The following is a 230686-nucleotide window of genomic DNA, read 5'->3' on the forward strand; positions in this document are numbered from 1 at the left end:
GGCAACCTAGGTCGCAAAGGGGAGATGTTACCAGGCGGCGTCTGTTAGGTCGCGCTGTACATCGGGCAGGCTGGATTGCAGATCTATTTGCATGGGCACCTCTCGACAGTTAAACAAAGATCAGCTCTAGAGCGCGAGCAGGGTAACAATGAAGGCGACAACAGTGAAAACTGTACCCGCGCGCCGCTCCCATAGCAGCGGTTCTTTTCGTCCACTTGGATGCCGCTCCCGATCGTCTCTCATCCCGCTCATTGCCCACTAAATCTGAGCGCTGAAAGGCTCCAAAATCACTACGACAAAAGCCCGACGGTTGCGGGATTTGTTGCGGGATTGGTGGGGTGTTCAAATCACGGTGGTTTTAAGTCATTGAACCCGAACACATACTAATTCTTGTGATGTGTTCTAAGGGTTCGATCTTGGAGCGGGTAACGAGAATCGAACTCGTAACTAAAGCTTGGGAAGCTGCCGTGATACCTTTTCACCATACCCGCCGCTGCGGCTTTGATATCCAAAGGATTAAGAGAGGTCAATACATGCTGGCAGGGAATTTTAACTAGGAAACTTTCGTGTTAGTTACATGTAATCAGAAGGTTACACTGCCTTGGAGAGGCAGGAACAACCTGTCTCTCCAAGGTTCGGTTCCATAATTAGCCGCGACGACGGCGGCGGCGACCACCGGTGGCGCCATCCCCTCCGCCGGTGTTGAAATTGACCTGAGGTAGCGTCACGATTGAGGCCAGAACCGGGAAAGGATCACTGGCATTGGGGATCGCCGAAGCATTGACAAAATGCTCCTGGAAACGCGGCTCTACTGCGGTTTCGATCTTCTCGATACGACGAACGGTTTCTTCGATCTCGCTGCGGGCCTTGGTGTTGAGTAGAGCGATGCGCGCCCCGGTTCCTGCGGCATTGCCTGCGCTGGTGACCTTTTTGATCGGGCAGTCCGGGATCATCCCCAGAACCATGGCGTGTTTGGCCGAGATATGCGCGCCAAAGGCGCCGGCCAGAACCACGCGATCCACTGTGTCGACGCCAAACTTGTCCATCAACAGGCGTGCGCCAGAGTAAAGCGCTGCCTTGGCCATCTGAATCGCGCGGATATCCGGATTGGTGATGGTGATCTTGGGGCCTCCCTCGGTACTGCCATCCCAGACGAGGTAAGCATTGGTGCGCCCGTCCTGGATGCAACGTGGCGTGCCAGTCTGTTCCGCTGAGCCAATGAGGCCAGAGGCATCCAGCACCCCGGCCATGCGCATCTCAGCAATGGCCTCGATGATGCCCGAGCCACAGATGCCGGTGATGCCAGTGGTGGCGATTGCCGCGTCAAAGCCTTCCTCATCCGACCAGATCTCGGAACCGATAACCCGGAACCGCGGCTCCTTGGTTTCTGGGTTGATCTCAAGCCGTTCAATGGCACCGGGGGCTGCGCGCTGACCGCTGGAGATCTGCGCGCCCTCAAAGGCGGGGCCAGTGGGGGAGGAACAGGCAAGCACCTTGTTCTTGTCGCCCAGTAGGATTTCCGCATTGGTGCCGACGTCAACCACCAGGACCAGATCTTCGGATTTGTCCGGTGCCTCAGACAGGGCAACGGCTGCCGCATCGGCGCCGACATGGCCGGCGATACAGGGCAGCAGGTAGACGCGGGCGGCCGGGTGGATGTTGAGATCCAACTCAGCTGCGCGCAGTGCCAGCGAATCCGAGGTGGCAAGGGCAAAGGGGGCCTGGCCCAGCTCAAAGGGATCGATCCCAAGGAATAGGTGATGCATCACCGGGTTGCAGACAAATACCGCATCCACGATCAGATCTTTGTCGATTTCGGCCTCGGAGGCGATCTGGGTGAAAAGGGCATTCATCCCCTCGCGGACCGCACGGGTCATCTCTTGGTCGCCGCCCTCATTCATCATCGAATAAGAAACCCGGCTCATCAGATCTTCGCCAAAGCGGATCTGCGGGTTCATGATGCCAGAGGAGGCGACAACCTCGCCGCTTTTTAGATCACACAGATGCGCGGCGATGGTGGTGGAGCCCAGGTCAACCGCCAGCCCATAGACGGTGCCCTCATAGTAGCCAGGCCAGATATGCATGATCTTGGGCGGATGGCTCTCGTCGCCCAGATGCACGGCCACGGTGACTTTCCACTGGCCTTTGCGCAGGGCGGGCTGCAGGCTCTGTAGGATATGCAGGTCGGTTTTGACATCCTTGAGCTGCCATTGGGTATCAAGCGCCTCAATCAGCCGTTCCATATCGCCCGAGGGCTTGTGCATATCGGGTTCTTCAACCTCGACATAGAACAGACGGGTTGAGGGGTTCATGGTGATGTCACGCGCTTCGGCGCGTTTGCGCACCACTTGGCGGTGCACCTGGCTTTCAGGCGGGACATCGATCACCACATCGCCCTGAACCTGCGCCTGACAGCCCAAACGGCGCCCATCAATCAGCCCGCGCTTGTCCTTGTAACGCTGCTCCACCTTGTTCCACTCGGTCAAGGCGTCATCGGCAACCGTGACGCCGTGCTTGGAGAACTCGCCATAAGAGGGGGTGATCTGGCATTTTGAACAGATGCCACGGCCGCCACAGACCGAGTCGAGATCTACTCCCAATTGGCGTGCGGCCGTCAAAACGGGGGTGCCCAGCGGGAAATGACCGCGTTTGCCCGATGGCGTAAAGATGACGAGAGGATCGCTGCTCATGAAGGCACCCCTTGGATTCATGTATTGTCCCCGGACCATAGGGGCTTGTCCGGGCAATCAAAAGTCGCAGAACGCCACAATCTGGTCCAGCGGCGTCATTTTGTGCCCGCCTCTGGGTCTCCTGAAACCTGCGACAGGCCCGTTTTTAGTCCAAAGCAGGCGAAACCGCGTCCAGCCAGTCAAGAATGGCCTGACGGTTGCCATCCAGGCGCGGCGCAGGCGCGCGGGTCTTGGGATCCGTCAGGCCTGACATCTTGATCGGGTTGCCTGCCGCCACATAGGCAGGGGCACCGTCGTCATCCAGCACATCAACCACCATGTTGCGCGCCAGGATCTGCGGATCTTTCAACACCTGTGCCACATCCTGGATTGGGCCGGTTGGGATGCCGGCCTCGGTGAGGCGGGAAATCCAGTATTCCGCAGGCCGGTCAATGGTAACGGCTTCGATCAAGCGCTTCAAAAGGCGGGCATTTTCGCATCTGGCCGGGTTGGTCGCAAAACGCTTGTCCTGCGCCAGAGGCAATTCCAGGGTGGTGCAGAGCCTGGCAAACAGAGTGTCATTTCCGGCCGCGATTACAAATAGGCCATCCTCGGCGTGAAAGGTTTCAAACGGGGTGATCGAGGGGTGACGCGCCCCAGAGGGGCGCGGGGCCTCGCCGGTGATTGAGGTAATAGCAATGGCATGTTCCAGCAGCGCCAGCTGACTGTCGAGCATGGCAATATCGACCTTTTGTCCGATACCGGTCTTTTGCACTTCGAGCAGGGCCGCAAGCACACCCTGCGCCAGGAACATGCCGGCAGCAATATCCCCGATTGAGGCGCCAACCCGCACCGGGTCGCGATTGCGCTCACCAGTGATCGACATCACGCCACCGCGGGCCTGAACCACCATGTCATAGGCGGGCCGCTGTGAGTCCGGGCCACTATGGCCAAAACCGGAAACAGCGCCATAGATCAGCCTTGGGAAACGTTCATGCAGGTCCTCCCAGCCAAAGCCCAAACGCTCCATCACACCGGGGCGATAGTTTTCAAGGATCACATCAGCTTTGGTGAGAAGCCTATTAAAAACAACTCGGTCCTCAGGGTTTTTAAGGTTCAGGGCGATGCTTTCCTTGCCGTGGTTGATGGTGGCAAAATAGGCGCTGTCTGCACCTTTGAAGGGCGGGAAAGAACGGGTGTCATCGCCGCTGCCGGGGCGCTCCACCTTGATCACCCGTGCGCCTAGGTCGGCCAGGGTCATCGAGGCATAGGGGCCGGCCAGAACATGGGTGAGGTCAACAATGGTAATGCCCGCCAGAGGACCGGCGGCGAGGGGGTGTGGCGCAGACATTGGGCGCTCCTGTGGTTCTGTTCGCGTTTGAAATAGCCATAGCGATTTTCGATGAAACGGCTTTGACGCAGATCAGCAAAACTTTTTTGTCTGACAAAGATTGCCTGAAAGAGACACGAAGGAGGGCGCTACTCCAGGCAGTTGGAATATCCGCTATCGATACATTGTGACGCGCGCAACTCGATCAAAGGCAGGATTTCCGGAGAAACGCTGTCAGACAGAGTTGTGGTCAGAACCCCAGCGAGAGGTGCGCCATTTTGTTTGGCGATCGAATCCCACATCAAAGCTAAGGCCCAGTTCGCCTGGGAGGGCGATTCCATGAAGTAGAAGTCTGTCAGCGCTTTCTGAGCCGGAGGGTATCCTTGATGGGCCGCCATTTTCAAATAGGCGAGCCCCTCGGCGACGTCTTTGCGGTGCCCAACGCCATGCCAGAGCAGGGAGCCCAGTTCTAGCTGCGCCTCTGGGTCGCCGCCATCGGCGCGGGCTTGAAGCTGGCTATTCAGGCCAGGAATATCCTCAGCATTGAAGGTGATCGGCTGGTAGTCCTTCCCAAGGTACCCCATGGTAAAGTCGTCACCGAAGTATACTTTTGTCAATTCATCACTGACGCCAAAAATATAGGTGTAGAGAAAGTCGCTAACCTGTTTGCCCTCTGACGTAAAAACCGCATTTTTGCCATCCGAGTTTTCGACTTTGTACAGATTGGACGCAGGGATGAATCTAATCGCTTCCCATTTGGCCGGTATGATCCATTCGCCTGTGAGAGTGATAAGGCCGACACCATTCGCCGTGTGCACAGCCAAATTGTCGTTTTCGTCGATGAAACCAAGCCCTGGGTATTGAGGTGGCAAAATCCAACTACCGTCATGAGACAGAACACCGTACTTGCCGTCTTTGATGGCTAAGCTTCGGCTTTTGGGTCCTAAAAAACTTATGATGGCGTCCAGCTCTGGGTTGAGAACCCACTGCCCGTCTATGTCGATGATGCCCCATTGGCCAGCATATTGAACAGCGGCAGTTCCAGCAGGGTTAAATCCCATGGCGCTTTCAAACTTCGGCTCGATGACCCAAATTTTGTGTTCCGCCATAAATCCCCAGAGGCCATCCTGTTTCACGGCAAAGGGGAACCCAGCAGATCCCAAGGCAACCTCTTCATATTGAGGCGGCAAAAGCAGGTTACCCTGTCCGTCCAAGACACCGGTTCCGGCTTCGCCAAAGACCCGAGCCATCATACTTTGACGTGAGGAGAATTTCCCAATTTCGTTGAGGCTATCCAGAGGAGTGAACTCCCCGGAACGGGTGACAAAACCGATGCGGTTGTCAAGCTTTGCCATTGCTACCTGCCTGTCCTCAAAGGGGTCCAGACTGGTGAATTTTGCTTCGATGGTAATCTCTCCGGCGGAGTTAATCATGCCGTATTTGCGGTTGAGCTGGACAACGGCAAGACCATTCGACTGGAATTCCGCGATGCTTTCAAACTTTGGTGGCACGACAAATTCACCCGAAGTGTCGATGACACCCCATTTCCCATCCATCTCTACCGGAGCAACACCGTATGTTGAAAAGGGTTCTGCATTTTCAAACTGCGGCTCCAACACCCAGCCACCTGTGCGGCTAATGTATCCGGTCAAGTCGCTTTGCTTGTCCGCCAGAGGGAACAGGGTGATTTCACCGGCCATTGCAACGTTGGAACAAAGGACGCAAGCGGCAAGGGAGGAAAGGTATTTATAAAAGGTCATACAATCTCTCGCTGAAAGTTTTCAACCTATAGTCATGTGCTTTGCGGCCGCGCAAGTTTTATGCGTCAAGATCCGCTCGGCAATGAGTTCTGGCTGCGAGGTAACGAGCAAGGATTGTGCGGGCCTGGGGAAAATCCGCTGCCAGCTCTTTTCACTCCCTGACTTCTGTGCAATAGGGTCACCGTCAAACGGGGTTTTGCATAGGGGTAGTAAATGCAGATTCGTGAGGCACTCACCTTTGATGATGTTCTACTGGTTCCAGGCGCGTCTGACGTCCTGCCCAGCACAGCGGACACACGCACGCGTGTGACGCGCAGCATCGATCTGAATATTCCGCTGATGAGTTCGGCGATGGACACTGTGACCGAGGCGCGTATGGCTATTGCCATGGCGCAGGCCGGCGGCATGGGCGTTATTCACAAAAACCTGGATGCAGATGAACAGGCCAAGCAGGTGCGCCGGGTCAAACGCTTTGAAAGCGGCATTGTCTACAACCCGATCACGCTGCTCGCAAGCCAGACCCTGGCCGATGCCAAGGCACTGCAGGAACGCTACCGGGTGACAGGTTTCCCGGTGGTGGATGAAGCGGGCCGTGTCGTTGGTATCGTGACCAATCGCGACATGCGTTTTGCCAGCGATGATGACACCCCTGTTTCCGTGATGATGACCTCCGACAATCTGGCGATGCTGCAAGAGCCCGCAGATCTGGACGAAGCCAAATCGATGATGCGGGCCCGCCGGATTGAAAAATTGCTGGTCACCGATGGTGAGGGCAAGCTGACGGGGCTGTTGACCCTGAAAGATACCGAACAGGCCGTGTTGAACCCAACCGCCTGCAAGGATGAGCTGGGCCGCCTACGGGTTGCTGCCGCCAGCTCGGTTGGCGATAGCGGCTTTGCCCGTTCTGAACAGCTGATTGATGCCGGTGTTGATATCGTGGTGGTCGATACCGCCCACGGTCACTCGGCCGGTGTTCTTGAGGCGGTGAAGCGGATCAAGGCGCAATACCCGAATGTGCAGGTCATTGCAGGCAATGTCGCCACCGGGGCTGCGACCTCGGCGTTGATCGATTCCGGTGCGGATGCCATCAAGGTTGGCATCGGGCCAGGCTCGATCTGTACCACGCGCATGGTGGCTGGTGTGGGTGTTCCACAGCTGACAGCGATCATGGACTGTGCCGCGGCTGCGGGCGATATCCCAGTGATTGCTGATGGTGGTATCAAGTTCTCCGGTGACTTTGCCAAGGCGATTGCGGCGGGTGCCTCCTGTGCCATGGTTGGATCGATGATCGCCGGCACAGATGAAAGCCCCGGCGAAGTCATCCTCTATCAGGGCCGTTCGTTCAAATCCTACCGGGGTATGGGCTCGCTTGGGGCCATGGCGCGGGGCTCTGCCGATCGCTATTTCCAGAAAGATGCCGCCAGTGACAAACTGGTGCCCGAAGGTATCGAAGGTCAGGTGCCGTACAAAGGTACTGCCAATGCGGTGATCCACCAGCTGGTCGGCGGGCTGCGTGCCGCCATGGGCTATACCGGCAGCGCCACTGTCGAGGCGATGCGTAAGGAGTGCTCCTTTGTGCGCATCACCGGTGCAGGCCTCAAAGAAAGCCATGTGCATGATGTGCAGATCACCCGTGAAAGCCCGAACTACCGTATCGGCTAATGAGATTGGAAAGATGACGATGACCCTTTGTAGCTTTGGAGCCTGGGTATGACCCCGGCTGCCCGCCAGCAGGCGGCCATCGAAATTCTTGATCTGATCCTGGATGGGGAGGCGTCGGAGAAGGCGCTGACCTCTTGGGGGCGGCGTAATCGCTATGCCGGCTCCAAGGATCGCGCTGCTGTGCGGGATCATGTCTTTACCGCCCTGCGCTGCCGCCGCTCCTTTGCGGTGCTGGGCGGGTCGCAAACTGGCCGCGGTCTGGTATTGGGCTCTTTGCGGGCCGAAGGTGTTGATCCAGAGACCGTGTTTAGTGGTCAAGGCTACGGGCCTTCGCCGCTGACAGAGGCAGAGGCTGTAACGCCAGCCGATTTCGCCTCTGATGCAGAGCGTCTGGATATCCCCGATTGGGTCTGGCCCTCCTTCAGCGACAGCCTCGGCGTGGCAGCGGAGGCTGCTGCGGTGGCACTGCAGTCGCGGGCGCCGGTGCATCTGCGGGTGAACCTGCTGCGCAGCAATCGCGCTGATGCAATTGAGGCCCTGGCGGAAGAGGGCATTCTCTGCACCCCTCATCCGGCCAGTGAGACTGCTTTGGAGGTAACCCAGGGTGGGCGCAAGATCCGCAATAGTGATTGCTTTGCCGATGGTCTGGTAGAATTGCAAGATGCCGCCAGTCAGGCGGTAGTTGACCGTTTGCCATTGCAGGATGGTATGCGGGTGCTGGATTTCTGCGCTGGTGGCGGCGGCAAAAGCCTGGCCATGGCGGGGCAGGCCAAAGTGGATCTTTTTGCCCATGATGCCAATGCCAGCCGGATGAATGACCTACCGTTGCGGGCGCAGAGGGCAGGGGCCGATATAACCTGCCTGTCCGAGGATGAGCTGGAGCGCGCAGAGGCTTTTGATCTGGTGCTCTGTGATGTGCCCTGTTCCGGTTCGGGGTCCTGGCGGCGGGCGCCAGAGGGTAAATGGCGCCTTACCCGTGCGATGCTGGATGAAATCCGTCTGTCACAGCGTCAAATCCTGGAAGATGCGGCGCAGCTGGTGCGCGAAGGAGGCCATTTGGCCTATGCTACCTGTTCCATGTTGGACGAGGAAAACACCGCACAAATTCAAGGCTTTCTTGACAGTCATGCGGGCTGGAAGCTCGGTGAGCAGGCCGTCTGGCAGGTTCAGGACGGAACTGATGGATTTTTTGTCACTGTGTTGACGCATATCGGCTAGGCTTGTTAGTTAAATCGGCAGGAAAGCTACATCTCCCTTAACGTGGCTTTAAGACTTTAGCCGCGTTATGGCAGCTACCAATCCTGAAGATGGAGCCGAAATGTCCGGTCGCCAAGATTCCTCCGTGCCTGCGCTACGGATCTACCACCCTGAACATCTCCGACTGGGGGCAACCCTGCTCTTGTCGGTTGGGTTGATGGTGGTGCCTGGTTTTTTTGCCATTCCCGATTGGATTATGCGCGGGCTGTTGGCAGTGGGGCTGACACTGCTCGCGGTTGCGCTTTTGATGTTGTTTCAAGCGCGGTTGCGGATCAATGCACGGGCGATGGCGGTGGAATTGCTCACCGGGTTTATTGAGAAGGATGCAACCCCCAGCTTTGTGACCGATGACGATGGCACCATCCATGCCTGCAACCAGGCGGCGCAGACCCGGTTTCAGGACACTGATCGCGAAACCCTGGCGGGCACATTGCGCTCTGTTCTTGCCAACCCATCTGCGGTTTTGTTCCGGTTGCAAAGCCGGGCCCGGTTCGAGGGATCCGCGCGCGAAGATATCGTGACCCGTCGGGGCCATGTGCGCCTGGCGGTGCATCAGATGCATGGCGGCAGTTTCCTGTGGCGGGTTGAAGATATCGCTGAACGCCATGCCGGGCGCGGAGCTGAAGCGGTGCCAATCCCGATGATCACTGTTGGTCGTACCGGCGCGGTTTTGTTCATGAACGAGGCAGCGCGCAAATTGGTTGGCGAGCGGGTTAAATCGACTGACCGTCTGTTTGTGACCCTGCCGGTCAGCAGCGGTGAGGTGAATACGATCACCACCAAGACCGGCCCGCTCGACGTTTTGGTGACCGAGCTGAACCGCACCCAGGGCCGCAGTGAGCTGTACCTGATGGAGGTGAGCAGCGCCGAGCTGCAAAGCCAGCAGACCAGCTTTGAGCATATGCCCGTTCCCTTTATCAAACTTGCCCCTTCGGGTGATATTCTGTCGCTCAATAAGATGGCGATGGGCATGTTGGGGGTGGAGACCCGCGACAATCTGAAACTGGCCCAGTTGATGGAAGGCCTGGGACGTCCAATGTCAGATTGGTTGCGCGATACCGCGGATGGTCTGGCCTCGAACAAATCTGAATTCCTGCGGTTGTCGCGGCCCGACAAAGAGGTCTTTGTTCAGGTGACGCTGACGCGCGCGGTAGAAGATGGCAAGACCATCCTGATTGCAGTGCTGAATGACGCAACCGAGCTGAAAACCCTGGAGGCGCAGTTTGTCCAGAGCCAGAAGATGCAGGCGATTGGTCAGCTGGCGGGCGGTGTGGCTCATGATTTCAACAATCTGTTGACTGCAATTTCAGGCCATTGCGATCTTCTGTTGCTGCGGCATGATCAGGGTGATCAGGACTATGGAGATCTGATCCAGATCCATGAAAACGCCAATCGTGCGGCCTCACTTGTCAGTCAGCTACTGGCGTTTTCGCGCAAACAGACATTGCTGCCCGAGGTTCTGGATGTCCGCGATACCCTGTCGGATCTGACTCATCTGTTGAACCGTCTGGTGGGGGAAAAGGTCACTCTGACGCTTAGCCATGATCCGGTGATGCGTTCGATCCGCGCCGACAAACGCCAGCTGGAACAGGTGTTGATGAATCTGGTGGTGAACGCCCGCGATGCCATGCCCAATGGCGGTGAAATCCGCGTGCGCACCGAAGCTGTGACCCTGGACAAACCTCTGAAACGCGACCGTGCCGCAGTGCCCGAGGGCAACTGGATCACGGTTAAGGTCAGCGACGAAGGCGTGGGTATTCCGCCGGACAAATTGCAAAAGGTCTTTGAGCCCTTCTACACCACCAAACGCACCGGCGAAGGCACTGGCCTGGGTCTGTCAACGGCTTACGGGATCGTCAAACAGACCGGTGGCTTTATCTTTGTCGACTCGGTGGCTGACAAGGGCACGCAGTTCACCCTGTTCTTCCCTGTCTATCAGGAAGGCGATGAGGATCAGGTTGAAGTTGCCGCGGTAGAAGCCCCCAAGGCTGCTCCGGCTCCGCAGCACGGTGAAGGTGTGGTGCTTTTGGTGGAAGATGAGGCACCTGTCCGGGCCTTTGCCTCGCGTGCATTGCGTATGCGTGGCTATACGGTGCTTGAGGCGGAATCCGCAGAGGATGCCTTGCGGACGCTCGAAGACCCTGGCCTGACAGTCGATGTCTTTGTCACTGATGTTGTGATGCCAGGAATGGATGGCCCCACCTGGGTCCGTCAGGCCCTTCAGACCCGCCCTGATACGCGGGTTGTTTTTGTCTCAGGCTATGCCGAGGGAGCCTTTGGCGAAGCCGAGCCAGATGTGCCCAATTCGGTCTTCCTGCCCAAGCCTTTCTCGCTCAACCAGTTGACGGAAACGGTTCACGCTCAGCTGCACTAGGCCCTGGGGAGGGATTTGCTCCTCCTCGGCCCGTGAGCTTTACTGAATGCTGTTATAGAGATCGAACTCCTCGGGCTTTTTACGCCGGTACAGCGCTTCGACCTCAGGGCTGAGTGTCAGATCCATCACCGGGCTGACATTGTGTTTTTGCAACGTGATCTTCACATCCAGCCGCTGTTCCAGGAAAGATTGAATGGCTGGCTGATCTTCATATCGGAATAGATGGGTGACATGGCAGCCATTTTTCTGCGCCTCAAGGAATTTGGCCTGGCTGCCCACATTGGCATAGCCCGGCTGCTGTCCCTTGCAGTAATTGCGGACAAATTGGTCAAAACTGATGCCATGGGTAGCGTTTGGCTTGCCCTGCATAAAGGGGCGTTGGCGAAAGCGATACCAGCTGCCCAGCCAGCTTATCGGTTCACGCATGACAGCCGCCACTTCCAGTTCAACACCACAGACTCGCTCAAACATTGGGCGAATCCAACGATTGTAACGATAGAGTGGCGCATGCTTCAAATCTGGAGGGTTGGTGATCGCGAGGTCAGCCCGCATTTTCAGGGCTTCCTGATAGGCAGATGTTCCGGTTTTTGGAACCGAGAGCAGCACCAGTTTTTCAGCATAAAATACCAACATAAACCGCATCAAACCCTTTTAAATAAGATGGATAGAGGTCGTTTGCCCCTATCTACCATTTGCCTGCCTGTCTGAATAGATGAAGTTTGTGTTTGCTTTGTTCTCTTTTTGCCCCCATAAGGAACAAAAGGCAAACAAAGCAGTGATTGCCGCAAGCGCAGCTCTATGACACATAGAAGGGGACAAGGGACTATGGCGGATCTTTTGACCATGAAAAACAAAGTAAGCGGTGACAAGCAAAAGGCGCTCGATAGCGCGCTTGCACAGATCGAACGGCAGTTCGGCAAGGGCTCCATTATGAAGCTCGGCGACGGGGCTATTCAGGAAATCGAGGCGAGCTCTACAGGTTCCCTCGGCCTGGATATTGCCCTTGGGATAGGTGGCCTGCCGATGGGGCGGATCATCGAGATCTACGGCCCGGAAAGCTCGGGTAAGACCACGCTGACGCTGCATTGTGCAGCGGAGCAGCAGAAAAAAGGCGGCGTTGTAGCCTTTGTTGATGCGGAACACGCGCTGGACCCGCAATATGCGGCCAAGCTGGGCGTTGATCTGGATGAACTGCTGATCTCTCAGCCTGACACAGGCGAACAGGCGCTGGAAATCACCGATACATTGGTGCGCTCCGGGGCTGTCAATATGGTCATCGTTGACTCGGTGGCAGCTTTGACTCCCAAATCGGAACTCGAAGGTGATATGGGCGATTCCAGCGTTGGTGTGCAGGCTCGTCTGATGAGCCAGGCCATGCGCAAACTCACCGGTTCGATCAGCCGATCCAACTGCATGGTGATCTTTATCAACCAGATCCGGATGAAGATTGGCGTTATGTTTGGCTCGCCTGAGACCACAACCGGTGGTAACGCCTTGAAGTTCTACTCCTCTGTGCGCTTGGACATTCGCCGTATTGGTGCTGTCAAAGACCGCGACGAAATTGTCGGGAATGCCACCCGCGTCAAAGTGGTGAAGAACAAAGTAGCGCCACCTTTCAAACAGGTTGAGTTCGACATCATGTATGGCGAAGGCATCTCCAAGATGGGCGAACTGCTGGATCTGGGAGTTGCCGCTGGCGTGGTCAACAAATCCGGCTCCTGGTTCTCATACGGGGATGAGCGGATTGGGCAGGGGCGTGAAAACGCCAAACAGTTCCTGCGCGACCATCAGGCCATTGCCTATGATATCGAGGATAAGATTCGCGCGGCACATGGGCTGGAATTCGACCGCCCGGATGCGGGCGACGAGGACGACATTCTCGAGGGGTAAGCCTCCGGGAAATTTGATCAAAATGATCTATCAGGGGGACGCAGCATCTGCTGCGTCCTTTTTACGTTCATTGGCAGGGCGCGGGCTGTGGACAGGGGCTTGATGGGGGGATAAACCTCTCTGCAACCTTGAACATTGCCCGCAAAGGGATCCCTATCCATGGCGACGCTGAACGACATCCGCTCCACCTTTCTGAACTACTTTGCCAAACAGGGGCACGAGATCGTCGACTCCAGCCCGCTGGTGCCGCGCAATGATCCCACCCTGATGTTTGTCAACTCAGGCATGGTCCAGTTCAAGAACCTGTTCACCGGGGTTGAGACCCGCGATTATCAGCGTGCCACCACGGCGCAGAAATGTGTGCGCGCCGGAGGTAAACACAATGACCTCGACAATGTGGGCTATACGGCGCGCCACCATACCTTCTTTGAAATGCTGGGGAACTTTTCCTTTGGCAACTACTTCAAGGAAGAGGCGATCACCTTTGCCTGGGAGTTGATCACCAAAGAGTTTGGCATCGACAAGAACCGCCTGCTGACCACGGTCTATCACACCGATGATGAGGCCTTTGCGATCTGGAAGAAACTGGGCGTGCCAGAGGATCGCATCATCCGTATCGCAACGGCAGATAACTTCTGGCAGATGGGCCCAACCGGCCCCTGCGGTCCCTGCACCGAGATCTTCTATGATCACGGCGACCATATCTGGGGTGGCCCTCCCGGCTCGCCTGATGAGGATGGTGACCGTTTCATCGAGATCTGGAACGTCGTCTTTATGCAGAACGAAAAGTTCGAAGATGGCTCGATGACGCCTCTGGACATGCAGTCGATCGACACCGGCATGGGGCTGGAGCGGATCGGCGCGCTTCTGCAGGGCAGCCATGACAACTATGACACCGATCTGTTCAAATCCCTGATCGAAGCCTCGGCGGATGTCACCAGTTCCGACCCCTACGGGGATCAGAATGTGCATCACCGGGTGATTGCAGACCACCTGCGCTCGACCTCTTTCCTGATGGCCGATGGGGTGATGCCGTCGAATGTGGGCCGTGGCTTTGTGCTGCGCCGCATCATGCGCCGCGCCATGCGTCATGCGCATCTGCTGGGGGCCAAGGATCCGGTGATGCACCGTTTGGTGCCTGCGCTGGTGCAGCAGATGGGCGCCGCCTATCCTGAATTGGGTCAGGCCCAGTCGATGATTGAAGAGACCCTGCAGCAGGAAGAGACCCGCTTCAAGCAGACCCTGGAACGCGGTCTCAAGCTGCTGGATGATGAAGTTGCAGATCTGGACGAAGGAGCCGCGCTTCCCGGTGAAACCGCCTTCAAACTCTATGACACCTATGGCTTCCCGCTGGATCTGACCCAGGACGCCCTGCGCGAAAAGGGTCGTGAGGTCGACACTGAGGGCTTTGACAGTGCCATGGCAGAGCAAAAAGCCAAGGCCCGGGCCGCCTGGTCTGGCTCTGGCGACAGTGCCGACAGCACCATCTGGTTTGATATTGCCGACAAACATGGGGCCACCGATTTCCTGGGCTATGATACCGAAGTGGCCGAAGGTCAGGTTGTTGCTCTGGTCAAAGACGGCGCTGAGGTCAGCGAGGCCGGGCAGGGCGACAAGGTGCAATTGGTTCTGAATCAGACGCCATATTATGCTGAATCCGGTGGTCAGGTTGGCGACAGCGGCGAGATCCGGGTCGATGGCGGGCTTATCCGTGTCTCCGACACCAAAAAATCTGCCGGTGTCTTTATCCATATGGGTGAAGTGGTTGAGGGGCTGGTCACGACGGGTGCCCCGGCGCAGCTGGTGGTTGATCCGGCACGCCGCTCGGCCATTCGCGCCAACCACTCTGCCACCCATTTGCTGCATGAGGCCCTGCGCGAAGCGCTTGGCGATCATGTGGCCCAGCGGGGCTCTTTGAATGCGGATGATCGCCTGCGGTTTGATTTTAGCCACACCAAGGCGCTGAGCGATGCTGAGCTGAGCAAAGTCTCTGCGGATGTGAATGCCTTTATCCGTCAGAACACGCCGGTGGAAACCCGCATCATGACGCCAGATGATGCCCGCGCCCTGGGTGCGCAGGCGCTGTTTGGTGAAAAATACGGCGATGAGGTTCGGGTGGTCTCGATGGGGCGGGCTGATACCGGCAAGGGCAACGATGGGGAGACCTATTCGATCGAGCTTTGTGGCGGCACACATGTGCGCCAGACCGGCGACATCGGCACCTTTGTGATCCTTGGGGATAGTGCCTCCTCTGCCGGGGTCCGTCGGATCGAAGCCTTGACCGGAGCTGCGGCCTTTGACCATCTGGAACGCACTGCGGGTCAAATGGCCGAGATCGCGGGAACGCTCAAGGCGCAGCCGGGCGAAGTGATGGATCGTCTAAGATCCATGATGGAGGAGCGCAAGGCGCTGCAAAACGAGATCTCCAACCTGAAACAACAGCTTGCCATGGGCGGTGGTGCCGGTGGTGGTGCCGAGGCCAAGGAGGTTGGGGGCAAGATGTTCCTGGCTCAGGCTTTGGAAGGGGTTTCGGGTAAGGACCTGCGCGGTTTGATTGATGCGCATAAGCAAAGCATTGGCTCTGGTGTGATCCTGTTGATTGCTGAGGATGGTGGCAAGGTGGCTGTTGCCGCTGGCGTCACCGATGATCTGACCGGTGATGTTTCCGCCGTCGATGTCCTGCGCGCAGCCGTACCTGCGGTTGGCGGCAAGGGCGGCGGTGGTCGACCAGACATGGCGCAGGGCGGCGGTAAGGATTTTTCTGGTGCTGAAGAGGCAATCGCCGCAGCTGAGGCCTTTTTGGCGGGCTAACTACCCATTGTGGGCCCAGAGCCCGCAAACCAAATACCCAAAGACGCCCGCAGTCCTTTGACTCGCGGGTGTTTTTCTTTGAGTGGACCATTTGGTCAAAAAACTGATCGACGTGGGGGAGCAATTGCCTATGCTGTGCCAAAGCCCAGGCAGATTACCGGAGGATCCCAGATGCCCGCACTTTGGATTGCACATGTCACCGTCACCGACGAAGAAGCCTATGGCAAATATGCCAAGCTGGCCGGCCCGGCCGTAGCCAAGGCCGGCGGCGAGTTCATCGCCCGTGGCGGCCGCTTTGTTCAACTGGAAGGCAAGGAACGCCCCCGTAATGTGGTAGCCAAATTTCCCAGCGTAGATGCGGCGGTTGAGTGCTATCACAGCGCCGAATACCAGGAAGCGTTGAGCCATGCACGCGGTGCCTCCGAACGCGAACTGATGGTTGTTGAGACCAGCGAGTAACTCAAATCATTAGGAATTGAATTGCAGAGGGCTCCTGGTTGGGGCCCTTTTCTTGTTTTGGTTTTGTCTTTTTGCCAAAATCCCTACCCCGAAAATGAAAAAGGACGCCCTAAGGCGCCCCTCCAATTCTATTTTGTATTAGCGGTTTAGCCGTTTTCACGCGCCATCCGCTTGCGCTCATGCGGGTCAAGGTAGCGCTTACGCAGACGGATCGAGTTTGGCGTGACTTCCACTAGCTCGTCGTCGTTGATGTAGGCGATGGCCTCTTCCAGCGACAGGGTGATTGGCGTGGTCAGGCGGACTGCTTCGTCGGTGCCGGAGGCGCGAACGTTGGTCAGCTTTTTGCCTTTCAGTGGGTTCACTTCCAGGTCGTTCTCACGGGAGTGTTCTCCGATGATCATTCCCTGATAGATATCAACCTGCGAGCCAATGAACATCTTTCCGCGATCTTCCAGGTTCCACAGCGCATAGGCGACGGACTGACCGCTTTCCATCGACAGCAGAACACCAGCGCGGCGACCAGGGATGGAACCTTTGTGCGGTGCCCAGCCGTGGAAAACCCGGTTCAACACGCCAGTACCACGGGTGTCTGTCAGGAATTCACCGTGATAACCGATCAGACCACGCGACGGCACATGGGCGATAATGCGGGTCTTACCTGCGCCAGCTGGGCGCATCTCGACCAACTCACCCTTACGGGCGCCAGTGATCTTTTCGATCACAGCACCGGAGTATTCGTCATCAACGTCGATGGTGGCTTCCTCAATGGGCTCCATGCGCACGCCATCGACTTCTTTCATCAGAACCTGCGGGCGCGAGATCGACAGCTCAAAGCCTTCACGGCGCATGTTCTCGATCAGAACACCCATTTGAAGTTCGCCGCGGCCGGCAACTTCAAAGGCGTCTCCACCGGGGGTGTCGGTGATCTTGATCGCGACGTTGCCTTCAGCTTCTTTCATCAGGCGGTCACGAATGACCCGCGACTGAACCTTTTTGCCGTCGCGGCCAGCCAGCGGGCTGTCGTTGATGCCAAAGGTCACGGTGATGGTGGGCGGATCGATCGGCTGGGCGTCCAGGGCTTCATCCACCGCCAGGGCGCAGATGGTATCAGCCACGGTGGCTTTGGTCATACCGGCAAGCGAGACGATATCGCCAGCCTGGGCCTCGTCGATGTCCTGCTGCGCCAGACCACGGAAGGCCTGAATTTTGGTGACGCGGAACTGTTCGATCTTTTGGCCAATGCGAGACAGAGCCTGCACAGTGGCGCCAACCTTCAGAGTGCCGCTTTCAACGCGACCGGTCAGCAAGCGGCCCACAAAGGGGTCAGAGCCCAGGGTGGTGGCCAGCATGCGGAAATCTTCGTTTTGGCGTTTGATCTGCTTTGGCTCGGGAACGTGGTTGACGATCAGATTGTAGAGCGCGTGCAGATCTTTACGGGGACCATCCAGCTCGGCATCGGCCCAGCCGTTACGGCCCGACGCATACATATGTGGGAAGTCGAGCTGATCTTCGCTGGCATCCAGGGAGGCAAAAAGATCAAAACATTCGTCCAGCGCGCGATCGGGCTCGGCATCGGGTTTGTCGACCTTGTTCAAAACCACGATAGGGCGCAGGCCCAGGGCCAGGGCTTTGGAGGTCACAAATTTGGTCTGCGGCATCGGGCCTTCGGCGGCATCTACCAGCAGCACAACACCGTCTACCATCGACAGGATACGCTCAACCTCACCACCAAAATCGGCGTGACCGGGGGTGTCAACGATGTTGATACGGGTGCCATTCCACTCCACCGAAGTGGGTTTTGCAAAAATGGTAATGCCCCGCTCGCGTTCCAGGTCGTTGCTGTCCATGGCACGTTCTGCCACAGCCTGGTTTTCGCGGAAGGCGCCGGATTGTTTCAGAAGCTCATCAACCAGGGTGGTTTTACCGTGGTCCACGTGAGCAATGATCGCAATGTTGCGCATGTCCATGACGTCAGCCTTTGTAAGGAAGTTGCGCCGCCCATAGCCCGATCCCACGCCAAAGGCCAGAAGAAATACGCCCATTCCGCCCTGTAAGGTGAAACCTGCAACAATACTGCGTATTTAGTGCTGAATTATTCCAGTTTCACGCGAAGGATGGGTTTGGCTGGCTCATGCTTGCCCTCCTGGAGACGGCTGGTCAGTGGCCGGAAGAGGAAGAAAACAGGTGAATGACCAACACACCGGCGATGATCAGGCCGATGCCAATGATCGCAGGCAGGTCCAGGCGCTGGCCAAACATCACCAAGCCAATGAAGGCGATGAGAACAATCCCCAGGCCGGCCCAGATGGCATAGACCAGCCCAACCGGCATGTATTTTAGCGTTAGTCCCAACATGAAAAAGGAAAACCCATAGGCCACAACAACCAACAGCGAGGGACCAAGGCGGGTGAATTGTTGGCTGGCCTGCAATGCGGTGGTGCCAATGGTTTCGGCGATGATCGCGGCAATGAGATAGAGGTAATGAATGGGCATGCCCGGATCCTTTTCAGCTCTGGACTTTGGGTGTTCACTCTTCGCCATATCTGAAGGTTTTGATCTGGGACAGTCCGGAAACGGCAGCAGGTGGCGTTTTTTCAATTCCCCGCATTGGAGCTGGATAGGTTGATCGCCTTGCACCATTGAACAGGTACCTGTGCAGTCGGGGTAATCGACGATCACCGGGTGGCTCTGTATCAACAGGTCAAATTACTGTCCTCAAACCAATAGGAAACCAGATCAATGTGCCGCTGGGCCGCTTACCTTGGATCGCCAATCTTTCTCGAAGACATCATTTCCCGCCCCGGGCATTCCCTGATTGCGCAAAGCCAAGAGGCGGCGGAATGCAAGACAAGCACCAATGGCGATGGGTTTGGTGTTGCCTGGTACGATCACAGGGCAGAGCCGGGATTGTACCGGGATGTCTACCCAGCCTGGTCAGACACCAACCTGCGCGCGCTGGCCCACCAAGTGCAGTCAAAGCTGTTTCTGTCCCATGTGCGGGCCTCGACAGGGTCGGCTATCAGCCGCAACAACTGCCATCCCTTTGCGGCAGGGCGCTGGTCCTTCATGCATAACGGTCAGGTCGGCGGCTTTGAGCAGTTCCGCCGCTATGCTGATATGTGTGTGCCGGATGAGCTGTATCATCACCGCAAAGGCGCCACCGACAGTGAGATCCTGTTCCTGCTGGCGTTGAAGGAGGGACTTGATCAGGATCCATTGCAGGCCCTGGAGCGAGCAGTTGCAAAAATGGAGAGCCTGTCGCGCAGTCGCGGCACCACGCCCCACATGCGCTTGTCGGTTGCTCTGTCAGACAGCGAGAGGCTCTATGCGGCGCGATACTCCTCGGATCATATCGCGCCCTCACTCTATTATCGTTGGAGCAACAGCCGGCAAGGGTGGGCCGTGGTGTCGGAACCACTGGAGCAAGAGCAAGATGGCTGGCATCAACTGCCTGCAGGTGGATTTTTGACGCTGTCGGCCGGTGGACCTGTAGATGGGGCCAAAGTTACGGACTTTGATCCAAACCGACATGATGTCGATCTGAACTGCCCAGGGTAACCTGCTAAGGCTTTTGATTTTCCTCAAACCAGGGGGCGATCCTGTTCTCGACATAGCTCCAAACAGCAGGCGCACCACGGGTGACCTTGACACCAACACGTGACTGCACCTGCTCAAAGCTGACATCATACTCCAGCCAGCTGCCGCCACCATTGAGAAGGTTCAACAATACGGGCTGCACCCGATCAATGGCCTTGGCAAAGACGGCATCCGGGCTGCGCGCGGCCTCAAACTCATCCCAAAGCGTGCGGAACTCTTCCGACTGTGGCGCCGGCAACAGGCCAAACAGGCGATCGGCGGCGGCCTGTTCCAGCGCTTCCTGAGCCTGCTGGGCCTGGGGGGATTGCGTGCCGTGAATGGGGGCATCCCCTGCGTCCACTTCGACGATATCATGCAGGAGCAACATGTTAATAACACGCGAGATGTTTATCTCAGCTTTTGCATGTTCAGACAGGATCCAGCCATACAGCATAATATGCCAGCTGTGCTCAGCCGAGTTTTCAGGCCGGGTTCCATCGCCGATCCAGGTTGCGCGCAACACGGTTTTGAGCGCGTCAGCTTCGTTGAGGAAAGGCAGCCGTTGGGTCAGGGCGCTGCAATCCTTGTCTGTGGCCTCACCCAGCACGGACAGGGCGTGATGATAGGCCTCTGGGAGGCCCTGTTCCAGTGCTGCGGCCCGGCCACCAAACAGGTTGCCGTGTACCACCTCGATGTGATCCGGCAGCGGTGAAGCGCCGTAGAGCGTTTGAAAAATCGGCTGACAGTGATCCAGATGTTTGGCAAAACGTGCATCCGGCGATTCGGCTTGTTCGAATTCATGCCAGAGCGCCAGGAGCTCAGCGCCCTGATCGCTGGGCAAAAGCCCAAACAGCCGGCTGGCTGCGGCTTGTTCTGCTTGCGCCACGGCCTGCCAATCGACATCTGCATCAATAGGATGGTCTCCGGCGTCGATTTCAACCAGATCGTGCAGCAAAAGCATTTGAATGACGCGGGTAATCGTGACCTCAGGCCCGGCAAAGGGCGCCAGAACCAGGGCATATAGTGCTAGATGCCAGCTGTGTTCAGCCGAGTTCTCTCGCCGTGAACAGTCCAGGATCAGGTTTTGACGTTCTATCCGACGCAGCCTGTCAGCTTCCAACAAAAAGGCAAATTGCGCCTCGAGGCGTTGGTTCATTTTTGGACTTTCTCTTCCAGTTCACTTTGTACCCGAGCCAGCTTTTCTGCAATGAAATCGCGGGCTTTGCGTTCTGCAAGCCGAACGCGAATTTCTGTCAAAAAGGCTTCTTCCAAAGATTGAGAGGCTGCCCCAAGTACTTGGGCAACCTCCATATAAAACCGATCTTCACCAATGGCGTCCTGGACTTTGATCGTATCGATAGCCAGTTTCTCGCCCAGCTTTTCGATGGTTCCCATCAGCGGGTGTTCTCTGTCAGGCGACGTTTCACATAGTCAGTGGTGTGACCCATCAAAGTGTCCATGTGATCCCCCTGGAAGAAGTGGTCGGCGCCTTCAACTTCGGTATGGGTGACGGTGATGCCTTTTTGTTCGTGCAGCTTGTTCACCAGATTGACGGTATCCGCAGGCGGTGCCACCCGGTCAGAGGTGCCGTTGATGATCAAGCCCGATGAGGGGCAGGGCGCCAGGAATGAGAAATCATACATATTGGCAGGTGGGGCCACCGAGATGAAACCAGTGATTTCGGGCCGCCGCATCAGGAGCTGCATGCCGATCCAGGCACCAAAAGAGAAACCAGCAACCCAGCAATGCTTGGAGTTGTTGTTCATCGACTGCAGATAATCCAGTGCCGATGCCGCGTCTGACAGCTCGCCAATACCCTGATCATATTCGCCCTGCGAACGACCTACACCGCGGAAATTAAACCGCAAAACGGTAAAGCCCATGTTGTAGAATGCATAGTGCAGGTTATAGACGACCTTATTGTTCATGGTGCCACCGAACTGCGGGTGCGGGTGCAGAACGATCGCAATTGGTGCGTCTTTTTCTTTTTGCGGGTGATAGCGGCCTTCCAGGCGGCCTTCGGGTCCGGGAAAAATGACCTCAGGCATGGGTGGGTGGATCCTACTCTTATTTCTGCAGATGCTGCCGAGGGAATACTTGACGAATTCCATCAGTCATCTTAGAACAATTCTAATTGCTGGCGCAGGCCATTGCATTGCACCGTCACGCTGAGATACGCACTCATGCGGGTAAGGTCAATGTTTTCGCGTCTAAACTGGATGTTTGGAGAGATGGAAAGATGAAGCTTTCTACCAAAGGGCGGTATGCCATGGTCGCGCTGGCTGATATTGCGTTGCAACCTGATGGCGCATTGGTTGTGCTTGGCGATATCTCCAAACGACAGGATATCTCGCTTCCCTATCTGGAGCAGCTCTTTGTGAAGCTGCGCCGGGCCGAGCTGGTTTCTTCGGTCCGCGGCCCAGGTGGTGGATATCGTCTGGCCCGGCCGCCATCGGAAATTCGCGTTGTTGATATTCTAAGCGCCGTCGATGAAACCGTTGATGCCATGCACAAAGGCGCCGGGGCATCGGGGGCAACAAGCGGCAGTCGGGCGCAATCGCTGACCAACCGCCTGTGGGAAAGCCTGAGCGCCCATGTCTATGTGTTTTTGCACCAAACCAGACTGTCGGATGTGATTCAGAACGATCTTGCACCTTGCCCTGCTGTTCCCGGGCTGTTTTCGGTTGTCGACGCAGAATAATCCGGACACGGCGTCGCATGAAAGCGCCAGTCCTGTCCTACTTGAACGGAAAAGATGATTCCATGACACGGGTTTACCTTGATCACAATGCCACCACGCCATTGGCCCCTGCGGCCCGTGCTGCGATGGTTGCGGCTATGGATCACTGCGGCAATCCCTCATCTGTTCATGCAGAAGGGCGCGCTGCCAAGGCAGTGGTTGAACGTGCCCGCGCCCAGATCGCTGCGGCCTTTGGCGCGGATGGTGCGGATATTGTTTTCACTTCTGGCTCAACCGAGGGGGCCTCGCTGGCATTGGCTGGGCGCGACCTGCATGGGGCTGCGATTGAACATGATGCCGTAAGGGCCTGGACCAAAGAGGATCTTTTGGTCTCATCCCATGGGGTGGTCGAGGTTGAGAGGCCTGAGCAAACAACCCTGCAACTGGCGAATTCCGAAACCGGCGTGCTGCAGAACCTGCCGCAGGGCCTGGCCGTGAGCGACGTGACCCAGGGCTTTGGCAAGCTGCCCATCGCCTTTAATTGGCTGGGGGTCGGCATGGCGCTGATTTCGGCCCATAAACTGGGTGGCCCCAAAGGCATTGGCGCCTTGGTGATGCCACGCGGCACCGATCTTGCGGCGCAGATCAAGGGCGGGGGGCAGGAAATGGGTCGCCGTTCCGGCACCGAAAACGTCATTGGCATCGCCGGTTTTGGCGCTGCCGCCGAAGCCGCGGCGGCGCAACTGGCCGACGGCACCTGGGAACGGGTGCAACAGCTGCGCGATCTGATGGAAGAAGCCCTTGTGGCTGGCGCTCCAGAGCTTATTTGTGTCGGCAAAGATGTTGCGCGCCTTCCGAACACCTCTTGTTTTGCGGTGCCCGGTTGGAAGGGTGAGACGCAAGTGATGCAGATGGATCTGGCTGGCTTTGCCATCAGTGCCGGTTCTGCCTGTTCCAGCGGCAAGGTGCGTGCCAGTGCGGTGCTGACCGCGATGGGATTTGACGAAGATACCGCCCAGGGCGCCGTGCGCGTCTCTTTGGGGGCAACAACAACAGAAGACGAGGTGCTGCGTTTTGCGCAGACCTGGCTTCAGAAACACAAGAAACATCGCGCCCGCGTGGCGTGAGTGCAGGAGAAGAACATGGCCGCTTTGGACCAGACCCAAGTCAAGGAAGGTGTTGACCAGGAAACCGTGGATGCGGTGGCCGAGGTGAGCACATATAAATACGGCTGGGAAACCGATATCGAGATGGAATATGCCCCCAAGGGCCTGACCACCGATATCGTTCGCCTGATCTCGGAAAAGAACGAAGAGCCCGAGTGGATGCTGAACTGGCGGCTCGAGGCCTATGATCGCTGGCTGCAGAAAGAAGAGCCAAGCTGGGCCATGGTCGACTACCCGGAAATCGATTTCCAGGACCAGTATTACTATGCCCGCCCCAAATCGATGGAAGTCAAACCCAAGTCGCTGGATGAGGTCGACCCCAAGCTGCTGGAAACCTACAAAAAGCTGGGTATCCCGTTGAAAGAGCAGATGATCCTGGCGGGCGTTGAGGGCGCCGAAGATATGCCTGCTGAGGGCCGCAAGGTTGCCGTTGACGCGGTGTTTGACTCGGTCTCCGTTGGCACCACCTTCCAGGCTGAGCTGAAAAAGGCCGGCGTGATCTTCTGCTCCATTTCGGAAGCGATCAAAGAGCACCCCGAGCTGGTCAAAAAATACCTCGGCACCGTGGTTCCGGTCTCCGATAACTTCTATGCGACACTGAACTCGGCTGTGTTCTCGGATGGCTCCTTTGTCTACATCCCACCTGGCGTGCGCTGCCCGATGGAACTGTCGACCTATTTCCGCATAAATGCGGAAAACACCGGCCAGTTCGAACGCACCCTGATCATCGCCGACAAGGGCTCTTATGTGAGCTACCTTGAGGGCTGTACCGCGCCGGCCCGTGACATCGCCCAGCTGCATGCGGCTGTGGTTGAAATCATCATCGAGGAAGACGCCGAGGTGAAATACTCCACCGTGCAGAACTGGTATCCCGGTGATGAAAACGGCAAGGGCGGCATCTACAACTTTGTGACCAAACGCGCCGATTGCCGGGGCGATCGTGCCAAGATCATGTGGACCCAGGTGGAAACAGGATCAGCTGTGACCTGGAAATACCCCTCCTGCATCCTGCGCGGGGCCGAGAGCCAGGGCGAGTTCTATTCCATCGCTATCGCCAACAACATGCAGCAGGCCGACACCGGCACCAAGATGGTGCATCTGGGGCGCGACACCAAATCTCGGATCGTGTCCAAGGGGATTTCCGCCGGCAAGGCGCAAAACACCTATCGTGGTCTGGTCTCGATGCACCCCAAGGCAAAGAACAGCCGCAATTTCACCCAATGTGACAGCTTGTTGATCGGCGACAAATGTGGCGCCCACACGGTGCCCTATATCGAGGTGAAGAATAACTCATCCCGGGTTGAGCATGAGGCGACAACATCCAAAGTGGACGATGATCAGCTGTTCTACTGCCGCCAGCGTGGCATCGGTGAAGAAGACGCGGTGGCCCTGGTGGTCAACGGCTTCTGCAAGGACGTGCTGCAGGCGCTGCCTATGGAGTTTGCCATGGAAGCCCAGCAGTTGGTCGCCATCTCGCTGGAAGGCTCTGTTGGATAATAGATGTCTAAAAATGAGCGCAACAATGCACTGGTAGAGGAGTTTGCGAGGCTAGTTGAAGAAAGAAGGCGTGAAGTTTTCAAAGCTTCCGGCCTAGCACTTCTGTTTCTTGGACCACTTTTCTTTCTCGTCGCTGCTGGATTACTTGCAATGGCGGGTTTTGAAATCATTGATCCCTTTGTCTGGTTCTTGGGTCTGTTCCCAGCAACTATTTTTGGATGGTGGTTCGGGGCAAGGCCGCTCGAAAAAACAACGAAGGTTTACGACCAAGCCATGTCAGAAGTTGTCAAAGAACTCAAAGAGAGGATTGAAGAATGATCGTCACAACCACCCCCTCTGTTGAGGGCTATCAGATCGCTGAATACAAAGGCATCGTCGTGGGCGAGGCCATCATGGGCGCCAATGTGGTGCGCGATGTCTTTGCCTCGATCACTGATATCGTTGGTGGTCGCTCTGGTGCCTATGAGGGTAAGCTGCAAGACGCGCGTGAAACCGCGCTGGCAGAGCTGGAAGACCGGGCCCGAGAAAAAGGTGCCAATGCGGTGGTCGGCGTTGATCTCGACTATGAAGTTGTCGGCCAATCCATGCTGATGGTTTCGGCCAGCGGTACTGCGGTGGTGATCGGCTGAACATGACTTTGGCGACCCCTCATAACATGCCTCTACGCCTGTTTTGGTGGAAAGCGGTGCCAAACTTTGGCGACGCGCTTTCGGCCATTGTGGTGGCGCATATGTGTGGTCGTGAGGTGGTGCATGTCGGCCCCGGTAAGGCAGATCTTTTTGCCATTGGGTCGATCCTGCAAATCGCCCGGCGTAAATACTCCGAGGCTAAGGTCTATGCTCAGAAACCCGTTATCTGGGGCTCAGGCTTGCTGCATGCGGTGGCGTCGCTGGAGTTTTTATCCAATGTAAACATCGCCTTGTTGCGTGGTCCTGTCACGGCCAGCCTGTTGGGGATCAAAACAGATCAGTTTGGCGATCCGGGATTACTGGTTGCCGATATCTTTGCACCGGCGCCCGCCAAGACCCACCGGATCGGATTGGTTCCCCATCACAGCCAGATGGAAGACCCACAAATTCAGGTGCTTGCAAAGATCAGTGATGAGATCTTGCTGATTGATCCGCATCAGGACCCCGAGACTGTCTGTCAGCAAATCAGCGCCTGTCAGCATATCTATGCTGCCTCGCTGCATGGCTTGATCACAGCTGACGCCTACGGCGTTCCCTCCACCTGGGTCTCCCCAGGCGATCAGGGACACCTGAAATACTATGACTATGCCGCCTCGATCGGGCGGCCGCTTATCTCGCCATTGGCCTGGGATCAGATCCCGGATCATGCGCGACACATCATTCAACCGGCAGAGCTGCCATATGGTGCGGGCATTGCGCGCGCCAAGGCCGATCTGCGTAACAGTTTTCCTGCGCTTATGCGCGCTGAACAGAACACAGGAACCGCCTGAGGGCGCGACCAAGAGATAAAGAGACGAGGAAAAAATGCTCGAAATCAAAAACCTGCACGTCAAACTTGAAGACGAAGACAAGCAGATCCTGAAGGGTCTGGACCTGACTGTCGAAGCCGGCAAGGTACATGCAATCATGGGCCCCAATGGCTCTGGCAAGTCGACGCTCTCTTATGTTCTGTCAGGCCGTGATGGCTATGAGGTCACCGATGGCAGCGCCACTCTGGCGGGCGAAGACCTGCTGGATCTGGACCCCGAAGAGCGCGCCGCTCTGGGCGTCTTCCTGGCCTTTCAATACCCGGTGGAAATCCCAGGTGTTGGCAACATGACCTTCCTGCGCACTGCGGTAAATTCGCAGCGCAAAGCACGTGGTGAAGAAGAGCTGTCGGCAGCGGACTTCCTCAAAACTATCCGTGCCAAGGCCAAAGAGCTGAAGATCGACGCAGATATGTTGAAGCGTCCGGTCAATGTCGGATTCTCTGGCGGTGAGAAAAAGCGTAACGAAATCCTACAGATGGCCATGCTTGAGCCCAAGATGTGCATCCTGGATGAGACCGACTCTGGCCTTGATGTTGACGCGATGAAGCTGGTGGCCGAGGGCGTGAATGCCCTGCGCGACGAGGGTCGTGGTTTCCTGGTGATCACCCACTACCAGCGCCTGCTGGACCATATCAAACCCGATGTCGTGCACATCTTGGCGGGTGGCAAGATCGTCAAAACCGGTGGCCCAGAGCTGGCAATGGAAGTTGAGAACAACGGCTACGCCGGTATCCTGGCGGAGGTGTCCTGAAATGGCTCTGGCTGATTTGAAACAAAGTGCCACTGAGGCACGATTGGCGGCTCTGACGCTGCCGGAGGGCGGTTGCCTTTCGGCGGCGCGTCAGGCGGCGCTGTCGCGGGTTCAGACCATGGGTCTGCCGGGACGCCGCGATGAATATTGGAAATACACTCGCCCAGATACGCTGACAGCGGCCGAAGTGATCAAGGCCTCGGTTTTTGTCACAGATGAAGAGCCGATGTTTTCGGAATTCGATCGCCTCAAGATCGTGTTTGTGGATGGCGTCTACAATGCCGAGGCCTCGGATGATCTGAGCCTCGAAGGGGTGCAGATTGATCGGATCGCCGATATCTGCTGTCAGGACATCCACTGGGCCAAGGATCTTTATGGCGTGCTTGAGGCGCGCGGTCAGGCACCGGTCGAGCGTCCGCTCGCGGCGTTGAACACCGCTTTTGCACAGGATGGTGTTGCCATCCATGTGACGGGCAAGCCAAGCAAGCCAATCAACCTGGTCTACGTGCATTCCGACGAGGTCTCAGACGCGATCCTGCATCACGTGATCCGCGTTGAAGCAGGCGCTGAGGCCACCATTCTGGAAAACGGCCCGGCGGCCTCTCGGTTCAACAAATGTATGGAAATCGACATTGCCGACACCGGCAAGCTGCATCTGGTCCGCGCCCAAGGTCGCGACCACGAGCGTCGTGCTGCAACGCATCTGTTTGCCCGTCTTGGCACAGAATCCGTGTTCAAAAGCTTCACCCTCACGGTGAATGGTGTTCTGACCCGCAACGAGGCCGTGGTTGAGCTGTTGGGGGATGACGCCATCGCCCATATCGCCGGTGCCTGTGTGGGGGATGGCGAGTTCCATCATGATGACACGGTGTTCATCACCCATGATGCTGTGAACTGTGAAAGCCGCCAGGTTTTCAAAAAGGTTCTGCGCAATGGCGCCACTGGCGTGTTTCAGGGCAAGATCCTGGTAAAAGAGGGTGCTCAGAAAACCGATGGCTATCAGATCAGCCAATCGCTGCTTCTGGACGATGACAGCCAGTTCCTGGCCAAGCCTGAGTTGGAAATCTACGCGGATGACGTGATCTGTTCGCATGGCTCCACCACCGGTGCCATCGACGAAGAGGCGCTGTTCTACCTGCGTTCGCGCGGCGTTCCCGTGGAGGAAGCGACGGATCTTTTGACCCTGGCTTTCCTTGCGGAAGCGGTTGAAGAGGTCGAAGACGGTGACATCGCCGCTGCCATTGTTGCCCGCCTCGAAGGCTGGCTGTCGCGGCGTCGCTAAATGGCCGTTACTGGTGATATCCTGGCAACCTACCGGGGGCCGCGCAGGGTTTTTGCGCGGCTTCTTGCCATGGGACCACGTGAGGATCGGATGTTGGCCTTCCTCATGGCGGGCTGCGCTTTGATGTTCATCTCGCGCATGCCCAGTCTGGCGCGCGAGGCTCATCTGACCGGGCAGGAACAGACAATGTTGCTCAGCAACGCCTTGTTTGGCATCATTTTTGTCGCGCCTCTGGCGCTGTACACCCTGGCATTGATTGCTCATTTCATCGCCCGCGCACTGCGCGGCACGGGTGAAAGCCATGCGGCGCGGCTAGCCCTGTTCTGGAGCTTTCTGGCGGCCAGTCCGCTGATGTTGCTCAATGGGTTGGTGGCGGGTATGATTGGCCCCGGAACCGAGTTGAACCTGATTGGTGGGCTGTGGTTTTCAGCCTTTTTGTGGTTCTGGATCTCCGGAATGTATCAGGGCTATTGGGTCAAACCTCAGGTGAAGGCATGAGGTTCCTCTGGGCTTTTATGATACTGACCCTGCGCCGGCCCGGTGTAGCAGCCCGCAGCATTTTGCTGCGGCAGTTTCCAAATGAAGCCATTTGGACCGGGTTGTTTCTGGCGGTTATCCTCAACGCGCTGTTTTTTGGGATCCTGGGTCTGGTCATTCCCAATTCCAAAGAATTGGCGATGTTTGATATGTCTTCTGAGTCCCCAGGGCTCTCGATGATGGTCTCTGCCGTCCGCAGTGTGCTATTCGCCGCTTTGCTGACCCTTGGGGGTCGCTGGCTGGGGGGCACGGGACGCTTTATACCTATTCTGTCGCTCTTGGTTTGGGACCAACTGGTGCAGCTTGCTTTGATGAGCCTTGGTATTGTTGTCCTGTTGATCTCTCCACAGCTGGGCAGCATAGTGTTCCTGGTGATCGGCCTTGTGTTACTCTTTGTGCTGTTGAACTTTATCAATGAAGCACATGGGTTTGCCTCACTTTGGCGTTCCTTTGCTGTTGTTTTGATGGCCTCGATCGTGATGTTCTTTGCCATGATCTTTATCGTCGGGCTGCTTGGGCCTGCCAATCTTGGACTACTCGAAAATGTATGACGTTGAAAAAATCCGCAGCGATTTTCCTATCCTGTCCCGTCAGGTCAATGGCAAGCCGCTGACCTATCTGGACAATGGGGCTTCAGCGCAGAAACCTCAGGTGGTGATCGACGCCATCAATCAGGCTTACTCGCAGGAGTATTCCAATGTTCACAGAGGCTTGCACTACCTTTCCAATCTCGCCACAGAGAAGTACGAGGGCGTGCGCGGCATCATTGCCAAATTCCTGAATGCGGCGAGCGAAGACAGTATCGTCCTGAATTCCGGCACCACCGAAGGTATCAATATGGTGGCCTACAGCTGGGCCATGCCACGGATGCAGGCCGGGGATGAAATCCTGTTGTCGGTGATGGAGCATCACGCCAATATCGTGCCCTGGCATTTCCTGCGAGAACGTCAGGGCGTGGTGATCAAATGGGTGGATACCGCTGCCGATGGCAGCCTGGATCCGCAGGCTGTTCTGGATGCCATCACGCCAAAGACCAAACTGATCGCGATTACCCAATGTTCCAATGTCTTGGGCACCGTTGTGGATGTAAAAACCATTACCGAAGGCGCCCATGCCAAGGGCGTTCCAGTGCTGGTGGATGGTTCACAAAGTGCCGTTCACATGCCGGCGGATGTTCAGGATCTTGGCTGCGATTTCTTTGCCATCACAGGCCACAAACTCTATGGCCCCTCTGGCTCGGGTGCGATCTATGTGCATCCCGACCGGATGGCAGAGATGCGTCCTTTCTTAGGCGGTGGGGATATGATCCGCGAGGTCTCTAAAGAGGCCGTCGTCTACAACGACCCGCCAATGATGTTTGAAGCGGGCACGCCGGGCATTGTGCAAACCATCGGCTTTGGGGTGGCGCTGGAATACATGATGGAGCTGGGGATGGAGAACATCGCGGCCCATGAAGCCGGGCTGCGTGACTATGCCATGACCCGTCTCACGGGGTTGAACTGGATCAATGTTCAGGGACAAGCTGCTGGTAAGGCAGCTATTTTCAGCTTTACGATGGAAGGGGCCGCCCATGCCCATGACATCTCTACCATCCTCGATAAAAAGGGCGTCGCGGTGCGCGCCGGGCATCACTGCGCCGGCCCCTTGATGGATCACCTGGGCGTCTCCGCTACTTGTCGCGCATCCTTTGGCGCCTATAACACCAAGGCCGAGGTCGACACCCTGGTTGAGGCTCTTGAGCTGGCACATGAGCTTTTTGCCTGAGGTAAGGCGCTAAGCCGTAGTCAAAAAGAACAAAGGCGACGGTTTCCCGTCGCCTTTTCTTTATCTTATGAGCCGAGATGAATGTTGAACCGGCTGCGAATTTCTGCGTCCAGCGCAGGATCAAACCGCGCGGCAGAGCGTTCCGACAAGATCTGTTCTTTTCGCGCTGTCGCCTTCTCCAAAAGATCGGGTTTCCCCAGTTCAGCCCATTCCTTTGGCGAGGTCCGATCGCCCAAGGAAGGGTAGACATAATCCGTCTGCATCCGACCCAGCGTCTGACTGGTGCCCAGGTAGTGACCGGGCCCACCCATGCAGACTTCAGCGATCTGGTCCAGAGCCAGGGTCTCATCGGTAACCTCGATCCCACGCACACAGCGCAGTGCCTGACCAATAATGTCATCCCCCAAGATCAGGGATTCATGACAGAATCCTAAAAGCGACGCATGCATGCCAGCAGATTCATAAACCATGTTGAGCCCGGAGAGACCGGCCATGACATTGGAACACATCTGCTCCCATCCAGCCTGCATGTCCGGCATTTTGGAATCGCTGGCGCCAGCAGCCGCGCCACCTGGAATTCCATAGAATTTGTGCATCTGGGCACAGCCTGCCGTCAGCAGGGCTTGCTCGCCCGAGCCCATGGTCATCGCGCCAGTGCGCAGGTCCAGGCCAAAAGGCCAGGTGCCAACAATCGCGGGGGCGCCGGGTTTCACCGCATTGACATAGACCAGCCCGGCCAGGCATTCCGCCACTGCCTGGGTGATAGCACCGGCTATCGTAGAGGGCGCAGTCGCGCCGGCCATACCAGCCGAAAGCAGCAAAACCGGCATGCCGGCCTCAATGCAGCGCTCCATGACTTCGCAGCTCTCGGTGGCGAATTTCATCGGCGGGACAACAAAACAGTTGGAGTTGGAGACAAAGGGACGCTCGCGCCATTTGTCTTCGCCACCTGCAATCATGTGCAGCATTTCCATGGCAGGCGCGACAAAATCCGGCTCAGTAAAGGATACCCCAATATGTTTGGTGGTGCCGGCCGTGGTGGCATAGATTGAGTTCAGATCCATCTCGAGATTGTCGGGAATATCGCGGCAGACCATAGGGCGCTGACAGAAATGGATATTGTCCAGCCTATCACAGATACGCGCCGCATCATGCAGATCCTGAACTGTTGAATCCCTGTAATTGCGACCCGCAACATCCACCATGTGAACAGCGGCCCCGGCGGTGCCATAGTGGACCCGGTTGCCCGAGAGCTCCAGATCGTGCTGACCGTCGCGGCTATGCAGGGTCACCGAGCGGTTTGCCTTGGTCAACATGTCCTCAACCAGGGCACGGGGGAAACGAATACGGCCGTCATCGCCCAGGATGCAACCTGCGTTGGTCAGGTATTCGACACCGCTGGGGGGCGCATCCGCGAGACCAATGGTCTCCAGCGCGTCCAGCGCCGCACGGTGAATGCGTTCCACGCCGTCCTGGCTCAAGGGTTTGAGAACGCCACCCTCCATTCCTGGGCGAATGGGGCGCATGTGGTCGGGTAGGGCGCTGGCACGGGCGCTGCGACGTGCAGCGCGCCCTCCGCTGCGAGAGGATGCACGGGTGGGGCTGCCGGATTGATCGGTCATTCTAGGATCCTTGGTACGGGGAATTCTGTTGCTTCAAAGGGGAGAGAACAACAGCCCGTAGGGTCGCCCACGGGCGGCACGGCCTCTGGTGGCACCAATGGTGCGCCATACCAGATTAACTACACAGCGTTCCGCCAGCATATTGGATCCTTCTTGCTACCTTCTCAGGTTTGGCGGTTTTGACGACCGATTCTAGCATGTTTGCGACCAATGTGAAAAATGCGACCTCTTTTTCACTGGCCTCTGAGGAATGGCTTCACTTGGGTCTTGGTTTTCCCGCCTAGCTTCAGGGGAATTTCATCCACCTTCACATGTTTTGAAGGCGCAGGGCGGTTTTTCTCCGAGCTTCACGATCCAAGCCATGGAATTGGAACCGCTCGTTAAGGAATTTCTCCGAAAATGGAGGCTCAGGAAATGCCGCGCTGTGAAGGGCGCTAGAATGGGCAAGAAATCATGCCAGCTTCTCAGATGTTTACAAATGCAATCGCTTCAGTGCTCGCAGCTGGTGTCTTTTTTACTGCCGCCTTGCCGGCTGTTTCTGGCGATTGGAAATCCAGCTATTTCTTCTCCTCCCAAAGCCAGCCATCAGGCAGTTCCTTGGGAAACACCGCAAATTCAACGAATGGATTGGCATTTTCTGCCGACAGAGACTACGGGCGGCTTGTCCTGGGCGGCAGCTACAGCCGTGGTAGCACCTGGCAAAACCCTGGATTTGAGGATCCTGCAGGACGCGAGAGGCTGAGCCTGCGGGCTGGGTATGATTTTGGCCAGAGTCTGGGCTATGTTTCAGTAGGGCGCCTGCTGGGCCTGGGAGCTGGGGGGGCTGACAATGCGGATACTCTGGGGATCGGCGTTCGGGTGTCATTAAACCGCGCCCTGCAGCTGACCGGAGAATACATGTATTATGCACCTTCGGGTGGCGGGGCAAGCCATGGCCAGTCTCCGAACCGAATATCTATTGGCGCCGCCTTTCAATTTTAGACATCACCCTTGGCGCGCCACAGAAGAGATGCTAGGACATTGGCATGAACCAAATCTGCACCCTTATTATTTGCTGCATTCCCTGCTGAAATCCTCAGCGGGCTGGTTTCTGTCGTTTTCTTCACCTTGACAAGTTGCTAAGCCCGCGTTGCGTGCCTGCACATCCGTGCCCGTCCAAGGAGCTGTCATGACGACCTCGAACACCGTGATTAAACTGCACAATACCAAGACCCGCAAAAAGTCGGAGTTCACCCCGATTGATGCCAATAATGTGCGGATGTATCTCTGCGGCCCTACCGTCTATGACCGGGCGCATCTGGGCAATGCCCGACCCGTCGTGGTCTTTGATGTGCTCTACCGGTTGCTGCTTGAAGTCTATGGCAAGCAGCATGTGACCTATGTGCGCAACTTTACCGATGTCGATGACAAAATCAACGCCACGGCCCTTTCGCGCAAAGAGGCGGGGGCGCCGGGAACCTTGGAAGAGCTGGTCGCAGAGCGCACCGAGGAAACCATCGGCTGGTATCTGAGCGATATGGGCAAGCTTGGCGCCTTGGAGCCTGATCACATGCCTCGGGCAACGCAGTATATCGACCAGATGATTACAATGATCGAAGGTCTGATTGCCAAGGGCCATGCCTATGCCGATGGGTCCGGTCATGTGCTGTTTTCGGTCAAGAGCTATGACAACTACGGCCAGCTGTCAGGACGTTCGGTTGACGATATGATTGCTGGTGCCCGCGTCGAGATTGCAGATAACAAACGCGACCCGATGGATTTTGTACTGTGGAAGCCCTCGACGGATGAGCTGCCCGGTTGGGACAGCCCCTGGGGGCGCGGCCGTCCGGGTTGGCATATTGAGTGCTCTGCCATGTCGCAGGAGCTTTTGGGTGCGGATTTTGACATCCATGCCGGTGGCAATGACCTGATGTTCCCGCATCATGAAAATGAGATTGCGCAAAGCTGCTGTGCCAATGGTGATGACAGTTTTGCAAAATACTGGCTGCACAATGAGATGCTGCAGGTCGAGGGCAAGAAGATGTCCAAATCTCTGGGCAACTTTTTCACCGTGCATGATTTGCTGGATCAAGATATTCCCGGCGAGGTCATCCGCTTTGTATTTATGCAGACGCATTACCGAAAGCCGATGGATTGGACCGAGAAAAAAGCAGGGGAAGCTGAGGCAACGCTGCGCAAGTGGCATGCGCTGACAGCGGGCATCGAGCCCGCCGCCAACGCTGCTGCCGCGGTCCAGGAGGCCCTGGCGGATGACCTTAATACCGCTGGTGCCATTGCTGAAATGCACAAATTGGCCGCCGCTGGCGATGCCGCCTCTCTATTGGCCTCGGCGCGCCTGATGGGGCTGTTGACTGAAGAGCTGGCGGGCTGGGCAACACAGCCGGACCTTGATCTTTCCGCCTATGAGGCACAGCTGCTTGCCGCCCGTGAAACCGCAATGGAAACCAAAGATTTCTCACAGGTGGACCGGCTGAAAACAGCCTTTATCGAAGCCGGGCTGGAAGTGCGGATGAGCAAAGCCGGGGTGGAGTTGGTGCCTGGTTCCGGGTTTGACCCGGCAAAGCTGGAGGCCGTGGAATGAACAAGGAGCGTCTTTATCTGTATGATACCACCCTGCGCGATGGGCAGCAGACCCAGGGGGTGCAATTCTCGACGGAAGAAAAAAAGCAAATCACCCAGGCGCTTGACGACCTAGGCATCGACTACATCGAGGGCGGCTGGCCCGGTGCCAACCCCACCGACAGCGCATTTTTTGACGAGGCGCCAAAAACCCGCGCCACCATGACCGCCTTTGGCATGACCAAACGGGCAGGGCGCTCGGCCGAGAATGACGATGTTCTGGCCGCAGTGATGAATGCCGGGACATCTGCCGTCTGTCTGGTGGGCAAGGCCCATGACTACCACGCGACGGCGGCCCTGGGGATCACGCTGGAAGAGAACCTGGAAAACATCAGTGCCTCTGTCGCACATCTGGTGAGCCAGGGGCGGGAGGCGCTCTATGATGCTGAGCATTTCTTTGACGGCTATAAGGCCAATCCCGAGTATGCGCTGGCGGCCTGTCGTGCCGCATTGGAGGCCGGGGCGCGCTGGATAGTGCTATGCGACACCAATGGTGGCGCCATGCCCAGCGAGGTGAAGCGCATTGTTGCTGAGGTGATCGAAGCGGGAATTCCCGGCAACAACCTAGGCATCCATACCCATAATGACACTGAGAATGCAGTGGCCTGTTCGTTGGCGGCAATCGAGGCCGGGGCCCGCCAGGTGCAGGGCACCCTGAATGGACTGGGCGAGCGTTGTGGCAACGCCAATCTGACCACCCTGATCCCGACATTGCTGCTGAAGCAGCCCTATGCAGGCCAGTTTGACATTGGTGTCAGTCAAGAGGCCCTCGCAGGGCTGACCAAGCTGAGCCGGATGTTGGATGACACCCTGAACCGTGTGCCAAGCAAACAGGCGCCCTATGTTGGCGCCTCTGCCTTTGCCCATAAGGCGGGCTTGCATGCCAGTGCGATCCTCAAGGATCCCAGTACCTATGAGCATATCGTCCCTGAGCTGGTCGGCAATGCACGGATCATTCCGATGTCGAACCAGGCGGGGCAGTCCAATCTGCGCAAACGTCTGATGGATGCCGGGCTGGAAGTGGCCAAGGGCGACCCGGCGCTGGCGCGCATTCTGGACCGTATCAAGGAGCGTGAGGCTGAGGGCTATTCCTATGACACGGCGCAGGCCTCTTTTGAGCTGCTGGCGCGGGAAGAGCTGGGCCAATGCACCGACTTCTTTGAGGTGAAGCGCTATAAGGTCACGGTCGAGCGCCGCAAGAACAAGTATAACCGCATGATCAGCCTCTCGGAGGCTGTTGTGGTGGTTAAGGTCGACGGCGAAAAGCGTCTTTCCGTCAGCGAGTCGATGGATGAAACCGGCAGTGATCGCGGGCCGGTCAATGCGTTGGCTAAGGCCCTTGCCAAGGATCTGGGGCGCTATTCGGCAGTGATCAATGATATGCATCTGGTGGATTTCAAGGTGCGGATCACCCAGGGCGGTACCGAGGCTGTGACCCGTGTCATCATTGACAGCGAAGACGGTCAGGGGCGGCGCTGGTCCACTGTTGGGGTGAGCGCCAATATAATCGACGCCTCTTTTGAGGCTCTGCTCGATGCCATGCGGTGGAAACTGATGCGCGACGGCGGAGATCTCTAGTGATCAAACGGGTGCTCAAGTTTGTTGCAGTTTCAGGGGTGATTACCGCGCTTGTTCCCTTGGGGCTGATCCTGTCGCAACCCGTCAAACCCCTGGAGCCGAGCGGAGAAACTCTGAATTTCAACAAGATCCTACAAAGTGGCACCACCACTCTAGCTGAACCGTTCACGACAGAAAGTGTCGTGATGCGAGATGGTTACGCGCTGCAGCTGCGATCCTTTGCCAATGGGGATGGGCCGCTCATTGTGCTGGTGCATGGGTCCGGCTGGAACGGGCTGCAATTCACCGGGCTGGCACCACAGCTCAGCGGGACTGTGCTGGTGCCCGATCTGCGCGGGCATGGTGCCTGGCCGGGACGCCGCGGAGATGTCGACTATATCGGCCAGTTTGAGGATGATCTGGCGGACTTGATCACAGCCAGGGCCGCTGAGGGGCAAAAGGTTGTGCTGATTGGGCATTCTTCGGGGGGCGGATTGGTGCTGCGTTTTGCCGGGGGGCGGCATCGACAGCTGATGGATGGTGCCGTGCTCTTGGCGCCCTTCCTGCACCACAACGCTCCAACGATGCGGCCCAATTCCGGCGGTTGGGCACAGCCCTTGCTGCGCCGCATCATTGGCCTGTCCATGCTCAATGGATTTGGGATCACCACCTGGAACCACCTGACAGCTATTCAGTTCAATATGCCAACTGAGGTGTTGGAGGGGCCGCTTGGACATCTGGCAACCACCTCCTACAGTTATCGGCTCAATCAATCCTATGCGCCCAGGTCGGATTATGTATCTGATATCAGATCACTACCTGAATTTCTTCTCCTGGTGGGGGCGCAGGATGAAGCCTTTGTTGCCGAGGCTTACCAGGCCTTGATAGAGGGCGAAACAGCCAAGGGAACTTATCGGATCCTGGCTGAGACCGGCCATCTGGATTTGGTTGATGCACCCGAAACGCGTAAGGCAATCAGGGAGTTTATTGGTGGTATTTGATGATGACCTCACCAGCTGTGCAGAACTGGTTCAGCAGGGGGACCCCGATCGCTTTATGGCGGTAATGGCGGCCCCACCCGAGACACGCCCAATGCTCTTTGCGCTTTATGCCTTCAATATCGAGCTGGCAAAGGCCCCCTGGGCCAGCCAAGAGAGCATGATCGCTGAGATGCGCGTGCAATGGTGGCGCGACATCGGAGCAGAGATTGCTCAGGGCGGGCCAGTTCGCCGCCATTTTGTGGCGACCCCCCTGGGGCGGCTGCTGCGCGCAGAACTGGCAGGTCACATCGAGTCCATGGCCGAGGCCCGGCGCTGGGACATCTACAAAGACCCCTTTGAGGATGAGGCCGCATTTGATCACTATATTGATGCCACCTCGGGAGGTTTGATGTGGATGGCGGCTGCCTCGCTTGGGCAGGCCGAGGAGGAAGTTGTCCGCAGATTTGCCTATGGGGTGGGGATCGCCAATTGGTTCAAGGCGATTCCGGAACTGGTGGGTCACCAGCGCATCCCGCTGCTGGACGGCACGCCAGAGGGGCTGCGTCAGCTGGCGCGCAGGGGCTTGGATCACATTGAACAGGCCGAAAAGCAGCGGGCATCAATCTCCAAAGACGCCGGCATGGCACTGCTATCGGGCTGGCAGGCCAGGGCGATCCTGAATCAGGCGCTGCAACAGCCTGAACGCATTGCTGAAGGCCGCCTGGGGCAAAGCGAGTTTCGCCGCCGCACTGGTCTGATCTGGCGTGCAGCGCGTGGGCACTGGTGAGTTAGCACCGGACCGTACCCAAATGATAAGACGCAAAAAAGGCGCCTCACAGGGGCGCCTTTTTGCGTTTGAACTATACTGGCAGGTTTAAGCCTCTTTGGGGCGCATCACCAGCCAGAGCAGCGCACCACCGGCCAGAACCAGGAAGGGGGCCATCGCCATATTGACGGCACTCCAGCCCTCAACCGGGTTGCCACCAGAGCAGTTCATCAAACCACCAGAGGCAAGCGACGCCATTGTGACTCCGCCAAAGACCAGCAGATCATTGAGACCCTGCATCCGGCCGCGCTCTTCTGGGGTGTGAGAGGCGGTCAGCATGGTGGTGGCACCAATAAAGCCAAAGTTCCAACCCACGCCCAACAGGATCAACGCGATAAAGAAGTTTTCAAGCTCAACCCCCTGAAGTGCGACGGCCCCGGCACCGGCAAGGATGATCAGCCCCGCTGCGACAACCTTATAGACCCCAAAGCGCGCAATCAGATGGCCCGTAAAGAAGGACGGCACATACATCGCCAGAACATGAAGCGACACCACATCCGCGGCATTGCCCTCGGTAAAGCCACATCCGACAACCGCCAAGGGCGTCGAGGTCATCACCAGGTTCATCAGCGCGTATGACACCATGGAACAGATCACCGCAACGGCGATTGCCGGGGTTTTCAACAGCTCCATCCGGCTGCGTCCTGCAGGAAGGTCTTCGTGGGGGGCTTCGGGTTTGGGGATGTCCAGGAACAGGAACAGGCCAGATCCCAGAACGTTGATGGCAATCACTGTCAGATAGGTGCCGAGAAAGGGGATAACAAAGACCTGGCTGGTCGCCTTCACCAGTTGTGGCCCCAATAGCGCCGAGAGCAAACCGCCCGCCATTACATAAGAGATCGCCTTGGGGCGGAAGCTCTCAGAAGCGGTATCAGTTGCTGCAAAGCGGTAAAAGCCATGGGCGCTCATATAGACACCGGTCAGCAGGCTTCCCAGCAGGAAGATCGGGAAAGACCCGAGGTAAAGCCCATAGGCACCTACCAAACCGCCCAGAGCACCAAACATGGCACCGGTGAAAAACCCAGCCCGGCGGCCCCATTTCTGCATGATCGACGAAATCGGCGTCGCCGCGATCATCGAACCAGCCACGATCAAGGAGATCGGAAGGGTGGCAAAACAGGGGTTGGAAGCCAAAGACTGGCCAGCAAGCCCGCCAATGATAAAGATCATCGGCATCTGAGAGCCGAGGATTGCCTGGGCCAATACCAGGATGGCGACGTTTTTCTTGGCGACACTGTCGCTCGGGGTGGTCATGTGAACTGTCATATGGGATGCGTAGCGATCAAAACTTAGCGGAACAAGCAACAAGGGCAGAATTGGTACAATCTTCTGGCCAATACTGAGAAGGAGGTGGATCTGACGTGGCGTCATTCATTACATCTGCGGCGCCGGAGGCGGGGCGGATCATTCACTCAGATGCCTGCGTCACCGAAGGGGCCGCCTGGCTGGCGGACCATGATCCGCGCTTTGCAGAGGCCTTGACCCAATGTGGCCCATTGCCACTGCGGCGCAGACCGGATGGATTTGGGCAACTGCTCAGCGCCATTGTCAGCCAACAGGTGAGTGTCGCTTCGGCCAAGGCGATATGGCAACGGCTTCTTGACGCGCAGCTGACCACCCGGGAAGAGGTTGTGTCTGCCAGTGAGGATGATCTGCGTGCAGCAGGGCTCAGTCGGCAAAAGATACGCTATTCCATTGCCTTGGCAGAGGAAGCGATCGATTTTGAGGCGCTGCGCGACATGCCGACGGAGGCGGTTATCAAGGTTCTGACAAAGGTGACGGGGGTCGGGATCTGGACCGCCGAAATCTACGCCATGTTCTCGCTTGGGCGAGCGGATGTTTTTGCTCCTGGTGATCTGGCCCTGCAGGAGGCAGCCAAAGACCTGTTCGATCTGCCTGCGAGACCAAGTGAACGAGAGCTGAGAAAACTGGCCGAAGCCTGGTCGCCTTGGCGGTCGGTTGCGGCCCGCATCCTCTGGGCCTATTACCATGTAGCAAAGGACAGGGAAGGGATCCGATGACTCGTGTACTAAAAGCTGAGCGCAGAGAGCCGCTCTCCGGGGTGACCCGGTCTATCGTGGTGTTTCTGCATGGCTACGGCGCCAATGGCGCTGACCTGCTGGGTCTCGCTGATCCACTGGCTGAGCATCTGCCGGATACTCTGTTCGTCGCACCAGATGCACCCGAGAATTGCCCAGGCGCGCCAATGGGATACCAGTGGTTTCCAATCCCCTGGATTGATGGATCCTCAGAGGAAGAGAGCATGCGCGGCATGAATGCCTCGATCGAGGATCTGAACGCATTTCTTGATGCCCTGATGGTCGATGAGGACGTTCTGCCCGAACAGGTCGTGCTGTTTGGTTTCTCGCAGGGCACCATGATGAGCCTGCATGTCGCGCCACGCCGCGAAGATGCCATTGCCGGCATCGTTGCCTTCTCGGGTCGTTTGCTGTCGCCAGACACGCTCAAGGATGAAGTGGTTAGCCGGATGCCTGTCATGCTGGTGCATGGGGATGCGGATGATGTGGTGCCGCCACAATCTCTGCCGGAAGCTGCAGAAGCCCTGGATCAAGCTGGGTTCAAGGATGTTTTTGCCCATATCATGAAGGGCACCGGTCACGGGATTGCCCCCGACGGGTTGAGCGTTTCACTGGCCTTTATGCGCGATAAGCTCGGTCTTTAAGATGTTGGAATAAAAGGCATAGACGGTTTCGCCTATGCCTTTCTACTGATCCAGCGTTTCAATTTGTTCAGGATCTGCGGGGGCTCCGGCCTTTGTTCGATTGGCCAGCGGGAGCCTTGCGCTCTTTCTTTTGTCCGTCCTGCTTATGTTTAGTCTGATTTTGTTTGGTCTGGGCCTTTTGTTTCTGTGCTCGGCGATTGGGCAGGTGTGTCGGTTTAGCGGGGCCGGGGATCGTTGGGATCTCCAGATCCTCCCAGGCGCCCTGCGGCAGCCCATCCAGGCTCCAGGCGCCTATACTATAGCGGATAAGCCGCAAGGTGGGAAAACCAACAGCGGCTGTCATCCGGCGCACCTGGCGGTTTTTTCCTTCCTTCAGCGTCAAGGAAATCCAGCTGGTCGGGATGGACTTGCGCTCACGAATTGGTGGTGTCCGGGCCCAAAGCTGCGCAGGCTCCTCCATGAGGTCGGCCTTGGCTGGGCGGGTCATGCCGTCTTTCAGTGCGACGCCTTTTGCCAAGGCATCCAGCGCTGCCGCATCCGGCTCTCCTTCGACCTGAACCCAGTAGGTCTTGGCCATCTTGTGCTGTGGATCACTGATCCAGGCCTGCAAGCGCCCGGTATCGGTCAGCAGCATCAGACCTTCGCTGTCACGATCCAGCCGGCCAGCAGCATAAACACCGGGACAGTCGATAAAAGCGCTGAGGGTTTTGCGCGTTGAGCCTTCACTGCCGGAATCGGTGAATTGCGGCAAAACATCAAAGGGTTTGTTGAAGCGAATGAGGCGGGTCATGGAAGATCCATAGGCAGAGCAGGGCGGGCTTGCAAGTCGACAAAGGTGATGGAGGCGGATGTCTGTCATGGACCTGTCATGGGCCGATGGTAGCGGTGATGCGAAATCTAGTGGCTGACAGGGGCTTGTCAGACGAAAACCACGAGATATAGTTAAACATATGCTGGGGCGGGTTCCCCGCTCTGGTGCCGGGAACGGGCAGACAGGGCGAGGAAGACGTAGCATCATGGATGGCGATTTCAGAACTGATTTTGTGAGAGACCCCAGAGCACTGCGGCAGCATCCTGCGCTTGTGCTCAACGCGGATTATCGACCCCTGTCCTATTACCCGCTGTCGCTGTGGAGCTGGCAGGACGCAGTCAAGGCGGCCTGGTTGGACAGAGTGGATATTCTGGCGGAGTATGACGAAGTGGTTCACAGCCCGAGTACCGAGATCCGAATACCCTCGGTTGTGGTGTTGAAAGACTATGTCAAACCTCAAAAGCGCGTGGCCTTCACGCGCTTTAATTTATTCCTGCGGGATGAATTTTGCTGCCAATACTGCGGTGCCCGTGGCGATCTGACTTTCGATCATGTCGTACCACGCGCCGCCGGGGGGATCACCAGCTGGGAAAACGTGGTGGCGGCCTGTTCGCCCTGCAACTTAAAAAAGGGCTCCAAGCCATTGCACATGCTTGGAATGTCACTTCGTAAGGCGCCGCGACGTCCCGGTGCAGAGGAGCTGCGCAACACCGGGCGAAAATTCCCACCCAACCATCTGCACGACAGTTGGATGGATTTTCTCTATTGGGACACCGAACTGGACGCCTGACTGGTGCCTTTTCAATCCCAGCATTCAGATTGCCCTATTGGGTAAAACTCAGAGGGCGGTGCTAGCCTTTCAGGACTGCGAACGCTGAAGCATGCCAAACAGATCACGTGGATCATCCGGGTCTGCCAACATATCGAGATCAATAAAGAATTCCGTGTCCTTGATGCGGTCGCGGATGTAGCGCAGGGCGCTGAAATCCTCGATCGCAAAGCCGACGCTGTCAAACAGGGTGATCTGTTTGTCGTCCCGCCGACCGGGCTTCTGGCCAAGGATGACCTGCCAGAGCTCAGTCACGGCAAAATCTTCCGGCATTTGCTGGATTTCGCCCTCAACCCGGGTTTGCGGTGGGAATTCAACAAAGACATCTGCGCGCGTCAGGATACCCGCAGCCAGCTCTGTCTTGCCAGGGCAGTCCCCGCCGATGGCGTTGATGTGCACGCCTGCGCCAACCATGTTGTCGGTCAGGATGGTGGCGTTCTGTTTGTCGGCGGTACAGGTGGTCAGGATCTGCGCGCCTTCAATGGCTTCCTCAGGTGTCGAGCAGCGTACCACCTTCAGCCCGGCAGCGGCCAGGTTGCGGGCGCATTTCTCCGTCGCGGCTGGATCCTTGTCAAAAAGACGTACGGTTTTGAGGCCGCAGATTGCCTTCATTGCCAGGGTCTGGAATTCTGATTGAGCCCCATTGCCGATCATTGCCATAGTGTCGGACCCTTTTGGCGCCAGATACTTAGCCACCATTGCCGAGGTTGCCGCAGTGCGCAGCGCGGTCAGCATGGTCATTTCTGTCAGCAGGACGGGATAGCCAGTATAGACATCCGCCAACAGGCCAAAGGCGGTTACAGTCTGCAGGCCTTCGCTGGTGTTTTTGGGATGGCCATTGACGTATTTGAAGCCATAGGCCTCACCGTCGGAGGTGGGCATCAATTCGATCACGCCGACCTCGGAGTGGCTGGCAACGCGTGGGGTTTTATCAAACAATTCCCAGCGCTTAAAGTCCACTTCTACATATTCCGCCAGATCGCGCAGCATGGTTTCAATACCAATGCTATGGACCAGACGCATCATGTTGTCGACGCTGACAAAGGGAACAAGGGCTTTATGCGAGGGCGTGGTCATGACTGGGTCCTTTCGCGGGGGCTGAGATGGATGCCTGCCAACATGCAGCGCACCGAGCCTCCGGCTGTTTCGATTGTTGGGATGGACAGTGGCAGCAGGGTCGTGCTGCGCTCAATTGTTCTAATTTGGTCCGGGCGCAGTGCGTCCAAGGCGCGAGAGGACAGCGCCAGCAGGGGCTTGGTTCCCGTCAGGGCAAAGGTATTTCCGGCAAAGTTCTGGATCTGCTCTTCGCTGAGATCTATGACCTCATGGCCTGTTTCTTCCAGGCGAGTGGCGATCTCGGCGCGCCGCTTTGGGTCGCCGATCATCGACAGGCAGATCATGGCAAAATCGGTACCAATGCCCATCAGGACATTGCTGTGGTACACCTCACGCCCCTCCGCATCGCGGGCCTCAAAGGCCATGGGCTCATAATTGAAATGGGTGCAAAACCGTTCAAGCAGCACCGGATCGGCGCGGTTTGATGTGACCGTATAGGCAATGCGGCCAATATGATCGAGCACCATGGCGCCAGTGCCCTCCAGGGCCAGACCGTCCTCTTCCAGCCCGGAAAAATCGATGACATCCTGCACCCGGTAGCTGCGCTTCAATTCCTCGATGATATCCCAACGCCGTTCCATCCGCCGGTTTGGCGCATACATCGGATAGATCGCGATATGGCCACCGGAATGGGTCGAGAACCAGTTGTTGGGAAAAACACTGTCCGGTGTTGTGGTGCCAGTGTCTTCAAAGACATGCACCCGAACACCAGCGTCGCGCAGCGTTTGTGCGGCTGTATCAAACTCTTGCAGCGCCTTCTTGCGTACAACCTCGGGCTCTCCGGCGGAGGTTTGAAAGGCATTGTCGCCCTGGGTATCCGGGTTTGAGCAAAAGTGATGTGGCCGGATCATGACCACAGCGGAGGGGGCTTGCAGGTTGTTCAATTGTAGCTCCGGGTTGGCCGATCAAAGACACGACGCCCCAGCGCAGAAGCGCAGAGGTCGACCATCAAATGGGCGGTGCGGCCGCGTTCATCCAGAAAGGGGTTCAGCTCCACCAGGTCCAATGAAGTCATCAGGCCGGAATCATGCAGCATTTCACAGACCAGATGTGCTTCGCGCACAGTCGCGCCGCCCGGAACCGTGGTGCCAACTGCCGGCGCCACCGAGGGATCGAGGAAATCCACATCCAATGAGACATGCAACAACCCGTTTGCCTCTGCAACACGATCCAGGAAGCGGGCCAACGGCCCGGCAATGCCGTTTTCGTCAATGTCGCGCATGTCATGGCGACGGATATCGCTTGCTTCCAGCGCCAGGCGCTCAGGCGTGTCCACAGAGCGCAATCCGATCATGCAAACGTTTTCCTGCGGAACCGGGTTCGCCACTTTGGGGAAGCCCTCAAACCCATCGCGTCCGGTGAAATAGCCCACCGGTGTGCCGTGCAAATTGCCGCTATCGGTGCTCTGTGGGGTGTGAAAATCTGTATGTGCATCCAGCCACAAGACAAACAGGGGCCGCCCCACGGAGGCTGCATAATCAGCTACGCCGACGACAGAACCAAGCGACAGGGCGTGATCACCGCCAAGAAAGATCGGCAGCCCCTTGGCCATGGAATGTTGGGCAATGCTGGCAAGCGCAGAAGTCCAGCCAATTGTCTCATTCAACGCAAAAATGGCGCTGCCCTCCACATCCGGATTATGTGGGGCAGGGCTGAGGTTTCCCAGATCCGTGACCTCATGGCCGAGCCCAGACAGCGCTTCGCCTAAGCCGGCTGTGCGAAAGGCATCCGGCCCCATCAGGCAACCGGACCGGCGTTTGCCGCTGTCAACAGGGGCGCCAATCAGAAAACAGGTCTTTTGCGTCACGGTGAAACTCTCCACTTCTAATACAGTAGGATGTAAAAATCTCCGAAACGAGGTGGTTGTAACCACTCAAATTCACCGATATGTACGTATAATAGTCGAAACGGAGGCCTAATGTGGATAAAACGGACGAACGCCTGATAGCCGCATTGCGGCACAATGCCCGTGCCAGCCTGTCGGACCTCGCGCTCCAGCTTGACCTCTCGCGTACAACCGTTCGGGCCCGGATCGAACGGTTGCAACTGCGCGGCGATGTGCTCGGCTTTACCGTTGTTCTGAAAGAAGATGTTCTGCGCGATCCGGTGCGGGGATTGATGATGATCGGAATTGAAGGGCGCGGGGCCAGCCGGATTATTCGTCAGCTGCAAGGGTTGCCAGAGGTGCGAGCGATCCACACCACCAATGGGCGCTGGGATCTCATTGTAGAGCTGGGGACGGAAACCCTGGAAACTCTGGATGCTGCACTTGCCAAGATCCGCACCTTTGATGGGGTGGTGAGCAGTGAAACCAATCTGCTTTTGGCCACCAAAAAGGATTCTTAGGACAAGCTGGCGCGTGAAGCTGGGGCGGCTTAGGGTTTGCTGCGCGCTGCGGCAATCCACAGACCCGCAAGCACAAAAGAGATGATCGCATTCCAGCTGGCCATTGACAGCGTAAACAACTCCCACGGAACCTCATCACAACGGACAAGCGGAGCGCCCATGATCTGCTCCATCAGTTGTTCAGGCGTGAGGTTGTCAATGGGACCCGAGGTACAGGTCGTAGGCCCTTCCCAGTAGCCGCGCTCGACCCCGGAATGGTAGATGCCAATTCCACCTGTGGTCAAAGCGGCCAGGGCGCCAAGATACAAAAATGTCGTACGCCCTACACCGGGCAATAGAAATGCCAGGATGCCAATGCCAATGGCGGCCAAATGCGGGTAGCGCTGCCAATAGCACATCTTACAGGGCGGCATCTCACCGATGTATTGAAAACCCAGCGCACCCAGCATCATAGCGGCGGACCCTAAGGTTGCCAGCAGGATCAGAATTCGTTGCATATCACAGATACCTCAGCGCTAGAAATCCGCCAAAGAGGAGCACCATAAAGACGGTAAAGACAAGCCCCAAACGCTGTTCGATAAAGTCACGAATTGGTGCGCCAAAGGCACGCAACAAACCTGCCACAATAAAGAACCGCAGTGCACGGGCCAAAATGGAGGTTACCAGAAAGGTCATCAGCGGCATGCCGGTCCAGCCTGACATGATCGTGATGACCTTATAGGGGAAGGGGGTGATGCCTGCGCCCAGAACAGCCCAGAAGCCAAAGTCGTTGAACTTATGGTTGAATTCTTCGATCGCCGCGCCTTTGCCCATAGCCTCGAGGATCGGCTGGCCCAGGCTTTCATAGAACATAGCGCCAATAGCATAGCCCAACAACCCGCCAGCAACCGAGGAAACAAGAGCAACCAAAGCGATCAGCCAGGCGCGGGAAGGGCGCGCCAGGATCATTGGTATCATCAGGACATCAGGGGGAATGGGAAAGACTGAGCTTTCAACAAAGGAGACCGCAGCGAGCCACCACAGAGCATGACGATGATCCGCGAGAGACATGGTTTGATCATAGAGCCTGCGCAGCATCTGGCATACCTTTGCTTTTTCACGTTATATGCGGCGTCGCATGGTGGCGTGGTGAGGTCAATAACGACGCAGTCAATGCGGTGGTTTCTTGCCAGTTTTCTTCGGTCACAAGGACATATGCCTCTGGACCTCTGGGGCGGGCTTGGGTCGGACTTGGGTCGGAAAAGGGCGTTGCGCAAGTGGCGGAATAGTAGACCCAGGGGTTTCAAAATCCCAGGCCTCGGGGCCGCAGCTCTTGCCTGCTGGTGTAGCCCCCCAATGCACATGTCTTACTCATTGAAATAGAAAAGTGATCCCCGTATCTTTATGTGAGAAATTGCATCCACCTGGGGGAACAACCGCTCGGGCAGGTCGCCACAAAAATGACGCGGGGCACACCTTTGCGTCGCCTCTCCCGTCACTTTGAGTCACCGTCCAGGTTACAAGTGACGTCATTCTCCACCGAATATCCCGCCGCCGATGCCCATGTTGGGTCGCTCGTTATTGTAAGTCCAGAACCGTTGACCATGACCGGTCAAGACGTTCATGGACCAAGTCTCATTTGGTATGTCAGGCACCGCCAGCGGTTTAGGCTTGTCCCGTTTCAGCCACTTCTTGGGCTTGATCCGCAGGTTCAATTCAAGCTCGCAGTAGATCCGGCAAACGCGTTTATGGTGCCAGACAGAGCCCTGCACGTTGCGCAGGTACAGAAAACACAGACCAAAACCCAAGGTCCGCCTGTTGCTCGTCAACTTCACAAGCCATTCGGCGGTTCCAGCCGTCCTTTTCAAAATTCCAGATGGTCAGTAGATCAGCTTTGTGGCCGCATCATCGGTCGGGAAAGAGCCCTGTGTCTTGAGGGATTTGCGGATGACACGGCTCAGTCTTTCAATGGCCATCGTGGTGTAGATGATCTTGCGGATTGCCGGATCGAAGGCGAAATAGGGGATCACCTCCTGCCACGCTCACGGCCTGGCCAGAGCGATTGAGCCAAATTTTCGGGCCCATTTTTCCTCGAACGCACCAAGCTGAGCAGCGGCCTGATCGGCTGTTGCAGCTCCGTAAATAGCGCGCGGATCGAATGCCAGGGCCTTGCGCCCCTTTCAGGCGCAGAAGTTCAGAGAATGGCGCATCAACTGGACGATACAGGTCTGGACAGCGGCCTGCGTAAAGGCCAGCGTGGTTCCCTCGATACTGCCTTTCAGCCCATCGACTACTGAAATCAAGATGTCCTAAACTCGACGGTTTTTATTCGTTCATCACCAAGATCCAGAATTTGGCTCCTTCGCTGTCAGCGCTCCGGAACTGGCCCTTCAGGCGCTTTCTGGCTGTGGCATTGCGTCGGTTCGGTTGGTTCAGCGGCGCGTCCTTGCTTTTCTCAGGATACATGAATCAAAGCGCAGTTACACAGAAGAACGGAAACGCTCCAAGGACCGTTGTCGACAGGTGTCGCGGCAAGTTTTCCTCCTAGTTCTCCCTGAGTATACGGCTCTCACGTCAGAGTAGATCATTCTCTTGGGCTAAGCTCACATCCTCTTTCGACACCACATCTGTGTTTCTATATGCGGTGATCCACCTGTTCAGTGTAGATATACCTACACCAAGATCATCAGACATTTGTTTTTGCGCGAGCCTTGAGGTCAGCGCTTATCGCACCGCATTCCGTTTAAATTCATCTGTCGATTTCAGCCCAATAGTCAGTCTCCTTTGTTGCAATAAATGTTATCAAAGGATTGGCATCAAACCGGGGGAGGTGGGCATCAAGTACTCCTTCAGAACAAAGGGCGGATACGGTGAAGCTTAGCTATGTCCCACCCGCGGCGGCGGTAGGGGGGTGAAAGATGTGACTGAGGTCACTAACCGGTTGGCCTTCATTGCCATAGCTGTTGAAATCCTCCGAAGAAAAAACACGACGATAATGGGTTGACCCCCAAGGAAACGCCAAATAAACCAGCGCTCAGTGCCTCTCTGGTGGAATGGTAGACACGAGAGATTCAAAATCTCTTGCTCGCAAGGGCGTCCCGGTTCGAGTCCGGGGAGAGGCACCACTTCAAGTTGAATTCAGCTGAATTCCGTGGCAGTCACGTTCCCCGCTCCAGCACACTAATTTGGTACTGAGGCAGGAGTTCAAGGTCGGCTGAGTGGAGGAAGCAGGCGTTGTCTCAAGCAATATGAACAGCTGCTATGTGTGCCTGTTCCAAATAAAAAGATCGCTTCGATCCAACCAAATGAGGGACTTGCCTGACCCTGAAAATCCAAAGGCAATCGGTAAGCTCTCTGACTTTACCAGAACTCGAAAACTTGCGTCTTTTCCGAGCCGATCCCAAGGGGAGCCCAAGAAATAGATGGAAGCGCCCGGTTGTTGAAGGATACTGTATGAAGTGGGCCAGTTTATCTGCAAGTTGTCGATGGTCCAACCATCTGACGTAGCTTGCCTCAGACCGCCACCATCATCTCCTGCCATCCGTATTGGGCTCTCGCCCGGTTTGTCCATTCTTCTGGCCTCTAATTTTTCACGATCCTAGCCAGCTTCTTCACGGTTTCGGTAAATCCGGCTTCCCGTCGCAGTATCAAAGACAGCCTAGCCATTTTCAGATACGACGAGCAGCTCTTCGTTCGAGCCGTCAAAACCCGCACAGAAGACCTGACGGAGAAGTGACTAGGGGCAGTCGTGCCCATCAGGGCCGCAACCTAGGACACCACGGGACCATCCGCTGCGGTGGGGCCCGACCGCGCCAAGGATAGGCCGCTTGGCCTTTGCCGCCTCGATACGGTAGGCGCATGTTCAGCGTCTTTTGTCGGCGGCACAGCGTGCTGTAATCCGGCATCGCCCAGTCCAACCCTGCCAGCCGTAACAGGCTTTCGACAAAGCCAGAGGTCTGGTGGAGCGGCATGCCAAACAACACTTTCAGCGTCAGGCAGATCTGGATCGCGGCATCACTGAAACTCTGATGCCGACCGCGTTTGCCGTTCGACGTCGGCACCCAGACCATCTCGGGATCAAACCAGATTGTCAGCGGTCCACGACGCTTCAATGCCGTGTTGTAGGTCGACCAGTTCATGGTCTTGTACTTCGTAGGCGTCCAACTGCTCATGGCCTCCAGCTATCATGCTGGATTCACCGCGTGAATCCTCTCAACCCATTTGCGCGACAAAGCCGTTGAAATGTGTAAAAAGGAATTGCTATTTAGGTTACCTTGATACTATCTAAACCCAAGTTTGGAGCGTGTAGCCATAACTTCTGCTTTAAACCTGTATCCCCTAACAAGGCCAGAATACTGGTCAACAGGCCACCAATCCTCACTTCCAGGCCAACTCCGCCAGAGTTGCCCCCAGCGATCCTGGATGTGGGCAATACAGGTGCTGCCGCCGGGGCTTGAGCCCGCCTGCCTGTCGTTTGGCCAGTACCAGGTCAAATCCTGACACAGGTTTCCTTGAGCATCGATATTCCAAGTTCCTGCTCCCAAGCTGTCACTGCTGTCCTTGCACCAAGCTCTTACCTGTCCACCTGGGGAGAAATAGATACCTCCATCGCAACCGTTGTCCCAAAGGTCAGTTTTACCAGAGTACGCCTTTGTTATCTTTGAAATATTGGCAGGTTTAGCTCCCCCAGGGAGAGAATCCGCCATCGTAGCAGTCGAGGCAAACACTGAACAACCTATCACTATAAGGGCTTTGCCGAGCGACCGCATAATACTTCTCCAATTTGAACTAAACTCTTCGAATATGTAAAAGCCACTGAAGCAAGGTCAAGCAATTTTGGCGAGACAAACTGTTTCCAAAATGGTGACTGCGATTGGTTTTCCCACAGCTGCTGAGCTTTGCTGAGTCGCATTATAGATGATGGGCTCTAGTAGAGGTGTTTTGCAAACAATGTCAGGGTATCTTAGGCATTGTTCTCTTAGCGCCCCCTCCAGACCCTGAAAAAACCTAAAAACACGTTAAAAAGCGAAAGAAATTTGACTGAAATTGGCTTAAAGTCAAAATGAGCTGATTGAAGCAGCATTTTGATCTGCGTTTGAGTTTCTGTGGGGGACGCTCAGACGGTTTGTCTCGCTGAGGCACGATCTTTATGCACCTGGGGTGAGGAGTGCTCGTGTCGCGAGCGATTGGAATTTCATGTGCCTGTTCCGCACATGAAGCAAACTTAGAATGGCTGGTTTTGCACTCTTTGGAGGGCTCATTATGAAGCGCTATACGTTTCATAGTGAGATGCTGCCGTCTGCAGCGTCTGCAACCAAAGTCTTTGAAGATCCGGTTCAGCGGCGTTCAAAGCGCGTTCGTCGGATCTTTCTTCTTTGCCTCATTGGGCTTTCAGCCTGGCTTTGGTTTTTTGTCAAGGATCTAGGTGTCTGGTCCCCGTTCTCCACCTTGGAACCTGGTCGGGAAGTTGCGCACCAAGATGAAAGCGTGATTACGCTTGAACACAAACACTCTGCCTCTCATGATCATGTCATTCAGACCCAAGCCCCGACATCGGAAGCCTCTGAAACTTGCAGGCCGTTTGAACAGCCCGTTTTTTCTGCCATGGCTGAATCTGCGTTTACACCCAGGTTGTTTGCTCACCTGCCCATTGCTTATGAATGGGCACATCTTTCGCTTGCGGATGAATGTGCCCGTCCGAGTGTTCTTGTTCCTGAGTGGATCACGCTTGAAGTTGAAAAGAACGTTCTATCTGTGTCCTTGGCGAGCAATGATACGCGTCTTGCTGTCACAGAGTATGTTGCTGAAACAGAACGAGCAACTAGCTTGCTTCCTGTTGTATCGCTGAACACATCTGGAATTCCGGACCATCTCGTAGATCTATTGGTCGAAAAAAACAGCAAAGCTGCAACCGTTGCTTCATTGGCTGAAACGCTAACCGCCTTGAACGCACAGGGAACCTGTCTTGATTTCAATACTCTTAAGGTCGACGACATGCAGCGTCTTGCGCCGTTTTGGAGTGAGTTGACAACCCAGTTTCGAACAAAGGGTTTGGTCTCGTGTATCGTTTTGAACCCCGAACAAACGCTTTGGCTACAGCCTGACCTGATCCAGGCATTTGATCAGGTCATTTTAAAAATGTTCCAAACCCCTTGGGTCGGGTCTGCGCCAATGCCGTTAGCGTCTGATCAATGGTTTGAAAGTACTTTGGGCCAAGCGGTACAGGGAATTGGACCAGAACGCCTGGTTGTAGCTCTTGGCAACTTTGCAGTGGATTGGACTTCAGGGACGGCGATGCCCGAAACATTGTCCTACTCAGCGGCGATGCAGCGAATTGGAAAAGCTGAGGCCGAAGTGCAATTTAGCTCCAAAACATCCAACAGTTTCAGTAGGTTCACTGACGGCAAGGGGATTCTACATAAGATTTGGATGCTCGATGCCGCGTCAGCTCACAACCAGCTTGCGGCGGTCCGGAAGCTGGGAATCGCAAATGTTGCCGTTTGGTCTCTGGGCCAGGAAGATCCTGGCCTGTGGAAAGTACTTGCTGGAGAGCTTGAGACTAAGGACACATTGAGTGCGCAGCTGGCGATGGTCGATTTGCAAAACTATGTGGACTACGCCGGTAAAGGTGCGTTCTTGCGTATCAAAGCGGAAGCAAATGTTGGTTTTCGCCAAACCAGTTTTGATCTCGTGAGCGGTCGGCTTACTGAGCAAACGTATAGCACCATCCCCACTCCCTATTCGGTTGAGCGTTATGGCAAGCCGGAGGCCAGGAAATTGGTCCTAACATTTGATGACGGCCCGCATCCGGAATACACCAAGGATATTCTGGACATTCTGCGAGATACCAACACGCCTGGCTCCTTCTTTGTGCTTGGCCAAAGCGTTATGAATGCTCCCGATCTGTTGAACCGTATCGTTGATGAAGGGCACGAAATCGGTGCACATAGCTTTTCGCACCCTAGAATGGATCAGATTTCGGAAACACGGTTAGAGCTCGAGTTCTCTCTCCTAGATCGTATAGTTGCCGGAGTCGCTGGTCGCGGATCCCTGCTTTATCGGGAGCCATTCTTGCGAAGCGGTGGCCCCATCAGCGCGGCTCGGGTTGCTTCATTGATGGAAGCTCAAAAGCGTGGATACATCATTTCGGGCATGGATATTGTTCCCAAGGATTGGGAGGGCTGGAGCAGTGAGAAAATCGCGTCCTATGTAATTGAGCAAGCGGAAATGGGGGCAGGTAATGTCATTTTGTTGCATGATGGTGGTGAGGATCGAAGTGCTTCAGTTGCGGCCCTGCCTTTGATCATCAATGAGTTGCGTTCAATGGGGTTTGAGTTCACGACTTTGGCGGATCTTTTAAGTACCACTCCAAGTGCATTGATGCCGATACGAGAAGGAGCCTATCCAATTTTTGACAGGATTACTTTTTCCGCCGCCGCAACTGCGAAGGATGCAATTGTTGTTATCTTTTGGATTGTGCTGTGCATCGGTGTAATCCGATCTGTCGCAATTATTTTGATGGCCTTGGCAAACCGTCGCAACAAAACGATTGAGTTTGACAATGACCCTAAAGTGGCGGTGATCATCCCCGCCTATAATGAACAGGATGTCATTGCTAAGTGTATTGAGAGCGTGCGTGCCTGCACCTATGGGAACTTGGACATTATTGTCGTTGATGATGGGTCTACGGATAACACTGTTGCTGAAGTCCTTAAGTTTAAAGAACGAAGCGAAGTGCATCTTGTTTCTCAACCCAATCAAGGGAAGTGGAGCGCGCTCAATCGTGCTATCATGATGGTCGACGCCGAATATGTTGTTTGCATCGATGCTGATACACAGATCAGACAGGATGCAATTGATCATCTAGTGAAGCACTTTGATGACCCCAAGGTTGGGGCAGTGGCTGGCAAGATCATGGTCGGAAACCGGACCAATCTGCTGACGCGCCTTCAGGCCTATGAGTATGCAACCTCGCAGAACATTGACCGCAAGGCATTTGACATGATCAACGGCATACTTGTAGTGCCTGGGGCTATCGGGGCCTGGCGTGTCGAAGCGCTGGAAAAGGTTGGATTGTATTGTTCTGAAACCCTGACTGAAGACACTGACCTAACAATCCAGGTCAACCGGGCTGGGTACAGGGTAGTCTATGAAAAACTCGCGCGCGGCTATACCGAAGCACCCGAACGGGTAGGGCAACTCTTGAACCAAAGACTCCGCTGGTCTTTGGGCATGTTTCAAAGCGCATGGAAGCACAAGGCGGCAATACGAGAAGGACGCTCGATTGGTCTGATCTCAATCCCTGATATGTTTGTCTTTGGTTACTTCTTCCCGCTACTCGCCCCAATCGCAGACCTGTTCATCGCGGTATTGGTCTATTCTCACTTTTCTGGTGGCTGGACTGGGGATGTGGGCTCATCCCTCGACCCCAACCAAACCAAGTTTCTGTGGGCCTACCTGACTTTGCCTGCGCTTGAATTCCTGATTGCCTTCTTTGCCATTTCCACCGATCGAGAAGAAAGCAACTGGTCTCTGCTTCTTTTCCCTTTGCAGCGTGTGTTTTACCGTCCGTTGCTATATTTCTCGGTCATGCGGGCGATTTTGCGAGCTCTGACCGGGCGTTTGGCCAATTGGAACTCGCTCAAACGACAAGGGCGAGACTACCAGTTGGCGACACATAATCTATGAATCGAAGAACTCTGTTGAAATCGGCTGTTACCGGCCTGGCTTTGCTTCCCTTCGGAGCAGGGTCTTCACTGGCCGTTTCGTCTGTTCAACAAACTATTGTTGTACTGTCTGGAATAAATGAGGAGACATCCTTCCCACATCTGATTGCGGTTTTGGATGCGTTGTCAGATCAGAACATACCTGTTGTTTGTGCCATCTCACCATTTGACTCCGCACAGCAACAACACGGTGCAGCTAGTAAACTGGCCCAACTCTTGCAAGGATATCTGCTAGGTGGCAGCAACATTGAGATTGCTCCCTACCTTCCCGATTTGACAAATCAATCACCTCACTTCCAAGCACGATCATCTTTTGAAGCTTCTCAGGCATTGCAACGGTTGCTTCTACCTTTAAAAGGAACAACCGTACGTAACTCAATCCGGACAGTTGTTTGTGATGACTCTGATAGTCCGACTGCGCCCACTGGAGTGCGGTCAGCTGGAATTCTCAATGTGCTTGTGCTGCCGAACGAAAACAGCCCAGTCCAATCGCAAACATGGGATACGGGTACTGTACGGCTGTTTGGTGGGCAAAAGATTTCGCTAGGCTCATTTCAACATTTGCTTACAGTGCAAGAAGCAAACAGCAGTCAGCGAGTGATTTATCTTTCAGCACAAGAATTCTCCCAATACCCCATCAATGAAATAGAGGTCGCCGCAAATCAGTTTTGCTCTGAGCTGTCACAAGCGGAGTTGGACGGGGTTCTATCCCTTGAACCTGCCTCGGATCTGCAGTTGCGCAACAATTATGAGTTTAAGCGACACTTGTGCTGTCTTCTGGTTCGCCCCGCAGAAAACGATGCACCGCTATTGTCGTCCTATACTGAATTTAGGGCTACGCTCACTAGGATGGGGGTGGCGTTCACAGAAGTGAACGACCCTGGCCACGATCCTTTCGGTTCTCTTCGGGGGTTCTGGGTCCCCTCGGATATGACGCAAATTCAAGCAGCTCAGGGTCTGGCTTGGCCCAAGATGATTCCTATAGAAATCCCCAAAGTCCGACCAGATAGGGCTATGATAATCCAAACCACACGTCCACTTGGTTCTGGGGTTGGAATCGTTTTTCGCGCCGCCGAACATGGTCAAACGGGCTTTGACAGCAACGGTCTATTGAATGCTATCGAACTTAAAATCCACTCCGAAAACTCGATCGGGCAGCTGCAGCAGGCAGTCGGCGGTATGGATGACCTGATCATTTCCATTCACCCTTCCTTTCTGCTCTCTCGTCCTGTTCGCAACACGTTTTTTGAGCTGGTCTCACAGCTTTTGAACGATGGGGTCACCACGTCTCTGCCTATTGATCAATTCGTTCGATTTCGAGCACCGAAAGATCCAATTTCGTCGCGTAGACGCAAAGTCTCTGCAGCGCAACCGGCACTAAGGCAGCCCAGAAAGCCCCTGAAACGTATAGAAAAAGATAAGCTAATGGAGGATGCACAAGTTGCGTGGCGGTATTTCACCCGTTTCACAAACAGGAAAACCGGGCTGTGTCCCGCCACGGTGAATTCAGCACCAGGTGGGCGCCTGCATGAGACAGTAACCATGTGGGATGTGGGGAGCCACATAAATGGACTAATTGCAGCAACACAGATTGGTCTGATCGACAGAAAGAAGTTTGAGAGTTCCATCAATAAAATTCTTCCGAACATCATTGGCCGCACCTCGCAGGAACGGCGTTTGCCCCAAGGTTGGATACGTACAGATCGTCATAAATGGGGTAACAAGAATTTTGATGGAAGTGATGCAGGACGCCTGTTGTCTTCACTCGACAATCTGCGCCGGTTTGGTGGGTTTGAAGACCAACTCGAAGAACTAGTGGCGTCCTGGAGCCTGCAAGACATCATAGTAGACGGAAAAATCCATTCAGTTTTAGATGGAGAACTGACCTCATCCTATGTGTCCCACAGTGCCCACTATTCGGCATTGGCCTTTCGCAGATGGGGTCTAGGCGTCCAATCCCCCTATGAGGTTTTGAAAGGGACTTCAGAAACAGATGATCAAACTGCATTGCTAGAGGCGGTTGCCAAAATTGGTCCCATTGGGGCTGAACCGCTGCTGTTAGAAGCGATGGAAATGGGCATGTCCCGCGAAAGTGCCTATCTTGCAGATGTCCTTTTTTCGACCCAGGTCGAGGAGTTTAATGAAACAGGTCGCTTGATCTGTGTCTCTGAAGGACCAATCGATCGGAATCCTTGGTTTACCTATCAAGGTCTTCAGCTCGATACGGAACAACGGACCTGGGCAACAGATACTGTCGGTAAGGAGCCAGAATATCGGACACCCGATTTCCGAGAAAACTTCTTGGTAATTAGTACAAAATCAGCCTTTCTATGGAATGCCTACCAACGCCATGAGTATTCGGACAAACTTTTGAACTTTGTCCGAGAAACATCAAAAACAGGAAATGGTTTTGCATCCTCCTCTTTTGTCAAAACTGGGCGCCCAACTGAATCTTACTCTGATCTAAATACCAATGGCGTAATTCTCCAGGCTCTAGCCCGTCACCTCGGAGTGGCAGGCTAGAGGGTAGGGGGTTAGGTATTTACGCAGGTGCTGGTTGATATCTCGCCCGGTAGAACTGGATACCCCCTTTGCGGATTCAAAATAACTGTTTGAATTCCGGTAATCCTGTTCATGCAGGCGTCAGAAAATCCCTCTCCAACTGAACGCCCTCCAACATAGATATCGAGCCATTCGTACCCCTGATAACCGCTATGGCAAGGTCCGTTTTGCGGGTTGTTTCCATCCCCACACAGATCCTCCACAATTGCGTATTTACGTAGGTTTTGCACATAGAACCTCGTCCCAGCCGGGTAATCCATAGTACTCTGGCTCCCTCGCTTCACATGACCCACAGCCAAGGTTATGGGGTCGTCATAGGTTCCCGTGCCTCCAGCAGAGCGGTGGATGACGGGGCGAGCGATCCGTGCAGATCCTCTGGGAGTATTATCCCAGTAACTGTACCCAGTAAGGAAAACGGTCATGGATGTTTCTCCACCGGCGGACGAGACACTCCCGCCAGTAACTTGCGGCGCTTCAATGTCTGAAAGAGAACGCTTGCTAACTGCATTTTCCGCTCGGGAAGTAAGTTCTGTTCCAGTGCTGCAAGCTGAGAGTGCGAGTGAGGCAAAAGTGGAGGTGACGAATTTTAGTGGGATATTTGACATTTCTTGACTCCGATAAAAGTTAAGGCTGAGTGTGAGTGTTTCCAAACCGTGACCAGTATCGAATTAGAAAGTTTATTATTGAAAAAGCCGGCATATATAAATGAATAAATATTGATGTAGTGCTTTAACCTTCAGTTACTTCTATTGCGTCAAAATTAAATTTAACAACTCCAGTAAAACTCTCACTTCCAGCGGGTTAACGTAAAGTTTTTTGGACGCCAAATTTTGGAAAAATTTTATCTTTGGAGAATGGGGTCTCGCAAATTGGGCTCAGGACCAATTGATTTCCGTTTGGCGGCTTAATTTGCCGCGTTCAAGACGAGCGGTGAATATGTCAGATCTATTCTGATTAAGAGACGAGCAGATGGTGCGTCTGGAGCCCTTCTACCCAAAGCCCTACGGCAAACCTCGCGTTGATGACAAACGTGTTTTGAGCGGGATCATCTTCATCAATCGCAATGGCTTACGGTGGCGCAACGACCCTGCTGTCTATGCTCCACACAGTGAAACGGGACCGTCGCCCTTTCGAGGCGGCGTAAGCCAGGGGAACGCTCTACAACCTCTTGAAACGGTGGAGCAACAAAGGCATCTTCGCACAGATGATGGTCGGTCTGGCTGCCGATCTCGGCGAAGAAAAGACCATGATGATCCCTCTCGGGACATCACCTGCGTGATACTCTGCCGGGCAGAGGACCCGACCTATCTGAAAGCTCACCGTACAGCGACCAGCATGGCCGCGAAAAAGGGGGAGGGCGTGGACGTCTGATTGGCCGGAGTTTGAAGGATCAGAATTTGATCCGGGGGATCAAATACCCTGAAAACGGGCGTCATGAACACCAAACTGCACACCATCTGCGACAGCCAGGAACGTCCTACCGACCTGTTCGTCACAGCAGGACAAGTCAGCGACGACATCGGCGCCCGCGCTTTGGTGAGTAGTATGCCTACCCTCGAATGGCTGCTCGGGGACCGAGGATACGACGCTGATTGGTTCCGAGAAGCATTGAAAGGCAAAGGGATACGCGCCTGCATCCCGGGTCGGAAGCAACGCAAGAAAATCGTGAATTGTGACAAGCGCCGTTACAAACGTCGCAACCGGATCGAAATCATGTTCGGCAGGCTTAAGGATTGGCGACATGTGGCCACCCGATACGATAGGTGCCCCAAGGTATTCCAATCAGCAATCGCCCTCGCGGCTCTCGTCATTTACTGGCTATGAGTCCTGCCCCTAGATGAGGGGTGACTACAGTGGTTTGAAAGTGAAAATCCAGAGACAATCCAAAACAGTTCCGTCCACTGTTTACATAACTCTTCAAGTCTCCTGAAAATCAGTAAGAAAACACGATTTCAAAAAGGTCAAAATTTCGGCAAAATAGAGGTGAATTTTAACCGTCAGGGAAGTTACTCCAATGTTAATGCTTGCTGTACTTGGGTTCACACTAGCCGCCGGTGCTTTGATCTCAATTTCCGATGATGATGACTTCACAGAGTCTGATACGGGTGGTGGTACTGACACTGGAGGTGGCTCCGATACGGGAGGCGGTTCCGACTCGGGTGGCGGCGGTATAGACAGCGAAGATGAAGAGTTTTACGGCGGCGCAGAGGACGACAATGTTTCTGGAGCTACTGGCGACGACACTCTTTATGGTGGTGCTGGCAATGACACCCTCACCGGTGGTGAAGGAAACGACGGGCTTGACGGAGAGGATGGAGAAGACAGTCTCGACGGAGGTGATGGTCTTGACGTCCTTCAGGGGGGGTACGGAGATGATGTCCTCGTCGGCGGATCCGGAAATGATTTCCTTCAGGGCGAATCTCAGGATGACACTCTGAACGGTGGAGCTGGCGATGATGGGCTTCACGGCGGGAACGGAGCTGATCATCTAAATGGCGGCATTGGGGATGATCTACTAAACGGCGCTTCGATCGAGATTGAGGATAGGCTGTTGGATGAATGGCTTACAAGCTTTGAACCTAGCCAGACAACGACAAACATTGGCAGTACTGAAGACGCAATTGTTGATGACTTTATTGGCGACACGCTTGATGGCGGGGCTGGTGAAGACACTCTGATTGGAGGCGCATTTGATGTGCTTACAGGCGGTGCGGATGCCGATGAGTTTGTGGTGGGTGACTGGTCAACTAGTGGATATGTCGCAACAGTGACTGACTTCGATACAAGTGAGGACATGATTATGTATCGTTATGATGAGACTGGCTCTGAACCAGAAATCTCTATGAACATGACTGCCAATGAAGACGGGACAACAAACGTCGAAATACTTGCAAATGGACTGCCAGTGCTAAACTTGGAAAACGTCGCAGATGATTTTGACATTTCCACTCACCTGGGAATGGTTGCAACTTCGATGGCGACCCCTTCGACCTAAAAAGGGAGGAGGCGTGCTTCGCTGAAAAGTTATCGATTTGCGGTTAGTCCGTTCCTTGTAAAGGAGACTGACGATTAAGCGATCAAGTGAACCGCGCCGGTTTTTCCGGATACTGTTGAGTTCGTATTTCAAGCTGCAATTTTGTCTGATTTCAAGGCTTGTTCATACTGCTCCTCTGTTTCGATTGGCGTGATGTAGCCAAGAGGTTCTAGCAGGCGCTCCTTGTTGAACCAATCGACCCATTGAAGGGATTCCCATTCGACCTGATCTTTGGATTTCCAAGGTCCAAGGCGTTTGATGACCTCCGTTTTGAACAGGCCGATGATCGTCTCGGCCAGCGTGTTGTCATAGCAGTCCCCCACACTGCCGACGGGCGGTTCCAAACCGGCGTCAGCGAGGCGTTCAGTTTATTTGATCGACACATTTTGGCTGCCGCGATCGGAATGATGGAAGAGCTTCTTAGCTGGCCTGCGCGCATGGATCGCCTGTTCGAGAGCATCCAGAACAAATTGCGTGTCCTGTGTTGTTGATGCCTTCCAACCGACGATCCGGTTGGCAAAGGTATCAATGACGAACGCGACATCGACGAACCCACGCCAGGTCGAGACGAACGTGAAGCCTGACACCCAAAGCTCGTTTGGCATTGAAGCCCTGAACTCGCGATTTACCTTGTCCAGCGGGCATTGATCCGCAGGCTGACCACAGGTCGTCTTGATCTTCTTGCCGCGCCTGGCGCCTTGAATGCCGAGTTGCCGCATCAAACGCTTAACCATGTAACGAGCGATATCAATCTTCTCGCGTTTCATTGCATGCCACAGCTTTCTTGCGCCGTAGACAGATCGGTTTTTCGTCCAGACGTTCTTCATCTCCTTGCGCAGATACGCATCGCGCTTAGCACGCTCAGAAGCCCGGTCAGGATTACGTTCAATGGCCAAGCGTTCATAGAAAGTCGAAGGGGCGATTTGCAGAACGCAGCAGATCGGCTCGACCCCATGCTCCCCTCGAAAGTCTTTGATGAAGGCAATCATTTGCGAAATGGGCGGTCGAGCTCCGCCTGTGCAAAATAAGCAGACGCCGTTTTTTAGGATCTCATTGGCCTGACGCAACTGCGGGTTCTCGCGCTCAAGTTCCTTGAAGCGATCTCGCGCAGCCGTTGTCACGCCATCGCGTTTGCCGGTACCCATCTCATCCTGCTTGACCCAGATGCGCAAGCTGTCCCTGCTGCACCCAACTTTCTCAGAGATCGACAATATTGCCGCCGATCTGCCGGCGTATTCTCTCTCGTGATCCAATACCATCCGCACCGATCGGGCGCGCAGTTCCTCTGGATAGCATGTTCCGTTCTTCGTCTTTCCCATGACCCAGTATCCTTACTTCTGGGTCTCCGGAAAACAAGAGGCAGTTCAATGGCCTGCATGCGTCCATGTTACCAGAGTTGCTCAACCAAATCCCATCAGAGCAGGACATTGGAGCAGTCACCGCCGATGGGGGGGATGACACGCGCAAATGCCACGATGCGATTGCTGCCCGAAATGCCCATGCCGTCATTCCGCCGCGCAAGAATGCCAAACCCTGGAAGCCAAACAGCGCGGGAGCCATTGCCCGGAAGGAAGCAGTCAATGCGTCGCGATACCTTGATCGCTCAATCTGGAGAAGGTGGAGCGTATATCACCGTTGAAGCCGCCTCGATACCAACCTCATCCCTTAACCGCTACACCGCCCTTGGCATACCTGTCACTGAGGTAGTAGGCTAAGTCCGTCTGGGGAAAGGGGAAGATCGACCTTCACCCGATTGGTGCAACAAAGCCGAGTGCCGTAACAAAGATGTTGAGGAAATTCACAAGACGAGAATCGATCTTAATTGGAAATATCTGTTATCTTGCATTGGGCTGAAGTTACAATGTTTGAGAGGGTCATTGCGTAAAAGGAAGAACTTACTTTTTCTCTTGTTGATCATTGGTTTGGTTCTACTATTGTGGCTACCAAAAGAGCGCCGCATGACTGTGTTCTTAACTGGTTACAGTTTCTGGGACAACACCCCACCTGGATCGGCAATTATTGGTAGGCCTGTAATCCATAAAACCGCTGGCGGTATTGGCACATTCCTGGACCCGATTACACTTGCTGTGGGGTGGCGTATTCATTTTGGATGGCACTTCGAAGACTTCGAGCCAGGGACACGATTTTATATCCCAAAGCTGCGAAAGTATGCGATTGTTGAAGACCTGTGCGGTGATGGTAACCAACCACAAAATGGACCTTGCCACTCAGGGTGGAAGGGGCATATTTGGCTCGATATCTACGTGGACGGTAGTTCAACGGGAGCAGAGGTGGCTAACAAGTGTATGGAACGGTTGACTGGTATTCAAGAGGTCTTGCTTAACCCTCGAGCGGGCTACCGTGTCGTTGCAGGTCCAATAGCAGAGACAAGTTGCCTAGTATTTTGACTGCGAAAGAAGTTTTGTTTTTTTCAAAGAAAAAGAAGGCGGCGTTCAGTATGTGCCATTTTCGAAAATCCCTCCTTAGATCGAGGTTGTTGCACAACTCTGCTTAGAAACGATCAATATCGTGAAGTCATCCGTTTACACGGGCTGTATGAGCAAACCATACGCCAGCCCGCCAGCGTCCAATCAGCTGCTCCATTTACATTGTTCCAAGCACAAGCGAGACGCACTGTTGATCTGGGTGAATACAGGTATGGCCTATCTCGCACCGCAGTGTTCCACATCTCTGATAGGTGGCAGATGTCCTTGTTTGCCGGGCCTGGGTCCATTCCGTTCTGGACACGCTCGGCCCATCATTCGCGGAGCTTTAGAGCGTCGTTTCGCGAAATCTGATCAATGGGAATCGGGATTGGGTTACGGCGCCCGTCTTTGGGTGCCACCAATTGAAGGAAATTGGCCACGGCCTTGTCGCGCGGGTTCTTCCAGCGTTTCAGTTGTTGAACGGTTTTCTGGTGTGCCTGGTGTGGGTCAGCCCATAATATTCATCTCTCAGTTCGGTGAGGGTGGGCATGGTTTCGGCCTCTGACAGGCAATCTGTGTGGAGCGATTGGGGCACCTGTGAAACGGGCTGTCCATCGGCCCCAAGCACAAGCCTAGAATTGCGTTTAGGAACGCGCTTTACCCAGTAGTACCGGCCACGGTCATTGATCACACCCAAACCCTGTTACTTCGCACGTCTTCGGAGCTTATCGCGCTCTAATGTTGCGGGAATTGTTGCGGGATTGGGAAATACCGGTCAACCGGCCTAAAAGGGCATTCTGGTAGAGTGATTGAAATTAGGCCTATAAAAGAGAAAAGGCTCGACGGAAAACGTCGAGCCTTATGAATTCTGGCCCACTTGAGAGCCTTCAGTCCTTCCAACCTTCATTTGAAATTAGTTAAAATTATCATTCCGATATATCGGTATCGGGGTGGAATTTCCGGAGAAATGTTACGGGATTTGTTACTGGCAATCTTGGCCGACAACCAGTTCAGATACGCAGCCATGAAAGAGGCTAGGCTCAGGACCCATTGATTTCTGTTTGGCTACGTGATGCATCGCGTTCAAAACGAGCGGTGAACATGTCTGATCTTTTCTGGTTAAGCGACGAGCAGATGGCGCGTCTGGAGCCCTTCTTCCCAAAGTCCCACGGCAAACCTCGCGTTGATGACAGGCGTGTCTTGAGTGGGATTATCTTAATCAATCACAACGGGTTACGGTGGCGCGATGCACCCAGGGAATATGGACCACACAAGACGCTCTACAATCGTTGGAAGCGATGGAATGACAAAGGTATCTTTGCCCAGATGTTGGTCGGCTTGGCCGCCAACCACGGCGAAGAAAAGACGGTCATGATCGATGCAACGTACCTCAAAGCCCATCGCACAGCGTCCAGCCTTTCGGTGAAAAAGGGGGACGTGGACGTCTGATCGGGCGCACCAAGGGCGGCATGAACACAAAGTTGCATGCGGTTTTTGACAGTCAGGGACGCCCTTTGAATCTGTTTGTCACTGCTGGTCAGGTCAGCGACTACACTGGTGCGAGGGCGTTGGTCTGCAGTCTACCAAATGTCGAATGGTTGCTGGGTGATCGCGGCTATGATGCCGATTGGTTCAGAGAAGCGTTGAAAGACAAAGGGATACGCGCGTGCATCCCAGGCCGCAAACAGCGCAAGACAACTGTCCGATATGACAAGCGCCGCTACAAACGTCGCAATCGGATTGAGATCATGTTTGGCAGATTGAAGGACTGGCGCCGTGTGGCGACGCGGTACGACAGGTGTCCCAAAGTCTTCCTCTCAGCAATCTCTTTCGCCGCTTTGGTCATCTATTGGCTATGAGTCCTGAGCCTAAGGACTAGCCTCCTCGCTCAATATGTTTCTAGGATCTTGAAAGGGGAGGGGCTTCACAAGTTTGGAGCGGGTAACGGAAGGCAAGTGCACGAGTGAAGGAGGTGAAAATGAATGTTTTACAATAGAATGGTCTTCGATCTCGTTAGGTGGTAGTTGCCTTTGTTGAGGGATTTGTTGAACCTGAAACGGTTGATCTTGAAGCCGAAAGCACTAGGACACTATTAGTGGTAGTAGTGCTGCCCAGCGCTACTGGTTTTCCAAAAAAGCGCTGGATACTGGCCTCAAGTGGCCTGTCTCAGCTACCAGCCCGAGAACAACCAAACAAAGAAACTCAATGCAGAGAGGCCTATCATGGTGTTGACAGCTGTTTGGACACGTCGGGGAGACGTCGCCAAGGTCGTACCAATGTCACAACCACAGTCTGGGCAAGTTGGTATCACGGATGCCTCACACACTTTGCATTGAAGGTATGCCGAACCCACAGCCTTGCCAGGTTTGTCATCCATTTCCAGGCTGGCAAAGAGACCCGCCTGATGGCAGCCATGACAGATGGCATCCGAATGGAAATGGTCAAATTTGCCTGTTCCCCGGTGCGTGCAATATTGGCGGCGGTGCCGCGCGCTCCGTTTGGACCAAGGTCGCAGTGCTGGTCAGGGCAAACTCCTGCGATTTCCAAATGCTCATGACGTGAAAAGAACCGAATACCCGGACCTAACCTGGCGAGCTCAAAAACCCAGGCGGCGAGGCCAAAGCCGGTGTCCTGCTGCTGGATAGCCGCCAACTTGGCAGCCGAAGTGGTGGGAAAGAAGCCATCTTTTATAGGATCGTGCCGAAAATCCTCAGTTTCCACCCATCGGTCCAAGTGTTCTTCATTGTTGGGTTTTCATTTGCCTTGGAGGATTTTTCAATCTTCGCGCGAACAAAAATGCCCCCGGAATAGTCGGGAAAAAATGACGTTCACACCAATGCGGTTCGAGACTGGGGCCTGCTCAGGCGGGTCTGGTTTCGGTCTTAAAGGTCTGTGTAGGGCTCTTTGAGGTAAGGTCAGTATTTTGTGTGGCGCAGGTTCAAAGGTTCGCCCATCAAACAAACCACAGGGAGCAGTTGAGAGCCAATAGTCGACACGAAGAACACCGCTAGGGCGATATCGTGTGTGAAAACTCACTAACATGCACTTGCATGTGATAGCGGGTAAGCATAAAACCGCTGACGAAAATGCCTCGCCAGCCCCGATTCAGGGCAAGCCCAGCACCAACCTGAATCCTTGGGGACTAACATGGCTATCCAAATTGCCGCGCTGCGCGCCCGTCTTTTGTGCGGGACTGCGCTTACACTTATTTCTGCACTGCCTGCCGTCGCACAGGAGCTTGAGGGGGATGTCATCTCTCTCGATCCGATCCTGGTGCGCCAGCAAGATGAAAAGGGCAATGCCGCCGACCGCGCTTCGTCGGTCTATGTGGCGGAGGCTGAACTGGAACGCGCCCGGATGGGGGATGTTAAAGACCTGTTTGCGGGTATCGCCAGTGTCTCGGTCGGCGGTGCTATCCCGGTTGCGCAGAAGATTTTTGTCAACGGCATCGATATGTTGAACCTGGCGATCCAGGTGGATAGCGTGTCGCAGAACAATCGGGTTTTCCACCATCTTAGCGCCAATGCCTTTGATCCTGGCCTGATGAAATCTGTGCGAGTTGATCCCGGTGTCGCGCCTGCAGATGCAGGCCCGCGGGCTATGGCAGGCCGTGTGGTCATGGAAACGGTGGATGCCGCAGACATCCTGACAGAAGGTCAGAGCGTCGGAGGCACCGCACGTATGAGCTACGGTGACAACGGCGGAACGACACAGGGCTCGTTGACCCTGGCTGGAGAAAGCAACGGCTTTGAAATCGTTGCCTATGCCAAACGCGCTACCGGTGACAATTTTGAGGACGGCGACGGCACCGAGATGACCGGAACCGCGGCCAATATGACCGCAGGCCTGCTGAAGCTGGGCTACGAATCCGAGCAGGGGCACCGGGTTGATTTCTCTGCGCAGCAGATTGAAGACGAGGAATGGCGCAACGATAAGCCGAACTTCGGCCCAAGCTCAGGCGGCACATATGCCTATCTGATCAAGCGCTATAACTATTCTTTGCGCTATGAAAACGTGAACAACACTGGCCTGTGGGATCCCTCCGCAACCCTTGGCTATTCGGGCACTGATGTCGACCGCCCGAATGATGCCTGGGCCGGGTCTACCAATTCCACCTCGCGTACCTACTCTCTGGTGCTGCAAAACGAATTCCACCTGTCTGACAGCAACAGCATTACCGCCGGTGTCGATTTCCAGAACCGCAAGACCTCGATCTCTGGCTCTTGGGTGACACCGGATTCCGCTTCGGAAGAATCTGACAATATCGGCATTTTTGCCCAGGCGCGTCTTGAGCCGACGGATCGCCTGAGCCTCTCTGCCGGCATACGCTATGACTGGCAGGATTTTACCGGTTATCAATGGCTGCCGACCGATACCATTCATAGCTCCTCCCATAGTGGTGCCAGTGGGAATCTGTCAGTGGTCTATGACCTCACGGATAACGTCTCACTGCGGGCAGGATACTCGAATGTCTTTGGTGGCCTGGACCTTGGTGACAGTTTTGAGTTCTGGTTGACTCGTGATTATTCTGGCCTGCGGCCGTCTCGCGCGCAGAACATCATCATCGGGGCTGACTGGACCCCGGGCGCCTGGACCATCAGCAGTGAGTTGTTCAAGACAAAATTTGCTGATGCGCGAGACGGTACCAGCGTCGTTGATTTTGAAAGTCAGGGTGTAAACATCGGTGCGACCTATGGCTGGGCCAGCGGCTTTGCGCGTCTGACCTATGCCTATAGCGATGCCTCGCTCGATGGTGCCCCGTCGAGCAACTTTGATCTGCGGGACTTTGGCGCACCTTTGGGGCATGTCCTTGCTGTCGAAGTGCAGCAGGAACTGATGCAGTATAACACGCTGGTGGGTGGCAGCATTGAAACGGCAGCATCCTATGACGCTGGCGGATCTTACGCGGGCCAAGAACTGCCTAGCTATGTTGTCGCCAATGTCTTTGCCGAATACTCACCACCTGCCTGGAACGGCGTGACCATTCGCGGCAGCATCAACAACCTGTTTGATGAAACCTATGCGGATCGGGCGACCTATGGGGGCGAATTTGCAGGCTTCCAGACTTTGAATGAACCCGGAAGATCTTTCGTCGTCGAAGCAGTGATGAAGTTCTAAATCTCGGCACTCGCTGCCCTGGAGCCAGATGGTTTCAGGGCAGCAGTTTTATCAGCAGGCGAGACAGGGCATAGGCCTCGTCGGTTGTCATATGAGGACCAATTTCGCTTTGCATCGCACCCCAGTAGACAGGCCAGATCCGGGCGTGCATACCCTTGCCCTGCTCGGTCAGAAACAGGATCTGCTTGCGGCGTCCATCAGCAATGAACTCGCGGCGCAGCAGCCCAGCTTTTTCCATCCGGGCAACATGTCGCGACAGCGCATATTGGGCGACAAAGAGCTTGTCTTCCAGGGCGGCCATGGGCTGGCCATCGGGGCCAGCCAGCTCGACCTCAAGCAGGATTTCATACCAGATCGGATCATTGATGCCGCAGCTCTTTAGTGCCTTGGCAATACGGGGCAGGAATTTGCGTTGGGCACGCATGATGTTGAACCACACACGATTGTAGGAAACGACAGGGGTGTTGTCTCCGAAATAATCTGCACTGCTGGAGTGTTCTTCTCTGGCCGTCATAGGGAAACCTACTGGTTGTACCGCGGCTATTCTAGTCGGCTATGAGGCCGAAGTTCAACACCCCGAATGAAAGAAAAACAGGGAAAGACAGAATGTTAGTAGCCAATTCTAGCCAGGACGACACATCAAGAACCGAAACGAAATTCCGCTCCGCCGGATACCTCGCTACAATGGCAAATCATTTCTCGCGGAAAATCGAAGTGACTGAGGTCGAAGGTGCACTGCATTTGCAGTTCATCTGTGGGCTTGCGGTGCTTCGGGTGACCGAGAACACCTTGCATATCCGCATTGAGGCGCCCTCAAAAGAGGAGATGCAGCAGACTTGTCAGGCGGTCGAAAGCCATCTGTTGCGTTTTGCTTTTCGCGAAGAGCCTGAACCTCTGGTCTGGTGCGACCTGTGACGGAGCTCTGGCCTTTGCCTGCAGCCCGGAAGCGCTGGACAGGGCAAAAACAATTCAATAGTCACATGACGAAACCCCTGCAGAGCCAGCTTCGGTCAGCCATGCAATATTGATGGAGAGATCAATGTTGAAATCGCTGATAACCCTGGCTGCACTGGCCTGCAGCACTGCCGCCTTTGCCGACCCTGTCGAGATCCGGACCTATCGTGGGACAGAACAGGTTGAAGCCCTGCCTGAAAAGGTGGCCGTTTTTGATGTCGCCGCATTGGATACGCTTGCCGCCTTGGGGGTGAAACCCGCCGGTGTCATTGGTAATCTCTATGTTGATTACTTGGGCGAGGTGGCACAGGGGGCCGAGGTCGTGGGGGCCTTGTTTGAACCCGATTTTGAAAGCATCAATGCGCTGGCGCCAGACCTGATCCTCGCTGGGGGCCGTTCTTCTACCCAGACAGAGGCGCTGGCGGAGTTTGCCCCAACCCTGGATATGACCATCTATGGCGATGACCTGATGGGCGTGGCGCTGCAACGGCTCGAAGACTATGGCCGCCTGTTTGACAAAGAGGCCGAAGCGACAGCCCTGCTGGACAGTTTTCAGGCCAAACTGGATCAGACCAAATCCCTGGCGCGCGGCAAAGGCACTGCGCTGATCGTGATGACAAACGGTCCCAAAATCTCTGCCTTTGGCGCCAATGGACGCTTTGGCTGGCTACATACCACGCTCGAGGTGCCGCAGGCTGCTGCCGATCTGGGGTTGAATGCACACGGCGAGGCGGTCTCGGCTGAGTTCATCCGCGACGCCAATCCAGACTACCTGTTTGTCGTCGACCGCCTGTCGGCCATTGGCCAGGGCGGCGAGGATGCAAAAGCCACGTTGGACAATGATCTGGTACAGCAAACCACGGCCTGGCAGAAAGGCCAGGTGGTCTATCTGGATGCAGCCAGTCTCTATATTGCAGGCGGTGGAATACAGTCGATGAACCGGGTGCTGGACCAGCTGATCGCAACCTTTGAGGCGAATGGCTAACCCATGCCGCGTCTCTGGCTACTGGTCTGCCTCTGCTTGATCCTGCTGCTATCCGTGCTGTCCGTCTTTGTCGGGGTGATTGACCTTACCCCGATGGCGCTGTTGCGGGATCCGGAGGCGCTGCAATTGCTGGCGGTCAGCCGTCTGCCGCGCACTGCGGCTGCGGTGCTGACGGGCTGCTCCATGGCGGTCAGCGGTCAGATCATGCAGATCCTGGTGCGCAATAAATTTGTCGAGCCAATCAGTGCTGGCACGGGGCAGGCGGCGGCGCTGGGTATCTTGCTGTCGGTGCTGCTGTTCCCGGCCGCGGGGGTGGCGGTCAAGATGGGTCTGGCGGCCATTACCGCATTGCTGGGAACGCTTGGATTTCTGGCACTGGTGCAGCGCCTGCCTCCAACCGAGCCCCTTTTGGTGCCGCTGGTGGGGTTGGTCTATGGTGGAATCTTAGGTGCGGTGATGGTGTTCATCGCCTATCAGGCGGATCTGATCCAATACATCGATGTCTGGATGCTGGGCGAGTTCTCCGGCGTGATTAGGGGCCGTTATGAGCTGTTGTGGCTGGCGGGGATTACCGCCTTTGTCAGCTATCTGATCGCCGATCAGTTTGCCATTTTGGGGCTGGGGCGCGACATGAGCCTGAGCCTCGGCCTAAACCATCGCCAAGCCATGGCCATGGGGCTGCTCTGTGTCTCGGTCCTGTCGGCGCTGACCGTGGTGACCGTGGGCATGTTGCCCTTTGTTGGGCTGATCATTCCAAATCTGATCAGCCGCCATTTGGGGGATAATCTGCGTGTCACCCTTCCGGTGACGGCACTGTTGGGCGGTGTTTTTGTGCTGGGCTGCGATATTCTGGCCCGGGTGGTGCGCCATCCCTATGAGGTACCGGTGGGTACGATCTTTGGGGTGCTGGGGACCTTTGCCTTTTTGTGGCTGATCTATGCGAGGCCCCGCAATGCTTAGGCTTCGTTTCCTCTGGCTGATCCTGGCGCTTGTCGTGGTCTCAGCGCTGTTCCTGACCCTTGGGGCCAAGGGAAGCTGGAGCTTTACGCTTTGGTTTCGCGGCCAAAAACTGGCCAGCCTTTTGCTCATTGGCGGCGCGGTCTCAACCGCGACCATCCTGTTTCAGACCATCACCCATAACCGCATTCTGACCCCCTCGATCATGGGGTTTGACGCGCTGTTCCTGTTGATCCTGACCCTGATGATCTTTGGGATGGGGGCAGGGGGCTATGCGCAGGTGCCCAAGGTGACGCTGTTCCTGATCAATCTAATCCTGCTGAGCCTGTCGTCGGTTGCGCTGTTTACGTTGCTGCTGCGCGACCAACGCAGGGATCTGATGCGCATGGTGCTGACCGGCATCATTCTGGGCGTGCTGTTTCGCTCGTTGGTGCTGTTTATCCAGCGGTTGATTGATCCAAGCGAATTTGCGGTGCTGCAATCGGCCTCCTTTGCGCGCTTTAACAAGGCAGACCCTGATCTGTTGCTGGTGAGCGCCGCTCTTGTCTGTCTGACCTGGGGCGCTGTTTGGCGGATGCGGCATCGGCTTGATGTTCTGGCCCTGGGCGAGGTGCTGCCGGTTAGCCTGGGGGCGGATCCGCGACGGGGTCAGCTCGTGGTGTTGATGCTGATTTCAGTGCTGGTTTCGGTCTCGACCGCGCTGGTGGGGCCGGTGGCCTTTCTGGGACTTTTGGTCAGCAGCCTGACGTACCGGGTGATCCCCAGCTGGCACCATGGCCATATCCTGCCCGCCGCGATTCTGATTGGAGGCATCACATTGGTGGGCGGGCAATTGTTGCTGGAGCGCGTTTTGCACTTTGAAACCCCGCTTGCCGTTGTGGTGGAATGCCTTGGTGGGTTGGTCTTTTTGATTTTGATCCTGCGAAAGGGCAGCACATGATCCGCATCCGCAATGTCGGCCATAAGATTGCCGGGCAGACCATCCTGCAAGGAGTAGACCTAGATATCCCACAGGGGGGGCTGACGGCGCTTGTCGGGCCCAATGGCGCCGGGAAATCTACGCTTTTGTCGCTGCTTGCTCGCCTGCAGACCCTGCAATCCGGCCAGATCGAGATCAACGGTCAGGATCTTGGGCAGGTTAGCCATGGCGATCTGGCGCAGCTGCTGGCCATTCTGCCGCAGGTTCTGACCAGCACTCACCGTATCAGTGTCGAAGATCTGGTTGGCTTTGGCCGTTATCCCTATAGTCGGGGACGGTTGGGGCCTAAGGACCGTGAGATTATTGCAGAGGTTCTGCAAAGCTTTGAGCTGCAAGAGATCAGGCACCGGTTTCTGGATACCCTGTCGGGCGGGCAGCGCCAACGTGCCTATACCGCCATGGCCTGGGCGCAGGACACCGAATACCTGCTGTTGGATGAGCCGCTGAACAATCTGGACATCGCCGCCTCGCGCAGCCTGATGTCGCGGCTCAAAACCCTGGCAGCACAGCTGGGGCGCACAATTGTCATTGTCCTGCATGACATCAACTACGCGGCAGGCTATGCGGATCATATCGTCGCCATGAAGGCCGGGCATGTCGTCACGGCCGGGCCGCCTCGGGAGGTGGTTAGTGAAACCTTTTTGCATTCGATCTTTGACACGGATGCCAAGGTGATCGTGTCCAATGACAGGCCACTGGTGATCGTTTGACCCGCGCAGCTGCGACAACTAGCCCCTGATTGAAAAGTTGCCCCTGACAGGTCTTGAAGACTCATAAACCAGCCCTTAACAGCTTGTGCCAGCCACCCCCTGCTTCGAATGCATGCCGGGACCCAGCCATTGATCCCATCCTTTAGGAGGCGAAAATGGCCACTAAAAAACTCTCCCTATTTCTGCTGATGAGTACTGCCCTGGTGCCCGGAATGGTCACGGCTGAAGAGATTCTGCTGGACCCCATCAATGTCAGCGGTGAAGTTGAAAACGAGCACGGCACTGTAGTGCTCTCCGGCGAAACACTTGAGGATCTTGCCCCTCGCGAGATGTCAGATCTGTTTGCCGGTGAAGCCTCGGTGATGAGCTCGGTCATTCCCACCGGTAACAAGACCTTTGTCAACGGGCTGTCCAGCTCGATGATGAATGTCACCGTTGATGGCACCCTGCAAGGCGATGGTGTGTTCCACCATGCCACCACCGGCATGTATGATCCGGCCCTGTTCAAAGCTGCCACCATCAAACCCGGTGTTGTTGCCGCCGATGATGGGCCTCGGGCCAATGCGGGCTCGATCTCTTACGAGACCAAGGATGCGGCGGATCTGCTGCAGGAGGGCGACAATTTCGGCGGGGTGGCCAGCCTGTCCTATGACAGCAACAGTTCCACTTTCCGTCGCGACCTCACTCTGTTTGGTCGCCAGGGCGCCTTTGAATATATTCTTTATGGATCTAAGGCGACAGGCGATGATTATGAGGACGGCGCGGGCACGACCTATCGCGGGTCCGCCGCAGATCTGACCTCTTTCTTGGGGAAGATCGCCTACCAGTGGGAGAATGGTTACCGGCTGGAGTTCTCTGGATCTGGAAGCCAGGACACTGGCTGGCGGCAGGCGCGGCCAAACTTTGGCGACCTCACCGCGGTGGTGTTTCCGCTGTTTGACACAGAGGTCGAACAGAGCAACTACAGCCTGACGCTCAAGAATGAAAACGCCACTGGCGGGTTCTCCCCTGAATTCCACCTCGGCTTTTCCTCCAGCTTGCTCGATCAGGGTGACCCGGTCGACCCGAGCTACACCCGGCCTTTGTGGGGCGGCGAGGTTGAAACCTGGAACGGTAAGATCCAGAATGAATTCCTGTTTGGCAATCACAGCCTAACCGCTGGGATCGACTTTTTTGAACAGACAGGCACTGGTGGGGCGGTTCAGGGCCGCTACACTGATCCGGCATTGATCGGGGGTTCCTTTGGTCCCTACACCGAGAAAACCAGCAATATTGGCATCTTTGCCCAGATGCGGTCTGACCTTTCCGATGCCTTTTCCCTGTCCTATGGCCTGCGGGCGGATCATCAGGACTTCACCGGCTGGGACGGGACCAAGCTTTCGGATGACGGCTTCTCCTACAATATCTCAGGCAGCTATGCGCTGAGCGAAGCAGTGACGCTTGAGGCTGCCTATTCGCAGGTCTGGGGCGGCTATGAGCTTGGCGAAACCGCGATCATCAACTACTCCTACCCCTGGGTGAATTACGCAGGCATGCAGGCGCAAGAGACCGAAAATATGCGTATTGGCCTGCAGGTGAATACTGGAAACTGGGATGCGAGCTTTGCTCTGTTCCGCACCGATGCCGAGAATATCCGCACACGCAACAGCGCCGATCAGGCGACTTCGAGCAATATCGTCACCGAAGGTGTTGATGCCTCGCTTGGCTATAACTTTGCATCAGGCTATCTGCGCGGCACCTATACCTATGCCGACGTGACCGAGGATGGCCAGATCTCCAACACCACCAACTATTATGCAGCCCAGCCCATGGGGCATATCCTGGCCATCCAGGGGGCCTTTGACGTGGCAACCGATTGGAGAGTCGGCGGCACCGCCGAGGCGGCCCTGTCGCTGGATCTCGCCAATACCACACTGCCGGGCTATGAGGTGGTCAATTTGTTTGCCGAGTATAAACTCGTTCGTTTTCAGGGGTTTACGGTGCGTGCCGAGATCAACAATCTGTTCGACAGCTACTATATCTCGCGGGCGACACAGGGCAGCGACAATAGTCGGGTGCTGGCCTATGGCGAACCTGGGCGCTCGCTTGCGGTCACGGCCCGGCTGGCATTCTAGGCCACAGGCGTGACATGACAATCAACGGCCCCGGATGTTCCGGGGCCGCTTTTTCTTTGGCAAGTCTTACTTAGCTGGCCTCCTGCGTTCCTTTTCAGAGATTCCGTACCGCGATGGAAAACGTACGTCCTGCATGGATCTGGCCCGAGGCAGAGCCGCTTCCAAGTGCCTGGCTCAGAGGCCATGTCTCACAGAAGAAAGATCGGCAGAGCGGGGTGTTATTCTGGCAGGACATATCGCAGTTGTCCTGCCCGGTTATGGAAGAACAAGAGCCGGATCCGCAGGGGCGGCTTTGTCTGACCTTTTTGTGGCGAGGCGATGACCAAAGCCACCCCTGGCTGATCGGCGGGCCAAGCGCTGATCATCTGCCGCTTTGGCAGATCGAACGCAGTAACATTTGGTTTCGTACGATCTGGGTGCCCCGGGATCTGGCGCTGGCTTATCGTTTTGCGCAGATCCCGCCGTCTCAGACCAAAACGCAGGATGCGTTTCGCGCCGCTGTTCGCCGAAGCCTGAGGCCCGACCCCTTGAACCCCGATACCCTGTCCGGCGCTTGGCAGGGACATCAGGAGGCCTTTAGCACCATCGACTTACAGCGCGAGCGGGGGGCACATCCTGCAATGCAGCCACTGGTGAACGATCTGGGGCACAGCCATCACTTTGCTTTTCATAGTCGCCTTTTGAACGTCCCCCGTGACATCTACATCCAGGCGCCGCCACCCAGTTTGACACGTCCTGACCCGCAGCGGTTGTTGGTCCTGCTGGACGGGGAGAGATGTGAACAGGTCTTGCAGCTGCCAGAAGTACTGGCAGCTGCACAGATTTCTGGTCAAATCCCTGCCACAAGTGTGGTCTATGTTGGGGCAGGCCACGGAGCAAACCGGGCGCAGGAGCTGGGGGGCAATCCTGCCTTTGCCCGCGCGCTCTCCTGTGAACTGCTGCCGCGGGTCGAACAGGTTCTGAGTCGCAGATTTGCTCCTGTGCAAACGCAGATCGCTGGGGCCAGTCTGGGCGGTCTGGCGGCGCTACATACGGCTTTGCTTTTTCCAGAGAGGTTTCAGCAGGTGATCGCGCTGTCGGGGTCTTTCTGGTGGCCGGGCTTTGCAGAGTTGATGGCTGCTATCGATCTGCGGCTCCTGCGCACCCGGTTTTCTGTTGGCTGTTATGAGCGTAGCGGTCTGTTTGGGCGCCCCGACTTGGTTGCGGCGTCCGAACAGGTTGCAAAACACCTGCAAAAAAGGGGCGCGGAGGCTGCGGTTTCTATCCGCAGTGGCGGTCATGACCCGGCCCTGTGGCGGCAGTCCCTATTGCAGGATCTTATGAGCCTATCGTGATTGTTCCCTGGGGGAGTTTCAGGGGTAATCTCAGGAAAACTTGCCGTCGCAGTTGCCGGTAAGCCGCGATGAAATATGACAAATCAGCAACAGAACAGCGCGCCGCCCTCGTCACTCTTGACCTCCCCCACCGGAGTTCTTAGCGCAGCAATACCCAGCTCTCCGTCAGGCAAAAACAATAACCGCAGCATAGGCGGAGATGGGATATGCTTTTACACCGAACGACCGTTTCGATTTGGGCTTTGATGGCGGGAACGCCTCTTATGGCCCAGGTTGTTGACCTTCAAGAAATCAATGTCTCGGGCGAGACCGAGGAAGCCTATTTTGGCAAGAGCGTCGCACTCGACACCGGAACAGTGTCCAAGACTGGCGATAGCATTCTGGAAACGCCTCGCTCCATCAGCGTGATCACCGCACAGCAGATGGCTGAGCGTGGGGCGCAAAGCGTGGACCAGGTTCTGCAGTACTCGGCCGGGATTGTTGGTGGCCAGTGGGGCCAGGATGCCCGCTCGGATTGGTCTCTGATCCGTGGCTTTTCCCCCTCGACGCTGCACGACGGGCTGCCCTCGCGCTATGGGTTTTACAACGATACCCGACCCGAGACCTTTATGCTGAACAGTGTTGAGGTTCTCAAAGGTCCGGCCTCTGGGCTTTATGGCAGCGGTTCTGTTGGCGGGGTGGTCAATACCACCTCAAAAACAGCGGCGCAGGATGCCGATAACATGGTGCAGGTTCAGGCGGGCTCCAATGATCGCATGCAAATCGCCGGGGATGTCAGCGGCGATCTGAACGCGGCAGGCACGTTGCGCTATCGCCTTGTTGGATTGCTGCGGGACTCCAAGGATTCAGTTGATTTCTCCCAGGATGATGCCATTGCCCTGGCGCCTTCGATCACCTGGCGGCCCAGTGAAGATACCGAGCTGACCGTGCTGGCCAACTATCAGAAGAACGATGGCAGCCCACTGATCCAGTTTGGCTCGATCTATGGGACATTACTGCCGGCAACCGGCTTTGGCACCGGGACATATCTGGACAGTGATACCTTTATCGGTGAGCCGGGTTTTGACACCTATAACACCGAGCAGCGCGCGATCACCGCGATGTTCAAGCACCGCTTCAATGCGACCTGGAGCATGAATGCCAGTGCGCGCTATCTGGAGGGTGAGTCCCTGTACCAGCACGCCTGGTGGGCTTTTGATAACTTTGGGACCGGGCGCTACAATCCGGATGGCACCATCAACCGGACGTTTTACCGGGCTGAAAATGAGCTGAAGACCTGGGGCCTGGACAGCTACGCCACAGCTGAATATGGCCTGGGTGGCTTTGATATGCGGACCATCATCGGGGCCAGCTATACCCAGGGCTACTATGACAGCGATACCGGCTATGGGGCCCAGGTCGCGCCGATTGATCCGTTCAACCCAACCTATGGCGGGTTCAACCCAATCACGGTGACCGATACGGCAGGCAATACAATCACTGAATGGGGCGTCTACGTGCAGCAGCGCGCAGTTTTTCAGGATCGGCTCTTTGTGGATCTAGGCCTGCGATATGGCGATATTGAAACCGGCACCAGCAATGGCAGCTTTGGCGCCACAACGGTGGCCGCACAGGACAGCGCCTGGACCGGAAACGCAGCGGTGCTCTATCGCTTTGACAGTGGTTTGGCCCCTTACCTCAGCTATGCCCAAAGTTTCCGCCAAGATGCCATTGGCGCCGATGTCAATGGAACCCCATTTGAGCCAACCGAGGGAGAGCAGTTCGAGCTGGGTCTGAAGTATCAACCCGTTGGCACAGATACACTGCTGACGGTTGCGGCCTTTGATCTGACCAAATCCAATCTGACAGTTGCAGATGCCGCCAATCCCGGCTTTCAGGTGCAAACCGGAGAGGCCCGGGCCAAGGGCTTTGAGCTTGAGGCCTTCCACCGCTTTGGCGATGTCTCGGTCAATTTTGCCTATACCTATCTCGATACCGAGGATGCCGAGGGGGATTACATCGCCCAGGTCCCAAAAAATGCGGCCTCGTTTTGGGTGAATTACGAACCGCTTGATGGGGCCATGGCTGGTTGGAAGCTGGGCGCTGGCATGCGTTACAACGGCGAAGCCTGGGGCGGTGCCAGCACCTATTTGACGCCATCCTATACGCTTTATGATGCGGCGGTGTCCTATGGCCGGGACAACTGGCTGGTAGCGCTGAACGTGCGTAACCTCACAGATGAACGCTACATCAGTACCTGCCAGTCCGGTGCCTGCTACTTTGGCGAAGGCAGAAATGTTGCCCTGACTCTGACCTCCAAGTTCTAAGCGTGGCGTGCGTGCGAATGGGCTGGCCGCCGGTTCATACGCACCTCCTGCCTTAATAAACGAAGGCCCCGCGCTATCTCGCACGGGGCCTTTTTCTTTCTGTAATTTCGCCAGGGTGAACGTCGGGTTGGGCTCGCTATTTGGAAAAACTCATGGGCAGGTTGAAGGTAAATTGAGAAGCGCCAATACCTTTGGGGGCTTTGGGGAATTTTCCGGCACGGGAGACCGCCTTTAGCGCGGCCTGATCAAAGGCAGCAACGCCTGAGGATTTGGCGACCCGGTAGTTGACCAGCGCGCCGCTGGCCGCCACCGTAATGCGCAGGACAACCCGGCCAGAACCGCGTGCCCCTGCAGGATAGCGTTTGCGTCGCTCAATCCGGGAGCGGATTTTTGCCCCCCAGATCGACTGAAGTTTGGCCCTTTGCCCAGCCGAGATGGTCGCCGTGCTGGCACCGCCCGCTGCCCCCGCCTGAGCCCCACCACCAGATCCGGCAGCACGTTGTTCTGCACGGCCAGCAGAGGTCTGATTGGAGGTCTGCGCCGTTGGCGGCGTCTCGACTGGTTTAGGGGCTGGTTTGGGCCTGGGTTTTGGTTCCGGCTTTGGTTCAGGTTCAGGTGGCGGCGGGGGCGGCGGCGTTGACTGGTCAATCTCCACCACATCCGCCTCCACCGGCTCCTTTAAGGCCACAAGCACAGCGGCACGCGGCGCATCGGCCAGTTCAAACTCTGGCATCTGCGGCGCCTCTGTTGGTGCCAGGGGCTGTTCCAGCTCCGGGTTTTCCATCTGTGGACGCGGCGGCGGGCGCTCCCAGGCTTTGACCATTTCGGCAACCGTGGCACTGGCGGCTTCGATCGAAACCATAGCCTCCCCCCCGGCACCGCTGGACTGCACGCCAGTTTCCGTGGCTGAGGCAAAAAGGCTGACATGAATAAGCGCGGCCAGGCCAGCAAACAGGGTGACTTCTGCGGTGCGTTTCATTGCGGGCTCACCACCAGTTCGGCGCGGGCAAGCCCTGCAGTAGCCAGCTTTTTCAGAATGCCAGCCAGAGTAGTGGCTTCCAGCTTGGCATCCGCGCGCAGCAGTACCACCGGAGCATCGGCGCTTGCGCGTGCCAGCAGCTCCAGCGCGGCCTCACCTTCGATGCCGTCAAAATGCATCCTGCCTTTGGCATCTATGTAGAGCACTGGTTCAGCTTCGGCCTCCGCCTCAAGATTGGCACCGGGTGGCGTGACCTCAAAGGGTTCGGGCTGCGCCAGATGCGAGGTCATCAGAAAGAAGATCAGCAGCAGAAACACCACATTGATCATCGGCACGATGGATTCCGCACGCGGGCGTTTCACAGGAGGGGAAAGGTCCATTGCGTGTCTCACTCCACCAGCACGACATTGACCAGCCCGGCGTCGCGCAGCAGGGTTGTTACATCGATGATACGTTGCAGATCCGCCCCATCGCGGCCGCGCAGGATGAGGATATCCTCGGGCGAGGACATCAGCGGCGCAAGCGCCTGTGGCAGGTGACTGTCGGCAACGGGAACGCCGTTCAGATCCAGATTGCCCGCCCCAATCCCCACCAGCCGTGGCGGCCCGGTGTATTCACCGCCGCGCCCGGCAAGGGGCAGCTCCAGAACAGCATCGCTGCCAAAGCGCGAGGCCAGCATAAAGAAGACCAGCAGCAAAAAAACCACATCGATCATCGGCGTCAGGCTGGGTTTGCGCCTGGGGCGCCTGGCTTCGGTGAACTGCATCGCCTTACTCGGCCGCCATGGGGAGGTCTTGCGGCGCCTCGGCGACAAACAATCGGGTGGCACTGTCTTCAATATCCTGACGGATTCGGGTGATGACGGATTCAAACCAGGTAAGGGCTGCCGAGGCCGGGATGGCCACGGCCATGCCAGCGGCCGTGGTCAACAGCGCTTCCCAGATACCCCCGGCCAGCAGCGCAGGATCGGCCTTGGAGCCCGCCTGTTGCAGCGCCTGAAAGGCGGCGATCATGCCCAGAACCGTGCCCAACAGACCCAGCAGTGGTGCAATTGTCGCAATCAGCTCCAGCGCGCCCAGCCCGGTGCCTGCCCGTGCCAGGTGTTTTTTGGCAATCCTTGCAGTTTCTTCCCGGGCGCGATCCTCAGGGAGTTGGCGCAGGGCAGTCAATCCGGCGCTGACCACCTTGGAACGAATGCCCATCCGGCCCTTAACAATGGCCAGAGCCGCCGCAGGATTGCCGGCTTCATAGGCCAGAACCGCCTTGCTGGCCTTGCCACGGGACCAGGCGCCGATCAGGGCCAATCGCCAGATCTTCCAAAGGATCAGCGCCAGGGTGATCACCGAAAGCGCCGCGATAGCCCAGATCGAAGGGCCGCCATCGCGCAGGAATTTCATCGCCTTGCCAGAGGTTTCCTCAGCCAGCAGCAACATTTCTTCCTGTCGGCTGAGCGGCTCCAGGGCGGGGAGTTCAACAGCGACACTCGGCGCGGTTTCACCGCTTAATTCGGCAGGCGCGGCGGCTGGGTCTGAAACCTCTGGCGAGACGGGAGAGGGGGAGACTGGCACGGCTGTGGTCGGACTGTTGCTGGCCGTCGCTTCGGCAGCAGGTGTCGCAGGCGCTGCCATTGGCGCGGTGACCTCTGCTGCGGTGCCTTCGACAGGGGTGGACAGGGTCGGGCGCGCCGCAGTCAAATCAGTTGGTGACATAGGCTGGGTCGCCAGCCCACTGCCTGTGCTGTCCACAGTGGGCGCGGCAAGGACGGGGGCTGAAGAGGCAGGGGCCTGAGCCGTTTCTTGCGCCGCACCGTAGGAGGCAGTGGCCAACAACAAGGCAGCTGAGAGAGAGATGTACGGGGTCATGGCTTGCTCCAATAGGCGGCGAGGTAGCTGGTTCCGGGGGCTGGTTTGTCGACCTTCAGGGCTTCACGCACGGGCGTCACATCTAACTTTTCGCTGGCCAGCCACAGGAAGTGATCCGGGTATTCCTGATGCGCCGCCAAAGCCTGTTGCGGCAGATCCTGGGCCTCTTCGCGGGTGAGCCAGGTGAGCGCGATGCCTGCAGGAGCAGTGATGGGGTAGCCGCAATCCGCGCCCTGGGCGGCGACAAGGGTCACTTGGCCCTCGCTATTGGCAGGTAGGGTTTCGAGAATGCGCGCCACTGCTGGAAAGGCGGTTTCATCGGCAAAGATGCAGATCTTGGAACTCTCTGGAATGCCGCCGCCGCCGGGCCCTGCGATGACCAGCAGATCGCCAGTGCTGGCGCCCCATGCCCAGTTGGTTACACGGCCCCCGTCATGCAGGAAGACGTCAAAATCCATCAACCCCGCCTCCCGGTCGATCCAACGGGTGGTATAGGCCGGGCGATGCAGCGCCTTTTCCCCTTTGGGCCAGACCGTGGCGCCATTTTCCGCAAGGCTGGGCCATTCCGGTTCGGTGCAATCGGCGGCGGGCAAGAGCAGGCGGAAGTGGATGGCGTCATCCTGAAAACTGCTCAGATCATCGGCCTTGATGCGCACCCGGAGAAAGGCGGTTCCCACCGGGGTGATAGAGACGACCCGGGTAAAGTGCAGATTTGGCGGGCGGTTGGGCAGGGTTGCGCTATCCGACCAGCGCAGATCCTTTGCCGCTTCGGGCAGCAGGTGAGACAGGGTTTCGCTAAAGCTGTCCTTGAGCATGAACAGACGGTCCGGCAGCGCCGCTGAAATACGAATGCGGATACCATCTTCTGCGGGTTCAAAGCGGTATTGCCCAAAGGAGGGCACTTCGATGCTGACAGCGCGCTCGCTGTCTTCCACCACCTGCAGCTTGTGCTCCTGGGCCTGGTGCAGCATCACCTGCCGCATGGCTGTATAGGACAGGCCCGTCAGCAGGGCTGTGGCATCAATTGGGAAACTTGGGTTTATTGTCATGCTACGATCCTATTCGGGGATGACATGTGGGGTGCCGTGCACCGGGTCGGAAATGATCTGACATTTGAGATCAAAGACCTGTTCCATATTGTTTCGGGTGACGACCTCGTCGGGGCTGCCCTTGGTGAAGATAGCGCCCGCGCGCAGAGCGATGATGTGATCGGCAAAGCGCGCGGCCAGATTGATGTCATGGAGCACCATGGCCACGGTCTGATTGCTTTGCTGGTTAAGCGCCTGGATCAGGGACAGAAGCTCGATCTGATGCGGCAGATCCAGGTAGGTTGTCGGCTCATCCAGCAGCAGGATCTCGGTGTCCTGCGCCAGGGCCATAGCGATCCAGGCGCGTTGCCGCTGACCACCAGACAGGGCCTCGAGTGGGCGGTTGGCATGAGGTGCCATGCCAGTCAGGTCCAGCGCCCGGCCCACGGCTTCGGCATCCTGATGGGACCATTGTCGCAGTGCTGATTGATGGGGCGTGCGGCCGCGCGTCACCAGATCCCGAACCGTCAGCCCTTCGGGGGCGCTCGGCGATTGCGGCAGGATGGCCAGACGTTGCGCAACCGAGCGGTTGGCTTGCTTGTGGATGCTCTTGCCATCCAGCAGGACCTCGCCGCTGTCGGGTTTTTGCAGCCGCGCCAGGGATCTGAGAAAGGTGGATTTTCCGCAGGCATTGGGCCCGACAATGACGGTGATCTTGCCATCCGGAATATCGGCACTCAGCTCTTGCAGGATCGGGGTTTTGGCAAAGGCAACCGACAGGGAGTTGGCGTGCAGGCGGGCAGGGGCATTCATTCAGAGCTTTCCTTTGCGAAATTGAACCATCAGCAGCCAGATCATCACCGGGCCACCGATCAGGGCGGTAAAGACGCCCGCGGGCAGTTGAATGCTGGGAACCATGCGAGAGGCCGTATCCGCTGCCAGCACCAGCAGGGCGCCGATCACGGCTGCTCCCAGCAGGGCTGGCCTGCCATTGGGCACCAGGGCGCGCGCAATTGGTCCGGCAGCAAAGGCCACAAAGGGCAGGGGGCCGGCGGTGCAGACGGCAAAAGCGGCCAGCAGAATGCCCAGACCGGTGAGTCCCAGGCGCAGCGGCGATAGCCGCAGGCCCAGGCTGCTGCTTAGGTCATCCGACAGGCCAAGCCGGGCCAAGGGGAAATGGATCCAGAAGATCGCCGGAGCCAAAAGGAGCAACCCGGACCAGACCACTCGGACATCCTGCCAATCGCGTGCGTTCAGCGTGCCAATCAGCCACTCGGCCATATCTGCGGCGGTTCTGGCGTCGGTCCGGCTCAGCAGCAGATCAGCTAGAGCGGCGAGGGCAAAGCCTATGCCAAGCCCAATCAGCACTAGGCGTTGGGGTTGCAGCCCGTTCTTCCAGGCCAAACCTACAACCAGAATGGCTGTAAACAGCGCACCGACCAAGGCTCCCAAGAGCACATTGCCGCCGGTCAGAATGATTGCAATCAGTGCGCCGCAACTGGCGCCAGCGTTAAAGCCAATGACATCCGGAGAGGCCAGCGGGTTGCGCATCATGGTTTGAAACATCGCCCCTGACAGGCCAAAACAGGCCCCGGCGCCAAGGGCTGTCAGGATCCGTGGCAGGCGGTGATCCATCAGGATCATTCTTTCAATCTCTGAACCCGCTCCCAGCAGCACGCTGAGCCAGCTGGTGTCAGAAAAAGCATAGCCGCCAAGGCGCAGGGCCAGAACCGTGCCCAAGGTGACCAGCAGCAAGAGGCCAAAGCCGACAGCAACAGCACGCGGTGAGAAGGACTGGGACAGGAAGGGCAGGCGCAGACTCCAGCTCATAGCGCAGTGCTCCCATTGCGGCGGATCAGCCAGACAAGTGCGGGCCCTCCAATCAGGGCGGCCATAACCCCCGCCTGAATATTGCCGCCAAAGACTGGCAAACGCCCGGTGAGATCTGCCAGGATCATCAGCCCGGCCCCCAAAAGAGCGGAAAACAACAGGCACCAGCGCATATCTGCGCCGGAAAGGCGCCGCGCCATATGGGGAACGATCAGACCCACAAAAGCGATGGGGCCGGCCATAGACACTGTAGCACCGCAGAGACAGACTATGGCACAGAGGGCAAGTCCGCGTGCCAGCCCAACACGCAGGCCCAGGCTTCGGGCGGTGTCCTCGCCCAGCATCATGGCGTTCAGGTTGAAGGAAGAAACTGCGGCAAGCGCCGCGCCCAAGGCAAAGAAAGGCAGCAAGGCTGCAAGCGTTGGCATTTCAATACCGTCCAAGCCGCCCAGCACCCAAAAGCGATAGACATCCAGGCTGCGTTGGCTGATCAGCAAGAGGCTGCGCCCAAGCGCCAGGAACAGCGCGCTGAGGGCCGCACCTGCCAGGATCAGTCGCAATGGTGTGCCCCGACCTGCGCCGCCCAGGAAGAACACCAGAACCGTGCTGATCAGCCCGCCGCCCATGGCAACCCAGACAAAGGAGGCCGGGTCGGAAATGCCCAGCAGGAAGATACAGAGGATCACCCCCAGCGAGGCCCCGCCATTGATGCCCAGCAGTCCGGGATCCGCCAGCGGGTTTCGGGTCAGGCTCTGGATCAGCGCGCCGGAACTGGCCAGAGCGCCCCCCGCCAGCCAGGCGGCCATCAGCCTAGGCAGCCGCATGCCCTGAATGACCAGATGATCAGCCTTGGTGGCATCATAGGCCACAAAGGACTCCCAGATGCTGTACCAGCTGATCGGGCGCAGGCCAAAACGCAGCGACAGGGCCGACAGCAAGAGTAAGCATAACAGAATCGTCGGCAGCCAGATCTGACGGGCCGAGGCGCGGCGGTATGAGAGCGGGGATATGGTTTCGAGGATCGTCATGTCAAAACCCTTCTGGCAGCAGGCCTGCCTCGGCGGTGCTGGTAACAGCGCTGGCCGGGTCACCATCCATGGCGGCCTCCAGCAGGGGCACCAAGCGATCCAACGCATAGTTCAGGCTTAGAGGGCTGGAATGGGACAGCGCCGCCGAGAGCAGCACATCAGCATAGATCTCGCGGCCCTCACCATAGGCGCGCAGGGTCGGGCGTAGCGGCATTCGTTCGAGCCGACTGACAGAGCCGCCCGCATCCAGCCAAATGAGAGCGTCAACATCGATTGGGGACAGGTCTTCTGGTGGGATCAGCACGTAGTAATTGTTGAAAGAGGCCTTGGTGTTGATGGCATCCGGCACCTTGAAGCCCAGGGCTTCGATAAACTGGCCACGGATATCGCGGGCGGAATAGGCCCCGTTCTGACCTGCCCAGACCATGACGGAACTGGCCCCTTGCCACTCCGGATGGGCCTGGCGAATCCCATGGAAACGCGCGTCAATTCTGGCGATGATTTCTTCAGCCTGATCCAGGCGTCCGGTGGCGCGCCCCAGGGTCCGCAGCATCTCCTGCCAGGGGGTTCCATAGTCGCCATATTGGGCTTGTGGCGGTACGGTTGGGGCAATGCGGGACAAGAGCTGATATTCACGCCTCGTCATGCCCGACCACTGACCGACAATCAGGTCCGGCTGCATGGCCGCGATGGCCTCGATATCGATTTCGCCCTGCATGACGATCGGCCTCGCCTCACCCAGTGCGTCAGCGGCCCAGGGCCAGACGCCGTAGGGATGAGGGCCGAACCATTTGCGCAGGGCATGTGGCGGCTTGCCCAGAGACAACAAGAAATCGTGGCCAATAAAGCTGAGAGAAACAATGCGACTTGGCCCGGCTTGAACTGTCGTCTCTCCAAATTGGTGTTCAATCACAACAGGAAAAGCTTGAGACTTGGCATCTTTGGGGGCAGACGCGAGTGCCAAAACAACAGCAAACAGACCCAGGTGAAGAAACCGGATTAGAAAACTCGAAGATCTAAAAGTCGAAAGAACCGAAGGTCTTGAGACGAAGCTAAGATGCACCAGACTGCTCCAACGAGCTGTGACAGGAGCAATCCTACGCAGCTATTGTGTGGTATGGCTGGGCGTTGAAGAGGAGGGACACTCCACAACACCTTGCTTCGATGAAAAGGTATGAGACGGATCCATATTTTTCCTTACAGGTTTTGTCAAGAATTGTGATGGGCTAAGAACTCAAAACCCAATTACCTCGAAAATTCCCTGAACAGGATTGGTCCTTCGCACTACAACACCTCCAACCCAAACAGTCACTCTTCTGAAACGGTCCACCGCCAAAACAACGGGGTGCGAATATACCCACGTTGCGAGGCGGCAGAAGGACCCGTGATCGTTTTGAGAGCGCCTATCGGCGGCGGGTGGCAAAGGCCTTGGCTAGGGCACGGTAGAAATGCCGGGGAAAACGGCGACCCGCTGCGGCGTTCATTTTCGGGTAGAACTTGAAAGCCTTTTGATAGGTGGGGGCCTTGTCAGTGAATGCAAAGATCTTACTCGGAGCTTTGCGCCCCTTGCGTTCATAGATGCCCGGTGTCATCCGCCCGCCAGCCCGTGGCGTGAAGTAGCGCGCGACCGATGATCGGCGTTTGCGGCGGCCCGAGGCTTTGGTTTCGTTCTGAGCTGCATCCCCCTGCGCCTTAAGGCCAGACAATACCTTTTGGATCTGGCCTGGCGAGGCGACCCAAGTCGCAGACAGGAAGGTTGGGCCATGTTAGTATAACAAAGGAAAAATTGGCCCGCGGCCGTTCCGATGTTTCAAAAACTCAAGCTGGATAAACTGTAACGAATAAGAAGCGAGGCATTTTACCTTAGGTGAGGCGATCAAAAACTACTAAGTTGCTTCGATCAGTATCTAACTATTCTGAAGCGCCAAAATAGCTAATTCCATTGTTTTGTGCCGCAACTTTGTTCGCAGGCATCCAGACTTCACCTACCAAAATACCTATGTCTGTTACGCCAGAATTCTCGACATGAAATCTGACAGGGTTGCCAACGACTGAATCCCGGTGAAGATCAAGCGCAGCCGCGTTTTCCAACCCTTGAACGTAGGCCTCAAACGCTGTTTCTTTCAGGATTTGCTTCAAGATTGGATTTTCTTTGAAATCCAGGCCTGATGAACCCGGAATTCCCAAAACTTCATATCCAGCGGAACTGCCCGGTGCCTTGGTAGGAACGATCACGATTCCGCCATTTGAAGCAAAGGAGTTCGATGCGATCTCTGACATGTACGCTTGCATGTCAGCGACTCCTGACTTCCCACTTCGGTAACCAATTTTACACGCCACCCGTTCAGGCGTGCTTTTGAACTCCATACAGATACTTTCCGCGGAAGCAGTGGTGACCAACGCAACATTTAGCGCTAAGCCAGAAAACAAGATCGTTGAAAAACTCATCCGGAACATTCTCATATCTCCTTTCAGGATTCATTGCAGTATACGTGGTTTTCTATGCCTTCACTTTTGTAGGCTTCACACATTTCGTTGCGATCCTCTGCAGAGAGACCAATAACATTTGACGATGTGTCCAGTGGTTCTTGTCTACTTATGAAAGTTGGCTGGATCCTCGTGGTGGGTTGGTAAAACGCCGGGTATGCTGCTCCATCTTCCACAATGATGCGTTGGGACGTAAATAGGGGAGCGCATACCATAAATGCACCTACAAAAAGCATGAAGATCCCCGGGGAAGAAGACGCAATCGCAATCTTGAAATCGGCGGTCGTAGCTTCGACTTCTGCCTTTCCCACACGCACCCTAGAAAGGATGAAAATTGCCCCACTCATTACCAAAATTGACCCAAAGGCAGCGTTCATGAATCGTAGCCAAGTGCGCGTTGCCAAGAGAGAGTCTGCTCTCGACTGCCTATTTTCTAAAGCATCGTACTCAAGAGAAATCCATGCTAGAAGATTGTGATCAACCTGACCCGATTTATAGATGTGCTGTAGTGTTTCTACTGAACGTTTTGAGTTTTCATTTTCGATGCCATCTATGATGGCATTCATACCGACAAAACTTGATCCCACGAACCAAGCCGTGGCGGTTAGAATTAGACAGTATGTTAGCCAAAATGTAGCGTTCGAATGATAAGGCTTGCTCTCCGACATCGTGTACCTGTACCTAAATTAAAGTAAATCACTGCGACAACTATAAGCTATCCATATAGCCATCGGATTTTCGAGTTCGTTCCCAATATATCAAATGGAGATATTGTCGTTAGAGTGCCCCTCATCCTTGAGTAACTACTCCTCAAGGATGCTTGGCCTCGGTATAATCTCCGAACCAGAAGTCCCGCAACCATAGCGCATGCCTAGACTCCAGTTCCACCAGCTGCATTTCCACCTGGTGAAAGATCAGGAGATGCAACAAGTCGCAGCCCAGCATCATAGTCTGGTGTCACACCACCGGATACCATTTGAGCATCGTCTTTGGCATCGATGCGTTCTCCCAAATCCGCCAACTCATCCAAGGCTGGCTCCAAGACTTCTGCAGGCCAGTTCGGCGTTTTGGGAGGATAAAAGTCCGATTGATGAAGTCGAGCCAGCTCTTCATACGTCCAATTTTCTGGTCCTGCTCGATGCGTCTTGATCGCATCATGCATGCCCGGCAGCGCCTTTTCCAATTCCGGTAGGAGACAGAGCGCCCTGCGCCAGCGGTTTTCGTCAAAGTCAAATTCGTCAACCAGCTTGCGCCCGGCTTCTGCTCCGTAGTCCTTCAGCTGCTTAATGACCTCCGGTGGCATGGCTATATTGCTGCCGCCTTGGTGCGGCTCCAGCCTGACAGTGACTACACGCTCATACATCCCGGGAACCTCGGCTTGTAGCTTGTCTTGCCAATCCTTGGCCGTATTGAAAATTGAGGCCAAAAAACCGAGGAGACCAGTGATAGGCTGTACAGGCAGGTGCAAACGATCACGAATGCCCTGGTCGAAATGAATTCGGTCTTCGGTTTCGCTATGTCGCGTCTTGTCGAAACTGTCCAAGGAGATCGCAAATGTTGGGCGGCGCGGTAGCCACGCATCGAAGAAATGGACCGGTAGATTGGACGCAATGCCGCCATCAGAGAAGAGGCAGCGCACCCAAGATTTCCCTCCGTTCTTCGCCTTGTCCTGCCGATAGAGTGGCACGGCTTGCAACAAAATCGGAAAGCTGAGTGACATACGCGCCATCAAGACCACTGGGAAATCTCCGCCCAAGGGCATCGGATAGAGTTCCTTGCCCTCTGGTCCTGTTGATTTTCCACCATTTCCTACCTGCACCATGTAATCAACCACCCGTTTGGGAAGGATTTTCTCGAACTCATGAGGATTGAAAAAGTATCCTGGCATTTTCAAAGGCAGGGAGTATGGTCGGCGTGACGTAAGATCAGTTGTCATTGTTGAAAGAGCGATGCCCGGCGCCTGGTCGCCCCGACCTTTTTGCAGATCTCCTAGCGTAAGAGGTGTTTTTGGAGGGCTATCTTGCCAGTGCCCCGCAATCTTATCGACGCGGTCTGCCAACCAATCACTGATGGCCTGAGTTTTTCCATCTCCTACGCCGGGCTGTGTTGTGCCGGGTACCATGCCATAGTCATTGGCCTTCAGCTGTGCCGAAATTGTTTTGATGAGGGAGAGTACCAATTGGACCACTCCCCAGGCTAGTCCAGCTCCGACACCCAGGATCCCAAGACCGATCCCGCCACCAGCAACGCCGGCCACTACGCCACCGGCGGCTATCAGCGAGCCATTGCGCAGGGGCTTGCGTCTATAAGACTTCAATTTGGGCCAGATCACTTTGATCAGTTTAAACCAAGAGGGTTTTTTCTCTTTCTGCTTCAGTTCCTGGTATTCGATGAAGGCCTCAAAAAAGGGGGCGAGGTCCTTTGATGGTTGGAGATATCGGGTAAGGTTGTCGCCAAGTTCATCCGAAAGTGCTGCAATTTGGTCAAACCCAGTCTCATCGTCTTGGTCTGGGGAGGTCTGCCGCCGGTACTCAGCTGCCGCTGCAACCGTTGCAGCAATCGCCCCAGCTGATGTTCCTCCGACTGAACGAAGTCGGTAGTCTTTGCCGATCCTGTAGATGGCCTGCGGGTAGACGACACCTGAAGTGGTCCCGCCCTTCATGATCAAATCACATTCTCTCATACCCATTCCCCCAAACAACTAAACCAATCCCACTACCGTGAGAGTTGTCGCGCAACCTGTCAACACAACAAAAAGTCAGCGCACTTCGCCCCTGAAGCATGCTGTTCTTGGAAATCTAGAGATCCGGCACTCATTTTTTCGAATGTGACAAGCCAACCCAAACTGACGTTTGTTGGGCTCCCTAGGAGAAATTCGCCTAGTCGAACCTTCGCTCCATAGCTCTAAGTGCGGTTTCTTGGAAGCTGGGAGAGTGATGGCCGTAGACCTTCTCGATGGTCTCTGCGCTGGTGGAAAAGAAGCCGACCGCGTCCCAGATACTGGCTCCGTTCTGGAGGGCCCAGGTGATCGCGGTATGCTTTAGAGTGTGGGGTGTGCAAGGAGAAACACCAGCCTCATGTACTGCCTTTGAGAATGCCCGTTTCAAATCTCCCACTCGAGCGCCCTGGTACTCAACTGCCCAATTCGCGCCGCTCGCGCGCCAGCGACGTAGGTGAGCTGCCAACTGGCGAGGTATTCGGGCAGGGGCTCGGCGCTTCTTCGTCTGACGCTCACCGCCGCCGCGGCGGAACATGATGCCCTGATCTAGATCGAACCAGCCACCCACGGTGTTTGGCTCAAACCCCATGCGCAAGATCGCGTCCTTCCTGGTACCAGTGTAGAGGGCAATAAGGATGAACTTGGCGAGATGCTTCGCCTTGTGACCGCGATAAGCGATCCATAGCAGCCGTGCCGCCTCATCCCGGGTCAACCAGCGCTCTGTTGGTTCAGGTTTGGCCGGCAGGGTCACGGCAGGTGCAGATGTGATGAAACCTTCGGCGTGGGCATAGTTGATGGCTCTTAGCAGAACTCCAAGTTCTCAGCGCACGGTTCCCGGTGATATGGGGGGCGAACTCAGTTGGTTCTTTGGTTTCAGGATCTCGAGCTATGACCTTTTTGCGGGTCTTTGCGTATCGACGACAGGTTTCGCCCTTCACATGGCTCAGTTTGAGTTCGGACCAGATGGGAACCAGAGCATCTAAAGCGTAGCCAATCCGCTCCGGTGCGGCCACTGTTGGGGCGTATTCTTCGGCATAGACCGCCAGCACTTCGCCACAGGTTACGTTGGCCGACTCATTTGCAGAACTTTCCCGTCCTTTGGTGGCGATGTAGGCTGCGAGCGCTTTTTCAGCTTCGAGGCGGCTTGTGCAGCCCGTTGACCGGTCGGGCTGGCCGGTGTCGCGGATGTACCAGAACGGGCGATGCTTGAATTTATGGAGGCGGGCGCCTTTGCTTGGTTTTGGTATTTTTTCACCAGTGGCTTGAAGTCGTTTCTGTCGATGCGAATTTCGCGGCCCATCCTAACGAGAAAGCCGTGGCTTTCTGCAGCGGAACGTAGACTTGCCTTCGGGATGCCCAGCTCCTTTGCCGCTTCATCCAAGGTTGCAAGGTCTGGTATCATGGTTCTCTCCATCAAGGGTTTGTGATTTTGGTGTATTTCGGTTCCAGGGTTAAGGTTTTGAACAAATTTGCACGCTAGAGGTGTTGTTAGGCACGCGGGTCGTCCGCCTATTAGGGTGCCACAAAGCTTGTTGTCACAGGCATAGAGATTGGGTGTGCGTGCTGCGCCCGATCTTTTACGTTTCGACTTACCCAATACATATAACTCATGAATTCATTAAGTTATGCGGCCTTCTTGACCGAGGGTCTTCCGATGTATTGACTCCACTGATTTACAGCGGCGGCCATCATCTCTGGAAAAGACCGACTGCGTAGGTGGACGCGATCAGGCCCGGGTGGTGCTCGGTGGATAGCGTTCCACTTCTTCTACTCATCCGATCCGTGTTCTGGTTCCGGTAGTCGGTTGGTTTTAGCTAGGGAGGGCAGGCCGCGGAGATACCAGCCAGTGTTCTTGTAAGCAGGTTCGCCAAACCAGAACGGTTGCACCATATGTGGCTTGGGCAGATCTGCAGGCATGCGATCCCTGGCGAGGTCGTTCATCTCCGGGTTTTCGATAGCGACACACTCAATAGGTGCCGCCCAACAAGTCGTGAAAATGTCGATACCCAGTTCAAACTCGGCCCGCATATCCTCAAGGCTTTTCCCTTTGGGTAGCTTCTTGGGTTGGGTCCATTTTCCAGGGCCACTCATCCAGCGACGGCCGGAGCGGCAGAGGCGTGTGCAGGGCGGGTGCATGACCGCGAGCAGATCCCAGCCTTCGAGCAGGATGCCATCACGGATATCGCAGCGGATATAGTGGTTTGAGCCATCTTCTGCAGCTTCGATATCGCAGGACCACACATCATGTGCAAGCGCTTCAAAGGCGCGGCGGGCAATACCGCTGGTCTCGCATCCGATTAGGGCCGCAGAGACCGCTCGCATTCACCGCGCCCATCTGGCGCGCGCTTCAGATGAGGCCCGCGGCTGGGTGGCGTTTTCCAATGACCTGCAATCTATGGAGGGACGCCATGCGCCTTTATCCCCTTTGCTTGCCGCTACTGCTGACCGGCTGTTTCGGGCCGGAAAGTGAGCCGGTTACGCCACCACCCAGAGTGCCGCCCGATCTGCTGCAGCCCTGCGCTGGCTACACCGGGCCAGTGCCGCAGTCTGAAGGACAGATCTCGGATGCCCTGATTGCCGAGGCGCGGGGCAGGGCCTGTGCAAATGGCAGGCTGGCGACTGTGGCCGAAATTCTGGAGGTGTCCTTTGCGCAGTAAATTTCGTAGTGGGCCGCTTTGCGGACGAAGCGGGCTTTCACTGCGGTTGCGCCAACGTCCGCTTCCAGAAATAAGCTCTTTCCTTTAGTCTGGACCGTACAGCACGAGAGGAGATGAAATGAATACCCGGCGAGGACTGTTTCTTTTCCTTTTTTCTTAGTTCTTGGCCTTGTTTGGTGGCGTCTGTTTTATACAGACAAACGAACACCCACATCTCCTGTAGAAGTGCCTCTGGCATGGTTGGACGAAAACACCCTGCTAACTGGCGAGCGAAATACGCTCTATATCAGGAAAGACGGCAAGAACAGACAAACGTTGCTGTCCCTTGACGGAGAAGAATTCAGCTTCGGCGGCTTTTGTATTAGTGACGCCAACTTTTGGTTTGCGACATCGAGGGTCGAGCGGTATGTTGGTGGAGGAGTTTCAAGTACGCTGTCCAGAAAGCTCCGGCTTCCTGTGGTCAGCTGGGAAAATGGGGTGCCCCAGTTTGACCATCCGGTTGAACACGAATGGCTAGACGAACCTGCTTTACCAGACTGCACAGTTGACCTCAAAGCAAATGAAACAAATGCTTTTCTGAGGGGGTCTCAGACATACCAAGAGAAGCGCAGCATTGATATCGGCGGTAATCTCATAAAACTAGAACACGCGACCGGAAACTATGCCCGGTTGTTCCCTGGCAACTTGTTTCTGGATCGAAACCCTGCGGGCCTTATCCATCTGACAGGCCAGCAAGCTACAAGGTACGTTTTCCCGGAGAGCTACATAAGCCAGCTTGAAATCGGGCGGCGACTGGGATGGGGCGAATTGCTTTGGGATTCAGGGCTTAACCAGGCACTGTTCGTTCACAACACGTGCGGACCTGGACAAAGCGGGCCTGATTGTAGACGCAAGGCTCTCTGGCTTACGGCATCTCTGGAGCCGATTTCCGATTTCGAAATGCCGGGTGAGTCACTCCTCGAGATCAAGAACGGATACACCTGCTTTTCCTGTGGTTGCGGCTGCAATAGCCATGAAGAGCTATATGTGATGGGCGGTGAAGTGTTTCTGCATGTCTGGGGGTACCCAGTGAAAAATCTCACCCGTGGTGTGTATCGGCTGAAGCAAAAGAGTACCGGTCCTGCCTGGGAGAAGATCATATCTGGGCGTCCTCAATCGCCGATAGCGGTCAGTCCAAATGGCCGACAGATCGCGTACTTTGAACTTTCGAGGCTCGGAGATCAGTTTCGCATTGTTCAGATTGATTGAACGAACGTCGAGGATGGTTGGCCGCATTGGAGGTCAACGATTAGTTGGCACATATTTGATCTGTTCCATAGACGCTGACATTCGCCATTCCGCAACAACCTGGTCAAAATGGGCTCATTGAAGGCTTTCGCCGCGGCAGCAAAACAAGCTTGGCTACAAATCAGCAGCGACCACTGAACTCATCGAAAATTCGGTTCACACGTCTAACGAAGGAAGGAGGCTTTACCAATAGAATCCAACTGAGATTTGGGAGTTTTTGTTACGTGTAACAGAAACTCTGAGGCTCACATCTGGCTAAGTCATTGAAGTAATGGCGCACCTGAGAGGATTCGAACCTCTGGCCTCTGCCTTCGGAGGGCAGCGCTCTATCCAGCTGAGCTACAGGTGCCAATGTAGGGGCGGTATAGCGGCCAAGAAACTGAGCCGCAATGGGAAAACCACAGACGTCGGAAAAATTTACCGTTGGAGGGGACCCGTCATAGGCCAGTTTTCAAACTGGCCCAAACAGGGCTGTATCAGCCATTCCAGCTGCGCACGACACCGCAGTCCATATGGACAAAATTCGAGCCGCGGTATTTGCCAACACCGCCGGCACGGCAGGCCTTTGCAGCATTTGCCATCTGGCTGACCGAGCGAGACGACAGACGCAGATCAGCGGCCTGTCCACGCATATGCAGCGAATTCTTTGCCACCCCGCGTGAGCGACTGCGCAGCATCGCATTGGTTTGAGGGCTGCGATAACCGGAGAGCATCATATAGGGCTCACTCACATCCAACAGGTTGTGCGATGCCGCCATGATGTCGATGGTCCGCAGATCCATGGACTTGACCTGATCAGTCCGCCAGTCGCGCATGAAGTGGTTGACCTCTTTGACTGCGTCTTTGATGTAGTCGCCGTCGATCCAGTAGATCATGTCGATACGTTCACCAGTGCGGCCCGAGAACATGCGAATGCGGCGAATGTCGCCCCCACCACGCAAGAAACCTGCTGCCTTGGAGAAAGTGGGAGCTGCTGCCACAGTTGTTGCCGCAAACGCACCCAGAAGTGCCCGCCGGGTCATGCCCGTCTTTGTAAGTTCTGCCATGTCTTAACTACGCCATCCCGAACGTGTTTAATCCTGCCTATGCCCGATGTTACGGACCTACTGCGCTTTTACCTGTGGTCGGTATGCCACAAGGGGAATCAATAACCAAGGTCCGTTTTGCCTGCGGTCAATTTGCCGAGGATTTTCGGCAAAAAACTGCGCAAAAGGGGACGAGTGGTTAATTTTTCCCCTAAGAGTAGCGTCGATTACTCCTAAATATGCGACTGGATCGCATCAAAGTCACACTGTCACAGCTTGGTTTCACAAACGTGAATGGACATTCTGGATTGTCTTTCATCAATAATTCATAGAGCTGCTATCATTGTTATCGTTCATCGCTGTTGAGGACCTAGAAATTATGACCAAAATCAACTCCCCGAGACTTGCTGCACGTCTCAAATATGGGCTTTTTGCGCTTGCTTTGGGCAGCGTGAGCGGTTTTGGTTTTGGGACCATGGCGACCGCGCAATCGACGGCCTTTCGCCAAGCGGTCGCTGAAACCGCCTCGGTTAACGATGGTGTTGCGCAGTTTTATCGCGAAAATACCTATTCTGCCCTTTGGACAGGGGATGACCAGGCATCAAGCCTGCGCCGCGCGGCATTGCTGCGTGCCCTGGAAGAGGCTTCAGCCCACGGATTGCCGGACCAATCCGGAACTGCGGCGGGCTTGGTAGAGCAGATGCGGAACGCCCGCACCGCGCGTGATTTTGGCCAGGTAGAGGCAGCGCTCAGCACTGCCTTTGTTAACTATGCTGCCATGGTGCAGACCGGATTGCTGAAACCCTCCAGTATTGACAGCGGCATGGTGCGCAAACGTCGCGATCACGACGGTGCAGCCGTGCTGGCAGGCATGCGGGACAACCAGCCCTTTGCCTATCTGCGCACCCTGGTGCCGGCCTCGCCGCAGTATCGCGCCTTGATGCGGGAAAAACTGCGCCTGGAGCTGCTGCAGGCGGCTGGTGGCTGGGGCCCAACGGTTCCTGGCAAGAAACTGGAGCCCGGTGACACTGGTCAAAACGTTGTTGCATTGCGAAACCGCCTGATCGCTCTGGGTTATATGGAGCGCAGCGCCACCGCCAGTTATGATCGTGTCATGGAACGTGCCGTCGAGAGCTTTCAGTCCGATCATGGGCTGGAAGTGGACGGTGTCGCCGGTGGCGGCACCCTGAAAGAGATCAACCGTCCTGTCCGGGATCGTCTGAAATCGGTGATTGTCGCCATGGAGCGAGAGCGCTGGCTGACGCCGGAGCGTGGTGAGCGTCATGTTCTGGTCAACCAAACTGATTTCACCGCCAAGATCATCGACAATGGCGATGTCACCTTTGAGACCCGTTCGGTCATCGGCAAGAACGTGCATGACCGCCGCTCGCCAGAGTTTTCCGATGTGATGGAGCATATGGTGATCAACCCGAGCTGGCACGTGCCGCGCTCAATCATCACCAAGGAATACCTGCCCAAGCTGCGCAACAACCCCAATGCGGTTGGCCACATTCAAATCACCGATAGCCGGGGCCGGGTGGTCAACCGGGGGTCGGTTGATTTCTCGCAGTACACTGCCCGCAGCTTCCCCTTCGCCATGCGCCAGCCGCCCAGCACTCGCAACGCTCTGGGTCTGGTTAAGTTCATCTTCCCGAACAAGCACAATATCTATCTGCATGACACGCCGCAAAAGAGCCTGTTCAAACGTGAAGTCCGTGCATTCTCGCATGGTTGTATCCGTTTAGCGCAACCCTTTGAGTTTGCCTATGCGCTGCTGGCCAAGCAAACTGAAGATCCAATCGACTTTTTCCACCGGATCCTGAAATCTGGCAAGGAAACCAAGGTCGACCTGGAACAGCAGGTGCCTGTTCACATTATCTACCGAACCGCATATGTGTCCAACAAAGGCCGGGCCGAGTTCCGCCGGGATGTCTATGGGCGTGATGCCAAGGTCTGGTCTGCACTAGAGCAGGCCGGCGTATCACTGACTGACGTTCAGGGGTAAATTCTGGGGCCCGATCAGGAGCTTGAGCCGGAAAGGGCCCCTAGATATGTACACAGTTCGCGAAATCGCAGAGGCCATTGGTGTTGACGCGCAGGGTGACCTGGACCTGGTGATCGTCCGTGCGGCAGAGCCACAGGATGCCGGACCGCAGGATCTGGCCATGGCTACTTCTGCCAAATATGCCGAAGGTCTTTCCCAGGGGGCGGCTCAAGTGGCCCTGCTGTGGGAAGGGGCCGATTGGCAGGCCTTGGGTCTGAAGGCCGCATTGTTTGCCGCCCGCCCGCGCATGGCTTTGGGTGGTGTTTCTGTTCTGATGGATAAGGGGCAGGGCTTTGGCACTGGCATTCACCCTTCTGCCGTTATTGATCCCACAGCGGTACTCGCAGAGGGCGTCTCGGTTGGACCTTTGAGCATCATTGCCGCCGGCGCAAAAATTGGTGCGGGTTCGGTGATTGGGCCACATTGCTATATTGGCGCTGAGGTAGAGATCGGCGCGGAGGCGCAGCTGCGCGAGATGGTCTCGATCGGTGCGCGGGCCCGCATCGGTGCCCGGTTTCGCGCCCAGCCCGGTGCTCGGGTCGGCAGCGATGGGTTTTCCTATGTGACTCCGGAAGTCTCCGGCGTGGAAAACGTGCGCAAGACCGTTGGCGATCAAGGCGATGCCAGATCGCAAAGCTGGCTGCGCATTCACTCGCTGGGCGCGGTTTCGATCGGGGACGATGTGGAGATTGGCGCCAATTGCACCATCGATAATGGCACCATCCGCGACACTGAGATCGGATCCGGCAGCAAGTTGGATAATCAGGTGCATGTGGGGCATAACACCCGTATTGGCCGTGATTGTCTGATCTGCGGTCAATGTGGCCTGTCGGGATCGGTTGAGGTGGGCGACAATGTTGTTTTGGGTGGTCAATGTGGTGCTGCCGACAATATCTTTATCGGCGACGGCGTGATTGCCGGCGGGGCGACCAAGATCATCTCCAATGTGCCTGCCGGGCGGGTGGTTATGGGCTACCCTGCGGTGAAGATGGAGACCCATACCGAGATCTACAAAGCGCAGCGACGTTTGCCACGGCTGATGCAGGACATAGAAAACCTGAAAAAGGCTGTTTTCAAATAGGGTTTCACCCGCTACATCTTTCGCGACATCACAGATCAGGGGGCCAGAATGAGCACTCAGGACAAGGTCATTGCAATTGTCGCCGAACAGGCGCTGCTTGAACCATCGGATGTAACCCTTACCAGCACCTTGGAAGATCTCGGGATCGACAGCATGGGGTTGGTGGAGTGCATTTTTGCCATTGAAGAGGAATTTGATATCTCAATTCCCTTCAACTCCAACACCCCAGAGGACAGCGATTTCGACATTTCGAACGTTGCCTCCATCATAGCCGGGATTGACAAATTAGTGTCACAGAGCGCGTGATATCAGCGTCTGAATCCCTGGGGAAAAACACATGAAGCGCGTTGTCATTACCGGAGCGGGGACAATCAATGCTCTGGGGCATTCGGTTGCTGCCACCTTTGAAGCCATGCGGGAAGGGCGCTGCGGCATCGGCGAGCTGGAGTTTCGCGACGTAGAGCGCCTGTCCATTCGGATTGGTGGTCAGGTGCGCGGTTTCGAGGCCGAGGGGCGCTTCAATCGTCAACAGATGAGCCTTTATGATCGGTTCACCCAGTTCACGCTGACGGCCGCTAAGGAAGCAATTGAGCAATCGGGGTTGGAATTCCACGGGGAGCTATCCGCAAAATCGGGCGTGGTTCTGGGTACCGCCGGGGGCGGGGTTTCCACCTGGGACGACAATTACCGCTCCGTTTATGAAGACGGCAAAAACCGGGTGCATCCCTTTGTGGTGCCCAAGCTGATGAACAATGCAGCTGCCAGCCATGTCTCGATGGAGTTCAACCTCAAAGGCCCCAGCTTTACCGTATCGACCGCCTGTGCCTCGTCCAATCATGCCATGGCCCAGGCCTTTCAGATGGTGCGCTCCGGCATGAGCCCGGTGATGATCACCGGTGGATCTGAATCGATGCTGTGCTTTGGGGGGGTCAAGGCCTGGGAAGGGCTGCGGGTCATGTCAAAAGAGGCATGTCGCCCCTTTAGCGCCAATCGCAATGGCATGGTCCAGGGCGAGGGAGCAGGGATTTTTGTCTTTGAGGACTATGATCACGCCCAGGCGCGTGGGGCGAATATTCTGTGCGAAGTTCTGGGCTTTGCCATGTCCTCGGATGCTTCGGATATTGTCATGCCCAGCAAACAGGGGGCGGCGCGCGCCATTTCAGGTGCATTGCAGGATGCAGGCGTTGACCGGGGCCGTGTTGGCTACATCAATGCCCATGGCACGGGCACAGTGGCCAATGACAAAACCGAATGCGCCGCGGTGGCCGATGTCTTTGGTCCCCATGCTGACAATCTGATGATGTCCTCGACCAAATCCATGCATGGGCATCTGATTGGCGGCACCGGAGCGGTTGAGCTTTTGGCTTGCATCATGGCGCTCAAAGACGGGGTGATTGCGCCGACCATTGGCTATGAAGAGCCCGATCCGGAATGCGCCCTGGATGTGGTGCCAAATGAGGCCCGTGAAGCCCGGGTGGATGTGGCGCTGTCCAATGCCTTTGCCTTCGGCGGTTTGAACGCTGTACTGGCCCTGGGGCGGATCTAAATCACGCGGAAGTACTGATAACAAAAATCCACCGCAGATCCGGGACCAGCGGTGGTTTCAACATGTTCTGGTCAGGTTACTGTTTCACTACGTCGACAATATTGTAACCGGCAGTAAAGCCCTTGAGTGACATCTTCATCTCAACCAGCTGATCTGGCGCAGGCGCAGGTCGCAGCGACAGAGTGGCTTCGCCGCCGGCCTTAAAGGTATCAATGTCTGCCTGTGTCAAACCAATCTGAGCGACGCAGCCAAGAGGGTTGCAAAAGGAATAGTTGTAGCGTTTGCCGGGGGCGCCATCGACCGAGATGGTCAAGGCAGCGGGCAGCAGCGTTTCCAGCGGCACAATAATGGTGGCACCGGCAACAGCCTGTCCACCGGGTTGATCAATCCGAAACAGCGAAACCTCGGCCATTGGGTTACCATTAGGATCCGTCAGAATTTGCAGCAACGAGCAGGGATCGGTTTCGGTGTCGGTTTTTATGCAGGCCAGATCCCAATCGCCATGGGTCTCTTTGGCGTAGCGATCACCCAGCTGTGGGGTGCCAGCATCGACGGGCTGGCCGAGATCCAACATCTGATCGGCTGTTGATTCGCTGGCTTCGGCCACCGGTTCGGAGGTTTCGGTAGCAGCTGTGCCGCTTTCCTGGGCTGACAAAGCGCTTGTCACCGCCATCAGCGCGGCCAGGGTCATCGGCGTAAGGGACTTGATCATGAATGCCTCATTATTCTCAGGTCGTTTGCAAAGGCTTTACCATGTTGAAGCAGGAGTGTCAGGTCTCAATCCCGCAGCCGCTGAAGAATAGGCAAGGAATTGACTGCAAGTTGAATAACAAGTGAAACGTTTGGAACCAAAGCAAAAAAGGAAGCTCTCCGGCTTCCTTTTTTGTTTCGTTCTCCCCGTCGGACTGGCCGACTTAGTTATTAGGAGGACGTTACGAAAGCCCTGTGCCTGGGTCAACATGCAATAGTAAAAAAATGTATCACTCTGCTGCTTTACCCGGATTTCTGGCTTTGTTTGCCCTGGAATCGTTTCGATTTTTGACTTTCACCCTACCAATGCTGTGCGGGGATGTGAAAATGCGGAAAAAATAGGCAGAGATGTTAAGCCAAAAAAAGGGCCGTGCCTGCGGCACGGCCAGTCTGACAGGGAGGAAATGCCCGTCGCGATCTCGATTAGAGAGGACGGGCATGACATTGATCGCATATAAAAGTTAATATTCTGTTTTCAAGGGACAGGGCTTGCCAGCTGCGCCATCGACGCGATTCCTGGCGGTGGTTTCTACTGAGCTTTTGAGGGCATCTAATGGCAGGCAAAGGAAGACCATGACGGACAAGATTTTTATTGGTGGTGGCGGTGAAGGTTACGGCGAACCGCAGGAGATGAGCTTCAAATATGCCAATCGCCACGGGTTGATAGCCGGGGCCACGGGAACGGGGAAGACAGTAACCCTGCAGATCCTGGCCGAAAGCTTTTCCCAGGCTGGGGTTCCGGTGATCCTGGCCGATGTCAAAGGTGATCTTTCGGGGTTGGCTAAGCCCGGAACGCCTTCCCATAAGTTGCATGATGCCTTTACTGGACGGGCAGAGACAATCGGCTTTGACTCGTATCACTATCACAGCTGCCCGGTCACGTTTTGGGACTTGTTCGGCCAGCAGGGCCACCCGGTCCGTACTACCGTCGCAGAGATGGGGCCTTTATTGCTGGCACAATTGCTGGAGTTGAGCGAGGCCCAGGAAGGGATCCTGAACATCGCCTTTCGACTTGCGGATGAACAGGCCTTGCCCCTGCTGGACCTCAAAGACCTGCAGGCGTTGCTGGTCTGGATCGGTGAAAATAGGGGCGCGCTGTCACTGCGCTACGGAAATGTCTCTCCGGCCTCAGTAGGGGCGATCCAGCGCCGCCTTTTAGTGTTGGAAAACCAAGGCGGAGCTGATCTCTTTGGCGAGCCGGCCCTGGCGCTTGAGGATCTGATGCGTCAGGACCGCGAAGGGCGGGGCATGATCAATATTCTGGCCTCCGATAAGCTGATGGCAGCGCCCAAGCTCTATGCAACCTTTCTGCTCTGGCTGTTGAGCGAGCTATTTGAAGAACTGCCCGAAGTGGGCGATCCGGAAAAACCCCGATTGGTGTTCTTTTTTGATGAGGCGCATCTCTTGTTTGAAGATGCCCCCAAGGCGTTGGTCGACAAGGTGGAACAGGTGGCGCGGCTGATCCGCTCAAAAGGGGTTGGCATCTATTTCATTACCCAAAACCCTGGTGACGTACCGGAGGATATTCTGGGCCAGCTGGGCAATCGCATCCAGCATGCGCTGCGCGCCTTTACCGCACGCGATCGCAAGAACCTGAAGCTGGCGGCGGAGACCTACCGCGAAAACCCGCGCTTTTCGACCGAGGATGCCATTCGAGAGGTCGGGGTTGGCGAAGCGGTGACTTCGATGCTGCAAAAGAAAGGCGTGCCGGGCATTGTCGAGCGCACCTTAATCCGGCCACCCAGCAGCCAGTTGGGGCCGCTGAACAAAGCGGAACGCGCCGAAATGCTCCGGTCATCTGATATGGCAGGGAAATACGACAAACCCATTGATCGCCACTCCGCCTATGAGATCTTGCTGGCGCGCACCAGTAAGGCGGCGGAGGAAGCGGAGGCTGCCGAGACCAAGGCGGAAGAGGCACCGGAGCCCATGGCACGGGAATTCAATGCCGCGCGGCGTTTCTCCGGCTCCCGCATTCCGCGCTCATCATCGCGCAGGCATAGGCCCAAGGACACTTTTGCCTCTGCCATGTCGGAAGCTGTGATCAAAGAATTGAAAGGCACCACGGGTCGGCGTCTGGTGCGTGGTATCCTGGGCGGTTTGTTCAAAGGGCGTTAACAGAATAGGGGGCTGGCGTTTGCCAGCCCCCTATGGGTTCCGCCTTCGGCGGGGATATTTTTGGCCAAATGAAATGGAGGCCAGGTGTGAAGGGGCGCTCAAATCCGTGAGCGGCCTTTTTTTGATTACTTTTCCGGGATCAAGCCACGGGGGCTGAAGCGCAGCACAAGGAGCAGGATCAATCCCATGGTGAAGAGACGCATATGAGCCGCATTCTCCATCAGATGTCCGCGCAGGAAGCTGCCTTCCTCGAGGCCGGAGGTCAGCAAGGTGATGAGCTCGAGACTCATGGGTTCAACCTTGATCCAGAGGAACCAGATCAGGAAACCGCCGAGTACCGAGCCGAAGTTGTTGCCCGAACCTCCGACAATGACCATCACCCAGATCAGGAAGGTAAAGCGCAGCGGATTATAGGTCCCCGGTGTCAATTGCCCATCCAGGGTGGTCATCATGGCGCCGGCAATGCCGCAGATGGCGGAACCAAGTACAAAGATCTGCAAATGGCGCTTGGTGACGTTTTTGCCCATCGCCCGAGCCGCGACCTCGTTATCGCGAATGGCACGCATCATCCTCCCCCAGGGGCTTTTGAGGGCCATCTGTGCCATCCAGAGAAGCGCGATCAAGACGATCGAAAACAGCATTGCATAGCCCAGCTTGACGTAGAGCGTAGAGCCCAGAACCGGATCCATTCCCAGGCTGGCAAACCACTCGACATAGGCCGGGTCGTTTTGCAGATCGACCTCATAGGGGACGGGACGGGGCAGGCCGACGACGTTCTTCACGCCGCGCGACAGCCAGTCTTCGTTCTTGAGGATGGCGATGATAATCTCGGCAATGCCCAGGGTGGCAATCGCCAGATAATCCGACCGCAGCCCCAGCGCAGTTTTTCCGATCAACCAGGCCGTGCCCGCTGCCAGTAAGCCGCCAACAGGCCAGGACAGGATCACCGGCCAGCCAAGACCGCCGAGATTGCCTGAAATCGCCGGAGATATCTCCTCGATTGCTTCAATCGAAGGGTCAAACAGAGCGCGGTAGATCAGGAAGCCAACCACAAGAATGGCCAGAACCAGAAGGCTGCGCAGGCGACCTTTGGGAAGGACCCGGGTCACCGCAACGGCAGAGATCACTGTCAGCGCTCCCATGACCATTGCCATCAGAACGCCCGGCCCACCTGCGCTCCAGGCGCCCGGGGTGGGCGGTGTGGCGGTCAGGACAACAGCCAGGCCGCCAAGTGCGGTGAAGCCCATGATGCCCACATTGAACAACCCGGCAAAACCCCATTGCAGATTGACCCCCAGCGCCATGATGGCAGAGATCAGCCCCATGTTGAGGATCACCAGCGACGAGTTCCAGGAACCCGAGAAAAAGCTCCAGTCGGTAAGGCCTTCGAGCAGGATCAGCAGCGCTACGGCGGCAAACATCAAGCTGTGTTTCATGGTGTCAGTCATACCGATTTCCCCTTGAAGAGCCCTGTCGGCTTGAACAGGAGGACGATGATCAGGATCGCAAAAGAAACCGCGAATTTATAGTCGGTGCTCATCAGTTGCACCAACCCATCCGGGTCGAGATTGTCCGGCATCAAATACCGCAGAACCTTCTTCCAGGCATAGGTTATGGTGACCTCGGAAAAGGCGATGATGAAGCCGCCCGCGATGGCGCCCTGCGGGCTGCCCAACCCACCGACGATGGCGGAGGCAAAGATCGGCAGCAGCAGCTGGAAATAGGTGAAGGGCTTGAAGCTCTTGTCGAGCCCGTAGAGCACCCCCGCGATGGTGGCCAGTGTCGCCACGATCAGCCAAGTGTACATCACCACGCGTTCCGGGTTGATGCCAGACAGCAGTGCCAGATCCTCATTGTCGGAATAGGCGCGCATGGATTTTCCGGTGCGGGTCCGGTTGAGGAACCAGAACAGCAGCGCCACCACCACAATGGCCGTCACCACGGTGATGCCCTGAGTGGTCTTGATCGCCAGACCTTCGCGCAGGCCCGTCATTTCCTTGAAAGCGCGTGCCTTGATGATGAATCGTTCACCATCAGCAAAACGCTGATCGCCAGGCCCGATGATAAAGCGGACCAGCCCGTTCATCATGAACATCACACCCAGTGACACCATGACAAAGACAACAGGCTTGGCCTTCTGATCGCGATAGAACCGATAGACGGTGCGATCGGTTACCAGCACCAGCGCCATCGTCGCCAGAATGCCAAAGGGCAGGGCCAGCAGGGCTGTTGGCAACACGCCAAACCCAATGCCCCAGGATTGGAACAACCAGGTGAACAGAATGGTCATCATGGTGCCAAAGGCCATGGTGTCACCATGGGCAAAATTGGAAAATCGCAGGATGCTATAGATCAGCGTCACCCCAAGGGCGCCGAGCGCCAGCTGGCTGCCATAGGCCACGGCGGGAATCATCACAAAATTGGTAAGCGCCACAATGGCATTAAGAAAATCCATCGGTCAGCCCCCCAGGAAAGATTTGCGGACTTCGGGATCAGCCAAGAGCTCTTGTCCGGTGCCGGTATAGGCATTGCGCCCCTGCACCAAAACATAGCCTTTGTCTGCGATCTCAAGCGCTTGCTTTGCGTTCTGTTCCACCATCAGGATTGGCAGACCAGTGCGGGCCACCTCGATGATGCGGTCAAACAGCTCATCCATCACGATGGGCGACACACCCGCCGTGGGCTCATCCAGCATCAAGACCTTGGGCTGGGTCATCAGCGCGCGGCCCACAGCCACCTGCTGACGTTGACCACCAGAGAGCTCACCCGCCGGCTGGCTGCGCTTGTCGCGCAGGATTGGGAACAGATCATAGACCTGCTCCATGGTACCTGAGATATCATCGGTGCGAATAAACGCGCCCATCTCCAGGTTCTCTTCCACCGTCATCGAGGTGAAAATATTGCTGGTCTGGGGCACAAATCCCATGCCCTTGATCACCCGGTCCTGTGGGCTCAGCTTGGTGATATCTTCACCCCCCAACCGCACCGCGCCCGAGCGCACATTCAACATGCCAAAAACCGCCTTCATCGCGGTGGATTTCCCGGCCCCGTTAGGGCCCACAATCACGGCAATCTCGCCAGGGTTCACGGCGATGGTACAGTCATGCAGAATATCCGGCCCCTTGCCGTATCCTCCGGTCATGCCGTCACCAATCAAAAAGGGTTCAGACATGCGCGCCTCCCTGCATCATCTTTCCACAAATATTCCGGGGGAGCCGCGCAGCGGCGGGGGCAGAGCCCCAATTCACAGATGCTGCCATCAGGCCTTCTCCAGCTTGTCTTTGTTTTTCAAGCCAGTCCCCAGATAGGCCTCGATCACCTGCTCATTGGCTTTGATCTCACCCAGGGTACCTTCGGCCAGCTTTTTGCCTTCGGCCATGCAGATCACCGGATCACAAAGTCGGCCGATGAATTCCATGTCGTGCTCGATCACCACAAAGGTATAGCCACGTTCTTCATTCAGACGCTTGATGGCATCGGCAATGGTATAAAGCAGGGTGCGGTTCACCCCGGCGCCAACCTCGTCCAGAAAGACGATCTTGGCATCCACCATCATGGTGCGCCCCAGTTCCAGCAGTTTTTTCTGTCCGCCAGAGACCTCGCCGGCCCGCAGATCGGCGATATGGCTGATGGTGAGAAACTCCAGCACCTCATCGGCCTTGGCCCGCAGCGCGCGCTCTTCATCGGCAATGCGTTTACGGCCAAACCAGGTGTTCCACAGGCTTTCACCCGATTGCGCGCCCGGCACCATCATCAGGTTCTCGCGGCAGGTCATCGAGGAAAACTCATGCGCAATCTGGAAGGTGCGCAGCAATCCCTTGTGAAACAGCTCATGCGGTGGCAGGCCAGTGATGTCTTCGCCATCCATGGTCACCCGACCGGAGGTGGGCTCTAATACACCTGCTATCACGTTGAAAAGAGTGGTTTTTCCGGCGCCATTTGGCCCGATCAAACCGGTTATGGACCCCTTGGCGATTTCGAGCGAGGCGCCGTCAACCGCGTGGAACCCGCCGAAGTGCTTATGCAAGTCCTCGACGACGATCATATCATGTATCCCCTGCCACTATTTTGCGGCTTTCTAAATTTGGAACAGCCCGGGAAAATCCCGGGCTGCTCTTTGACATTTTGATCCTGCAAGAGAGATCAGCGGAACTTTACAGTGGTGTTCATGCCGTCTTTGACCAGGATTTCACGGTAGGAGCCAGCGCTCTCACCGGGGCCAATCAGCTCAACGCCGGTGGCGCCCTGGAAATCAACGTCCTTGCCAGCCGCGATCAGTTCCAGTGCCTTGCCCAGCTCGCCTGGGTTGATCACTTCACCGGGGGCGTTGGCAACATCCATGATCTTGGCGCCATACTCAGCAGGATCGGTCGAATTTGCCGCCTGCATCGCCAGCATGATCAGGGCCGCCGCGTCATAGGACTCGGACGCATAGGCCGAGGTGCCGTCAAAGCCGAGCGCTTTGGCCTGCTCTGCAAAGATGGCAGCGCCTTCGCTGTCGGAACCGGCGATTTGGCCGTAAGAGCCGTCCAGGTCAGGGCCAACGTTTTTGGGCAGACTGTCACCGATCATGCCGCCAGGCAGACCAAAGGTGTCAAACGCACCGGAGTCGAGCGAGGACTGAATGATACCCAGACCACCCTGATCAAGGTAGCCTGCAACAACCAGAATGTCGCCACCAGCGGAGGCCAGGGAAGCAACCTCAGCAGAGTAGTCGCCTTTGCCATCTTCATGCGCCGCAACGATGGTCACTTCACCACCCAGGGCTTCAAAAGAGGTCTGGATTGCGTCTGCCAGACCTTTACCAAAGTCGTTGTTGGTATAGGTCAGAGCGATCGACTTAACGTCATGCTCCTGCAGGATTTCTGCCATGACCTGACCTTCACGCGCGTCGGACGGCGAGGTGCGGAAGAACAACCCGTTGTCTTCCATGGAGGACAGACCAGGCGAGGTTGCGGAGGGTGAGATCATTACCATGCCGTTTGGAATAGCAACGTTCTGCAGGATGGCGCCGGTCACACCGGAGCAGTCACCACCAACAATGCCGTTAACGCCTTCGGCGATCAGTTTTTCACCGTTGGCAACAGCCAGACCGTTGTCGATGCAGCCGGTGTCGGCACGAATTGGGGTCACGGTGGCGCTGTCCAGCAGCATGCCGGACTTGGTGACTTCTTCCATCGCCAGCTCGGCGCCGGATGCCATGGCAGGTGCCAGCGATTCAATTGGGCCGGTAAAGCCAAACAATACGCCGAGTTTCACTTCCTTGGCATGGCCACCCGCATAAGCGGTGCCAGCAGTCAGCGCGAGGGCCGCAGTGGCCATCATAAGTTTTTTCATCATATTTCTCCCAGTTTATTGGAACAAGTTCTGTTCATAAGGAACCCTAGGCAAGGCGCTCAAAAAAGAAAAGTCCCCTTGGCCAGCGACATCCTCCCGATGACACTTGCTCTACTTTTTGGACCGGCATCAATTTGCTGGCCTGATGAGGCGGATGCTCTACAGGGTTCGGTGCCCGAGGGGAAGAACTCTGAGTCCATTTTGTCGCAGTAAGACAGAGACCTGGACTCAAAACTCAGAGGGGGAGGATCAACTTCTCTGGTACACACCCGGGGTAAGGCCTCTGGGCAAGCTGTTGAGAGACAATCAATTTTGCCTAAAATTTGATCATTTGGAAAAACATCGTGCCTTGGGAGGCATGTGAAGTGCAAACTATTGGGACTAAAATCAGGTCGTGACATGCATCTGAGGGGATTGGGCCAATTCAAGCAGTGCAGCGAAAAGAATCGGCCCATTCAGCAAGGAAGAGAATCACTGGGATTCAGATTTACTGCCGCGTTCACGGTAGGGCGTGGTGTCATAGTGTGAACGATAACACTTGGAAAAATGAGAGGGCGAGGCAAATCCGCAGGCCAGCGCCACATTGATCACGCTCATATCTGTCTGCATCAGCAGGTTACGTGCTTTTTGCAGCCGCAGTTCCATGTAGTAGCGTTTGGGGCTTCGGTTCAGGTAGCGCCGGAACAGTCGTTCCAGCTGCCGTGTCGACATGCCAACATCCTGCGCCAGGACTGACGGGCTGATGGGCTCTTCGATATTGGCTTCCATCATTTGGATCACCATCGACAGTTTTGGGTGCCGTACCCCAATGCGAGTCGGTATCGACAGTCGCTGTGTGTCCTGATCGGTACGGATGGAGGAATAGATAAGTTGATCGGCGACGGAATTGGCAAGATCCTCACCGTGATCATTGGCAAGCAGTTTCAACATCAAATCAATTGAAGAGGTGCCTCCAGCCGTAGACAGTCGATTGTTATCAATAACAAAAACTGACTTCGTGAGGGTTACTTCCTCAAACTCTTCGGCAAAGCTGTCGATATTTTCCCAGTGAATCGTGGCCCGTTTTCCGTCCAACAATCCGGCCTTTGCCAAAACATAGGATGCCGTGCACAACCCCCCAATCATGACGCCTTTGCGGGCCTCACGACGCAGCCATGCGAGAAGCTTTTTGCTTGTCGCCCCCTGAACATTAACCCCGGCACAGACCAAAATCGTGTCATCGCGCTGCAATTCACCCAAATCGCCGTCCACCGCAAAGGTCGTACCGGCAGAGCAGGTCACGTTTTCGCCATTCTCGCCCAACAGGGTCCAGGTATAGGCGTCTCTGCCTGCCATACGATTTGCAATACGCAGACATTCAACGGCCGACGCAAAGGAAAGCATCGAGAATCTTTCCATCAAAACAAATACATATCTTTTGGTGGGGCCGGTTTCTTTGGGGGGGGCGATTGGTTTCTTGTGGGTTTGCATTGGGCACATCCTTGGCAATATTTGAATGCACCGGGAGAGACTTACGTTAAGTCAGCCCCGCGTGAGACTAGAAAACCGTGCTCATAGGTTTGAGCTGGGGTCAAGAGGGGCAAATCTAATCTGGTCAGTACGAGTGCGTTTTTGTATAGGTGGCTTCCGTTCTATTATTAAGACCTCTTAAGCGGAGAAAAGCTATGAGTGAGTGGCAAAAAGAAACCTGGCGCAGCAAACCCCGCGTACAGATGCCCGACTATACCGACGCCGCGGCCCTCGGGGCCGTTGAAGCGCAGCTTTCAAACTATCCGCCACTGGTCTTTGCCGGCGAGGCGCGACGTCTGAAGCAACATCTTGCAGCGGCTGGCCGCGGCGAGGCCTTTTTGTTGCAAGGCGGCGACTGTGCCGAAAGCTTTGAACAGTTCAGCGCCGATGCGATCCGGGATACCTTTAAGGTTATGTTGCAGATGGCCATGGTTCTGACCTATGGCGCTAAAGTTCCTGTGGTCAAAGTCGGACGTATGGCGGGTCAATTTGCCAAGCCACGCAGCGCGCCAACAGAAACCCTGGATGGGGTGGAGCTGCCCAGCTACCGCGGTGATATCATCAACGATCTGGGTTTCACTGCTGGCTCCCGCATTCCTGACCCCAAACGGATGTTGCAGGCCTATACTCAGGCGGCTGCAACCCTGAACCTGTTGCGCGCCTTTTCCACGGGTGGTTACGCCGATGTGAACCAGGTACACGCCTGGACCCTCGGCTTTACCGAAGGTGAAAAAGCCCAGACATACCGCGAGATGGCGAACCGGATCACTGATACGCTCGACTTCATGAAGGCCGCAGGCGTCAACAATGACGCCTCCCATGCGCTGCAAACGGTTGAATTTTACACCAGCCACGAAGGGTTGCTGTTGGAATATGAAGAGGCGCTGACCCGTCTGGATTCGACCTCTGGTAATTGGCTGGCTGGGTCCGGCCATATGCTTTGGATCGGTGACCGCACCCGTCAGCCCGATGGGGCCCATGTGGAATTCTGCCGTGGTGTGTTGAACCCCATTGGCATGAAATGTGGCCCCACCACCACAGCTGATGACCTGAAGGTCCTGATGGAACGCCTGAACCCCGAGAATGAAGAGGGCCGTCTGACATTGATCGCCCGCTTTGGGGCCGGCAAGGTGGCAGAACATCTGCCGCGCCTGGTTAAGGCTGTTGAGGAAGAAGGCGCCAAGGTGACTTGGGTCTGTGATCCGATGCATGGCAATACCATCAAATCCTCCACCGGTTACAAAACCCGGCCTTTCGAGAGCGTATTGCGCGAAGTGCAGGACTTCTTTGCGGTTCATACTGCCGAAGGCACCATTCCTGGGGGCGTCCATTTTGAAATGACCGGCCAGGATGTCACCGAATGCACTGGTGGCGTGCGCGCTGTTACGGATGAAAACTTGAGCGATCGCTACCACACGGCCTGTGATCCGCGTCTCAATGCCAGCCAATCCTTGGAACTGGCCTTCCTGGTTGCCGAAGAATTGTCGGACCTGCGCAACAAACGTCAGGCGCGCAGCGCTGAAGCCAGCTGACGCGTTATTGCTTCGCTATTCAAAAACAATGTCCGCTCCAGTATTCTGGGGCGGTTTCTCTTTTTTGGTCAGTTTGTTGGTTGAGTTCTTGAACTTTAACCGGTCCGTAGAAAAGGGAAACGCCCCGGGAATTCTTCCGCGGGGCGATCATTACTAGGCTATGACCAAATAGACTAGAAATAGGCTAAAACTTTAGGAAACGGGCGTGTCATCACGGCTGGAAACCAGGCGCAGATGAGACCGCTTAGACTTGCTCTTGGCATCCGCACGGGAAGTGTCTCGCGCTGGTTTGGGCAATTTGCGATCCGCCAGATCACGGGCTTCCTGCAGAATAGAGGTCTCGGGAGCGAGACGGGATTGCAATTCTTCGAACTCGGGGTTCGGCGTATTCACATCCTCAGAGCTGCGCGATTTTGACTTAAACTCGGTATCATCGGTGCTTTTGGCAACAGCGCGCATTTCGATCGAGGAGATAGCAAAACGTTGCGATGTATTGGTTGGGTTGCCTTCGGAGACAAACACACCAAGCGCACGGCTTACATCGCCCAGATCGCTGCGCAGCGGCAGCAACAACATGCGGGCTTCACGGCGGCCACGCAGGCGGGAGCCTTCGGTCTGCATCTCAATTTCAACGATGGCTGGCGCTTCAAACATATGTTCCAGCGCCGCGCTCATCTGTTTGCGTGCGTCAGGGGTAAAGAAGGCGGTGATTGGCATGCCACGGACTTCCATACCTGCCATCTCATTGACCTTCTGGCCGGCCAGACGGAAACGGGCGATCCCTGGGGCTACACGCTCCAGAATGAATGTCTGCGACAGAATGTTCTCCAGCCCGCGCGGGTCAATCTGGGAACGGTTGGGAATGTCATCGCCGCGGCGCAGAGCAGTCCAATAGGCCTCGGCTTGACGCATGGGGGAAACCGAAACGGCGTTACGGAAATTCGTCATGGGAACCACCTTGTTGTGCCCCTTATCCTGGCTAGAGTTTTTGCTGCCGCCAAAAAACATGTGCTATTCCTTACGTTGTCCGGTCCATTTGCCATCAAGTACGCAACACAATCTGTCGACTGCCTTATTCGTACCGTTTAGATGGTTACCTTGCAGTTAACATGCCATAATATTATTCAAATTTGGACTAAAACTTAAAGCAATGGTTAACGCCTAGGGCTGAGCACCAATTCCGACCACGGCTGTCGTTACATCCGACGGTACAGTTTGGAGCCCGGTTTTGCTGCCCTGTGGCTGGATAAGGACAAGCAGATGAAAATTCGAAGCATGACGGGCTTTGCCTCGGGACAGGGGAGTCTTGGGGCCCATAGTTGGAGCTGGGAAATGCGTTCGGTCAATGCCAAGGGTCTGGATCTGCGCCTTCGGGTGCCGGACTGGCTGGATGGGCTGGAAGTTCATCTGCGTAAGGTCCTGGGCAACAAGCTGGCGCGGGGCAATGTCTCTCTGGGACTCAGGATCAGTCGCGGAGAAGACAGTGCGGGAACCCTCACCCTGAACAAACCTTTGCTGAATTCGGTGCTCACAGCCCTGGCAGAGGCCGAGGCACTGGCGCAATCCGCCGGTGTTGATCTCTCGGTTACGTCCGGCGCTGACCTGCTCTCTATTCGCGGCGTTTTGGAAACCTCCGCAACAGAGGATGATCCGGCGCCCTTAGTTGCGGCTTTGAAAAAGGAATTCGAAAGCCTTTTGGCTAAATTCGTTCAAATGCGTGAAGCCGAAGGGGCGGCGCTGGACCAGGTCTTGCGGTATCAGCTCTCCGAAGTCGCGCGCCTGACCAAACTGGCGGCGGAGCGCGCCGAGGCACGCAAACCTTTGGTGGCCGAGACTCTGAGGGTCAATCTGGCCCGGGTGCTAGAGAATTCAGACGGAGCAGATGCCAGTCGGGTGGCACAGGAGCTGGCCATGCTGGCGGTGAAATCAGATGTTACTGAGGAAATCGACAGGCTTGGGGCCCATGTCTCTGCTGCCGAAGATCTGCTCGCCACGGGTGATGCGGTGGGGCGCAAGTTTGATTTCCTGATGCAGGAATTCAACCGCGAGGCCAATACGCTCTGTTCCAAAGCGCTCAACAGTGACTTGACCTCGGTGGGTCTAGAGTTGAAAGCAGTGATCGACCAGATGCGCGAACAAGTGCAAAATATAGAATAACTCCAAAGGAGAAGACCTGATGGCAGACCGCCGCGGCCTTTTGATCATCCTGTCCTCGCCCTCCGGTGCGGGCAAATCCACCCTGGCAAAGCGCTTGCGCAGCTGGGATGACAGTATTTCCTTTTCCGTCTCGGCGACCACCCGTAATCCGCGCCCCGGCGAGGTCAACGGGCAGGACTACCATTTTGTATCGGTGGATGATTTCAAATCCGCTGTGACCGAAAACGATATGCTGGAACATGCACATGTCTTTGGCAATTTCTACGGCTCTCCCAAAGGTCCGGTACGCGACGCCATCGAGGACGGCAAAGATGTGCTGTTTGACATCGACTGGCAGGGCGCCCAACAGATCCGCAATTCGGAACTTGGTCAGCACACACTCTCTATCTTTCTGCTGCCGCCCTCGATCACCGAGCTGCGCCGCCGGTTGGAAAGCCGGGGTCAGGACGATGCCGAGACCATCAAGCGGCGGATGGAGAAAAGCTGGGATGAGATCAGCCACTGGGGCAGCTATGATCATGTCTTGATCAATGATGACCTGGATACCACCGAAGAGGCCCTGAAAACCATCATCACCTCGACCCGTCTGCGCCGCATCCAGCAGCCACAGCTGACAGACCATGTGCGCCTGCTGCAAAGCGAATTTGAGGAAATGTCATGACCCTTTATGCTCTTGGAAACGACCAGCCACAGCTCGACGCCGACACCTGGGTGGCACCCGATGCCAATCTGATTGGCAAGGTGGTGCTCGAGGCCGGCGCCTCTGTATGGTTTGGTTGCACCATTCGCGCCGATCACGAAGAGATCCGCATCTGCGAAGGCGCAAATGTTCAGGAAAACGTGGTCATGCACATTGATGCTGGCTATCCGCTAACTGTGGGCAAGAACTGCACCATTGGCCATAAGGTCATGCTGCATGGCTGCACCATTGGCGAAAACAGCCTGATCGGCATGGGCGCTACGGTTTTGAACGGGGCCAAGATCGGTAAAAACTGCCTGATCGGGGCAGGGGCTTTGATCACCGAAAACAAGGTGATCCCGGATAACTCGCTGGTGATGGGCGCTCCGGGCAAGGTGGTGCGCGAAGTGTCCGAGGCGCAGGCCAAAAACCTCACGCTCAGCGCGCTGCATTACCAGGAGAACATGCGCCGTTTCCGCGACGAGATGCGCCCCGTCTGAGCAGGCTTCCTAAAGTCGAAGCTCTGCCCTCTCTCAGGAAGGGCCGGGCTTAGGCTGCCACATGGCGTTTACATTCGCCTGTTAGGAGAGCTGAATCACAAGTGGAGAGCAGAGCATGAAACAAGAGGTGATCGCGGGTTTCCTTGAGGCGATGCCTCTGCCCAGCGTATTGGTAGACCAGACCGAACGATTTATTGGCGCCAATAGACTTGGGCTCGACCTGTTGGGCGGGCAAATCATGGGACGCCATTTTGCCACCATCCTGCGTCAGCCGAGTGTCACCGGCGCCATTGAGAAATGCCTGGAGGATCGCACCAATCGCTCGGCCAAGCATCTGTCCAATGATGGCGCCCAAGACACCACCTACGAGGTGTCCTTGCGCTATGTTGATGGCATTGGTGCGGTTGAGGGCGGCGCGGTGCTCATAACCTTCACGGATGTCACTGAGCGCGAACAGGCCAATCAGATGCGCCGCGATTTTGTCGCCAATGTCAGCCACGAATTGCGCACGCCACTGACGGCCCTGATGGGGTTTATCGAAACCCTGCGCGGTGCCGCACGCGATGATCCAAATGCGCGGGATCGGTTTCTGTCTATCATGGAGGGCGAAGCCAGCCGGATGAACCGCCTGGTCGGGGATCTGTTGTCCCTGAATCGCGTGGAGAGCAAAGAGCGTATTCGTCCCAAGGAAGAAATGGATCTGGTGGCGCATCTGACCTCGACCCTGAAAACGATGCAACCGCTTGCCGAGAGCGGCAATGTCACACTGAACTTCACCCCGCCCGAAGATCCGGTGATGATCATTGGGGATGCCGATCAGCTGTTGCAGGTCTTTATCAACCTGGTGGAAAACGCCATCAAATACGGCGGCGACCAGGTCGAGATGACAGTTGAGCTGCTTGAGCGGGATCCGTCGCTGCGCAGTGCTGCCGTTCGGGTACAGGTGAGTGACAACGGACCCGGCATTGACCCGATACACCTGCCGCGCCTGACAGAGCGGTTCTACCGTGCTGACAGCCATCGCTCCCGTGAAATGGGCGGGACCGGATTGGGACTGGCCATCGTTAAACATATCGTCAACCGCCACCGCGGGCGGCTAAAAGTGGAGAGCGAGCTTGGCACCGGAACGTGTTTTTCGGTGATATTGCCGCTGTCATAAACCACGGCGCGCTCTTTCCCGCAGCGAGTTCCCCCAATGTCACATTCCCACAGCTCAGGGCCAGTACTGCCCCGAGGATATGAATCACGTCCTTGCAAATTCTGATCTTCCACGATCTGCGCTAGGTCAAATGACTCTGCACGGTGTGTTTTTTCCGGAAAAGTTAAGGGCAGGGGCGGGTTTTGTGACAAAAAATGATCCGGTTCTGGTTTTGTCATACGCCTGTTACATAGCCGTCACAAAAGCCTCATGTCCGCCTCTTAGGAGGGGCGCATGATCATCACGAGATGGTCACAGATATTAATTCCTCATGGAGACTCTGATGTCCTTTATGAAATTGACCGCTTCTGCCCTGACCATTGCCGCTGTGTCGGCGACTGCTGCCACGGCACGTGACCAGGTTCAGGTTGCTGGCTCCTCGACCGTTCTGCCCTATGCTTCCATCGTTGCCGAAGCCTTTGGCGAAAACTTCGACTTCCCAACACCCGTTGTTGAATCCGGTGGCTCTTCTGCGGGCCTGAAGCGCTTCTGTGAAGGTGTTGGCGAAAACACCATCGACATTGCCAATGCTTCGCGCGCCATCAAGGAAAAAGAAATCAAGGCCTGCGCCGAAGCTGGTGTCACCAACATCATCGAAGTGCGCATCGGTTATGACGGCATCGTGTTTGCCTCTGACATCAACGGCAATGAATTTGCCTACACCCCCACCGACTGGTTCCTGGCCCTGTCCAACGAGATCCTGGTTGACGGCAAGATGGTTGCCAACCCAAACAAGACCTGGGCTGACGTAAACGCTGCCTTCCCAGCCCAAAACATCCAGGCCTTTATCCCAGGCACCAAGCACGGCACACGTGAAGTGTTTGAAGACAAAGTGATCCTGGCTGGCTGTGAAGCCACCGGCGCATTTGAACACCTGCTGGCCCACGCGGAAGGTGATACCCCTAAGGCCCAGAAAAAAGCTGCTGAAAAAGCCTGTATCGCGCTGCGGACCGATGGCGTTTCTGTCGATATCGACGGCGACTACACCGAGACCCTGGCCCGCATCGAGAGCAACAAAGACGGCATCGGCGTCTTTGGTCTGGCCTTCTACGAGAACAACACAGACAAGCTGCAGGTTGCAACCATGTCCGGTATCGTGCCTTCGACCGAAAGCATCGCAACCGGCGAATACCCTGTCTCGCGCCCCTTGTTCTTCTACGTGAAGAAAGCTCACATCGGCGTGATCCCTGGCCTGAAGGAATTTGCTGAGTTCTTCATCTCTGATGAGGTTGCCGGCCCCGATGGTCCACTGTCCGAATATGGCCTGGTTGCCGACCCAGAGCTGAGCGAGACTCAGAACGCGGTTGCAGACGAAGCCACCATGGGCGGCAACTCCTGATAACCCCCAGCACATAGCTACTGGCTGGGGCGGATCATCCGCCCCAATCCTGTTTCTGGACCTGGTCCTGTTCGACTTTACCGCTGCTGTCACACCGGAGCTTTTGATGCCAACATTCTGGCTTATCCTTGTCTTGCTGGCGCTTACAGCGCTTGGCTTCTGGTTTGGGCGCCGCCGCGCCTTGGCCTCGGCGCAGGGAAATCCGCGCCATCTGCACTCACTCCCCATCTACTACGGCGCGAATGTTGCCATGAGTGTCGCCATTCCAGCTCTGCTGACGCTGGTGGTTTGGCTCCTGGCGCAGCCTCTGCTGATTGAAAACCGGGTGTCGGCGACCATCCCGCAAGAGCTGATCCCGGAAAATACCAGCATTGGCCTAGTGATGAGCGACGTGCGTCGCTTGGCTGAAGGTCTGGACCTGGCGGTTGATCAGAATGTCATGACCCGGGGTGAGGCACTTGACCTGGATGCAAGTACCACGGATGTGCGCGCCCTGCTTGGCTCGGTTGGCGTGGCTCTGGGGTCCGAAGTGCGCCCCGAAGTGCTGGCAGCGGCCCAAAGCTACCGGAAGCTCTCCAGCACCGGATCTACCGCAATGACGCTGGTCTGTCTGGTTCTGGCCTTGATCGGTTTTGGCCTGTCCGCACGCCGCACCCACAAAGACTTTCGCGCACGCAACATCGTGGAGCGCGGTGTACTGGCGCTTTTGGTGCTGGCGGCCTCGCTGGCGATCCTGACCACGGTTGGCATCGTTCTGTCGATGTTGTTTGAAACCGTGAACTTCTTTGGCCTGCACGCCTGGACAGATTTCTTCTTTGGCAGCACCTGGGCGCCGAATTTCCGCGGTGACAGTGAGCTGTCGATGCTGCCGCTGCTCTGGGGCACGCTCTATATATCGGCGATTGCCCTGATAGTAGCGGTGCCCGTTGGTCTGTTTGCAGCGATCTACCTGTCGGAATACGCCAGCCCTGCGGTGCGTTCCGTTGCCAAGCCACTGCTGGAGATCCTCGCGGGGATCCCGACAATTGTGTATGGTCTTTTTGCACTGCTGACGGTGGGGCCGCTGCTGCTCAACCTCTTTGGCCAGGGCGAAGAGGGCTTTCTGGGGCTTGAGTGGATGACCGGGGCAACCTCGGTGCTGACGGCAGGCGTGGTGATGGGCATCATGTTGATCCCCTTTGTCTCGTCCCTGTCTGACGACATCATCAACGCAGTCCCCCAATCATTGCGGGATGGCTCGCTGGGTCTGGGCGCCACCTCATCCGAGACCGTGCGCCAGGTAGTTCTGCCGGCCGCCCTGCCGGGCATCGTTGGCGCCATCCTGCTGGCGGCCTCGCGCGCCATTGGCGAGACGATGATTGTGGTCATGGGGGCAGGGGCGATTGCAAAGTTCTCTGCCAACCCGTTTGAATCAATGACAACAATCACCACCCGTGTGGTCAGCCAGCTGACGGGTGATACCGATTTTGCCAGCCCCGAAACGCTGGTGGCCTTTGCCCTCGGGCTTTCTCTCTTTGTCCTTACTCTGGGCCTCAATGTCCTGGCGCTCTACATCGTGCGCAAATATCGGGAGCAGTACGACTAATGACTGATCTTAGCCCAACTCCGGACCAGCCTGCTGCGGCCAAAACCTCGCTGCTGACCCTGTCCCCCCGCACTGTGAAGCGCAATTCTGCGGAACGCCGCTTCAAAGCCTATGGCATTGCTGCCATTGCGGTGGGTCTTTTGATGCTTCTGGTACTGGTCACGACCATTGTGGGCCGTGGCACCGGCGCCTTTCAGCAGACCTTCATCACCGTGAATGTCGAACTGCTGGAAAGCAAGCTGGACAAAAACGGCGAGCGCAACATCGAAGACATCAAGCGCGTCACCACCTTTGGCTACGCACCTTTGCTGAAGACCGCGATGAAAGAAACGGTGTCTGGCCTTGGTATTGAAACCGACCTCAAGGCCAAGCATCTGGCGGGGCTATTGTCCAAAAGCGCCGTTGCGCAGTTGCGGGCCTTTGTTCTGGCCAATCCTGAAAAGATTGGCGAAACCATCGCGTTCCGCTTCCTGGCGCAGAGCCGCGTTGATGGCTACCTCAAGGGGCGTGTGTCGCGTGACAGCATTGCCAATGACAAAAACATCTCACCGGCACAGCTGGACCTGGTGGATGCGCTGATTGCGGCCGGGGTGATTGAGAAGACCTTTAATCTGGACTTTATCATCGGGTCTGACGCCTCTGATCAACGCCCTGAAGCGGCCGGCATGGGCGTGTCGATGATGGGGTCTTTGTTCATGATGCTGGTGGTTCTGGCCCTGGCCCTGCCCATTGGCGTTGCGGCTTCGATCTATCTGGAAGAGTTTGCACCCAAGAACTGGATCACCGATGTGATCGAGGTGAATATCGCCAACCTCGCGGCGGTGCCGTCGATTGTCTACGGCATCCTTGGTCTTGCGGTCTTTATCAACTACATGCACCTGCCGATGTCGGCCCCTCTGGTCGGTGGCCTGGTGCTGACGCTGATGACGCTGCCAACGATCATTATCTCGACCCGTGCGGCTCTCAAGGCGGTTCCGCCCTCAATTCGGAATGCCGCATTGGGGGTTGGTGCCTCCAAGATGCAGTCGGTATTCCACCACGTGCTGCCACTGGCCGCACCGGGAATCCTGACCGGGACCATCATTGGCCTGGCGCAGGCACTTGGCGAAACCGCACCTTTGTTGTTGATCGGTATGGTTGGCTTTATCGCTTCCAACGCGCCTGAAACCATTGGTGAGGGCCTGTTGTCGCCGAACTCTGCAATGCCTGCTCAGATCTATGAATGGGCCAAACGTGCCGACCCGGCCTTTTATGAACGCGCCTGGGGCGGCATCATCATCCTACTAATCTTTCTTGTAACCATGAATACGGTGGCCGTGATACTGCGGCGTCGGTTTGAACGTCGCTGGTAGCCGGAGGTGAGGAAATGAACACTATGAATATGTTGGATAAAACCTTGGACACAGAGACCACCAAGATCTCCGCGCGCAATGTCAATGTCTACTATGGCGATACACATGCCATCAAGGACGTGAATGTCGAGATCGCCGCCAACACCGTCACGGCCTTTATTGGGCCGTCGGGCTGTGGCAAATCCACTTTCCTGCGCTGTATCAACCGGATGAACGACACGATTGATGTCTGTCGGGTGACCGGAGACATTCTGCTGGACGGCGAAGACATTTACGACAAACGCGTCGACCCGGTGCAGCTGCGAGCCAAGGTTGGCATGGTGTTCCAGAAGCCAAACCCATTCCCCAAGTCGATTTACGACAATGTGTCTTACGGTCCCCGGATCCACGGTTTGTCGCGAAACAAGGCAGAGCTGGATGAAATCGTTGAGAAATCTCTGCGCCGCGCGGCGATCTGGGACGAGGTCAAGGATCGCCTGGATGCGCCGGGCACCGGCCTGTCCGGTGGCCAACAACAACGTCTGTGCATTGCCCGCGCCATTGCCACCGAACCCGAAGTTTTGCTGATGGATGAGCCCTGCTCGGCGCTGGATCCGATTGCGACGGCTCAGGTGGAAGAGCTGATCGACGAGCTGCGGGCGAACTACTCTGTGGTGATCGTGACCCATTCGATGCAACAGGCCGCCCGTGTCAGCCAGAAAACCGCCTTTTTCCATCTGGGTAATCTGGTGGAATTTGGCCCTACAGGTCAGATTTTCACCAACCCGGATGATCCCCGCACCGAAAGCTATATCACTGGCCGTATCGGTTAAGCGAGCAAAGGAAAATATCATGGTAGAACAACATATTGCCTCAGCCTTTGATCGGGATCTCGAGGCCATCCAGGCCCAGATCATGAAGATGGGCGGGTTGGTCGAAGCTGCAATCGTCGATTCTGCGCGGGCGCTGGAAACCCGAGATGAAGAACTGGCGCAGCAGGTGCGCATCGGCGATCAGGCCATCGATGGTCTGGAAGAGCTGATCAACGAGGAAGCCGCCCGCGTCATCGCAATGCGTGCGCCCGCCGCCGTCGATCTGCGCGTGGTGCTGTCGGTGATGAAAATCGCCGGCAATCTGGAGCGCATTGGTGACTACTCGAAAAACATCGCCAAACGCACCGGGGTTCTGGTCCAATGGCATGACAGTACCGACAGCTCAGCTGCATTGCGCAGGATGGCGCGTGAAGTCGAACTGATGCTCAAGGACGCATTGGATGCCTACATTCAGCGCGATGTTGAGCTGGCAGCAGATGTGATCCTGCGCGACCGCGAAGTTGATCAGATGTACAATGCACTGTTTCGGGAATTCCTGACCCATATGATGGAGGATCCGCGTAACATTACCTCCTGTATGCATTTGCATTTCATTGCAAAAAACATTGAACGCATGGGCGATCACGTGACCTCGATCGCTGAGGAGCTGATCTACCTGGTGACGGGCAGCCGCCCCGAGGATGATCGGCCCAAGGCCGATACCACCTCAACTGCGATCGAGGAGACCTGATCCATGACTGCCGATCAGCCCACAGTTCTGATCATCGAAGATGAATTGGCCCAGCGTGAAGTGCTCGCCTATAATCTTGAAGCCGATGGCTTTCGTGTCATCCGGGCGGAAAACGGTGAAGAGGGCCTGCTGCTAGTTGAAGAAGACATGCCCGATATCATCGTTCTGGACTGGATGATGCCCAATTTGAGCGGGATCGAGGTTTGCCGTCGCCTCAAAACACGGCCCGAGACACGCGGCATTCCGATCATCATGCTTTCTGCCCGGTCTGAAGAGGTCGACAAGGTGCGCGGGCTGGAAACCGGGGCGGATGACTATGTGGTCAAACCCTATTCGGTGATCGAGCTGATGGCACGGGTGCGCACGCAGCTGCGGCGGGTGCGACCTTCAACTGTTGGCGTGCGCTTGGAATATGATGACATCATTCTGGACGCTGAAACCCATAAGGTCAGCCGGTCCGAGCAGTCCCTGAAACTGGGTCCAACCGAGTTTCGCCTGCTCTCCACCTTTATGGAGAAACCGGGGCGGGTCTGGAGCCGTGAGCAATTGCTGGACCGGGTCTGGGGGCGTGACATCTATGTCGACACCCGTACGGTTGACGTCCATATTGGCCGCTTGCGCAAGGCGCTCACCCAGTTTGGCGGTGCTGACCCGGTTCGCACGGTCCGCGGTGCGGGCTATGCACTGGGCTAGAAGTGCCGGATAATCGATTGAAGATAAAGTAAAAATGGGCGCCATTGGGCGCCCGTTTCTTTTTCATCCTCCAACGGTGTCTGATTAACCTAGCGTGGCAGCGGGTCTTCTGGCTGAGCTTGTCCCTCCAGCCACTGTCGGAACTTTGTGAGCGCCGGATCACGCGATTTGGTCTTGGGCCAAACCAGGTAATAGGCCCCTGCGGCCTCGGTTGCCTGTGGCTGGAGCCCGGTCAAACGACCGGTGGCGATATCCTGTTCCACCAGATAATCTGGCATCAAGGCCACCCCCAGACCATGCAGGGCGGCCTGGGTTATTGTTGAGAATTGATCATACATTGTTCCCCCCAATGACTCAGGACTGGTGGAAACCCCATGGAGTTCAAACCAATCTACCCAGGCGGTGGGACGGGTTTGAATATGTAAAAGCGGCATTTTCAAAATTTTCTGAGGCGGGATGTAAGTCCCAACTGGAACCAGATCTGGGCTGCAAACCGGCAAAAGCTGTTCGCTCTTCAACAGCATAGAATCCGTTCCAGGCCAGTCTGAATTTCCAAAATGTATCGCTGCATCAATGGGTTCGCTGCCAAAGCTAAAAGCCTGCAATCGGGTGGTCATATTGATGGTGATATCAGGGTGGCGGCGGGCAAACTCTGGCAGACGCGGCATCAGCCAACGCATGCCAAAGGCCGGCAGGATCGCCAGATTCAGCGTTCCAGCCAGAGGTGCAGCTTGCACCCGCAATGTTGACTGGGTGATCTTGTCCAGCGCCTCGCGGATCTCACGGGCATAGGTCTCCGCCTCCGGGGACAGATGCAGTTTCTTGCGGTCACGTTGCACCAAAGAGACCCCAAGCTGCGCCTCAAGGGATTGTAATTGCCGACTAACTGCCCCCTGCGTCAGGCTAAGCTCCTCGGCTGCAGCGGAGGCACTGCCGAGACGGTCCAGAGCTTCCAGGGCGCGCAGCGCAGAGATCGAGGGGAGGAATCGCCGGGGATGTTGCATGTATGAGTTTTACTCATGTTTTAGTGCCAAAGTCTCGCTATTTTTTCGCCAAATCAGCTGTTAATCATTGAGCAACACACGCACATATCCAATCATGAGGATCTTCAGATGACTGATAAGCCAAGCCTGCGCGCCAAAGATGCACCCGACCTGGGGGGCTTCACCTGGGAAGATCCTCTGCGTATGGACGACCAGCTGACTGAAGATGAGCGGATGATCACCGCTTCTGCACGGGCCTATGCCCAGGAAAAGCTGCAGCCACGGGTCACCGCAGCCTATGAAAATGAGGAAACTGATCCCGCGATCTTCCGCGAAATGGGTGAAATGGGCCTGCTGGGCACCACCATCCCCGAAGAATACGGCGGTTTGGGCGGCGGCTATGTCTCCTATGGTTTGGTTGCCCGCGAGGTAGAACGCGTCGACAGTGGTTATCGGTCGATGATGTCGGTGCAAAGCTCTCTGGTGATGTACCCGATCTATGCCTATGGCAGCGAAGAGCAGCGTAAGAAATACCTGCCCAAACTGGCCTCTGGCGAATGGATTGGTTGCTTTGGTCTGACCGAACCCGACGCAGGTTCCGACCCGGCTGGCATGAAAACCCGCGCCGAAAAGACCGCCACCGGCTATAAGCTGACAGGTTCAAAGATGTGGATCTCCAACGCGCCTATCGCGGATGTCTTTGTTGTTTGGGCCAAATCTGACGAGCATGGTGGCAAAATCCGCGGATTTGTGCTGGAAAAAGGCATGAAGGGCCTCTCGGCGCCGAAGATCCAGAACAAGGCTTCCCTGCGGGCCTCGATCACTGGTGAGATCGTCATGGATGGTGTCGAAGTTGCTGACGAAGCATTGCTGCCACATGTGCAGGGGCTGAAAGGTCCGTTTGGCTGTTTGAACCGTGCCCGCTATGGCATCAGCTGGGGCGCGATGGGGGCGGCCGAAGCCTGCTGGCATGCGGCGCGCCAGTATGGTCTGGACCGCACGCAATTTGGTCGCCCGCTGGCCAACACCCAGTTGTTCCAGCTGAAGCTCGCCAATATGCAGACCGAAATCACCCTTGGGTTGCAGGCCTCGTTGCGCGTTGGTCGCCTGATGGATGAGGCCAATGCCGCGCCTGAAATGATTTCGATCATCAAGCGCAACAACTGCGGCAAGGCGCTGGAGATCGCCCGCCATGCCCGCGACATGCACGGCGGCAATGGCATCAGCCTGGAATTCAACGTGATCCGCCACATGGTGAACCTCGAAACTGTTAACACCTATGAGGGCACCCATGACGTTCATGCGCTGATCCTGGGTCGGGCGCAGACTGGGTTGCAGGCGTTTTTCTAAGTAAAGAAGATGCTTTAAGTTAAGGCCAAGTTGTTTTGGTTCTGATTTGCGGGCGAGGGGTGGCAGGCCATCCTTCGCCCGTTTCCTTTCAAGTATTGCGCTTGCGCAATATGAGCCTGCAATAATGCAATTCCTTCAGTTTTCCCCTCAACCACGATAGATTTGCAAAGCATTTCTTATCGGCTCGCTGCATCTGCACTGTGGTTTGGGATACAAAACTCTTAATCACTATCTTGCAAAGGATCTGCCTGCAAACCGGCTCTGAAATTGCAAAGAGGCCAATAAATAGACGCCTGAGCGTGATTTCAGCTAGAGACCTTCGGGAATGTGAGGAGGTCAATACCTTACCAAACCAGAGGTAAGCATGGAGAATTTGCAATGTCAGATCTGGAAAGCTGACAACCACCTTGTGGTTTTGCAAACATGTCTGAAGCGGCCAAAAGAGCAGGGCGCCTTCACATTGACGCAAAGGGGGCGAGCCGATCTAGCTCGAAGCACCCCCAGCCCGATGGCACCTTGCACAAATCACCCTACGGATTTGCGCAAATAAGCGCCCAAAAGCGCAAAGTTGAGCGTTCATTCCAGCATAGCATTCGGTTAAAAACGCATATTTACAATAATTTAACCCGGTACGAGCGCGATGTGAAGGGCTTTCTTTCATCTTGATCGACACTGGGGGGTTTACTCTCACCTCATAACATATAAATAAATGAATATGTAAACCTCTTACGTCTTTCAGGCGTGGAAAGGGTGAGAGCAGAGATGACAAAAACGCTCCTGACAAAAACGCAGTGGAACAAGCTTTTCCCAATCCTGAATTGGGGTTCCACCTATAGCCGAAAAGACCTGGGCGGTGATGTGACTGCAGCGGTGATTGTCACAATCATGCTGATCCCCCAGTCATTGGCCTATGCCTTGCTCGCAGGACTTCCCGCAGAAGTAGGGCTCTATGCCTCGATCCTTCCCTTGGTGGCCTATGCCATCTTTGGCACCTCACGGGTGTTAGCGGTCGGGCCGGTGGCCGTCGTTTCCCTGATGTCGGCCTCGGCGCTGTCCACATTGGGGCTGGAAACCCTGGCGGATTATGTGGCGGCCTCGGCGGTCTTGGCCTTGATGTCAGGTGTGCTGCTGGTGGTCATGGGCGCCCTGAAACTGGGCGTGGTTGCAAACCTGCTGTCGCATCCTGTCATTGCCGGCTTCATCACTGCTTCGGGCCTGTTGATTGCAGTAAGCCAAGTAAAGCACATACTGGGTGTCAAAGCCTCTGGTCATAACCTGCTGGAGATACTCAGTTCATTGGGGCAGGGGCTGGGACAGGTCAATTTAGTGACGCTGACTCTTGGTCTTGCAGTTTTGGCGTTTTTGTTCTGGTTGCGCCTTGGATTGTCGGACCTGTTGCAGGCCAAATTTGGCCTGTCCAAACAGATGGCAGGCACCATCGTTCGCATCGGGCCAGTCTTTGCGGTGATTGGCACCATTGCCCTGTCTTGGGGGGGGGATCTTCCCGCCCTTGGCGTGTCGGTTGTTGGTGCGGTGCCAACTGGATTACCGCCCATGGGACTGCCGCAGCTGAACAGCACGGTGTTGACCGCGCTGATTGGGCCTGCAGTGCTGATTACCATTATCGGCTATGTCGAAAGTGTTTCTGTCGCTCAAACTTTGGCAGCCAAACGTCGTCAGAAGATTGATCCCAATCAAGAACTTACTGCTCTTGGCGCGGCAAATATTGCCTCGGGCCTGTCCGGCGGCTATGCGGTAACCGGCGGTTTTGCCAGATCGGTGGTGAATTTCGACGCCGGAGCGCGCACTCCAGCGGCAGGCGCGTTGACTGCAATTGGAATAACTTTGGCCGCTATCTACCTGACTCCATATCTGTATTTCCTTCCAACAGCGACATTGGCTGCCACCATTATTGTGGCCGTTCTATCGCTTGTTGATCTCACCATCCTCAAAACCGCCTGGCGCTATTCACGGGCCGATTTTGCAGCTGTTTTTGTCACCGTGGTTCTGACACTTCTGATCGGGGTCGAGATTGGGGTAGGCGCCGGGGTGGTCACTTCAGTCGCTTTGTTCCTATGGAAGACATCGCGCCCACATGTGGCCGAGGTCGGGCAGGTGCCAGGCAGCCAACATTTTAGAAATATTGATCGCCATCAGGTGCATACCGATCCATCACTGGTGACGCTCAGAATTGACGAAAGCCTGTATTTTGCCAATGCCCGTCGCATGGAAGATTTGATCCTTGACCGTGTGCACCGCGGCAGTGGGCAGTTGCGCCATGTGGTTCTGATGTGTTCAGCAGTGAATGAAATCGACCTCAGTGCCTTGGAGTCGCTGGAGGCAATCAACCATCAACTCTCTGACCTAGGCGTCAATCTGCATCTGTCCGAGGTTAAAGGGCCGGTGATGGATCGGTTGAAGCGGAGCCATTTCCTGGAGGAGCTTACCGGTGAAGTTTTTCTGTCGCAAAACTGCGCCTTCGAAAGGCTAAGCAAGGATCCAGCGTCTGAACAAGAGGTGTCTTAACCCCACAAACTATTTGCGACAGGTAGCGCCTATAATTGGTATTATGTAAATAAACAATGTTCCGTTCCGTCACCCAGGATTGGCAGCCCCTGTAAAGCACAGTAGCCTTTCTCCAACAAAACCAGAGACAAGGCGGTAGAAATGAACATCAAAGGTAGTTGCATAGTTGTGACCGGCGCTGCAAATGGCATCGGCAAAGGACTTGCGCAGAAGTTTGCGGATCTGGGCGCCGCCCATGTGATCTGCGCTGATATCGATCTGGATGGCGCAAAGATCACGGCTGCCCACATCTGCGGTGTTGCTCTACATCTCGATGCCAGTAGCGAAGACAGTATCAAGGCGTTGATTGATACTGTCGAAAACAGCATTGCACCAATTGATCTGTTTTGCTCCAATGCCGGCATTCTCACCATGGGTGGTTTTGAAGTCTCCAATGAGGAATGGCAAAAGATTTGGGATATCAATGTGATGTCCCATGTTTGGGCGGCGCGCCATCTGGTTCCGCTGATGATGGAGCGTGGCGGTGGCTACATGCTCAACACCGCCTCAGCAGCTGGCTTGTTAAACCAGATTGGCGCGGCACCTTATGGTGTTACCAAACACGCCGCAGTGGGTTTTGCCGAATGGTTGGCCATCACCTATGGCGATCAGGGCCTTGGCGTTTCCGTTCTATGTCCACAGGCGGTGCGTTCTGAAATGACCCGTGGGTTTGAGGATAGCGTTGCCAGCCTCGATGGAATGCTGGAGCCTGATCTTGTCGCCGACTATTGCGTGAAAGCAATCGAAAACAACGAGTTCCTGGTCTTGCCGCATCCACAAGTAAAAGACTACATGCAGGCCAAAGCCGCCAATTATGGTCGTTGGATCACCGGCATGCAAAAGCTGCGGGATAAGTTCTCCGGTAAATAAACCCGCTGCTCAACTGCGCTGTTATCCAGTGATTGGACGCATCAGGCCTTCTTGGGCGACGCTGGCGACCAACTGACCATCCTGCGTGTAGATGGAGCCGCGGTTGAAGCCCCGGCCACCGCCGCCAAAAGGAGAATCCATCGTATAAAGATGCCATTGGTCGAATTGCACCGGAGCATGGAACCACATGGCATGATCCAGACTGGCAGTCATCGCTTCGGGCTTATACCAGGTAAGCCCGTGCGGCCGCAGTGCCGAGCCTAGCAAGCCAAAGTCGGAGGCATAGGCCATCAACACATGCTGTAGCTGCGGCCCTGCCGCTTTAGCTGCTTCCATTCTGATCCACATATGATTGATATCACTTGTTTTATCAGGATTCAGAGGGTCACGTGGCTCAATATCGCGGATCTCGAAGGGCCGCGGCCGGATGAACTCCGCGCGGTGTTCTTCTGCTATGCGATGGGCATGTTGCAGATGCACCTCATCGCGCGACAAAAGTCCATCAGGCGCTGGAACGTCCGGCATCTCATGCTGGTGCACCCAGCCTTCTTCTTGATGATGGAATGAGGCCGCCAGGTTCAGGATCTGGCGACCATTTTGGATCGCAGTAACCCTGCGCGTTGTGAAACTGCCGCCATCACGGGCCGGATCAACCTCGTAGATGACCGGCTTGCTGGGGTCTCCGGGGCGGATGAAATAGGCATGCAGCGAATGGCACAGCCGTTCGGGCACACTGGCGTAAGCTGCCGTCAGGGCCTGCGCGATGACCTGACCGCCATAGATCCGCATGGGCGTTTCTCCGCCCGATCCAATCCCGCGGTAGAGATTGGTATCGAGCTCTTCTAGGTCGAGAAGATTGAGAAGAACACTCCCAGCGTCAGTCATTTAGCAGATCTTTCTAATGTTTTCGGTCATTGGCATAAGAAATGAACAGATCAAAACTGTCAGAGTTCACCATCGAGTCCCGGTTCACAACCTTTGCAGGATCCCCTCCAAGTAGCAGCTTTTTCACCGGAACTTCCAGCTTTTTGCCGGAGAGGGTTCGCGGAATTTCGGCGACTTCGATTATCTCATCCGGTACAAAACGGGCGGAGACAAACTCACGGATCGAGGATTTAATCTGATCTTTCAGCCCTTCGTCCAGGCTTCCTGGTTCCGTCAGAACCACAAAGAGCGGCATGAAACTGTCTTTGCCGAGGAACTCCAAGTCCACAACCAGACTGTCCTGGATCTCGGGCAAGGCCTCGACGGCTTGGTAGATTTCCGATGAGCCTAGGCGCAGGCCACGTCGATTGATCGTTGCATCCGAGCGACCATAGATGACTGAACCACCTTCGGCAGTGAAGGAGATCCAATCACCGTGACGCCAGATACCTGGGTAGGTCTCAAAATAACTTTCTCGCAGCCGCGATCCATCCTCATCTCCCCAGAAAAACAAGGGCATAGAAGGCAAAGGTTCAGTGCAGACCAATTCGCCGACTTCGCCAGTCAACTCGGCGCCGAAGGGATCAAAGGCGCGGACCGCATTGCCTAGGGCGCGGGCCTGCATTTCACCAGCTCGGACTGGCAACATGACATTGCCGCCGACAAAGGCGCCGCAGAAATCGGTGCCGCCAGAAACGGGCGCCAGCCAGATATCAGCGCTGACAGAACGGTACACCCAATCATATCCATCCGATGTCATCGGCGATCCGGTAGCACCCAAGGAGACCAGAGAAGTCAGATCCAAATTGGCGCCGGGCTCGATGCCCGATTTGGCACAGGCGGTGAAAAACGCGGCACCCGCGCCAAAATAACTCATCCTTTCATCGGCAACGCGGCGCCAGATATCCAGCATATCCGGATAGTTAGGGGCGCGATCATAAAGCATGACCGTGACTCCCTGCCCCAAAGCGCCAAGTTGCAGGTTCCACATCACCCAGCCAGAGGAGGTCAGCCAGCAAAATCGGCTGCCTGGAGCCAGATCAAGGTGAAGCGACTGTTTGCTTCCTTCCAGCAAAATACCACCGTGGCCATGCACAATCGGCTTTGGGTTGCCGGTGGTGCCAGAAGAGTAGACGATCCACAGCGGATGATCAAAATCCACCTGGGCGAAGCTCAGCTCTGCCGCAGTGTTCAGCAAGCCTGACCAGGCCACAGACCCGGTTGGGGCCGGCAGATCATTTGTGGCGACATAGATATGGTGTTCAAGGCTTGGCAAACCCGCCACAACCTTAGCCATCTCATCTTGTCGACCGTTTTCTTTGCCGCCATGCAGATAGCTGTCTTGATAGATCAACACCTTAGGTTTGATCTGCCGGAACCGATCGAGAATTGCCACATGGCCCATATCCGGCGCGCAAAGCGACCAAATGGCGCCTAGGCTGCTCGCCGCAAGGCAGGCGATAATGGCGCTTTCGGTATTGGGCAGGATAGCTGCCACACGGTCGCCCTGCCCGATCCCCATATCCCGTAGATGCGACGCTAGGCTTGCGACCTGGGCGCGGAGCTCAACCCAGCTGAGTTCTGAGCGACCAAAGGTTTCGGAATGCACAATAAGAGCCTGATTTCCCTCATCAACACCCCGACCGGAAAGAATATTTTCAGCCCAGTTCAACTGCGCGCCAGGGAACCATTTTGCGCCGGGCATCTTGCGGTCTGCCAAAACAGTGCTGGCTGTGGCGGAAAACTTGAGGTCAAAATAGTCACAGATGGATTGCCAGAAGGCTTCCAGATCCGTTGTACTCCAGCTCCACAACTCGTTGTAGCTGGCAAATTCCAGCCCTTTGGTCTGCCTGAGCCAGTTTTGGTAGGCTGCCAGTTGACTGGCCTCTGCGCGTTCTGCAGTTGGGGTCCAGAGGATCGGATTTTCGTTCATTTCATAAGTGCTCCATGCACCAGGGCTTTGAGTTCGGCCCGTGCGGGATACGAGCTGGAGGGGGAAAGCTGGGTGAAAAAGACAACCGAAAGATCCAGGATCGGATCCACCCAAAAGAAGGTTGAGGCCATACCACCCCAGCTGAAATCACCAACGGAACCCGGGCAACGCGCACGGGCTGGATCCAGCACCACAGCCCCACCGAGGCCAAAGCCCATGCCCTCCATCGGCTGCTCAGCAAAGCTTTGCGGTCCCATCGAGGCAATGTCACCGGGCAGGTGGTTTTGCATCATAAAATCAAGGGTTTTGGGTGCGATGATATAGCCATCCTTGCCACGCCCGCGCTGACGGAGCATCTCGGTAAAACGCATGTAGTCATCAATGGTTCCAACCAAACCACCGCCGCCCGACATCATATCTGCGGTCTCAAATGGTGATCCGCCATAGAGATCCGTCAGGCGCAGTGTTTCACCACCTTTTTGGGCGGAATTGAGCGCCATGGCGTCCCCCGACAGGGGCGTGTAAAGTGAGGCAAAGCGGTTACCGGCCTGGCGCGGCACCCGAAATCCGGTTTCCGTCATTCCCAAAGGCTGAAAGATTTCGGTTTCAAAGAACTCTGCAAGTGTTTGACCAGAAACAACTTCAACCACCCGACCAAGCACATCAATGCTAACTGAATACTCCCAGCGGCTGCCTGGTTGAAAGGCCAAAGGATAGCTGGCCAGATGGGCGACCATCTTGCCCAGATCACCCTGATTTGGTTTGAACATCAGCTGTTCGCGATCCATCGCTTGTGACAGAACACCGGGATTGAATGGATAGCTCAAACCAGAGGTATGGGTCAGCAACTCATGCAGTGTTGGCGCGCGGGAAGGCTCGGTTTGCTCGATCGAGGTCGCACCGGGAACCAGAGCCTGCATTTCACCGAACTCAGGAATGAAATCGGACACCGGTGCATCAAGGTGAAACAAGCCCTTTTCGGCCAGCATCATCAGCGCAACCGAGGTCACAGGCTTGGTCATGGAATAGATCCGGACCAGGGTATCGCGGGTGAAGTCGAGGTTTTCTTCCAGGTTCCGCCGACCTGCTGCGTGGAAATATTGCTCAACTCCGCCCTGGTTGATCAGCAGTGAGCTACCTGCATATTTTCTATGATCCACATAGCGTTGCTGCCATTTCTTTAAATTCTCAAGCCGTGTCTGATCCATTGCCCCTGCCCTCCCTTTGCGTCGTTTTCCGACTATCCCTGATCGATCATGCGCTGCATTGCTGGCTTGGTCTCGCTGTTGAACCAGCCACCTTCGGGGCTGTTCACGCCCTCACCCAATGCCGTTTTGATCTTTGCGATGGTCTCTCCGCGCAGTTGCTGTTTGATTGAGGCATAGGCAATCGAGGGCAGCTCAGCCAGTTTACGGGCCTCAGACAAGGAAAAGGCCGTCAGATCTTCCTGATCCTCTGCGATGATATCTATAAAGCCAAAGTTGCGCGCCGCGATGGAGCCAATTGGCTGTCCCGTCAGCATCAACCGGCGCTGGGTATCGGAATCCAGTGTTGCCTTGGCGATCTCCAGCGGCCCGACAGGGAAATCCGCCCCGACGCGGACTTCTGCAAGCCCAAAAGAGGATTTGGTCATGGCAACCCGGCGATCACTGGCGAGCACAAAGAACAACCCACCAGCAATGGCTGCGCCGCTCACAGATGCAACCACGGGTTTGGGACAGGCATAGAGCGCCAGAAAGCCCTCATTCAGCCCACGGACGATGGCATGCTGCTGTTCAATGTCAAAATCCTGAGCCTCCTTAAGGTCAAGTCCAGCGGAAAACACTTTGAAAGGGCTTGTCAAAATAATTGCACGCACGGCATCATCATCGCCCAATCGAGTGATCAGATCGGCAAACTCCATCAGGAATTCTGCACTCAGCGCATTGACCGGAGCACGGCCCAATTGCAGCTCAACAATCCCATCCCCAAGGTCCCGTGTGCTGAGGGTGTCACTTTCTGTCATCCAGGCTCTCCTTCGCTCAGAAACTGCCTTCTGTGTCCGAAGGCTTTGATTGACATATTGCGCAGCCCCATCTCCCTGGTCGAGGGCAAAGAACTACGTAGAACCACGCATAGCGCTATGAAAGGGGTTATATAGCCAAAAGAAGTAAACGAATGCAGGCAGGTTTTGCCCGCATTCGTTCAAAATTTCAAAGGCTATTTGTTAAGCGCTTCCAAGCCACTACGGGCAAAAAGTGAGACAAATCCACCAAGTTTGACGGCGCGCTCCGGGTTTGAGGCATTGCCATCCAAGGCGCGCTTCAGCACCCCCTGCAAGATAGCACCCATGCGGAAAAAGCTAAAGGAGAGGTAGAAGCCAAAGTGGTCAATCCCCTGCAACCCGCGTCGCTTGCAGTAGCTCTCGATAAAGGCCTGATCCGAGGGCAGCCCAAGTGCCGCCCGATCGACCCCGGCAAGGCCACGACCTTCGTCACCCGGGGGCATCTGCCATTGCATAATGACCCCGGCCAGATCGGCATAGGGATGGCCGATCGTCGACAATTCCCAGTCCAATACCGCCTGGCAGGCTGTTCCATCGCTGGCAAAGATCATATTGTCGATCCGATAATCCCCATGCACCAATCCGCGCTGCCCGTCATCTTTTGGCATCGCCTTTTCAAGGGCTTGGATCAGCTCGTTCATTTCCGGAATGGTTTCGGTTTCCGATGCGCGATATTGTTTGGTCCAACGTGCCAGCTGGCGCTCAAAATAGTTTCCGGGCGGGCCGTAATCCGAAAGCCCAACCGCATCGATATCGACCTGGTGCAGCGTGGCCAGCACTCGGTTCATTTCATCTATAACACCTGCACGAGTCTGCGGATCCGCATCCTTCATCCGGGGATCAGTGATATTGCGGCCCGCGACGTGATCCATCACATAAAAGGACGAGCCCAAGACATCATCGTCTTCACAGAGCAAATGCATCTTTGCCACCGGGACATCCGTAGCCGCCAGCGCCTGTTGCACCCGGAATTCACGGTCAACCGCATGGGCAGATTTTAGCAAAACGCCCGGCGGTTTACGGCGCAACACATAGTTTCCTGCACGGGTTTTCAACATAAAGGTTGGGTTGGACTGCCCGGTCTCAAACTTTACCACCTCAAAATCGCTGTCAAACCCGGGCAAGCGCCCGCGAAGATAGGCGCCAACGGCCTCTTGATCCAGGGTCTGGGTCTTTGTGCTCATCTTCTGCTCCCGTCAGCTATAGGTCATAAGAGCCGCACGCTCCTGATTATGAAAGTGCGGCACGGAGTTGAATTCATGGAGAAAAAACTTCTCCTTTGAGAATACAAATCGGCTGGTAGATGTGTTCTTTATCTGTAGGTTCAGTGCGATCATCTGATCATTGGGCAGGGTCAGACTGGCAGCAACCAGTCGCGCAATGGCGCCCCCAGAACTTACCACCAATACGCGCTCCGCCCCAGATGAAACGGCCTCTTGCCGGGCTTGCTCTACGCGATTGCAGAAGGCCTCCCAGCTTTCGCGCGCCTGCGCTATGCCCCCCCTCTGCCATTCAGCCAGTGTTTCCTTCAACGCACGGAAATGCGTCTTACGGTCAGTGATGACATCCCGCGGCGCCTGACCGCCAAAACGGCTGTGCAGCAGATCGTGAAAATCATATTCATTCCACCCGGCATGTTCTTCTGCAGTCCCGTCAAACCCCATTTCCTCCAGGGTTTGCTTTTGCCGCATCAGGCTGCCGGTAATCATCCGGTCCGGGATCCAGTCGAGCCCGCGCAGGGTGTCCCCCAGGGCGCGCGATTGTTGCCGCCCCAGGTCGCTCAGATCATCATAGTTATCCGCCCCAAAGGACGCCTGACCATGGCGAACAATCAACAGTTCAGCCATTTTTAGCTGTTGAACTCGCTGGCCAGTTTTGTACCGGCTGCCTGGTACTCACCGGCAATACGGTCCACCAGTTCACCTGCCGAACAGATGGATTTGACATCGCCAATCCCCTGACCCGATCCCCAGATTTCTTTCCAGGCCTTAGGCTTGGACGAGCCACTGCCGAAGTTCATGGAAGTGGAATCTGCGCTCTCCAGATTGTCGGGGTCCAGGCCGGCGTTGACGACTGACTTTTTCAAGTAGTTCCCTGAAACACCCGTAAACAAAGAAGAATACACAATGTCATCAGCGCCGCTATCGACGATCATCTGCTTGTATTCCTGCTGGGCATTGGCCTCATGGGTGGCAATAAACGGAGAGCCCGCATAGCCAAAATCGGCACCCAAAGCGCGCGCTGCCAAAAGCGCCTCGCCGCTGGCAATAGCGCCGGACAGGGCCAAGGGGCCATCAAACCAGCTGCGGATCTCGCGGATCAGTGCAAAGGGAGACTGCTGACCGGCATGGCCACCAGCGCCGGCCGCCACGGCAATCAGACCATCAGCGCCCTTCTCAATGGCCTTTTTGGCAAAGGTATTGTTGATCACGTCATGCAGCACAACACCACCACAGGAATGCGCGGCCTCGTTCACCTCCGGGCGGGCGCCAAGCGAGGTGATCCAGATTGGCACATTCCAGCGGTTGCAGATCTCCAGGTCACGCTCCAGCCGGGTGTTGGAGCGATGGACAATTTGGTTCACTGCAAAAGGCGCGGCGGGCTGGTCTGGGTTTTCCTGATTGTGACGATCCAGTTCCTCGGTGATCTGCTTCAGCCAGGCTTCCAGCAGGATCGGATCGCCCTCGCCTTCGCGCGCATTCAAGGCAGGAAAGGCGCCGACAATCCCGGCCTTACACTGGGCAATCACCAGTTCGGGCACCGAGATGATAAACAATGGGGAGCCAATCAGCGGGATCCGCAGCCCCTGCAGCGCCTTAGGCAGGTGCTCATTCGATGAAGACATCATTTCTTCCTAACTTCAGTAATTTGCAGGTCAAACATGACCTGTTTATTCCATTGCGCTGGCAAAGATATTTTGGCCAGACATAACATTGATACCGCCCGAGATTGGCACCACGGAGCCGGTGACATAGGCGCCGCCCTTACCGCTAAGGAACAGGACCGATCCGGCAATATCCTCGTAGCAGCCAACCCGGCCTAGAGGCACATCTTTACCGACCTTCGCACGTTTTTCTTCGTCCCCCGTGGCAAAGGCGGTCATCTTTGACACAAAGGGACCTGGCGCCAGGGCATTTACTGTTACATGTTTATGGGCCAGCTCCTTGGCCAGGATTTTGGACATATGGATGACAGCCGCTTTGGAGGCCGCGTAGCTATAGGCCCCATCTCCCATTGGGACCTCTCCCATGACGGAACCCACGTTGATCACCCGGGCCGGATCCCCCAGCTCGCCGCTTTGGATCAGCATCGGCAGCAATCGGCGGGTCAGGTCAAAGACACCAGTAACATTGACGTTCATCACCTTTTCCCAGGCAGCATGGGGGAAGTCCTTCAGTTCCGCACCCCAGGTAATGCCTGAGTTATTCATCAGGATATCAAGCTGTTGGCTTCGGGATTTAACCTTTGCAACCAGGGCTTCGATCCCCTCCTCAGAGCCGACATCCCCGGCAAAGCCTTCGGCGGTTCCCGGTGCATCCAGGGCGTTCAGTTCTGCAGCTACGGCTTCGCAGGCATGCCCCTTGCGCGAGGCGATCAAGACCCGCGCGCCAGCCCGCACCATGGCTTCGGCGGCCATGCGTCCAATTCCGGTTGCGCCCCCCGTGATCAGCGCGGTTTTGCCATTGAGTGTAAACAGATCCTGCATCTTCAATTCTCCTTAGAAGCCGCGCAATTGGGCAACCTGCCCCGCGTGGTAGCCATAGTCACCCAGCCATTCGGCTGCGACCCTTGCGCGTTTCATGTAAAACCCCATGTCAAAGGCATCGGTCATGCCAATGCCTCCGTGCATCTGCACACCTTCCTGCACCGATTTCTGGGCTGTATCCGTTGCGCGGGCCTTGGCGACAGAAACCGCCAGTGTGGCCTGCTCCGGGTTCTCGTCGAGAATGCGGCCGGCATTCAATACCGCAGAATGGGTGAGCTCGATCTCACACCACATATGCGCGGCGCGATGTTGCAGGGCCTGAAAACTGCCAATGGTGATGCCAAACTGCTTGCGCTCTTTCAGGTAGTCGGTGGTCAGGGCAAAAGCCGCTTCCGCCAGTCCGGTGGTTTCAGCCGCTAGCGCCGCCTGCCCGGCCTCAAGCGCCGGTTTCAGCAACTCATAGCCTCTGCCAACCTCGCCTAGCAGGGCCTCGCCCGAGACCTCCACATCGTCAAACATCAGATCTGCCGCATCGCGGCTGTCGATCATTTCCAATGCCTTCTGAGTCAGGCCCGGAGATTTGTTGGAGAGATCAAACAGGCACAGCCCTTCATCACTTTTGGCCAAAACCAGGACACGATCCGCCTGGCAGCCGTCAACAACAAATCGCTTTTGCCCCTTCAAGACATAGCCGTTTCCACGTTTTTCTGCCGTGAGTTCAACCTGTTCGGGCGAAAACTTAGCGCTTTCATCCAGCGCTAGCGCATAGGTAAGCCCACCCGCAGCTATCTGTTTGAGCTTTTCGGTTGTGGCCTCATCGCTGAGCTGTCGCAACAGGGTGGCGGCCATAACGGCGGTGCTCAAAAACGGGCTGACCGTCAGGTTGCGCCCCATCTCGCGGGCCAGAACATGGGCTGCGGCATGGCCCATATCAGAGCCATCAGCCGCTTCGGGTACCAGTACACCTGCCCATCCGGCCGATGTCATTTCTTGCCACAGCTCAGGGTCGTTGCGTTTGCCAGCATCCCGCATCTCGCGCAGGCGCGACACCGGAGCCGATTTGGAGAGGAACCCATGGGCTGCCTCTGACAGGAGGGTTTCTTCCTCTGTTTGAATGAGTTTTGCCATGGTTCTTATCCTGGAAGGTTCAAAATGCGACGGCTGATAATGGAGAGCATCACCTCAGAGGTGCCCCCTTCGATCGAGTTGGCTTTGGTCCGCAGCCAGGAAGAGGCCGCAGTATCCGCCCAGGTCAGGCCGGCGGAACCGTCAGCAGCCATCTCTAGCTCCAGCCGTTTCTTGTTCAGCTCTGTGCCCATGTATTTCAACATGGCAGAGGCATCCCCAACACCCTGGCCCCCTTCGGCCTGGTCCTTGTAGCGTTCCAGCGTCATCTCCAGCGCCAGGCTGTCTACCTCGGCCCGCATGGCTTCGCCGCGCAACACCGGATCGCTTTCACCTGTTTCGCTATCAGACAGTACCGCCCCCAGAGCCCGCCCTGAGCCCATGACATTCCCGCCATTGCTGATCATCTCGCGTTCATGAGTGAGCAGGTATTTCGCCACATCCCAGCCGCGGTTGATGGTGCCGACCACTTGGTGCTTTGGCACCTCGACATCCTCAAAAAAGGTCTCGCAAAAGGGCGAGGCACCAGAAATCAGCCGGATCGGCCGGGTGGTAATGCCGGGGCTGCGCATATCCATAAGCACAAAGGAAATCCCGAGGTGTTTCTTGGCCTCACGGTCGGTTCTGAGCAGGGCAAAGATCCAATCCGCACGATCCGCGTAAGAGGTCCAGATCTTTTGCCCGTTGACCAACCAGGTCTCACCCTGGTCCGCCGCATGGGTCTGCACCCCGGCCAGATCAGATCCGGCGCCGGGTTCAGAATAGCCCTGGCACCAGCGGATCTCACCCCGGGCAATTGGCGGCAAGAAGTGCAATTTCTGCTCTTCACTGCCAAATTTCAAAAGCGCCGGGCCCAGCATCCAAATGCCAAAGCTATCCAGTGGAGAGCGCGCGCCAATGGCCTGCATCTCTTCCTTCAGGATCTTGTCTTCATCCCGGCTAAGTCCAGCGCCACCATAGGGTTTTGGCCATGTAGGCACGGTAAATCCACGTGCCGCACAACGGTCAAGCCAGGTCTTTTGTGCGTCACAGGTAAAGGTCCAGGTGGTCCCTCCCCAACAGATTGCGTCCTCTCCGGCCGCGCCATCGCGCATTTCTGGCGGGCAATTGGTCTCTAGCCAGTCCCGTACCTCGCGACGAAATTCAGCCAGATCGCCTTCCGCGTCAACTTCACCCATGGTCATATTTCTCCTCAACCCCGCCTCCCAGAGCCTCCCGTGGCGTCAGGCGGTTTCACAATGTAGAATTACATTTCGCTATGCCATTGACAACGCGCCTGAGCGGCAGAAGACTTTACGTAATTTTAGGAAACACCAGGCTGCCTCCGTGCTGCCAGAAGGGCGAAGACGATGAAATCTATGCTAAGCACCACTCCCGGTGGACCCGAAACGCTGGTCTGGAGTGATCAACCGGACCTCACCCCCGGTAAAGGCGAGTTGTTGGTTGATATCCGGGCGGCAGGTGTCAACTTCCCCGATACGCTGATCATTCGAGATCTCTACCAGATGAAACCGCCACGCCCCTTTGCGCCAGGTGGTGAAATTTCTGGTGTTGTGGCGGCCCTGGGTGAAGGCGTCAGCGGCTATGAGATCGGCGAGCGGGTGCTAGCACTGACGGGGCACGGTGGCTTTGCCACCCAGATCTGTGTGGCGGCCAATCAGGCGGTCAAATTCCCCGAAGCAATGCCTTTTGAACAGGCGGCGGGCTTTGTCTTTACCTATGGCACCTCTTATCACGCCCTCAAAGATCGGGCGCAGTTGAAGCCCGGTGAGACCCTGTTGATTTTGGGCGCTGCCGGCGGGGTTGGCGCTGCGGCGATTGAGTTGGGAAAAGCCATGGGGGCAAAAGTGATTGCAGCGGTGTCTTCACAGGAAAAGGCCGCCTTTTGTGCTGAGATCGGCGCAGATGAAACTCTGGTCTATGATCGGGAAATGGGGCGTGACGCACAAAAGGCATTCTCCAAAAGTATCAAAGAATTATCCGGAAAATCTGGTGTAGATGTCGTCTATGACGCGGTGGGCGGGAATTACGCAGAACCAGCCCTGCGTTCCATGGCCTGGTTGGGGCGTTACCTGGTAGTGGGCTTCCCAGCTGGTATCCCTGAAATCCCGCTGAACCTGCCGCTGCTAAAGGGCTGTGACATCCAGGGGGTTTTCTGGGGGGCCTCGGTCTTTCGTGACCCCAAAGGGCATGCCGAGAACATGGCCGAGCTGCAGACACTTTATGGCGCAGGCAAGATCAAGCCGCAGATCTGTGAAGTCCTGCCGATGACAGAAGCAGCCAAGGCGCTGGAGATGATGCAGGACAGACGGGTCATGGGCAAAGTCATCCTGACCAATAGCTAGCGCGCGAATTAGGGCCAACAACAAGACGAGCAGACCGCCTGGATGCTCGTCTTTTTTCGTGCGAAAATAGCAACATACTGCATGTAAAACCGTGCTGATTCACATCGCTTTCCCTGTGCAAACCAACTGTTTCAGCTTAAACCTGAATTTAGGAGAAGTGTAATGCAGAGTTTATTAGTACTGAACGGTCCAAATCTTAACCTACTTGGGACCCGACAACCCGAAGTTTACGGGCCAGAAACCCTCGAAATGCTGGAAGAAACCTGTGTTGAACATGGCAGGAAATCCGGATTTCAGGTTGAGTGTTTGCAATCAAACCACGAAGGGGCTTTGCTGGACGCCATTCATGCGGCCCGCGGTAAACATGCCGGGATTATCCTGAACGCTGGTGCCTACACCCATACCTCCATCGCACTGATGGATGCCATTCTCTCGGTTGAGATCCCGACTGTTGAGGTCCACCTGTCCAATATCCATGCCCGTGAGAGCTTTCGCCACCAGTCCTATATCGCGAGGGCTGCAATAGGCCAGATCTGCGGTTTTGGCAGGCAGGGCTATTTGATGGCGATTGATGCCCTGGTGCAGAAGTTATCTCAAGTAGACGGTGCAACCGCATGACAATGTTGGATTACCTTCACTTTGTTTCCGGCGCCAAAAGCCTGGAGGAGCTCTGGCACACCCATGTCTTGAAAATGGAAGAATACGGGTTTGACCGGCTCATCTACGGCTATACGCGGTTCAAGACTGAAACCTCGCTGGGCGACCCGGACGATTTTGTTATCCTCACAAATCATGACCAAAAATACATCTCTGGCTTTCTGCATCAGGGCCTCTATCGCCAGGCACCAATGGTGCTATGGGCGTTGGAGAATGAAGGCGCCGGCAGTTGGACCAAGATCCGGGAATTGCTTGAAGACGGGCAGCTTAGCCCGGGTGCCAAACAAGTAATTGAATTCAATGAGCGCATGCAGTTGAACGCTGGTTATACAATCAGCTTCTTCTCGGCCTCCAAACGCTACAAAGGTGCAATCTCGCTGGCGGCAAAGCCCGGGAGTAGCCAAAGCGAGTTGGACGAAATGTGGCAAGAGCACGGTGAGGATATCGTGCTGATGAATAATGTGGTTCATCTCAAAATTCTGACCCTGCCCTATGACCCCCCGAATCGCAGCCTCACCAGCCGTCAGCGCGAAGCCCTGGAGTGGGTTGGCGACGGAAAAACCACCCAGGATATTGCTTTGCTCATGGGGCTGACCTCGGCCACAGTTGAAAAGCATCTGCGTCTGGCGCGGGCTTCGCTGTCGGTCGAAACCAGTGCGCAGGCAGTTCTAAAAGCAGCTCTGCAAAACCAGATGTATGTGCTTGAAAACTAGTAATCTTAGTCACGAGAAGAAGGCTCTCAGAGCGCTAAAATGTTGGATGCGCACTCTTCGCGTAAAAGGGGAACCTTCCCTAGGGGAAGAGTGCGCTATTCGGGTAAGGAAAACACTACTACACTCATTGCGCTATTTCAGGCAGAATATAGCTGTTCCGTGAGTGGTGGCTTTAGCCTAGGAACTTTGGGAAATGATCCTTGCAATACCAGGGCTCTCAGACCTGTTCGGTTTCTGGCGTGTATTTTTCCACGCCAGTACCGTGTTAAAGAGGGGTCCCATCCATCCCCATCAATGGGGCCTCTCGTCTCCCCTCCCTCCCTTTACCCTACGTCTTGGTGCCAGTTCGACCTGCTGTCCAAATTGTACCATTTCCCAAGGCTCCCTCCCGCTTTTAAGGCGAAGTCAAAGCGCCAGTAGATGGGTCTTGGTACATTGCGCGCTTTGGTTCATTGGCCTGCTTTGCGTTGCCTTCTGTCACTTCCGCACATTCTACCCCCCTTTGTTTGATCAAACTCCGCCAAACAAAAAAAGAGGCTGACGGAAAACCGCCAGCCCCTAAATTCTGTCGCTTTGTAAAAGCTTAGCCTTGGGCAGCTTTTGCAACTTCAGCTGCGAAGTCTTCTTTTTCGACTTCGATGCCTTCGCCAACTTCCAGACGCACAAAACCGGTGATGGTCGCGCCTGCTTCTTTTGCAGCGGCTTCCACAGTGAGGTCAGGGTTCACAACAAAGGCCTGGTTCAGCAGAGTGGCTTCGGCGACGAATTTCTTCATGCGACCAACGATCATCTTCTCGATGACGGCCTCAGGCTTACCGGATTCGCGTGCGATATCCATCTGAACCTGCTTTTCTTTCTCAACAACCGAAGCATCCATGTCGGCCTCAGAGAGAGCGGCAGGGTTAACAGCTGCAATGTGCATTGCAACCTGCTTGCCGAATGCCTCATTGCCACCGGTCATTGCGACCAATACGCCGATTTTGCCCATGCCAGCGGTTGCGGCATTGTGGACGTAAGAGATCACGGTCTCGCCTTCCAGCGCAGCCATGCGGCGCACCGACATGTTCTCACCAATGGTGGCGATCTTGGCGGTGATCACGGCCTCGACGGACTTGCCGCCCATGTCAGCAGCTTTCAGCGCGTCAACGTCCGCAACACCCAGGGCAACCTTGGCGATACCGCCAACCATTTCCTGGAATTCAGCGTTTTTGCCAACAAAGTCGGTTTCAGAGTTCACTTCAACCGCAACACCTTTGCCGCCATCAACAACAACGGCCACCAGGCCTTCTGCTGCGGTACGACCGGATTTTTTGGCCGCTTTGGCCAGACCTTTGGTGCGCAGCCAATCAACGGCGGCTTCCATGTCGCCATTGGTTTCGGTCAGCGCTTTTTTGGCGTCCATCATGCCGGCGCCGGTGGAGTCGCGCAGTTCTTTAACGAGTGCAGCTGTGATTGCCATCTTTAGGCTCTCCTCAAATCAAAACGGAATTGGGGCAGGTGATACCCTGCCCCGCATGTCAAATCTGTGACAAGTAGTGAGGCTGGATGCTTATTCAGCAACAGCTTCTTCTACAGGCGCATCTTCCAGGGCGCCGAGATCAACACCGGCAGCACCCAGCTGAGCGGACATGCCGTCCAGAGCAGCACGTGCAACCAGATCGCAATACAGGTTGATGGCGCGCGATGCGTCATCGTTACCTGGGATCACAAAGTCAACGCCATCAGGGGAGCAGTTGGTGTCGACAACTGCCACAACCGGGATACCCAGTTTTTTGGCTTCGGCGATGGCCAGTGCTTCTTTTTTCACGTCGATGACGAAAAGCAGGTCAGGAACACCGCCCATTTCGGCGATACCGCCGAGGGAGGCCTGCAGTTTCTGCTGGTCACGTTCCATGCCCAGGCGCTCTTTCTTGGTGAGGCCTTCGGCACCACCTTCGAGCTTCTCGTCGATTTCGTTCAGACGCTTGATCGACTGGGAAACAGTTTTCCAGTTGGTCAAGGTGCCGCCCAACCAGCGGTGGTTCATGTAGTACTGAGCGGATTTCTCAGCGGCTTCAGCGATGGGGCCTGCGGCCTGACGCTTGGTACCAACAAAAAGAACGCGGCCGCCCTTGGCAACGGTATCACGAACAATTTGCAGAGCTTGGTCCAGCATTGGAACGGTCTGTGTCAGGTCCATGATGTGGATGCCGTTACGCGCGCCATAGATATATGGGCCCATACGTGGGTTCCAGCGCTGTGTCTGGTGACCAAAGTGTACGCCTGCTTCCAGCAGCTGGCGCATGGTGAACTCGGGAAGAGCCATGCTAATATTCCTTGTTTCCGGTTTCAGTCCTCGGTGGGGGTTCAGAGCATCTGCTCCAACCGGCGGCCCATTTAGGGATTTCTCCCCCAGACAGGCCAAACCCCACCTGCGGGTTTGATGGCGCGCGTATAGGCCAGGATTGCCTTGCCTGCAAGCGCTAATTGCGCATCTCAGCATGGCCTTGCCGTACCACGCGCTCACACTCCGCAGCCAAGGCCTTGCGGTGGGGAAAATCACTCACCTTCAGCGGCGTATGATAGGTCAGCTCAACCCGCCCTTGACGCAGGGAGGCCAGGGTTTTCAGCAGATGTGGGCCAAACTCCATTTCACCCCACCATCCGTAAAACCGCTGCTCAGCCCCGTTGGGGGCATGAAACACCGCCGAAACCGGCTGGATGTAACAAATATCGCGCAGGTGATCGCCAAAGAAGGCGGCAAAAAGCGTTGTTTTAAAGGGAAGAACCCGCAGCCCGTCGGTGGAGGTGCCTTCGGGGAAAAACAACAGCTTATGCCCAGCCATGAGGCGGGCCTCAAACAGGTCGGTCTGCTCCTTGGCGCGGGCCCGGTTGCGTTCGATAAAGACGGTTCCGGTGGCGCGCGCCAGCCAGCCGATGCCAGGCCAGGCGGCCACTTCGGCCTTGGAGACAAAGTAGATCCGCTTTTTGGCGTTGAGGGCAAAGATATCCAGCCAGGAGGTGTGATTGGCCACCACAGCGCCGCGGTGTTTCATCAGGGTGCCATGGGCCGTAAAGCCAATCCCCAGGATACGAAAGGCATTGCGGCAGACAAACTGAGTAATAAAGGGCGTGACCGGTCGGTGCAGTCCGCAAAGCGGCCGCTCTATTAAGCGCACCAGCAGCAAGAGCAGCAAACCGCCAAACACCAGTGTCCCCAGGAGACTAGCACGTAGCAGGATTAGGACCCCGCCAAGGGCGGTGATCCGCAGTGGCTCAGGTGGTTCGCCTTCACTCCAGGTCGCAGACATCTGTTATCCCTTGACCTTATCGGTGCTGTAGAAGCGTTTTTGCCGTGCTGTCATGCGGGCGGTGTCGAGGATCATCATAACATCCGTGGTGTTAAAGTCGTGATCAATAAAGGCCCCATCTCCCACCATGCCACCAAGGCGCAGGTAAGCCTTGATCAGGGCCGGGCAGTCGACCATGGCCCGCTTGCGGTCCACGGCATCGGCAGGCAGCAGATCCATGCTCTGGTAGCGGCGCGATCTGCAGCGAAGCGGTTCTGGCGCCAGGTAGTCCTGGTTCAGCACGGTCAAAGGGCCCGACAATGCATCCAGGTTGGTGCCGGCAAAACTTGCGGTGCCAAACAGGATCTCGATACCCTGTTCGCTCACATAGTCATTGAGGCCCGCCCAGAGGTAAAACAAAGCCGTGCCGCCACGAAACTGGGGGTGCAGGCAGGATCGCCCCAGCTCCAGCAATCTCCGCCCGGAGCTGGTCAGTGGCGCCAGATCGTATTCGGATTCGGAATAGAACTCCCCTGCCGCCAACGCCTGATCGCTGCGCATCAGACGGTAAACGCCAACCACGCGCCCCGTCTCAGTCTCGCGGATGATCATATGGTCACAAAAAGCATCGAACTGGTCCTTCTCCAGACCTTCATGATGATCAACCAGGGCGCCATCCGCCCCCATCTCGCTCACAAAGACTTCATAGCGAAGCGCCTGAGCCTCCCTCAGGTCGGTCTCATCTTTGGCCAAAGAGACGGTGAATTCTGCTGGGCTGTCAGCCATGTACCAGGGCTTTCATTGATCCGTTCGCGCCGCTGATAGACCGCGAGGGGCGTAATAGGCAAGGTTTTCGTAAAACTCTCCGGGGTTTCTTAACTATTCATAAACCGTTAAGCCTCATTCACTAGAATCAAGGGGACACGCGCCCCATCGAAGACCAGTTTTCCCTGGTCTGGGAAATTGACAGTAATTTTGCCACCTGCGTTGGATTGGACCTCACCCGGTCCCCATTCAGGATAGTCCGGATGTTTCACACGCATGCCGGGGGCTAGAAATGCATTGAGGTCGATCATGTGATGGGCCCAATTCGGAGGAATGTTATGGCCGTAGATACCGCCAATTTGGCCGCTTTGATAGGGTCCAGAATTTGTCACGATTTGATCAGCCCTGTCGGTGCCATCAACAACGGATTAGAGCTCTTGGCGATGTCCGGTGCAATGGTCGGCCCTGAGCTGGAATTGATTTCCGACAGCGTGCTCAACGCCAATGCCCGCATCCGGTTTTTCCGCATTGCCTTTGGCGCCGCCGGCGACCAGCAGATGGGCCGGGCCGAAATTGTATCGGTTCTGGATGACATCAGCAAAGCAGGCCGGTTGAAGTTCCAATGGGACCATTCCGAGGGATGCAGCCGCAGTGAAGTCCGCATGGCCTTTCTTGCAGCGCTGTGCCTGGAGACCGCCCTGCCCTATGGCGGCATGATTTCGATCTCTTGCGATGCTGGAAAATGGACCGTGGCCGGCGAAGGCCGCAAGATCAACGTGGAAGCTCCGCTCTGGGGCTATCTAGACGCCAGCGATACCTCGGCAAACCTCGCCCCCGCACAGGTGCAATTTGCCATGCTTCCCGTCGCCGCCCAGGAGGCTGACCGGAAGGTTGGATTTGATCATACTGAAGAAAAGATCACAGTCTGGTTCTAGGCAACTTATGCTCTGATCTCGGCTTTACTGTCGGACAGAATGAAAAAGCCCCAATCGTCAGATTGGGGCTTTTTTACTTTATTCACAAGATACTTATGACTTAAGAGCGGATCGTTCCATCGCCGCGCACCAGATATTTGAAACTGGTCAACTGGGCGGCGCCGACAGGTCCACGCGCATGCATCTTGCCGGTGGCAATGCCGATCTCAGCCCCCATGCCAAACTCACCGCCATCCGCAAACTGCGTCGAGGCATTATGCATCAGAATGGCACTGTCCAGCTCCGCAAAGAACTGGCTCACAGCCGCTTCATCCTCAGTGATGATGCAGTCTGTATGCTGGGAATGATATTTGCGGATATGTTCGATTGCATCCTCAATACCTGCCACCGGCTTTGCAGCAATCACCTTGTCCAGAAACTCCTTGCCCCAATCGTCCTCTCCTGCAGGGGACATTCCCTCAGGTCCGGTCAACCCACCAGCGGCATGGATTTCCACCCCCGCTGCCGCCAGAGCAGTCAGCACATCTCGGCCAATGGTGTCGACAATATCACGGTGGATCAGCAGACATTCCGCAGCGCCACAGATACCGGTACGGCGGGTCTTGGCGTTCAAAACCACCTCAAGCGCCTTTTTCGGATCCGCTGATTTATCGAGGTAGATATGCACGATGCCTTCAAGATGGGCAAAGACCGGCACGCGCGCTTCGCGCTGCACCAGCCCTACCAGCCCCTTGCCACCACGCGGCACGATGACATCGACATAGTCGGTCATGGACAGCAATTCCTGCACCGCAGCACGGTCACGCGTGGGTACCAGTTGCACCGCATCCTCAGGCAGGTTGGCCCCGCGCAACCCCTCGGCCAGGCAGGAGTGAATGACCTGACTAGAATGAAAGCTCTCGGAACCACCGCGCAAGATCACGGCATTGCCGGACTTCAGGCACAACGCACCGGCATCCGCCGTGACATTGGGACGGCTTTCATAAATCACGCCGATGACCCCCAGCGGTGTTCTCACCCGCTGAATGTTGAGGCCCGAGGGCTGCTCCCACTCCGCCAGAACCTCGCCAACGGGGTCAGCCTGATCGGCCACCGCGCGCAGCCCGTCAACGATGCCCTGAATGCGGGGCTCATCCAGCATCAGCCGATCCATCATGGCAGGTGACAGATCTTTTGAGGCCCCGAATTCAAGGTCTTTTGCATTGGCGGCAATGATCTCAGCCCGCCGGGCCCAGACGGCCTCTGCGGCGCCAATCAAGGCGGCATGTTTGCGCTCGGCGCTGGCCATGGCCAGTGTTTGCGCCGCCCGCTTTGCACGAATGCCAAGCTCCTGCATCACTGCGGGGATATTTTCAATGTCGTTCATCGGTCTCTTCTAAGCCTTTGCTGATCGAGGCTGGTGCTGTTCAGATGCCGCCAAGATAAGTGCGGCACCGTCATTGTTTCCAGCCCCAAAGTAACAGGGTCAGAGCGCCATATCGTCCCGGTGGATCAAAGCAGCCCGGCCGGGATAGCCCAGCGTTTCTTCGATCTCGGCAGATTGGCGCCCCTGAATGGCACGGGCTTCGTCACCAGTGTAACGTGACAAGCCCTGCCCCAGTTTGCGCCCGTCCGGGGTAAGGATGGCCAGGGGATCCCCCCGGCCAAAGCCACCCTCCACATGACAAACCCCTGCGGGCAGTAGGCTGTTGCCATTTGCAAGCGCACGCGCGGCGCCGGCATCCACGGTAATCTCGCCGCGCGGCTTCATGGCTGCGATCCAGCGCTTGCGGGCGACCTGGGGGTCATCCTGTGCTGTGAACCAAGTGCAGGTCGCGCCGTCATTTAGTGTTTTCAATGGGTTCAAAGGCGAACCTTCAGTGATCACCATGGCGCAACCGGCCGCAGTTGCCATCTTGGCGGCCAGCACCTTGGTGATCATGCCGCCCTTTGACAGGCCTGAAACACCATCGCCGGCCATGGCTTCGATCTCTGGCGTGATCACGTCGATCTGATCATAGCGTTTTGCCGCGGGGTCCAGAGCAGGATTGGCACTGTAGAAACCATCCACATCTGACAGCAGGACCAGCGCATCAGCGCCAACAGTCACGGCGACCTGGGCCGCCAGACGGTCATTGTCACCATAGCGGATCTCATCCGTGGCAATGGTGTCGTTTTCATTGACGATGGGCACTGCACCAAGACCAATCAGTGTCCCAAGCGTTGCGCGCGCATTCAAGTAACGACGACGATCAGCACTGTCCTCCAGCGTCACCAGCACCTGCGCGGTGGTGATCTGATGCGGTGCCAGTGCTTCTTCATAGGCGCGGGCCAGGCGAATTTGACCAACGGCGGCAGCGGCTTGTGACTTCTCCAGTGGCAGATCAGCACGGGGGAGCCCCAGCACTTCGCGCCCCAGGGCAATCGAGCCGGAGGAGACCAGGATCACATCCTTGCCCTGCGCCTTCAGCCAGGCCACGTCATTGGCAAGCGAATGCAGCCAGCCAGAGCGCAACTGCCCCGTGGTGCGATCCACCAGCAAGGCTGAGCCAATTTTGACAACAATACGCTTGGCGTCGGTTAGGGTCGCCAAGGTTCTTGCTCCTCAACGGGTTTCTGACGGATGCGATCATCATCAATCTCGGCCCGCACAGCGCGCAGAACCTCGTTCAGACCTTCGCGGCTGACACCGGACATCATCAGAACCTTGTCACCAACAGCCGCTTCCAAGGCCGCCAATGCCTCAGCGCGTTCCTCGTCATCCAGCGCATCAACCTTGTTCAATGCGGTGACACGTGGCTTATTGGCCAGCTCACCACCGTAGGCTTCCAGCTCATCAATGATGGTCTGATAGTCACCAGCGACATCATCTGAGGTGCCATCAACCAGATGCAGCAGAACGGCGCAGCGTTCAACATGGCCGAGGAACCGGTCACCAATGCCCTTGCCCTCATGAGCGCCGGCAATCAGACCGGGGATATCGGCCATAACAAATTCAGTGTTATCAATGCCAACCACCCCGAGGTTCGGGTGCAGCGTGGTAAAGGGATAATCCGCAATCTTGGGGCGTGCGTTGGAGGTCGAGGCAAGGAAGGTGGATTTGCCTGCATTAGGCAGCCCCAACAGGCCGGAATCCGCGATCAGTTTCAGCCGCAGCCAGATGGTGCGCTCGACCCCTTCCTGACCGGGGTTGGCGCGCCGCGGTGCCTGGTTGGTGGAAGATTTGAAATGCAGGTTGCCAAAGCCGCCATTGCCACCCTTGGCCAGCTGAACCCGCTGGCCGATTTCGGTCATATCCGCCAGAACAGTTTCCTGATCCTCGTCGAGGATCTCGGTGCCAACAGGCACCCGCAGGATGATCTCCTCGCCATCCTTGCCGGTGCGTTGCCGCCCCATGCCGGACTGGCCATTATTGGCAAAGAAATGCTGCTGATAACGAAAGTCGATCAGCGTGTTCAAGCCATCCACGGCCTCGGCCCAGACAGAGCCCCCCTTGCCGCCATCACCGCCATCCGGGCCACCATATTCGATGTATTTCTCGCGCCGAAAGCTAACGCAGCCGTTACCACCGCCACCGGAGCGGACGTAGACCTTTGCAAGATCGAGGAATTTCATGGTGGCTCCTTAGCTGCGCTGCCCCTATTCGGGCGCAGCGCGGAAATACGATTGGGTCAACGCGCCCCCTGATGAGGCCCGCCAATTGTCTGTGAAGTGCCTTACCTGAAAGCGCTGGCCGCGCCAATCACAGTTTTCGGCTATAGGTCCAGGTGGGCACATTTGCATTGCGGCTGACCGAGAAACTCTCGGCATCGCCCAGATAGTCAAAACCGCAATGGATCAGCACCCGCGCAGAGGCTGGGTTATCCTGAAAAACCGAGGCAAACATGGCGACATTACCCAGAGGATTGGCGCTGACCAGTGCCTCTACCGCCTCAGATGCCAGGCCAGTGTTCCAAAACAGCGGTGCGATCCAGAAACTGACTTCGGACTGGTCGCGGTCCATCTGTTTGAGGCTGATAATCCCCTTCAACTCTTCACCACCGTCTGGCGTACCGTCGATGGCCCAGATTTCCTCTTCCCGTGTCGCAGAGGCGGCGCGGGCCACATAGGCCTCTACGGCACCGGGGGGCATCGGATGCGGAATGGAGGGGGTCATGCGGGCCACGCGCTCATCGCTCATGTATTGAGCAATAAGGCCGCTGTCGGAGTCCCGAAGCGGGCGCAGCACAAATCGGCTGGTCTCAATAACCTGCTGATCCTTCACATTATCCAGGCTCATATCTCTGCTCCTTTTGCAAAGAAATCGGAAACGGAGGCGCGTTTGAAAAACTGCAACAGAACCGACCTAAGAAAGGCATGGCCGTTTTCAAGGCGCCGATACTAAACAACTAAGGCGCGGCTGCGCCAAATAAAAAGAGGGGACCGGCTATTGCCGATCCCCTCATTGTTCAAAACCTTGTGGGTTCGGTTTACTCAGCGGCCTCCGCCACTGGGAGAACCGATACAAAGGTGCGGCCTTTGAGGCCTTTGTGGAAGGTGACAGCACCGTCTGTCACAGCAAAGATCGTGTGATCTTTGCCCAGACCTACGCCCTCGCCCGGCCAAAATTTGGTGCCGCGCTGACGAATGATGATGTTGCCTGCGATGGCCGCCTGGCCACCATAGAGTTTCACACCGAGGCGGCGACCAGCTGAGTCGCGGCCGTTACGGGAGGAACCACCAGCTTTTTTATGTGCCATTCTGTCTCTCCTTAGCCTTTAGCCAGATCTTTGGCCTGTGCAACCCACTCGGGTTTCACTTTGACCGCGTCAATACCAGCAATGTCGTCTTCGGACAAGGCTGCGATCTGGGCAAAGCTTGTCAGACCAGCTTCATTCAGCTTTTTGGCGGCGGCAGGGCCTACACCGGTCAGCTGAGTAAGATCATCTGCGCCAGCTGCTGCTGCCGGAGCTGCCTTTGGGGCGGCTTTGGCTGCGGCTTTTGGAGCGGCTTTGGTTGCGCCGGATGCCAGGATCTCGGTGATCTTGATCAGGGTCAGTTTCTGACGGTGGCCCTTGGTGCGCTTGGAGGAGTGCTTACGACGACGCTTCACGAAGTGAATGAGCTTTTCGCCTTTGATCTGGTCGATCACTTCTGCCTTAACAGCAGCGCCATCTACCAGAGGAGCACCAACCACGGGGGCGTCGCCACCGAGCATCAGGATTTCGTCGAACTGGATTGTTTCGCCAGCATCAGCAGCCAATTTTTCAATGCGGAGGATATCACCCGCCTGAACTTTGTACTGCTTGCCGCCAGTCTTGAGGACCGCAAACATCTGCGTGTTTCCTTTATCAACCGCGTCCTTTGGTCCCCTATCGGGTGTTTTGGCCAGGTGGCCACCTCGAACAGCGCGCCCCGGTTGGGGCCGTATTACAAAATGAACCCGGCACAGAGAATCCGGGCCGGGATGGCGCATTTGCCTGAATGTAGCGGTCTGTGTCAACCCACTTTAGCGCCCTGCTCTGGCAGAACCCAAAAGGCGCAGGAAAAACGCAGGCGGCGCACCTAGATATCTTCGCCCTGCCCCAGCTCTTTCATGCGATAGGCCAAAGCTTCGAACCGATTGGCGGTGATCTCAAACTGCACCGCATTCAACAGCTCATAGACCTGCTGCATCAAAGGCGTTTCCAGGGCCTCGACATAGGCTTCAACCTCAGCCTCGCTAAACCCCTGATAGGTATATGCAGAAGCCGCCAGATTGGAGGCGCGCAGCGCAATACGCATCTCTGCTTCCTGATCCCGCTGAAAGGCACGCAGTCCTTCCGCATCCAGTTGCAGCTCGATAACGCCAGCAGCATTGGCCGCCATCAAAAACCTGAACTGGATCTGTTGCAGGGATTTCAATCCCGATCCAGCGGCATCAATCGCCCGGCTCATCCGGTGATACAACGCGACCCGCTTGCTGCCTGCCTTGACCAGATCTGCAATGATGCGTTCACCAGCAGCCTGCTTTGTGTCGCCTTCCGCAACCAGATGTGAGGCATTTTCAGCCGTGACCAAACGCTGCCCCAGATCACTGGCATAAAAGGCCGCAGCATGGCTCAGGGCCTCTTCTTCCAGGGTCTCTGTCAGGATGTCGAGCGCCAGTTCGCGCATTTTTTCCTGATTAAACACCGCCCGGGACAGACGCGTCCACTCGGAGCCAAAGTCGCCCGCCGACAACCCCAACATGCGCGGTGCATCGCTCGCAGAAAGAGCAATACTGTCGAGTGCGACATCAAATCCCGTCACTTCCAGAAAGGCCTCGACCTTACCACGTTCTGCAGCCTGAGCCGGGGTGAAAAGAGAAAGCGCTAGCAAGCTAAGGGCAAACAGGGAGCGCGTCTGAACGATGGAAAGGAGAAGGGTGCGTTTTAAAAACTGTCTCATACTTGAAATCTAGGTGAAAACTGCGACCAAACAATGAAAAAATACCATTCTCAAAAGAAGTTGAAAAACCCCTTGCACTGGGCTGCGTTCAGCCTTAAACGCTCCTCCACCAGACCCCCGCGGAGAGGTGCCGGAGTGGTCGAACGGGGCGGTCTCGAAAACCGTTGAGCCTTCACGGGTTCCCAGGGTTCGAATCCCTGTCTCTCCGCCACTATCCCCATTTCATTTGAGATCACTCTTGCGAGAACGGACCCGGTGATGCCTTTCGATGCTGAACCTCAGGCCCGGTTTCGAATTGAGCCTGGTGTCGCCCCAAACCAACGGTTGAAGGCTCGGAAAAAGGCACTGGGCTCTGCATATCCAACCCGCTGAGCAATTTCCGCAATGGGAAGACTGCTGTTCTTAAGCAATGAGATCGCTAGATTGCGGCGGCGTTCTTCCTTGATTTCACCAAAGCTCTGCCCCTCCTCCTTTAGTCTTCGGTGCAGGGTCGAGGTGGACATGCCAAGCATCGAAGCGATCTCATCAATGCTGGCCCAGGATTCCATCGCGCCAGTCGACAGTTCTGCGATGACCTTTGCCTTGATTCCATCACCATGGCGATAACCGCTCAGAAAGGCGGTTGGAGCGGATTTCAGAAAGCTCTTCAACGCGCGGTCCGATCGGTTGATGGGCTTGCGCAGGTATTTTCGCTCAATAGTCATCTGAGCCATCTCTGCGCCAAACTGTACCGGGACGCCGAAGAAATCGCCGTAGTCATTTGTCCCTGAAGGTTCCGGGCAGGGAAACCGAATTTGCCGGATCGGAATCCGTTCACCGATCAGCCAGCAATTCAGCGCGTGTAGAATGGTGAAATAGACCCGATAGGCAAAGGCGGATTTAGCAGGCCCGGTCTCCGCTAACGTTACCTGAGCCATGCGCCCGTCGATCCGCAAACGGCCCGCCGGATCCTCCAGAAGGATTGTCAGAAACCGCAGTGCCCGGGCCACAGCGACCTCCAGGTTTGGCGCGTGCCGCGTGGCATGCCCCAGCAGGGTGAAACTGCCTGGGCTCATGGGGCGCGCGCCAAGGCCAAAGAATTCGTCCTGCATGCGGAAGGACAGCTCTAGCCAGATCTGGCCAAACTGCTGGGGGCTGAGATGTTGCAAATCCTCCTGCAAAATACCCAGATCTGCGATCAATGCCGCCATATCGACGCCAGCCAGTCGGCCACTTTCCATGGCTTCTTCGGCAAAGGCCTGTGGGATTACTGTGGTATTCAACATGGCATTTCCTGTCAGCTATTTGAAACATATTGGCATCGCTTACGATAGCCTTCAACTCTATGGTTGCCCGATGAACAATCCTGCCCCCTGCCCGTTGCAGCCTTCGGCTGCCTACCCGGTCAGTTCTAAGGGTCGAGGCATTCGCGGCCCTCAGGGGCACAGAGGAGAGATGACATGCTTGACGAAACACAATCCGCCATCCGCGACATGGCAGCTCAATTCGCACAGGACCGTTTGTGGCCCGGGGCTGAAGAACGCGACAAAACCAAGGCTTTCCCCCGCGCGCAACTGACAGAGATGGGCGAACTGGGGTTTCTGGGAATGCTCGTCCCGGAGAAATATGGCGGCATCGAACTCGATGCGGTCACCTACGCCAGTGTTGTTGAAGAAGTCGCCGCCGGAGACGGCTCCTGCTCGACCATTCTCAGCGTGCACAGCTCGGTTGGCTGTGGCCCGATTGTGAAATACGGCACTGAGGAACAGAAGCAGAAGTACCTGCCCAAACTGGCAAGCGGCGAGTGGATCGGCGGCTTTGCACTGACGGAACCGCAGGCCGGGTCGGATGCATCCAAGCTGAAAACAACAGCGGTTCTGGATGGCGATTCCTATGTGCTCAACGGTTCCAAACAGTTCATTTCCTCTGGCAAGAACGGCAAGCTGATCATCGTCTTTGCCGTGACCGACAAAGAGGCCGGCTCCAAGGGGATCAGCGCCTTTATCGTCGAGACCGACACCCCCGGATATGAAGTGGTGCGGGTCGAGGAAAAGCTGGGGCTTCATTCTTCGGATACCTGCCAGCTGTCCTTTGAAAACATGCGCGTGCCAAAGGAAAACCTGCTGGGCACTGAGGGCGAAGGCTATAAGATTGCCTTGGCAAACCTTGAGGGCGGGCGCATCGGCATCGCCTCGCAGGCCGTCGGCATGGCGCGCAAGGCGATGGAACTTGCTGTCGAATATGCACAGGAACGCAAAGCCTTTGGCAAGGAGATTGCCCAACATCAGGCTGTCGGTTTCCGGCTGGCGGATATGGCCACCAAGGTTGAGGCCGCCCGCCAACTGGTACAGCACGCAGCGCGCCGCCGTGATGCCGGTCTGCCGGCGCTGCGCGAAGCCTCGATGGCCAAGCTTTTTGCCACGGAGATGGCCGAAGAGGTCTGTTCCGCTGCGATCCAGACCTTTGGTGGCTATGGCTACCTGAGCGATTACCCGGTCGAGCGGATTTACCGAGACGTACGTGTGTCGCAGATCTATGAGGGCACGAGTGATATCCAACGTCTGGTTATCGCGCGCGATTTGCTGGCCAATCCCGGCCCGCGTTGAACGATAACCTGAACCCAAAAATCGGGGCGGGCTTAGCTGGCCCCGAATACCACCGCGACCCGGCTTTGGTGCAGGGCAAGGTGTAAAACTAGGCTGGATAACGTCGGATCGAGACGCAAAACCCATCTGTCGCGGGCTTCCCTCAGGTAATCACATAAACGTGACCCGGTATGAAATTTCTTTGATTGGCGTCAAAGACAGTCACCTGTAGATTTTTAGAATAAGGGTTCTAACCAGCTGAATCCAAATGGAGAGATCGGTCGTGACTGCCAAGATCATTATCGCGGATGACCACCCTCTGTTTCGAACAGGATTGCGACAACTGGTACAAAAGCAGGCGGCGGCTCATATTATTGAAGTCGCGGATTTTGCCGCTTTGATGCAACAGGCCCAGCAAGATCCGCCACCTGACGCCATGATCCTGGATCTTGTTTTTCCGGGGTTTGACGGTGTCGCCAGCATTTCAAAACTCCGCGAAGCCTATCCGCTTTGTGCGCTGATCGTGGTTTCCATGAACGATGCCCCAGAAAATGTCGACCTAATCATGGCTACAGGTGCCAACGGGTTCATTTCAAAGGCAGTCCCCCCCGATCAAATGGCGCAGGCGATTTCTGACATACTGGCAGGTCAGTGCCTGGTCTGTCTGGAAAGTGAGGAAGAGGTTCCTCAGGATCAGATCGTGGATATTTCGCGGTTATCGCCGCGCCAGCGGGAGGTTCTATTGCGTTTGGGTCAGGGCAAGACCACCAAAGAAATTGGCCGCGAACTAGCGATCTCCCCCTACACTGCGCGCGCTCATATCTCTGCCCTGTTCAAAGCGCTGGGCGTATCCACCCGGTCGGCAGCTGCGGCAATTGCCGTTCAAGCAGGTTTGGTGTGAACCCTGGGATAACGCGGGTTTAACTTGCCTCGAGATCGCGCGCGCTTTTTGCCATGGCCAATAGAACAGACCTGAGCTGGACCGGTGTAACCGGCTTTTGCAGTACCCAGGCGCCCTCCTCCTTGGCCTGTTGCTGAATGGCCTGAGTGATCGTACCGCTGATCAGGGTAACCGGAACCGGACGCTGCCATTTTTTGATCAGGTTCTTTGCCAGGGCCAACCCGTCTTCCGCCTCGTTCAGGTGGTAATCCATCAACAAGAGATCTGCATCCGTTGGCATCTCTTCACTGGGCAAACAGGTAACAACATTATAGCCCCAACCCGACAGGAGTTTTTGCAGGCCAACCAGAACGTTCTGATTGTCATCAACAACCAGAATTTTGAGACCTGCAGGCTCGCGCGCATGGTGCGGCGCCAGAGCAGCGCCTGCCCTCTTGGCAGAGCCGTCAACCATTGGGAGCCCAACGACAGCGACATGGGTGCCGTGCCCCTCAACGGAGTTGAAACTGACATCCAGCTCCAGCAAGTCAGCAGTCCGCTGCACAATTGACAACCCCAAGCCCAAGCCTTCGACCCGCCCCGGCCCATGCGGATTGCCGCGGAAGAACTCGGTGAAAACCTTGTCCTGAAACTCATGGGCGACTCCAGGTCCCTGATCCAGAACATGAATGCTCAGATGGTCCTTCTTCTGGCGCACACCGATAAGAATGCGTGAGCCAGGCGCGTACTTTACCGCATTGAACACCAAATTCTGCAAAATGGAGCTCAAAAGAGCATGGTCCGTTTTGATCCAGAGAGAACTCGGCACCATGATCAAAGTACAGTTGTTCTCCATCGCTTCAGGCTGAGCCTGACGGATGACCTGAGCCAACACATCCGCCACTGCAAACTCGGTGTTTTCAGGGCGTATCCCGGCGGAATCCAAGGCCGAGATATTCAACAGGGACTTAAATAGCCTCGCTAGGCTTTCGACCGACAGATCAATCGTTTCCAGAGTATCGCGCGCCTCGTCATTCAGTGGATGCGCCCGAAGGCTCTCGGTCAGCAAGCCGATGGCGTGAATGGGCTGTCGTAAATCGTGGTTTGCCTGTGCCAGAAACCTAGTTTTGGCTTCATTTGCCTGTTCAGCTTCTGCAGCGGCATTGGCAAATTTCTCTGCCAGATCCAGGTTTTCTGACTTTGCCTCCAGATATTTGGTGAGGGCATTATAGGTGTCCTCAGCCAGCCCATGCATCATCACCATAAAGATCACCACCAGGCCCGCCAAAAGGTAGAAATCCCCGCCCAGCGAGGAAACCCGCAGGGTGACAAGGCCAAGAAAGGGAATTTGATAGTACAAAAACGAGTACTTAAAGATGCCCAGAGATTGGGTGGAGGCCGCCGCCGCCCCGGCGACAATTGACATCTGAATGGAGAAATACGCCGCATTCTCGGTATTGAAGCCAAAGAACAGGAACAGCCCCCAGCTGACCCCGACAAAACCAAACAGCCAATACAGCTGTTTTTCCCACCGGTTGAGATCGGTGCTTTCCATCACCGCCTGCCGCCGCAGATAGTAAAGCGCACTAGGGGTTAGGACGATCTCCACCCCCCCCCAAAGCACAAGCCAGGGCCAGGCGAGAACGTCATGGGCCAGATAGATCAGCACTGAAACGGCGGCAAAATGCCCGAGGAAGATCTTTGCCGGCGCCTGTGCAAAAAGCAGGACCCGCTCCCGCTGGAAATCGACGGTTTCAGGCAGGGAGGGTGTCATTTCTAGTCCAGTTTTTGCAAATATGTCAGCAAGCTACCTGTTCCCGGCTGGGACCGCACTAGTACATTTGCAGCAATTGCCCTCTGCCCAATTTTTGGGCTAAATTTCGGGCATCGGTTGCTTGGCCCGGACGGGCGGTTCTGGTCCTAAACAGGATCACCCAAAGGTAAAAGACGCCGAGAACTGACCTGGGACACGAAATGTACCATGGGGTTTTGCTGGGGGAATGACACGCGGGTGGCATTCTTGTATTTTCGAGCTAAAGCAACATGTTGCAGCGGGGAATGTAGCAAGAGGCGCTGGCGGTTGGTCCTTCCGGTCAACCAGGTCCAGATATTTTAGCGCTCTTGCAACGTCTTTGGCACCCTGAAACCCCAGGCCAATACCGACCGTGGCCCCGCCAATCTTATTTCAGATGGGGCCAGGTGTGAGGGTGCAATCGGACAGGGAATTGGTAAAACAATCCCTGTCCCTACCTCCCTCTATCTCCAGTTCTCAACCCAGCAGTCAGGTTTGCCTTTTGTGGCAAGAGACTTTGGCTTCCCATTTCACACAGAACCAGGCGCCCGCAAGAAAAAAGGCCGGGTTCCCCCGGCCTCTCTAATAGAACTAATGGTCTTGGGGGCTGTCAGGCCCGGCGACGGCGACCACCGCGACCACCACGACCACGACCCTCTTCACCTTCTTTGGCTGGGGCCTTGTTGAACTTGATCCATTCGCCACCGTGGGGGTCATTGTTGGTCAGGAAGTTGGCAGCGCGGATTGCTTCCATTTCCTTACCAGCACGTGGTTTCATTGACCCCAGACCAAACATGGTCACGAATGTCTCATCATCCATACCTTCGGGCAGAATGATACCGGAGGCAGCAACCTCTTCCTTCTTGGCAGCCAGTGCTTTTTGCGTCACGGGCAGACCAACCGGGTTCATGATCGCCGAAGTCATACCAGCGCCCATCGCCATCGGCAGGAAGGCGTTGTTGATTCCATGGCGGTTTGGCAGACCAAAGGAGATGTTCGACGCACCACAGGTAGTGTTCACGCCCAGTTCCTCACGCAGACGACGCACCAGGGCAAAGACCTGCAGGCCCGCTGTCCCCATGGCACCGACCGGCATCACCAGCGGGTCAACCACGATGTCATGCGCGGGAATGCCAAAGTCTGCCGCGCGCTGGACGATCTTTTTCGCCACTTCAAACCGCACGTCCGGGTCTTCGGAAATACCAGTGTCGTCATTGGAGATCGCAACAACCGGCACATTGTATTTCTTGACCAGCGGCAGGATCTCTTCCAGGCGCTCTTCTTCGCCAGTGACCGAGTTCAGCAGCGGGCGGCCTTCGCAGACTTCCAGACCGGCCTCTAGTGCGCCAGGGACCGAGGAGTCGATGCACAAAGGCACATCAACAAGCCCCTGAACCAGCTCAACAATCTTCCGCATCAGAGGCGGCTCTGTCTCGTTTGGGTTGGGGTTGGAGTTGTAGACAACGCCTGCGTTGATATCGAGCACAGTTGCGCCAGCCAGAACCTGCGCCACCGCGTCTTTTTCAACGGTGGAAAAATCGCCCGCTTCCAGTTCCGCTGCCAGTTTTTTACGGCCGGTGGGGTTGATCCGCTCGCCAATGACACAGAAGGGCTCATCAAAGCCCATAACAGCGGTTTTTGTTTTAGATTCGATAACCGTACGGGTCATTGTTTATCCTTGCGGGTTGACGGGCTGCGCGGAGGCGCCGCCGTTGTTGATGGCCCAGGTGGCATTGGTCTTGATGCCGCCAAGTGGGAAAAAGTGAACTTTGGTGATGTTGAAATCAGGGTTCGCGGCCTTGTGGGCTGCAAGATCCGTCAGAATCTCACCGGGCTCATGTGGCAGCAGCAGTTTGGTCACGTCCTTGGCGCGCTTTTGCAGCACTTTCAGCGACGGACCGACGCCACAGGCAATCGCAAATTTGATCATAGTCTGCAGCTTGGCCGGACCGGCAATACCGATATGGACCGGCAGGTTCATGCCGCGCTCGCTCAGCTCATTAACCCAATCGATGACCGGTTGGGCTTCAAAGCAGAACTGGGTTGCCAGGGCCATCTCAGCGTCAGTGCGCTTGGAGAATTCCTGTTTCCAGTCCAGCGCCGCATAGGTGTTTGCGCGCCCGCCTTTGGGATCGATATCGAGGTTGGGCTCTGGGTGGCCTGCAACGTTCAGATGGGTGAACCCAGCCTTGTCGAACAGACCAGTTTCCAGCAGCTGCATTGACGAGTGGAAATCGCCTTTGGGCTCTGCAACGCCACCGGCCAGCAACAGCGCCTGCTTGACACCAGCTTCGCCCTGGTAACGGGAAATCCAATCGGCCAGAGTGACTTCATCCTTGATGATGCGCGCCGGGAAATGCGGCATGACATCATAGCCTTCATCCGCAATCCGTTTGGCAGTGGAGACCATGTCCTCAATCGGAGTGCCATCGATATGAGCGATATAGACGCGGGTTCCGGCCGGCAAGAGAGCGCGGAAGTCCTCGACCTTGGTAGCCGTGCGCGGCATCACTTCGATGGAATAGCCTTTCAGAAAGGCCTCCATTTCAGGGGTGACGGGCTGATCAGCGCCAGAATCGCGTTTTTTGAAGTTCAACAAAGCCATCACGGCCTCCCAATAGTGGTGTCAGGCTCACGCCCATCCGTCATTTGCAATCAGGGTCTTGAGACGATCCTGATCATATTCCGCTTCCAAACGTTTGGCCTCAGATTCGGCAACTTCGCCAGCGTCACCTTCCAATGCATAGGGCGCCGCCTTGCGCCATTCTGCAAGGTAGGCATCGCTGTCTTTGGCATTGACCTTCATTGCAGCCCGGTCGATTGCCTGTTCAAAACGCTCCTCCAATTGCCGTTTTGAACCGCGACGACCTTTGCCCACGATGACCTGCGCGGGGATATCGCGCCAGTATACGATCGTAACATCCACCATGGTAGCTTGTCCTCCTGAGACGTCTGATAATTTTTGTTTCTAGTGCGTCCCGTTTGACAGAGTACGCCGGATTTCGACACCACTTGGGTTTTGAGCGACTTTTTCCTGTCTCTTGAATACAAAGCCGCCTCCACTCTGGCCACCGCTGGGAGAGGTCAAAATACTCATCAAACATATGAGTTTGTCACAAGCTTTGCGGTTAATCCCCAAGCTCTGCACCTTCAGCCCCTGTTTATAGCCTCCAGATGCCCTTGCGCAGCGGGGCCTGGCTCCATAGTCTAGGGGCAACACGATAATCGGAGGGCGTGAATCATGGCGCCCAGGCGTTCCAAAGGTGCGGGCGCGTTTCCCAAGGTGGTTGAAACCCCTGTACCAGCCCGTCCGGATTCTGATGCGCTCTATGCGGCTCTGGATCTTGGCACAAATAGTTGCCGCATGCTGATTGCCCAGCCAAAAGGCAGTGGCTTTCATGTGGTAGACAGCTTTTCCAAGTCAGTGCAATTGGGCACCGGGCTTGAACGAACGGGGCGTCTGTCTCGTTCGTCCATGGCTCGTACCATTCAGGCTTTGCGGATTTGTCAGCAAAAACTGAAACGTAACCGCGTCAAACGCATGCGCCTGGTCACCACCGAGGCCTGTCGGCGCGCCAAGAACGCGCGTGAGTTCATCAGGCAGGTGAAACGGGAAACCGGGCTGCTGCTGGAAATCATCCAACCCGAGGAGGAGGCCCGCCTGGCGGTGATCTCCTGTGCGCCCCTGGTGTCGACCAAAACGGACCAGCTCTTGGTGGTGGATATCGGTGGCGGTTCGACCGAGCTGGTCTGGATTGACCTTTCCTCGGTTCCGGCCCGGGATCGACCGGCGGCAATCATGCGACTGCATGCCGGGTTCCATACTGCCGACAGCCCCTTTCCCTCGGCCAAGGTTGTCGATTGGATTTCGGTTCCCTTAGGGGTCGCCACTCTACGCGATCAGTTTAACGACGTGGAAGATGACTCTGCCCGCTTTGCCCTGATGAGCTGGTACTTTGAAGAACATCTGGCGGATTTTGCGCCCTATAAGGATGAGCAGGCCCGCGATGGCTTTCAGATTGTTGGCACCTCAGGTACGGTGACCACTGTTGCTGCCTCCCATCTTGGGTTAAAGCGCTACGACCGAACCAAGGTTGACGGGCTGCGGATGACCAGCGACCAGATCGACAAGGTGATCCGTGGCTATCTGGAGCTTGGGCCGCAGGGGCGGCGTCGCGATCCCCGGATCGGCGAAGACCGTCAGGCCTTGATCATGTCCGGATCGGCAATTCTGCAAGCGCTGCTGCGCTGCTGGCCGACGGATCGGCTCTCGGTTGCGGATCGGGGACTGCGCGAAGGCCTGCTCTATGCGCAGATGAGCGCGGATGGCGTATTGGAAGACGGGCCCTTCTGAGGCACGTAAATGTAATTCACGCCCTGCCCTTCGTTTTGGAGGCTGCGGCGAAAACGGTGAAGATGATGGCAAAAACGCCTACAGGAAAGACCCCCACAGGCAAGAACACCTCTGGTCGTGGTCAACGTGATCTGAAGGTCAAAGTGAAATCTGCCCGCGGGCGGACCTTGAGTTCTACCCGCTGGTTGCAACGGCAGCTGAATGACCCCTATGTGAAACGCGCCCAGGCCGAAGGCTATCGCGGTCGCGCCGCCTATAAGATCATGGAAGTCGACGACAAATACCGCTTCCTAGTACCTGGTGCGCGGATTGTTGATCTGGGCTGTGCCCCTGGTGGCTGGGCGCAGGTTGCGGTGAAACGCATCAATGTGATGGGCGAAAAACGCGGCAAAGCTCAGGGGCGCATCATCGGCGTTGATCTACAGGAGATGGAACCTCTGGCGGGCGCTGAGCTTCATACGCTGGATTTCATGGATGAAGGCGCGGATGATCAGGTCAAGGAATGGCTTGGCGGCAAGGCGGATGTTGTGATGTCCGACATGGCAGCCTCAAGCTCGGGTCACAAACAAACCGATCACCTGAAGATTATTGCCCTCTGCGAGGCCGCTGCATATTTTGCCTTTGATGTGCTCGAAGAAGGCGGCACTTTTGTCGCCAAAGTTCTGGCAGGTGGGGCCGAGGGTGAGTTGCAGAAACTGCTGAAGAACAAATTCACCAAGGTTGCCAATGTCAAACCGCCCTCATCGCGGTCGGACAGTTCGGAGAAATTTGTGGTAGCAATGGGCTTTAAGGGCTAGCGACCCTTAGTGTTGCCCCATCAGGGACCGCGCTGCCAGATCTCGGAGTTTGAGGGCATCTTCGCCCTCGCCTTCGCTCTGCAAAGAGACCCGCAGCTTTTGCGTCACCCGGTTGGCAAGCACTGACTTTTTCAAAACCTGTTTAACCACCTCTGGAACCAACAACTCTTTGGCAAACCCTGTCATCTTGATCTTCCTATTCTTCTACCCTGTGGTGTCAGGATAAGAACTGGGTAGGATCTGAGCGGGGCCAAAATGTGGCAGCTCTGCCCCATTGTTTCCAATCCGGAAACATGTGTCTTTTCTGCACTCTCGGTTCCTTGAAAGATCCGACCCCAATTTCTCCTAGGTCAATTCTTTGCTTTGCGAAGATCAATAAGAGCACCGTTGAACTCCGCCCCAAAGATCAAGATAGCCGCGTTGACGTAGAGAAAGATCATCGCCGCCATAGCCCCGGCTAGCCCGGCATAGGTGGCAGAATATTGAGCGATAGAGCCCACATAGAAAGCAAAGCCAATCCCAGCCCCCCACCACAGGGCGACCGTTAACACAGTTCCTGGCAAAATATGGGACAGGCGATGAACATGGCCGGGCAGCAAGAGGTGGCAGAAAAAAACGGCTATAAATGGCAGCAGCACAGCCACCAGCCCATGTAGTCCGGATGTCAAATAGCCCGAGAGCTCCACATCCGGAAAAAAGTCAGCCAGATAATGCAGATAGAGCGGTAAGATCACCTCAAACAGGGCGGCAAACAAGATGCCGATGCCGCCGAGGATCACAAAGCCAAAACACAGCAACCGTGACAGCCAAAAGGGACGCTTATCGTCATCGTGATAGGCCTGCACCATGGCCAGACGCACCGCATTGACGCCATTGGAGGCAAAATACAGCGCAAAAACACCGCCGAAGGTGATCAGTCCGGTGCTTGAGGTTGCCAATACGGCATCCAGTTCTGCCAGGATCGGGGTGGAGACCGGCTCGGGCCAGCCACCAAAGACCAGATCCACCAGATGGTCTAGATCAACGCCCTGGGAAAAGACCCCCGCGATGGTGCCGGCCAGGGCAACGGTGAACAAGACAAAGGGAAACAGCGCCAGCATCATCGACATGGCGACATGGCTGCTCATCACCCAACCGTTTTTGCTGCTGAACCGCCTTGCCGCCTGCCAGAGCGACTTCATCCAAATATTTGAGAAAACGCCATTATTCATTCCGATGGGGTTCCGTTTTTCGATCACAACATTCAGAATCCTATAGCAAAAATCCGCAACAGGACAGCTCCTTGCTGGACAGTTGGCGCGCAGGTGTATTGACTGTTAAATATCGATCGACCTGCCAACTGACGGCCCGTCGGCTCCTTACTGGGGATCAGATCAACACATGGTTTTAACCGTCTCAAACGTCACCAAAACAATACCTCAAAGCGGCCTGGAAAAACCCATTCTGGATCAGGTCTCCTTGCAGCTGGACGCAGGCAAATCGCTGGCACTCACCGGTGAAAGCGGTTCCGGAAAAAGCACGCTTTTGCACCTTATCGGCGCCTTGGATGGTTTTGACGGTGGCGAGATCCAGATAGATGGCTGCCCGCTCAGCGCCCTTGATGATGGCAGCAGATCCGCCCTGCGCAGGAGCAAGGTTTCTATCGTTTTTCAACAGTTTAACATTATACCTTCACTTGATGTCGCAGCGAACATCTCACTTCACGCCAAGCTGGCAAAACGCCATGATCCGCAGTGGGACACGGAACTGGTGCGGCGCCTTGGGTTGTCCCCACTGATGTCGCGCTATCCAGAGCAGTTGTCAGGCGGGCAACAGCAACGTGTGGCCATTGCCCGCGCCCTCGCCATGCGCCCCAAGCTGCTGCTCGCGGATGAGCCAACGGGAAGTCTGGATGAGGAGACCGGCGACGCAGTATTGGCTTTGATGTTGGAGCTGGTGGCAGAAAGCCAGACGGCATTGTTTCTTGTCACCCATTCTCCCGGGATTGCCGCGGTTCTTGACCAACAGTTACACCTCAGCAATGGACGGCTGACGTGACCCGGGCTGCACTTGTTGCGCTGCTGTCCCATTGGCGCCAGCATCACTTTCAACTAGGCGTTTTGATCCTTGGCCTAGCGCTGGCCACCGCGCTTTGGATGGCGGTTCAGGCGATCAACACCCAGGCAAGATCCAGCTATGCCAAGGCCGAAGGCTATGTTCAGCAGTTTGACATGCCCGGCCTTGTCTCTACTAGCAACAGTCTGCGGGTGTCAGATTATGTTGCCCTAAAGCGCGCGGGCTGGGCACTCTCCCCAATGCTTGAAGGCCGCATGAGGCGAGCGGGTCAGTCCATTGATATCATTGGCGTAGATCTATTGACCACGCCTAGGATCTCTGGTGCGGTTCCTTCCGCAACAGAGGCAGAGACTGGAGAGCTGCTCCTCTCGATGCTGCGTTCCCCGGAGGGACTGCTGATGCATCCTGACACAGCCGCAGCTGTGTCAGAGGCCTTTGCAGACGCAAGAATCCACCTCACGACAGAGGTTCCCAATGGTCGCGCCATTGGCGATATTTCTACGGTCAGCCGCTTGCTTGACGAACCGGAAAAGCTAACGAGGTTGATCTATCTGGGCCAAGGCCAACCCTCGCTCACTGCCCTGCGTGCGCTGCCGGATCACATACAGTTTGAAGCCACTGGTACCAGTCCTATTGACCCCGGCAGCCTGACCGAGAGCTTTCACCTCAACCTGACGGCCTTTGGTTTTTTGTCCTTCGTTGTTGGGCTTTTTATTGTGCAGGGCACCGTTGGACTGGCGATGGAGCAGCGGCGTGGCCTATTTCGCACGCTGCGATGTCTGGGGCTGCCTTTTCGTAACCTCATCCTGATCTTGGTGATCGAAATCAGCATAATTGCTCTTACTTCGGCCTGCATCGGTTTGATAATTGGATACTTTCTTGCAACCGCCCTTTTGCCAGGTGTGGCTGTCACCCTATCCGGCCTTTACGGTGTGCAGGTTGAAAATAGCCTTACCGTTAGGCCAGAATGGATCTTGTCCGGTCTGGCGATGACACTGCTGGGGGCGGCCATTGCGAGTGGCTATGCCTTTTATAGCCTTTGGCGCCTTCCCATCCTGCAAGCCCCCTCCACCCAGGCCAGAGGGCAACAGATCCTCCGAAACTTCAATGGATGGGCTTTGACCGGGGCAGGATTGCTTGGACTAGGCTGCCTGTCGCTGCTGCTCTGGGGTGGGCTCAATGGTGGCTTTGTCTTTTTGGGCTGCATCATGTTGGGAACGGCGCTGCTCTTGCCCTTTTGCCTTTGGCACATTCTGCGTATTGGCCAAAGGCTGACGCCCCATCCGCTGGGCCATTGGCTCTGGGCGGATGCCAGGGCACAGCTTCCCGGTCTATCTCTGGCTCTGATGGCATTGATGCTGGCCTTGGCAACAAATATTGGTGTTGGAACAATGGTTTCCAGCTTCAGATTGACCTTCTCTGAGTGGTTGGATCAACGGCTGTCTTCGGAGCTCTACGTAACAGCCCGCGATGATACCCAAGGAGCCGCGCTCTTGCATTGGTTGGAGGTGAGAGACCTTCGCGTCTTACCGATCCGTTCTCAGGTTCTGCAGCAGCCGACAGGGCAAATCACCATCTACGGGGTCCGCGATGACCCCACCTATCGAGACAACTGGCCCATGCTTGAGGCCCAACCAAAGGTCTGGGATCAACTGGCGGATGGACAGGGCATACTGGTGAGCGAACAACTGGCACGGCGTGCGGATCTCAGCTTGGGCGACAGAATTGAGCTACCCCAGGGCTGGCCAAACAGGGTTCTGGGGATCTATTCCGACTATGGCAATCCCCATGGACAGGCAATTGTCTCGATGCCACAACTGTTGCGCAATGCGCCAGAGGCGCCAAACCAGCGCTTTGGCCTGCGCATGGATCTCGATGAAATTCCAAATCTGATCAAAGATCTCCAAGAGGTATTTGATTTAGAAAGAGAAAACATAACCGAGCAGGGCAAAATCAAAGCGGCGTCAAAACGGATATTTGATCAGACTTTCGGTGTCACTGACAGCCTAAAGCTGCTCACTCTCGGGGTGGCGAGTTTTGCCATTTTCACCAGTCTTGCGACCCTGTGGAGCCAACGCTTGCCGCAGCTTGGGCCAGTTTGGGCCATGGGAGTCAGCCGCAGAACCCTTGCCATGATCGACATTTTACGCAGCTTGTTGATGGCCGCTCTCACTGCGCTTTTGGCGCTGCCGCTGGGCCTGGTCCTGTCCTGGGCCTTGCTAGTGGTGATCAACACAGAGGCCTTTGGCTGGCGGCTGCCCGTCTATCTGTTCCCACTGGACTGGCTATGGCTTACCAGCCTGTCGCTCCTTGCGGCATTGCTGGCGGCCTTGCTGCCTGCCTGGCGTCTGTTTCGGCTCCAACCCAGTGAGCTATTGAAGGTATTTTCCAGTGAACGTTAGCCGCTTTCTTTTTTGCCTCTGCCTCCTCACACCCACCCCCGGCTTTGCCCAGGGATTTGCCGGTCTCGGGACCGAGGCTGAGGGCTTTGCCATTCCATCGCCGAGCCACCGGTTGCAGTTCCCGCGCGATCATGGTGCTCATCCGGATTTTCGTATTGAGTGGTGGTATTTGACTGCCAACCTTGAAGGAGAAAATGGCGAAGAATACGGCATCCAATGGACCTTGTTTCGTAGCGCCCTTGCCCCCGGTGAAGCAAAGGGGTGGCAAAGCCCACAGATCTGGATGGGCCATGCCGGCCTCACCAGCGCCACCGAACATTTCTCGGCTGAACGTCTGGCCCGTGGTGGAATTGGGCAAGCTGGCGTCAGCTTAGCTCCCTTTGAGGCCTGGATTGATGATTGGCAAATGACCGGGACAGATGATCTGTCGCAGCTGGATCTTACTGCCAATGGGGGCAGCTTCTCCTATGCGCTCAAGGCAGAAGCTGAGGGCCCATTGGTTTTGCAGGGCGCGCAGGGCTATTCGGTAAAATCGCCCGAAGGCCAAGCAAGCTACTATTACTCGCAACCAGAGTACCGGATGGAAGGGGTGCTTACCCTGCCCTCTGGTCCTGTTGCGGTGCGTGGTGATGGCTGGTTGGATCGTGAATGGTCCAGCCAGCCCCTGTCAGAAAACCAAAGTGGTTGGGACTGGTTCTCCCTGCGGTTCGACAGCGGGGATAAGCTCATGGGATTTGTGCTGCGCGGTGCCAATGGTGCCAATGACTTCCGCTCCGGCACCTGGATTTCAGCTGATGGCGAGGTCACGCCATTACAACCGGGTGCCTTTCAGGCCGTCCCTCTGGCGCAGGTGATGGTCGGGGATAAAACGATCCCGGTGCGCTGGGAGGTTCACCTGCCCGATCGAGAAGTTTTTGTTACAGTAGAGGCACTTAACCCACAAAGCTGGATGGATGTATCCTTTGCCTATTGGGAAGGTCCCGTAACCATTTCAGGCAGCCACAGTGGTAAAGGGTACCTGGAAATGACGGGCTATGAATAGGGCATCAGCAACAAGGGGCGCTCGCAAGCGCCCCTTTCTTTGTTATTGATCCTTTGGTCCGCGAACCACAAAGACCGAGCATTCGGAATGCCGGATGACCCGGGCCGCATTCGGCCCAAGCAGATAGTCCTTCAGATCTGGCTTATGGGCGCCAATCACGATGAGATCACTGCCGGCGGCCTCGGCCACCTTCAGGATTTCCTGATAGGCGGTACCCGTGGCAACCACATGACGGATCTTATTGTTGTGATCCTCCCCGAGGATTTCGGCGCAAACCGATTTGAGCCTGGCTGTGGTGTCTTCAACCGCCTTTTCGTGATGATGGCTTTCAAAAAAGCCAGAGACCCAGCTTTCCCCAAAATCCGGCAGAACATTAACCACATCCAATTGCGCCCCGTCGAGATCGGCCATTCTGGCCGCCTGTTCGAGAACCAATTTATCTGTGGCTTTGTCGCTCAACTCGACCGCACATAGGACCGATTTGATCATGCTGGAACTCCTTCTCTACGGGCACGGCCGCGTTGCATCAGGGCAATCAAACCCAGCAGCAAAAGCGCTGGAATGAACACCAGCTCCTTTGGCATCTGGTCAGCTGGTGCGAGGATTTCTTTCACAAAAACAGGACTATCCCCGTAAAAGTCAAAGCTGCCAAGATCCTGTTCCGCTGGGGTGCCAAAGCCCGGCGCGTCCAGGTTCATCTGATCTGCCTCAGGCAACAGGATCAGTCCGGCTTTCTCCGCCATGGCAGCACCGTCCAGACCTTCGAGAACCTCAACAACCAGGGTGGTTGAAGCGATCTCTCCGGTATCAAAATCCGGGCCTTCAATGGTGAGACGAAGCTGCTGCCCTGCCTCTGCCGCACCAAGCGCCTGCACCAGTTCGGTCGGGGCAACCTCAGTATGAGGAGGCATGATCCGGTTCATGAAGAAATCCGGACGGAACAGTGCAAAGGCAACAAAGACCAGCAGGAAACTCTCGTATAGTCTGCTGCGGGTGACAAAGTAGCCCATGGTGCCAGCGGTAAAGACCAGGATGGCAATTGTCGCGGATATGGCCACCAATATGCCCTGGGTCCAGGTCACATCTATCAACAACAGATCAGTGTTGAAGATGAAGACAAAGGGCAAAGCCACTGTTCGCAAACTATAAAAGAAGGCGACAAAGCCTGTGCGGATCGCATCGCCACCCGATACAGCAGCGGCAGCAAAGCTGGCAAGCCCGACCGGTGGCGTCACATCGGCCATGATCCCAAAGTAGAACACAAAGAGATGCACGGCGATTAGCGGCACGATCAGCCCGGACTGCGCGCCCAGCTCAACCACAACCCCCGCCATCAGCGAGCTGACAACGATATAGTTGGCCGTGGTGGGCAGGCCCATGCCCAGCACCAGCGACAAGAGACCAACGCAGAGCAGGACAAAAACCAGAATGGTGCCGGTCATATCTGCAGCGCGCTCCGCCACGGTGCCTTGGAAACTGGTGATACCAACCAGATCCGTCAGCGGGCTGATGGCGTGAACCACAACCGCACTGAGATAGGTCAGACCATAGGCCATGGTTTCAACCAGATCTGCCATCACCTGCCCAACACCTGTCAGCGTCACTGTACCAACAATCACACCGGCCGTTGCTGTTGCCAGGGCAATACCGATCATATTGCGAGAGCCGTCAATCAACCCGCTCCACAGATCGTGGCAGCCTTCAAGGAAGGTCGTCATCATGTTGCTTTGGTTGCGGAAAAACGCCTTGATGGGCTTTTGGGTCAACAGAATGACAAAGAGCAGCGCCGTCGCCCAGAAGGCTGAAAGCCCCGGGGATTTCTGCTCGATCATCAGGAAGTAGACCAGGACAATGATGGGCAGAAGATAGTGCAGGCCAGCCTTATAGATCTTTGAAATATCCGGCAGTTCGACCTCTTTTGCATTGGGGTCATCCGGTTCCAGATCATCAATCCCAGCGGCCAAGGCCACCAGGGCGACATAGATTGCAAAAACAGTGCCAAACATTAGCAGGCCGGCAATACTGGGCACCCATTTATAGGCAGCGTTCACCGGGAACTGACTGCCGTAGCACAGCCCGGCAAAGACAATAAAGAAGCTCGCCATACCCAGGATGGTGCGCACCATATGGACCTCGCGGTTGCCCAAAGTGGGCATGTTCCGCTTCACCGCTTCCAGATGCACGATATAGACCAGTGCGATGTAGGAAATCGCGGCCGGCAGGAAGGCATGGGTGATCACCTCGACATAGGAAATGCCGACATATTCCACCATCAAGAAGGCCGCAGCCCCCATGACCGGCGGCATGATCTGACCATTCACTGAGGAGGCCACCTCAACCGAGCCAGCCTGTTCCGAAGAAAAGCCCACGCGTTTCATCAGCGGGATGGTAAAGGTGCCGGTGGTGACCACATTGGCAATCGAAGACCCGGAGATCAGACCGGTCGCGGCAGAGCCAACAACGGCTGCCTTGGCAGGACCGCCACGCAGGTGACCCAAGGCACCGAAGGCCATTTTGATGAAGTAGTTCCCTGCCCCGGCCTTATCAAGAAGAGCTCCGAAGAGCACAAAAAGAAAGACAAATTTTGTCGAGACCCCTAGTGCGATCCCAAAGACCCCCTCGGAGGTGATCCACATATGGCTCATCGCTTTTTTCAGGCTAGCGCCTTTCCAGCGGATCACCTCGGGCACCCATTCAGAGGAGCCAAAGAAGACATAAGCCAAGAAAATCGTGGCGATGATCGCCATGGCTGGTCCAAGCGCGCGGCGCGCGGCCTCGAACAGGATCAGCAGACCGGCAAGCGCGTAATACTTGTCGATGTCATCAGCCAACCCGCCACTGTCGACGATTTTTTGGTAGTTCAAAAAACCGTATATGGAGACAAAGACACCAGCGGCAGCCAGGGCCCAGTCCTGCAAAGGGACAAAGTCACTCTCTGGCGTATCCCATTGACGGACATAAGAAAGGACAAACCAGGCGCTCATCCCCAGCCCCAGAAGCAGCGCGACGATCTGCAGTGTTCCGCTCCAACCGCCCAACAGGTATTGGCCAAGAATGGCAAAGGCGCTGTAGAACAGTACCAGCATGGCGGCAAACATGCCTAAGGCACTGGCGATCCGCTCAACCCCGGTGGCAATCCCGCTGCCATTTAGGAAAGTCGGCATGACCAAGGCCAGCGCAACAAGGGCCCCTATCAGAACTGCCACATTCATTGAAATTTCAGGCGAGAGCGTCACCAGCAGCGCCACCGTAAAGGCGCCAAGCCCGAGCACTGTCCCCAGATGCCCAAGGGCAAAGGAAATCAGGTTTCGGCTTTCGCGGCCCATCGCCGGATATGCCATAAAGCCCAGCATCAAGGCAAAGGCCAGATGGATCAAACGCGAGTTGTTGTTGACGGCACCGGGCAGCAGGTAGTTTGCCAGAGGTGAGGCCAGAATGACTTGGAAAACGGACCAGCTTACAGCGATGACGGCGAGGGAAAGTCCCACAGCTCCAACCGGGTTGCGCGCACCCGCATCAGAGGAGGCAACCAGTTCCTGCAGTTCATCTTCGCTAAGCGGTCGATTTCCCTGAACATCAGATGTCATGGATAATCTCCCATCCAGACCGGTGCCGTCGTTTAGGGCTTTCCCTAGATGCGGACCGTGTCTGCTATTATTGATTTTGGGGGCAGCCCCCTCGTAAAGGAAAGGGGCGCAAACCTGCGCCCCTCCCTATGTCGTTGGATTTATTATTCAATCCAGCCTTGCTCACGGTAATATTTCGCCGCGCCATCATGCAATGGTGCAGAGAGGCCATCAGCAATCATCTCTTCAGGCTTCAGATTTGCAAAGGCAGGGTGCAGCTTGCGGAAGGCGTCAAAGTTTTCAAACACCGACTTTACAACCGCATAGACTGCGTCTTCGGAAACATCCGTGGAGGACACAAAGGTCGCGCCAACACCAAAGGTTTGGGTATCCGCATCGGAGCCGCGATACATGCCGCCGGGGATGGTGGCGGTACGATAGAAGGCATTGTCGTCGACCAGCTTGGTCACGGCGTCGCCATCCACGGTTACAAGCACGGAATCACAGGCAGTGGTGGCTTCCTGGATCGAACCCGAGGGGTGACCAACGGTATAGATCATGGCATCGATCTGGTTGTCACACAGAGCCGCAGACTGTTCAGCCGCTTTCAGCTCGGTTGCCAGAGCAAAATCTTCCATGCCCCAACCCTTGGCGCCCATCAGAACTTCCATGGTGCCACGCTGACCGGACCCTGGGTTACCGATGTTGACGCGCTTGCCTTTCAGATCGTCAAAGGTGGTGATGCCGGAGTCGGCACGTGCCACAACTGTAAAGGGTTCAGGGTGCACAGAGAATACTGCACGAAGCCCCTCAAAGGCGCCTTTTTCGGCGAACTTGGAGCTGCCGTGATAGGCGTGGTGCTGCCAATCCGACTGGGCAACACCAAACTGCAATTCGCCTTCGCGGATTGTGTTGATGTTGTAGACAGAACCGCCAGTGGATTCGACGGCGCATTTGAAACCATGCTCTTTGCGGTTTTTATTGACCAGACGACAGATCGCGCCACCTGTGGGGTAATACACCCCAGTTACACCGCCGGTGCCGATGGTGATATATTCCTGCGCCTGTACGGCTGGCACCATAAAGGCAGCCGCAACCAAAGCACCGATGGTTAGTTTCGTATGTTTCATGTTTAGATCTCTCCCACGATATTTTTCATGAAATTTCACCGTTCTACGTTGGAACGGCGATAGGCTCGCACGCACTCAAGTTTCATCCAGAGCCCTGCGGCCAACAAGATGAATGAGGGGTGATCTGTTCGCACCCGCCAAGCTAGCCCCCTGCGGTCCCAGCCTGTCAAGCGGTTCAAGTTCAAGCTAGGTGGATGAGGCGGCAGTTTCCTCGCATGTGACAAAAGCCTGCCATTTTTCCCCGCGACCTCCCCCATCAAGAGTCGCAGTACTGTGGCAGAATGCCGCACCACTATGCAAGAGCGATCTCAACTCGACGCTTGTTTTGCGGAGGGATTTTGGGCTGTTTTGCAAGAAAAAGGCGGAAAAATAGATGAAACAGTGACTTTCCCCTCAATTCCGCTTAGTAAAACCTCAAAACAACCGATCAACCCTGACGTGAGTCGACTGCTGTCCAAAAGGAGACCTATTGTGATCCTACTCAGCAACTTGGTAGCGGACAACCCTTCCGTACAGGACTTCTGGTCCCTTGAGAGATGCGTTTCAGCAGCAGCGCGAAGCACTCCCGGTTACTTGGAAACGCCGGTGTCTTCGATACGCTTTGACGTGGAACCCGAATACCGTTCAACGCCGCGAAAATGGCAAATCATTCTGACTGCCGCCTTTGAAAGAGGTCTTCGCGCCCGAAGCCTGAATACGTAGGTGGCCTGAACCAGCAAGACTCCTGAGGCTCAAGGTCTCTTTTAACTGCCCCTAAACGCTGCCGCGCCGCTATCAAATGTACCGCCGTCGAAAGACCCAGTAGACTTTGAGCACTGTCAGAGCGCCCAGAGACTGGACCTGCCATCTGATCAGCAACTATCGCAGACAAGATTTTTCTCACTCTCTACGCAACATCTGTCATAAGGAAAAACCAAAGCCAGCTAACCAGGCTGTTGCATTCTATTTCTGCCCGCACCTTTTTTGCAGGCTGTAGGCCTATCGGAGAATCTTCATGAAAGTTGACGGCACGCCCTATCGATCCCTGTGGTGGGATGCTGACGCCCAGGCTGTGAAAATCATTGATCAACGCTGGTTGCCCCATGATTTTCGCATCGAACAACTGAACAGTCTGGCGGATTATGCGCGAGCCATCAAAGACATGCATGTGCGTGGCGCCCCGCTTATCGGCGCCACCGCGGCCTACGGTATGGCATTGGCCATGCGGCTGGATCCCAGCGATGCCGCTTTGCAAGACTGCTGGGATTTTCTGCACCAAACCCGTCCCACCGCCATTAACCTGCGTTGGGCCTTGGACCGATGCCGCGCGCGGTTGGTGGCGCTTCCTCTTGAAAGGCGTGGCCCAGAGGCGCTGGCCCTGGCGCATGAGATCGCAGAGGAAGATGTGGAGATCAATCGCCGCATCGGGGTGAATGGGTTGCAGCTCATCCAACAGATCGCCGCCAACAAGGGTGATGGCAGCCCGGTGCGCCTGTTGACTCATTGCAATGCCGGCTGGCTTGCAACGGTCGATTGGGGCACGGCCACCAGCCCCATGTATCACGCCCATGACGCAGGCGTTGCGCTGCATGTCTGGGTGGATGAGACCCGTCCACGCAACCAAGGTGCGCTAACCGCCTGGGAGCTGGGCAGCCATGGCATCAGCCATCAATATATCACCGACAACGCAGGTGGCCACCTGATGCAGCATGGTCTGGTTGACATGGTGATTACCGGCACCGACCGCACCACACGCCAGGGCGATGTCTGCAACAAGATCGGTACCTACCTGAAAGCCCTGGCGGCAAATGATAACAATATCCCCTTTTACGTTGCCCTGCCCTCGCCCACAATTGACTGGACAGTGCGCGACGGCGTCGCTGAGATTCCGATTGAGGATCGCCCTGCCGAAGAGATCAGTCATATTCAGGGCAGCTCCGCCACAGGCGACATAGCATCGCTACAGGTCACCCCGGTAGGCACAGAGGTCGCAAACCCTGCCTTTGATGTGACCCCAAATCACCTGGTGACCGGCTTGATCACCGAGCGAGGGGTCTGCGCCGCATCGGAGGCGGGATTGGCATCGCTGTTCCCGGATTTGGCGCCTTCTGCAGCAGCACAGGTCTGACCTGATGCAAAGCCCCTATTCTGACACCACCGAAACCCGGCAAGCCATTATTGAGGCCTGTCTTGCAATGCAGGCCGCGGGCGTCAATCAGGGTGTTTCGGGCAATATCTCACTGCGCACCGATGCGGGCATGCTGATCACCCCCTCGGGTCAGGATTATGAAAAGATGCACCCCGATATGATGGTTTTGATGCCACTGGATGGATCGCCTCCAGGTAAAGGCCAGATGAAGCCCTCCTCGGAATGGCAATTTCACCGGGATATTCTTTTGGCCAAACCCGCGGAAATGGCGGTGGTCCATGCGCATCCCGTTTTCTGCACAGCCTTGGCGATGAACCACCAGCCAATCCCGGCCTGTCACTATATGGTGGCGGCCTTTGGCGGGGATGATGTTCCTGTTGCTGAATATGCGCTTTTTGGTAGCCAGGACCTGTCCCGCCTTGTGGTTCAGGCGCTGGAGAACCGATACGGATGCCTGATGGCCAACCACGGAGCCGTGGTCACCGGGGACAGCCTGGATCGTGCACTCTGGCGCATGATCGAGCTGGAAACCTTGGCCAAGGGCTATGTCACATCTCTCAGCATTGGGAACCCGAAGATCCTCACACCCGAGCAAATGAGTGAAGTCAAAAAAGCCTTTGCAGACTATGGCCTCAGGGCCCGTTGATCACTCCAAGCCCCGTGAAGTCATGCAGGTGGGGGACGGGTAAATGTGCATCTGAAAAGCGTAGGCGCACCTGGTAATCGCTCATAAAGGAGGGGGTGATCAGCTTGCTACGGCTGCTCACTGGCGTTTTTTCTGTCGATCACATTTAAATTTGGTTAGTGGAAATTCGATATCAGGTTAGGTTCTGGTATGCACTTGGCGTCCGAATAGTCGGGCACCTGTTCCAGTGTGCAAAGGAAATGACGCGTGAATCGACCACAAGCACCGGACCTTTATGCCATATTGGATGCTGTTGGCATGGCGGTAATCGTTTTGGAGGTCTGTGACGACGGAATCCCCCGATATATAGCGATGAACAAACGTTCGCGACAGTACACCAAAATTCCTGAAGAAGGCTGGGTCGGGAAATCCGCTTTGGAGATTTTTGGTGGCTCCACCGGAAAAAGAGCTCTTGCCATACATAAAAGCGTGGCGCGTTCAGCCCAGAAAACGACATACGAGATTGATCTGCCTGCCGTTCAGGGAACACGGCACATTCGCACGACAATGACCCCTGTTTTTGACCCCGCAGGGAAACTGACCCATTTGGTTGGCTGCACCGAAGATATGACCTCTGAACGGGAACGCGATGCGGCTTTGGAACTAACCAGAATTGCCAAAGAAAAGGCAGAAGAAGCGAGCAAGGCCAAAGAACGGTTTCTGGCCAACATGAGCCATGAAATCAGGACGCCTATGAACGGAATTCTTGGTATCTGTGAGCTGCTCAAAGAGACCGACCTGGATCAAGAACAATCTTTGTTTGCCAATACAATTTTCAATTCCACCACTGCGCTGCTGGAAATTATAAATGAGGTATTGGATTTTTCAAAACTCAACGCGGAAAAGATGTCATTGCAGCATGCGCCTTTTTCTTTGCGTGTTCTGGTTGAGGAAATCGCGGTACTCCTTTCTGCAAAAACCGCCTTCAAGGGGCTGGATTTTCATGTAGACTATCCTGACAGCGTGTCATCCACGTTTATTGGGGACGCCAACAAGGTCCGCCAAATCCTGTTGAACTTGATAGGCAACGCGATAAAATTCACTGAAGAAGGGCATGTTTCTGTCACATTCTCCCAGGATCACGGACCATTGCCGGGTCCGTTGCGGTTTGAAGTTTCAGATACGGGCTGCGGAATTGCGGAGAGCAAGCTGCACACCATCTTCTCGGCCTTTGAACAAGCGGATGGTTCGCCAAAAACGCTTTCCGAAGGAACCGGCTTAGGGCTCGCGATTTCACAGGCACTTGTCGAGCGTATGGGGGGAGAGATTTCGGTCAAATCCACGCCCGGTTTGGGCTCGACCTTTTCTGTAATGCTTGATCTTGAATTTCTGCCAGCAGAAACCGACGAGGCATCACCTATACAGAGAAAAGCAGAACCGATTCTGCTCGACCAAAGCCCCAGTGGTACAACTGCCGCTCCAGCGGAACATCCATCGCAGGCGTTGAACGGGATGCAAATACTTGTGGCCGAGGACAATAAGACCAACCAGTTGGTAGTTGAAAAAATGCTCAAGACATCAAGTGCAAAGATCCACTTTGCCGCAAATGGTGCTCTTGCGCTCGAGGCCTATCAGGTCTCGGAATACGATTTGATACTGATGGACCTCTCCATGCCTGTTATGGGCGGCCTTGAGGCAACACGGCAGATCAGGCAGCACGAGAAAGAAACCGGACGAACGAGGTGCCCAATTATTGCTCTCACAGCAAATGCACAGAAAAGCGACATGAAAGCCTGTCGTGAAGTCGGTATGAATGGCTTTTTGTCAAAACCATTTCGAAAACATGAGTTGCTAACCTGCCTGAACAACTTGGATTGAAGCCTCCAGCCGATTGTCAGCGCACAGATTTATCTACAGGAGATGAAGGGCTTTGTTGCACAAATCGGTTGAGGGATTCACTGCATGAAACCAGCATGATAGCTGGAAGTTATGAGTAGTTGGCATCCCACAAGATACAAGACCACGAACTGGTCGGCTTACAATAAGGCGCTGAAGCAGCGTGGATCGTTGACGATTTGGTTCGATCCCGGGATGACATGACGGCCACCACCAACCGGCAAGCGTGGTCGACAGCAGCAATTCAGCGATGCGACGATCCAGACTTGTCTGACCCTGAAAGTGTTGTTTGGTATGCCCCTGAGGCAAATGTCTGGGTTCGTCGAAAGTCTTTTGCAACTGGTCGGTCTGGATTGGGCGGCCCCCGACTTGAGTACGCTGTGTCGCCGTCAGAGAGTGCTGAACGTGAGCCTGCCTTATCGCGGTGGGTCCGGCCCACTGAACCTCCTTATCGACAGCACAGGGATCAAAGCCGAAGGTGAAGGCGAGTGGAATGCCCGAAAGCATGGCGGCCCCAATGCCCAGCGGTACCTGGGCCGCACCCTCTGGCGACACTGGAGCGGATGCCACCGCCGGAGCCGCGTCGAAACGAAGATGCATTGTGTCAAGTTGCTCGGTCAAAACCTCATGGCGAGGGACTTCGAAAGGCAGGTCGCGGAGGTCCAAATCCGCATCGCTATCCTGAACCGCTACATAGCTCTTGGCATACCCGTCACTGAGCCCGTAGGTTAAATCCGTCCGGGGAAAGCGGAGGCCTGCCCATCATCGGATTTGTGCAACAAAGCCGAGATGAAGCGTTGTTCCTGTGGCATGGCCTGTGCTGAGCAGCAAAACATCGCCTCCCTCGTTCGATCGCGGGTCATTTGAAGCGGCGCCCAACCCCGCACGCGCCTGCAGCAACGAACAATGAAGAACCATTCGTCACGGAAACAGCCTCCGGGACGGTGCAACGACTATGACAATGATCGGCACAAATTGGGGGCGCCCAAACATGTCAGGGTATGACATAGCTATTCAACAACCGGAACGGCTAGGACTGATCGCTACATTGAAAGATTGAATCATGCAAAGCACACGACTTCTCATCATCCAAAATGAGATCAATTTGGCCAAGTCGCTCACGAATTTGGCCAAATTTCACACTTAACAACTGACTAAACCAACTCAATAAAGCCTCTTAAATCCAAAGGCTTAGTGTGTCATGATTTGAGGCCAGCAGGCAAAATTACATCTCACCCTCTACAACAGTCAGACCCAGGCTATGCCAGGCTTGCATACCACCGCGGTAATAGAAAATCTTCTCGGCGGGGAAACCTTCACGCAGCATCGCCTTGATTGCCATTGGCGATTGACCACACCAGGGCCCATTGCAAAACAACAAAACCTCTTCGGATTGCGAGCAATCCCAGCGGCCCTCGCCACCTGTGCACCCGACCTCATTCAGGCGACTGGCCATTTGGGTATAGGGCATATTGATCGCGCTGGGGATGGTGCCGTCGAGATGCCATTCCAAGGTTCTGCTATCAATGAGTTTCCCGCCCCTATCGATGAACTTTAAAAGTTCGACTTCGGCAACTGTTGTGACGCCGGGCGCGGCCTGCATTGGCTGAACGCAAAACGGCGGGCACTGGCGTGAGGTTCTTGCGTAGCTCGGATTGATTGTGGCCTCAAGATCCTGATTGCGCATGATTTCAACCCGGCCATTCACAGTTTCCACTGTGACACTGCCAATCTCGCCATTGATCTTCACCGCAAGATCTTGTGCGGTGGCCGGCACTGCAGCCATGCCAACAAGGGCCAAAACAGCCAACGTTATTTTCTTCATCCTATCACCCGTTTGGTTGATCAAAAACTGTTCTGCGGTCAATATACATTTGAATGAATGCATGTGTAGGGGCTCGAGGGCAATACTGTTTGAGGACGGGCACAAACTTCGCCGGGCTCCGCGCCGTAGCGAAACCAGACAAGCACCCTGCCCCAGCAGTAAGATCCAAATGTCAAAGACCCTGATCAAGAGGGGTAAACCCACCCATTTTGTGATCTGGATAGGGGCTGGGATTCGAACGATTAAAGCCGTCAAAACCCAGCCACAGACATGTAACCGCCAAAGTCGCGTGCTACGTAAAAACCCATAACGGCCCGGAGACCGCGTGATGTAGATTGCGGCTCTCCAGCCTTAGATCTGCGTGAAACAAAACCTCCAAGCGGCGGGAGAGCCCGGCTTGGCTCAGGAAAAGGCAGGCGCCCGTTTTTGCATCATCGCTGCGACAACTTCAGAGAACTCAGACGATTTCAACTGCCCGATAAACAGCTCTGCCTCCGAAGCCATCTGCGCCGCAACCTGGTCACGCTGATTGCGGATCAGTGATTTGGACAGTTTCATCGCTTCCGGAGCCGATGCGGCGACATGTTTGGCAAGAGCTGCGACCTCATCCCCCAGGTCAGCATCCGCAAAAACCCGTGAAATCAGCCCATAATTATGCGCCTCCTCTGCGGTAAGCGTGCGCCCAGCCAGCAGGATGTCATTGGCAACGGCCATCCCCACAGAGGCCGACAGCAACATCGAAGAAGCAGCCTCTGGTACCAGGGCCAGTTTAACAAAGGGGGCGGTGAAGGTCGCGCTTGTCGCCGCATAGACCAAATCACAATGCAACAACATGGTCAGACCCACCCCAATTGCCGGGCCGTTCACAGCAGCGATCACCGGCTTTTTGCAGGTTGAAATCGCCTCCAGAAACCGCGCCACGGGCGGCAGGTCTCCTGTGTGATCCGCCATGGAGAAATCCTGCAGATCATTGCCGGCGGTAAAGTAATCCGCAGCCCCGGTGATCACAAAGGCACGCTGCTCAGCTGAGCCTTCATAGGCCTTCAGTGCATCCGCCATGGCCCCATACATTTCCTGGGTGATGGCATTACGTTTTTGTGGCCGATTGATGGTCAGCGTGGTCACCCGGTCCAGGGTTTTCAATGTGATTGAATCGCTCATTATGGCAGTCCTAACATCTGTGTTATCCAAGGCATTCCTGCCAGTTCAATGGGTTACCTGATCTTGTGAAAGCCAGTCCCAGCATTCCGCCCAAAGCGTTTCGCGGCCGGGACGAAAAGCACCCTCATGTCCAATGCGTCGAACCCCAATGTCATTGGGGGATCTGATTTGCAACGATTTCGCTGCGTTGGGATAGCAGTCCAGCAGATCACGCGCCGCCCTTGGGGTGGCAATCGGATCATCGCTAAAGACCCAGGACCGGATTGCAGCCGTCACATCACCGTAGTGCTGCGGCTTCAGCAACCCATCATAATCCGATTGAAAATAGCTCCGGCGCTGGCTCCATTTACGCCAGGTCTTAAACACCCGAGGCGGCAGTGCCTCGCCCTGCCAGCCGCCGCCGGGTTTGATATAGCCCCAGCGCAACAAGGAATAGGTGCCAAGACCCCACCAGAAGTACAATTCAAGCGGCCAGTTTTTTAGCTGATGCCCCCCAAAGAACCCAGTTCCAACCGAGACAAAGGCATGACGATCAATGGCTTGGTGATTGGACATCACCCCAACAAAATGGCCACCGACACTATGAGCCAGATGGGTGATCCGCAGCCCCGGTGCTGCCTCGGACAGCCGGTCCACCGCAGCAACCATGTCGTAGCGCCCCCAATCGGCATATTCGATCTCTGACTGCGCCAGATCCCCCTGACGGGAGCCCGCGATTCCCCGGTAGTCATAGGTCAGCACAATCGCCCCTCGTTCGGCCATATACTGTGCAACAGGATGATAAAACTGGCGCGGAAACCCGGTTCCCGCCGATATCAAAACCGCCAGCTTTGGTTTCTCACAACTGGTCAGGTCTCCCTGTAAGGGGACCCCGTCACTACAGGTAAAGCTGAGTGGCTCACGCCGAGTCGGTTCAATCATCGTAACCTCCGGACTGTGTGGTTGCAGGGTTGATTATCTCATCGGCGTGATCGACCAAGTGGGTTAAAAATCGCCGGATAACCACCTGTTCTTCATCACTAAAAGGTGCAAGAAGCGCCGCATTGAAGTGTTTGGTTTCCTCTTTGGCACGGGCCAGCAAAGTCGCACCACTTGGCGCTAGGTGGATATTGGTCACCCTCCCATCACTGGCGGATGCAATGCGGGCAACCAAGCCCCGTTCGACCATACGATCGACCAGGCCAGTGAGGCTGGATTTGCCCATCGAGAGCCGCTTGGCTATTTCGGAAATTGGCTGGGCGTCGGATTGTGACAGCACAAACAGCACCGCAAATTGGCTGGTGGTCAGCCCTACAGTCTGGCGGGTGCGCCGGTCCGCTGCACGAAACAGCGCACTATGGGCCACCTGCAACTGATGAAAGACGCGCAATTTCACGGGAAAACAGGACTCCAAAACCTAGGTTTAATTAGTTCGTATATGGACTAAATAAATCTGACAACGCATAACCTTAGGGCATGACGCCAAGTCACAACCTCAGCCATCGGCGGAAAACTCCTGACGACCTCTCTGCGATCGTTGGCGGAAACAGCATTGAAAAATGATGCGGTCAATTAAGCTAAATCGTTCACCTTCAAAGCCTTAGAAGACACTTTGTTTCCAAAAGAAAAGGCGTCAAACCCATCAGGTCTGACGCCTCACCTCTGTTACCAATCCCGGTCTATCAGGAACAGCCGGAGGTCGATCCACAGGTGTTGCACTTCATGCAGGTGCCGTTGCGCACCAGCGTGTAGTTTCCGCATTCACCACAGGCTTCGCCCTCATAGCCCTGCATCTTTGCCTTGGTCCGAGCATCCATACCCATCACCGGCGCGGCGCTGGCCTCTGGCACCAGAGACTGCAGATCCGCAACCGGATCCGTAGGTGATGTCGCGGCATTCATCAGACCGCTTTCACCATTCTGACCGCCCTGCAGCACTACCAGATCCTGTGGCAGACGTTTGCGCAGATAGCCAGTGGAGGAAATCTGTTTCAACACCTCCAGCGACCGGGTCGCGGCGCTTTCGCTGAGTTCCGAGAGGTTTGACACCCCTTCTTCTTCTCCGCGGCCGATATCGTCAAAGGCTGGACCTTCGGGTTTTACATGCGCCAGATCGGTGCGATCCAGATAGCTCACCGCCAGTTCACGGAACACATAGTCCAGAACCGAGGTGGCATTCTTGATCGAGTCATTGCCCTGCACCATGCCTGCGGGCTCAAACTTGGTGAAGGTGAAGGCGTCGACAAACTCCTCCAGCGGCACACCGTATTGCAGACCAACTGAGACCGCGATGGCAAAGTTGTTCATCATCGCCCGGAAGCCCGCACCTTCCTTGTGCATGTCGATAAAGATCTCACCCAGGGTGCCGCTCTCATATTCGCCGGTGCGCAGGTAGACCTTGTGACCGCCAACAACCGCCTTTTGGGTGTATCCCTTGCGGCGATGTGGCATCTTAGTGCGGTGGGATTTCACCACCTCTTTGATGACGATTTTCTCGACAATTTTCTCTGCCAGAACAACGGCTTTCTCCTGGACATTACCAGTTTCCAGCACCTCTGCGGCCTCGTCATCATCCTCAACCAGAGCAGCGGCCAGAGGCTGGCTCAGCTTGGAACCATCCCGGTAGAGAGCATTGGCTTTGACGCCCAGCGACCAGCTCAGCTCATAGGCTTTTTGGCAGTCTTCGATTTCGGCATCATTGGGCATGTTGATGGTCTTGGAGATTGCCCCAGAGATAAAGCTCTGGGCGGCGGCCATCATGCGGATGTGGCTCTCAACCCCGAGGTAACGCTTGCCTTTTTTGCCGCAGGGATTGGCACAGTCAAAGATCTGATAGTGCTCTTCCTTCAGATGCGGTGCCCCTTCCAGAGTCATGGTGCCGCAGACATGATCATTGGCCGCGTCGATATCACTTTTGCTAAAGCCAAGATGGCGCAGCAGATCAAAGGTCGGATCGTTCAGCTTTTTCGCCGGGATGCCCAGCACTCCGGTGCAGAAATCCTCACCCAGGGTCCACTGATTGAACACAAAGCGGATGTCAAAAGCGGCTTCCAGCGCACTGTCAATCTTGGACAATTCATTAGGGCCAAAGCCATGACCCGCCAGCGAAGTGTGGTTGATGCCGGGGGCATTGCCGAGCGTGGCATGACCAACCGCATAAGAAACAATTTCTTCGATCTGTGCCGAGCTATAGCCAAGCCCTTCGAGCGCGGAAGGCACCGAACGGTTGATGATCTTGAAGTAGCCACCACCGGCCAGTTTTTTGAATTTCACCAGGGCAAAATCGGGCTCGATCCCGGTGGTGTCACAATCCATCACCAGACCAATGGTGCCGGTGGGGGCTATGACTGTGGTCTGCGCATTGCGGTAGCCGTGCTTTTCGCCCAGCTCCAGCGCTTCGTCCCAGGCGCCCATGGCCAGATCCGCAAGCCGCGCATCGGGGTTTCCGGAAATGTCCAGCGGCACAGGCGGAACAGACAGCCCTTCATACCCGGTTGCCTTACCCATGGCCGCGGTGCGGTGGTTGCGGATCACCTTGAGCATGGCATCTTGGTTTTTGGCAAAGCCCGCAAATGCACCCAGTTCAGAGGCCATCTCAGCCGAGGTGGCATAGGCAACGCCGGTCATCAGCGCGGTCAGCGAGCCGCAAAGCGCCCGCCCCTCGTCGCTGTCATAGCCGTAGCCCATGTTCATCAGCAATCCGCCGATATTGGCATAGCCCAGGCCCAGGGTCCGGAAGTCATAAGAGCGCTGTGCAATCTCTTTTGAGGGAAACTGCGCCATGGTGACCGAAATCTCCAGCGTCACAGTCCAGAGACGGCAGGCATGCATGTAGTCCTCGGCCTGGAACTTACCGTCCTTATAGAAGGTCAGCAGGTTCAACGAGGCCAGGTTACAGGCGGTGTCATCCAGGAACATATATTCAGAACAAGGGTTTGAACCCCGGATCTCACCATCATTTGGGCAGGTGTGCCACTCATTCACGGTGTCGTGGAACTGGATGCCTGGATCAGCACAGGCCCAGGCGGCATGGCCGACCTTTTCCCACAGATCCCGCGCCTTGACGGTCTTGGCAACCTTTCCATCGGTACGGTTGATCAGCTCCCAATCCGCATCCTTTTTCACCGCATGCAGGAAGGCATTGGTGACCCGGATCGAGTTGTTGGAGTTCTGACCAGAGACAGAGCTATAGGCCTCGGAATCCCAATCCGTGTCATAGGTCGGGAATTCAATGCTGTCATAGCCCTGCTTGGCATAGTCCAGCACCCGTTTCACATAGGTTTCGGGGATCGCGACCTTTTTGGCCTCACGCACTGCTTTTTTCAGCGCCGGGTTGCTGGCGGGTTCATAGGCATCCGCCGAGGCACCATCCCAGGATCGAATTGCTTCAAAGATGCCGTTCAGCATCTTTTCGTGCATTTTGGAACCGGCAACGATAGCAGCCACTTTCTGCTCTTCGATCACCTTCCACTGGATAAAGTCTTCGATATCGGGGTGATCGGCGTCAACAATGACCATCTTGGCGGCGCGCCGGGTGGTGCCACCGGATTTGATCGCGCCAGCTGCCCGATCACCGATCTTGAGAAAACCCATCAGACCAGAGGATTTACCGCCGCCCGACAGGGCCTCGCCTTCGCCGCGCAGGTGGCTAAAGTTGGTGCCGGTGCCGGATCCATATTTGAACAGACGTGCCTCACGTACCCACAGGTCCATGATGCCGCCTTCATTCACCAGATCATCGGCGACAGACTGGATAAAGCAGGCATGCGGCTGCGGGTGCTCATAAGAGCTGGTGGATTTGGTCAGCTTACCGGTTTTGTAGTCAACATAGTGGTGCCCCTGTGCCGGGCCATCGATGCCGTAGGCCCAGTGCAGACCGGTGTTGAACCACTGCGGACTGTTGGGCGCAGCGCGCTGGGTTGCCAGCATATGGCGCATCTCGTCAAAATAGGCGCGGGCGTCCTCTTCAGAGGTAAAATAGCCCCCCTTCCAGCCCCAATAGGTCCAGGCACCGGCCAGGCGGTCAAACACCTGCTTAGAGGAGGTTTCTCCCCCTGTGGGCACATTCTTGCCAGCTGGGACAGAGCGCCAAAGGAACTCAGGAACGCCCTCTTCCTTGACCTTCTTCAGGCTCTCAGGGACACCAGCCTTGCGAAAATATTTCTGAGCGATGACATCACTGGCAACCTGGCTCCAGCTCGAGGGGACTTCGATATTTTCCAGGCGGAAAACTATGGTGCCATCCGGGTTTCGAATCTCAGAAGTGGCCGAGATGAAATCCAGTGTTTTATAGGCGTCCTGCCCTGCCTTGGTAAATTTGCGCTCGATTTTCATGCTCTGCCCCTTGAGATATTCACTGTCTCGTTGCTTTGTTCCTGCCACAGCAGCTGCGGCCCTATCCTGAGGAAAGCACAAAACAACCGGCACGCCTGTTTATGGGCCTGCTAAACGAGGCCTTCGCCGGCCATTTTTGCGGATTTTATTGTGTTTCCATCTCGTCACGCTGCCGCAAAACCTCACTAGATCTAGTAGCGCCGCTCTGAGTGTCCACAATTTGACGTATTTAGCCCAAGAGGGTCAACGGAAATTTTACCATTTTTGAACCATCTTTGCTGTTGACCCTTTTCCCTAGAACGCGGGGTTTGCAGCCTCGAGTGATTCACCCACAGGACTGAGCTTTTTGACGCGCCCGAAATGACAGAACTGTCGAGTACGAAAATCCCGGCAACAGCAAAGACTTGCCTCTCGAAGTTCAAAGCCTCCCTGATCCTGGCACAGAGATCGCACAATAATCGGGCAACCTGCCAAGCCGCCAAAGTGACGTGACGCTCAGCCAATCTCTGTGGCATCCTTGCATGTGTTCTGAAGCCACCTGAACAAAATTGAACCATTGGAAACTTAACACTTTGGAAACCTATTGCTGCGCCTTGGCGTCAACTCCTTAAGGAAGGGTTAACACGCAATCTGACGCCATACGCTGCCCCCGGCCATCCGGCCTGTGATTCCCCGCCGTGCCCGCCTCATAGTCCCATGACACTGAGAGGCTTTCCCCCTGAGTGGTGCACACAACACAGGGCACCAAAGCCGTGTCCCTCGGCGTCCAAAATGGCAGTGTAGAAAAGAAAACGGGCAGTCACACCAGAGTGTGAACTGCCCGCTTTAGGTCAAACCCGATGGGGTTCTCTCTTATGCTCACCACCGAAAAGCTGAATGCTTTCAGGTGATTATGGTCGGGGCGGCGAGATTCGAACTCACGACCCCCTGTACCCAAAACAGGTGCGCTACCAGACTGCGCCACGCCCCGGACCGTGCGCTGTTCCTAACGCCAGTGGTTTGATTTGAAAACCCCTAACATGGCCAAATCGGAGATGTTTTTGAAAAAACTTTGTGGCGCATCTCGGAACCAATCGAAATCCCATAACGCGCGGCCAAACCACCGTTGATTTCGAGCACAGCAAAGACGTTGTCACCGCCCGGAAGCGGCGTCAGATCGCCAGGAACAGCATCTGCCTGGATCTGAATGACCCGACCTGATTCATCCAGGAAGATGATGTCGAGTGGAATGAGGGTGTTCTTCATCCAAAAAGCCGCACGTTGCGGTTCTGGATAGACAAAGAGCATGCCCGCACCACGCGCCATGCTCTCACGGAACATCAACCCCTGGGCGCGTTCAGCTTCGTCATCTGCAATTTCAACGGTAAAGGAGGTCTGTCCCCAGCTGCCACGCAGGTCTACCCGATCCAGGCGACAATCTGCGGCGTAGCTGGGAAAAGAAAGGCCCAGGCCAACAACTAGGGCCAGGGCCGGGGCGGCGAGAGAGGCTCTCAACCGCGGCAACCGATCAGCTGTCCTGATCGCAGTCAAGCAGGGCAGCTTCCCAAGCTTGAACTTCGGCGGCCATTTGACCGCGCTTGCCATCGATCACCCGCAGTGCCAGCGCTTCGCCAGGCTGCAAATCTGCCAGGCCGGACTGACGCAGGACCTCAACATGCAGGAAAACATCTTCGCTGCTGCCAAAGATATTGGCAAAGCCAAACCCCTTGCCCTTGTTGAACCATTTCACCCGTGCGGGCACCAAAGGTTTGGAGAGCAGATCTGCCTGGTCAAAATCGGCAAAATCGCTCAGGACCGGTGTCTCTTCGCGCTCAGGTGGGTGGATTGCCAGGACCTCAACCGCCTGCACACCTCGATCGGTGTGATGTGTCACGATTTCAATGCGGGTGCCATCCGCCACCGAACTTTGTCCAAAGTTACGGAGTACATTCACGTGCAACAAAATGTCAGGGCCGCCCAAATCGGACACAACAAAACCAAATCCCTTGGTGGGATCAAACCATTTAACAAGGCCTTGGATTTGCTGCAGGCTGCTCAGATCTTCTGCCACTTATCTCATCCACTGCGTATTTTCATTTTTTTTCGTAAAGACGTGATGCGCGATTTCACTGTCGGATTTCAAGCAAAAACCCTCCCATTTGTTAGGAAAGTGCTATTTTCCTCGTAAAACCTTAAGGATTCAGGCGGGAAACAGACCATTCGTCCTGCTTTACGTTACGTATCCAAGTGAAACGGTCGTGTAAGCGAAACGCCCCGTCCGCCCAGAACTCGATTTCAACCGGCGTAATCCGATACCCGCCCCAGAACGGCGGCCTGGGAGGATTCGGTCCCTTGGTTGCCGTCACCTTTGCCACCTCTGCCATCAGGCTGGCGCGGCTCTCCAGTGGACGTGACTGTTTTGACGCCCAGGCGCCCAGACGGCTCTTGAGGGACCGCGAGGCATAATACTCATCCGCCTTTGGCCCCTCCTCTCGGCTGATATTGCCGCGCACCCGGATTTGCCGCCGCAGCGATTTCCAATGCAGGACAAAGGAAGCCTTGCCTGCCTGATCCAGCTCCTGTGCCTTAGCGCTCTCATAGTTTGTGTAAAAAACAAAGGCGTCCGCTTCGATTTCTTTCAAAAGCACCATGCGCGAATTGGGCAAACCATTAGAATCGACCGTCGCCAGGGCGATGGCATTGGGATCATTGATCTCGGTCTTTTCAGCCTCTGCCAGCCAGGCACGGGCAATTTCAAAGGGGTCATCGCCGGCAAAGAGCCCTGAACGTTCACTCATACGAGCCTCCTGTCTGTTTTCGCCGGTACACTAGGCAGCGCATTCCGGAACAGCAAGGCCTGCTCGGCACACAGAGAACCTGAACTGTTGTATGAACATTCAAGGTCGCCCCTTGAAGCAGACGCGCCATCATATTAAACGTCTTTAACTTCACGGATCACAGGCGGAGAACCTGAATGTCTAATCAACTGATGACCGGCAAGCGCGGTCTGATCATGGGCCTAGCCAATGACAAATCGATTGCCTGGGGAATCGCCAAGGCCTGTGCCGATGCTGGCGCCGAGCTGGCCTTCTCTTATCAGGGCGACGCTTTGAAAAAGCGAGTCGTGCCTCTGGCCGAACAGCTGGGCAGCGATATCGTGCTGCCCTGCGATGTCTCGGACGAGGCCTCGATGGATGCTCTGTTTGCCTCTTTGAAGGAAAAATGGGGCGAGCTGGACTTTGTTGTGCATGCCATCGGGTTTTCCGACAAGAATGAGCTGCGCGGTCGCTATGTCGACACCAGCCGCGAAAATTTCCAGATGACCATGGATATCTCGGTCTATTCCTTTACCGCCATTGCAAAACGCGCGGAAAAGATGATGTCCGAAGGTGGCTCGATGCTGACTCTCACCTATTATGGCGCTGAGCAGGTCATGCCACATTATAATGTCATGGGTGTCGCCAAGGCGGCGCTTGAGGCATCGGTCAAATATCTGGCAGAGGATCTGGGCAAAGACGGCATTCGCGTCAATGCGATCTCTGCTGGTCCCATCAAAACCCTGGCCGCCTCGGGCATTGGTGATTTCCGCTACATCATGAAGTGGAACGAGTATAATTCGCCCCTGCGACGCAACGTGACCACCGATGACGTGGGCAAATCGGCGCTCTACCTGTTGTCTGACCTCAGCTCGGGTGTGACCGGGGAAAACCTGCACGTGGATGCCGGGTATCATGTGGTCGGCATGAAGGCCGTCGACGCCCCCGATATCGCCAAGTAGCAATATGGGCCGGGGCGCAAGCCCCGGCCGGGATCTCCCCATCAGCGGGAACTGGGATCCACCCCCTGACGCAGCCATCGCCGGAGCCATAGAAATGACAGACCGCCTGCCGCATGAAAAAGGCTTTCACATCAGCTGGGATCAAATCCATCGCGACAGCCGGGCCCTGGCTTGGCGTCTGGATGGCCAAGGCCCCGACAATGGAGCCTGGCGCGCCGTAGTGGCAATCACCCGTGGCGGCATGGCCCCAGCCATGATCGTCAGCCGCGAGCTGGATATCCGCACCGTGGATACCATCTCGGTGAAATCCTACCACTCTGGTGGCGGCGCTCAGGACCAGCAACGCGAAGCCCAGGTTCTAAAAAGCCCCGACGCAGATCTGATGCGCGATGGCGAAGGCATCCTGATCATTGATGATCTTGTTGATTCAGGCAAAACACTGGAACTGGTGCGTCAGCTCTACCCCAAAGCCCATTGCGCCACCGTCTATGCCAAACCCAAGGGCGAGCCCATGGTCGACACCTTTATCACCGGCGTCAGCCAGGACACCTGGATTTTCTTCCCCTGGGATATGGCCTTGCAATATGTCGAACCCTATCGCGGCACCGACTAAATATTGGCGTCAAGCCTGATGACTAAGAGTGAGCGCGCCCCTTTGGGCGCGTTTTTCTTTGTCCTGCCCCTGCACGATGAGTTCCCGCCAAGACAGAGTGATTGCCATCGCGCCCGCAAGCCCCTACCAATTCTGACTGAGATTAATACCGTCAACAGGAGCGGGCATGACAAAGTCACGCACAGAGGCCACTTTCCTTTCCCCGATCGTCGAATCCCGTCGCTGGGTTGAAGGGGTGTCTTTCCCCGCAGAGCGCCCACTTCTCAATGTCAGTCAGGCCGCCCCCGCCGCCCCGCCGCCGCTGGGGCTGCGTCAGGCGCTGGCCGAGGCCGCGCTCAATCAGGATGACGCACATCTTTATGGCGCAGTCCTGGGGCGCGGCGAGCTGCGTCAGGCGCTCGCCAATCAGATGTCGACGCATTACGCCGCTGAAATGACGCCAGAGCAGATTGGCATCACCTCGGGCTGCAACCAGGCCTTTGCCGCCACCGTTGGTGCGCTCTGTGGTGAAGGCGATGAGGTCATCATTCCGGTGCCCTGGTACTTCAATCACAAGATGTGGCTGGATCTGAGCGGCGTTACCGCGCGCCCACTCCAGGTGGGCGATGACATGCTGCCGGATATCAATGCCGCCAAGGACCTGATTTCGGAACGTACCAAGGCCATCGTGCTGGTCACCCCAAACAATCCCACCGGGGTTGAATACCCCAAGGGCCTGTTGCGCGCCTATTTTGATCTGGCCCAATCCAGGGGGCTGACCCTGATTGTGGATGAGACCTACCGCGACTTTGACAGCCGCTCTGGCCCACCTCATGCGCTGTTTCAGGATCCGGACTGGCATCAGACACTTGTCCACCTCTATTCCTTTTCCAAAGCCTATCGTTTGACCGGCCACCGGATTGGCGCCATTGCCGCCGCCCCAGAGCGCCTGTTCGAAATGGAAAAATTCCTGGATACGGTCACCATCTGCCCCTCACAATTGGGCCAGATCGGTGCGCGCTGGGGCATCGACAACCTGCAAGACTGGCTAGCAGGGGAACGCGATGAAATCCTCACGCGCAAACAGGCCATCATTGAGGGTTTCCCAGTACTGGAAGCCAAGGGCTGGCGGCTGCTGGGCTGTGGCGCCTATTTTGCCTATGTCGAGCACCCCTTTGATAGGCCCGCCGAGGAAATCGCCAGAAAGCTGGTCACGGATGCCTCGGTTTTGATGTTGCCGGGCACCATGTTCATGCCAGAAGGGAGTAAGATCGCCGAGCGCCAGTTTCGCATTGCCTTTGCCAATGTCGATGCCGTCGGGATCACAGAGCTGTTTTCACGGCTGAGCCACTTCACCCCCTGAGGCGCGGGCGACACGTCTCAGATCAACAAATATCGAGGTATTTCCCCTGCATATCTGTTCAGATCCCTGCCAAAGCGCGTCATTCAAACCTTTGAGAGGCCGCAGGATCTTGCTCCCCTTGGGGTGGCAGCGTATGCAAGGTGCGAATTCATTTAGGGAGGTGGGCGCAGGACAAGGGTCTCGCGGCATCTCTGTGAACCGAAAACAACGAGGGCAGCATGGCCACTGGCATTAAAAAACTATCCAATACATTTGTTTGGATCCTTATGGGCTTGCTGATTGTTGGCCTCGCCGGCTTTGGCGCAGTGAACTTCAGCAGCTCGATGTCTGCCATTGCGCTGGTTGGCGAAGAAGAGGTCAGCGTTGATGAATACCTGCGTGAATTGCAGCGCGAACAACGTGCGATGCAGGCACAGAGTGGCCAGACGCTGACTTTTGCGCAGATGGCTGCCTTTGGCATGGACCAGGCGGTTCTGGGCCGATTGATTTCAATCGCCTCCATCGACAATGAGGTGAAATCGCTCGGCATTTCCGTCGGCGATGACAACCTGCGCCAGGAGCTGGCGGAAATCCCCGCCTTCCAGGACGCCAGCGGCAAGTTTGATCGCCAGACCTACAGCTTTGCCCTGCAGAACGCCAATCTGAACGAGAGCGATTTTGAGGCTGACCTGCGCCGCGAATCTGCCCGCACCCTGGTACAGGGGGCCATCGTGGTTGGCGCCAAAATGCCAGACACCATGACCAAAACCATGACCGATTACATCGGCGCACGTCGTAGCTTCTCCTATGTGGCACTCAGCCCCGATCAGATCGCCCTGATCCAGGTGGTTCCCGAGGATGCGGTGCTGAAGGCGTTTTATGAGGCCAACCAGGGTGATTTCACCCTGCCCGAGACCAAACAGATCACCTATGCGCATCTGAGCCCCGAGATGATCCTGGACACAGTCGAGGTCGATGAAGAAGCCCTGCGCGCCCTCTATGCGGAACGCAGCGCACAGTATCAGGTTGCCGAGCGCCGTCTCGTTGAACGCCTGGTCTTTGCAGATGAGGCCAGCGCCAGTGAGGCAAAGGCCCAGCTGGATGTCGCAGGCACCACTTTTGAGGCCCTTGTTGACGCCCGGGGTCTGGCACTTCAGGACATCGACCTTGGGGATGTCACGCAGTCCTTCCTTGGTGACGCCGGTGAGTCCATCTTTGCCGCCGAAGTGGGCGCTGTTGTCGGCCCTCTGCCCTCTGATCTCGGCCCTGCCCTGTTCCGGATCAATGGTCGCCTTGAGGCACGCCTCACCACCTTTGAACAGGCGATGCCTGAGCTGCGCGATGAGCTGGCATCAGATCGTGCCCGCCGCCTGATCGAACAGCAGGCCGAAGAGATCAACGATCTGCTGGCCGGTGGTGCTACGCTGGAAGATCTGGCCAATGAAAGCGATATGGAAGTTGCCAGCCTGGGCTGGAACGGCGAGACTGGCGAAGGCATCACCGCCTATGAAGGTTTTCGGACCGCCGCCAGCGTTGTGACGCTTGAGGATTTCCCAACCGCCGAATTCCTCGGCGACGGCAGCCTCTTTGCAATTCGTCTGGATGAGATCCTGCCAGAGCGCCCCGAAGCCTTTGAGGATGCCAAGCAAAAGGTTCTGGCCGCCTGGGAGGCAGACCGTGTTGCCACGGCCCTGGAGGCAGAGGCAGAGGCCCTGCTGGCCGCCACTTCTGAAACTGGCGATTTCCCCGAAGGCACCCAGGTTCAGCAAGAAACAGGTCTCACCCGGACCTCCTATCTCGACAATACGCCTGCGGATATGATGAACCAGATTTTCACCATGGAACCAGGCGATCTGAAAGTGATCAAGGGAGAGGCCGGCACCGTTGTTGTGCGTCTGGATGAGGTGCTTGCCGCCGAGGAAAACGAAGAAATGCAGCTCCTGGCAGAGGCCCTGAGCACGCAATTGGATCAGGCGGTATCAGAGGCGCTGTTCTCTGCCTTTATCAGCGATGCTCAGCTGCGCGCCGCCCCCCGGGTTGATCAGCAAGCGCTGAACGCCGTCATGACCAACTACCAGTAACAAGCGAGACCTGCCCGATGGCTTTGACCCCAGATTTTGCGAGCTTTGCCACGGCCTATGAGAGCGGTGAAAACCAGGTTGTCTACACGCGGCTTGCCGCCGACCTGGATACCCCCGTCTCTTTGATGCTGAAGCTCACAGGCGCCCAGAAGGACGCCTTTATGCTGGAATCCGTAACCGGGGGTGAGGTGCGCGGACGCTACTCCATCATCGGCATGAAGCCGGATCTGGTCTGGCGCAGCCATGGTGAGGCCTCGGCGCTCAATCGTTCGGCCCGCTTTGATCCGGAGGCCTTTGAGCCGCAGACCGGCAATCCGCTGGACAATCTGCGGGCCCTGCTGGCCGAAAGCAAAATCGACCTGCCCGAGGATATGCCCCAGGCCGCTGCTGGCCTGTTTGGCTATCTGGGCTATGACATGGTGCGCCACGTCGAACATCTTCCCGATGTGAACCCGGATCCGCTTGGCCTGCCGGACGCTGTGATGATGCGCCCTTCCGTGATTGCTGTGCTCGACGGGGTCAAAGGCGAAGTCACCGTGGTCTCTCCGGCCTGGGTCAGCGAGGGCCAGACAGCCCGCGCCGCCTATGCCCAGGCGGCTGAGCGGGTGATGGATGCGGTGCGCGATCTGGAACGGGCCATGCCCTCGGAAACCCGCGATCTGGGAGATGCTCGCGAGATTGCGCCACCAGTGTCGAATTTCACCAAATCCGGCTATATGGAAGCGGTGGAAAAGGCCAAGGACTACATCCGTGCTGGCGATATCTTTCAGGTGGTTCCGGCACAGCGCTGGAGCCAGGAATTCCCGCTGCCCCCCTTTGCGCTTTATCGCTCGCTGCGCCGCACCAACCCCTCGCCGTTCATGTTCTACTTCAACTTTGGCGGCTTTCAGGTCATCGGCGCCAGCCCCGAGATCCTGGTGCGGGTCTTTGGCAATGAGGTGACAATCCGCCCCATCGCCGGCACCCGTCCGCGTGGCGAAACCCCTGAACAGGACAAGGCAAACGAGCTGGATCTTCTGGCCGACAAAAAGGAACTGGCGGAGCACCTGATGCTGCTGGATCTGGGCCGCAACGACACTGGCCGTGTTGCCAAGATTGGCACCGTCAAGCCGACAGAGCAGTTCATCATCGAGCGCTACAGCCATGTAATGCATATCGTTTCAAACGTGGTGGGCGAGCTGCACGAAGACAAAGACGCGCTGGATGCCTTCTTTGCCGGCATGCCTGCGGGCACCGTTTCAGGCGCACCCAAGGTGCGGGCGATGGAGATCATCGACGAACTGGAACCGGAAAAACGTGGCGTCTACGGCGGCGGGGTTGGTTATTTCTCCGCTGGGGGCGACATGGATATGTGCATCGCCCTGCGCACCGCCATCGTCAAGGATCAGACGCTCTATGTGCAGGCCGGCGGTGGGGTAGTCTATGATAGCGATCCGGAATCCGAATATATGGAGACGGTTCATAAATCCAACGCCATCCGCCGCGCCGCAGCCGATGCGGCCCGCTTTGTCGGTAAGGGCAACAACTGACCCCAGCCAACAAAGAGCGACATGACTGAATAAAGAAAGGGCCCCCGAACGGGAGGCCCTTTTGTCATGTTACCTTGCGGTTCCAACCTTAATTTCAAGACGTTCGGCCCAGATCTGGAGCCTAGTCTGCAGAGGGAATATTGGCTTTCAGTCCGGCAGAGATTGGGGCCAGACCAACCTGGCTGGCACGATCCTGCAGGCCCCAAAGCAATAGGGCCGAGATCGTATCCGGGCGCAAGCGACCCAACATGATCACCGCCCCCTCCTGACGGGCACGAAAGGCCGCCTGATCGAGGAAGCGACGAATCGCGCGAGGGTTTTGTCCGGCCCCGTCAAAATCGCGGAACACCACGCCCGAAGGCATGCCATCGCGCAGGGCCAGTTTCTGCACCGTATTCAGGCCAGAGTTCTGGGTCACCATGCCGTAGCCCGAGGCCTGCATCACCGCGACCATCTGATCAGCCAGCGGCCGATTGCCCTGAAACCCGGTATCCACCCCCTCGAGGAACCCAACGGCTTGGGGCAACTGTTCCATCCAGACCGCCATGGCGGTTTCAGCGTCCTGTGGCGAGGCTTCGCGCGGGAGATCCGCCAGAATCAACACCTCAAACCCTGCCGCACGCCGGGCCTGAATTTTCTCAGCAGCCTTTGGATCCTGCGGCGAAATGGCAAAGGTCAGCGGATAGGGAAAACCCTCCAGGGCTTCGGCACCAATTGCGGCAGCGTCATCTATCAACACGATCGACATCAAAGGCCGGTCATTGGGCGCAGAAAACGCCTCGGCATTGATGTCAATTGGCTGGCCCGTCGGCGCAACTGCTTCGGGAGCCGCAGCGACATCGCTGCCGATCAAGGTGGGAGTATTACTGCGTTCGGTCAAGGGAACCACGCGGGTCCCCAGTCGTGACCCGGTCGTCGCCGTTTCTGCCGCGGCCAGCTGTTCCTGATCTGATTGAGGCTCCGGGTCAACCTGCTCGGCGGTTGCAACCGTTTCCTCTTCTGGCGCAACCTCAGCTCCAGTATTCTCTCCTGACGCAGGCTGTGCTCCGGCACCGTCTTGGGGTGAAACGACCGTATTGACAGAGATGCTGGGCGGTTGTGTGGCGACCGGTGCGGAGCCGATTTCCGGGCCTGAAATGTCCACCCCTGGCAAGGCCGATACAGCAGGCGTAAAGACCTGAGGCACAGCAACGGAGGCTACTTCCTCGGAGAGGGTATCTCCAGAATCAGAATCAACGCTCTGTGCAACAGTGATATCCTCATCTGTATTGAGGTCGCCATCGCTGCTGTCGGTGGCAACGTCTGTTGAGGTGGGATCCGCGCTGGTAGCTGCACCCTCGGCAGGGTCCTGTTCGGCAGTGGGGGGCGGTGCGGGCAAGGCTGCGGCCTCAGTCGAAACAACTGGTGTTTCCTCTTGACCCGGGACACTGGGAGCGGGGCTGCTTTCGGGTGTGACTGTAACAGAGCTCGGCACCTGCGGCAGGGTCTCAACCACGCCCGGGCTCATATCGCCGGCGCTGGCCCCTTCAGCGGTGGACACCACGGGCCTGCTTCCGGGACTGGTGTCCAGAACGGCAATGGGGCTGGTGTCCACGTCACTGGAGCTGGAAGGAATGGCGGGTGCGGCCTCAACCAGGTCGGCGTCGCGAGTCTCACTGGTCTGCGGCGCCTCGGCCTCAGCAACCTCTGGCTGGCTGGACTGATCCGGCGTTGTTGTATCCACCTGCACCCGGCTGGGCAAAGGCGAGGAGAGCGACCACATTGCAGCGCCTCCAACGGCCACCAACGCCCCGATACTCACGCCTCCGAGAAACCCTTTCATCGCAGTCCTGCCCCTCATCACCTGTATCCGCCCTGTCACCGGGCTGGTTGTCCTCAAACTTCTGACAGAAACAGGCGCTTGCACACCCCCAAAATCTGCCCATTTGGTCCCCTGTCAGGTCACGCTCGGCGCCAATTGAACGTCCTGCTCTTGACGCTGCCGCACAAGCCTGAACAAGTATACCGCAACCACTATACTGCGGCGCCCCCCTCGCCCGCCACCCATAAAAGAGCCCGCCAAGATGCTGCTGCTAATCGACAACTACGACTCCTTTACCTACAACCTCGTGCACTACCTCGGAGAGTTGGGCGCCGAGATGGAAGTCCACCGCAATGATGCGCTCACTGTGCAGGAGGCAATGGCCCTGAACCCTGCGGGCATCCTGCTCTCTCCCGGCCCAAAGGCCCCGGAACAGGCTGGCATCTGCCTCGCCCTCACCCAGGCAGCAGCGGAAACCAGAACTCCGCTGCTGGGGGTCTGCCTGGGGCATCAGACCATCGGTCAGGCCTTTGGTGGCAAAGTCACCCGCTGCCACGAGATCGTGCATGGCAAGATGGGGCTGATGCATCATAAGAACAAAGGCCTGTTTGCCGGCCTGCCCAGCCCGTTTGAGGCCACGCGGTATCACTCATTGGTGGTGGAGCGCGAAGCCCTGCCCGACTGTCTGGAGATCACTGCCGAGCTGGAAGATGGCACCATCATGGCGCTGCAGCACAAAGAGCTGCCGATGCACGGGGTTCAGTTCCACCCAGAGTCCATTGCTTCCGAGCACGGCCATGCCCTGCTTAAGAATTTTCTCGATGACATGAAGGTGCCCGCATGAGCGATCTGATCAAGCCGCTGATTGGTGCCGCCGCCGACCGCCCCCTGACCCGAGGTGAGGCGACCGAGGCCTTTACCTTGCTGTTTGAAGGCGAAGCCACCCCCAGCCAGATTGGCGGGATCCTGATGGCGCTGCGCACTCGCGGTGAAACCGTTGATGAATATGCAGCCGCTGCCTCCGTAATGCGGACCAAATGTAATCCTGTGAAAGCACCGGCTGGTGCCATGGATATCGTTGGCACAGGTGGAGACGGCAAACATACGCTGAACATTTCCACCGCCACTGCCTTTGTGACCGCTGGCGCCGGGGTTGTGGTGGCAAAGCATGGCAATCGCAACCTGTCGTCGCGTTCTGGCACGGCGGATGTGCAGGCGCAGATGGGCATCAATGTCATGGTGCCGCCAAAGGTTGTCGAAGCCGCACTGGACAGCTGCGGCATTGCCTTCATGATGGCGCCGATGCACCATCCGGCAGTTGCCCATGTGATGCCAACCCGGCAGGAACTGGGCACAAGAACGATCTTTAACATCCTGGGTCCACTGACAAATCCTGCGGGCGTCAAACGCCAATTGACTGGCGCCTTTACCCGGGATCTGATCCGCCCTATGGCAGAAACCCTCGGCCAGCTCGGCTCTGAACGAGCCTGGCTGGTGCATGGATCTGATGGCACGGACGAGCTGACCATCACCGGGATCAGTTGGGTTTCCGCGCTGGAGGAAGACGGCTCGATCCGGGATTTTGAGCTGCACCCGGAAGAGGCCGGCCTGCCGGTGCATCCCTTTGAAGCCATTGTTGGTGGCAGCCCCGAAGACAATGCAACGGCCTTTCGTGCCTTGCTGAACGGAGAACAAGGTGCCTACCGCGATGCTGTTTTGTTGAACGCCGCCTCTGCGCTAGTGGTGGCAAATGCAGCCAGCTCCTTGAAGGAAGGTGTTGAAAGGGCAAAGGAAAGCATTGATTCCGGTTCTGCCAAAGCCAAGCTGGAAGCCCTGGCAAAAATCACCACGGCCGCCGCCTGATGACCGCAACTGAAGGATCGCCGCCAATGGGCCCTCAATTGGGCGACTGGGGCGATCTGTCGTTTTTCTCCGAGGACTGGCCGGCAATCAATGCCCGTCTTGCTGAGGACCCTCGAGCCACCCTGCCACCGAACCCCCTGCGATTTGCGGCTTTTGAGCTGACACCGCTCGATAAAACCCGCGTGGTCATCCTGGGCCAAGACCCTTATCCAACGCCGGGTCATGCCAATGGGTTGGCTTTCTCTGTTGCGCCTGACGTGCGGCCCTTGCCTCGATCCCTTTCCAATATTTACAAAGAGTTACAGACAGATATTGGCGGCCACCCAGCGACCGGAGATTTGCAAAACTGGGCACGTCAGGGGGTTCTGTTGCTCAACACTGCGCTCTCGGTGCCAAGCGGAGAGGCCAATGGGCACAAAGATCTGGGCTGGACACCACTGGTTCAGCAGGTGCTGGCCAAGACTTCCCAGACCCCGACCGCCTATGTATTCTGGGGAAAACAGGCGCAAAGGCTTGAAAAATACCTCCATTCGGGCGATCACCTGATCCTGAAGACGGCCCACCCTTCTCCGCTATCCGCCCACCGTGGCTTCTTTGGCTCCGGGGTGTTTTCACAGATCAACAGCTGGCTTGCCGCGCGCGGATCAACGCCAATCGACTGGACGATCTGAGGGGAAACAATGACAAAACACGATGACAGGAGGCTGTGACATGGCTGAAAATGTTCTGGACAAGATCAAGGCCTATAAGCTGGAAGAAATCGCCGCCGATAAAGCCGCCAAGCCGCTCTCCGAGGTCGAAGCCGAGGCCCGCGATGCTTCAGCGCCTCGTGGCTTTGCCGCCGCGCTCTCGACCGCTGCGCGCGACGGCTATGGCTTGATCGCAGAAATCAAAAAAGCCAGCCCCTCCAAGGGTCTTATCCGCGAGGATTTCAACCCGGCCGCCCTGGCCCAGGCCTATGAACAAGGTGGCGCCGCCTGCCTCTCGGTACTGACCGATACGCCCAGTTTTCAGGGCGCCAAATCCTTTCTGGTAGAGGCCCGCGCCGCCTGCTCTCTGCCCGCCCTGCGCAAGGATTTCATGTATGATACCTATCAGGTCGCAGAAGCCCGCGCCCTGGGTGCCGATTGCATTCTGATCATTCTCGCCTCGGTGAGTGATGCACAGGCTGCAGAGTTGGAAGACAGTGCCACGGCTTGGGGCATGGATGTGCTGCTTGAGGTTCATGACGAAACCGAGCTGGAACGCGCCAGCCTGTTGAAATCCCCCCTTATGGGCATCAACAACCGCAATCTCAAAACCTTTGAAACCACATTGGACACCACGCGCCATTTGTCACGTCTGGTCCCAGCCGGGCGCAGCATAGTCTGTGAAAGCGGCCTGTCCTCGCCGCAGGATCTGGCGGATATGGCCCGTTATGGTGCTCGAACCTTCCTGATCGGGGAATCTCTGATGCGCCAGGACGATGTGGCCCAGGCCACCCGCAGTCTGCTGGCAAACCCACTGATCCCCGGAGCCCTGTGATATGTCCCTGACCCATTTTGACACCAAGGGCGATGCCCATATGGTTGATGTCTCCGACAAAGAGGTAACTTCGCGGGTTGCTGTTGCGGAAGGTCACATCACTATGGCCTCGGAAACCTTTGAGATCATTGCCCAAGGCAAGGCCAAAAAGGGCGATGTGCTGAGTGTGGCGCGGCTGGCCGGCATCATGGGCGCCAAGAAAACACCCGATCTCATCCCGCTGTGTCATCCGCTGGCCATTTCCAAGGTCTCTGTTGAGCTGACACTGGATTCGGACTTGCCCGGCGTTCGGGTTGAGGCCACGGTCAAGACCACCGGACAGACCGGCGTTGAGATGGAGGCTCTGACGGCGGTTTCCGTTGCCTGCCTCACCGTTTATGACATGGCCAAAGCAGTGGACAAAGCCATGCAGATTGGTGGCACCCGTGTCGTTCTAAAAGATGGCGGCAAATCAGGCCGTTACGAGGCATAAATGATTTCAGTTTCCGAGGCACGCGCGGCTCTGTTGCAGCTCTGCTCCCCCACCGAAGTTGAGCAGGTTCCCCTGGCCCAGGCCAATGGCCGGGTGCTTGCCCAAGAGGTGCGGGCGGACCGGGATCAGCCGCCCTTTGCTGCCTCGGCGATGGATGGTTACGCGGTGAAGCGGGACGAGGTTGAACTGCATGCCATGTTTCAGGTCATCGGTGAGGCCGCGGCTGGGCATCGTTTTGACGGCCACCTAAAACCCGGTCAGGCGGTACGTATCTTCACTGGTGCCCCGGTGCCGCAGGGTGCGGATTTTGTGGTTATCCAAGAGGATGTCGACCGCAAGAAAGACCTGATTACCATCCAAAACCAGCCCAGTGCTTCGAGCAATATTCGCCCCAGCGGCGGTGATTTCCGCATCGGTCAGACCGTGACCGCACCGCGTATCCTGCGCCCCTCTGATGTGGCGCTTTTGGCGGCGATGAACATCCCAGACGTTCCCGTCCACCGCCGCCCAGTGGTCGCATTGATCTCTACCGGCGATGAATTGGTAATGCCAGGCGGCACCCCGGGTCCTGATCAAATCATCGCCTCCAATACCTTTGGTCTCAAGGCGATGCTGGACGAATTTGGCGCCAAGGTTCTGGTTCTACCTATTGCGCGAGACAGCGAGGCCTCGCTGAAAACGGCCTTCTCTCTGGCGCGTGAGGTCGATCTGGTGGTCACCATTGGCGGCGCCTCGGTTGGGGATCATGATCTGGTTGCCAAGGTCTCAGCCGATCTTGGAATGGAACGGTCATTTTACAAGGTTGCCATGCGCCCCGGCAAGCCGCTGATGGCCGGCCGCATGGGGGGTATCGCCATGGTCGGCTTGCCCGGAAATCCAGTTTCTGCAATGGTTTGCGGACATATCTTCTTGCAACCTATGGTGCAGGCCATGCTGGGAATGGGGGCTGAACCTACCCAGTTGCAAAGCGCGCGTCTGACACATGAACTGGGTGCAAACGGGCCGCGCGAACACTATATGCGTGCGCGTGTTATTGCCGGTGAAATCACCGTTTCCGACAATCAGGACAGCTCGCTTCTTTCGGTGCTGGCCGATGCAAACGCCCTGCTTGTTCTGCCGCCCAATGCGTCCAGGCAACACCAGGGTGAGACGCTGCAATACCTTCCAATCTGAAGATCCCCGCGCGACTGCCCGTTACGGAATAGGACAGGTAACACCTCGACAGTGAAAATCGCACAAAAGTTGCCGTGGTGTTCTTGTGTTGTTGACACAAAACGAGAACATGAATAGAACAAAACGCAGCGGATGTATCTGGAGGGACCGAAATGCTAACCAAGAAGCAGTTGGATTTGTTGAACTTCATTCACCGGCGCCTGCAAAAGGACGGTGTTCCCCCCAGTTTTGATGAAATGAAGGTTGCACTGGATCTGCGTTCCAAATCGGGTATTCACCGGCTGATCACCGCACTCGAGGAACGCGGGTTCATTCGGCGTCTTGCCCATCGCGCCAGGGCCATTGAAATTCTGCGCCTGCCAGAAAACATGGGCGATGCCTCAGTTGCGCCAACATCTGCCCACGCAGTTCCCATGGGCACACATGGTGGTGCGCCACGTCCTGCCGTTGCGCAGGCCAGACCCGCAGCTTCGGTTGTTGCATCCCTGGAAATCCCCGTCATGGGCCGAATTGCCGCCGGTGTCCCGATCGAGGCCATCAATCAGATCACCCATCAGATCGCCATCCCGCAAACCATGCTCTCCTCCAATGGAAAACACTACGCTCTGGAGGTTCGCGGGGACTCGATGATCAATGCCGGCATCAACGATGGTGACATCGTGGTGATCCGCGAAACAGATACTGCCGATGACGGTGATATTGTTGTCGCCCTTATCGCCGATGAAGAAGCAACGCTGAAACGGCTGTTCCGTCGCAATGGCAAAATCGCGTTAGAGGCAGAAAACCCCGCCTATGAAACCCGAATCCTGTCACCGGATCAGGTAAAGGTTCAGGGGCGTCTGGTTGGCTTGATCCGCAGCTACTGACCCAGCCGCCCCAATCACCCTTCCCTGCACTTTGACAGCTTCCGTCACGGCCTCGACCAGGGGCGATTGCCAGCAAGATCAGCGGCGCTCACCATCTGGCCATCTCCCCCCATCATAAGGCTGCCGCTACGGCGCAGGCGTTCCTTCCCCCAAACCTCACAGCCTCCCTCAGGCTCCAAGACTCCTTCAGCCTTCATGGAGGTATTGGAAATCACCAAATCTGTTGGCTGGCAGGTTCGTAATTCTTGGGCCTGTCGCTTGCCTGTGATGTGAATGATCCGGCGTCCTGCGACCAGGAACACCTTCTTTTTGACCTGGGCCTCCCAGCGTTGTGCCGCTTCGGCCTGTGTGTCGCCCCCTCCATCCGCCGCCAACCAGTTCCTTGCCGTATAGCCCTGGCTGTTTGCACGGGACAAAGCTCTGCCCTCAGGGGTTATCACCCCGACCAGCCCACCATTTGCAGCCACCAGGACCAGTGGCCGGGTTGCTTGCCCCCAGAGCATCAAGGAAGCCCCCATCAGCAACAGGCCAGCCCAGCGGAAACCGCCCTGCCATAGCAAGATCAGCAAGGCCCCAAAGGTAAAAAGCGGCAGCACCCAGGGACCAGGCATGACCACCCCGCTTTGCGCATTGGGGAAAGCGGCAACCCAGGCGGCAACCATCAATATCCACTCCAGGCCTATGTGCAGAAAGAAAACTCCGATCTGTTCGATTCCAAATGGCGCAAGACAAAGAGATAGAACGGCGGCAGGGACAACAACCAACCCCATAACGGGGACCGCCAGCACATTGCCGAGCAGCCCATAGTGAGACAGAACATGAAAATGTGCAGCGCCAAAAGGCGCCGTGGCGGCCCCGGCCACCACAGATGATAGGAGCACAGTCAGTAACGGGCGAAGCCAAGCAGGACCCAATTCCGGCTGTTGGATTCTAATCCACCCAAAGACGGCAACCAGAGCCGTGGTTGCCGCAAAACTCATTTGAAAACCCGGACTCAAAAGTGTTTCCGGTCTGCGCAGCAGGACAAGGGTGGCCGCAACCGCAACGGCACGCAGGGTAAGGGCACGACGATCCAGAAGAATGGCGACAAAAAGCACCAACACCATGATAAAGGCGCGCTCGGTGGAGACACTCCCTCCGGAGATGCCAAGGTAGAGTAAGCCCACCACAAGCGCTGTGCTTGCGGCGATTTTTTTGACGTTCCAACGCAGTGCAATTTTGGGAATGAGACAGAGTGAAAACCGCAAAACGGCAAAGACAAACCCGGTGAGCAAACCCATATGAAGGCCTGAAATGGCCAGCAAATGGGCCAGGTTGCTGACGCGCAGCGCCTGCAGGTCTTTGGGCTCTACTCCTGCTCGGTCTCCCGCGATGATTGCTGCAGCAAAGCCGCCGGTTTCTGGACCCAATCGTTGTTGCACCGCCTGCGATAAATGGGAGCGAAACCTAGGCAGATAGAGCCCTGATTGCGCAGGAGCCAACACCACAACGGGGGCTCGGGTATAGCCATTTGCTCCGATTTTCTGGAACCAGGCATATCTGCGAAAATCAAAACCGCTCGGCTCACTGGGACCTTGAGGCGGCATCAAATGTGCGGTTGTGGCGACTTTGGCGCCAACCTCGGGCGGTTCTTTCATCCGGGTCAGGGACAAGCGGATCCGCGCGGGTCGATCCTCTGGCGCCACACGGGCCAGCCGCACCTGATCCAGGGTCAGGCGAACCGCCCCACTGCTGGAGCGATCTACCTTGATCAATCGCCCCTCGACAGGGCCATAATAACGGAACGACAAGACCGGAGCCTGTACCAAAGCGCACCGGACCCCAGCTGCAGCAAACCCCATCCCGATCAGAATAACCGCCCAGGCAACAAAGGCCCGTGCATCGCCCCTTTGGGTAAATGGCAGAGCGACAATTGCGGCCAAAGCCAACAAAGACCAGGTTAAAACACCAGGATCCTTGCGCAGCAAAAAGAACCAACCGATACCAAACCCTAGCGCAACCGGGATCCAGGGCATTAAATGCCCGCGCTGCGCCTGCAGGGCCTGATCTATCCGCAGCAGGATCTGTATGGTTGCTCCAGCTTCCCGGCCTCGGTAAACAGGCGCAAATTCCGGCTCATTTGCAAAATCCGGCTCATTCTTGGTTTCCAAAGGCAGATCACCACATGTCAAAACCCGTCGTCACTCGCTTCGCCCCCTCTCCTACAGGCTATTTGCACATTGGTGGCGCCCGTACCGCCCTGTTTAACTGGCTTTTTGCGCGCGGCCGCGGCGGCAAGTTTCTTTTGCGGATTGAAGACACCGATAGAGCGCGCTCTACGCCAGAGGCCACCGCTGCCATTTTGCAGGGCATGAAATGGCTGGGCCTGGATCACGACGGCGAAATTGTCAGTCAGTTTGAGGGCGCCAAACGCCACGCCGAAGTCGCGCAACAACTGCTGGCTGAAGGTAAGGCCTACAAGTGTTTTGCCACCCAGGATGAAATTGCGGCCTTTCGCGATGCGGCCAAAGCCGAAGGCAAATCAACCCTGTATCGCTCTCCCTGGCGGGATGCCACGGCCGAGAGCCAGCCGGATGCCCCCTATGTCATCCGGATCAAAGCGCCCCTAGATGGGGTCACGGTGATCCGCGACCAGGTTCAGGGCGATGTCACAATCCGCAATGATCAGCTGGATGACATGATTCTGCTGCGCTCGGACGGCACGCCGGTCTACATGCTGGCCGTTGTGGTCGATGACCACGACATGGGCGTGACCCATGTGATCCGGGGCGATGACCACCTCAACAATGCTGCCCGCCAGATGATGATCTATGACGCCATGGGATGGGAGGTCCCTGTCTGGGCGCATATCCCACTGATCCATGGTGCAGACGGTAAAAAACTCTCCAAACGCCACGGCGCCCTGGGCGCACAGGAATATCAGGCCATGGGTTATAGTGCGGCGGGGATGCGCAACTATCTGGCCCGTCTCGGCTGGAGCCATGGCGATGACGAGTTTTTCACCGACGCCCAGGCGAAAGACTGGTTTGGCCTGGAGGCCATTGGCAAAAGCCCGGCGCGGTTTGACACCAAAAAGCTGGAAAACCTCTGTAGCCAGCACAATGCTGTTAGCGATGACGCTGCATTGCGGCAGGAAATTCAATCCTATTTGATCGCAGCTGGGCAATCACCTTTGGATGACGCTCAGTCAGCAAATCTTGAACGTGCGATGTATTGCCTCAAGGAACGGGCCAAGACCTTCCCTGACCTGCTTGAAAAAGCTCACTTTGTCCTGACAACCAGGCCAATTGAACCGGATGAAAAGGCGGCCAAGGCGCTGGTAAATGTATCCGATGGTATACTGGCTCAATTGACGCCGCAGTTGCAAAGTGTTAGCTGGACCCGTGACGATCTTGAGGCGCTTCTCAATACATTTGCAGAAGCCCATGACACCAAGTTCGGTAAACTGGCCGCCCCCCTGCGGGCCGTGTTGGCCGGTCGCGCCGCAACTCCGTCGGTGTTTGACATGATGCTGATCCTGGGCCGCGAAGAGACAATGGCCCGGCTCAACGACGCCACAGGCTGATCCTGGCTTTAACTGGTCAGTAAGCCTGTTCCTATACCACCTCACCTGCGCGATCCGCGCGCAGGTTCTGCCTGCACCGTGCCCGGGATAAAATTCCGGGTATTCGTGCCTGATACAGGAAGGGACATCTATGACCGAGACACAGAAGACCGCCAAGCTCAGCCTGAATGGCCAGGATTACGAGCTTCCCATTTTCTCGCCCACCGCCGGGCCAGATGTTCTGGACATCCGCAAACTCTACGCCCAGGCCGGGGTTTTCACCTATGACCCGGGTTTCACATCGACAGCCAGCTGCGACAGCACCATCACCTTTATTGATGGCGGCAAGGGCGAACTGCTGCACCGCGGTTACCCGATTGATCAGCTTGCCTCGCAGTCGCATTACCTGGAGGTCTGCTATCTGCTGCTTTACGGTGAGCTGCCCACCGCAACACAGCTGGAAGATTTTGAAGCCCGTGTGACCCGTCACACCATGGTGCATGAGCAGATGCACAACTTCTTCCGTGGTTTCCGCCGTGACGCGCACCCAATGGCCACTCTGGTGGGTGTTGTTGGCGCCATGTCCGCCTTCTATCACGACTCCACCGATATCGCCGATCCATGGCAGCGCGAAGTTGCGTCGATCCGCCTTATCGCCAAGCTGCCAACAATTGCGGCGATGGCCTATAAATACTCGATCGGCCAGCCCTTCGTTTATCCCAAGAACGATCTCGATTACGCCGCCAACTTCCTGCACATGTGTTTCTCGGTTCCTGCCGAAGACTACAATGTGAACCCGATCCTGAGCCGCGCGATGGACCGGATCTTTACTCTGCATGCGGATCACGAGCAGAACGCCTCGACCTCAACCGTGCGTCTGGCCTCTTCTTCGGGTGCCAATCCGTTTGCCTGCATCGCGGCCGGCATTGCTTGTCTGTGGGGGCCTGCCCATGGTGGCGCCAACCAGGCCTGCCTGGAAATGCTCAAAGAAATCGGATCGGTTGACCGTATTCCTGAGTTCATTGCCCGCGCCAAAGACAAGGACGATCCCTTCCGCCTGATGGGCTTTGGTCACCGTGTTTACAAGAACACCGACCCACGTGCGACTGTGCTAAAGCAATCCGCCGATGAGGTTCTGGAACTGCTGGGTGTCGAAGACAACCCTCTCCTGCAGGTTGCCAAAGAGCTGGAACAGACGGCGCTGAATGACCCCTACTTCAAAGAGAAGAAACTGTTCCCGAATGTGGATTTCTACTCGGGCATCATTCTCGAAGCCATGGGTTTCCCCACCTCGATGTTCACCCCGATCTTTGCGCTGTCACGCACCGTTGGCTGGATTTCGCAGTGGAAAGAAATGATCGCAGATCCACAGAACAAGATCGGCCGTCCACGTCAGCTGTATCTTGGTCAAACGGCGCGCAACTACGTGGACATCGAAAACCGTTAACCGGCACATCCAGATAAGTCTCAAAGCCTCGCCATTTTGGCGGGGCATTTTTTGATGGCGAGCCTCTCCAGAACAGGCGGTTCACAGATTTCCTCTTGCGAGTCGCTGCAATCAAAACCTGATCTTATTGTGACCAGTGATCGTCAACCTGCATTCAACATCGAACCATTTTGTGTTCATTTTGAAAAATTGGTTCCCCGTGGTGAACAATAATGCCTGCGTGAAACCACTGTGGAAACCTGGCTTCGGTTTTCATCAAAATCACCTTTAATTGTCTTGTTCCAAGGGCCCAGCCAGAGGTATTTTGAAAGAAAGATTAATCACTTTCTGAGGGACCATTCTATGATGTGGATGGCACTTTTGGGAATCTGCCTGATTGCAGGTATTGTACTTATTGTAGACGATGATGACGACGCGCCAGCAGTTACCGGCAGTGGAGATGACACCGGTGGCGGCACGGATACCGACTGCTTTATTGGTGCAAGCGGCGACGACGAGATCGAAGGTGACGAAGCCAATAATACAATTTTGGGCAAAACGGCACCGATACTCTTGATGGGAATTTTGGTGACGACCGTGTCTTTGGGGACGGCGGCAACGATAGTGTCCAAGGTGGCGAAGGCAACGACAGCGTCTTTGGCGGCCATGGCGAAGATCTGGTTCAGGGCGGCGAAGGTGACGACCTTATTCGCGGTGGGCGCAATGACGATGTTCTCATTGATTCAACCGGAGCAGACAGGCTTCAGGGGGACGGCGGCGATGATCTGATCCTTGCATGCGGCACCATGGACCCCGATTCCGAAGCCGCGTTTCTGGCGAATCCGGAGCTCGAAAATGGCATTGGCAATCTGCTGGATCAGCTGCAAATCGATTTCTCTACCGACAGCGATACGGAAGGCGATCGTGCCTTTGGCGGCTCTGGCGATGACACTGTGATTTTTGGCGTCAATGATTCCGTTGGTGGCGGCAGCGGAGCGGATACATTTTTAACCGCCTCCTATCTTGAAGGAGAAGGTGCTGCAACAGTGTCCGACTTTGACCCGGACGAAGATCAGCTGATGTATGCCTATGACCCTGGGGATGGTGAACCTGACCTGACTGTGGAAATGGTGGAAAACAGCGACGGCTCCTCTGACGCGGTGATCTCTGCCAATGGCTCGGTGGTACACTCCGCGTTGCAGATCAGAACTACAGCTTTGATCTGGCGGAGCATGTCTTATTGATCAACGGCGTACGTGCGGCCTAAATCAGTAGCAGCAGTCTGAACGCGGTTCAAACAACACAAAACAGCAAAAGCCGCGTAGGGTTCTGCCCCCTTCGCGGCTTTTCTTTGTGCAGAGGGAACCATCTACGGCGCAGAACGGCCACCTGCAAGCGGGTCAAGGACCAGAACCAGCGCTCAACAGAGCCCAACTTCAGCTAGCTGCAATCGATGTGGAGCTTACGGCAGCCATTGAAAGGGCCAAGCTCTTGTCATGGCATGCCGATACCCCTTCTTGTCCTCCATCCAGGACTTTCACGCCGCTCCTAAGCTGCTGATGCGGGTGTGTTCTCAGCGGAGACCTGAGGAATTTCACCTGACAGGATCCGGCTCCCAAAACTGACTTGCGAAATGCCGTGCTCTGCTGCGTTTTCGAAATCTCGATGCGGACGGAACTCTCCCTGAGTTTCGGGATCGGAGTAATACCGACCAATGATCGCCGCCAGTCTAAGCATTTTTATATTACTCCGTTCGAGAAGGTGCCAGAAAAGGGCATCCCCGGCCGATAGAATGGGCTCTCCGTTATGGAAATGGCTGGGGTAGAACCTTCCAATCACATTAGTGTCCCAAAGATTGCAGGGCCCGTAAGTTCCACGTTCTTTTGTACCACTGCCAAGACGCAGGTTCTCCACCTGCTTGGGTGGCCAGTCCGGTTTGAACTGGGTGTTGTTGACGTCTTCTATTTCGAACTTTTCATCCATATGGGCCTGATCAAAACAGATCCGCCAATCGCCCGAGACAAAGGACACCTCATTTTTTAACAACATGGCGAGCATCGCTTCAATCGCATTGCTTGCCAAACGATCATCCATATTCAACTGAGCGACAAAACGTGTACGTGACAGCGCCACACCAGCAGACCAGGCTTCATAGATTGTCAGAGGCTCAGAAAAGGAATGCCAGGGCGCATCCAGCCAATCCGGCGCCTGATCTCCATTGTCAAAGATGTAGCATGGTTCCACGCCGAGGCTTTGGGATTTCAGGTTCTCCCAATGACTGCACAACAGTTCCAGTTTGTTGGGTTGCTTGTGCCAAACTGCACAAAACACAGTGACATGCGGGCGTTCACACGCTTCATTAGTTTCCGGAAAATGGGACGTATACTGCAAGAAATGCCTACCTTTGATTTCCAACTCAGGCTTCAGACCTTGAAATCAATGGTAGGCAAACTTGGAAAAGGAAGGATTAACGCCCTTCAAACTCGGCAGAACGTTTCTCTAGAAAAGCGGTAACGCCTTCATTGAAATCGCGGCTTTTGCCACATTCCCCTTGCAGAGTTGCCTCAACCGAGAGCTGCTCTGGCAGGCTGTTGCCATAACTGGCACGGATCGCGGTTTTGATTGCGCCAAAGGCCTTGGTTGGGCCATTGGCCAGATAGGCCGCACGTGCACGCCACTGAGTTTCGAACTCATCATCCGGAATAGCTTCCCAGATCATGCCCCAATCGCTGGCCTGTTTGGCAGAGATCTTATCGGCAAAGAGCGCCGCCCCCATGGCCTTTGCCAGGCCCATCTGGCGCGGCAGAAACCAGGTACCGCCCGCGTCCGGCATCAGGCCAATACGCGCAAAGGCCTGCAGGAAATAGGCGCTTTCGGTGGCAATTACCACATCCGCCGCAAGGGCCAGATTGGCGCCGGCACCTGCAACAGGACCGTTGATCACGGACAGGGTTGGAACCGGGCAATCATAGACGGCTTCCAGCATTGGGGTGTATTCATCCCGCAAGGTGCGTTCAAGATCCAGATCCCCATTGCCAGAGGCATCGCTCAGGTCCTGGCCAGAGCAGAAGGCCGCCCCAGCCCCGGTGAGCACAACCGCGCGGGCCTCAGAGGCGGCGCGTTTCATGGCATGGGTGATCTCAGCCCGCATCTGGCCTGTCAGGGCGTTCATCTTGCTTGGGCGGTTCAGCGTGACTATCGCCAGACCATTTTCAAGCGTGTACAGGATTTCCTTGTAGTCCATCAAAGCCTCATATCTATCATGCGCGGGGGCATGGTTACCCCCTATTTGCCCAGAACCCTGACGCAAACAACGAAAGACGCAAAGCCGGACCCCGCGTCACAAGGCAAATTTGTCACTCATCAAGGATCTTGTTCAATCGGGCCTGTTCTTCGTCACTCAGGTCCTGCTCCCCGCCCGCTGAGGCCCGTCCACGGCCGCGCATATAGCCCGCCGCCACGCCCAGTGCCAAAAGCAACATCAAAGGCCCAGCGGCCCAGAGCATCCAGTTGGCGCCAGTGGTGGTGGGCCGCAACAGCACATATTCGCCGTAACGCTCAACCACAAAGTCGATCACCTCATCGTTGCTATCGCCCGCAACCAGACGTTCGCGAACCAGAACCCGCAGATCCCGCGCCAGATCGGCATTGGACTCATCGATGTTTTCATTGCGACAGACCAGACACCGCAGATCCTGAGACAGATCTCGGGCACGCGATTCCAGTGCCGGATCCGACAGCACCTCATCGGGCTGCACCGCCACGGCGGGCATTGGCAGGGTAGCAACACCCGCAAACAGCGCCAGAGCGATGGCAGAGGTCCAGTTTTTTATCACGGTCATTCGGCCGCCACTCCTTCCGGTCCTTTGCTGCCGCCCTGCCCTTTGGCAGCCCCTGCGGCCACCCGGAAGCGCCGATCGCTGAGGCTCAGGAAACCGCCAAGTGCCATCAACAGACAGCCCCCCCAGATCCAATTGGCCAGGGGTTTGATATAGGTGCGCACCGTCCAACCACCGCTATCTTGCTGGTCGCCAATCACCACATAGAGATCGCGCAGCAGACGATAATCGATTGCGGCTTCGGTTGTTGGCATCTTGGCCACGGGATAGTTGCGCTTTTCAGGATGCATCACCGCGACATCATGCCCAGCTTTGGTCACGGTTACAGTTGCCATTGTGGTGAAATAATTCGGTCCACGTGCATTGTCGACACGATCAAGGGTCAACTCATATTCCCCAACGGTAAAGGGCTTACCGATCTGGGCAATGCGGATATCCTCAACCTCCCATGCGGTCAGCCCGGCGATGGCAAAGATGGTGACGCCCAGCCCGGCATGGGCCGTAGCCTTGCCCCAATCGGCACGCGGCAGACGCAGCAGGCGCGACAGGCTGCCGGTGCGCCCCCATAGATCCACCAAAGCCCCAAACACAACCCAGGAGCCCAGAAACAAGCCGATAGGCCCAAGACCAGAGCGCCCGGTCTGCATCGCCCAGGCCAGAACAGCGAAGGCCACCGCCAACAGGAAGACATAACGCAGTTTTTTCATGGTCCGACCCAGATTGCCGCGCTTCCACGGCAGCATCGACCCGATGGGGAGGATAGCCCCCAAAAGCACCATGAAGGGGGTGAAAGCCGCATTAAAGAAGGGCGGCCCCACGGAGAGTTTCCGGCCAAAGGCCATTTCGGCCACGATGGGCCACATCGTGCCAAAGAAGACCACAAAGCAGCCAACGGCCAGCAAGATGTTATTGGCCACCAGCGCACCTTCACGGCTGACCAGTCCAAAAACACCACGGGCCTGCATCGCCTGGGCGCGGGCGGCAAAGAGCGTCAGAGCCCCGCCGGTAAAGAAAGCCAGGATCATCAGAATGAAGACCCCGCGCTCGGAATCATTGGCAAAGGCATGCACCGAGGTCAGCAGGCCCGAACGCACGATAAAAGTGCCGATCAGCGAAAAGCCAAAGGCCAGGATCGCCAGCAGGATGGTCCAACTTTTTAACGATTCCCGTTTCTCGACCACGATGGCCGAATGCAACAGGGCTGCCGCCAACAACCAGGGCATAAAGGAGGCGTTTTCAACCGGATCCCAGAACCAGAAACCGCCCCAGCCGAGTTCGTAATAGGCCCACCAACTGCCAAGCGCGATACCGATGGTCAAAAAGATCCAGGCGGCCAGCGTCCAGGGGCGCACCCAACGGGCCCAGGCCGCATCAACCCGGCCCTCGATCAGGGCGGCCACGGCAAAGGAAAAGGCCATCGAAAGCCCCACATACCCGAGGTACAAAAACGGCGGATGGAAGGCGAGGCCCGGATCCTGCAGCAGCGGGTTCAAGTCCTGCCCATCAAAGGGCGGCACTGCAAGGCGCAGGAAGGGATTGGAGGTAAAGAGGATAAAGGCAAAAAATGCCACCCCGATCGAGGCCTGTACCGCCAAAACGCGCGCCTTCAGGGTCTGCGGCAGTCCACCGCCAAAGACCGAGGCCACCGCGCCAAACAGGGCAACAATCAAGACCCACAGCAACATCGAGCCCTCATGGTTGCCCCAGGTGCCGGATATTTTATAGAGCATCGGCTTGGCGGAATGGCTGTTCAGCATCACCAGCCGCAAAGAGAAATCCGAGGTCACAAAAGCCCAAACTAGGGCGCCAAAGGCAAAGGCGGTAAAGAAGAACTGCGCCTGTGCTGCGGGCTCGGCCACGGCCATCCAGCCAGGCCAGCGTTTATGGGCACCAATCAATGGGACCACCATCTGAACGATAGCAATCATGAAGGCGAGGATGAGGGCGAAATGTCCGAGCTCTGTAATCATGTCTTTGTCTATAGTCGTTACCGAGTAGCGGGCCAATGGGAAAACCAATGGACCAGGCCGCGTCCCGCCGCCGCAGCGCCTGTCGTTTGGCAAAAATCAGCGCGCCAAAACGACACTCCCCCCGCAATACAGTGTTTGCGGGGGGAGTGGAATAAAACGGGTAGTAGGCGCATTCAGCGGAGCCTGGCTTTAGGTTTCCGGCTCCTGATAGACGCCCTGGGCCTTTAGCGCATCCACAACCTCTTTGGGCATATAGGTCTCATCGTGTTTGGCAAGAATTTCAGAGGCTTCAAAGACCCCGTTCACCAGTTTTCCGGTGCCAACCATGCCTTGGTTCTCTTCAAACAGATCCGGCAGAACACCAACAAAGGTCACTGGAACCGTGGCGCCACCATCTGTCACAGAGAACCGCACGGCCTCGCCCTGACCGCGTACCAGGCTGCCCTCTTCTACCAGGCCCCCAATGCGGAACACCTCGCTGGGCGGCGGCGGGGTTTCCGCCACCTGACTGGGCGAGCGGAAATAGTTGATCCCATCCCGCATCGCATAGCCAATCAACCCGGTGGCCACCACCAGGGCAATCGCCGCAAGAGCGATGACCTGAATCCGGCGTTGTTTCTTGAGGTTCTTCATCCCAGAGGCCTTTCGGTGCTGTTACGGGAACAGCGGCGCCATCATCAGCCCCGCAGTCTCCTCTTCACCTAGCATCAGGTTTGCATTCTGCAAGGCCTGGCCGCTGCTACCTTTTGTCAGGTTATCCAGCGCAGCAAAAACAATGGCGCGGCCTTCGATCCGGTCCGCCGCCACACCGATATGGCAGAAATTGGAGCCGCGTACATGATGGGTACTGGGCGCTTCGCCAAACGGCAACACCTCAAGGAAGGGCTCATCGCGATAGGCCTGCTCAAAGCACTGATGGATTGCCTGTGCGTCGCCCTTAACATAGACCGTCGCCAGAATACCCCGGTTGACGGGCACCAGATGCGGGGTGAATTGCACCCTAACTGGACGCCCGGCCAGGGCGGAGAATTCCTGATCAAACTCTCCCAGGTGCCGATGGGTGCCGCCCATCGCATAGGCGTTGTAGCCCTCGCTCAGCTCCGCATGCAGCAGGTTTTCCTTGAGTGCCCGCCCCGCACCAGAGACGGCGCATTTCAGATCCAGAATGATTTCATCGAGATCAATCAGGCCAGAAGTGATCAGCGGACGCAGCGCAAACTGACCGGTAGCCGCGTTGCAGCCGGTACCGGCCACCAGACGGGCGGACTTGATTTCCTCGCGGTAGAACTCGCTGAGGCCATAGACCGCCTCTTCCTGCTGTTCCAAAGCTGCATGCGGGTTGCCGTACCATTTTTCATATTCGGCCGGATCGCGCAGCCGGAAATCCGCCGACAGATCAACCACTTTCAACCCCTTAGGCAGGGCTGCGATCACTTCCTGGCTGGTTTTATGCGGCAGGGCGCAAAAGCACAGGTCGATACCAGAAAAATCAATTTCACTGATTTTACAGAGTGTTGGCAGCGACATGTGACGCAGATGCGGGAAGACCTGCGCCATGGTCAGCCCGGCTTTACGCTCCGCTGCCAGAGCTTTGATTTCAATATTTGGATGGTTCGCAATCAACCGAACCAGCTCTGCGCCCGTGTAGCCACTGGCGCCAAGAATTGCCACTTTATGGGTCATGTCAGACCTCGCATTCTGAATGTGTATTTGGGTTTCATGCCTTGGCGTGAAACTAGAAGAAGAAAGAGGAAGAGACCTTGCGCCAGATCATGGGGGCGACATCGTCCGCCCGATCCGACAGCTGTCAGGCCGCCTGAAAACGCATCTCTCGTCGGAGAAACTGCGTTGCGCGGTCGCTGACACGCGCCGGATCACCAGTGGTGAAATAGCCGCCTGCCCCTGACCCGATCATATTCGGGTGACGTTCCAGGTAATCAGCGAGACTGTCAGCCACCAGATTGCCCTGGCTAAAGACTTTCACCCCGGTCCCAAGCGCCGCCTGAAACTCTTTTTCCATTAGCGGGTAATGCGTACAGCCCAGGATCGCGGCCTGGGGTTCCGGCATCTTGCGTTTCAATGCGTCCACATGGCTACGCACCAGAGCCTCGGCCAGGATCATGTCGCCATCTTCGATGGCATCAACGATACCGCCGCAGGCCTGAGCCTCGACATCAACACCAATGGCACGAAAGGCCAGTTCCCGCTGAAAGGCGCGGCTGGACACGGTGGCGGGGGTTGCAAACAATGCGACATGTTTGACCTCGACCTCGCGCGGCGGGCTGTTGTCGCCCCACTGACGTTCGGTCAGGGCCTCGATCAGCGGAACAAAGACGCCCAGCACCCGCTTGCCCTCAGGCAGACCTTCTTCCTGCATACGGCGCAGCGCCGCAGCCGAAGCAGTGTTACAGGCCAGAATGACCAGATCACAGCCCTTGTCCCACATGTCGGCCACAGCGGCCTTGGTGAGGTTGTAGATATCTTCTGCGTCGCGCACCCCGTAAGGCGCGCGGGCGCTATCCGCGTAGTACAGAAAATCCACGTCCGGCAGACGGGACTGGGCGGCGTTCAGGACGGTGAGCCCGCCCAGACCGGAATCAAAGATACCTACGGCCATGATCTCTCTTTCAGGCCTGATGCTCAGGCGCGATGTTTCTCCTCAAACTCAAACCCATAGTCATAAGATTTGAGCGGCTTTGGAGACAGCTCATACGTGGCTTTGCGCAGGAAATCCATCATTCCTTTTGTATCCCCGGCCAGGGGCGTCAGGATATCGCGGCTGATCGGCGCGCCGATCACAACCTTCACAGGGGTATCTACCCGTTTGTTGAATTCCTTGATCAACAATCCCATGCGCAGGGTCGAATGCAGGTGGCTGGCGATCTGAAACAAGCGTGAGGTATGGCCTTCAAAAAACACCGGCACCACCACCGCGTCGGATTTGGCGATCATCCGCGCAGTAAAGCCGCGCCAGCCGGGATCCATCGGGTGGGAAAAGGGCTTGGCCGCAGTGGAGACAGTACCACCGGGAAAGATGCCAATGGCCCCACCCTGACCCAGATAATCAAGCGCCGCCCTGCGGGTCTGAAGATTGGTCTTGAGCGCCGCTTTGGTTTCAGCAAAATCCACCGGCAGCACGACCTTGTTCAGGTCTTCGGCTTTGCGAAAGATCTGATGGGCCAGAATGCGAAAATCACCCCGTGTTTCGGCCAGGATATGGCCCATCATCAAGCCATCCAAAATGCCATAGGGATGATTGGCGATCAGGACCACTGGCTTATCCTTGGGGATATTCGCCAGACTGCCGCGCGTTACATCCAGCGTCAGACCATAGCGGTCAGCCATCACGCTCCAGAAGTTACGGCCATTTGCAACTTCATGCTCGTAACCCTCGGCGCGCTTGATCAGCTGGAGCCTACCAGTGGTGTTTTCAAGCAGGCGGATCATGGTACGTCCGGGCCCGGATCCAGCGGAATGGGCGTAGGAGATATCACGGGCAATATGACGATCAGAGGGCACGTTGGAACTCCGGAGAGGAAGCGGAACAGTTTAGGGAACTTATTAAGACAGTTTCATCACAGCGACATGACATGGGGCCGCACAAGGCACCACACTTGGGAGCGTACCTTCGTAAATGAGAAAGGGGACGCGACCAATCCGGTCGCATCCCCGCTTTTCAATCCAACACCTAAGTCCCGGCTACTCTGCCGCGTCCTTGACCGGAGTCCCGGACTGTTGCAGCGCAATCAGCAGCTCTTCGCGGCGTTTGGCGGCCTTGGTTTCGCTTTCCAATTTCACCGGACCAAAGCCACGGATCTGCAGCGGCAGCTCCGCGAGTGCGATCAGCGGCTCAAGGGTCTCGGCACTCGCCTTGGGCAGCCATTCCTTCATGTCGCGTTCATATTGCTTGATCAGCGCCCGCTCCATCTTGCGCTCAGCCGTATAGCCAAAGACATCCAGTGGCGTGTTGCGCAGCGGCTTCATCTTGGCCAACAGACGCAGCCAGCGGGTCATGCCGGGGCCAAACTTGCGTTTTTGCGGACGACCATTGACCAGTTTGCCGCCAAAGATCGGCGGTGCAAGGTTGTAAGAGACCTTCAAGTCCCCTTCAAACTCGGCGGCCAGTTTTTCATGGCTCGACAACAGCAACCGGGCGACTTCATATTCGTCCTTATAGGCCAAGAGCTTGTGATAACCCTTTGCCACGGCTTCCTTGAGTGCTTTGTCCGAGATCCCATCCAGCAGTTTGCCATAGCGCTTGGCCAGACCAGCGCCCTGATAGGCCACAAGTTGATCACTTCGGAAGGCAATGATCTCCTCCAGGGACTTGGGCAGCTGCACCACATTGGCGGGCTTGGCGATCTTGGCCGCCTCAGCCGGGTCAACGATGGCCCAACGGCCGATCTCAAAGGCGCGCAGGTTCCGCTCAACCGCAGCACCGTTCAGGGTGATGGCTTCGGTAATGGCGGCGTGGCTCACTGGGATCAGCCCCTGCTGCCAGGCAGCGCCAAAGACCATCATATTGGAGAAGATTGAATCCCCCATGGTAGCACGGGCCAGTTCAGAGGCATCAAACAGCGACAGGTCATCCCGCAGACGCGCCTGAAGCGCGACCTGCAAGCGATCAGTTGGCAGATTGAAATTGGTGTCGCGGGTAAAGTCCCCGGTGATGATTTCATGGCTGTTGACGACGCCGCCGGTCTGACCGGTTTTCATCAAACCGATGGTTTTGGCGCCCGCACTCACCACCAGATCGCCGCCGATCAGCGCATGGGCTTCGCCAGTGGCCACGCGAATGGCGCTGATGTCTTCGGGACGTTTGGCCAGACGGCAGTGGATATGCACCGCGCCGCCCTTTTGCGCCAGACCCGCCATTTCCATCATGCCAGCACCCAAGCCGTCAATCTGTGCCGCCTGGGCCAGCACAGCCCCAATGGTCACAACGCCAGTGCCGCCAACGCCGGTGATCACCACGTTATGGGTGCCCGAAATCTCGGGCAACTTGGGTTCGGGCAGATCCGGCAGGTTCAGCTCAGCCGTGGCCTCTTTGCGGATCTTGGCGCCCTCAACCGTCAGGAACGAGGGGCAAAACCCGTTGACGCAAGAGAAGTCCTTGTTGCAGGAGCTTTGATCAATCGCCCGTTTGCGACCCAGTTCGGTCTCTTTGGGCACAATCGACACGCAGTTCGACTGAATGCCGCAATCACCGCAGCCTTCGCAGACATCCGGGTTGATAAAGACCCGCTGATCGGGATCGGGGAACAGGCCGCGCTTGCGACGACGACGTTTTTCGGCGGCGCAGGTCTGGATATAGATGATACCCGAGACACCTTCGACCTGTTCAAATTCCTTTTGCACATCCATCAGCTCGGCACGTTCATGCATCCGCATGCCAGCAGGGAACAGCTTGGCGTCGACATCTTCCTTGTCATCATAGACAACCGCGATGGTCTGCATACCCATGGCTTTGAGTTCATGTGCAATCTGATGGGCGGTCAATCCGCCCTCGGCCTGCTGGCCGCCGGTCATGGCAACGGCATCATTATACAGGATTTTATAGGTGATATTGGTGCCCTCAGCCAGGGCAGCACGAATGGCCTGAACACCGGAGTGGTTATAGGTGCCATCGCCAAGGTTCTGGAACACATGGGTCCGATTAGAAAACGGTGCTTCGCCGATCCAGTTGGCGCCCTCGGCCCCCATATGGGTAAAGCCCGTGGTTTCGCGGTCCATCCACTGCACCATGAAGTGACAGCCGATACCAGCATAGGCGCGGCTGCCGTCAGGCAGTTTGGTCGAGGAGTTATGCGGGCAACCCGAACAGAAATAGGGCAGACGCGCGGCGATCTCTTCGGCGTTATCTGCGCGCTTGGCATCATCCAGCGCTGCCAGACCCGCCTTGACCGCTTCGGTGTCGCGGCCTTCCTCGATCAGGATGCCGCCAAGTTTTTCGGCAATCATGATGGGATCAAGCGCATATTTGGTGGGGAACAGCTCTTCGCGATTGGCAGTGCCAACACCGCCCTTATACCAGCCATAGACCCGGCGACCCCGACGGTCATCAAAGATCGCCTCTTTGATCTGGACCTCGATCAGCTTTCGCTTTTCTTCGACAACCACAATCAAATCAAGGCCTTCGGCCCAGGCGTTAAAGCCTTTCATGTCCATCGGCCAGGTCTGCCCCACCTTATAGGTGGTGATGCCCAGACGTTCTGCCATTGCTTCGTCGATATTCAACAGCGACATTGCATGCACCAGATCCAGCCAGTTCTTACCCGCTGCCACAAAACCGATCTTGGCACCGGGCTTGCCCCAGACGCGCTTGTCCATTTTGTTGGCATGGCTAAAGGCTTCGGCAGCAAAGCGTTTGTGGTCGATGATGCGGTCTTCCTGCTGGAAGCGATCATCGGCCAAACGAATGTTCAGCCCCCCTTCCGGCATGTCAAATTCCGGCCGCACAATCTGCATGCGGTCGGGATCGCCATCCACCACCGATGTGACCTCGATGGTGTCTTTCATCGTCTTGAGGCCAACCCAAAGCCCGGAGAACCGGCTCAGCTCATAACCATAGACACCGTAGTCCAGGATCTCCTGAACGCCCGCGGGGCTAACAATGGGGAGGTAACAATCCAGCAGCGACCATTCGGACTGATGCAACACGGTGGAGCTTTCGCCGGTGTGGTCATCGCCCATAGCAACCAGCACACCACCGTTTTGGGAGGTGCCGGCCATATTGGCATGACGGAAGGCATCGCCAGAGCGGTCAACGCCGGGACCCTTGCCGTACCACAGGCCAAAGACGCCATCGTATTTGCCCTCACCTCGGATCTCTGCCTGCTGCGCGCCCCAAAGCGCGGTTACTGCCAGATCCTCATTCAGACCATACTGGAAGGTCACATCAGATTCGGTGAGCTGCTTTTGCGCCCGCTCCATCTGCATATCCACGGCCCCCAGCGGTGAGCCACGATACCCCGTCACCAGGCCCGCAGTATTGAGGCCTGCTGCCGTGTCACGGGCCTTTTGCATCATCATAAGACGCACAAGAGCCTGCGTCCCGTTCAGCATGATGGGCGATTTGCTCAGGTCATATTTGTCATTCAGCGAGATTTTTTGCGTGCTCATCCGGGCCTCCCAACCAAAAACTAGCTTGCAGTGCTTGACCCAGTAATAGGTCACAATTACTGACCTGTATAGGCGGTTTTTTTACTTTTCCCTCGCGTCGGTATGGAAAATTGATAAAAAGCTACAATTTCATATAGTCTACAACAGACTAATCAAAAGAGGCGGATATGGACTGGGATAAGCTCAGGATTTTTCATGCAGTGGCCGATGCCGGTAGTCTGACCCATGCCGGGGACAAGCTGAACCTGTCGCAGTCTGCTGTCAGCCGACAGGTGCGCGCGCTGGAGGAAAGCCTCAACGCGACGCTGTTTCATCGCCATGCACGCGGGCTGATTCTGACCGAACAGGGTGAGTTGCTCTTTGATGCGACCAAATCTATGTCCGCCCGGCTAGAGGCTGCATCGGCGCGCATTCGTGACAGCGAAGAAGAAGTCTTTGGCGAGTTGCGCGTGACCACGACATTTGGCTTTGGGACGCTTTGGCTCGCGCCACGTCTGACCAAGCTGTTTGAACAATATCCAAATCTGAAAATCGACCTCATGCTCGAAGAGCGAGTTCTGGACCTGCCAATGCGCGAGGCGGACGTGGCCATCCGGATGAAAGAGCCGAGCCAGGCAGATCTGGTGCGCAAACGCCTGATGACGGTACAGATGAAACTCTATGCCTCGCCAAAATACCTTGAGCAGAACGGCACCCCGGAAACCGCAGAAGACATCAAAGAACACCGGTTGATCTGTCAGAACCAGCGCTCTGCTCAGGTGGGCTCTGCCTCCGTTTTGGTACAACGGCTGCTGACCCATAATCCCGGTTCCCTGCTGACGGTGAACAATTACTTTGGCGTATTGCAGGGCGTATTACATGATCTCGGTATTGGCATTCTGCCGGACTATGTCACCGAAGATTTCCCCGAACTGGTCGAGGTTTTCCCCAATGAGGAAAACAATGGTGTGCCAGTATACCTGGCCTATCCCGAAGAATTGCGCCATTCGCAGCGTGTTTCGGCCTTCCGGGACTTTGTCCAGACCGAGATCATGGCGCATCGCAGGCATATGAAAGAACTGGGTAAATTGTAGCCCGCAAGAAAACGATCAATGCAACGCCCAGGAGCCATGCAATTAGTGCATAGCGGCAATGATGCCGCAGGTGCATTAAACATCTTGAAGGGTCAGCATCATAACCCTAAATGGAGCCTATGAAGACGACGGCTAACGCCTCTCTTCATACCTCCCTGTTGGACTTCGGCCGAGCTTAGTGCTCGGCCTTTTTTTTGGCCAAATGCCCTTAGGACACAAGTCATTTGCGCCGACAGGCTTCAACAAACCCCAGACTGCTCAAAATTGATGCGCCTTGAGAGAGCCGTCGCCCAAGGCAAAGGCATCGCATGAATAACAGACCCTGAGCCAAATCGACGCGATGACTGCTTGAGATACCCCCTTCCCCATTGGACGTGGTTGCTCTAAAAGCCGCCTCAGTAGCACCATGGGGGGCCATATCGCGCCATGCAAGAACCAGCCATCACATCCGAACTGATCGCAAGCCACGGCTTGAACGCCGAAGAATACGACATGATCCTCGAGATCATCGGGCGCGAACCCAGCTTCACCGAACTTGGCATCTTCTCGGCCATGTGGAACGAGCACTGCTCTTACAAATCTTCCAAGAAATGGCTGCGCACTCTGCCGACCGACGGTCCGCAGGTGATCTGTGGCCCCGGCGAGAACGCCGGTATCGTCGACATCGGCGATGGCGACGCGGTGGTTTTCAAGATGGAAAGCCACAACCACCCTTCCTATATTGAGCCCTATCAGGGCGCGGCCACCGGCGTTGGCGGCATCCTGCGTGACGTCTTTACCATGGGCGCACGGCCCGTTGCCTCGATGAACTCGCTCTCCTTTGGTGAGCCCGCCCATCACAAGACCCGTCAGCTGGTCAATGGCGTGGTTGAAGGCATCGGCGGCTATGGCAACTGCTTTGGCGTGCCCTGCGTTGGCGGCGAAGTCCGCTTCCACCCGGCCTATAACGGCAACTGCCTGGTCAATGCTTTTGCGGCGGGCCTGGCAAAAACCGATGGTATTTTCTATTCCGCCGCCTCAGGCGTTGGCATGCCAGTTGTCTACCTGGGTGCAAAAACCGGGCGTGACGGCGTTGGTGGGGCCACCATGGCTTCGGCTGAATTTGATGACACCATCGAGGAAAAGCGCCCCACCGTGCAGGTAGGCGATCCCTTTACTGAAAAACGCCTGATGGAAGCCACGCTGGAGCTGATGCAGACCGGCGCGGTGATCTCGATCCAGGATATGGGCGCGGCTGGTCTGACCTGCTCAGCTGTGGAAATGGGCGACAAGGGCAAACTGGGGATCAAGCTGAACCTCGAAGACGTGCCACAGCGCGAAGAAAACATGACCGCCTACGAGATGATGCTCTCGGAAAGCCAGGAACGCATGCTGATGGTGCTGAAGCCAGAACTCGAAGCAGATGCCCGCGCTGTCTTTGACAAATGGGACCTGGATTTTGCCATCGTTGGTGAAACCATCGCCGAGGACCGCTTCCTGATCCTGCACAATGGCGAAGTGAAGGCAGATCTTGTGCTGTCGAAACTGGCCTCCACCGCCCCCGAATATGACCGCCCCTGGGTTGCCACTCCGGCGGCAGAACCGCTCACGGATGCGGATGTGCCCACAATTGATCCCATTGATGGCCTCAAGGCGCTGCTGAGCTCGCCCAACTATGCGGGCAAACAGTGGGTCTATGAGCAATATGACACCACTGTCATGGGCGATACTGCCCGCCGCCCCGGCGTGGGATCGGGCATTATCCGTGTACATGGCACCGACAAACAACTTGCCTTCACCTCCGATGTGACACCGCGCTACGTCAAGGCCAACCCGGTTGAGGGCGGCAAACAGGCTGTGGCCGAAGCCTATCGCAACCTGACAGCTGTTGGCGCCAAACCCTTGGCAACAACGGACAACCTGAACTTTGGCAATCCCGAAAAGCCCGAGATCATGGGCCAGTTCGTGGGCGCCATCCAGGGTATAGGCGAGGCCGTTGCCGCGCTGGATATGCCGATCGTGTCAGGCAATGTCTCGCTCTACAATGAGACCGACGGTCAGGGCATCCTGCCCACGCCCACAATCGGCGCCGTTGGCCTGATTGCTGCAGGTGAAGAGGCGATCACCGGCGAGGCCCGCGACGGTCACATTGCCCTGCTGATCGGCGAAACCCTGGGTCATCTGGGCCAATCCGCCTTGTTGGCTGAGGTGTTCAACCGCGAAGACGGGGATTCCCCGGCAGTGGACCTGGACGCGGAAAAGCGCAATGGCGAGTTCATCCGCGCCAACCGTGATCTGATCAAGGCATGTACAGATCTCAGCGATGGTGGTCTTGCCTTGGCCGCGTTTGAGCTGGCCGAAGAAGGCGGCGTTGGCGTGCAGATCGACGCGGGCGACACCCCAACCCTCTTTGGTGAAGATCAGGCGCGCTATCTGGTGGCCTGCAACTTTGACCAGGCAGAAGCCCTGATGCTGGCAGCTGGCCAGGCAGGGGTAACCCTGACAAGCGTTGGTCGTTTCACTGGCGACAGCGTCAAAATCGGTGGATCCGAAGCCCCATTGGCTGAGCTGCAAGAGATCTTCCGCGCTGGTTTTGCCGCTGCGGTGGCCTGATCGAAAGGGGTTTCCCTTTCCTAAAAGACAGTAAAATCAAGCTTGGTGGGGTGGCACGGTCACCCCACCTTTTCTTTTGAACTGGGGACAATGCCCTTGCACCTTCCAAGCCTAAAAGAGGATTGCAGCCGCTGCGCAGCTCTGTGCTGTCTCGCCTATCCTTTTGAGGCGGAAGAGGATTTTGCAATCCTGAAACGAGCGGACAGCCCCTGCCCCAATCTGGATCAGGGGTTTCGCTGCACCATCCATGCCGATCTGGCCTCCAAAGGGTTTGGCGGCTGCAAGGCCTATTCCTGCGCTGGCGCCGGCCAGAGGGTCACACAGATCCTGTTTGAAGGTGAAACCTGGCAAGAGGATCCTGATCTGCTGTATCATATGACCTATGCCCTGCGCGTTGTGCAGCCAATCCACGAGGCCCTTCTGATCCTGCAAGAGATCAGGGCGCTGGATCTGCCGCCCGACCTGCACCAGCACTGTGTCGCGCTGATCCGATCTTTGTGTCCAGATAACCCCAGATCCGTCAGGGATTTTGAGGAGGAGCAGGTGCAGGACGCCCTCGCTGAGCTGCACGATTTTGTCGAGACCATTGCACCTTTTGCGATGAACCTTGCCTAATCCGGCTTGCACAGCCCCCTACAGCAACCTACATTTTTGGAAACGAGTAAAAGGACGACCCCGGATGCCAATGCAAGCCCAAGAAATCGAAGACCTCCTGCGCGAGACATTCCCGGATGCGGAAATCCAGGTCGCAGGCCATGATGGCGTGCATATGTCTGCCATGGTGGTGGATGAGAGCTTTCGCGGCAAAAACCGGGTGCAGCAGCAACGTGCGGTTTACGCAGCCCTCAAGGGTAAGATGGATGGCTCCAACGGAGAGCTGCACGCCCTTGCCCTGACCACAAAGGCGCCTGAGTGACCTTTGTTGATTGGATGATATCGGGGGCCTTGGCGGCTTTTCTTCTCGCCCTTGTCTTTGGAAGATTTGCGCGAAAGAAAAAATTCCGATCGTTAAGCAGCCGTCGGCCCGCCCGAGCATCCAAATCAAAGCGCAAGGTTGCGCTTGGACAAGACGCAACTGACCTGGACAGCGTAGAACGCGCCCACAAAGAAAATCAGCGGTTAGCTTCCAGACATCGAAGCTGAGCCAATCGAAACATTAGATGAATGCACCAATTGGTGCTGTGACCTGAGGAAAAAACTATGAGCGACGCACAGACCCGCATCGATGATACCGTAAAAGCCAGTGACGTGGTGCTCTTCATGAAGGGCACCAAGGAAATGCCCCAGTGCGGGTTTTCCTCGCGCGTGGCTGGCGTGCTGAACTACATCGGCGTTGATTACACTGATGTAAATGTTCTGGCCGACGAAGAGATCCGCGCCGGCATCAAGGAATATTCTGACTGGCCCACCATTCCGCAGCTCTACATCAAGGGTGAGTTTGTTGGTGGTTGCGATATCATCACCGAAATGACCCTCTCGGGTGAGCTGGACGGCATGTTTGCCGATAATGAAATCGCCTTTGACAAAGACGCCGCAGACAAGATCCGCGAAGCCAACGGCTAAGCAGATCTGGCAGCGCGGCCTACGAGGATCCGCTGCGACCTGACGCAAAACACACAAGAAAAGCCCCTTCCGGTTCTCACCAGAAGGGGCTTTTTGTTCCTGTGCCACCTGTCGAGACTGCCTGTCCCCTATGCGACTGTCACCAGCTGTAAGATGCAGGGCGCGGCGGCTGAGCGGTTACTCAGCCGCGGATTTTTCATCAATTTGCTGGGCCAGCGATTCCGCTCTGGCGGCCAGTTCAGCCAGGGCTTCGGGCACCTGTGGCGGCACCACGGGCACTTCAATGCGCTCGGGCTCTGGTGCGGGGGTGTTTTTCAATGCTTCCAGTTCAGCGACACGCTCTGCCAGTTCGGCCTCGACGTCTTTGATGCGATCCTCGACCGCTGCGGTCTTGTCAGCCAGCATCAGGCCCGCCATCAACAGCATCCGTGCCTCGGGCATCCGACCAATCTGATCTGACAGCACCTGCGCCTCGTCATCCAGCATCTTGGCGGCGGAATGCAGGTAGCTTTCTTCGCCGAGTTGACAGGAAACTTCAAACCCACGGCCACCGATATGAATGGTTACTTCTGGCATCAGACTTCCTCTCCTTCCGGCAGATTTTGCTCTGGTAGGCTTTGTGCACTGGCCAGGAGCGGCTCCAGCTTGGCCAGCACGGCATTGACCTGCGCCTGATCATTCGCCTGCGCCGCGCGCAGGGCTTCATTGGTGCTGTGCAGTTCCGTATTGGCCTGACGCAGCGCGTCCAGCTGGGCCTGAAATTCATGGTCCTGCGGCACCACAGAAGCGGCCGCCTGGGCCTCGGCAAGTTGCGCCTTCAAGGCCGTGACCTCAGCCTCAAGTGCCGCCTGATCCACTGCAGCCCCCAAATCACCTGCAGCCTCACCAGAGGCCTCTTCGATCTGAGACATCAGCTGATGATTGGTCGCTTTCAAGTCTGAGAGTTCAGTCTCCAAGGCTTCCTTTTCGGCTGCCAGACCATTGCCTGCGTTTTCCAACGCGCCTTTCAGCCGGGTCACTTCCAACTTCAAGGCGTCCCGTTCATCGGTATTGCCAACTTCATTGCGCAACAGTTCCAGCTCCGCCTGCAGCGCTTCCATATCGCCACTGTCAGCGGCGGGCGCGGCGCTCTCCGCCTCTTTCAGGCGGCTGTGCAGCGCCTTTACCCGCTCTTCGAGCTGGGCATTGGCGGTTTTCTCTTCATCCAGAGCCTGTTCCAGATCGGAATTATCCGCAGCGGCGCGGGCCTCTTCTGTGGCCGTGGCGCGGGCCTGCTCTAGCTTTTCCACCCCAGCGCCGATCCGCTCCATGGCGGCCTGAATACGACCCTGCAACTCTTCGATCTGCGTCATGCCTGTCCCTCACCCCTCATCAATTCTGTTGGCGCCTGCCTCAGGCACATCTCTGGCATCCCCTAGCGGCCAGCGCGAATCGCTTGGCCACAGCCGCGTTACCAACAGCTTAACGAAGTCATGAGTAAAACACCCCCTGTTTGCTTTCAAGCACTTGCAGCGCTGACTTCGCGCTGTCGGCACGGAATAGCGCAGAAAGCTTGATCTTTGGGCTGTCACTGCTATTGAGCGGCTAACCAGCCTGGTAACCCAAAGGAAAACTTCAGTGGATCTGACAGCCCTGCGCACCGCCAACCCCGACCATTGGAACAAGGCCGCCGCCATTCGCGCGCTGGCCCTCGATGCCGTCGCCGCCGCCAATTCCGGCCACACAGGTATGCCCATCGGCATGGCCGATGTCGCGACCGTATTGTTCGAAAAGCACCTGAAGTTTGATGCCGCGGCTCCGCAGTGGCCTGACCGCGATCGCTTCATCCTTTCGGCGGGTCACGGCTCGATGCTGATCTACTCCCTGTTGTACCTCTGCGGTGACAAACAGGTGACACTGGATCAGATCAAGAACTTCCGCCAGATGGGCGCGCTGACAGCGGGTCATCCGGAAAACTTCCTGCTCGACGCCGTTGAGACCACCACCGGCCCCCTGGGTCAGGGCATTTCCAACGCCGTGGGCTTTGCCATGGCCGAAGAAATGCAGCGTGCCCAGTATGGCCGCAAGGTTGTCGATCACCACACCTATGTCATCGCCGGTGATGGCTGCCTGATGGAGGGCATCAGCCAAGAGGCCATCGGCCTGGCGGGACGTCACTCCCTGGGCAAGCTGATTGTTCTGTGGGACAACAACAACATCACCATCGACGGCACTGTTGAGCTGTCGGATCGCACCAACCAGGTGCAGCGCTTCCGCGCCTCTGGCTGGCAGGTGATCGAGATCGACGGCCATGACCCCATTGCCATCGACGAGGCGCTGACAGCGGCCAAGAAATCGAAGAAACCTTCGATGATTGCCTGCAAGACCCATATCGCTCTGGGCCATGCAGCACAGGACACCTCCAAGGGCCACGGCGCGCTGACCGATGCCGACCAGATGGCCGAGGCCAAAGCGGCCTATGGCTGGACCACTGGCCCCTTTGAAGTGCCTGCCGATATCAAATCCCAGTGGGAAGCCATTGGCGCCCGTGGCGCTGATGAGCGTGCCGCATGGGAAACCCGCTTTGCAGAAGTTTCGCAGCAGAAACAGGACCGCTTCAACCGCGCCTATGCGCTGGAGGCCCCAAAGAAACTCTCAGCTGCTATCAAAGCGCTGAAAAAGCAGGTCTCTGAGGAGCAGCCCAAAGTCGCCACCCGTAAGGCCTCTGAGATGGCTTTGGCCGTGATCAACCCGATCATGCATGAGACCGTTGGTGGCTCGGCTGACCTTACTGGCTCCAACAACACCAAAACCGGTGATCTGGGTGTCTTTGACACGGATAATCGCAAAGGCCGCTATGTCTACTGGGGCATCCGCGAGCACGGTATGGCAGCGGCGATGAACGGCATGGTGCTGCACGGTGGTATGCGCGCCTATGGCGGCACCTTCTTCTGCTTCACCGACTATGCCCGCCCTGCCATGCGTCTGGCCGCCCTGTCCAAGATCCCGACAGTGTTTGTCATGACCCACGACAGCATCGGCGTTGGCGAAGATGGACCAACCCACCAACCGGTCGAGCATCTGGCAATCTGCCGCGCTACCCCCAACACCTATGTGTTCCGCCCCGCGGATGCGGTTGAAGCGGCAGAGGCCTGGGAAATTGCCCTCACCGAGAAGGACACCCCTTCGGTGATGACACTGACCCGTCAGAACCTGCCCACCCTGCGTGTCGAGCACAAGCTGAGCAACCTCACCTCCAAAGGCGCCTATGTGCTGGCCGAGGCGGAAGGCAAGCGTCAGGCCATCCTGATCGCCACCGGCTCTGAGGTCTCATTGGCGATGGAAGCCAAGGCCAAATTGGAAGCCGAAGGCATCGGCACCCGCGTGGTCTCCATGCCCTGCATGGAGCTGTTTGCCGCGCAGGAAGAAGCCTACCGCCGCAAGGTCCTGCCCGCAGGACCGGTACGTGTTGGCATCGAGGCCGCTATGCGCGCCGGCGGCTGGGATCGCTGGTTGATGGGTGAACGTGGTCAGGACAAAAAGGCTGGCTTTATCGGTATGGACCGCTTTGGCGCCTCCGCCCCTGCTGGTGAGTTGTTTGAGAAATTCGGCATCACCGCCGATGCCACCGTCGCCAAGGTCAAAGAGCTGCTGGGTTAAGCCCCAACCCATCTCTGAAATCAATTTGGGGCGCCCGCAAGGCGCCCCTTTTTGGTCTCAGCCATTGCGGAATTTCCGCTACATGAAGATCACCACAGACTGCATCGCATCTGCCACCAGCTGCCCCTTGGTGTTCCACAGCCGCATCACCTGTGAGCTATAGCCACTCCCGGCGGCGGTCAGCTCACTTTCCAGCATATACCAGCCATCGCGCGTGGCGATGTCCTCGAGCATCAGGTTGAACATCCAATTGACCGAAGAATTCGGCCCCGGAATTTTGCATTTGGCAAAGATCGCGGGCGGCAGCGCATCGCCCAGACAGAACAGCCCCTCCAAAGAGCCACGGCTGGCGGCATCTTTGTGACGACACCAAACCCGCATCCTGCCCTTTTCCGCCCCCATAAAGGGCAAGGATCCT

Annotated in this window: 197 protein-coding genes, 5 tRNA genes, 9 pseudogenes and 1 other annotated feature (1 of these 212 running past the window's edge); of the genes and pseudogenes, 103 read left to right on the forward strand and 108 right to left on the reverse strand. The window is 56.4% G+C overall.

The window, feature by feature from the left end; genetic code table 11:
- Positions 1 to 417: 417 nt before the first annotated feature.
- The 4 genes from ED661_RS09355 to ED661_RS09370 form a co-directional block, all read right to left on the reverse strand.
- Positions 418 to 491: transfer RNA gene (locus ED661_RS09355), tRNA-Gly, on the reverse strand.
- Between the two features lie 156 nt (positions 492 to 647).
- On the reverse strand, positions 648 to 2690 hold the full coding sequence (locus ED661_RS09360; protein ID WP_122073652.1) for an ASKHA domain-containing protein: 2043 nt from the start codon (positions 2688 to 2690) through the stop codon (positions 648 to 650).
- Positions 2691 to 2835: 145 nt separating this feature from the next.
- Entirely contained in the window at positions 2836 to 4020 is a 1185-nt protein-coding gene (locus ED661_RS09365) for a CaiB/BaiF CoA-transferase family protein (protein WP_122073653.1), read from the reverse strand.
- 128 nt (positions 4021 to 4148) lie between these two features.
- Positions 4149 to 5759 carry an SEL1-like repeat protein gene (locus ED661_RS09370; RefSeq protein WP_122073654.1) on the reverse strand — a complete coding sequence of 537 codons (1611 nt, stop codon included), beginning with the start codon at positions 5757 to 5759 and terminating at the stop codon, positions 4149 to 4151.
- Between the two features lie 213 nt (positions 5760 to 5972).
- Here ED661_RS09370 and guaB point away from each other — a divergent pair, with 213 nt between their 5' ends.
- From guaB to ED661_RS09385, 3 genes are all read left to right on the forward strand, one after another.
- Complete coding sequence (guaB, locus tag ED661_RS09375) at positions 5973 to 7421, forward strand: IMP dehydrogenase (protein ID WP_122073655.1); 1449 nt, start codon at positions 5973 to 5975, stop codon at positions 7419 to 7421.
- Between the two features lie 48 nt (positions 7422 to 7469).
- Positions 7470 to 8639 (forward strand): RsmB/NOP family class I SAM-dependent RNA methyltransferase, encoded by a 1170-nt coding sequence (locus ED661_RS09380; protein WP_122073656.1) that lies wholly within the window; start codon positions 7470 to 7472, stop codon positions 8637 to 8639.
- Positions 8640 to 8739: 100 nt separating this feature from the next.
- Positions 8740 to 11052, forward strand: a complete 2313-nt coding sequence (locus tag ED661_RS09385) for an ATP-binding protein (RefSeq protein WP_122073657.1) — start codon at positions 8740 to 8742, stop codon at positions 11050 to 11052.
- 39 nt (positions 11053 to 11091) lie between these two features.
- Here ED661_RS09385 and ED661_RS09390 read toward each other — a convergent pair whose 3' ends face one another.
- The gene (locus ED661_RS09390; RefSeq protein WP_122074086.1) at positions 11092 to 11685 is read right to left on the reverse strand and encodes a gamma-glutamyl kinase; all 594 of its coding nucleotides are present in this window, start codon (positions 11683 to 11685) and stop codon (positions 11092 to 11094) included.
- Positions 11686 to 11877: 192 nt separating this feature from the next.
- Here ED661_RS09390 and recA point away from each other — a divergent pair, with 192 nt between their 5' ends.
- The 3 genes from recA to ED661_RS09405 all read left to right on the forward strand — a co-directional run bounded on the left by recA (position 11878) and on the right by ED661_RS09405 (position 16212).
- Positions 11878 to 12942, forward strand: coding sequence for a recombinase RecA (gene recA / locus ED661_RS09395; protein WP_122073658.1), 1065 nt, complete (start codon positions 11878 to 11880; stop codon positions 12940 to 12942).
- Positions 12943 to 13101: 159 nt separating this feature from the next.
- On the forward strand, positions 13102 to 15753 hold the full coding sequence (gene alaS / locus ED661_RS09400; protein ID WP_122073659.1) for an alanine--tRNA ligase: 2652 nt from the start codon (positions 13102 to 13104) through the stop codon (positions 15751 to 15753).
- Between the two features lie 171 nt (positions 15754 to 15924).
- Positions 15925 to 16212, forward strand: coding sequence for a DUF1330 domain-containing protein (locus ED661_RS09405; RefSeq protein WP_122073660.1), 288 nt, complete (start codon positions 15925 to 15927; stop codon positions 16210 to 16212).
- Positions 16213 to 16358: 146 nt separating this feature from the next.
- On the opposite strand, the gene typA is transcribed toward ED661_RS09405, so the two are convergent.
- Both typA and ED661_RS09415 read right to left on the reverse strand, forming a co-directional pair.
- Positions 16359 to 18179, reverse strand: a complete 1821-nt coding sequence (typA, locus tag ED661_RS09410; RefSeq protein ID WP_122074087.1) for a translational GTPase TypA — start codon at positions 18177 to 18179, stop codon at positions 16359 to 16361.
- 190 nt (positions 18180 to 18369) lie between these two features.
- Entirely contained in the window at positions 18370 to 18705 is a 336-nt protein-coding gene (locus tag ED661_RS09415; protein WP_122073661.1) for a multidrug efflux SMR transporter, read from the reverse strand.
- 246 nt (positions 18706 to 18951) lie between these two features.
- Between ED661_RS09415 and ED661_RS09420 the strand changes: the two genes are divergently transcribed.
- A complete protein-coding gene (locus ED661_RS09420; protein WP_122073662.1) occupies positions 18952 to 19770 on the forward strand; it encodes a class II glutamine amidotransferase in 819 nt (272 codons plus the stop codon).
- A gap of 4 nt (positions 19771 to 19774) precedes the next feature.
- Here ED661_RS09420 and ED661_RS09425 read toward each other — a convergent pair whose 3' ends face one another.
- The 3 genes from ED661_RS09425 to ED661_RS09435 are packed head-to-tail and all read right to left on the reverse strand — an operon-like array spanning position 19775 to position 21836.
- Positions 19775 to 20944, reverse strand: coding sequence for an HD domain-containing protein (locus tag ED661_RS09425; RefSeq protein WP_122073663.1), 1170 nt, complete (start codon positions 20942 to 20944; stop codon positions 19775 to 19777).
- On the reverse strand, positions 20941 to 21183 hold the full coding sequence (locus ED661_RS09430; RefSeq protein WP_122073664.1) for a hypothetical protein: 243 nt from the start codon (positions 21181 to 21183) through the stop codon (positions 20941 to 20943). The genes ED661_RS09425 and ED661_RS09430 overlap by 4 nt, the downstream gene beginning before the upstream one ends.
- Complete coding sequence (locus tag ED661_RS09435; RefSeq protein ID WP_009808392.1) at positions 21183 to 21836, reverse strand: alpha/beta hydrolase; 654 nt, start codon at positions 21834 to 21836, stop codon at positions 21183 to 21185. The genes ED661_RS09430 and ED661_RS09435 overlap by 1 nt, the downstream gene beginning before the upstream one ends.
- 191 nt (positions 21837 to 22027) lie before the next feature.
- Between ED661_RS09435 and ED661_RS09440 the strand changes: the two genes are divergently transcribed.
- From ED661_RS09440 to ED661_RS09490, 11 genes are all read left to right on the forward strand, one after another.
- Positions 22028 to 22489, forward strand: a complete 462-nt coding sequence (locus ED661_RS09440; protein WP_122073665.1) for an Rrf2 family transcriptional regulator — start codon at positions 22028 to 22030, stop codon at positions 22487 to 22489.
- 62 nt (positions 22490 to 22551) lie between these two features.
- Positions 22552 to 23595: a cysteine desulfurase family protein gene (locus ED661_RS09445; RefSeq protein ID WP_122074088.1), complete on the forward strand. Its 1044-nt coding sequence runs from the start codon at positions 22552 to 22554 to the stop codon at positions 23593 to 23595.
- Between the two features lie 15 nt (positions 23596 to 23610).
- Positions 23611 to 25131, forward strand: a complete 1521-nt coding sequence (gene sufB / locus ED661_RS09450; RefSeq protein WP_122073666.1) for a Fe-S cluster assembly protein SufB — start codon at positions 23611 to 23613, stop codon at positions 25129 to 25131.
- A gap of 3 nt (positions 25132 to 25134) precedes the next feature.
- Positions 25135 to 25449, forward strand: a complete 315-nt coding sequence (locus ED661_RS09455) for a hypothetical protein (RefSeq protein ID WP_122073667.1) — start codon at positions 25135 to 25137, stop codon at positions 25447 to 25449.
- Positions 25446 to 25760, forward strand: a complete 315-nt coding sequence (locus ED661_RS09460) for a heavy metal-binding domain-containing protein (RefSeq protein WP_122073668.1) — start codon at positions 25446 to 25448, stop codon at positions 25758 to 25760. The genes ED661_RS09455 and ED661_RS09460 overlap by 4 nt, the downstream gene beginning before the upstream one ends.
- A 2-nt stretch (positions 25761 to 25762) precedes the next feature.
- Positions 25763 to 26590: a polysaccharide pyruvyl transferase family protein gene (locus ED661_RS09465; protein WP_122073669.1), complete on the forward strand. Its 828-nt coding sequence runs from the start codon at positions 25763 to 25765 to the stop codon at positions 26588 to 26590.
- A 34-nt stretch (positions 26591 to 26624) separates the two neighbouring features.
- Positions 26625 to 27380 carry a Fe-S cluster assembly ATPase SufC gene (gene sufC, locus ED661_RS09470; protein ID WP_122073670.1) on the forward strand — a complete coding sequence of 252 codons (756 nt, stop codon included), beginning with the start codon at positions 26625 to 26627 and terminating at the stop codon, positions 27378 to 27380.
- Between the two features lies 1 nt (position 27381).
- A complete protein-coding gene (locus tag ED661_RS09475; RefSeq protein ID WP_122073671.1) occupies positions 27382 to 28662 on the forward strand; it encodes a SufD family Fe-S cluster assembly protein in 1281 nt (426 codons plus the stop codon).
- A complete protein-coding gene (locus ED661_RS09480; protein WP_122073672.1) occupies positions 28663 to 29160 on the forward strand; it encodes a YIP1 family protein in 498 nt (165 codons plus the stop codon).
- Complete coding sequence (locus tag ED661_RS09485; RefSeq protein WP_122073673.1) at positions 29157 to 29750, forward strand: YIP1 family protein; 594 nt, start codon at positions 29157 to 29159, stop codon at positions 29748 to 29750. Before ED661_RS09480 ends, ED661_RS09485 begins: the two co-directional genes overlap by 4 nt.
- Complete coding sequence (locus ED661_RS09490; RefSeq protein ID WP_122073674.1) at positions 29743 to 30963, forward strand: cysteine desulfurase; 1221 nt, start codon at positions 29743 to 29745, stop codon at positions 30961 to 30963. Before ED661_RS09485 ends, ED661_RS09490 begins: the two co-directional genes overlap by 8 nt.
- Positions 30964 to 31028: 65 nt before the next feature.
- On the opposite strand, the gene ED661_RS09495 is transcribed toward ED661_RS09490, so the two are convergent.
- Positions 31029 to 32585: a trimethylamine methyltransferase family protein gene (locus ED661_RS09495; RefSeq protein ID WP_122073675.1), complete on the reverse strand. Its 1557-nt coding sequence runs from the start codon at positions 32583 to 32585 to the stop codon at positions 31029 to 31031.
- A 453-nt stretch (positions 32586 to 33038) separates the two neighbouring features.
- Between ED661_RS09495 and ED661_RS09500 the strand changes: the two genes are divergently transcribed.
- The 5 genes from ED661_RS09500 to ED661_RS09520 all read left to right on the forward strand — a co-directional run bounded on the left by ED661_RS09500 (position 33039) and on the right by ED661_RS09520 (position 38528).
- Complete coding sequence (locus ED661_RS09500; protein WP_122073676.1) at positions 33039 to 33566, forward strand: hypothetical protein; 528 nt, start codon at positions 33039 to 33041, stop codon at positions 33564 to 33566.
- A 187-nt stretch (positions 33567 to 33753) separates the two neighbouring features.
- Positions 33754 to 35166, forward strand: coding sequence for a cysteine--tRNA ligase (cysS, locus tag ED661_RS09505; RefSeq protein ID WP_122073677.1), 1413 nt, complete (start codon positions 33754 to 33756; stop codon positions 35164 to 35166).
- Positions 35163 to 36782 (forward strand): citramalate synthase, encoded by a 1620-nt coding sequence (gene cimA, locus ED661_RS09510; RefSeq protein WP_122073678.1) that lies wholly within the window; start codon positions 35163 to 35165, stop codon positions 36780 to 36782. Before cysS ends, cimA begins: the two co-directional genes overlap by 4 nt.
- On the forward strand, positions 36782 to 37762 hold the full coding sequence (locus tag ED661_RS09515) for an alpha/beta hydrolase (RefSeq protein WP_122073679.1): 981 nt from the start codon (positions 36782 to 36784) through the stop codon (positions 37760 to 37762). The genes cimA and ED661_RS09515 overlap by 1 nt, the downstream gene beginning before the upstream one ends.
- Entirely contained in the window at positions 37752 to 38528 is a 777-nt protein-coding gene (locus ED661_RS09520) for a squalene/phytoene synthase family protein (protein WP_122074089.1), read from the forward strand. Before ED661_RS09515 ends, ED661_RS09520 begins: the two co-directional genes overlap by 11 nt.
- Positions 38529 to 38615: 87 nt before the next feature.
- On the opposite strand, the gene ED661_RS09525 is transcribed toward ED661_RS09520, so the two are convergent.
- On the reverse strand, positions 38616 to 39833 hold the full coding sequence (locus ED661_RS09525; protein ID WP_122073680.1) for an MFS transporter: 1218 nt from the start codon (positions 39831 to 39833) through the stop codon (positions 38616 to 38618).
- A 95-nt stretch (positions 39834 to 39928) separates the two neighbouring features.
- Here ED661_RS09525 and ED661_RS09530 point away from each other — a divergent pair, with 95 nt between their 5' ends.
- Entirely contained in the window at positions 39929 to 40588 is a 660-nt protein-coding gene (locus ED661_RS09530) for a DNA-3-methyladenine glycosylase (protein ID WP_254054804.1), read from the forward strand.
- Positions 40585 to 41250: an alpha/beta hydrolase gene (locus ED661_RS09535; RefSeq protein ID WP_122073681.1), complete on the forward strand. Its 666-nt coding sequence runs from the start codon at positions 40585 to 40587 to the stop codon at positions 41248 to 41250. Before ED661_RS09530 ends, ED661_RS09535 begins: the two co-directional genes overlap by 4 nt.
- Positions 41251 to 41317: 67 nt before the next feature.
- Here ED661_RS09535 and ED661_RS09540 read toward each other — a convergent pair whose 3' ends face one another.
- Positions 41318 to 42040 carry a pseudouridine synthase gene (locus ED661_RS09540; RefSeq protein WP_122073682.1) on the reverse strand — a complete coding sequence of 241 codons (723 nt, stop codon included), beginning with the start codon at positions 42038 to 42040 and terminating at the stop codon, positions 41318 to 41320.
- Between the two features lie 226 nt (positions 42041 to 42266).
- On the opposite strand from ED661_RS09540, the gene ED661_RS09545 reads away from it, so the two are divergent.
- Positions 42267 to 42851, forward strand: coding sequence for an HNH endonuclease (locus ED661_RS09545; RefSeq protein WP_122073683.1), 585 nt, complete (start codon positions 42267 to 42269; stop codon positions 42849 to 42851).
- A gap of 69 nt (positions 42852 to 42920) precedes the next feature.
- On the opposite strand, the gene ED661_RS09550 is transcribed toward ED661_RS09545, so the two are convergent.
- The 3 genes from ED661_RS09550 to rocF are packed head-to-tail and all read right to left on the reverse strand — an operon-like array spanning position 42921 to position 45813.
- Entirely contained in the window at positions 42921 to 43967 is a 1047-nt protein-coding gene (locus tag ED661_RS09550; RefSeq protein ID WP_122073684.1) for an ornithine cyclodeaminase, read from the reverse strand.
- Positions 43964 to 44890, reverse strand: coding sequence for a citrulline utilization hydrolase CtlX (ctlX, locus tag ED661_RS09555; protein ID WP_122073685.1), 927 nt, complete (start codon positions 44888 to 44890; stop codon positions 43964 to 43966). The genes ED661_RS09550 and ctlX overlap by 4 nt, the downstream gene beginning before the upstream one ends.
- Positions 44887 to 45813, reverse strand: coding sequence for an arginase (gene rocF, locus ED661_RS09560; RefSeq protein ID WP_122073686.1), 927 nt, complete (start codon positions 45811 to 45813; stop codon positions 44887 to 44889). Before rocF ends, ctlX begins: the two co-directional genes overlap by 4 nt.
- A gap of 113 nt (positions 45814 to 45926) precedes the next feature.
- Between rocF and ED661_RS09565 the strand changes: the two genes are divergently transcribed.
- Positions 45927 to 46352, forward strand: coding sequence for an Lrp/AsnC family transcriptional regulator (locus ED661_RS09565; protein ID WP_122073687.1), 426 nt, complete (start codon positions 45927 to 45929; stop codon positions 46350 to 46352).
- A gap of 29 nt (positions 46353 to 46381) precedes the next feature.
- On the opposite strand, the gene ED661_RS09570 is transcribed toward ED661_RS09565, so the two are convergent.
- The 5 genes and pseudogenes from ED661_RS09570 to ED661_RS09590 all read right to left on the reverse strand — a co-directional run.
- Entirely contained in the window at positions 46382 to 46849 is a 468-nt protein-coding gene (locus ED661_RS09570; protein WP_122073688.1) for a disulfide bond formation protein B, read from the reverse strand.
- A gap of 1 nt (position 46850) precedes the next feature.
- Positions 46851 to 47429: a YqaA family protein gene (locus ED661_RS09575; protein WP_122073689.1), complete on the reverse strand. Its 579-nt coding sequence runs from the start codon at positions 47427 to 47429 to the stop codon at positions 46851 to 46853.
- A gap of 515 nt (positions 47430 to 47944) precedes the next feature.
- A pseudogene (locus ED661_RS09580) lies at positions 47945 to 48178 on the reverse strand (IS3 family transposase); the annotation flags it as partial.
- Positions 48179 to 48211: 33 nt separating this feature from the next.
- Positions 48212 to 48634, reverse strand: a pseudogene (locus tag ED661_RS22205) (transposase).
- 274 nt (positions 48635 to 48908) lie between these two features.
- A pseudogene (locus tag ED661_RS09590) lies at positions 48909 to 49052 on the reverse strand (IS3 family transposase); the annotation flags it as partial.
- A gap of 318 nt (positions 49053 to 49370) precedes the next feature.
- Between ED661_RS09590 and ED661_RS09595 the strand changes: the two are divergent.
- Positions 49371 to 49456: transfer RNA gene (locus ED661_RS09595), tRNA-Leu, on the forward strand.
- Between the two features lie 705 nt (positions 49457 to 50161).
- On the opposite strand, the pseudogene ED661_RS09605 reads toward ED661_RS09595, so the two are convergent.
- Positions 50162 to 50503, reverse strand: a pseudogene (locus ED661_RS09605) (transposase); the annotation flags it as partial.
- 108 nt (positions 50504 to 50611) lie between these two features.
- Complete coding sequence (locus ED661_RS09610; RefSeq protein WP_122073691.1) at positions 50612 to 51100, reverse strand: DUF995 domain-containing protein; 489 nt, start codon at positions 51098 to 51100, stop codon at positions 50612 to 50614.
- 493 nt (positions 51101 to 51593) lie between these two features.
- Between ED661_RS09610 and ED661_RS09615 the strand changes: the two genes are divergently transcribed.
- The 4 genes and pseudogenes from ED661_RS09615 (at position 51594) to ED661_RS09635 (ending at position 60614) form a co-directional block, all read left to right on the forward strand.
- Complete coding sequence (locus tag ED661_RS09615; RefSeq protein ID WP_122074091.1) at positions 51594 to 55019, forward strand: glycosyltransferase; 3426 nt, start codon at positions 51594 to 51596, stop codon at positions 55017 to 55019.
- A 14-nt stretch (positions 55020 to 55033) separates the two neighbouring features.
- A complete protein-coding gene (locus ED661_RS09620) occupies positions 55034 to 57580 on the forward strand; it encodes a DUF3131 domain-containing protein (RefSeq protein WP_254054805.1) in 2547 nt (848 codons plus the stop codon).
- 975 nt (positions 57581 to 58555) lie between these two features.
- Positions 58556 to 59443, forward strand: a pseudogene (locus tag ED661_RS09630) (IS5 family transposase).
- Between the two features lie 190 nt (positions 59444 to 59633).
- Positions 59634 to 60614 (forward strand): calcium-binding protein, encoded by a 981-nt coding sequence (locus tag ED661_RS09635; RefSeq protein WP_254054806.1) that lies wholly within the window; start codon positions 59634 to 59636, stop codon positions 60612 to 60614.
- Positions 60615 to 60742: 128 nt separating this feature from the next.
- Here ED661_RS09635 and ED661_RS09640 read toward each other — a convergent pair.
- Positions 60743 to 61972: pseudogene (locus ED661_RS09640) on the reverse strand (IS3 family transposase).
- Positions 61568 to 61684: a sequence feature (AL1L pseudoknot), on the reverse strand. It overlaps the preceding pseudogene by 117 nt.
- 59 nt (positions 61973 to 62031) lie before the next feature.
- Between ED661_RS09640 and ED661_RS09645 the strand changes: the two are divergent.
- The 3 genes and pseudogenes from ED661_RS09645 to ED661_RS09655 form a co-directional block, all read left to right on the forward strand.
- Positions 62032 to 62368: pseudogene (locus ED661_RS09645) on the forward strand (transposase); the annotation flags it as partial.
- A 162-nt stretch (positions 62369 to 62530) separates the two neighbouring features.
- The gene (locus ED661_RS09650) at positions 62531 to 63061 is read left to right on the forward strand and encodes a hypothetical protein (RefSeq protein WP_254054807.1); all 531 of its coding nucleotides are present in this window, start codon (positions 62531 to 62533) and stop codon (positions 63059 to 63061) included.
- 1119 nt (positions 63062 to 64180) lie between these two features.
- A protein-coding gene (locus tag ED661_RS09655) for an IS5 family transposase (protein ID WP_122073694.1) occupies positions 64181 to 64938 on the forward strand; the annotation gives its coding sequence in 2 pieces (ribosomal slippage) (positions 64181 to 64502 and positions 64502 to 64938; 759 coding nt in all).
- A gap of 448 nt (positions 64939 to 65386) precedes the next feature.
- Here the strand turns inward: ED661_RS09655 and ED661_RS09660 are convergent.
- Entirely contained in the window at positions 65387 to 65800 is a 414-nt protein-coding gene (locus tag ED661_RS09660; RefSeq protein ID WP_122073695.1) for a hypothetical protein, read from the reverse strand.
- A 426-nt stretch (positions 65801 to 66226) separates the two neighbouring features.
- Between ED661_RS09660 and ED661_RS09665 the strand changes: the two genes are divergently transcribed.
- Complete coding sequence (locus ED661_RS09665) at positions 66227 to 68197, forward strand: TonB-dependent siderophore receptor (protein WP_122073696.1); 1971 nt, start codon at positions 66227 to 66229, stop codon at positions 68195 to 68197.
- Between the two features lie 34 nt (positions 68198 to 68231).
- Here ED661_RS09665 and ED661_RS09670 read toward each other — a convergent pair whose 3' ends face one another.
- Positions 68232 to 68621 (reverse strand): MarR family winged helix-turn-helix transcriptional regulator, encoded by a 390-nt coding sequence (locus ED661_RS09670; protein WP_371412424.1) that lies wholly within the window; start codon positions 68619 to 68621, stop codon positions 68232 to 68234.
- A gap of 182 nt (positions 68622 to 68803) precedes the next feature.
- Here ED661_RS09670 and ED661_RS21920 point away from each other — a divergent pair, with 182 nt between their 5' ends.
- The 8 genes from ED661_RS21920 to ED661_RS09710 all read left to right on the forward strand — a co-directional run bounded on the left by ED661_RS21920 (position 68804) and on the right by ED661_RS09710 (position 78536).
- Positions 68804 to 69112 (forward strand): DUF2218 domain-containing protein, encoded by a 309-nt coding sequence (locus ED661_RS21920; protein ID WP_256385555.1) that lies wholly within the window; start codon positions 68804 to 68806, stop codon positions 69110 to 69112.
- Between the two features lie 124 nt (positions 69113 to 69236).
- A complete protein-coding gene (locus ED661_RS09680; protein ID WP_122073699.1) occupies positions 69237 to 70136 on the forward strand; it encodes a siderophore ABC transporter substrate-binding protein in 900 nt (299 codons plus the stop codon).
- A gap of 3 nt (positions 70137 to 70139) precedes the next feature.
- The gene (locus ED661_RS09685; protein ID WP_122073700.1) at positions 70140 to 71096 is read left to right on the forward strand and encodes an ABC transporter permease; all 957 of its coding nucleotides are present in this window, start codon (positions 70140 to 70142) and stop codon (positions 71094 to 71096) included.
- Positions 71089 to 72033, forward strand: coding sequence for an iron chelate uptake ABC transporter family permease subunit (locus ED661_RS09690; protein WP_122073701.1), 945 nt, complete (start codon positions 71089 to 71091; stop codon positions 72031 to 72033). Before ED661_RS09685 ends, ED661_RS09690 begins: the two co-directional genes overlap by 8 nt.
- Complete coding sequence (locus ED661_RS09695; protein WP_122073702.1) at positions 72030 to 72782, forward strand: ABC transporter ATP-binding protein; 753 nt, start codon at positions 72030 to 72032, stop codon at positions 72780 to 72782. Before ED661_RS09690 ends, ED661_RS09695 begins: the two co-directional genes overlap by 4 nt.
- Before the next feature lie 155 nt (positions 72783 to 72937).
- Entirely contained in the window at positions 72938 to 74896 is a 1959-nt protein-coding gene (locus ED661_RS09700; protein ID WP_254054808.1) for a TonB-dependent receptor domain-containing protein, read from the forward strand.
- A gap of 113 nt (positions 74897 to 75009) precedes the next feature.
- The gene (locus tag ED661_RS09705) at positions 75010 to 76230 is read left to right on the forward strand and encodes an alpha/beta hydrolase-fold protein (RefSeq protein WP_122073703.1); all 1221 of its coding nucleotides are present in this window, start codon (positions 75010 to 75012) and stop codon (positions 76228 to 76230) included.
- Positions 76231 to 76493: 263 nt separating this feature from the next.
- A complete protein-coding gene (locus ED661_RS09710) occupies positions 76494 to 78536 on the forward strand; it encodes a TonB-dependent siderophore receptor (protein WP_122073704.1) in 2043 nt (680 codons plus the stop codon).
- A 136-nt stretch (positions 78537 to 78672) separates the two neighbouring features.
- Here ED661_RS09710 and ED661_RS09715 read toward each other — a convergent pair whose 3' ends face one another.
- From ED661_RS09715 to ED661_RS09790, 16 genes are all read right to left on the reverse strand, one after another.
- A complete protein-coding gene (locus ED661_RS09715) occupies positions 78673 to 79515 on the reverse strand; it encodes an energy transducer TonB (RefSeq protein ID WP_122073705.1) in 843 nt (280 codons plus the stop codon).
- Positions 79512 to 79895, reverse strand: coding sequence for a biopolymer transporter ExbD (locus ED661_RS09720; RefSeq protein ID WP_122073706.1), 384 nt, complete (start codon positions 79893 to 79895; stop codon positions 79512 to 79514). The genes ED661_RS09715 and ED661_RS09720 overlap by 4 nt, the downstream gene beginning before the upstream one ends.
- 8 nt (positions 79896 to 79903) lie before the next feature.
- Entirely contained in the window at positions 79904 to 80281 is a 378-nt protein-coding gene (locus tag ED661_RS09725; RefSeq protein ID WP_122073707.1) for a biopolymer transporter ExbD, read from the reverse strand.
- A 4-nt stretch (positions 80282 to 80285) separates the two neighbouring features.
- Positions 80286 to 81377, reverse strand: coding sequence for a MotA/TolQ/ExbB proton channel family protein (locus tag ED661_RS09730; RefSeq protein WP_122073708.1), 1092 nt, complete (start codon positions 81375 to 81377; stop codon positions 80286 to 80288).
- A complete protein-coding gene (locus ED661_RS09735; protein ID WP_122073709.1) occupies positions 81374 to 82426 on the reverse strand; it encodes a siderophore-interacting protein in 1053 nt (350 codons plus the stop codon). Before ED661_RS09735 ends, ED661_RS09730 begins: the two co-directional genes overlap by 4 nt.
- A 9-nt stretch (positions 82427 to 82435) precedes the next feature.
- Positions 82436 to 83218, reverse strand: coding sequence for an ABC transporter ATP-binding protein (locus ED661_RS09740; RefSeq protein WP_122073710.1), 783 nt, complete (start codon positions 83216 to 83218; stop codon positions 82436 to 82438).
- Positions 83219 to 84235 (reverse strand): iron chelate uptake ABC transporter family permease subunit, encoded by a 1017-nt coding sequence (locus tag ED661_RS09745; protein ID WP_122073711.1) that lies wholly within the window; start codon positions 84233 to 84235, stop codon positions 83219 to 83221.
- A complete protein-coding gene (locus ED661_RS09750; RefSeq protein ID WP_122073712.1) occupies positions 84232 to 85263 on the reverse strand; it encodes an iron ABC transporter permease in 1032 nt (343 codons plus the stop codon). Before ED661_RS09750 ends, ED661_RS09745 begins: the two co-directional genes overlap by 4 nt.
- Before the next feature lies 1 nt (position 85264).
- Entirely contained in the window at positions 85265 to 86089 is an 825-nt protein-coding gene (locus ED661_RS09755; RefSeq protein ID WP_254054809.1) for an ABC transporter substrate-binding protein, read from the reverse strand.
- A 577-nt stretch (positions 86090 to 86666) separates the two neighbouring features.
- A complete protein-coding gene (locus tag ED661_RS09760) occupies positions 86667 to 86969 on the reverse strand; it encodes a hypothetical protein (RefSeq protein ID WP_122073713.1) in 303 nt (100 codons plus the stop codon).
- 205 nt (positions 86970 to 87174) lie between these two features.
- Positions 87175 to 87720, reverse strand: coding sequence for a hypothetical protein (locus ED661_RS09765; RefSeq protein WP_162930097.1), 546 nt, complete (start codon positions 87718 to 87720; stop codon positions 87175 to 87177).
- Positions 87721 to 87734: 14 nt separating this feature from the next.
- Positions 87735 to 88316, reverse strand: coding sequence for a hypothetical protein (locus ED661_RS09770; RefSeq protein ID WP_122073715.1), 582 nt, complete (start codon positions 88314 to 88316; stop codon positions 87735 to 87737).
- Between the two features lie 305 nt (positions 88317 to 88621).
- On the reverse strand, positions 88622 to 90433 hold the full coding sequence (locus tag ED661_RS09775) for a patatin-like phospholipase family protein (protein WP_162930098.1): 1812 nt from the start codon (positions 90431 to 90433) through the stop codon (positions 88622 to 88624).
- A 196-nt stretch (positions 90434 to 90629) separates the two neighbouring features.
- Positions 90630 to 91220: a tyrosine-type recombinase/integrase gene (locus tag ED661_RS09780; RefSeq protein WP_162930099.1), complete on the reverse strand. Its 591-nt coding sequence runs from the start codon at positions 91218 to 91220 to the stop codon at positions 90630 to 90632.
- Positions 91221 to 91529: 309 nt separating this feature from the next.
- Positions 91530 to 91871 (reverse strand): hypothetical protein, encoded by a 342-nt coding sequence (locus ED661_RS09785; protein ID WP_122073718.1) that lies wholly within the window; start codon positions 91869 to 91871, stop codon positions 91530 to 91532.
- A 365-nt stretch (positions 91872 to 92236) separates the two neighbouring features.
- Positions 92237 to 92791 (reverse strand): hypothetical protein, encoded by a 555-nt coding sequence (locus ED661_RS09790; protein WP_254054810.1) that lies wholly within the window; start codon positions 92789 to 92791, stop codon positions 92237 to 92239.
- A gap of 86 nt (positions 92792 to 92877) precedes the next feature.
- On the opposite strand from ED661_RS09790, the gene ED661_RS09795 reads away from it, so the two are divergent.
- Complete coding sequence (locus ED661_RS09795) at positions 92878 to 93126, forward strand: hypothetical protein (RefSeq protein WP_122073719.1); 249 nt, start codon at positions 92878 to 92880, stop codon at positions 93124 to 93126.
- Positions 93127 to 93366: 240 nt separating this feature from the next.
- Positions 93367 to 94374 (forward strand): hypothetical protein, encoded by a 1008-nt coding sequence (locus ED661_RS09805; protein WP_122073721.1) that lies wholly within the window; start codon positions 93367 to 93369, stop codon positions 94372 to 94374.
- Between the two features lie 311 nt (positions 94375 to 94685).
- On the opposite strand, the gene ED661_RS09810 is transcribed toward ED661_RS09805, so the two are convergent.
- A tRNA-Arg gene (locus ED661_RS09810) sits at positions 94686 to 94762 on the reverse strand.
- Positions 94763 to 94889: 127 nt separating this feature from the next.
- Positions 94890 to 95459, reverse strand: coding sequence for a DUF882 domain-containing protein (locus tag ED661_RS09815; RefSeq protein WP_122073722.1), 570 nt, complete (start codon positions 95457 to 95459; stop codon positions 94890 to 94892).
- A 358-nt stretch (positions 95460 to 95817) separates the two neighbouring features.
- Between ED661_RS09815 and ED661_RS09820 the strand changes: the two genes are divergently transcribed.
- The 4 genes from ED661_RS09820 to ED661_RS09835 are packed head-to-tail and all read left to right on the forward strand — an operon-like array spanning position 95818 to position 100109.
- Positions 95818 to 97443, forward strand: a complete 1626-nt coding sequence (locus ED661_RS09820) for a murein L,D-transpeptidase (RefSeq protein ID WP_122073723.1) — start codon at positions 95818 to 95820, stop codon at positions 97441 to 97443.
- A 46-nt stretch (positions 97444 to 97489) separates the two neighbouring features.
- Complete coding sequence (gene lpxD / locus ED661_RS09825) at positions 97490 to 98563, forward strand: UDP-3-O-(3-hydroxymyristoyl)glucosamine N-acyltransferase (RefSeq protein ID WP_122073724.1); 1074 nt, start codon at positions 97490 to 97492, stop codon at positions 98561 to 98563.
- A gap of 48 nt (positions 98564 to 98611) precedes the next feature.
- On the forward strand, positions 98612 to 98869 hold the full coding sequence (locus ED661_RS09830) for an acyl carrier protein (RefSeq protein ID WP_122073725.1): 258 nt from the start codon (positions 98612 to 98614) through the stop codon (positions 98867 to 98869).
- A gap of 31 nt (positions 98870 to 98900) precedes the next feature.
- Positions 98901 to 100109, forward strand: a complete 1209-nt coding sequence (locus ED661_RS09835) for a beta-ketoacyl synthase (protein WP_122073726.1) — start codon at positions 98901 to 98903, stop codon at positions 100107 to 100109.
- 76 nt (positions 100110 to 100185) lie between these two features.
- On the opposite strand, the gene ED661_RS09840 is transcribed toward ED661_RS09835, so the two are convergent.
- On the reverse strand, positions 100186 to 100821 hold the full coding sequence (locus tag ED661_RS09840) for an invasion associated locus B family protein (protein ID WP_122073727.1): 636 nt from the start codon (positions 100819 to 100821) through the stop codon (positions 100186 to 100188).
- Positions 100822 to 101432: 611 nt separating this feature from the next.
- Between ED661_RS09840 and ED661_RS09845 the strand changes: the two genes are divergently transcribed.
- Entirely contained in the window at positions 101433 to 102977 is a 1545-nt protein-coding gene (locus ED661_RS09845; protein WP_122073728.1) for a helicase HerA-like domain-containing protein, read from the forward strand.
- Positions 102978 to 103102: 125 nt separating this feature from the next.
- On the opposite strand, the gene ED661_RS09850 is transcribed toward ED661_RS09845, so the two are convergent.
- The 6 genes from ED661_RS09850 to ED661_RS09875 form a co-directional block, all read right to left on the reverse strand.
- Positions 103103 to 104425 carry a branched-chain amino acid ABC transporter permease gene (locus tag ED661_RS09850; protein ID WP_122073729.1) on the reverse strand — a complete coding sequence of 441 codons (1323 nt, stop codon included), beginning with the start codon at positions 104423 to 104425 and terminating at the stop codon, positions 103103 to 103105.
- A complete protein-coding gene (locus ED661_RS09855) occupies positions 104422 to 105432 on the reverse strand; it encodes a branched-chain amino acid ABC transporter permease (RefSeq protein ID WP_122073730.1) in 1011 nt (336 codons plus the stop codon). Before ED661_RS09855 ends, ED661_RS09850 begins: the two co-directional genes overlap by 4 nt.
- Positions 105433 to 105435: 3 nt before the next feature.
- A complete protein-coding gene (locus ED661_RS09860; protein ID WP_122073731.1) occupies positions 105436 to 106149 on the reverse strand; it encodes an ABC transporter ATP-binding protein in 714 nt (237 codons plus the stop codon).
- An 87-nt stretch (positions 106150 to 106236) separates the two neighbouring features.
- Positions 106237 to 107022 (reverse strand): ABC transporter ATP-binding protein, encoded by a 786-nt coding sequence (locus ED661_RS09865; RefSeq protein WP_054462751.1) that lies wholly within the window; start codon positions 107020 to 107022, stop codon positions 106237 to 106239.
- A gap of 98 nt (positions 107023 to 107120) precedes the next feature.
- Positions 107121 to 108314 (reverse strand): ABC transporter substrate-binding protein, encoded by a 1194-nt coding sequence (locus tag ED661_RS09870; protein ID WP_122073732.1) that lies wholly within the window; start codon positions 108312 to 108314, stop codon positions 107121 to 107123.
- 471 nt (positions 108315 to 108785) lie between these two features.
- Positions 108786 to 109784 (reverse strand): GlxA family transcriptional regulator, encoded by a 999-nt coding sequence (locus ED661_RS09875; RefSeq protein WP_122073733.1) that lies wholly within the window; start codon positions 109782 to 109784, stop codon positions 108786 to 108788.
- Positions 109785 to 109978: 194 nt separating this feature from the next.
- Between ED661_RS09875 and ED661_RS09880 the strand changes: the two genes are divergently transcribed.
- Positions 109979 to 111355: a class II 3-deoxy-7-phosphoheptulonate synthase gene (locus tag ED661_RS09880; RefSeq protein ID WP_122073734.1), complete on the forward strand. Its 1377-nt coding sequence runs from the start codon at positions 109979 to 109981 to the stop codon at positions 111353 to 111355.
- A 192-nt stretch (positions 111356 to 111547) separates the two neighbouring features.
- Here the strand turns inward: ED661_RS09880 and ED661_RS09885 are convergent, their stop codons facing one another.
- Entirely contained in the window at positions 111548 to 112363 is an 816-nt protein-coding gene (locus ED661_RS09885; RefSeq protein WP_122073735.1) for a PAS domain-containing protein, read from the reverse strand.
- A gap of 252 nt (positions 112364 to 112615) precedes the next feature.
- On the opposite strand from ED661_RS09885, the gene ED661_RS09890 reads away from it, so the two are divergent.
- From ED661_RS09890 to phoB, 10 genes are all read left to right on the forward strand, one after another.
- Positions 112616 to 113512: a YicC/YloC family endoribonuclease gene (locus ED661_RS09890; protein ID WP_122074096.1), complete on the forward strand. Its 897-nt coding sequence runs from the start codon at positions 112616 to 112618 to the stop codon at positions 113510 to 113512.
- A 19-nt stretch (positions 113513 to 113531) separates the two neighbouring features.
- The gene (gmk, locus tag ED661_RS09895; RefSeq protein ID WP_122073736.1) at positions 113532 to 114173 is read left to right on the forward strand and encodes a guanylate kinase; all 642 of its coding nucleotides are present in this window, start codon (positions 113532 to 113534) and stop codon (positions 114171 to 114173) included.
- Positions 114170 to 114691 (forward strand): gamma carbonic anhydrase family protein, encoded by a 522-nt coding sequence (locus tag ED661_RS09900; RefSeq protein ID WP_122073737.1) that lies wholly within the window; start codon positions 114170 to 114172, stop codon positions 114689 to 114691. The genes gmk and ED661_RS09900 overlap by 4 nt, the downstream gene beginning before the upstream one ends.
- 115 nt (positions 114692 to 114806) lie before the next feature.
- Positions 114807 to 115850 carry a cell wall metabolism sensor histidine kinase WalK gene (locus ED661_RS09905; protein ID WP_122073738.1) on the forward strand — a complete coding sequence of 348 codons (1044 nt, stop codon included), beginning with the start codon at positions 114807 to 114809 and terminating at the stop codon, positions 115848 to 115850.
- A 322-nt stretch (positions 115851 to 116172) separates the two neighbouring features.
- Positions 116173 to 117228 (forward strand): substrate-binding domain-containing protein, encoded by a 1056-nt coding sequence (locus ED661_RS09910; RefSeq protein WP_122073739.1) that lies wholly within the window; start codon positions 116173 to 116175, stop codon positions 117226 to 117228.
- A gap of 106 nt (positions 117229 to 117334) precedes the next feature.
- Positions 117335 to 118813 (forward strand): phosphate ABC transporter permease subunit PstC, encoded by a 1479-nt coding sequence (pstC, locus tag ED661_RS09915; protein WP_122073740.1) that lies wholly within the window; start codon positions 117335 to 117337, stop codon positions 118811 to 118813.
- Complete coding sequence (pstA, locus tag ED661_RS09920; RefSeq protein WP_122073741.1) at positions 118813 to 120165, forward strand: phosphate ABC transporter permease PstA; 1353 nt, start codon at positions 118813 to 118815, stop codon at positions 120163 to 120165. The genes pstC and pstA overlap by 1 nt, the downstream gene beginning before the upstream one ends.
- 14 nt (positions 120166 to 120179) lie before the next feature.
- A complete protein-coding gene (pstB, locus tag ED661_RS09925) occupies positions 120180 to 120977 on the forward strand; it encodes a phosphate ABC transporter ATP-binding protein PstB (RefSeq protein WP_122073742.1) in 798 nt (265 codons plus the stop codon).
- A 19-nt stretch (positions 120978 to 120996) separates the two neighbouring features.
- Positions 120997 to 121707, forward strand: a complete 711-nt coding sequence (gene phoU / locus ED661_RS09930; RefSeq protein WP_122073743.1) for a phosphate signaling complex protein PhoU — start codon at positions 120997 to 120999, stop codon at positions 121705 to 121707.
- Between the two features lie 3 nt (positions 121708 to 121710).
- Complete coding sequence (gene phoB, locus ED661_RS09935) at positions 121711 to 122400, forward strand: phosphate regulon transcriptional regulator PhoB (protein ID WP_122073744.1); 690 nt, start codon at positions 121711 to 121713, stop codon at positions 122398 to 122400.
- Positions 122401 to 122489: 89 nt separating this feature from the next.
- Here phoB and ED661_RS09940 read toward each other — a convergent pair whose 3' ends face one another.
- Positions 122490 to 123404: a LysR family transcriptional regulator gene (locus tag ED661_RS09940; RefSeq protein ID WP_122073745.1), complete on the reverse strand. Its 915-nt coding sequence runs from the start codon at positions 123402 to 123404 to the stop codon at positions 122490 to 122492.
- A gap of 108 nt (positions 123405 to 123512) precedes the next feature.
- Here ED661_RS09940 and ED661_RS09945 point away from each other — a divergent pair, with 108 nt between their 5' ends.
- The 3 genes from ED661_RS09945 (at position 123513) to ED661_RS09955 (ending at position 128168) form a co-directional block, all read left to right on the forward strand.
- Positions 123513 to 124733 carry an acyl-CoA dehydrogenase gene (locus ED661_RS09945; RefSeq protein ID WP_122073746.1) on the forward strand — a complete coding sequence of 407 codons (1221 nt, stop codon included), beginning with the start codon at positions 123513 to 123515 and terminating at the stop codon, positions 124731 to 124733.
- A gap of 762 nt (positions 124734 to 125495) precedes the next feature.
- Positions 125496 to 127259, forward strand: coding sequence for a SulP family inorganic anion transporter (locus ED661_RS09950; protein WP_122073747.1), 1764 nt, complete (start codon positions 125496 to 125498; stop codon positions 127257 to 127259).
- 141 nt (positions 127260 to 127400) lie between these two features.
- Entirely contained in the window at positions 127401 to 128168 is a 768-nt protein-coding gene (locus tag ED661_RS09955; protein WP_122073748.1) for an SDR family oxidoreductase, read from the forward strand.
- 21 nt (positions 128169 to 128189) lie between these two features.
- Here ED661_RS09955 and ED661_RS09960 read toward each other — a convergent pair whose 3' ends face one another.
- The 10 genes from ED661_RS09960 to ED661_RS10005 all read right to left on the reverse strand — a co-directional run bounded on the left by ED661_RS09960 (position 128190) and on the right by ED661_RS10005 (position 139078).
- Positions 128190 to 129053, reverse strand: coding sequence for an acyl-CoA thioesterase II (locus ED661_RS09960; protein WP_122073749.1), 864 nt, complete (start codon positions 129051 to 129053; stop codon positions 128190 to 128192).
- Between the two features lie 13 nt (positions 129054 to 129066).
- Positions 129067 to 131025: an acetoacetate--CoA ligase gene (locus ED661_RS09965; protein WP_122073750.1), complete on the reverse strand. Its 1959-nt coding sequence runs from the start codon at positions 131023 to 131025 to the stop codon at positions 129067 to 129069.
- Positions 131022 to 132233: a serine hydrolase gene (locus ED661_RS09970; protein ID WP_122073751.1), complete on the reverse strand. Its 1212-nt coding sequence runs from the start codon at positions 132231 to 132233 to the stop codon at positions 131022 to 131024. Before ED661_RS09970 ends, ED661_RS09965 begins: the two co-directional genes overlap by 4 nt.
- Before the next feature lie 32 nt (positions 132234 to 132265).
- A complete protein-coding gene (locus ED661_RS09975) occupies positions 132266 to 133030 on the reverse strand; it encodes an enoyl-CoA hydratase/isomerase family protein (protein ID WP_122073752.1) in 765 nt (254 codons plus the stop codon).
- A 194-nt stretch (positions 133031 to 133224) separates the two neighbouring features.
- The gene (locus ED661_RS09980) at positions 133225 to 134253 is read right to left on the reverse strand and encodes a phosphotransferase family protein (protein WP_122073753.1); all 1029 of its coding nucleotides are present in this window, start codon (positions 134251 to 134253) and stop codon (positions 133225 to 133227) included.
- A gap of 12 nt (positions 134254 to 134265) precedes the next feature.
- Positions 134266 to 134916 carry a histidine phosphatase family protein gene (locus ED661_RS09985; protein ID WP_122073754.1) on the reverse strand — a complete coding sequence of 217 codons (651 nt, stop codon included), beginning with the start codon at positions 134914 to 134916 and terminating at the stop codon, positions 134266 to 134268.
- A 2-nt stretch (positions 134917 to 134918) separates the two neighbouring features.
- The gene (locus ED661_RS09990; RefSeq protein ID WP_122073755.1) at positions 134919 to 135914 is read right to left on the reverse strand and encodes a nitronate monooxygenase family protein; all 996 of its coding nucleotides are present in this window, start codon (positions 135912 to 135914) and stop codon (positions 134919 to 134921) included.
- A 45-nt stretch (positions 135915 to 135959) separates the two neighbouring features.
- The gene (locus tag ED661_RS09995) at positions 135960 to 136775 is read right to left on the reverse strand and encodes an SDR family NAD(P)-dependent oxidoreductase (protein WP_371412426.1); all 816 of its coding nucleotides are present in this window, start codon (positions 136773 to 136775) and stop codon (positions 135960 to 135962) included.
- A gap of 12 nt (positions 136776 to 136787) precedes the next feature.
- Positions 136788 to 137903, reverse strand: coding sequence for an acyl-CoA dehydrogenase family protein (locus ED661_RS10000; protein WP_122073757.1), 1116 nt, complete (start codon positions 137901 to 137903; stop codon positions 136788 to 136790).
- A 5-nt stretch (positions 137904 to 137908) separates the two neighbouring features.
- Positions 137909 to 139078 carry an acyl-CoA dehydrogenase family protein gene (locus ED661_RS10005; RefSeq protein ID WP_122074097.1) on the reverse strand — a complete coding sequence of 390 codons (1170 nt, stop codon included), beginning with the start codon at positions 139076 to 139078 and terminating at the stop codon, positions 137909 to 137911.
- Between the two features lie 171 nt (positions 139079 to 139249).
- Between ED661_RS10005 and ED661_RS10010 the strand changes: the two genes are divergently transcribed.
- The 3 genes from ED661_RS10010 to ED661_RS10020 all read left to right on the forward strand — a co-directional run bounded on the left by ED661_RS10010 (position 139250) and on the right by ED661_RS10020 (position 141615).
- Positions 139250 to 140245 (forward strand): NADPH:quinone oxidoreductase family protein, encoded by a 996-nt coding sequence (locus ED661_RS10010; RefSeq protein WP_122073758.1) that lies wholly within the window; start codon positions 139250 to 139252, stop codon positions 140243 to 140245.
- A 162-nt stretch (positions 140246 to 140407) separates the two neighbouring features.
- Positions 140408 to 140863, forward strand: a complete 456-nt coding sequence (aroQ, locus tag ED661_RS10015; protein ID WP_122073759.1) for a type II 3-dehydroquinate dehydratase — start codon at positions 140408 to 140410, stop codon at positions 140861 to 140863.
- On the forward strand, positions 140860 to 141615 hold the full coding sequence (locus ED661_RS10020; RefSeq protein WP_122073760.1) for a LuxR family transcriptional regulator: 756 nt from the start codon (positions 140860 to 140862) through the stop codon (positions 141613 to 141615). Before aroQ ends, ED661_RS10020 begins: the two co-directional genes overlap by 4 nt.
- Positions 141616 to 142198: 583 nt before the next feature.
- Here ED661_RS10020 and tsf read toward each other — a convergent pair.
- From tsf to ED661_RS10045, 5 genes are all read right to left on the reverse strand, one after another.
- On the reverse strand, positions 142199 to 143074 hold the full coding sequence (gene tsf, locus ED661_RS10025; RefSeq protein WP_122073761.1) for a translation elongation factor Ts: 876 nt from the start codon (positions 143072 to 143074) through the stop codon (positions 142199 to 142201).
- 90 nt (positions 143075 to 143164) lie between these two features.
- A complete protein-coding gene (gene rpsB, locus ED661_RS10030; protein WP_122073762.1) occupies positions 143165 to 143920 on the reverse strand; it encodes a 30S ribosomal protein S2 in 756 nt (251 codons plus the stop codon).
- A gap of 157 nt (positions 143921 to 144077) precedes the next feature.
- Positions 144078 to 144905: a 1-acyl-sn-glycerol-3-phosphate acyltransferase gene (locus ED661_RS10035; RefSeq protein ID WP_122073763.1), complete on the reverse strand. Its 828-nt coding sequence runs from the start codon at positions 144903 to 144905 to the stop codon at positions 144078 to 144080.
- A 3-nt stretch (positions 144906 to 144908) separates the two neighbouring features.
- Entirely contained in the window at positions 144909 to 145670 is a 762-nt protein-coding gene (locus ED661_RS10040) for a GNAT family N-acetyltransferase (RefSeq protein ID WP_122073764.1), read from the reverse strand.
- A 107-nt stretch (positions 145671 to 145777) separates the two neighbouring features.
- Positions 145778 to 145960, reverse strand: coding sequence for a DUF3553 domain-containing protein (locus ED661_RS10045; protein ID WP_122073765.1), 183 nt, complete (start codon positions 145958 to 145960; stop codon positions 145778 to 145780).
- Between the two features lie 27 nt (positions 145961 to 145987).
- On the opposite strand from ED661_RS10045, the gene ED661_RS10050 reads away from it, so the two are divergent.
- Complete coding sequence (locus ED661_RS10050; protein WP_122073766.1) at positions 145988 to 146584, forward strand: histidine phosphotransferase family protein; 597 nt, start codon at positions 145988 to 145990, stop codon at positions 146582 to 146584.
- A gap of 100 nt (positions 146585 to 146684) precedes the next feature.
- On the opposite strand, the gene ED661_RS10055 is transcribed toward ED661_RS10050, so the two are convergent.
- From ED661_RS10055 to ED661_RS10085, 7 genes are all read right to left on the reverse strand, one after another.
- Positions 146685 to 147950 (reverse strand): glutamate-5-semialdehyde dehydrogenase, encoded by a 1266-nt coding sequence (locus ED661_RS10055; RefSeq protein ID WP_122073767.1) that lies wholly within the window; start codon positions 147948 to 147950, stop codon positions 146685 to 146687.
- 99 nt (positions 147951 to 148049) lie between these two features.
- Positions 148050 to 149156 carry a glutamate 5-kinase gene (gene proB, locus ED661_RS10060; protein ID WP_122073768.1) on the reverse strand — a complete coding sequence of 369 codons (1107 nt, stop codon included), beginning with the start codon at positions 149154 to 149156 and terminating at the stop codon, positions 148050 to 148052.
- Entirely contained in the window at positions 149144 to 150178 is a 1035-nt protein-coding gene (gene obgE / locus ED661_RS10065; RefSeq protein ID WP_122073769.1) for a GTPase ObgE, read from the reverse strand. The genes proB and obgE overlap by 13 nt, the downstream gene beginning before the upstream one ends.
- Positions 150179 to 150305: 127 nt before the next feature.
- Positions 150306 to 150842, reverse strand: a complete 537-nt coding sequence (locus tag ED661_RS10070; RefSeq protein ID WP_122073770.1) for a GNAT family N-acetyltransferase — start codon at positions 150840 to 150842, stop codon at positions 150306 to 150308.
- 190 nt (positions 150843 to 151032) lie between these two features.
- Positions 151033 to 151302 carry a 50S ribosomal protein L27 gene (gene rpmA, locus ED661_RS10075; protein ID WP_122073771.1) on the reverse strand — a complete coding sequence of 90 codons (270 nt, stop codon included), beginning with the start codon at positions 151300 to 151302 and terminating at the stop codon, positions 151033 to 151035.
- An 11-nt stretch (positions 151303 to 151313) separates the two neighbouring features.
- On the reverse strand, positions 151314 to 151877 hold the full coding sequence (locus ED661_RS10080; RefSeq protein WP_122073772.1) for a 50S ribosomal protein L21: 564 nt from the start codon (positions 151875 to 151877) through the stop codon (positions 151314 to 151316).
- A gap of 230 nt (positions 151878 to 152107) precedes the next feature.
- Positions 152108 to 152971, reverse strand: coding sequence for a DUF2059 domain-containing protein (locus ED661_RS10085; RefSeq protein ID WP_122073773.1), 864 nt, complete (start codon positions 152969 to 152971; stop codon positions 152108 to 152110).
- A gap of 121 nt (positions 152972 to 153092) precedes the next feature.
- Between ED661_RS10085 and ED661_RS10090 the strand changes: the two genes are divergently transcribed.
- Positions 153093 to 153182: transfer RNA gene (locus tag ED661_RS10090), tRNA-Ser, on the forward strand.
- Positions 153183 to 153249: 67 nt separating this feature from the next.
- Here ED661_RS10090 and ED661_RS10095 read toward each other — a convergent pair.
- Positions 153250 to 154236 carry an AraC family transcriptional regulator gene (locus ED661_RS10095; protein WP_122073774.1) on the reverse strand — a complete coding sequence of 329 codons (987 nt, stop codon included), beginning with the start codon at positions 154234 to 154236 and terminating at the stop codon, positions 153250 to 153252.
- A 174-nt stretch (positions 154237 to 154410) separates the two neighbouring features.
- Between ED661_RS10095 and ED661_RS10100 the strand changes: the two genes are divergently transcribed.
- Entirely contained in the window at positions 154411 to 155556 is a 1146-nt protein-coding gene (locus tag ED661_RS10100; RefSeq protein WP_122073775.1) for an acyl-CoA dehydrogenase family protein, read from the forward strand.
- A gap of 262 nt (positions 155557 to 155818) precedes the next feature.
- Positions 155819 to 156436 carry a response regulator transcription factor gene (locus ED661_RS10105; RefSeq protein WP_216822446.1) on the forward strand — a complete coding sequence of 206 codons (618 nt, stop codon included), beginning with the start codon at positions 155819 to 155821 and terminating at the stop codon, positions 156434 to 156436.
- Between the two features lie 19 nt (positions 156437 to 156455).
- On the opposite strand, the gene ED661_RS10110 is transcribed toward ED661_RS10105, so the two are convergent.
- From ED661_RS10110 to ED661_RS10125, 4 genes are all read right to left on the reverse strand, one after another.
- Positions 156456 to 158189, reverse strand: coding sequence for a hybrid sensor histidine kinase/response regulator (locus ED661_RS10110; protein ID WP_122073777.1), 1734 nt, complete (start codon positions 158187 to 158189; stop codon positions 156456 to 156458).
- 628 nt (positions 158190 to 158817) lie between these two features.
- Complete coding sequence (locus tag ED661_RS10115) at positions 158818 to 159876, reverse strand: methyltetrahydrofolate cobalamin methyltransferase (protein WP_122073778.1); 1059 nt, start codon at positions 159874 to 159876, stop codon at positions 158818 to 158820.
- Between the two features lie 3 nt (positions 159877 to 159879).
- Entirely contained in the window at positions 159880 to 160812 is a 933-nt protein-coding gene (locus ED661_RS10120; RefSeq protein ID WP_122073779.1) for a methylenetetrahydrofolate reductase, read from the reverse strand.
- A 27-nt stretch (positions 160813 to 160839) separates the two neighbouring features.
- Positions 160840 to 161136 (reverse strand): virulence factor, encoded by a 297-nt coding sequence (locus ED661_RS10125; RefSeq protein ID WP_122073780.1) that lies wholly within the window; start codon positions 161134 to 161136, stop codon positions 160840 to 160842.
- 312 nt (positions 161137 to 161448) lie between these two features.
- Here ED661_RS10125 and ED661_RS10130 point away from each other — a divergent pair, with 312 nt between their 5' ends.
- Together ED661_RS10130 and ED661_RS10135 are read left to right on the forward strand one after the other, a co-directional pair.
- Positions 161449 to 162561, forward strand: coding sequence for a Ppx/GppA phosphatase family protein (locus ED661_RS10130; RefSeq protein WP_122073781.1), 1113 nt, complete (start codon positions 161449 to 161451; stop codon positions 162559 to 162561).
- 65 nt (positions 162562 to 162626) lie between these two features.
- A complete protein-coding gene (locus ED661_RS10135) occupies positions 162627 to 163358 on the forward strand; it encodes an RlmE family RNA methyltransferase (protein ID WP_122074098.1) in 732 nt (243 codons plus the stop codon).
- Between the two features lie 6 nt (positions 163359 to 163364).
- On the opposite strand, the gene ED661_RS10140 is transcribed toward ED661_RS10135, so the two are convergent.
- Entirely contained in the window at positions 163365 to 163544 is a 180-nt protein-coding gene (locus ED661_RS10140; RefSeq protein WP_122073782.1) for a hypothetical protein, read from the reverse strand.
- Positions 163545 to 163708: 164 nt separating this feature from the next.
- The gene (locus ED661_RS10145; protein WP_162930100.1) at positions 163709 to 164569 is read right to left on the reverse strand and encodes a YihY/virulence factor BrkB family protein; all 861 of its coding nucleotides are present in this window, start codon (positions 164567 to 164569) and stop codon (positions 163709 to 163711) included.
- A 169-nt stretch (positions 164570 to 164738) separates the two neighbouring features.
- Here ED661_RS10145 and ED661_RS10150 point away from each other — a divergent pair, with 169 nt between their 5' ends.
- Genes ED661_RS10150 through ED661_RS10160 form a run of 3 tightly spaced genes read left to right on the forward strand, consistent with a single transcriptional unit; the run spans position 164739 to position 168857 of the window.
- Positions 164739 to 165395, forward strand: a complete 657-nt coding sequence (locus tag ED661_RS10150) for an ABC transporter ATP-binding protein (RefSeq protein ID WP_122073783.1) — start codon at positions 164739 to 164741, stop codon at positions 165393 to 165395.
- Entirely contained in the window at positions 165392 to 167815 is a 2424-nt protein-coding gene (locus ED661_RS10155) for an ABC transporter permease (RefSeq protein WP_174214170.1), read from the forward strand. The genes ED661_RS10150 and ED661_RS10155 overlap by 4 nt, the downstream gene beginning before the upstream one ends.
- Positions 167805 to 168857 (forward strand): lipocalin-like domain-containing protein, encoded by a 1053-nt coding sequence (locus ED661_RS10160; protein ID WP_122073784.1) that lies wholly within the window; start codon positions 167805 to 167807, stop codon positions 168855 to 168857. Before ED661_RS10155 ends, ED661_RS10160 begins: the two co-directional genes overlap by 11 nt.
- Before the next feature lie 42 nt (positions 168858 to 168899).
- On the opposite strand, the gene ED661_RS10165 is transcribed toward ED661_RS10160, so the two are convergent.
- The 3 genes from ED661_RS10165 to ED661_RS10175 form a co-directional block, all read right to left on the reverse strand.
- Complete coding sequence (locus ED661_RS10165; protein WP_122073785.1) at positions 168900 to 169346, reverse strand: universal stress protein; 447 nt, start codon at positions 169344 to 169346, stop codon at positions 168900 to 168902.
- Positions 169343 to 172444 carry a TRAP transporter permease gene (locus ED661_RS10170; RefSeq protein ID WP_122073786.1) on the reverse strand — a complete coding sequence of 1034 codons (3102 nt, stop codon included), beginning with the start codon at positions 172442 to 172444 and terminating at the stop codon, positions 169343 to 169345. The genes ED661_RS10165 and ED661_RS10170 overlap by 4 nt, the downstream gene beginning before the upstream one ends.
- 143 nt (positions 172445 to 172587) lie before the next feature.
- Entirely contained in the window at positions 172588 to 173553 is a 966-nt protein-coding gene (locus ED661_RS10175; RefSeq protein WP_122073787.1) for a TAXI family TRAP transporter solute-binding subunit, read from the reverse strand.
- Between the two features lie 994 nt (positions 173554 to 174547).
- Here ED661_RS10175 and mtnA point away from each other — a divergent pair.
- From mtnA to ED661_RS10200, 4 genes and pseudogenes are all read left to right on the forward strand, one after another.
- Positions 174548 to 175660, forward strand: a complete 1113-nt coding sequence (mtnA, locus tag ED661_RS10185; protein ID WP_122073788.1) for an S-methyl-5-thioribose-1-phosphate isomerase — start codon at positions 174548 to 174550, stop codon at positions 175658 to 175660.
- Between the two features lie 4 nt (positions 175661 to 175664).
- Positions 175665 to 176327, forward strand: coding sequence for a class II aldolase/adducin family protein (locus ED661_RS10190; protein ID WP_122073789.1), 663 nt, complete (start codon positions 175665 to 175667; stop codon positions 176325 to 176327).
- A 246-nt stretch (positions 176328 to 176573) separates the two neighbouring features.
- The gene (locus ED661_RS10195) at positions 176574 to 178184 is read left to right on the forward strand and encodes an ATP-binding protein (protein ID WP_122073790.1); all 1611 of its coding nucleotides are present in this window, start codon (positions 176574 to 176576) and stop codon (positions 178182 to 178184) included.
- Between the two features lie 111 nt (positions 178185 to 178295).
- Positions 178296 to 178934: pseudogene (locus ED661_RS10200) on the forward strand (IS5 family transposase).
- Between the two features lie 493 nt (positions 178935 to 179427).
- Here ED661_RS10200 and ED661_RS10205 read toward each other — a convergent pair.
- From ED661_RS10205 to pdxH, 9 genes are all read right to left on the reverse strand, one after another.
- Positions 179428 to 180027 (reverse strand): rhodanese-like domain-containing protein, encoded by a 600-nt coding sequence (locus ED661_RS10205; RefSeq protein WP_122073791.1) that lies wholly within the window; start codon positions 180025 to 180027, stop codon positions 179428 to 179430.
- Between the two features lie 402 nt (positions 180028 to 180429).
- Positions 180430 to 181188 carry an enoyl-CoA hydratase-related protein gene (locus ED661_RS10210; RefSeq protein WP_122073792.1) on the reverse strand — a complete coding sequence of 253 codons (759 nt, stop codon included), beginning with the start codon at positions 181186 to 181188 and terminating at the stop codon, positions 180430 to 180432.
- Positions 181189 to 181233: 45 nt separating this feature from the next.
- A complete protein-coding gene (locus ED661_RS10215; RefSeq protein ID WP_122073793.1) occupies positions 181234 to 182109 on the reverse strand; it encodes a serine aminopeptidase domain-containing protein in 876 nt (291 codons plus the stop codon).
- Positions 182102 to 182563, reverse strand: a complete 462-nt coding sequence (locus tag ED661_RS10220) for a MarR family winged helix-turn-helix transcriptional regulator (RefSeq protein ID WP_122073794.1) — start codon at positions 182561 to 182563, stop codon at positions 182102 to 182104. Before ED661_RS10220 ends, ED661_RS10215 begins: the two co-directional genes overlap by 8 nt.
- Positions 182564 to 182849: 286 nt before the next feature.
- Entirely contained in the window at positions 182850 to 186500 is a 3651-nt protein-coding gene (locus ED661_RS10225) for a vitamin B12-dependent ribonucleotide reductase (RefSeq protein WP_122073795.1), read from the reverse strand.
- Between the two features lie 893 nt (positions 186501 to 187393).
- A tRNA-Pro gene (locus tag ED661_RS10230) sits at positions 187394 to 187470 on the reverse strand.
- A gap of 44 nt (positions 187471 to 187514) precedes the next feature.
- Entirely contained in the window at positions 187515 to 188003 is a 489-nt protein-coding gene (locus ED661_RS10235; RefSeq protein ID WP_254054812.1) for a DUF192 domain-containing protein, read from the reverse strand.
- Positions 188004 to 188007: 4 nt separating this feature from the next.
- Positions 188008 to 188550, reverse strand: coding sequence for a cold-shock protein (locus ED661_RS10240; RefSeq protein WP_122073797.1), 543 nt, complete (start codon positions 188548 to 188550; stop codon positions 188008 to 188010).
- A gap of 121 nt (positions 188551 to 188671) precedes the next feature.
- Positions 188672 to 189277 carry a pyridoxamine 5'-phosphate oxidase gene (pdxH, locus tag ED661_RS10245; RefSeq protein WP_122073798.1) on the reverse strand — a complete coding sequence of 202 codons (606 nt, stop codon included), beginning with the start codon at positions 189275 to 189277 and terminating at the stop codon, positions 188672 to 188674.
- 176 nt (positions 189278 to 189453) lie between these two features.
- Here pdxH and fabI point away from each other — a divergent pair, with 176 nt between their 5' ends.
- From fabI to trpE, 5 genes are all read left to right on the forward strand, one after another.
- On the forward strand, positions 189454 to 190257 hold the full coding sequence (fabI, locus tag ED661_RS10250; RefSeq protein WP_122073799.1) for an enoyl-ACP reductase FabI: 804 nt from the start codon (positions 189454 to 189456) through the stop codon (positions 190255 to 190257).
- A gap of 94 nt (positions 190258 to 190351) precedes the next feature.
- On the forward strand, positions 190352 to 190870 hold the full coding sequence (gene gpt / locus ED661_RS10255; protein WP_122074102.1) for a xanthine phosphoribosyltransferase: 519 nt from the start codon (positions 190352 to 190354) through the stop codon (positions 190868 to 190870).
- 166 nt (positions 190871 to 191036) lie between these two features.
- Positions 191037 to 192212, forward strand: a complete 1176-nt coding sequence (locus tag ED661_RS10260) for an aminotransferase (RefSeq protein ID WP_122073800.1) — start codon at positions 191037 to 191039, stop codon at positions 192210 to 192212.
- A gap of 218 nt (positions 192213 to 192430) precedes the next feature.
- Positions 192431 to 194272, forward strand: a complete 1842-nt coding sequence (locus ED661_RS10265; protein WP_122073801.1) for a peptidylprolyl isomerase — start codon at positions 192431 to 192433, stop codon at positions 194270 to 194272.
- Positions 194273 to 194289: 17 nt separating this feature from the next.
- Positions 194290 to 195801: an anthranilate synthase component I gene (gene trpE, locus ED661_RS10270; RefSeq protein ID WP_122073802.1), complete on the forward strand. Its 1512-nt coding sequence runs from the start codon at positions 194290 to 194292 to the stop codon at positions 195799 to 195801.
- A gap of 121 nt (positions 195802 to 195922) precedes the next feature.
- Here the strand turns inward: trpE and ED661_RS10275 are convergent, their stop codons facing one another.
- Positions 195923 to 197623, reverse strand: a complete 1701-nt coding sequence (locus ED661_RS10275; RefSeq protein ID WP_122073803.1) for a divergent polysaccharide deacetylase family protein — start codon at positions 197621 to 197623, stop codon at positions 195923 to 195925.
- Between the two features lie 241 nt (positions 197624 to 197864).
- Here ED661_RS10275 and ED661_RS10280 point away from each other — a divergent pair, with 241 nt between their 5' ends.
- From ED661_RS10280 to lexA, 7 genes are all read left to right on the forward strand, one after another.
- Positions 197865 to 198446 (forward strand): aminodeoxychorismate/anthranilate synthase component II, encoded by a 582-nt coding sequence (locus ED661_RS10280; protein WP_122073804.1) that lies wholly within the window; start codon positions 197865 to 197867, stop codon positions 198444 to 198446.
- Positions 198443 to 199465: an anthranilate phosphoribosyltransferase gene (trpD, locus tag ED661_RS10285; RefSeq protein WP_122073805.1), complete on the forward strand. Its 1023-nt coding sequence runs from the start codon at positions 198443 to 198445 to the stop codon at positions 199463 to 199465. The genes ED661_RS10280 and trpD overlap by 4 nt, the downstream gene beginning before the upstream one ends.
- A 26-nt stretch (positions 199466 to 199491) precedes the next feature.
- Positions 199492 to 200136 carry a uracil-DNA glycosylase gene (locus ED661_RS10290; RefSeq protein ID WP_254054813.1) on the forward strand — a complete coding sequence of 215 codons (645 nt, stop codon included), beginning with the start codon at positions 199492 to 199494 and terminating at the stop codon, positions 200134 to 200136.
- 40 nt (positions 200137 to 200176) lie between these two features.
- Complete coding sequence (gene trpC / locus ED661_RS10295) at positions 200177 to 200989, forward strand: indole-3-glycerol phosphate synthase TrpC (protein WP_122073807.1); 813 nt, start codon at positions 200177 to 200179, stop codon at positions 200987 to 200989.
- 1 nt (position 200990) lies between these two features.
- The gene (moaC, locus tag ED661_RS10300) at positions 200991 to 201461 is read left to right on the forward strand and encodes a cyclic pyranopterin monophosphate synthase MoaC (RefSeq protein WP_122073808.1); all 471 of its coding nucleotides are present in this window, start codon (positions 200991 to 200993) and stop codon (positions 201459 to 201461) included.
- The gene (gene glp / locus ED661_RS10305; RefSeq protein ID WP_122073809.1) at positions 201462 to 202634 is read left to right on the forward strand and encodes a gephyrin-like molybdotransferase Glp; all 1173 of its coding nucleotides are present in this window, start codon (positions 201462 to 201464) and stop codon (positions 202632 to 202634) included.
- 152 nt (positions 202635 to 202786) lie between these two features.
- Positions 202787 to 203500 carry a transcriptional repressor LexA gene (gene lexA, locus ED661_RS10310; protein ID WP_122073810.1) on the forward strand — a complete coding sequence of 238 codons (714 nt, stop codon included), beginning with the start codon at positions 202787 to 202789 and terminating at the stop codon, positions 203498 to 203500.
- A 44-nt stretch (positions 203501 to 203544) separates the two neighbouring features.
- On the opposite strand, the gene ED661_RS10315 is transcribed toward lexA, so the two are convergent.
- Complete coding sequence (locus ED661_RS10315; RefSeq protein WP_371412427.1) at positions 203545 to 205650, reverse strand: ComEC/Rec2 family competence protein; 2106 nt, start codon at positions 205648 to 205650, stop codon at positions 203545 to 203547.
- A gap of 14 nt (positions 205651 to 205664) precedes the next feature.
- Here ED661_RS10315 and gltX point away from each other — a divergent pair, with 14 nt between their 5' ends.
- From gltX to ED661_RS22215, 4 genes and pseudogenes are all read left to right on the forward strand, one after another.
- Positions 205665 to 207065, forward strand: coding sequence for a glutamate--tRNA ligase (gene gltX / locus ED661_RS10320; protein ID WP_122073811.1), 1401 nt, complete (start codon positions 205665 to 205667; stop codon positions 207063 to 207065).
- A gap of 130 nt (positions 207066 to 207195) precedes the next feature.
- Positions 207196 to 208491: a citrate synthase gene (gene gltA, locus ED661_RS10325; protein WP_122073812.1), complete on the forward strand. Its 1296-nt coding sequence runs from the start codon at positions 207196 to 207198 to the stop codon at positions 208489 to 208491.
- Between the two features lie 575 nt (positions 208492 to 209066).
- Positions 209067 to 209225 (forward strand): annotated as a pseudogene (locus ED661_RS22410) (calcium-binding protein); the annotation flags it as partial.
- A gap of 51 nt (positions 209226 to 209276) precedes the next feature.
- Positions 209277 to 209714, forward strand: coding sequence for a hypothetical protein (locus ED661_RS22215; protein WP_122073813.1), 438 nt, complete (start codon positions 209277 to 209279; stop codon positions 209712 to 209714).
- 304 nt (positions 209715 to 210018) lie between these two features.
- On the opposite strand, the gene ED661_RS10340 is transcribed toward ED661_RS22215, so the two are convergent.
- The 9 genes from ED661_RS10340 to ED661_RS10380 all read right to left on the reverse strand — a co-directional run bounded on the left by ED661_RS10340 (position 210019) and on the right by ED661_RS10380 (position 221401).
- Entirely contained in the window at positions 210019 to 210885 is an 867-nt protein-coding gene (locus tag ED661_RS10340) for a glycosyltransferase family 2 protein (RefSeq protein ID WP_216822447.1), read from the reverse strand.
- Positions 210886 to 210937: 52 nt separating this feature from the next.
- Positions 210938 to 211714, reverse strand: coding sequence for an enoyl-CoA hydratase-related protein (locus ED661_RS10345; RefSeq protein ID WP_122073814.1), 777 nt, complete (start codon positions 211712 to 211714; stop codon positions 210938 to 210940).
- A gap of 112 nt (positions 211715 to 211826) precedes the next feature.
- A complete protein-coding gene (locus tag ED661_RS10350; RefSeq protein ID WP_122073815.1) occupies positions 211827 to 212312 on the reverse strand; it encodes a cytochrome c-type biogenesis protein in 486 nt (161 codons plus the stop codon).
- A complete protein-coding gene (locus tag ED661_RS10355; protein WP_122073816.1) occupies positions 212309 to 214279 on the reverse strand; it encodes a heme lyase CcmF/NrfE family subunit in 1971 nt (656 codons plus the stop codon). The genes ED661_RS10350 and ED661_RS10355 overlap by 4 nt, the downstream gene beginning before the upstream one ends.
- A gap of 189 nt (positions 214280 to 214468) precedes the next feature.
- Positions 214469 to 214912 carry a cytochrome c maturation protein CcmE gene (gene ccmE, locus ED661_RS10360; RefSeq protein ID WP_054462021.1) on the reverse strand — a complete coding sequence of 148 codons (444 nt, stop codon included), beginning with the start codon at positions 214910 to 214912 and terminating at the stop codon, positions 214469 to 214471.
- A 21-nt stretch (positions 214913 to 214933) separates the two neighbouring features.
- Positions 214934 to 215962 carry an N-acetyl-gamma-glutamyl-phosphate reductase gene (argC, locus tag ED661_RS10365; RefSeq protein WP_122073817.1) on the reverse strand — a complete coding sequence of 343 codons (1029 nt, stop codon included), beginning with the start codon at positions 215960 to 215962 and terminating at the stop codon, positions 214934 to 214936.
- Positions 215963 to 216086: 124 nt separating this feature from the next.
- On the reverse strand, positions 216087 to 216896 hold the full coding sequence (locus ED661_RS10370; protein WP_122073818.1) for a glutamate racemase: 810 nt from the start codon (positions 216894 to 216896) through the stop codon (positions 216087 to 216089).
- 23 nt (positions 216897 to 216919) lie between these two features.
- Positions 216920 to 217798, reverse strand: coding sequence for a lysophospholipid acyltransferase family protein (locus ED661_RS10375; RefSeq protein ID WP_122073819.1), 879 nt, complete (start codon positions 217796 to 217798; stop codon positions 216920 to 216922).
- Between the two features lie 180 nt (positions 217799 to 217978).
- Positions 217979 to 221401 (reverse strand): indolepyruvate ferredoxin oxidoreductase family protein, encoded by a 3423-nt coding sequence (locus ED661_RS10380; RefSeq protein WP_122074105.1) that lies wholly within the window; start codon positions 221399 to 221401, stop codon positions 217979 to 217981.
- Between the two features lie 167 nt (positions 221402 to 221568).
- On the opposite strand from ED661_RS10380, the gene ED661_RS10385 reads away from it, so the two are divergent.
- The 5 genes from ED661_RS10385 (at position 221569) to grxD (ending at position 226629) form a co-directional block, all read left to right on the forward strand.
- Positions 221569 to 222474 (forward strand): LysR family transcriptional regulator, encoded by a 906-nt coding sequence (locus ED661_RS10385; protein WP_122073820.1) that lies wholly within the window; start codon positions 221569 to 221571, stop codon positions 222472 to 222474.
- Between the two features lie 426 nt (positions 222475 to 222900).
- Positions 222901 to 225066 carry a phosphoribosylformylglycinamidine synthase subunit PurL gene (gene purL / locus ED661_RS10390; RefSeq protein WP_122073821.1) on the forward strand — a complete coding sequence of 722 codons (2166 nt, stop codon included), beginning with the start codon at positions 222901 to 222903 and terminating at the stop codon, positions 225064 to 225066.
- Between the two features lie 96 nt (positions 225067 to 225162).
- The gene (locus tag ED661_RS10395) at positions 225163 to 225681 is read left to right on the forward strand and encodes a hypothetical protein (RefSeq protein ID WP_371412428.1); all 519 of its coding nucleotides are present in this window, start codon (positions 225163 to 225165) and stop codon (positions 225679 to 225681) included.
- 64 nt (positions 225682 to 225745) lie between these two features.
- Entirely contained in the window at positions 225746 to 225982 is a 237-nt protein-coding gene (locus ED661_RS10400; protein WP_054462015.1) for a BolA/IbaG family iron-sulfur metabolism protein, read from the forward strand.
- A gap of 284 nt (positions 225983 to 226266) precedes the next feature.
- Positions 226267 to 226629 (forward strand): Grx4 family monothiol glutaredoxin, encoded by a 363-nt coding sequence (gene grxD / locus ED661_RS10405; protein WP_122073823.1) that lies wholly within the window; start codon positions 226267 to 226269, stop codon positions 226627 to 226629.
- Positions 226630 to 226806: 177 nt separating this feature from the next.
- On the opposite strand, the gene ED661_RS10410 is transcribed toward grxD, so the two are convergent.
- The gene (locus ED661_RS10410) at positions 226807 to 227205 is read right to left on the reverse strand and encodes a cell division protein ZapA (RefSeq protein ID WP_122073824.1); all 399 of its coding nucleotides are present in this window, start codon (positions 227203 to 227205) and stop codon (positions 226807 to 226809) included.
- The gene (locus tag ED661_RS10415; RefSeq protein WP_122073825.1) at positions 227205 to 227981 is read right to left on the reverse strand and encodes a colicin transporter; all 777 of its coding nucleotides are present in this window, start codon (positions 227979 to 227981) and stop codon (positions 227205 to 227207) included. The genes ED661_RS10410 and ED661_RS10415 overlap by 1 nt, the downstream gene beginning before the upstream one ends.
- A gap of 265 nt (positions 227982 to 228246) precedes the next feature.
- Between ED661_RS10415 and tkt the strand changes: the two genes are divergently transcribed.
- Positions 228247 to 230268: a transketolase gene (tkt, locus tag ED661_RS10420; protein WP_122073826.1), complete on the forward strand. Its 2022-nt coding sequence runs from the start codon at positions 228247 to 228249 to the stop codon at positions 230266 to 230268.
- A gap of 78 nt (positions 230269 to 230346) precedes the next feature.
- Here the strand turns inward: tkt and ED661_RS10425 are convergent, their stop codons facing one another.
- Positions 230347 to 230686, reverse strand: partial view of an acyl-CoA thioesterase II gene (locus tag ED661_RS10425; RefSeq protein WP_122073827.1) — the final stretch only. It continues 461 nt past the right edge of the window; the window shows 340 of its 801 coding nt (coding positions 462-801); the start codon falls outside the window, past its right edge — the gene reads right to left on this strand; its stop codon occupies positions 230347 to 230349.

It is taken from the genome of Pseudophaeobacter sp. EL27 (assembly GCF_900313025.1).
In the GTDB taxonomy this organism is placed as follows: Bacteria; Pseudomonadota; Alphaproteobacteria; order Rhodobacterales; family Rhodobacteraceae; genus Pseudophaeobacter.

Excerpts from the sequence above, each read along its gene's own strand:
- moaC (WP_122073808.1), top strand. The coding sequence starts at position 200,991 with ATGTCCCTGACCCATTTTGACACCAAGGGCGATGCCCATATGGTTGAT.
- phoU (WP_122073743.1), top strand. The coding sequence starts at position 120,997 with ATGGTAGAACAACATATTGCCTCAGCCTTTGATCGGGATCTCGAGGCC.
- ED661_RS10045 (WP_122073765.1), bottom strand. The coding sequence starts at position 145,960 with ATGATCGACCTCAATGCATTTCTAGCCCCCGGCATGCGTGTGAAACAT.
- ED661_RS09385 (WP_122073657.1), top strand. The coding sequence starts at position 8,740 with ATGTCCGGTCGCCAAGATTCCTCCGTGCCTGCGCTACGGATCTACCAC.
- ED661_RS09415 (WP_122073661.1), bottom strand. The coding sequence starts at position 18,705 with ATGCCCATTCATTACCTCTATCTCATTGCCGCGATCATCGCCGAAACC.
- gmk (WP_122073736.1), top strand. The coding sequence starts at position 113,532 with ATGGCAGACCGCCGCGGCCTTTTGATCATCCTGTCCTCGCCCTCCGGT.
- ED661_RS09890 (WP_122074096.1), top strand. The coding sequence starts at position 112,616 with ATGAAAATTCGAAGCATGACGGGCTTTGCCTCGGGACAGGGGAGTCTT.
- ED661_RS10170 (WP_122073786.1), bottom strand. The coding sequence starts at position 172,444 with ATGACATCTGATGTTCAGGGAAATCGACCGCTTAGCGAAGATGAACTG.
- ED661_RS10110 (WP_122073777.1), bottom strand. The coding sequence starts at position 158,189 with ATGACACCCTCCCTGCCTGAAACCGTCGATTTCCAGCGGGAGCGGGTC.
- ED661_RS09865 (WP_054462751.1), bottom strand. The coding sequence starts at position 107,022 with ATGATCGTCGTCGAGGACTTGCATAAGCACTTCGGCGGGTTCCACGCG.
- ED661_RS10370 (WP_122073818.1), bottom strand. The coding sequence starts at position 216,896 with ATGGCCGTAGGTATCTTTGATTCCGGTCTGGGCGGGCTCACCGTCCTG.
- ED661_RS10035 (WP_122073763.1), bottom strand. The coding sequence starts at position 144,905 with ATGTCTGCGACCTGGAGTGAAGGCGAACCACCTGAGCCACTGCGGATC.
- gltX (WP_122073811.1), top strand. The coding sequence starts at position 205,665 with ATGTCAAAACCCGTCGTCACTCGCTTCGCCCCCTCTCCTACAGGCTAT.
- phoB (WP_122073744.1), top strand. The coding sequence starts at position 121,711 with ATGACTGCCGATCAGCCCACAGTTCTGATCATCGAAGATGAATTGGCC.
- ED661_RS09460 (WP_122073668.1), top strand. The coding sequence starts at position 25,446 with ATGATCGTCACAACCACCCCCTCTGTTGAGGGCTATCAGATCGCTGAA.
- rpsB (WP_122073762.1), bottom strand. The coding sequence starts at position 143,920 with ATGGCTCTTCCCGAGTTCACCATGCGCCAGCTGCTGGAAGCAGGCGTA.
- gpt (WP_122074102.1), top strand. The coding sequence starts at position 190,352 with ATGACAGACCGCCTGCCGCATGAAAAAGGCTTTCACATCAGCTGGGAT.
- ED661_RS09455 (WP_122073667.1), top strand. The coding sequence starts at position 25,135 with ATGTCTAAAAATGAGCGCAACAATGCACTGGTAGAGGAGTTTGCGAGG.
- ED661_RS10125 (WP_122073780.1), bottom strand. The coding sequence starts at position 161,136 with ATGGTGGATGTTACGATCGTATACTGGCGCGATATCCCCGCGCAGGTC.
- ED661_RS10165 (WP_122073785.1), bottom strand. The coding sequence starts at position 169,346 with ATGATCAAATCGGTCCTATGTGCGGTCGAGTTGAGCGACAAAGCCACA.
- typA (WP_122074087.1), bottom strand. The coding sequence starts at position 18,179 with ATGGACATGCGCAACATTGCGATCATTGCTCACGTGGACCACGGTAAA.
- ED661_RS09995 (WP_371412426.1), bottom strand. The coding sequence starts at position 136,775 with ATGCAGGATCTGTTTACACTCAATGGCAAAACCGCGCTGATCACGGGG.
- pstB (WP_122073742.1), top strand. The coding sequence starts at position 120,180 with ATGAACACTATGAATATGTTGGATAAAACCTTGGACACAGAGACCACC.
- mtnA (WP_122073788.1), top strand. The coding sequence starts at position 174,548 with ATGAAAGTTGACGGCACGCCCTATCGATCCCTGTGGTGGGATGCTGAC.
- lexA (WP_122073810.1), top strand. The coding sequence starts at position 202,787 with ATGCTAACCAAGAAGCAGTTGGATTTGTTGAACTTCATTCACCGGCGC.
- ED661_RS10010 (WP_122073758.1), top strand. The coding sequence starts at position 139,250 with ATGAAATCTATGCTAAGCACCACTCCCGGTGGACCCGAAACGCTGGTC.
- ED661_RS09670 (WP_371412424.1), bottom strand. The coding sequence starts at position 68,621 with ATGCGTGCCCAACGCAAATTCCTGCCCCGTATTGCCAAGGCACTAAAG.
- ED661_RS10215 (WP_122073793.1), bottom strand. The coding sequence starts at position 182,109 with ATGATTGAACCGACTCGGCGTGAGCCACTCAGCTTTACCTGTAGTGAC.
- ED661_RS10290 (WP_254054813.1), top strand. The coding sequence starts at position 199,492 with ATGGGCCCTCAATTGGGCGACTGGGGCGATCTGTCGTTTTTCTCCGAG.
- ED661_RS09745 (WP_122073711.1), bottom strand. The coding sequence starts at position 84,235 with ATGAGCTGGAGTCTGCGCCTGCCCTTCCTGTCCCAGTCCTTCTCACCG.
- ED661_RS09870 (WP_122073732.1), bottom strand. The coding sequence starts at position 108,314 with ATGAAAAAACTTATGATGGCCACTGCGGCCCTCGCGCTGACTGCTGGC.
- ED661_RS09485 (WP_122073673.1), top strand. The coding sequence starts at position 29,157 with ATGAGGTTCCTCTGGGCTTTTATGATACTGACCCTGCGCCGGCCCGGT.
- ED661_RS09390 (WP_122074086.1), bottom strand. The coding sequence starts at position 11,685 with ATGTTGGTATTTTATGCTGAAAAACTGGTGCTGCTCTCGGTTCCAAAA.
- ED661_RS09370 (WP_122073654.1), bottom strand. The coding sequence starts at position 5,759 with ATGACCTTTTATAAATACCTTTCCTCCCTTGCCGCTTGCGTCCTTTGT.
- gltA (WP_122073812.1), top strand. The coding sequence starts at position 207,196 with ATGACCGAGACACAGAAGACCGCCAAGCTCAGCCTGAATGGCCAGGAT.
- ED661_RS09725 (WP_122073707.1), bottom strand. The coding sequence starts at position 80,281 with ATGCAGTTCACCGAAGCCAGGCGCCCCAGGCGCAAACCCAGCCTGACG.
- ED661_RS09490 (WP_122073674.1), top strand. The coding sequence starts at position 29,743 with ATGTATGACGTTGAAAAAATCCGCAGCGATTTTCCTATCCTGTCCCGT.
- ED661_RS09495 (WP_122073675.1), bottom strand. The coding sequence starts at position 32,585 with ATGACCGATCAATCCGGCAGCCCCACCCGTGCATCCTCTCGCAGCGGA.
- ED661_RS10150 (WP_122073783.1), top strand. The coding sequence starts at position 164,739 with ATGGTTTTAACCGTCTCAAACGTCACCAAAACAATACCTCAAAGCGGC.
- ED661_RS09815 (WP_122073722.1), bottom strand. The coding sequence starts at position 95,459 with ATGGCAGAACTTACAAAGACGGGCATGACCCGGCGGGCACTTCTGGGT.
- ED661_RS21920 (WP_256385555.1), top strand. The coding sequence starts at position 68,804 with ATGTTAGTAGCCAATTCTAGCCAGGACGACACATCAAGAACCGAAACG.
- ED661_RS09855 (WP_122073730.1), bottom strand. The coding sequence starts at position 105,432 with ATGGATTTTCTTAATGCCATTGTGGCGCTTACCAATTTTGTGATGATT.
- ED661_RS10005 (WP_122074097.1), bottom strand. The coding sequence starts at position 139,078 with ATGGGTGAAGTTGACGCGGAAGGCGATCTGGCTGAATTTCGTCGCGAG.
- ED661_RS10130 (WP_122073781.1), top strand. The coding sequence starts at position 161,449 with ATGGCGCCCAGGCGTTCCAAAGGTGCGGGCGCGTTTCCCAAGGTGGTT.
- ED661_RS09795 (WP_122073719.1), top strand. The coding sequence starts at position 92,878 with ATGCGCCTTTATCCCCTTTGCTTGCCGCTACTGCTGACCGGCTGTTTC.
- ED661_RS09990 (WP_122073755.1), bottom strand. The coding sequence starts at position 135,914 with ATGTCTTCATCGAATGAGCACCTGCCTAAGGCGCTGCAGGGGCTGCGG.
- ED661_RS09380 (WP_122073656.1), top strand. The coding sequence starts at position 7,470 with ATGACCCCGGCTGCCCGCCAGCAGGCGGCCATCGAAATTCTTGATCTG.
- ED661_RS10095 (WP_122073774.1), bottom strand. The coding sequence starts at position 154,236 with ATGTTGAATACCACAGTAATCCCACAGGCCTTTGCCGAAGAAGCCATG.
- alaS (WP_122073659.1), top strand. The coding sequence starts at position 13,102 with ATGGCGACGCTGAACGACATCCGCTCCACCTTTCTGAACTACTTTGCC.
- ED661_RS10175 (WP_122073787.1), bottom strand. The coding sequence starts at position 173,553 with ATGAAACATACGAAACTAACCATCGGTGCTTTGGTTGCGGCTGCCTTT.
- ED661_RS09570 (WP_122073688.1), bottom strand. The coding sequence starts at position 46,849 with ATGCAACGAATTCTGATCCTGCTGGCAACCTTAGGGTCCGCCGCTATG.
- ED661_RS09525 (WP_122073680.1), bottom strand. The coding sequence starts at position 39,833 with ATGACAGTTCACATGACCACCCCGAGCGACAGTGTCGCCAAGAAAAAC.
- ED661_RS09785 (WP_122073718.1), bottom strand. The coding sequence starts at position 91,871 with ATGATACCAGACCTTGCAACCTTGGATGAAGCGGCAAAGGAGCTGGGC.
- ED661_RS09615 (WP_122074091.1), top strand. The coding sequence starts at position 51,594 with ATGAAGCGCTATACGTTTCATAGTGAGATGCTGCCGTCTGCAGCGTCT.
- recA (WP_122073658.1), top strand. The coding sequence starts at position 11,878 with ATGGCGGATCTTTTGACCATGAAAAACAAAGTAAGCGGTGACAAGCAA.
- ED661_RS09790 (WP_254054810.1), bottom strand. The coding sequence starts at position 92,791 with ATGCGAGCGGTCTCTGCGGCCCTAATCGGATGCGAGACCAGCGGTATT.
- ED661_RS09540 (WP_122073682.1), bottom strand. The coding sequence starts at position 42,040 with ATGACCCGCCTCATTCGCTTCAACAAACCCTTTGATGTTTTGCCGCAA.
- ED661_RS22215 (WP_122073813.1), top strand. The coding sequence starts at position 209,277 with ATGGACCCCGATTCCGAAGCCGCGTTTCTGGCGAATCCGGAGCTCGAA.
- ED661_RS10275 (WP_122073803.1), bottom strand. The coding sequence starts at position 197,623 with ATGAAAGGGTTTCTCGGAGGCGTGAGTATCGGGGCGTTGGTGGCCGTT.
- ED661_RS09425 (WP_122073663.1), bottom strand. The coding sequence starts at position 20,944 with ATGAACCAACGCCTCGAGGCGCAATTTGCCTTTTTGTTGGAAGCTGAC.
- ED661_RS10410 (WP_122073824.1), bottom strand. The coding sequence starts at position 227,205 with ATGCCAGAAGTAACCATTCATATCGGTGGCCGTGGGTTTGAAGTTTCC.
- ED661_RS09965 (WP_122073750.1), bottom strand. The coding sequence starts at position 131,025 with ATGAACGAAAATCCGATCCTCTGGACCCCAACTGCAGAACGCGCAGAG.
- ED661_RS09830 (WP_122073725.1), top strand. The coding sequence starts at position 98,612 with ATGAGCACTCAGGACAAGGTCATTGCAATTGTCGCCGAACAGGCGCTG.
- purL (WP_122073821.1), top strand. The coding sequence starts at position 222,901 with ATGCAAGAACCAGCCATCACATCCGAACTGATCGCAAGCCACGGCTTG.
- trpD (WP_122073805.1), top strand. The coding sequence starts at position 198,443 with ATGAGCGATCTGATCAAGCCGCTGATTGGTGCCGCCGCCGACCGCCCC.
- ED661_RS09750 (WP_122073712.1), bottom strand. The coding sequence starts at position 85,263 with ATGACGATCCTCGAAACCATATCCCCGCTCTCATACCGCCGCGCCTCG.
- ccmE (WP_054462021.1), bottom strand. The coding sequence starts at position 214,912 with ATGAAGAACCTCAAGAAACAACGCCGGATTCAGGTCATCGCTCTTGCG.
- ED661_RS10400 (WP_054462015.1), top strand. The coding sequence starts at position 225,746 with ATGCCAATGCAAGCCCAAGAAATCGAAGACCTCCTGCGCGAGACATTC.
- trpC (WP_122073807.1), top strand. The coding sequence starts at position 200,177 with ATGGCTGAAAATGTTCTGGACAAGATCAAGGCCTATAAGCTGGAAGAA.
- ED661_RS10055 (WP_122073767.1), bottom strand. The coding sequence starts at position 147,950 with ATGAACGACATTGAAAATATCCCCGCAGTGATGCAGGAGCTTGGCATT.
- ED661_RS10135 (WP_122074098.1), top strand. The coding sequence starts at position 162,627 with ATGGCAAAAACGCCTACAGGAAAGACCCCCACAGGCAAGAACACCTCT.
- ED661_RS09430 (WP_122073664.1), bottom strand. The coding sequence starts at position 21,183 with ATGGGAACCATCGAAAAGCTGGGCGAGAAACTGGCTATCGATACGATC.
- ED661_RS09960 (WP_122073749.1), bottom strand. The coding sequence starts at position 129,053 with ATGACTGACGCTGGGAGTGTTCTTCTCAATCTTCTCGACCTAGAAGAG.
- ED661_RS10225 (WP_122073795.1), bottom strand. The coding sequence starts at position 186,500 with ATGAAAATCGAGCGCAAATTTACCAAGGCAGGGCAGGACGCCTATAAA.
- ED661_RS09690 (WP_122073701.1), top strand. The coding sequence starts at position 71,089 with ATGCTTAGGCTTCGTTTCCTCTGGCTGATCCTGGCGCTTGTCGTGGTC.
- ED661_RS09710 (WP_122073704.1), top strand. The coding sequence starts at position 76,494 with ATGGCCCAGGTTGTTGACCTTCAAGAAATCAATGTCTCGGGCGAGACC.
- ED661_RS09635 (WP_254054806.1), top strand. The coding sequence starts at position 59,634 with ATGTTAATGCTTGCTGTACTTGGGTTCACACTAGCCGCCGGTGCTTTG.
- glp (WP_122073809.1), top strand. The coding sequence starts at position 201,462 with ATGATTTCAGTTTCCGAGGCACGCGCGGCTCTGTTGCAGCTCTGCTCC.
- ED661_RS09885 (WP_122073735.1), bottom strand. The coding sequence starts at position 112,363 with ATGTTTTTTGGCGGCAGCAAAAACTCTAGCCAGGATAAGGGGCACAAC.
- ED661_RS09720 (WP_122073706.1), bottom strand. The coding sequence starts at position 79,895 with ATGGACCTTTCCCCTCCTGTGAAACGCCCGCGTGCGGAATCCATCGTG.
- ED661_RS09715 (WP_122073705.1), bottom strand. The coding sequence starts at position 79,515 with ATGAAACGCACCGCAGAAGTCACCCTGTTTGCTGGCCTGGCCGCGCTT.
- ED661_RS10100 (WP_122073775.1), top strand. The coding sequence starts at position 154,411 with ATGCTTGACGAAACACAATCCGCCATCCGCGACATGGCAGCTCAATTC.
- ED661_RS09575 (WP_122073689.1), bottom strand. The coding sequence starts at position 47,429 with ATGCTGCGCAGGCTCTATGATCAAACCATGTCTCTCGCGGATCATCGT.
- ED661_RS09735 (WP_122073709.1), bottom strand. The coding sequence starts at position 82,426 with ATGACAATAAACCCAAGTTTCCCAATTGATGCCACAGCCCTGCTGACG.
- ED661_RS09850 (WP_122073729.1), bottom strand. The coding sequence starts at position 104,425 with ATGACTGACACCATGAAACACAGCTTGATGTTTGCCGCCGTAGCGCTG.
- cimA (WP_122073678.1), top strand. The coding sequence starts at position 35,163 with ATGAACAAGGAGCGTCTTTATCTGTATGATACCACCCTGCGCGATGGG.
- guaB (WP_122073655.1), top strand. The coding sequence starts at position 5,973 with ATGCAGATTCGTGAGGCACTCACCTTTGATGATGTTCTACTGGTTCCA.
- ED661_RS09665 (WP_122073696.1), top strand. The coding sequence starts at position 66,227 with ATGGCTATCCAAATTGCCGCGCTGCGCGCCCGTCTTTTGTGCGGGACT.
- ED661_RS09970 (WP_122073751.1), bottom strand. The coding sequence starts at position 132,233 with ATGGATCAGACACGGCTTGAGAATTTAAAGAAATGGCAGCAACGCTAT.
- ED661_RS09740 (WP_122073710.1), bottom strand. The coding sequence starts at position 83,218 with ATGAATGCCCCTGCCCGCCTGCACGCCAACTCCCTGTCGGTTGCCTTT.
- ED661_RS09480 (WP_122073672.1), top strand. The coding sequence starts at position 28,663 with ATGGCCGTTACTGGTGATATCCTGGCAACCTACCGGGGGCCGCGCAGG.
- ED661_RS09695 (WP_122073702.1), top strand. The coding sequence starts at position 72,030 with ATGATCCGCATCCGCAATGTCGGCCATAAGATTGCCGGGCAGACCATC.
- sufB (WP_122073666.1), top strand. The coding sequence starts at position 23,611 with ATGGCCGCTTTGGACCAGACCCAAGTCAAGGAAGGTGTTGACCAGGAA.
- aroQ (WP_122073759.1), top strand. The coding sequence starts at position 140,408 with ATGCAGAGTTTATTAGTACTGAACGGTCCAAATCTTAACCTACTTGGG.
- ED661_RS10115 (WP_122073778.1), bottom strand. The coding sequence starts at position 159,876 with ATGACCCGTACGGTTATCGAATCTAAAACAAAAACCGCTGTTATGGGC.
- ED661_RS09820 (WP_122073723.1), top strand. The coding sequence starts at position 95,818 with ATGACCAAAATCAACTCCCCGAGACTTGCTGCACGTCTCAAATATGGG.
- ED661_RS09405 (WP_122073660.1), top strand. The coding sequence starts at position 15,925 with ATGCCCGCACTTTGGATTGCACATGTCACCGTCACCGACGAAGAAGCC.
- lpxD (WP_122073724.1), top strand. The coding sequence starts at position 97,490 with ATGTACACAGTTCGCGAAATCGCAGAGGCCATTGGTGTTGACGCGCAG.
- sufC (WP_122073670.1), top strand. The coding sequence starts at position 26,625 with ATGCTCGAAATCAAAAACCTGCACGTCAAACTTGAAGACGAAGACAAG.
- ED661_RS09975 (WP_122073752.1), bottom strand. The coding sequence starts at position 133,030 with ATGACAGAAAGTGACACCCTCAGCACACGGGACCTTGGGGATGGGATT.
- ED661_RS10205 (WP_122073791.1), bottom strand. The coding sequence starts at position 180,027 with ATGAAGAAAATAACGTTGGCTGTTTTGGCCCTTGTTGGCATGGCTGCA.
- ED661_RS09360 (WP_122073652.1), bottom strand. The coding sequence starts at position 2,690 with ATGAGCAGCGATCCTCTCGTCATCTTTACGCCATCGGGCAAACGCGGT.
- ED661_RS09860 (WP_122073731.1), bottom strand. The coding sequence starts at position 106,149 with ATGTCTGAACCCTTTTTGATTGGTGACGGCATGACCGGAGGATACGGC.
- ED661_RS09545 (WP_122073683.1), top strand. The coding sequence starts at position 42,267 with ATGGATGGCGATTTCAGAACTGATTTTGTGAGAGACCCCAGAGCACTG.
- ED661_RS09905 (WP_122073738.1), top strand. The coding sequence starts at position 114,807 with ATGAAACAAGAGGTGATCGCGGGTTTCCTTGAGGCGATGCCTCTGCCC.
- ED661_RS10040 (WP_122073764.1), bottom strand. The coding sequence starts at position 145,670 with ATGGCTGACAGCCCAGCAGAATTCACCGTCTCTTTGGCCAAAGATGAG.
- grxD (WP_122073823.1), top strand. The coding sequence starts at position 226,267 with ATGAGCGACGCACAGACCCGCATCGATGATACCGTAAAAGCCAGTGAC.
- ED661_RS10355 (WP_122073816.1), bottom strand. The coding sequence starts at position 214,279 with ATGATTACAGAGCTCGGACATTTCGCCCTCATCCTCGCCTTCATGATT.
- ED661_RS10415 (WP_122073825.1), bottom strand. The coding sequence starts at position 227,981 with ATGACGCAGATCGAAGAGTTGCAGGGTCGTATTCAGGCCGCCATGGAG.
- ED661_RS09875 (WP_122073733.1), bottom strand. The coding sequence starts at position 109,784 with ATGCAAACCCACAAGAAACCAATCGCCCCCCCCAAAGAAACCGGCCCC.
- ED661_RS09535 (WP_122073681.1), top strand. The coding sequence starts at position 40,585 with ATGACTCGTGTACTAAAAGCTGAGCGCAGAGAGCCGCTCTCCGGGGTG.
- ED661_RS09500 (WP_122073676.1), top strand. The coding sequence starts at position 33,039 with ATGCCAGCTTCTCAGATGTTTACAAATGCAATCGCTTCAGTGCTCGCA.
- ED661_RS09550 (WP_122073684.1), bottom strand. The coding sequence starts at position 43,967 with ATGACCACGCCCTCGCATAAAGCCCTTGTTCCCTTTGTCAGCGTCGAC.
- ED661_RS09440 (WP_122073665.1), top strand. The coding sequence starts at position 22,028 with ATGAAGCTTTCTACCAAAGGGCGGTATGCCATGGTCGCGCTGGCTGAT.
- ED661_RS10265 (WP_122073801.1), top strand. The coding sequence starts at position 192,431 with ATGGCCACTGGCATTAAAAAACTATCCAATACATTTGTTTGGATCCTT.
- trpE (WP_122073802.1), top strand. The coding sequence starts at position 194,290 with ATGGCTTTGACCCCAGATTTTGCGAGCTTTGCCACGGCCTATGAGAGC.
- ED661_RS09840 (WP_122073727.1), bottom strand. The coding sequence starts at position 100,821 with ATGATCAAGTCCCTTACGCCGATGACCCTGGCCGCGCTGATGGCGGTG.
- ED661_RS09980 (WP_122073753.1), bottom strand. The coding sequence starts at position 134,253 with ATGAGCACAAAGACCCAGACCCTGGATCAAGAGGCCGTTGGCGCCTAT.
- ED661_RS09985 (WP_122073754.1), bottom strand. The coding sequence starts at position 134,916 with ATGGCTGAACTGTTGATTGTTCGCCATGGTCAGGCGTCCTTTGGGGCG.
- ED661_RS10385 (WP_122073820.1), top strand. The coding sequence starts at position 221,569 with ATGGACTGGGATAAGCTCAGGATTTTTCATGCAGTGGCCGATGCCGGT.
- ED661_RS09955 (WP_122073748.1), top strand. The coding sequence starts at position 127,401 with ATGAACATCAAAGGTAGTTGCATAGTTGTGACCGGCGCTGCAAATGGC.
- ED661_RS10050 (WP_122073766.1), top strand. The coding sequence starts at position 145,988 with ATGGCCGTAGATACCGCCAATTTGGCCGCTTTGATAGGGTCCAGAATT.
- ED661_RS09775 (WP_162930098.1), bottom strand. The coding sequence starts at position 90,433 with ATGAGAGAATGTGATTTGATCATGAAGGGCGGGACCACTTCAGGTGTC.
- ED661_RS09420 (WP_122073662.1), top strand. The coding sequence starts at position 18,952 with ATGTGCCGCTGGGCCGCTTACCTTGGATCGCCAATCTTTCTCGAAGAC.
- pdxH (WP_122073798.1), bottom strand. The coding sequence starts at position 189,277 with ATGAGTGAACGTTCAGGGCTCTTTGCCGGCGATGACCCCTTTGAAATT.
- ED661_RS09835 (WP_122073726.1), top strand. The coding sequence starts at position 98,901 with ATGAAGCGCGTTGTCATTACCGGAGCGGGGACAATCAATGCTCTGGGG.
- ED661_RS09945 (WP_122073746.1), top strand. The coding sequence starts at position 123,513 with ATGACTGATAAGCCAAGCCTGCGCGCCAAAGATGCACCCGACCTGGGG.
- ED661_RS09845 (WP_122073728.1), top strand. The coding sequence starts at position 101,433 with ATGACGGACAAGATTTTTATTGGTGGTGGCGGTGAAGGTTACGGCGAA.
- cysS (WP_122073677.1), top strand. The coding sequence starts at position 33,754 with ATGACGACCTCGAACACCGTGATTAAACTGCACAATACCAAGACCCGC.
- ED661_RS10145 (WP_162930100.1), bottom strand. The coding sequence starts at position 164,569 with ATGAATAATGGCGTTTTCTCAAATATTTGGATGAAGTCGCTCTGGCAG.
- ED661_RS09610 (WP_122073691.1), bottom strand. The coding sequence starts at position 51,100 with ATGCGGTCGCTCGGCAAAGCCCTTATAGTGATAGGTTGTTCAGTGTTT.
- ED661_RS10210 (WP_122073792.1), bottom strand. The coding sequence starts at position 181,188 with ATGAGCGATTCAATCACATTGAAAACCCTGGACCGGGTGACCACGCTG.
- ED661_RS09365 (WP_122073653.1), bottom strand. The coding sequence starts at position 4,020 with ATGTCTGCGCCACACCCCCTCGCCGCCGGTCCTCTGGCGGGCATTACC.
- ED661_RS09880 (WP_122073734.1), top strand. The coding sequence starts at position 109,979 with ATGAGTGAGTGGCAAAAAGAAACCTGGCGCAGCAAACCCCGCGTACAG.
- ED661_RS09700 (WP_254054808.1), top strand. The coding sequence starts at position 72,938 with ATGGCCACTAAAAAACTCTCCCTATTTCTGCTGATGAGTACTGCCCTG.
- fabI (WP_122073799.1), top strand. The coding sequence starts at position 189,454 with ATGTCTAATCAACTGATGACCGGCAAGCGCGGTCTGATCATGGGCCTA.
- ED661_RS09765 (WP_162930097.1), bottom strand. The coding sequence starts at position 87,720 with ATGTTCCGGATGAGTTTTTCAACGATCTTGTTTTCTGGCTTAGCGCTA.
- ED661_RS10080 (WP_122073772.1), bottom strand. The coding sequence starts at position 151,877 with ATGTTTGCGGTCCTCAAGACTGGCGGCAAGCAGTACAAAGTTCAGGCG.
- tsf (WP_122073761.1), bottom strand. The coding sequence starts at position 143,074 with ATGGCAATCACAGCTGCACTCGTTAAAGAACTGCGCGACTCCACCGGC.
- ED661_RS09900 (WP_122073737.1), top strand. The coding sequence starts at position 114,170 with ATGACCCTTTATGCTCTTGGAAACGACCAGCCACAGCTCGACGCCGAC.
- ED661_RS10120 (WP_122073779.1), bottom strand. The coding sequence starts at position 160,812 with ATGGCTTTGTTGAACTTCAAAAAACGCGATTCTGGCGCTGATCAGCCC.
- ED661_RS10000 (WP_122073757.1), bottom strand. The coding sequence starts at position 137,903 with ATGGCAAAACTCATTCAAACAGAGGAAGAAACCCTCCTGTCAGAGGCA.
- ED661_RS10260 (WP_122073800.1), top strand. The coding sequence starts at position 191,037 with ATGACAAAGTCACGCACAGAGGCCACTTTCCTTTCCCCGATCGTCGAA.
- ED661_RS09465 (WP_122073669.1), top strand. The coding sequence starts at position 25,763 with ATGACTTTGGCGACCCCTCATAACATGCCTCTACGCCTGTTTTGGTGG.
- ED661_RS09435 (WP_009808392.1), bottom strand. The coding sequence starts at position 21,836 with ATGCCTGAGGTCATTTTTCCCGGACCCGAAGGCCGCCTGGAAGGCCGC.
- ED661_RS10085 (WP_122073773.1), bottom strand. The coding sequence starts at position 152,971 with ATGAGACAGTTTTTAAAACGCACCCTTCTCCTTTCCATCGTTCAGACG.
- ED661_RS09475 (WP_122073671.1), top strand. The coding sequence starts at position 27,382 with ATGGCTCTGGCTGATTTGAAACAAAGTGCCACTGAGGCACGATTGGCG.
- ED661_RS10140 (WP_122073782.1), bottom strand. The coding sequence starts at position 163,544 with ATGACAGGGTTTGCCAAAGAGTTGTTGGTTCCAGAGGTGGTTAAACAG.
- argC (WP_122073817.1), bottom strand. The coding sequence starts at position 215,962 with ATGACCCATAAAGTGGCAATTCTTGGCGCCAGTGGCTACACGGGCGCA.
- ED661_RS09910 (WP_122073739.1), top strand. The coding sequence starts at position 116,173 with ATGTCCTTTATGAAATTGACCGCTTCTGCCCTGACCATTGCCGCTGTG.
- ED661_RS09950 (WP_122073747.1), top strand. The coding sequence starts at position 125,496 with ATGACAAAAACGCTCCTGACAAAAACGCAGTGGAACAAGCTTTTCCCA.
- ED661_RS09445 (WP_122074088.1), top strand. The coding sequence starts at position 22,552 with ATGACACGGGTTTACCTTGATCACAATGCCACCACGCCATTGGCCCCT.
- ED661_RS09730 (WP_122073708.1), bottom strand. The coding sequence starts at position 81,377 with ATGACCCCGTACATCTCTCTCTCAGCTGCCTTGTTGTTGGCCACTGCC.
- ED661_RS10020 (WP_122073760.1), top strand. The coding sequence starts at position 140,860 with ATGACAATGTTGGATTACCTTCACTTTGTTTCCGGCGCCAAAAGCCTG.
- ED661_RS09705 (WP_122073703.1), top strand. The coding sequence starts at position 75,010 with ATGGAAAACGTACGTCCTGCATGGATCTGGCCCGAGGCAGAGCCGCTT.
- ED661_RS10190 (WP_122073789.1), top strand. The coding sequence starts at position 175,665 with ATGCAAAGCCCCTATTCTGACACCACCGAAACCCGGCAAGCCATTATT.
- ED661_RS09940 (WP_122073745.1), bottom strand. The coding sequence starts at position 123,404 with ATGCAACATCCCCGGCGATTCCTCCCCTCGATCTCTGCGCTGCGCGCC.
- ED661_RS09680 (WP_122073699.1), top strand. The coding sequence starts at position 69,237 with ATGTTGAAATCGCTGATAACCCTGGCTGCACTGGCCTGCAGCACTGCC.
- ED661_RS10280 (WP_122073804.1), top strand. The coding sequence starts at position 197,865 with ATGCTGCTGCTAATCGACAACTACGACTCCTTTACCTACAACCTCGTG.
- pstA (WP_122073741.1), top strand. The coding sequence starts at position 118,813 with ATGACTGATCTTAGCCCAACTCCGGACCAGCCTGCTGCGGCCAAAACC.
- ED661_RS09770 (WP_122073715.1), bottom strand. The coding sequence starts at position 88,316 with ATGAATGCCATCATAGATGGCATCGAAAATGAAAACTCAAAACGTTCA.
- ED661_RS10345 (WP_122073814.1), bottom strand. The coding sequence starts at position 211,714 with ATGGACTACAAGGAAATCCTGTACACGCTTGAAAATGGTCTGGCGATA.
- ED661_RS10070 (WP_122073770.1), bottom strand. The coding sequence starts at position 150,842 with ATGAGCCTGGATAATGTGAAGGATCAGCAGGTTATTGAGACCAGCCGA.
- obgE (WP_122073769.1), bottom strand. The coding sequence starts at position 150,178 with ATGAAATTCCTCGATCTTGCAAAGGTCTACGTCCGCTCCGGTGGCGGT.
- rpmA (WP_122073771.1), bottom strand. The coding sequence starts at position 151,302 with ATGGCACATAAAAAAGCTGGTGGTTCCTCCCGTAACGGCCGCGACTCA.
- ED661_RS09685 (WP_122073700.1), top strand. The coding sequence starts at position 70,140 with ATGCCGCGTCTCTGGCTACTGGTCTGCCTCTGCTTGATCCTGCTGCTA.
- ED661_RS10350 (WP_122073815.1), bottom strand. The coding sequence starts at position 212,312 with ATGACCGTGATAAAAAACTGGACCTCTGCCATCGCTCTGGCGCTGTTT.
- pstC (WP_122073740.1), top strand. The coding sequence starts at position 117,335 with ATGCCAACATTCTGGCTTATCCTTGTCTTGCTGGCGCTTACAGCGCTT.
- ED661_RS10380 (WP_122074105.1), bottom strand. The coding sequence starts at position 221,401 with ATGAGCACGCAAAAAATCTCGCTGAATGACAAATATGACCTGAGCAAA.